General features: G+C 39.6%; 200 protein-coding genes, 7 pseudogenes and 1 riboswitch (2 of these 208 running past the window's edge). Of the genes and pseudogenes, 102 read left to right on the forward strand and 105 right to left on the reverse strand.

Going from position 1 to position 230,686, the window contains the following annotated elements:
• The 4 genes from Q7674_RS13755 to Q7674_RS13770 form a co-directional block, all read right to left on the reverse strand.
• Positions 1–330, reverse strand: the 5' portion of a protein-coding gene (locus Q7674_RS13755) for a hypothetical protein (protein ID WP_305424024.1). The gene continues 144 nt to the left of window position 1, outside the view; 330 of the gene's 474 nt are visible here — the first part of the coding sequence; the start codon lies at positions 328–330; the stop codon falls past the left edge of the window.
• Positions 331–345: 15 nt separating this feature from the next.
• The gene (locus Q7674_RS13760) at positions 346–606 is read right to left on the reverse strand and encodes a YiaA/YiaB family inner membrane protein (protein ID WP_008986876.1); all 261 of its coding nucleotides are present in this window, start codon (positions 604–606) and stop codon (positions 346–348) included.
• Positions 607–746: 140 nt separating this feature from the next.
• A complete protein-coding gene (locus Q7674_RS13765; protein ID WP_008986877.1) occupies positions 747–989 on the reverse strand; it encodes a hypothetical protein in 243 nt (80 codons plus the stop codon).
• 162 nt (positions 990–1,151) lie between these two features.
• Positions 1,152–1,421: a hypothetical protein gene (locus Q7674_RS13770; protein WP_045063487.1), complete on the reverse strand. Its 270-nt coding sequence runs from the start codon at positions 1,419–1,421 to the stop codon at positions 1,152–1,154.
• A 294-nt stretch (positions 1,422–1,715) separates the two neighbouring features.
• Between Q7674_RS13770 and pheS the strand changes: the two genes are divergently transcribed.
• The 7 genes from pheS (at position 1,716) to rlmC (ending at position 10,279) form a co-directional block, all read left to right on the forward strand.
• On the forward strand, positions 1,716–2,699 hold the full coding sequence (gene pheS, locus Q7674_RS13775; protein ID WP_005367402.1) for a phenylalanine--tRNA ligase subunit alpha: 984 nt from the start codon (positions 1,716–1,718) through the stop codon (positions 2,697–2,699).
• Between the two features lie 20 nt (positions 2,700–2,719).
• On the forward strand, positions 2,720–5,107 hold the full coding sequence (gene pheT / locus Q7674_RS13780; protein ID WP_045063489.1) for a phenylalanine--tRNA ligase subunit beta: 2,388 nt from the start codon (positions 2,720–2,722) through the stop codon (positions 5,105–5,107).
• A gap of 490 nt (positions 5,108–5,597) precedes the next feature.
• Positions 5,598–5,894 carry an integration host factor subunit alpha gene (ihfA, locus tag Q7674_RS13785; RefSeq protein WP_008986880.1) on the forward strand — a complete coding sequence of 99 codons (297 nt, stop codon included), beginning with the start codon at positions 5,598–5,600 and terminating at the stop codon, positions 5,892–5,894.
• 200 nt (positions 5,895–6,094) lie between these two features.
• Positions 6,095–7,138, forward strand: a complete 1,044-nt coding sequence (locus Q7674_RS13790) for a succinylglutamate desuccinylase (RefSeq protein ID WP_305424026.1) — start codon at positions 6,095–6,097, stop codon at positions 7,136–7,138.
• A 94-nt stretch (positions 7,139–7,232) separates the two neighbouring features.
• Positions 7,233–8,225 carry a vitamin B12 ABC transporter permease BtuC gene (gene btuC / locus Q7674_RS13795; protein ID WP_008986882.1) on the forward strand — a complete coding sequence of 331 codons (993 nt, stop codon included), beginning with the start codon at positions 7,233–7,235 and terminating at the stop codon, positions 8,223–8,225.
• A 15-nt stretch (positions 8,226–8,240) separates the two neighbouring features.
• The gene (gene btuD, locus Q7674_RS13800) at positions 8,241–8,999 is read left to right on the forward strand and encodes a vitamin B12 ABC transporter ATP-binding protein BtuD (RefSeq protein ID WP_305424028.1); all 759 of its coding nucleotides are present in this window, start codon (positions 8,241–8,243) and stop codon (positions 8,997–8,999) included.
• 137 nt (positions 9,000–9,136) lie between these two features.
• Entirely contained in the window at positions 9,137–10,279 is a 1,143-nt protein-coding gene (gene rlmC / locus Q7674_RS13805; protein WP_107229637.1) for a 23S rRNA (uracil(747)-C(5))-methyltransferase RlmC, read from the forward strand.
• Positions 10,280–10,342: 63 nt separating this feature from the next.
• On the opposite strand, the gene Q7674_RS13810 is transcribed toward rlmC, so the two are convergent.
• The 3 genes from Q7674_RS13810 to Q7674_RS13820 all read right to left on the reverse strand — a co-directional run bounded on the left by Q7674_RS13810 (position 10,343) and on the right by Q7674_RS13820 (position 14,131).
• On the reverse strand, positions 10,343–11,380 hold the full coding sequence (locus Q7674_RS13810; RefSeq protein WP_045063494.1) for an FUSC family protein: 1,038 nt from the start codon (positions 11,378–11,380) through the stop codon (positions 10,343–10,345).
• Between the two features lie 197 nt (positions 11,381–11,577).
• Positions 11,578–13,284, reverse strand: a complete 1,707-nt coding sequence (locus Q7674_RS13815) for a methyl-accepting chemotaxis protein (RefSeq protein ID WP_305424031.1) — start codon at positions 13,282–13,284, stop codon at positions 11,578–11,580.
• A 220-nt stretch (positions 13,285–13,504) separates the two neighbouring features.
• On the reverse strand, positions 13,505–14,131 hold the full coding sequence (locus Q7674_RS13820) for a thiol:disulfide interchange protein DsbA/DsbL (RefSeq protein ID WP_023932545.1): 627 nt from the start codon (positions 14,129–14,131) through the stop codon (positions 13,505–13,507).
• Positions 14,132–14,343: 212 nt separating this feature from the next.
• On the opposite strand from Q7674_RS13820, the gene yegD reads away from it, so the two are divergent.
• Both yegD and Q7674_RS13830 read left to right on the forward strand, forming a co-directional pair.
• Positions 14,344–15,696 carry a molecular chaperone gene (gene yegD / locus Q7674_RS13825; RefSeq protein WP_045063497.1) on the forward strand — a complete coding sequence of 451 codons (1,353 nt, stop codon included), beginning with the start codon at positions 14,344–14,346 and terminating at the stop codon, positions 15,694–15,696.
• Positions 15,697–15,835: 139 nt separating this feature from the next.
• Positions 15,836–17,224 carry an IS4 family transposase gene (locus Q7674_RS13830; protein WP_305424111.1) on the forward strand — a complete coding sequence of 463 codons (1,389 nt, stop codon included), beginning with the start codon at positions 15,836–15,838 and terminating at the stop codon, positions 17,222–17,224.
• A 46-nt stretch (positions 17,225–17,270) separates the two neighbouring features.
• Here the strand turns inward: Q7674_RS13830 and Q7674_RS13835 are convergent, their stop codons facing one another.
• The 3 genes from Q7674_RS13835 to Q7674_RS13845 all read right to left on the reverse strand — a co-directional run bounded on the left by Q7674_RS13835 (position 17,271) and on the right by Q7674_RS13845 (position 21,109).
• Complete coding sequence (locus Q7674_RS13835; RefSeq protein WP_008986889.1) at positions 17,271–17,579, reverse strand: high-potential iron-sulfur protein; 309 nt, start codon at positions 17,577–17,579, stop codon at positions 17,271–17,273.
• 277 nt (positions 17,580–17,856) lie between these two features.
• Complete coding sequence (locus Q7674_RS13840; RefSeq protein ID WP_045066207.1) at positions 17,857–19,257, reverse strand: alanine/glycine:cation symporter family protein; 1,401 nt, start codon at positions 19,255–19,257, stop codon at positions 17,857–17,859.
• 77 nt (positions 19,258–19,334) lie between these two features.
• A riboswitch (glycine riboswitch) is annotated at positions 19,335–19,427 on the reverse strand.
• Between the two features lie 356 nt (positions 19,428–19,783).
• Positions 19,784–21,109: a glycoside hydrolase family 18 protein gene (locus Q7674_RS13845; RefSeq protein ID WP_052671786.1), complete on the reverse strand. Its 1,326-nt coding sequence runs from the start codon at positions 21,107–21,109 to the stop codon at positions 19,784–19,786.
• A 498-nt stretch (positions 21,110–21,607) separates the two neighbouring features.
• On the opposite strand from Q7674_RS13845, the gene Q7674_RS13850 reads away from it, so the two are divergent.
• Positions 21,608–22,309 (forward strand): response regulator transcription factor, encoded by a 702-nt coding sequence (locus Q7674_RS13850; protein WP_023932537.1) that lies wholly within the window; start codon positions 21,608–21,610, stop codon positions 22,307–22,309.
• Positions 22,310–22,398: 89 nt separating this feature from the next.
• Positions 22,399–23,388 carry a J domain-containing protein gene (locus tag Q7674_RS13855; protein ID WP_045066209.1) on the forward strand — a complete coding sequence of 330 codons (990 nt, stop codon included), beginning with the start codon at positions 22,399–22,401 and terminating at the stop codon, positions 23,386–23,388.
• Between the two features lie 99 nt (positions 23,389–23,487).
• Here the strand turns inward: Q7674_RS13855 and Q7674_RS13860 are convergent, their stop codons facing one another.
• Both Q7674_RS13860 and Q7674_RS13865 read right to left on the reverse strand, forming a co-directional pair.
• A complete protein-coding gene (locus tag Q7674_RS13860) occupies positions 23,488–26,580 on the reverse strand; it encodes an efflux RND transporter permease subunit (protein WP_201798099.1) in 3,093 nt (1,030 codons plus the stop codon).
• Between the two features lie 2 nt (positions 26,581–26,582).
• A complete protein-coding gene (locus tag Q7674_RS13865) occupies positions 26,583–27,734 on the reverse strand; it encodes an efflux RND transporter periplasmic adaptor subunit (protein WP_045066213.1) in 1,152 nt (383 codons plus the stop codon).
• A gap of 154 nt (positions 27,735–27,888) precedes the next feature.
• On the opposite strand from Q7674_RS13865, the gene Q7674_RS13870 reads away from it, so the two are divergent.
• The 4 genes from Q7674_RS13870 to Q7674_RS13885 all read left to right on the forward strand — a co-directional run bounded on the left by Q7674_RS13870 (position 27,889) and on the right by Q7674_RS13885 (position 30,433).
• A complete protein-coding gene (locus tag Q7674_RS13870) occupies positions 27,889–28,476 on the forward strand; it encodes a TetR/AcrR family transcriptional regulator (protein ID WP_045066214.1) in 588 nt (195 codons plus the stop codon).
• A gap of 44 nt (positions 28,477–28,520) precedes the next feature.
• Complete coding sequence (locus tag Q7674_RS13875) at positions 28,521–29,123, forward strand: HAD family hydrolase (RefSeq protein WP_045066215.1); 603 nt, start codon at positions 28,521–28,523, stop codon at positions 29,121–29,123.
• A 48-nt stretch (positions 29,124–29,171) separates the two neighbouring features.
• Positions 29,172–29,645 (forward strand): hypothetical protein, encoded by a 474-nt coding sequence (locus Q7674_RS13880; protein WP_080892260.1) that lies wholly within the window; start codon positions 29,172–29,174, stop codon positions 29,643–29,645.
• 89 nt (positions 29,646–29,734) lie between these two features.
• Positions 29,735–30,433, forward strand: a complete 699-nt coding sequence (locus Q7674_RS13885; protein WP_305424038.1) for a hypothetical protein — start codon at positions 29,735–29,737, stop codon at positions 30,431–30,433.
• A gap of 82 nt (positions 30,434–30,515) precedes the next feature.
• Here the strand turns inward: Q7674_RS13885 and Q7674_RS13890 are convergent, their stop codons facing one another.
• The 3 genes from Q7674_RS13890 to Q7674_RS13900 all read right to left on the reverse strand — a co-directional run bounded on the left by Q7674_RS13890 (position 30,516) and on the right by Q7674_RS13900 (position 33,303).
• A complete protein-coding gene (locus tag Q7674_RS13890; RefSeq protein WP_305424039.1) occupies positions 30,516–31,943 on the reverse strand; it encodes an FUSC family protein in 1,428 nt (475 codons plus the stop codon).
• A gap of 21 nt (positions 31,944–31,964) precedes the next feature.
• Positions 31,965–32,453 (reverse strand): hypothetical protein, encoded by a 489-nt coding sequence (locus tag Q7674_RS13895; RefSeq protein ID WP_305424041.1) that lies wholly within the window; start codon positions 32,451–32,453, stop codon positions 31,965–31,967.
• 484 nt (positions 32,454–32,937) lie between these two features.
• Positions 32,938–33,303 (reverse strand): hypothetical protein, encoded by a 366-nt coding sequence (locus Q7674_RS13900; RefSeq protein WP_045065193.1) that lies wholly within the window; start codon positions 33,301–33,303, stop codon positions 32,938–32,940.
• A gap of 292 nt (positions 33,304–33,595) precedes the next feature.
• Here Q7674_RS13900 and Q7674_RS13905 point away from each other — a divergent pair, with 292 nt between their 5' ends.
• Positions 33,596–33,877, forward strand: a complete 282-nt coding sequence (locus tag Q7674_RS13905; protein WP_045065195.1) for a hypothetical protein — start codon at positions 33,596–33,598, stop codon at positions 33,875–33,877.
• 164 nt (positions 33,878–34,041) lie between these two features.
• Positions 34,042–34,566 (forward strand): glutathione peroxidase, encoded by a 525-nt coding sequence (locus Q7674_RS13910; protein WP_045065244.1) that lies wholly within the window; start codon positions 34,042–34,044, stop codon positions 34,564–34,566.
• Positions 34,567–34,627: 61 nt separating this feature from the next.
• On the opposite strand, the gene Q7674_RS13915 is transcribed toward Q7674_RS13910, so the two are convergent.
• The 3 genes from Q7674_RS13915 to Q7674_RS13925 all read right to left on the reverse strand — a co-directional run bounded on the left by Q7674_RS13915 (position 34,628) and on the right by Q7674_RS13925 (position 37,730).
• Positions 34,628–36,130: an alanine/glycine:cation symporter family protein gene (locus Q7674_RS13915; RefSeq protein ID WP_023932517.1), complete on the reverse strand. Its 1,503-nt coding sequence runs from the start codon at positions 36,128–36,130 to the stop codon at positions 34,628–34,630.
• 586 nt (positions 36,131–36,716) lie between these two features.
• Positions 36,717–37,160, reverse strand: coding sequence for a ribonuclease T2 family protein (locus tag Q7674_RS13920; protein ID WP_305424043.1), 444 nt, complete (start codon positions 37,158–37,160; stop codon positions 36,717–36,719).
• A 54-nt stretch (positions 37,161–37,214) separates the two neighbouring features.
• On the reverse strand, positions 37,215–37,730 hold the full coding sequence (locus Q7674_RS13925) for a ribonuclease T2 family protein (protein WP_305424045.1): 516 nt from the start codon (positions 37,728–37,730) through the stop codon (positions 37,215–37,217).
• A gap of 550 nt (positions 37,731–38,280) precedes the next feature.
• On the opposite strand from Q7674_RS13925, the gene Q7674_RS13930 reads away from it, so the two are divergent.
• From Q7674_RS13930 to Q7674_RS13940, 3 genes are all read left to right on the forward strand, one after another.
• The gene (locus tag Q7674_RS13930) at positions 38,281–38,586 is read left to right on the forward strand and encodes a hypothetical protein (RefSeq protein ID WP_008986906.1); all 306 of its coding nucleotides are present in this window, start codon (positions 38,281–38,283) and stop codon (positions 38,584–38,586) included.
• 828 nt (positions 38,587–39,414) lie between these two features.
• The gene (locus Q7674_RS13935; protein ID WP_045065199.1) at positions 39,415–40,290 is read left to right on the forward strand and encodes an ABC transporter ATP-binding protein; all 876 of its coding nucleotides are present in this window, start codon (positions 39,415–39,417) and stop codon (positions 40,288–40,290) included.
• A complete protein-coding gene (locus Q7674_RS13940; RefSeq protein WP_045065200.1) occupies positions 40,287–41,123 on the forward strand; it encodes an ABC transporter in 837 nt (278 codons plus the stop codon). Before Q7674_RS13935 ends, Q7674_RS13940 begins: the two co-directional genes overlap by 4 nt.
• A 130-nt stretch (positions 41,124–41,253) precedes the next feature.
• Here Q7674_RS13940 and Q7674_RS13945 read toward each other — a convergent pair whose 3' ends face one another.
• The 4 genes from Q7674_RS13945 to Q7674_RS13960 form a co-directional block, all read right to left on the reverse strand.
• On the reverse strand, positions 41,254–41,457 hold the full coding sequence (locus tag Q7674_RS13945; protein ID WP_008986909.1) for a hypothetical protein: 204 nt from the start codon (positions 41,455–41,457) through the stop codon (positions 41,254–41,256).
• Between the two features lie 314 nt (positions 41,458–41,771).
• On the reverse strand, positions 41,772–44,624 hold the full coding sequence (locus Q7674_RS13950; RefSeq protein ID WP_045065202.1) for an Hsp70 family protein: 2,853 nt from the start codon (positions 44,622–44,624) through the stop codon (positions 41,772–41,774).
• Between the two features lie 150 nt (positions 44,625–44,774).
• Entirely contained in the window at positions 44,775–46,610 is a 1,836-nt protein-coding gene (locus Q7674_RS13955) for an Hsp70 family protein (RefSeq protein ID WP_305424046.1), read from the reverse strand.
• Positions 46,610–47,278, reverse strand: coding sequence for a DUF2760 domain-containing protein (locus tag Q7674_RS13960; protein WP_045065246.1), 669 nt, complete (start codon positions 47,276–47,278; stop codon positions 46,610–46,612). Before Q7674_RS13960 ends, Q7674_RS13955 begins: the two co-directional genes overlap by 1 nt.
• A gap of 448 nt (positions 47,279–47,726) precedes the next feature.
• On the opposite strand from Q7674_RS13960, the gene Q7674_RS13965 reads away from it, so the two are divergent.
• On the forward strand, positions 47,727–48,083 hold the full coding sequence (locus Q7674_RS13965) for a YajD family HNH nuclease (protein ID WP_045065206.1): 357 nt from the start codon (positions 47,727–47,729) through the stop codon (positions 48,081–48,083).
• An 89-nt stretch (positions 48,084–48,172) separates the two neighbouring features.
• Here the strand turns inward: Q7674_RS13965 and Q7674_RS13970 are convergent, their stop codons facing one another.
• Together Q7674_RS13970 and Q7674_RS13975 are read right to left on the reverse strand one after the other, a co-directional pair.
• Entirely contained in the window at positions 48,173–49,258 is a 1,086-nt protein-coding gene (locus Q7674_RS13970) for a site-2 protease family protein (protein WP_305424048.1), read from the reverse strand.
• 79 nt (positions 49,259–49,337) lie between these two features.
• Entirely contained in the window at positions 49,338–49,631 is a 294-nt protein-coding gene (locus Q7674_RS13975; RefSeq protein WP_045065211.1) for a winged helix-turn-helix domain-containing protein, read from the reverse strand.
• A 334-nt stretch (positions 49,632–49,965) separates the two neighbouring features.
• Here Q7674_RS13975 and Q7674_RS13980 point away from each other — a divergent pair, with 334 nt between their 5' ends.
• Together Q7674_RS13980 and lpxL are read left to right on the forward strand one after the other, a co-directional pair.
• Entirely contained in the window at positions 49,966–50,898 is a 933-nt protein-coding gene (locus Q7674_RS13980; protein WP_045065213.1) for an LpxL/LpxP family Kdo(2)-lipid IV(A) lauroyl/palmitoleoyl acyltransferase, read from the forward strand.
• A gap of 265 nt (positions 50,899–51,163) precedes the next feature.
• Positions 51,164–52,096, forward strand: coding sequence for an LpxL/LpxP family Kdo(2)-lipid IV(A) lauroyl/palmitoleoyl acyltransferase (gene lpxL / locus Q7674_RS13985; RefSeq protein ID WP_045065215.1), 933 nt, complete (start codon positions 51,164–51,166; stop codon positions 52,094–52,096).
• A gap of 76 nt (positions 52,097–52,172) precedes the next feature.
• Here lpxL and Q7674_RS13990 read toward each other — a convergent pair whose 3' ends face one another.
• From Q7674_RS13990 to Q7674_RS14010, 5 genes and pseudogenes are all read right to left on the reverse strand, one after another.
• Entirely contained in the window at positions 52,173–52,922 is a 750-nt protein-coding gene (locus Q7674_RS13990; RefSeq protein ID WP_045065217.1) for a DUF481 domain-containing protein, read from the reverse strand.
• 103 nt (positions 52,923–53,025) lie between these two features.
• Positions 53,026–53,664 carry a DNA-J related domain-containing protein gene (locus Q7674_RS13995; protein WP_045065219.1) on the reverse strand — a complete coding sequence of 213 codons (639 nt, stop codon included), beginning with the start codon at positions 53,662–53,664 and terminating at the stop codon, positions 53,026–53,028.
• Positions 53,665–53,805: 141 nt separating this feature from the next.
• Positions 53,806–55,095, reverse strand: a complete 1,290-nt coding sequence (locus Q7674_RS14000) for an HAAAP family serine/threonine permease (protein ID WP_305424052.1) — start codon at positions 55,093–55,095, stop codon at positions 53,806–53,808.
• Between the two features lie 590 nt (positions 55,096–55,685).
• A complete protein-coding gene (locus Q7674_RS14005) occupies positions 55,686–56,168 on the reverse strand; it encodes a YajQ family cyclic di-GMP-binding protein (protein ID WP_023932493.1) in 483 nt (160 codons plus the stop codon).
• Positions 56,169–56,314: 146 nt separating this feature from the next.
• Positions 56,315–57,373: pseudogene (locus Q7674_RS14010) on the reverse strand (3-deoxy-7-phosphoheptulonate synthase).
• A gap of 315 nt (positions 57,374–57,688) precedes the next feature.
• Between Q7674_RS14010 and Q7674_RS14015 the strand changes: the two are divergent.
• Positions 57,689–58,576 (forward strand): putative PEP-binding protein, encoded by an 888-nt coding sequence (locus Q7674_RS14015; RefSeq protein ID WP_052679895.1) that lies wholly within the window; start codon positions 57,689–57,691, stop codon positions 58,574–58,576.
• 98 nt (positions 58,577–58,674) lie between these two features.
• Here the strand turns inward: Q7674_RS14015 and Q7674_RS14020 are convergent, their stop codons facing one another.
• From Q7674_RS14020 to cra, 3 genes are all read right to left on the reverse strand, one after another.
• The gene (locus Q7674_RS14020; protein ID WP_023932488.1) at positions 58,675–59,049 is read right to left on the reverse strand and encodes a hypothetical protein; all 375 of its coding nucleotides are present in this window, start codon (positions 59,047–59,049) and stop codon (positions 58,675–58,677) included.
• A gap of 71 nt (positions 59,050–59,120) precedes the next feature.
• A complete protein-coding gene (locus Q7674_RS14025; RefSeq protein ID WP_043128909.1) occupies positions 59,121–60,164 on the reverse strand; it encodes an FUSC family protein in 1,044 nt (347 codons plus the stop codon).
• Positions 60,165–60,298: 134 nt separating this feature from the next.
• Positions 60,299–61,282 carry a catabolite repressor/activator gene (gene cra, locus Q7674_RS14030; RefSeq protein WP_305424055.1) on the reverse strand — a complete coding sequence of 328 codons (984 nt, stop codon included), beginning with the start codon at positions 61,280–61,282 and terminating at the stop codon, positions 60,299–60,301.
• 327 nt (positions 61,283–61,609) lie between these two features.
• Between cra and fruB the strand changes: the two genes are divergently transcribed.
• From fruB to fruA, 3 genes are read left to right on the forward strand one after another with little or no spacing between them, the layout of a single operon-like run.
• Entirely contained in the window at positions 61,610–62,728 is a 1,119-nt protein-coding gene (gene fruB, locus Q7674_RS14035; protein WP_045065227.1) for a fused PTS fructose transporter subunit IIA/HPr protein, read from the forward strand.
• A gap of 25 nt (positions 62,729–62,753) precedes the next feature.
• A complete protein-coding gene (gene pfkB / locus Q7674_RS14040) occupies positions 62,754–63,692 on the forward strand; it encodes a 1-phosphofructokinase (RefSeq protein ID WP_305424137.1) in 939 nt (312 codons plus the stop codon).
• A gap of 39 nt (positions 63,693–63,731) precedes the next feature.
• Positions 63,732–65,465: a PTS fructose transporter subunit IIBC gene (gene fruA / locus Q7674_RS14045; RefSeq protein ID WP_045065229.1), complete on the forward strand. Its 1,734-nt coding sequence runs from the start codon at positions 63,732–63,734 to the stop codon at positions 65,463–65,465.
• 88 nt (positions 65,466–65,553) lie between these two features.
• Here fruA and Q7674_RS14050 read toward each other — a convergent pair whose 3' ends face one another.
• Both Q7674_RS14050 and Q7674_RS14055 read right to left on the reverse strand, forming a co-directional pair.
• On the reverse strand, positions 65,554–66,921 hold the full coding sequence (locus Q7674_RS14050) for a DEAD/DEAH box helicase (protein WP_045065231.1): 1,368 nt from the start codon (positions 66,919–66,921) through the stop codon (positions 65,554–65,556).
• Positions 66,922–67,041: 120 nt separating this feature from the next.
• The gene (locus tag Q7674_RS14055; protein WP_023932475.1) at positions 67,042–67,323 is read right to left on the reverse strand and encodes a hypothetical protein; all 282 of its coding nucleotides are present in this window, start codon (positions 67,321–67,323) and stop codon (positions 67,042–67,044) included.
• Between the two features lie 339 nt (positions 67,324–67,662).
• Here Q7674_RS14055 and Q7674_RS14060 point away from each other — a divergent pair, with 339 nt between their 5' ends.
• From Q7674_RS14060 to Q7674_RS14075, 4 genes are all read left to right on the forward strand, one after another.
• Positions 67,663–68,547, forward strand: a complete 885-nt coding sequence (locus Q7674_RS14060) for a sulfurtransferase (protein WP_045065233.1) — start codon at positions 67,663–67,665, stop codon at positions 68,545–68,547.
• Between the two features lie 18 nt (positions 68,548–68,565).
• A complete protein-coding gene (locus tag Q7674_RS14065; protein WP_237156783.1) occupies positions 68,566–70,578 on the forward strand; it encodes an ATP-binding protein in 2,013 nt (670 codons plus the stop codon).
• Positions 70,579–70,769: 191 nt separating this feature from the next.
• Entirely contained in the window at positions 70,770–71,291 is a 522-nt protein-coding gene (gene def / locus Q7674_RS14070; RefSeq protein ID WP_023932470.1) for a peptide deformylase, read from the forward strand.
• A gap of 293 nt (positions 71,292–71,584) precedes the next feature.
• Positions 71,585–73,132, forward strand: coding sequence for a hypothetical protein (locus Q7674_RS14075; RefSeq protein ID WP_045065235.1), 1,548 nt, complete (start codon positions 71,585–71,587; stop codon positions 73,130–73,132).
• 46 nt (positions 73,133–73,178) lie between these two features.
• On the opposite strand, the gene Q7674_RS14080 is transcribed toward Q7674_RS14075, so the two are convergent.
• The 6 genes from Q7674_RS14080 to Q7674_RS14105 all read right to left on the reverse strand — a co-directional run bounded on the left by Q7674_RS14080 (position 73,179) and on the right by Q7674_RS14105 (position 80,230).
• Positions 73,179–74,144 (reverse strand): LD-carboxypeptidase, encoded by a 966-nt coding sequence (locus Q7674_RS14080; protein WP_045065237.1) that lies wholly within the window; start codon positions 74,142–74,144, stop codon positions 73,179–73,181.
• Between the two features lie 123 nt (positions 74,145–74,267).
• On the reverse strand, positions 74,268–75,383 hold the full coding sequence (locus Q7674_RS14085) for an anhydro-N-acetylmuramic acid kinase (RefSeq protein WP_305424058.1): 1,116 nt from the start codon (positions 75,381–75,383) through the stop codon (positions 74,268–74,270).
• Positions 75,384–75,600: 217 nt separating this feature from the next.
• Positions 75,601–77,361, reverse strand: coding sequence for an ABC transporter ATP-binding protein/permease (locus Q7674_RS14090; protein WP_305424059.1), 1,761 nt, complete (start codon positions 77,359–77,361; stop codon positions 75,601–75,603).
• A gap of 334 nt (positions 77,362–77,695) precedes the next feature.
• Entirely contained in the window at positions 77,696–78,721 is a 1,026-nt protein-coding gene (locus tag Q7674_RS14095; RefSeq protein WP_305424060.1) for an IS110 family RNA-guided transposase, read from the reverse strand.
• A 123-nt stretch (positions 78,722–78,844) separates the two neighbouring features.
• Positions 78,845–79,132 (reverse strand): hypothetical protein, encoded by a 288-nt coding sequence (locus Q7674_RS14100; protein ID WP_045062956.1) that lies wholly within the window; start codon positions 79,130–79,132, stop codon positions 78,845–78,847.
• A 186-nt stretch (positions 79,133–79,318) separates the two neighbouring features.
• Positions 79,319–80,230: a LysR family transcriptional regulator gene (locus Q7674_RS14105; RefSeq protein ID WP_045062955.1), complete on the reverse strand. Its 912-nt coding sequence runs from the start codon at positions 80,228–80,230 to the stop codon at positions 79,319–79,321.
• A gap of 268 nt (positions 80,231–80,498) precedes the next feature.
• On the opposite strand from Q7674_RS14105, the gene Q7674_RS14110 reads away from it, so the two are divergent.
• The 3 genes from Q7674_RS14110 (at position 80,499) to Q7674_RS14120 (ending at position 83,572) form a co-directional block, all read left to right on the forward strand.
• Complete coding sequence (locus Q7674_RS14110; protein WP_045062954.1) at positions 80,499–81,692, forward strand: glycine C-acetyltransferase; 1,194 nt, start codon at positions 80,499–80,501, stop codon at positions 81,690–81,692.
• Positions 81,693–81,837: 145 nt separating this feature from the next.
• Positions 81,838–82,869, forward strand: coding sequence for an L-threonine 3-dehydrogenase (tdh, locus tag Q7674_RS14115; protein WP_008986940.1), 1,032 nt, complete (start codon positions 81,838–81,840; stop codon positions 82,867–82,869).
• A gap of 211 nt (positions 82,870–83,080) precedes the next feature.
• Complete coding sequence (locus Q7674_RS14120; RefSeq protein ID WP_008986941.1) at positions 83,081–83,572, forward strand: VF530 family protein; 492 nt, start codon at positions 83,081–83,083, stop codon at positions 83,570–83,572.
• 121 nt (positions 83,573–83,693) lie between these two features.
• On the opposite strand, the gene Q7674_RS14125 is transcribed toward Q7674_RS14120, so the two are convergent.
• Positions 83,694–85,046, reverse strand: coding sequence for a phosphatidylserine decarboxylase family protein (locus Q7674_RS14125; protein WP_305424063.1), 1,353 nt, complete (start codon positions 85,044–85,046; stop codon positions 83,694–83,696).
• A gap of 284 nt (positions 85,047–85,330) precedes the next feature.
• Here Q7674_RS14125 and Q7674_RS14130 point away from each other — a divergent pair, with 284 nt between their 5' ends.
• From Q7674_RS14130 to Q7674_RS14140, 3 genes are all read left to right on the forward strand, one after another.
• Positions 85,331–86,926 carry an ABC-F family ATPase gene (locus Q7674_RS14130; RefSeq protein WP_045062952.1) on the forward strand — a complete coding sequence of 532 codons (1,596 nt, stop codon included), beginning with the start codon at positions 85,331–85,333 and terminating at the stop codon, positions 86,924–86,926.
• A gap of 130 nt (positions 86,927–87,056) precedes the next feature.
• Positions 87,057–87,512: a YaiI/YqxD family protein gene (locus Q7674_RS14135; RefSeq protein WP_045062951.1), complete on the forward strand. Its 456-nt coding sequence runs from the start codon at positions 87,057–87,059 to the stop codon at positions 87,510–87,512.
• Positions 87,513–87,996: 484 nt separating this feature from the next.
• Complete coding sequence (locus Q7674_RS14140) at positions 87,997–88,557, forward strand: hypothetical protein (RefSeq protein WP_045062950.1); 561 nt, start codon at positions 87,997–87,999, stop codon at positions 88,555–88,557.
• A gap of 221 nt (positions 88,558–88,778) precedes the next feature.
• Here Q7674_RS14140 and Q7674_RS21925 read toward each other — a convergent pair.
• Positions 88,779–89,024, reverse strand: a pseudogene (locus Q7674_RS21925) (transposase); the annotation flags it as partial.
• Between the two features lie 30 nt (positions 89,025–89,054).
• Positions 89,055–89,216, reverse strand: coding sequence for a phage integrase N-terminal SAM-like domain-containing protein (locus Q7674_RS21930; protein ID WP_439788127.1), 162 nt, complete (start codon positions 89,214–89,216; stop codon positions 89,055–89,057).
• Between the two features lie 183 nt (positions 89,217–89,399).
• Here Q7674_RS21930 and Q7674_RS14155 point away from each other — a divergent pair, with 183 nt between their 5' ends.
• Complete coding sequence (locus tag Q7674_RS14155) at positions 89,400–89,804, forward strand: DUF1801 domain-containing protein (RefSeq protein WP_045062949.1); 405 nt, start codon at positions 89,400–89,402, stop codon at positions 89,802–89,804.
• 246 nt (positions 89,805–90,050) lie between these two features.
• On the forward strand, positions 90,051–90,338 hold the full coding sequence (locus Q7674_RS14160) for a YkgJ family cysteine cluster protein (RefSeq protein WP_045062948.1): 288 nt from the start codon (positions 90,051–90,053) through the stop codon (positions 90,336–90,338).
• A gap of 122 nt (positions 90,339–90,460) precedes the next feature.
• Here Q7674_RS14160 and Q7674_RS14165 read toward each other — a convergent pair whose 3' ends face one another.
• From Q7674_RS14165 to Q7674_RS14175, 3 genes are all read right to left on the reverse strand, one after another.
• Positions 90,461–91,864, reverse strand: coding sequence for a sensor histidine kinase (locus tag Q7674_RS14165; protein WP_045062947.1), 1,404 nt, complete (start codon positions 91,862–91,864; stop codon positions 90,461–90,463).
• A gap of 2 nt (positions 91,865–91,866) precedes the next feature.
• The gene (locus tag Q7674_RS14170) at positions 91,867–92,538 is read right to left on the reverse strand and encodes a response regulator transcription factor (protein WP_045062946.1); all 672 of its coding nucleotides are present in this window, start codon (positions 92,536–92,538) and stop codon (positions 91,867–91,869) included.
• A 72-nt stretch (positions 92,539–92,610) separates the two neighbouring features.
• Entirely contained in the window at positions 92,611–94,227 is a 1,617-nt protein-coding gene (locus Q7674_RS14175; protein WP_305424068.1) for a phosphoethanolamine transferase, read from the reverse strand.
• Positions 94,228–94,394: 167 nt separating this feature from the next.
• Here Q7674_RS14175 and Q7674_RS14180 point away from each other — a divergent pair, with 167 nt between their 5' ends.
• The 3 genes from Q7674_RS14180 (at position 94,395) to gpmA (ending at position 97,073) form a co-directional block, all read left to right on the forward strand.
• A complete protein-coding gene (locus tag Q7674_RS14180; protein ID WP_045062963.1) occupies positions 94,395–94,769 on the forward strand; it encodes a type II toxin-antitoxin system RelE/ParE family toxin in 375 nt (124 codons plus the stop codon).
• Positions 94,770–94,906: 137 nt separating this feature from the next.
• Positions 94,907–96,094 (forward strand): cystathionine beta-lyase, encoded by a 1,188-nt coding sequence (metC, locus tag Q7674_RS14185; protein WP_045062945.1) that lies wholly within the window; start codon positions 94,907–94,909, stop codon positions 96,092–96,094.
• A gap of 286 nt (positions 96,095–96,380) precedes the next feature.
• Positions 96,381–97,073 carry a 2,3-diphosphoglycerate-dependent phosphoglycerate mutase gene (gene gpmA, locus Q7674_RS14190; protein WP_008986953.1) on the forward strand — a complete coding sequence of 231 codons (693 nt, stop codon included), beginning with the start codon at positions 96,381–96,383 and terminating at the stop codon, positions 97,071–97,073.
• 66 nt (positions 97,074–97,139) lie between these two features.
• Here the strand turns inward: gpmA and Q7674_RS14195 are convergent, their stop codons facing one another.
• The gene (locus Q7674_RS14195) at positions 97,140–98,603 is read right to left on the reverse strand and encodes a protein adenylyltransferase SelO (protein ID WP_045062944.1); all 1,464 of its coding nucleotides are present in this window, start codon (positions 98,601–98,603) and stop codon (positions 97,140–97,142) included.
• A 206-nt stretch (positions 98,604–98,809) separates the two neighbouring features.
• On the opposite strand from Q7674_RS14195, the gene Q7674_RS14200 reads away from it, so the two are divergent.
• Both Q7674_RS14200 and Q7674_RS14205 read left to right on the forward strand, forming a co-directional pair.
• Complete coding sequence (locus tag Q7674_RS14200) at positions 98,810–101,386, forward strand: PKD domain-containing protein (RefSeq protein ID WP_237156729.1); 2,577 nt, start codon at positions 98,810–98,812, stop codon at positions 101,384–101,386.
• Positions 101,387–101,404: 18 nt separating this feature from the next.
• On the forward strand, positions 101,405–101,806 hold the full coding sequence (locus Q7674_RS14205; protein ID WP_045062942.1) for a hypothetical protein: 402 nt from the start codon (positions 101,405–101,407) through the stop codon (positions 101,804–101,806).
• 47 nt (positions 101,807–101,853) lie between these two features.
• Here Q7674_RS14205 and Q7674_RS14210 read toward each other — a convergent pair whose 3' ends face one another.
• Both Q7674_RS14210 and Q7674_RS14215 read right to left on the reverse strand, forming a co-directional pair.
• Positions 101,854–102,363 (reverse strand): beta/gamma crystallin-related protein, encoded by a 510-nt coding sequence (locus Q7674_RS14210; RefSeq protein WP_045062941.1) that lies wholly within the window; start codon positions 102,361–102,363, stop codon positions 101,854–101,856.
• Between the two features lie 52 nt (positions 102,364–102,415).
• Positions 102,416–103,264, reverse strand: coding sequence for a cysteine hydrolase family protein (locus tag Q7674_RS14215; RefSeq protein ID WP_045062940.1), 849 nt, complete (start codon positions 103,262–103,264; stop codon positions 102,416–102,418).
• Between the two features lie 262 nt (positions 103,265–103,526).
• Here Q7674_RS14215 and cfa point away from each other — a divergent pair, with 262 nt between their 5' ends.
• A complete protein-coding gene (gene cfa, locus Q7674_RS14220; RefSeq protein WP_305424072.1) occupies positions 103,527–104,669 on the forward strand; it encodes a cyclopropane fatty acyl phospholipid synthase in 1,143 nt (380 codons plus the stop codon).
• 98 nt (positions 104,670–104,767) lie between these two features.
• On the opposite strand, the gene Q7674_RS14225 is transcribed toward cfa, so the two are convergent.
• A complete protein-coding gene (locus tag Q7674_RS14225; RefSeq protein ID WP_008986960.1) occupies positions 104,768–106,177 on the reverse strand; it encodes a hypothetical protein in 1,410 nt (469 codons plus the stop codon).
• A gap of 328 nt (positions 106,178–106,505) precedes the next feature.
• Between Q7674_RS14225 and Q7674_RS14230 the strand changes: the two genes are divergently transcribed.
• The gene (locus Q7674_RS14230) at positions 106,506–107,348 is read left to right on the forward strand and encodes a CvfB family protein (RefSeq protein ID WP_008986961.1); all 843 of its coding nucleotides are present in this window, start codon (positions 106,506–106,508) and stop codon (positions 107,346–107,348) included.
• 104 nt (positions 107,349–107,452) lie between these two features.
• On the opposite strand, the gene Q7674_RS14235 is transcribed toward Q7674_RS14230, so the two are convergent.
• A complete protein-coding gene (locus Q7674_RS14235; protein ID WP_045062938.1) occupies positions 107,453–107,686 on the reverse strand; it encodes a glutaredoxin family protein in 234 nt (77 codons plus the stop codon).
• A gap of 481 nt (positions 107,687–108,167) precedes the next feature.
• Here Q7674_RS14235 and Q7674_RS14240 point away from each other — a divergent pair, with 481 nt between their 5' ends.
• Positions 108,168–109,376: a NupC/NupG family nucleoside CNT transporter gene (locus Q7674_RS14240; RefSeq protein ID WP_045062937.1), complete on the forward strand. Its 1,209-nt coding sequence runs from the start codon at positions 108,168–108,170 to the stop codon at positions 109,374–109,376.
• 151 nt (positions 109,377–109,527) lie between these two features.
• On the opposite strand, the gene Q7674_RS14245 is transcribed toward Q7674_RS14240, so the two are convergent.
• The 3 genes from Q7674_RS14245 to moeA all read right to left on the reverse strand — a co-directional run bounded on the left by Q7674_RS14245 (position 109,528) and on the right by moeA (position 112,243).
• The gene (locus Q7674_RS14245) at positions 109,528–110,034 is read right to left on the reverse strand and encodes a DUF2059 domain-containing protein (RefSeq protein ID WP_008986964.1); all 507 of its coding nucleotides are present in this window, start codon (positions 110,032–110,034) and stop codon (positions 109,528–109,530) included.
• Positions 110,035–110,221: 187 nt separating this feature from the next.
• The gene (gene moeB, locus Q7674_RS14250) at positions 110,222–110,992 is read right to left on the reverse strand and encodes a molybdopterin-synthase adenylyltransferase MoeB (protein ID WP_045062936.1); all 771 of its coding nucleotides are present in this window, start codon (positions 110,990–110,992) and stop codon (positions 110,222–110,224) included.
• A gap of 15 nt (positions 110,993–111,007) precedes the next feature.
• The gene (gene moeA / locus Q7674_RS14255) at positions 111,008–112,243 is read right to left on the reverse strand and encodes a molybdopterin molybdotransferase MoeA (protein ID WP_045062935.1); all 1,236 of its coding nucleotides are present in this window, start codon (positions 112,241–112,243) and stop codon (positions 111,008–111,010) included.
• Positions 112,244–112,545: 302 nt separating this feature from the next.
• On the opposite strand from moeA, the gene folE reads away from it, so the two are divergent.
• Both folE and Q7674_RS14265 read left to right on the forward strand, forming a co-directional pair.
• Complete coding sequence (folE, locus tag Q7674_RS14260) at positions 112,546–113,199, forward strand: GTP cyclohydrolase I FolE (protein WP_045062934.1); 654 nt, start codon at positions 112,546–112,548, stop codon at positions 113,197–113,199.
• A 158-nt stretch (positions 113,200–113,357) separates the two neighbouring features.
• A complete protein-coding gene (locus tag Q7674_RS14265) occupies positions 113,358–114,305 on the forward strand; it encodes a LysR family transcriptional regulator (RefSeq protein WP_045062933.1) in 948 nt (315 codons plus the stop codon).
• A gap of 66 nt (positions 114,306–114,371) precedes the next feature.
• Here Q7674_RS14265 and Q7674_RS14270 read toward each other — a convergent pair whose 3' ends face one another.
• Both Q7674_RS14270 and Q7674_RS14275 read right to left on the reverse strand, forming a co-directional pair.
• Complete coding sequence (locus tag Q7674_RS14270; protein ID WP_008986969.1) at positions 114,372–115,178, reverse strand: YjjW family glycine radical enzyme activase; 807 nt, start codon at positions 115,176–115,178, stop codon at positions 114,372–114,374.
• 74 nt (positions 115,179–115,252) lie between these two features.
• Entirely contained in the window at positions 115,253–116,797 is a 1,545-nt protein-coding gene (locus Q7674_RS14275) for a YjjI family glycine radical enzyme (protein WP_045062932.1), read from the reverse strand.
• Between the two features lie 122 nt (positions 116,798–116,919).
• Here Q7674_RS14275 and Q7674_RS14280 point away from each other — a divergent pair, with 122 nt between their 5' ends.
• From Q7674_RS14280 to Q7674_RS14290, 3 genes are all read left to right on the forward strand, one after another.
• Positions 116,920–117,177 (forward strand): putative hemolysin, encoded by a 258-nt coding sequence (locus Q7674_RS14280; RefSeq protein WP_008986971.1) that lies wholly within the window; start codon positions 116,920–116,922, stop codon positions 117,175–117,177.
• 378 nt (positions 117,178–117,555) lie between these two features.
• Positions 117,556–119,313 carry a L,D-transpeptidase family protein gene (locus tag Q7674_RS14285; RefSeq protein WP_305424075.1) on the forward strand — a complete coding sequence of 586 codons (1,758 nt, stop codon included), beginning with the start codon at positions 117,556–117,558 and terminating at the stop codon, positions 119,311–119,313.
• A gap of 163 nt (positions 119,314–119,476) precedes the next feature.
• Positions 119,477–120,205 (forward strand): HAD family hydrolase, encoded by a 729-nt coding sequence (locus Q7674_RS14290; protein WP_305424077.1) that lies wholly within the window; start codon positions 119,477–119,479, stop codon positions 120,203–120,205.
• A 63-nt stretch (positions 120,206–120,268) separates the two neighbouring features.
• Here Q7674_RS14290 and Q7674_RS14295 read toward each other — a convergent pair whose 3' ends face one another.
• A complete protein-coding gene (locus Q7674_RS14295) occupies positions 120,269–121,234 on the reverse strand; it encodes a TerC family protein (RefSeq protein ID WP_045062930.1) in 966 nt (321 codons plus the stop codon).
• Positions 121,235–122,037: 803 nt separating this feature from the next.
• Between Q7674_RS14295 and Q7674_RS14300 the strand changes: the two genes are divergently transcribed.
• Positions 122,038–122,436 carry a hypothetical protein gene (locus Q7674_RS14300; RefSeq protein ID WP_023932408.1) on the forward strand — a complete coding sequence of 133 codons (399 nt, stop codon included), beginning with the start codon at positions 122,038–122,040 and terminating at the stop codon, positions 122,434–122,436.
• A 49-nt stretch (positions 122,437–122,485) separates the two neighbouring features.
• On the opposite strand, the gene Q7674_RS14305 is transcribed toward Q7674_RS14300, so the two are convergent.
• Both Q7674_RS14305 and radD read right to left on the reverse strand, forming a co-directional pair.
• A complete protein-coding gene (locus tag Q7674_RS14305; protein WP_045062929.1) occupies positions 122,486–123,856 on the reverse strand; it encodes an SLC13 family permease in 1,371 nt (456 codons plus the stop codon).
• 953 nt (positions 123,857–124,809) lie between these two features.
• Complete coding sequence (gene radD, locus Q7674_RS14310; RefSeq protein ID WP_045062928.1) at positions 124,810–126,555, reverse strand: DNA repair helicase RadD; 1,746 nt, start codon at positions 126,553–126,555, stop codon at positions 124,810–124,812.
• A 176-nt stretch (positions 126,556–126,731) separates the two neighbouring features.
• Between radD and Q7674_RS14315 the strand changes: the two genes are divergently transcribed.
• Positions 126,732–127,799, forward strand: a complete 1,068-nt coding sequence (locus tag Q7674_RS14315) for an FAD:protein FMN transferase (protein ID WP_305424080.1) — start codon at positions 126,732–126,734, stop codon at positions 127,797–127,799.
• A gap of 379 nt (positions 127,800–128,178) precedes the next feature.
• Complete coding sequence (locus Q7674_RS14320; protein WP_052679862.1) at positions 128,179–128,673, forward strand: RDD family protein; 495 nt, start codon at positions 128,179–128,181, stop codon at positions 128,671–128,673.
• Between the two features lie 13 nt (positions 128,674–128,686).
• Here the strand turns inward: Q7674_RS14320 and Q7674_RS14325 are convergent, their stop codons facing one another.
• From Q7674_RS14325 to Q7674_RS14345, 5 genes are all read right to left on the reverse strand, one after another.
• Positions 128,687–129,028 carry a hypothetical protein gene (locus Q7674_RS14325; RefSeq protein WP_045062926.1) on the reverse strand — a complete coding sequence of 114 codons (342 nt, stop codon included), beginning with the start codon at positions 129,026–129,028 and terminating at the stop codon, positions 128,687–128,689.
• A gap of 85 nt (positions 129,029–129,113) precedes the next feature.
• Complete coding sequence (locus tag Q7674_RS14330) at positions 129,114–130,070, reverse strand: DUF3137 domain-containing protein (protein ID WP_045062925.1); 957 nt, start codon at positions 130,068–130,070, stop codon at positions 129,114–129,116.
• Between the two features lie 18 nt (positions 130,071–130,088).
• A complete protein-coding gene (locus Q7674_RS14335) occupies positions 130,089–130,652 on the reverse strand; it encodes a LemA family protein (protein WP_023932400.1) in 564 nt (187 codons plus the stop codon).
• 147 nt (positions 130,653–130,799) lie between these two features.
• The gene (locus tag Q7674_RS14340; RefSeq protein ID WP_045062924.1) at positions 130,800–131,294 is read right to left on the reverse strand and encodes a GNAT family N-acetyltransferase; all 495 of its coding nucleotides are present in this window, start codon (positions 131,292–131,294) and stop codon (positions 130,800–130,802) included.
• A 289-nt stretch (positions 131,295–131,583) separates the two neighbouring features.
• The gene (locus tag Q7674_RS14345) at positions 131,584–132,423 is read right to left on the reverse strand and encodes a 2OG-Fe(II) oxygenase family protein (protein WP_305424138.1); all 840 of its coding nucleotides are present in this window, start codon (positions 132,421–132,423) and stop codon (positions 131,584–131,586) included.
• Positions 132,424–132,653: 230 nt separating this feature from the next.
• On the opposite strand from Q7674_RS14345, the gene Q7674_RS14350 reads away from it, so the two are divergent.
• The 4 genes from Q7674_RS14350 (at position 132,654) to Q7674_RS14365 (ending at position 135,953) form a co-directional block, all read left to right on the forward strand.
• Positions 132,654–133,025, forward strand: a complete 372-nt coding sequence (locus Q7674_RS14350) for a hypothetical protein (RefSeq protein WP_045062923.1) — start codon at positions 132,654–132,656, stop codon at positions 133,023–133,025.
• A gap of 106 nt (positions 133,026–133,131) precedes the next feature.
• Entirely contained in the window at positions 133,132–133,827 is a 696-nt protein-coding gene (gene rsuA / locus Q7674_RS14355; RefSeq protein ID WP_008987179.1) for a 16S rRNA pseudouridine(516) synthase RsuA, read from the forward strand.
• Positions 133,828–134,067: 240 nt separating this feature from the next.
• Entirely contained in the window at positions 134,068–135,258 is a 1,191-nt protein-coding gene (locus Q7674_RS14360; protein ID WP_305424084.1) for a Bcr/CflA family multidrug efflux MFS transporter, read from the forward strand.
• Positions 135,259–135,299: 41 nt separating this feature from the next.
• Positions 135,300–135,953 carry a DUF2913 family protein gene (locus tag Q7674_RS14365; RefSeq protein WP_045062922.1) on the forward strand — a complete coding sequence of 218 codons (654 nt, stop codon included), beginning with the start codon at positions 135,300–135,302 and terminating at the stop codon, positions 135,951–135,953.
• Positions 135,954–136,068: 115 nt separating this feature from the next.
• Here Q7674_RS14365 and Q7674_RS14370 read toward each other — a convergent pair whose 3' ends face one another.
• Entirely contained in the window at positions 136,069–137,241 is a 1,173-nt protein-coding gene (locus Q7674_RS14370; RefSeq protein WP_045062921.1) for an MFS transporter, read from the reverse strand.
• A gap of 214 nt (positions 137,242–137,455) precedes the next feature.
• On the opposite strand from Q7674_RS14370, the gene Q7674_RS14375 reads away from it, so the two are divergent.
• The 4 genes from Q7674_RS14375 (at position 137,456) to Q7674_RS14390 (ending at position 141,737) form a co-directional block, all read left to right on the forward strand.
• On the forward strand, positions 137,456–138,235 hold the full coding sequence (locus Q7674_RS14375; RefSeq protein WP_045062920.1) for an AraC family transcriptional regulator: 780 nt from the start codon (positions 137,456–137,458) through the stop codon (positions 138,233–138,235).
• 268 nt (positions 138,236–138,503) lie between these two features.
• Positions 138,504–139,679, forward strand: a complete 1,176-nt coding sequence (locus Q7674_RS14380) for a PcfJ domain-containing protein (protein WP_045062919.1) — start codon at positions 138,504–138,506, stop codon at positions 139,677–139,679.
• A 39-nt stretch (positions 139,680–139,718) separates the two neighbouring features.
• Positions 139,719–140,507 carry a helix-turn-helix domain-containing protein gene (locus Q7674_RS14385; protein ID WP_045062918.1) on the forward strand — a complete coding sequence of 263 codons (789 nt, stop codon included), beginning with the start codon at positions 139,719–139,721 and terminating at the stop codon, positions 140,505–140,507.
• Positions 140,508–140,552: 45 nt separating this feature from the next.
• On the forward strand, positions 140,553–141,737 hold the full coding sequence (locus Q7674_RS14390) for an MFS transporter (RefSeq protein ID WP_008987171.1): 1,185 nt from the start codon (positions 140,553–140,555) through the stop codon (positions 141,735–141,737).
• Positions 141,738–141,789: 52 nt separating this feature from the next.
• Here the strand turns inward: Q7674_RS14390 and Q7674_RS14395 are convergent, their stop codons facing one another.
• Complete coding sequence (locus tag Q7674_RS14395) at positions 141,790–142,476, reverse strand: peptidoglycan DD-metalloendopeptidase family protein (protein WP_305424088.1); 687 nt, start codon at positions 142,474–142,476, stop codon at positions 141,790–141,792.
• A 29-nt stretch (positions 142,477–142,505) separates the two neighbouring features.
• Positions 142,506–143,729 carry an MFS transporter gene (locus tag Q7674_RS14400; RefSeq protein ID WP_305424090.1) on the reverse strand — a complete coding sequence of 408 codons (1,224 nt, stop codon included), beginning with the start codon at positions 143,727–143,729 and terminating at the stop codon, positions 142,506–142,508.
• Positions 143,730–143,910: 181 nt separating this feature from the next.
• Here Q7674_RS14400 and Q7674_RS14405 point away from each other — a divergent pair, with 181 nt between their 5' ends.
• Positions 143,911–144,477, forward strand: a complete 567-nt coding sequence (locus Q7674_RS14405) for a prepilin-type N-terminal cleavage/methylation domain-containing protein (RefSeq protein ID WP_162184321.1) — start codon at positions 143,911–143,913, stop codon at positions 144,475–144,477.
• Between the two features lie 105 nt (positions 144,478–144,582).
• Here Q7674_RS14405 and nifJ read toward each other — a convergent pair whose 3' ends face one another.
• Together nifJ and Q7674_RS14415 are read right to left on the reverse strand one after the other, a co-directional pair.
• Positions 144,583–148,170: a pyruvate:ferredoxin (flavodoxin) oxidoreductase gene (gene nifJ / locus Q7674_RS14410; RefSeq protein ID WP_045062915.1), complete on the reverse strand. Its 3,588-nt coding sequence runs from the start codon at positions 148,168–148,170 to the stop codon at positions 144,583–144,585.
• A gap of 14 nt (positions 148,171–148,184) precedes the next feature.
• Entirely contained in the window at positions 148,185–149,834 is a 1,650-nt protein-coding gene (locus Q7674_RS14415; RefSeq protein WP_305424093.1) for an NAD(P)-binding protein, read from the reverse strand.
• A 512-nt stretch (positions 149,835–150,346) separates the two neighbouring features.
• Between Q7674_RS14415 and Q7674_RS14420 the strand changes: the two genes are divergently transcribed.
• Both Q7674_RS14420 and Q7674_RS14425 read left to right on the forward strand, forming a co-directional pair.
• The gene (locus Q7674_RS14420; protein WP_223295633.1) at positions 150,347–150,655 is read left to right on the forward strand and encodes a hypothetical protein; all 309 of its coding nucleotides are present in this window, start codon (positions 150,347–150,349) and stop codon (positions 150,653–150,655) included.
• A gap of 206 nt (positions 150,656–150,861) precedes the next feature.
• On the forward strand, positions 150,862–151,176 hold the full coding sequence (locus Q7674_RS14425) for a hypothetical protein (RefSeq protein WP_045062914.1): 315 nt from the start codon (positions 150,862–150,864) through the stop codon (positions 151,174–151,176).
• Here Q7674_RS14425 and Q7674_RS14430 read toward each other — a convergent pair.
• The 6 genes from Q7674_RS14430 to Q7674_RS14455 all read right to left on the reverse strand — a co-directional run bounded on the left by Q7674_RS14430 (position 151,173) and on the right by Q7674_RS14455 (position 156,709).
• A complete protein-coding gene (locus Q7674_RS14430) occupies positions 151,173–152,360 on the reverse strand; it encodes a GGDEF domain-containing protein (RefSeq protein WP_045062913.1) in 1,188 nt (395 codons plus the stop codon). The two genes, Q7674_RS14425 and Q7674_RS14430, sit on opposite strands and share 4 nt — an antisense overlap.
• Before the next feature lie 372 nt (positions 152,361–152,732).
• Positions 152,733–153,257, reverse strand: coding sequence for a cytochrome b (locus Q7674_RS14435; protein ID WP_045062912.1), 525 nt, complete (start codon positions 153,255–153,257; stop codon positions 152,733–152,735).
• A gap of 211 nt (positions 153,258–153,468) precedes the next feature.
• Positions 153,469–154,044: a hypothetical protein gene (locus Q7674_RS14440; protein WP_008987162.1), complete on the reverse strand. Its 576-nt coding sequence runs from the start codon at positions 154,042–154,044 to the stop codon at positions 153,469–153,471.
• A 99-nt stretch (positions 154,045–154,143) separates the two neighbouring features.
• Positions 154,144–154,686: a hypothetical protein gene (locus Q7674_RS14445; protein ID WP_045062911.1), complete on the reverse strand. Its 543-nt coding sequence runs from the start codon at positions 154,684–154,686 to the stop codon at positions 154,144–154,146.
• Between the two features lie 222 nt (positions 154,687–154,908).
• Positions 154,909–155,178 carry a membrane protein gene (locus tag Q7674_RS14450; RefSeq protein WP_045062910.1) on the reverse strand — a complete coding sequence of 90 codons (270 nt, stop codon included), beginning with the start codon at positions 155,176–155,178 and terminating at the stop codon, positions 154,909–154,911.
• A 175-nt stretch (positions 155,179–155,353) separates the two neighbouring features.
• Complete coding sequence (locus tag Q7674_RS14455; RefSeq protein WP_305424095.1) at positions 155,354–156,709, reverse strand: MFS transporter; 1,356 nt, start codon at positions 156,707–156,709, stop codon at positions 155,354–155,356.
• A 94-nt stretch (positions 156,710–156,803) separates the two neighbouring features.
• Between Q7674_RS14455 and Q7674_RS14460 the strand changes: the two genes are divergently transcribed.
• The 3 genes from Q7674_RS14460 to Q7674_RS14470 all read left to right on the forward strand — a co-directional run bounded on the left by Q7674_RS14460 (position 156,804) and on the right by Q7674_RS14470 (position 160,377).
• A complete protein-coding gene (locus tag Q7674_RS14460; protein ID WP_045062908.1) occupies positions 156,804–157,592 on the forward strand; it encodes an AraC family transcriptional regulator in 789 nt (262 codons plus the stop codon).
• A gap of 94 nt (positions 157,593–157,686) precedes the next feature.
• The gene (locus Q7674_RS14465; protein ID WP_045062907.1) at positions 157,687–158,457 is read left to right on the forward strand and encodes a class II glutamine amidotransferase; all 771 of its coding nucleotides are present in this window, start codon (positions 157,687–157,689) and stop codon (positions 158,455–158,457) included.
• 348 nt (positions 158,458–158,805) lie between these two features.
• The gene (locus tag Q7674_RS14470) at positions 158,806–160,377 is read left to right on the forward strand and encodes a BCCT family transporter (RefSeq protein WP_045062906.1); all 1,572 of its coding nucleotides are present in this window, start codon (positions 158,806–158,808) and stop codon (positions 160,375–160,377) included.
• A 105-nt stretch (positions 160,378–160,482) separates the two neighbouring features.
• On the opposite strand, the gene Q7674_RS14475 is transcribed toward Q7674_RS14470, so the two are convergent.
• On the reverse strand, positions 160,483–161,943 hold the full coding sequence (locus tag Q7674_RS14475; RefSeq protein ID WP_008987155.1) for a DUF2867 domain-containing protein: 1,461 nt from the start codon (positions 161,941–161,943) through the stop codon (positions 160,483–160,485).
• A gap of 286 nt (positions 161,944–162,229) precedes the next feature.
• Here Q7674_RS14475 and Q7674_RS14480 point away from each other — a divergent pair, with 286 nt between their 5' ends.
• From Q7674_RS14480 to Q7674_RS14495, 4 genes and pseudogenes are all read left to right on the forward strand, one after another.
• Entirely contained in the window at positions 162,230–163,597 is a 1,368-nt protein-coding gene (locus tag Q7674_RS14480; protein ID WP_045062905.1) for an MATE family efflux transporter, read from the forward strand.
• Positions 163,598–163,866: 269 nt separating this feature from the next.
• Positions 163,867–164,538 (forward strand): ABC transporter ATP-binding protein, encoded by a 672-nt coding sequence (locus Q7674_RS14485; RefSeq protein WP_042116934.1) that lies wholly within the window; start codon positions 163,867–163,869, stop codon positions 164,536–164,538.
• A pseudogene (locus tag Q7674_RS14490) lies at positions 164,519–166,978 on the forward strand (ABC transporter permease). The gene Q7674_RS14485 and the pseudogene Q7674_RS14490 overlap by 20 nt, the downstream one beginning before the upstream one ends.
• Positions 166,978–168,069 (forward strand): lipocalin-like domain-containing protein, encoded by a 1,092-nt coding sequence (locus Q7674_RS14495; protein WP_045062903.1) that lies wholly within the window; start codon positions 166,978–166,980, stop codon positions 168,067–168,069. The pseudogene Q7674_RS14490 and the gene Q7674_RS14495 overlap by 1 nt, the downstream one beginning before the upstream one ends.
• A gap of 91 nt (positions 168,070–168,160) precedes the next feature.
• Here the strand turns inward: Q7674_RS14495 and Q7674_RS14500 are convergent, their stop codons facing one another.
• From Q7674_RS14500 to Q7674_RS14525, 6 genes are all read right to left on the reverse strand, one after another.
• On the reverse strand, positions 168,161–168,886 hold the full coding sequence (locus tag Q7674_RS14500; protein ID WP_045062902.1) for a DUF3581 domain-containing protein: 726 nt from the start codon (positions 168,884–168,886) through the stop codon (positions 168,161–168,163).
• Between the two features lie 505 nt (positions 168,887–169,391).
• Positions 169,392–171,170, reverse strand: coding sequence for a bifunctional molybdopterin-guanine dinucleotide biosynthesis adaptor protein MobB/molybdopterin molybdotransferase MoeA (locus Q7674_RS14505; RefSeq protein WP_305424100.1), 1,779 nt, complete (start codon positions 171,168–171,170; stop codon positions 169,392–169,394).
• The gene (mobA, locus tag Q7674_RS14510) at positions 171,157–171,750 is read right to left on the reverse strand and encodes a molybdenum cofactor guanylyltransferase MobA (protein WP_045062900.1); all 594 of its coding nucleotides are present in this window, start codon (positions 171,748–171,750) and stop codon (positions 171,157–171,159) included. The genes Q7674_RS14505 and mobA overlap by 14 nt, the downstream gene beginning before the upstream one ends.
• Complete coding sequence (locus Q7674_RS14515; protein WP_305424102.1) at positions 171,737–172,447, reverse strand: ATP-binding cassette domain-containing protein; 711 nt, start codon at positions 172,445–172,447, stop codon at positions 171,737–171,739. The genes mobA and Q7674_RS14515 overlap by 14 nt, the downstream gene beginning before the upstream one ends.
• A 14-nt stretch (positions 172,448–172,461) precedes the next feature.
• Complete coding sequence (locus Q7674_RS14520; protein ID WP_305424103.1) at positions 172,462–173,163, reverse strand: ABC transporter permease; 702 nt, start codon at positions 173,161–173,163, stop codon at positions 172,462–172,464.
• Between the two features lie 125 nt (positions 173,164–173,288).
• The gene (locus Q7674_RS14525) at positions 173,289–174,110 is read right to left on the reverse strand and encodes an ABC transporter substrate-binding protein (protein WP_305424105.1); all 822 of its coding nucleotides are present in this window, start codon (positions 174,108–174,110) and stop codon (positions 173,289–173,291) included.
• A gap of 265 nt (positions 174,111–174,375) precedes the next feature.
• Between Q7674_RS14525 and Q7674_RS14530 the strand changes: the two genes are divergently transcribed.
• Both Q7674_RS14530 and Q7674_RS14535 read left to right on the forward strand, forming a co-directional pair.
• Positions 174,376–175,836 (forward strand): sigma-54-dependent transcriptional regulator, encoded by a 1,461-nt coding sequence (locus Q7674_RS14530; protein ID WP_045062899.1) that lies wholly within the window; start codon positions 174,376–174,378, stop codon positions 175,834–175,836.
• A 59-nt stretch (positions 175,837–175,895) separates the two neighbouring features.
• A pseudogene (locus Q7674_RS14535) lies at positions 175,896–177,890 on the forward strand (sensor histidine kinase).
• Between the two features lie 485 nt (positions 177,891–178,375).
• Here the strand turns inward: Q7674_RS14535 and pbpG are convergent.
• The gene (pbpG, locus tag Q7674_RS14540; RefSeq protein WP_045062898.1) at positions 178,376–179,272 is read right to left on the reverse strand and encodes a D-alanyl-D-alanine endopeptidase; all 897 of its coding nucleotides are present in this window, start codon (positions 179,270–179,272) and stop codon (positions 178,376–178,378) included.
• A 584-nt stretch (positions 179,273–179,856) separates the two neighbouring features.
• Between pbpG and Q7674_RS14545 the strand changes: the two genes are divergently transcribed.
• Positions 179,857–180,330 (forward strand): hypothetical protein, encoded by a 474-nt coding sequence (locus Q7674_RS14545; protein ID WP_023932366.1) that lies wholly within the window; start codon positions 179,857–179,859, stop codon positions 180,328–180,330.
• 97 nt (positions 180,331–180,427) lie between these two features.
• Here Q7674_RS14545 and Q7674_RS14550 read toward each other — a convergent pair whose 3' ends face one another.
• Positions 180,428–181,339 carry a substrate-binding domain-containing protein gene (locus tag Q7674_RS14550; protein WP_023932365.1) on the reverse strand — a complete coding sequence of 304 codons (912 nt, stop codon included), beginning with the start codon at positions 181,337–181,339 and terminating at the stop codon, positions 180,428–180,430.
• Entirely contained in the window at positions 181,340–182,224 is an 885-nt protein-coding gene (gene fdhD / locus Q7674_RS14555) for a formate dehydrogenase accessory sulfurtransferase FdhD (protein ID WP_045062897.1), read from the reverse strand.
• 311 nt (positions 182,225–182,535) lie between these two features.
• On the opposite strand from fdhD, the gene Q7674_RS14560 reads away from it, so the two are divergent.
• The 10 genes and pseudogenes from Q7674_RS14560 to cobB all read left to right on the forward strand — a co-directional run bounded on the left by Q7674_RS14560 (position 182,536) and on the right by cobB (position 192,776).
• The gene (locus tag Q7674_RS14560; protein WP_045062896.1) at positions 182,536–183,030 is read left to right on the forward strand and encodes a DUF3305 domain-containing protein; all 495 of its coding nucleotides are present in this window, start codon (positions 182,536–182,538) and stop codon (positions 183,028–183,030) included.
• The gene (locus Q7674_RS14565) at positions 183,020–183,703 is read left to right on the forward strand and encodes a DUF3306 domain-containing protein (RefSeq protein ID WP_045062895.1); all 684 of its coding nucleotides are present in this window, start codon (positions 183,020–183,022) and stop codon (positions 183,701–183,703) included. Before Q7674_RS14560 ends, Q7674_RS14565 begins: the two co-directional genes overlap by 11 nt.
• Positions 183,704–183,997: 294 nt before the next feature.
• Entirely contained in the window at positions 183,998–185,653 is a 1,656-nt protein-coding gene (locus tag Q7674_RS14570) for a 4Fe-4S binding protein (protein WP_045062894.1), read from the forward strand.
• 9 nt (positions 185,654–185,662) lie between these two features.
• Complete coding sequence (locus Q7674_RS14575; protein WP_008987019.1) at positions 185,663–186,280, forward strand: TorD/DmsD family molecular chaperone; 618 nt, start codon at positions 185,663–185,665, stop codon at positions 186,278–186,280.
• A gap of 99 nt (positions 186,281–186,379) precedes the next feature.
• A complete protein-coding gene (locus tag Q7674_RS14580; protein ID WP_008987020.1) occupies positions 186,380–186,574 on the forward strand; it encodes a twin-arginine translocation signal domain-containing protein in 195 nt (64 codons plus the stop codon).
• 13 nt (positions 186,575–186,587) lie between these two features.
• Positions 186,588–189,446 (forward strand): annotated as a pseudogene (locus Q7674_RS14585) (formate dehydrogenase subunit alpha).
• Positions 189,447–189,457: 11 nt separating this feature from the next.
• Positions 189,458–190,075, forward strand: a complete 618-nt coding sequence (gene fdh3B, locus Q7674_RS14590) for a formate dehydrogenase FDH3 subunit beta (RefSeq protein WP_008987022.1) — start codon at positions 189,458–189,460, stop codon at positions 190,073–190,075.
• A 92-nt stretch (positions 190,076–190,167) separates the two neighbouring features.
• Positions 190,168–191,232, forward strand: a complete 1,065-nt coding sequence (locus Q7674_RS14595; RefSeq protein WP_045062892.1) for a formate dehydrogenase subunit gamma — start codon at positions 190,168–190,170, stop codon at positions 191,230–191,232.
• 177 nt (positions 191,233–191,409) lie between these two features.
• Positions 191,410–191,916, forward strand: a complete 507-nt coding sequence (locus tag Q7674_RS14600) for a prepilin-type N-terminal cleavage/methylation domain-containing protein (protein ID WP_045062891.1) — start codon at positions 191,410–191,412, stop codon at positions 191,914–191,916.
• A 143-nt stretch (positions 191,917–192,059) separates the two neighbouring features.
• The gene (cobB, locus tag Q7674_RS14605; RefSeq protein ID WP_045062890.1) at positions 192,060–192,776 is read left to right on the forward strand and encodes a Sir2 family NAD+-dependent deacetylase; all 717 of its coding nucleotides are present in this window, start codon (positions 192,060–192,062) and stop codon (positions 192,774–192,776) included.
• Between the two features lie 67 nt (positions 192,777–192,843).
• Here cobB and Q7674_RS14610 read toward each other — a convergent pair whose 3' ends face one another.
• The 6 genes from Q7674_RS14610 to potA all read right to left on the reverse strand — a co-directional run bounded on the left by Q7674_RS14610 (position 192,844) and on the right by potA (position 198,812).
• Positions 192,844–193,293 (reverse strand): glycine zipper family protein, encoded by a 450-nt coding sequence (locus Q7674_RS14610; protein WP_237156726.1) that lies wholly within the window; start codon positions 193,291–193,293, stop codon positions 192,844–192,846.
• A 187-nt stretch (positions 193,294–193,480) separates the two neighbouring features.
• On the reverse strand, positions 193,481–194,539 hold the full coding sequence (locus tag Q7674_RS14615) for an extracellular solute-binding protein (RefSeq protein WP_305422645.1): 1,059 nt from the start codon (positions 194,537–194,539) through the stop codon (positions 193,481–193,483).
• Positions 194,540–194,856: 317 nt separating this feature from the next.
• A complete protein-coding gene (locus Q7674_RS14620; RefSeq protein ID WP_305422647.1) occupies positions 194,857–195,900 on the reverse strand; it encodes an extracellular solute-binding protein in 1,044 nt (347 codons plus the stop codon).
• 182 nt (positions 195,901–196,082) lie between these two features.
• The gene (gene potC, locus Q7674_RS14625) at positions 196,083–196,853 is read right to left on the reverse strand and encodes a spermidine/putrescine ABC transporter permease PotC (RefSeq protein ID WP_008987029.1); all 771 of its coding nucleotides are present in this window, start codon (positions 196,851–196,853) and stop codon (positions 196,083–196,085) included.
• Positions 196,853–197,710 (reverse strand): spermidine/putrescine ABC transporter permease PotB, encoded by an 858-nt coding sequence (potB, locus tag Q7674_RS14630; RefSeq protein ID WP_305422649.1) that lies wholly within the window; start codon positions 197,708–197,710, stop codon positions 196,853–196,855. Before potB ends, potC begins: the two co-directional genes overlap by 1 nt.
• Positions 197,694–198,812 carry a spermidine/putrescine ABC transporter ATP-binding protein PotA gene (gene potA, locus Q7674_RS14635; RefSeq protein WP_045062884.1) on the reverse strand — a complete coding sequence of 373 codons (1,119 nt, stop codon included), beginning with the start codon at positions 198,810–198,812 and terminating at the stop codon, positions 197,694–197,696. The genes potB and potA overlap by 17 nt, the downstream gene beginning before the upstream one ends.
• A 446-nt stretch (positions 198,813–199,258) precedes the next feature.
• On the opposite strand from potA, the gene Q7674_RS14640 reads away from it, so the two are divergent.
• The 3 genes from Q7674_RS14640 (at position 199,259) to pepT (ending at position 202,258) form a co-directional block, all read left to right on the forward strand.
• Positions 199,259–200,083: a DUF2189 domain-containing protein gene (locus Q7674_RS14640; RefSeq protein ID WP_023932355.1), complete on the forward strand. Its 825-nt coding sequence runs from the start codon at positions 199,259–199,261 to the stop codon at positions 200,081–200,083.
• A gap of 168 nt (positions 200,084–200,251) precedes the next feature.
• On the forward strand, positions 200,252–200,911 hold the full coding sequence (locus Q7674_RS14645) for a DUF2987 domain-containing protein (protein WP_045062882.1): 660 nt from the start codon (positions 200,252–200,254) through the stop codon (positions 200,909–200,911).
• A 117-nt stretch (positions 200,912–201,028) separates the two neighbouring features.
• Complete coding sequence (gene pepT / locus Q7674_RS14650; RefSeq protein WP_045062880.1) at positions 201,029–202,258, forward strand: peptidase T; 1,230 nt, start codon at positions 201,029–201,031, stop codon at positions 202,256–202,258.
• A 58-nt stretch (positions 202,259–202,316) separates the two neighbouring features.
• Here the strand turns inward: pepT and Q7674_RS14655 are convergent, their stop codons facing one another.
• A complete protein-coding gene (locus tag Q7674_RS14655) occupies positions 202,317–202,562 on the reverse strand; it encodes a hypothetical protein (RefSeq protein ID WP_008987035.1) in 246 nt (81 codons plus the stop codon).
• Positions 202,563–202,815: 253 nt separating this feature from the next.
• Between Q7674_RS14655 and Q7674_RS14660 the strand changes: the two genes are divergently transcribed.
• Both Q7674_RS14660 and Q7674_RS14665 read left to right on the forward strand, forming a co-directional pair.
• Entirely contained in the window at positions 202,816–203,415 is a 600-nt protein-coding gene (locus Q7674_RS14660; protein ID WP_045062879.1) for a sugar O-acetyltransferase, read from the forward strand.
• 75 nt (positions 203,416–203,490) lie between these two features.
• Entirely contained in the window at positions 203,491–204,285 is a 795-nt protein-coding gene (locus tag Q7674_RS14665) for a Cof-type HAD-IIB family hydrolase (RefSeq protein WP_045062878.1), read from the forward strand.
• Positions 204,286–204,326: 41 nt separating this feature from the next.
• Here the strand turns inward: Q7674_RS14665 and Q7674_RS14670 are convergent, their stop codons facing one another.
• Entirely contained in the window at positions 204,327–205,004 is a 678-nt protein-coding gene (locus Q7674_RS14670; RefSeq protein ID WP_045062877.1) for a flavin reductase family protein, read from the reverse strand.
• 459 nt (positions 205,005–205,463) lie between these two features.
• Here Q7674_RS14670 and Q7674_RS14675 point away from each other — a divergent pair, with 459 nt between their 5' ends.
• Positions 205,464–206,792, forward strand: coding sequence for a hypothetical protein (locus Q7674_RS14675; protein ID WP_045062876.1), 1,329 nt, complete (start codon positions 205,464–205,466; stop codon positions 206,790–206,792).
• Positions 206,793–206,856: 64 nt separating this feature from the next.
• Here Q7674_RS14675 and Q7674_RS14680 read toward each other — a convergent pair whose 3' ends face one another.
• Positions 206,857–208,338: a carboxypeptidase M32 gene (locus Q7674_RS14680; protein ID WP_305422654.1), complete on the reverse strand. Its 1,482-nt coding sequence runs from the start codon at positions 208,336–208,338 to the stop codon at positions 206,857–206,859.
• A 354-nt stretch (positions 208,339–208,692) separates the two neighbouring features.
• On the opposite strand from Q7674_RS14680, the gene Q7674_RS14685 reads away from it, so the two are divergent.
• Complete coding sequence (locus tag Q7674_RS14685) at positions 208,693–209,868, forward strand: D-alanyl-D-alanine carboxypeptidase family protein (RefSeq protein ID WP_008987040.1); 1,176 nt, start codon at positions 208,693–208,695, stop codon at positions 209,866–209,868.
• Positions 209,869–210,050: 182 nt separating this feature from the next.
• Positions 210,051–210,944 carry a tRNA 2-thiocytidine(32) synthetase TtcA gene (gene ttcA / locus Q7674_RS14690; RefSeq protein ID WP_045062873.1) on the forward strand — a complete coding sequence of 298 codons (894 nt, stop codon included), beginning with the start codon at positions 210,051–210,053 and terminating at the stop codon, positions 210,942–210,944.
• 33 nt (positions 210,945–210,977) lie between these two features.
• Here the strand turns inward: ttcA and Q7674_RS14695 are convergent, their stop codons facing one another.
• Positions 210,978–211,727, reverse strand: coding sequence for a hypothetical protein (locus tag Q7674_RS14695; protein ID WP_045062872.1), 750 nt, complete (start codon positions 211,725–211,727; stop codon positions 210,978–210,980).
• Between the two features lie 7 nt (positions 211,728–211,734).
• Positions 211,735–213,465: a trypsin-like serine protease gene (locus Q7674_RS14700; protein ID WP_305422658.1), complete on the reverse strand. Its 1,731-nt coding sequence runs from the start codon at positions 213,463–213,465 to the stop codon at positions 211,735–211,737.
• A gap of 161 nt (positions 213,466–213,626) precedes the next feature.
• On the opposite strand from Q7674_RS14700, the gene Q7674_RS14705 reads away from it, so the two are divergent.
• Positions 213,627–213,926: a hypothetical protein gene (locus tag Q7674_RS14705; protein WP_023932302.1), complete on the forward strand. Its 300-nt coding sequence runs from the start codon at positions 213,627–213,629 to the stop codon at positions 213,924–213,926.
• A gap of 35 nt (positions 213,927–213,961) precedes the next feature.
• Here the strand turns inward: Q7674_RS14705 and uspE are convergent.
• From uspE to Q7674_RS14730, 5 genes and pseudogenes are all read right to left on the reverse strand, one after another.
• Positions 213,962–214,907 (reverse strand): annotated as a pseudogene (gene uspE, locus Q7674_RS14710) (universal stress protein UspE).
• 281 nt (positions 214,908–215,188) lie between these two features.
• Entirely contained in the window at positions 215,189–215,953 is a 765-nt protein-coding gene (fnr, locus tag Q7674_RS14715; RefSeq protein WP_008987046.1) for a fumarate/nitrate reduction transcriptional regulator Fnr, read from the reverse strand.
• Positions 215,954–216,027: 74 nt separating this feature from the next.
• Positions 216,028–216,711: a sulfite exporter TauE/SafE family protein gene (locus tag Q7674_RS14720; protein WP_305422661.1), complete on the reverse strand. Its 684-nt coding sequence runs from the start codon at positions 216,709–216,711 to the stop codon at positions 216,028–216,030.
• Positions 216,704–216,925 (reverse strand): cbb3-type cytochrome oxidase assembly protein CcoS, encoded by a 222-nt coding sequence (ccoS, locus tag Q7674_RS14725; RefSeq protein WP_045062865.1) that lies wholly within the window; start codon positions 216,923–216,925, stop codon positions 216,704–216,706. The genes Q7674_RS14720 and ccoS overlap by 8 nt, the downstream gene beginning before the upstream one ends.
• Positions 216,926–219,322, reverse strand: a complete 2,397-nt coding sequence (locus Q7674_RS14730) for a heavy metal translocating P-type ATPase (protein ID WP_305422663.1) — start codon at positions 219,320–219,322, stop codon at positions 216,926–216,928.
• A gap of 981 nt (positions 219,323–220,303) precedes the next feature.
• Between Q7674_RS14730 and Q7674_RS14735 the strand changes: the two genes are divergently transcribed.
• On the forward strand, positions 220,304–220,759 hold the full coding sequence (locus Q7674_RS14735; RefSeq protein ID WP_045062860.1) for a hypothetical protein: 456 nt from the start codon (positions 220,304–220,306) through the stop codon (positions 220,757–220,759).
• A gap of 32 nt (positions 220,760–220,791) precedes the next feature.
• On the opposite strand, the gene Q7674_RS14740 is transcribed toward Q7674_RS14735, so the two are convergent.
• On the reverse strand, positions 220,792–221,490 hold the full coding sequence (locus Q7674_RS14740) for an SDR family oxidoreductase (protein WP_305422666.1): 699 nt from the start codon (positions 221,488–221,490) through the stop codon (positions 220,792–220,794).
• 190 nt (positions 221,491–221,680) lie between these two features.
• On the opposite strand from Q7674_RS14740, the gene Q7674_RS14745 reads away from it, so the two are divergent.
• From Q7674_RS14745 to Q7674_RS14765, 5 genes are all read left to right on the forward strand, one after another.
• On the forward strand, positions 221,681–222,844 hold the full coding sequence (locus tag Q7674_RS14745) for an FIST signal transduction protein (protein WP_045062857.1): 1,164 nt from the start codon (positions 221,681–221,683) through the stop codon (positions 222,842–222,844).
• A 10-nt stretch (positions 222,845–222,854) separates the two neighbouring features.
• Positions 222,855–224,957, forward strand: coding sequence for a hybrid sensor histidine kinase/response regulator (locus tag Q7674_RS14750; RefSeq protein WP_045062855.1), 2,103 nt, complete (start codon positions 222,855–222,857; stop codon positions 224,955–224,957).
• A gap of 1,203 nt (positions 224,958–226,160) precedes the next feature.
• On the forward strand, positions 226,161–226,964 hold the full coding sequence (locus Q7674_RS14755; RefSeq protein ID WP_045062854.1) for a winged helix-turn-helix domain-containing protein: 804 nt from the start codon (positions 226,161–226,163) through the stop codon (positions 226,962–226,964).
• Complete coding sequence (locus tag Q7674_RS14760) at positions 226,957–227,394, forward strand: hypothetical protein (RefSeq protein ID WP_023932095.1); 438 nt, start codon at positions 226,957–226,959, stop codon at positions 227,392–227,394. Before Q7674_RS14755 ends, Q7674_RS14760 begins: the two co-directional genes overlap by 8 nt.
• A gap of 115 nt (positions 227,395–227,509) precedes the next feature.
• Positions 227,510–227,755, forward strand: a complete 246-nt coding sequence (locus tag Q7674_RS14765; RefSeq protein WP_107229576.1) for a hypothetical protein — start codon at positions 227,510–227,512, stop codon at positions 227,753–227,755.
• A 50-nt stretch (positions 227,756–227,805) separates the two neighbouring features.
• Here Q7674_RS14765 and Q7674_RS14770 read toward each other — a convergent pair whose 3' ends face one another.
• From Q7674_RS14770 to matP, 3 genes are read right to left on the reverse strand one after another with little or no spacing between them, the layout of a single operon-like run.
• A complete protein-coding gene (locus Q7674_RS14770) occupies positions 227,806–228,207 on the reverse strand; it encodes a PPC domain-containing DNA-binding protein (RefSeq protein WP_045062851.1) in 402 nt (133 codons plus the stop codon).
• A gap of 57 nt (positions 228,208–228,264) precedes the next feature.
• Positions 228,265–228,570, reverse strand: a complete 306-nt coding sequence (locus Q7674_RS14775) for a DUF3634 family protein (protein WP_008987063.1) — start codon at positions 228,568–228,570, stop codon at positions 228,265–228,267.
• A gap of 53 nt (positions 228,571–228,623) precedes the next feature.
• Positions 228,624–229,088, reverse strand: a complete 465-nt coding sequence (gene matP / locus Q7674_RS14780; RefSeq protein ID WP_305422671.1) for a macrodomain Ter protein MatP — start codon at positions 229,086–229,088, stop codon at positions 228,624–228,626.
• Positions 229,089–229,282: 194 nt separating this feature from the next.
• Between matP and Q7674_RS14785 the strand changes: the two are divergent.
• Positions 229,283–230,686, forward strand: a pseudogene (locus Q7674_RS14785) (AAA family ATPase) (it continues 331 nt past the right edge of the window).

Here is a 230,686-nt window from a genome sequence, read left to right on the forward strand (position 1 = left end):
AGTTTCTGCTACTAATGCTTCAATTCTCTCAATAGATTTTGCATGTGTGGACATTGTGGTCTCTACATGTAATAACTGCTGCTTTTTCTTCCACTGTTGGCGTAATGTTTCTTGGAATATCTCTGCAGCCTTTTGTTGTGAAGAAGCAGAAGGGGATGGTATAGGAGGAGTATTGATATTAGTTATTAGTTGCTCATCAATATAGTGGATCTGTTGCTTAAGAGTACGAGATCTCTTAAGCAACAAATTATATCTATTACGCTTAGTTTCTATAAGTGTGTTTAAGCGTTGTCTACTTTCACATAGATGAAGTATTGATTGATAGTCCATAAACATATCTATCAGTTAGTCATCAATGTCGTTAAGTAATTTGGCTGTTTTCGCTTCTTCAATTTTGTTGATTAAGCGATCTGACTCCGCCTCATCCCGAACAGCTTTGCTTAATGTGATCGTGGCACTGACTAAAAATAAGCTACAGATACTGTAATAGCCTTTGATGATCAAATCACCTGGTAGCTTTACAATGCTAATGATCATTGCAATGGCTGCAATAGCGAAGGTTGCTTTAGCATAAGTTAACCAGTAGTTATTTTGTTTTTTCATCATAATTTCCTCTCAAACAATAAAACAGTGTTCAATTATAATATTAGAGGATTTTGAAAAATGCAACAGTGTATTTTATTTTTATCTGGATATAAAAAAACCAGCATCTAGAGGTGCTGGTTTTTAAAGGATAGGAATAAACCTTATGCCATTACACGGCGTTGTTTACTTGCTCGTGTACGTGTCTTAACAAGAAATGCAAGGAATGGAACAAGAAGAGCATTAAGACCGATGAAGAACACTAGGTTAATAATATTGAAACCAGATGCAGAGCTGATAGGCATTGCATGTGCTAGGCCGTAATTACCCAGTGCAAGTAGCGCAGTACAAAGGATCATTGCAAAAGTTGAAATTTTTAATAGAGCAGCGAATTCTTTATTTTTCATCAGAGACTTCCTAACTTTGACTTTGATCATAATTTACACTGAAAAATGTAATTTTAAAACAGCTTTGACAATTAATTTCACAATTATCAATGAAAGGAATAATTAAAGCGATAGAGTTATAGGCTATCGCTTTTTATCTGTGAGTAAGGAATATCAAAACGCTTAATGATGCTGTAAGTAAGAACGCGTTTTGGTTTTAGTGTGTTGGAAACTGATCCATAAACAGATGAAAAAACCAACAAATAGACCGTTAAAAGCAAGGTAATAAAGGATATGAATGTAATCGACGTGCATCTGACTTGTTAGTGGGTTTTTCATCATGATCGGCATACTTGAAAACATGCCCATATTTCCCATGATGATCAGTGCGCCACAGAGTAGTAATGCGAATTTTAGAATAGATAGAAGTCCGGTAAAATCTTTTGTGTCCATGAGTAAAACCTCCAAAAATATGTAATAAAATTACTGCTAGGGGAGGTTTTTAGATAGATGAAAAAATGAGAAATAGGAATCCAGATCCAGCCTTCAATTCTTACTTAATTTGCGACCTAATTGATTGAAATCACCATTTTTTGCTGTGCAACTGATAAAGGCGTTTTTTTTTCGTCCAAACTTACGGTTTTATTGCGATTCAATTTGGATTTAGACGCCGCTTTCTTTAGTATGTATTGTTACGCGATTTTATATCTCCCTTAAGGACGCCACCTGTGGGTGGATGAGGATACGATGCAACATCTAGACGAGATTATTGCCAACGCAACGGCAGCTATTGAGCAGGCTGATTCATTAGTCGCTCTGGACGAAGTCCGAGTTCAATTCCTAGGTAAGAAGGGTCACCTAACTCTTCAACTTCAAGCCCTAGGTAAATTACCACCAGAAGAACGTCGTACTGCTGGTCAAGAGATCAACAAAGCGAAGCAAGCAGTGCAAACACTACTTGTAGAGCGTAAAGATGGCCTACAACGTGCAGAGCTTGAAGCTAAGCTTGCGGCTGAGACTATCGATGTTTCTCTTCCAGGTCGTCGTATTGAAAATGGTGGCTTACACCCAGTAACACGCACAATTGAGCGTATTGAAAGTTTCTTTGGTGAGCTTGGTTTTACAACTGAAGCTGGCCCTGAAATTGAAGATGCTTTCCACAACTTCGATGCGCTAAACATTGCTGAAGATCACCCTGCACGTACTGACCACGATACGTTCTTCTTCAACCCAGATCTAATGCTACGTACGCACACATCTGGTGTTCAGATCCGTACAATGGAAAATGGTCAACCACCATTCCGTTTCATTGCACCTGGCCGTGTATACCGTAATGACTACGATCAAACTCACACACCAATGTTCCACCAAGTGGAAGGTATGTTAGTTGACGAAAATGTAAACTTTGCGCAACTAAAAGGTATTCTTCACGATTTCCTATGTAATTTCTTTGAAGAAGAAGTTGAAGTGCGTTTCCGTCCTTCTTTCTTCCCATTCACTGAGCCTTCAGCTGAAGTTGACGTTAAAGGTAAGAACGGTAAGTGGTTAGAAGTACTAGGCTGTGGCATGGTACACCCTAATGTTCTACGTTCAGTTAACATCGATCCTGAGAAGTACTCAGGCTTTGCATTTGGTATGGGCGTTGAGCGTCTAACTATGCTTCGTTACGGCGTTAACGATTTACGTGCGTTCTTCGAGAACGACTTACGTTTCCTAAAACAGTTTAAGTAAGCACTAGGGGCTAGAAATCTATGAAATTCTCTGAATCTTGGCTACGCGAGTGGGTTAATCCTGCAGTAAACAGCGAAGAGCTAGCTCACCAGATCACAATGGCTGGTTTGGAAGTTGACGGCGTTGAAGCAGTTGCTGGTGAATTTACTGGCGTTAAAGTAGGTCAAGTGGTTGAGTGTGCACAACACCCAGACGCTGACAAACTACGCGTAACAAAAGTAGATGTAGGTGCTGAAGAGCTACTAGACATCGTTTGTGGTGCATCTAACTGTCGTCAAGGTATCAAGGTTGCTGTGGCAACGGTTGGTGCTGTGCTTCCTGGTGATTTTAAAATCAAGAAAGCAAAACTACGTGGTCAACCTTCTCACGGTATGCTTTGTTCATTCACTGAACTTGGTATCGATGTTGAGTCTGACGGCATCATGGAACTTGCAGAAGATGCCGTTCTAGGTACTGACTTCCGTGAATTCCTAGGTCTTGACGATGTTACTATCGACGTTGACCTAACTGCTAACCGTGCTGACTGTCTAAGCATTGCTGGTCTTGCTCGTGAAGTAGGTGTTCTAAACCGTGCTGAAGTGACAGAGCCTCAATTTGAGATCGTTGCGCCAACAGCAGCTGATACTATCGCTATCGATGTTAAAGCGCCTGCAGCATGTCCACGTTACCTTGGTCGTATTATTCGTAATGTAAACGTTCAAGCTGAAACACCATTATGGATGCAAGAGAAGCTACGTCGTTGTGGTACTCGTTCAATCGATCCAATCGTAGATATCACTAACTACGTATTGCTAGAAATGGGTCAACCAATGCACGCATTCGATCTTGCTAAGATCGATGGCGGTATCGTTGTTCGCATGGCTGAGCAAGGCGAGAAACTAACTCTTCTTGACGGTAACGAAGCTGAACTAAACGACAACACGTTAGTGATTGCAGATAACAAGCAAGCACTAGCGATTGCTGGTATCTTCGGTGGTGAGTTCTCTGGTGTTAACACTGAGACGAAAGACGTACTACTTGAGTGTGCATTCTTCGCACCAGATGCAATCCGTGGTCGCGCTCGTAGCTACGGTCTACACACTGATTCTTCACACCGCTTTGAGCGTGGTGTTGACGCGACACTACAAACTAAAGCAATGGAACGTGCAACAGCACTTATCATTGAAATCTGTGGTGGTGAAGTTGCGCCAATCGTTGAAGTTGAATCAGAAGCTGATTTACCAAAAGCAGCAACGATTGAACTTCGTCGCACTAAACTAGATCGTCTACTAGGTCACTCAATTGCTTCTGAAGAAGTAGTTGAAATCCTAACGCGTCTAGGTTGTGACGTTGAAACAACAGATGCAGGTTGGAAAGCTGTTGCTCCTGCATGGCGTTTTGACATGGCAATTGAAGAAGACTTAGTGGAAGAAGTGGGCCGTATTTACGGTTACAACAACATCCCTAATCAATCACCAGTTGCTGCACTAAGCATGAACCTACACAAAGAAGCGAACCTTCCGCTTAAGCGTGTACGTGATCTGCTTGTTGATCGTGGTTACCAAGAAGCAATTACTTACAGCTTCGTTGAGCCAGAACAACAAAAACTAATCGTGCCTGAAATTGAGCCATTGATCCTACCTTTCCCAATTTCTGCGGAAATGTCAGCAATGCGCCTAAGCCTATGGACTGGCCTACTAAATACAGTAGTGTTCAACCAGAAGCGTCAACAGCCACGTGTTCGTCTATTTGAAGCTGGTCTACGTTTCATCCCTGAAGAATCTGCAGAAAACGGTATGCGTCAAGAAATGATGCTTGCTGGTGTTATTGCAGGTAACCGTAGCGATGAGCACTGGGATATTGCAACTAACACTGTTGATTTCTTCGATCTTAAAGGTGATTTAGAAGCAATCCTTGAGCTAACAGCGAACGAAGCTGCGTTTAGCTTTAAAGCGGCTAAGCACCCAGCACTTCACCCTGGTCAATCAGCAGCAATCGTTGTTGATGGCAAAGAAGTTGGTTTCATCGGTACTGTACACCCAGAGCTTGAGCGTAAGTTTGGCTTAAATGGCCGTACTATCGTATTTGAAATCGAGTGGGCAGCAATCAACACTCGTATGCTTCCTGAAGCGGTAGTGGTTTCTAAGTTCCCTGCAAACCGTCGTGATATCGCCGTTGTAGTAAGCGAAGATGTTGCTGCTGGTGATGTAGTTGAAGCATGTCGTGCAAACGGTGGCGAGCTACTAACAGATGTTAACCTATTCGACGTTTACACAGGTAAAGGTGTTGAAGAAGGTAACAAGAGCCTTGCAATTGCACTGACTCTTCAATCTGCTGAGCGTACGCTAGAAGAAGCTGACATTGCTTCAGCAGTAGAAGCGATTGTTGCTGCACTTGCTGAAAAGTTCGGCGCATCTCTTCGTGACTAATCAAAAATGATGAAGGTTAATCGCGTTAGTTAAGTAAATTTTGACGTTTTTAACTCTTTGTTTTTTAAAAGCAGCCTATGTTGGCTGCTTTTTTTTTGATCTTTCTCCCAAAAATAATAACACTATGATAAATAGATGAATTTTTATTTTTGCCACCTTTTTAATGTATGTTGAATTTGTAACTATTTGTTTTTATTGGTAATTGTATTTTATAGAACAGCAATTAAGCACAACTAATTGCACAAGAGTGATATTATTTTTCAATAAAAATAATAGAAATTAACGTGAAGTTTGCGTAAAAAAGTTGGCGGAAATCAGCAAGTTGGCTTAGACTTGACTCTAGTTGATAAGGAACTGGAGATGTTAATCTCTATAAACACCAACGATAGGTGTGTACGAACCGTATCAACATAACCTTATTCACAGTAACAAGCCGGAATGATGCCTGCATTGTTACTATCCATTCAACATAGTCTTGAGGGAGTTATCTATGGCGCTCACAAAAGCCGATTTGGCTGAGAACCTGTTTGAGAATGTTGGATTAAGCAAACGGGACGCCAAGGATACGGTGGAAGTCTTCTTTGAAGAAATCAGGAAGGCTTTAGAAAATGGCGAACAAGTAAAACTGTCTGGTTTTGGTAATTTTGACTTACGAGACAAAAACGAAAGACCAGGGCGTAACCCAAAAACTGGCGAAGATATTCCAATTTCTGCACGACGTGTAGTGACTTTCCGTCCAGGTCAGAAGCTAAAAGCACGTGTAGAAACGTTAGAAGTACCTAAATAAGCTAGTTTGCACGCTTAGTTTAATTGAAACCCAAGTGGATTTATTCATTTGGGTTTTTTATTGCCTGCTATTTGTGAAATAACTGGCGTTCTCTTTGGTTATCGTTTTGTTTTATTTATGTTTCAATGTTTTTATAGATATACTGAATGATAACGAAGGATATTCTCGTTAGGATTAACGTTAGTCTACATGGAGGTAATATGACGTTTGTTGATGAAGTGAAAAGAGGTAGGTTTTTATCTGCAACGTGTGATTTATCACTTCCTTTTGTGCCAGCAGACTGGGTACTAGAATCGGGTATTCATTGCCAGCTTTTACAACGGGGAGTTTTACAAATCACCCCCAATGAGCAGATCAGTACGGCTAAAGACATTGTCTTATCATCAGGTGTTCATGGTAATGAAACGGCACCGATTGAATTGATCCAGCAATTAGCAGAAGGTATTTTGCTTAGCTATATTGAACCTGTACATCGGTTACTATTGATTATTGCTCATCCTGAGGCTATCAATCACAAAACACGTTTCATTGAAGAAAACATGAATCGGTTGTTTAAAGTCCGAAACTCAGAAAGAAATATTGATTGTAAAGTTGCAAACCAACTTCAAGAGGCCGTGAATAGCTTCTATGGCGTCTCTACAGCGGTTCAGCCAGAAAGGTGGCACCTTGATTTGCATTGTGCCATACGTCCTTCAGAACACTATACATTTGCAATTAGCCCCTATAGCCACAAACATTCCCGTAGTAATAGCCTGTTTAGTTTTATTCAACATGCAAAAATAGAAGCGGTGTTATTGGCAAACGATCCTTCTTCTACTTTTAGTTGGTTTAGTGCGGAATATCATGGCGCACAAGCCTTGACGATTGAACTGGGTAAAGTTGCTGATTTTGGCAATAACAATTTAGCGCTATTGGCGCATTTTAGCCGAGCGATGATGAAGCTAGTGACTGAAAACTCCTTGCCTATTACATGGAATAATGATGTCGAGGTTTACCGTGTTAGTCGTACTCTGTTGAAGCAATCTGATGATTTCAATTTCTCTTTTCCTGATGATTTGCCTAATTTTACTTTCTTTGATGAAGGGGTTTATTTAGGTAGTGATAGTGGGGAAGCATTTATTGCCGATGAGAAAGGGGAAGCGGTAGTTTTTCCTAATGCGAATGTTGCGTTAGGTCAACGTGCAGCACTAATGGTAAAAAAAGCACACATTATTTTTGAGGAACAGATCCGTTTGTGTGGCTAAGTAATAAAACGATTATTAATTATGATTTTCTGCTTTTGTTCTTTTTCTTGAGGCAGTAAGGTTAAGTTTTTGCGCCAATCCGAAGATCGATCTCATGTCACTTAATGCATTATTGATTCGCCAACGTTCTCGCTGGCGAATGAGTTTTTGGCTCCTGTCGCTATCTCTTGTTGTTGTTTGTTTTTACTCATTATCTGTCGGAGAGCTATGGATTAAACCATGGGCTCCCGATGGTGCATTAGAACAACAACTACTATTTCAACTACGTTTGCCTCGTTTACTTGCTGCTTTTGCGGTCGGTGCTGCTTTGGCAAGCTCAGGTGCTGTACTGCAAGTGTTACTTGGCAATCCACTTGCGGAGCCTGGCGTGCTTGGGATCTCTGGTGGCGCGAGTTTAGCACTAGTCTGCGTATTATTTTTCTTACCTTTTACCCCATCACCTATGTTGGCAATGATCGCTGCTATGGTAGGGGCGTTGGTATTTACGTTGATATTAGTGGGGTTATCAAGGCGTAGAAGTGTTTCGATGACACGTTTGCTGTTAATTGGTGTGGCTCTCGGTATTCTTTCTAGTGCGGTGATCACTTGGGCATTTTACTTCAGTGATGATTTAAGTATGCGCCAGTTAATGTATTGGCTAATGGGGAGTTTAGGCGGTGTTAGCTGGCAGCAATTATCACTATTGCTTTTTATAGTACCTGTGTTAATTGTGCTGTGTTGTCAGGGTAAGAAGCTCGATATTTTAATGTTAGGTGAGTTACATGCCCGTCAACTAGGACTGAATGTCGCAAGCTTACGTTGGAAGTTGATTTTAATGGTGTCACTGCTTGTGGGAAGCGCTGTGGCGTTGGCTGGGGTTATTGGTTTTATCGGCTTAGTTGTTCCTCATTTGATCCGATTAATGCTAGGCACAGAAAATCGTTATTTATTGCCACTATCTGCCATCGCGGGCGGTTTACTATTGGTGTTTGCTGATACCTTATCTCGGATTTTATTACCCTCAGCAGATCTGCCAGTAGGGGTTGTGACGACGTCACTGGGAGCACCTGTGTTTATTTGGATGCTGATGCGTTCTCAACTGAATTAATGAGTGCTGTTATCTATGTTGAACGTTAAAAATATTACAGTCGATGCTCGATTACAGCCTTTGTCATTCTCAGTACAGAAAGGTGAAATCGTTCATCTTATTGGTCCTAACGGTAGTGGCAAAAGTACTGCAATAGGTTTAATTTCGGGTTTATTTACTGCTGTTGGCAATGTGATATTGGAAGGGGTTGATCTTGCTGATTATGATCTTGCATCGTTAGCGCGTATACGTAGTTACATGTCGCAGCAAGATAAACCTAATTTTGCTATTCCGGTTTTTCAATATCTCTCATTAGCATTTACTGCACTTGGTGAGATAAGTGAAACACTAAAGCAGCAAGCCATTGATGACGTTTGTGATTGTTTGGCAATAAGTGACAAATTAACTCGCAGTATTCAGCAATTGTCAGGTGGAGAATGGCAGCGTGTCCGATTAGCATCAGCATGTTTACAGGTTTTACCATCTTTAAACCCCGACGCCAAGTTTTTATTACTCGATGAGCCAGCCGCGTCGCTCGATATTGGTCAAGAAGCGGCAATGTACCGCTTGATTCGAGGGATTGCTGCCCAAGGTATTGCGGTCATTATGGCGAATCATGATTTAAATCGTACTCTTCGTGAAGCTGATAAAGTGGTACTGCTGGATAAAGGGCGTTGCATTGGTTTTGGTGATCCGAAAACTGTTATGTCTATTTCTTGCTTAGAGTCAGTTTTTGCTACGCGAATTATACAAGTTGAGCATCAAGGTATACCTAATTTACTGTTTATTGATTAAGTTAATGACAAAACAAAATGAGCTTTAATCTAAATATAAATTATCGATAAATTATATTTCTCATAACCATAAATAAATCAGATGGTTATTTTTGTTTTGCGCGTTAGACTGCTCTTTTTTTTGTAGTTGTGTGAATTATGCAGTGTTCATTCTCACTTCAAGGGGTATGTCCTTCATGCCCACTTGCCTCGACGTCTTATGCTCAGCAAATTAAACAAAAAGATGACGCTTTGCGTTCATTATTTTCTGAACATCATCCTCAGCAATGGTTAGCACCTGTTGAAAGTGCTGAAACAGGCTATCGAAATAAGGCAAAGATGGTAGTGTTGGGTGCGGCACATGAACCTTGTTTAGGAATTCAGACACAATCTGCATTAGATAAAACCATTAAGCCTGTTAGCTTATGCCGCTGTGCGTTATATCCTGCTGATATGCAAGACTTATTGCTTTATATCGAGCAATGGATCCGTCGTGCAGGTATTCCGCCTTATAATCTTGTAAAGAAAAAAGGTGAGCTGAAATTCGTTCTGCTTACTCGTAGTGAAAATACGGGTGAATTTATGCTGCGTTTTGTCATGCGTAGTCATACGGCAATAGAGCGTATTGAGAATAACCTTGCTGATTTATTAGCGGCATTTCCGGCGATAAAAGTGGTTTCAGTGAACATTCAACCTGTTCATATGGCAAGGCTTGAAGGTGAGGAAGAAATCTTCTTAACAGATGCTCACTATTTGCTAGAGCAGTTTAATCACGTACCACTGGTTGTTAGACCAAAAAGCTTTTTCCAAACTAACCCAAAAGTTGCTGAACGTTTATATGCCACAGCGAAAAACTGGGTTAGTGAAGTAAAACCTGCATCAATGTGGGACTTGTTCTGTGGTGTAGGTGGTTTTGCCTTGCACTGCGCTGAAGAAGTCGAGCAGGTAACAGGGATTGAAATCGAACCTGAAGCGATAGCCAGTGCCAAACGTTCTGCGGAAATGATGGGGGTTAATAACCTTGATTTTGCAGCATTGGATTCAACCAGCTTTACTCAATCAAATGAAGCGGCACCTGAATTAGTGTTAGTGAACCCACCACGACGTGGTATTGGTGAAGCACTTTGTCAGCAGCTAAATACCTTTGCACCTAAACATATTATCTACTCAAGTTGTAACCCACAGACGTTGGAAAAAGATCTCACACGTTTAACGGGATATAAAGTAATGAAGTTCCAGTGGTTCGATATGTTCCCGCATACAGATCACGTTGAAGCTATGGTGCTATTAGAGCGTATATAATTATATCCAAGTCACTTGGGTATATTTGAGAAAAGGGCATGAAGTGATCCATGCCCTTTTTTATTAATATCTTACGTGAGAATAGTATTCGTGAAGTAAGTGCGTTAGCAGTGAAAACTGGCGTGCAACTTCACGGTTAAGCCAAAGATAACCGTAGTAACTGATATCACTGGCATCGCTTTGTTCATGCATTTCAGGTGGTGGCAGTATCGATAACATTTTTATCTCATCACGCTTAACTGGCAAAATAACCTGTTTTTCCATTTGCTTAGCAAGCTTTTCAAATCGGTTTGCCAGCTGTTCTTTTGCTTCCATCAATCCTGGCATATCACTGATTTTTGCTTGACCAAGCTGGGTGTCCCATTTGGTATGTAGCATTGAACCTAGCATGGTAAAAATCTGCTCTTCCGTTAGCATGATTTCCGTTAGTAACTGTTTACTCGCCACATTTTCATTTTTAGTGTGAGGTTGAAGTGCTGTTTGCTTATCAAGAATGGTTGATAACGGGCTAATATCAATCGGCTTGTAGTTTCCCGTCGCAATTTGTTGGTTATGTTTATGGTAGTAATCACAACAAAGTTTAATAAAGTTATGGGTGTAATCGAGATAATGATCCGTTGCACGCGCCGGAAAAATAAATAAGCTACAACAGATAGCGACAACCGCAGCCCAGAAAACATTGATAGTACGCCATACAGCGGCATGGAGATCTTCAGGCCCGCCACCTGCAACCACAACGATAGTGATAGCAACCACAAGCGAAGCATAAGAGTATTTTCCCTGAGTAAAGAAAATCGCCGTCACGACGGCTGCAATTAAAATAACATGGTGAAGCCAATTATATGAGGCGGGTAGCAAGAATAATGATAAGCCAATGATTGCACCTAATATTGTCCCACTAATGCGCTGACTGGCTTTTGATAGCACGCCACCAAGAAAAGGGATGCTTCCCATAATGGTAACTGCAGTAATCAGTGCCCATGAGCCATAAGGCAGGTTAAATATTTGAATGACGCTAATAATAATACTAAGTGCTACAAAGACTCTGAAAACCAAAAGTTGGCGAAAGTATTTGATGGCGAAATGGGAATAATTTTTCATACATAAGAGACGTTATATTTTTTTAAATCATACAAATTGTGTGATGAAAGTCACGCTAAAAATGATAAATCAAACAGTATGAAATAAGCGGTTGCTTTAAGTAAGGCTAGCTATTAACTGAATAATAAAGAAAAAAGCACTGTGTGCATGAGTGCAGACAGTGCCTTGGTATTGATTGTTGCTATCAGTGTAGGGGATTATTTAGTCTTAAATTGCCCCACTAATTGTTGTAGCTGATTACCAGCATCATCAAGTTGACTCACAATATGCTCTGAGTTCTTACTTTCTTGAATAAGCTCAGTCACGATATTTTGAATTGATCCCATGTTACCGCTAATTTCCCCAGTTACTGCATTTTGCTCTGTTGATGCTGCTGCAATCTGATTGATTTTACCGTTAATTTCAGTCACAGCTTCTGTCACAGAAAGCAGGTTATGTGAGATTTGGTTGGTAGAGCTTACCGCTTCATTACATGACGCTTGGCTCTTATCCATTGCTTGTACTGCTTGCGTTACTAAGTTATGTAGCTGATCAAGCATTTCATTGATTTCTAATGTGCTGCTTTGAGTACGACTTGCAAGCCCACGAACTTCATCGGCAACCACGGCAAAGCCTCGACCTTGCTCTCCAGCTCGTGCCGCTTCAATCGCTGCGTTTAGTGCGAGTAGGTTGGTCTGCTCTGCAATATCACCAATAACTTTAAGCACATTGTTGATATTGTGAGATTGCTGATTGAGTGCATCGATATAACCAGAAGCTTGAGTCACTTCATCAACAAGTGTGTTAATAGAGACTAGCGAAGTATCTACTTGTTGTTGAGCTACCAACGACACATCGCTCATGCGCTCGGTACCAGAAGCCACATCGTTCGTATTTTCTGCGATTTCATTCGCTGCGAGGCTCATTTGCTCAATGGCGGCGACGACTTGCTCTGTCTCGCAGTTATGTTCATTTAATTTAGCAGTTAAGGTATTGGTTTGTTTATGTACATTATGGGCTGCTGTAGTCAGGCTGTTAGTGGTTTCTGATACTTGAGAAATAATGCTTTGAAGCTTGTTAGCAAAACGGTTAAAGGCATTACCCAGTGCAGCGATTTCATCATTACCTTCAACAACTAGGCGCTTAGTCAGATCACCTTCACCATCTGCAATATCGTTAAGAGTATCAACCATACGTTCGACAGGTTTAATAATCCGGCTAGCAACATACAAGATGATGGTTGCTGAAATCACAGTTAAGATCAGTGAAATAAGCAATACGGAGTTAATGCGATCTTGCATGTTTGAGTGAATTTGAGCTGTGTATTGCGCCACACTTGCATCAATATCATCGATGTATAAACCAGTACCGATGAACCATTTGCCATCGTTTAAAGAGATAGCATAACTTTCTTTAGGTTGGGCTGGTTGGTTGGCTTTTTTAGGAAAACTGTATTTAACGAATTGACCGTTGTTTTTAGCCGCATCAATTAATACTTTGATGTATGCCACGCCATTGGCATCCGTCGCACCAATTTGATTCGCTCCCTGAATTTCAGGTTTTAATGGGTGAGCAACGTTGACGCCGTTCATGGTATAGATAAAAAAGTAACAAGCATCATTTTCTGCAAAACGGATAGGGGAAATAAGCTGACGTACATCTTCAAGAATAGCCGTTTCATCACCACCTTTAGCCAGAATATTCTCGATTGCATGTTTAGTGATGACGACTGCATCTTTTAATTCTTGCTGTCTTTCTGAGATTAGCTCTTGCTTATAATGCGCGACATTTTCTGTTAAAGATTGGTTCTCTAAATAGATGACCACACCCATAGCGATACTAAGAATCGCAAGCATAGGTAACAAGCTTAATAGTAATAATTTGTGCTTAAGTGTTTTGATCATAATTGCATTTGCCTTATCCATTATTAATCACAGTGATGCATACGAAATTCTCCGTTCATAGTATGCATACATAAGTTTATGTAATGATAGAAAAAAATTATTACTGATAGATGTATCTTTGAGATTTGTTCAATTAATAATAGGGCTGTTGCAGGTATTTCAGAGGGAGGGAATAAAAGTGGGATTTATATCAATAAAAAAATACCTACCAGTGTGGCAGGTATTTTAAATGAGCATGAATTTACTTCTTGTCTTTAAGGTATGTAATCGTATTTGCCATGTCTTGTAGGCTATCGTGAGCACTTGTGTTCACTAGGTACTTACCATTGATCAAGAAAGCAGGTACAGATTGTAGTGCAGCATCACGGACAATCGCTTCTGATTGTTGGAACATCTTAAACACTTCAGCTTGTTGCTCTTTCGTTAGCTCGTAAGGGCTTTTCAAACCATTGTCGTGGAAGATTTTAGTAAGTGCTGCCTGACGCTGTTCGTTAGTCATGTCTTTTGGTGAATCTTGAACAAAAGCGAATAGCGCTTCTTTCAGTTTATGACTTGGCTTGTTGTCAGTTTGTACCATTGCAGCGTAGAAAATAAATGCCGCTTTTTGTGCACTTTCATTGAAGATAACGTGCACTTGATTAACGTCTTTAGTATTCGTTAGCTTCTTAATTTCAGGAAGCATACTTTCCATATTACGACAGTGACCACAAGACAGAGAGAAGATCTCTGTTACTGCTGGCAGATTTGGCATTGGGGTTGGGATCACTGAGTATTTGTCACCTTCTTGTGGTGTCTTAGAGTCAGTACATGCGGTTAGCGTCAGTGCTGCGAGTAGCACAACGAAGAAAGATTGGTAAATACGTTTCATTGTCTGCTTCTTTAGAAAGATAAAAGTCACAACATTATGGCGATAAATTCTAGACATTGCATCGTAAAGTTACAAAAAGACACGCTTTTTGTTCAAATTTAATCAGATACATGCGGTCATTAAGGTTGATATTTTAAAGAGAATAAGACCGTGAATTGGCTTTTGGGTTGGGGTATGATGGTCGGCTTTTCTTATTGCTTTGAGTGTTTCTAATGTTTATTGGATTTGATTATGGGACAGCGAATTGTTCTGTTGCAAGAATGGTAAATGGTAACCCAGAACTGTTACCGCTAGAGAAAAATAATCATTATATTCCATCGACATTGTGTGCCCCGACACGTGAAGCGGTATCTGAATATCTCTATCGTTTTATGGGAATAAAGCCTACTGAAAGTGTTGGTGAGCAAGTGCTACGTCGTGCTATGGCAGTGAACCGTGAAGAAGATATTGAGGTTGTTCGTGGCGATTTACAGTTTGGTGAAGCAGCATTAAATACCTATCTTTCTGATCCAGAAGAAGTGTATTACGTTAAATCTCCAAAATCCTTCCTTGGTGCGAATGGATTACGTGACGCTCAAATTAGCTTCTTTGAAGATCTTGTTTGCGCCATGATGGTAAATATCAAACAAAATGCTGAGCAGAACCTACAAGATGATATTACGCAAACGGTCATTGGTCGTCCGGTTAACTTCCAAGGTACTGGCGGTGAGTCTGCTAATATTCAAGCTGAAAAAATTCTGACACAAGCGGCGAAACGCGCTGGCTTTAAAGATGTTTCCTTCCAATTTGAACCTGTTGCCGCAGGGCTAGAGTTTGAATCGACACTGACTGGAAACAAAACCGTATTGGTGGTTGATATCGGTGGTGGTACAACAGACTGTTCATTGCTTGAAATGGGACCGAAATGGGTGAATGAGCATGATAGAACACGTTCATTATTAGCACACAGCGGTCAGCGAGTCGGCGGTAACGATTTAGATATTCATTTAGCATTTAAGCAGTTGATGCCAGAGTTTGGCCTAGGTAGTAAAACGGTACGTGGTATTGATATGCCATTTAATCAATTCTGGAATCCTATTGCGATTAACAACGTTGCTGCACAAACTGAGTTTTATTCTGATGCCAACTTACGTGCATTAGAAAAGCTTCGTTATGATGCGGCTGATCCCGATAAGCTAAATCGCTTGATTCATGTTTATCATGAAACTTTGGGTTATCAGATTGTTCGTCGTGCAGAAGAGGCGAAAATAGCACTGTCGGAGCAAGATAAATACCGTGTTGATATGGCGATCATGAAGGATTTGTTTGCTGTTGATATTACGGCTAAGCAATTTGCAGAAGCAATTGAAACTCCAACCGATAAAATGCGTGAGTTAGTGATTGAAGCATTAGCGCAAGGTGGAATAACGCCTGATGTGGTGTTTATGACGGGAGGGACAGCACGTTCACCTATTTTACGTCAGTGTATTGAGCAGCAGTTACCGAATATCCCGATTGTGAGTGGTAATTACTTTGGTTCAGTAACGGCTGGTTTAGCACGTTGGGCTGAGCGTTGTTATCGCTAACGTATAAACTAAGTAAAGAAAAAGGCCTCTTGAAGACTGTCTCTTATACACAAATCCCTAAGCCAATGCTTGGGGATTTTTTTGAACTAATTTTATGTTTCATGATCTGATCATCTAAGCAATGATAAGGATGATTATGATGACCTATATAGAACCAACTCTTTGGGCTCAAAAACAATTCGGTCAAGCCGATCTTAATGACCCAAGACGCACTCAAAGACTCGTTGCTCTAGCTACCTCTCTGGCTGAACAACCTGGTATCCCTATCTCAAAACTCATCATCTCCCCAGCCGATATGGAAGGGGCTTATCGCTTTATTCGTAATGACCAAATCAAAGCAGAAGATATTGCAGAAGCTGGATTCTATGTCACAGCACAAGAAGCTTTAGAGCAACAAACACTGCTTGCATTGGAAGATACCACTTCTCTAAGTTACTCACATCACAGCATACAAGATACACTCGGGCATTCCAATCAAGGTAATCGACACCGAGCAATGTTCGTTCATTCAACATTGCTTTTTGCTCCCGAAACTCACACTGTAGTTGGTTTAATCGAACAACAACGCTGGACCCGAGATATTGAAAAACGTGGTCAAAGACACCAGCACGCAACTCGACCATACAAAGAAAAAGAAAGTTATAAATGGGAACAAGCATCTCGCCATGTTGCAGAGCGACTAGGCGAGAAAATGTCAGAGGTTATTTCTGTATGTGATAGAGAAGCCGATTTATTCGAGTACCTCACTTACAAGCACGAGCAACAACAACGATTTATCGTTCGCTCAATGCAAAGTCGCTGTATCGAGGAGCATGATAATCGTCTTTATGACTACGCTTCCAAGTTGTTATCAGCAGGAAACAAAGAGCTAAAAATACCGCAAAAAGGCGGTCGTAAGTCCCGCACGGCTCATCTAGACATCAAATATGCTCCCGTGACACTTAAGTCTCCCGCCAATAAAAAAGAGTTCGATAATATCTCTCTCTACTATGTTGGATGTATAGAGCAAGGTGAGAGTGACGACAAGCTCGCATGGCATTTACTGACATCAGAGCCTGTAACGAACAAAGAGGAAGCACTTAACATCGTCAGTTATTATGAGCGTCGTTGGCTGATAGAAGATTTTCACAAGGTTTGGAAAAGTGAAGGCACGCAAGTTGAACAACTGAGAATGCAAAGTAAAGATAACTTAGAAAGGCTCAGTGTTATTTTGGCATTTATTGCTACTCGTTTACTCCAGTTAAGATTTATGAACGAATCTAAAGAGTTATCTAGTAGCTGTTGTGAACGGGTGTTAAAAGGTAAAGCGTGGAAGCTTATGTGGTTAAAATTGGAGAAGAAAAAGCTGCCCAAAGAAGCACCAAATATATCGTGGGCTTACAAAAGTATTGCACGGTTAGGTGGTTGGAAAGATACCAAGCGGACGGGTCGCGCTTCTGTAAAGACATTATGGCAAGGATGGTTTAGGTTACAAACCATCCTTGAAGGATATGAACTAGCTAAGTCTCTTGAACACAATGACTTGTGATCAAGAGACAGTCTTGAAGAGGCCTTTGTTATATTCGATTCTGTCATTATGCAGGCTTTGGCGCGTAAGCGGAACACCAACCTTTACCGTTAACTAATTTACCCGGGAAGATTTTACATGGGCGCCACTCTGCGCTTGCATCACCTTCAATGAGCATACAGTTGTTACAGTTCTTATCACTAAAGCTCGACTCGTTCACGTATTTTAAGGCTTTCGCCTGTGCATCATCGACAGATAAGTGAGGTAGATCTGCAGCTTGTGCAGGTTTAACCAGTAATTTATTACCCACGGTTAAACCAACAATACCACCTACAGTTAACTTCAAAAAGCGTCGACGCGAAGATTGATTTTTCATTTCAATGTCCTTTTCTAAGCACATGAGTTTTTTAACTCATTGAACTTATTAACTATTAAAGTAGGGGATAGTTAATAAGTCATCCATGCGTTATCTAAAATATAGATGAACAATAGATAGAGTTATTTATTAAATCTAAACAGATTACAACAGGAATACGTAGGGTATGTCAAAATAGATGAAATTTATTGTTGTAATTATGGGAAAGTAATTAAACAAAGCTACGGGAGAAATAAGGTAGAAAAAAGCCCCACAATGTGAGGCTTTAGTTTGTTCATTATAACGCTGAGACGGGTTGGCTATTTTCTTTTTCTTGTTTTAACTGGCTGAAAAAAGCTTGGGTTTCAGCGATAACAACGTGGCGTAGTACCACTAAACCAATCAAGTTTGGAATAGCCATTAGACCGTTTACGATGTCTGCAATTACCCAGATCATGTCTAACTGCATGAATGCACCGCCAGCGATCAGAACCAAGAAGAAAATCTTGTATGGTAGAATCGCTTTCACACCAAATAGGTAAGTAATACAACGTTCACCGTAGTAGTTCCAACCTAAAATAGTGGTAAAGGCAAAGAACATTAAGCCAATAGACACCATTAATGGGCCGTAGTAGCTAGAATGTAGACCTTCCGCAAAAGCATGGGTCGTCATTGCTGCACCAGCAAAATCAGAAGACCAAGCACCGGTCACAATTAAAGTTAGACCTGTCATGGTACAAATGATCACAGTATCAAAGAAAGTACCCGTCATTGAGATCAAACCTTGACGAACACAAGAGTCAGTTTGTGCAGCAGCGGCAGCAATAGGTGCACTACCTAAGCCAGATTCATTTGAGAATACACCACGGGCAATACCTGATTGAATAGCGAGCATGATACCCGCACCAACGAAACCACCAGTAGCAGCATGGCCTGTAAATGCCGATTCAATTACAAGGTTAACGGCTTGTGGGATTGCATCATAGTTACTTGCTAATACACTGACACAAGCAATGATGTAGAAACCAGCCATTAGCGGAACAACAGTACTTGCTACACTTGAAATCGACTTAATACCGCCCAGTGTTACGGTTGCAACTAGTACAGTTAAAATAACAACAGTAATTTCTTTAGGTACATTGAATGAAAGGTGCGCTGCATCAACAATAGCATTGGCTTGTGGGAAAGTACCGATACCAAAACACGCAACACCAACTGCAAATAGGGCAAATAATTTCGCTAGCCACTTACTACCTACACCTTTTTCGATGTAGTACATAGGGCCACCAATGATTTGACCATTGCTATCTGTTTCACGATATTTAACCGCTAATAGACACTCGGCATATTTCGTTGCCATACCTAAAAGAGCAGCAAGCCACATCCAAAATAAAGCACCTGGGCCACCTAATTTAATCGCGGTTGCAACACCGACGATATTACCTGTACCTATGGTTGCAGAAAGGGCAGTACATAATGCTGCAAAACTGGATACATCGCCGCTACCGTTGCTATCAGCATCTTTTTTACCACCAAACACGTAGCGTAACGCGAGCGGAAGGTAACGGATTTGGATAAAACCAAGGCGTACAGTTAGGTATAAACCAGTACCAACCAAAAGGATAAGTAGTGGTGGGCCCCAAACAAGGCTGTCAAAAACTTTTAGAAAATTAAAAATTGTGTCATGTAGTGGATTCATTATTCCTCCTTTAAACATCAAAGGAAGAGATATAGAACAACAGAAATGTTGGTCACAGACGGGTATCTGGTGTTGCTCTTATCTCCTCTGTCCTTTTGCCTGAGAGTTTCACCAATACTTGGTTTGCTCCTTCGGCGCTCGATTTAACGAGTCTCTCCAGAGGCTCCTCCAACAACAGTCCATACCTATCGTAAAATTTACGACACGGTGCCTGAAAGATTTACGGCAATAAGATTTGAGGGCTCAAATCATAATGACGCTTACTTCTTCGGCGGGCGTAAGATATACCTTCATGGTAATTTCTCTTGCCGCTCTCCTGCTGTCTTCATCGGAACTCATATTTCGGGATGCAATGTTAGGGCAATGAAATGTGATTGTCAGCAAAAAAATTAAGCAAACAGTAAAAATTGCTCTAAAAGTGAAAAAAATAGGCTGGTGCTGATAATGCAAATAGGTTAGTGGATAAAAAATAAGCTTACTTAAAAGGAATAAGTAAGCTTATCGTTATGGGGAAGGAGTTGCTGGATTAGTTTTTAAAAGAAGTGCTCAATTGTTTGATGAGTTCATGATTGTTATCGGACGTTGCTTCCCAGCCAAAAATACCACCAAGATCATGTTCTTTTACATAATCGATCTTTGCTTGTAATGAGCGCTTGTCTTCATAACTAATGTATTCTTGTTTCTTCTTGCTATAGAGCACTGCAGCTTCCGCTTTTTCATCATAGAAGTATCGATAACCCATACGCTTGTTATTCACTAGGTACTTCATAATGTCGGAGTAATTGAAATAACCGGGATCATCAATATCAGATCCTTTATCAATGCCTCCTTTACTATTTAAACCTTCCAATTTGGCATTAGATACGCTGTTCACTCCTTGCCAGCCACGACCGTAAAAAGGGCTACCAATAATGATTTTTTTACTATCAACCCCTTTTGCTAGTAGGGCTTTTACTTGGTTATCGACTGAAGCGTTATTTGGAGTCGATGACGTGCTATATAGATTACTATGGTGACCGACTGTATTTCCCCAATTACCGAGAAAATCAAAACTCATCAGATAAATTTGGTCGAGATCTTGTGAAACTTGCTTCCAATCAATACCTGGTAATGTTTTTGGACCACCATTGACTGCAGCTGATAGTTGATAACTACGTTGGTTCTCTTTACCAAGTTGATCCAATTGCTGACGTAATTCACTGATTAATTTGGTGTAGGCTAAACGCTCATTATCAATATTATCGTTACCTAAACCAGATAAACCATGGCCGCCAGGATATTCCCAGTCAATTTGGATTCCATCGAAAAAGTTGTATTTATTAATCAGTGCAGCGGCACTTTTGACGAAAGTCTGACGGTATTCATCATTTAATGCCACTGTATGAAAAGGTTCAGATAACGTCCAGCCACCAAAACTCGGTAGAATCGAAAGGTTTGGGTTCTCATCTGATAGGGCTTTGAGTTGCCCGAAGTTTCCTCGGTATCCAACTTTACTAGAGGTCTTGCCACTTAACTTCATTTGTAGTGCAGCATAATTATCGAGAATGATGGCGGTACCAATAGGCTTATTAGCACATTGGGTTTTCATGATCTTTTTGATATTTGCAGGGGAGGAATCAACAGGACCACAGACAGCAAGAAAGGCATAAATGATATGAGAAAGATTATCCACAGGTAGCATATTGGCACTATAAGGTGTTTTGGGAGTGTAAACCTTCCAATCTGGATAATAGGCTGCAACCATATGTGAATGATTATTTTGCTGCTGAGCGAAAACTTGAGATGTAAATAAACAGCTGATGGTGGCAGTTGTAAAAATCGACAAGTAACTACCGAGAGAGATATGACGCATTGATAAATCCCTAATCGCGTAACATAATTTAATATCAAACGGGTATAATATCGTTGAATCGTTTTTATGAGTTATATTAATTGTTATACATTATGATCATGATCACAAAGATAACAGTGATAAACAAATAATATGTAAAATTTTGTATTATAAATATGGTACTTGTTTTTTTTTTGCTACAAATTATTTTAATTGCTTTTAGATTGAATTGTTATGGAATTAAAATTACTAATAACCCAATCGATTTAAAATTAATCAATATTAGTTATTTTCTGGTAAATATAAGCAATATTGTCGAGGTAGAATAAAAACTAAGTCTTATTACTAATTAATAAGACATTTCATTATCACTGGAAAAATTAGTGTTTATAACCATTATTAGCCATATTAATAAGTGTCAGATAGTAATATTTGACGTAATGATAAGGCTATAATGTTTTTTGATAAAGGATGATCATCAAAGAAACCTATTAAGATAGTAACCATACAGGTGATGATGTGATTTGGGTAAATTGTTGTCATAGAGAAAAACATACCAGTACCAAAGATATTCTGTTGCAATACCATAATCTGGTTGATGTATCTCCATTTGAAATATTATTAACGATGACAGGTTTTGAGTTGATATTCATCGAAATACAAGACTCTCAATCTAATGGTTTTAAATTATTGCGCACGATTAAACAGCGTTTTCCTGAAGTTAAAGTTGTCATTGTTTATCATGATCTTGATGCGGAGTTAGCTGTATCTGCGTTACGTGCAGGTGCTGAAGACATATTGTCTAGTAATGCAACAAGGCAGAAGGTTGATGCTTGCTTAACACGTCTTCATACTCATGATGATAATATGATCAATGCTGAAGACATTTCTCAGAGAGAGCTGTCAATTTTGCCTGCGTTAACCATTATCGATAAAGACATAAGTGCACCGCTGCGTGAAGAAGAACTGGCTAGTGCTTGTCAATTCTCTTCAACTTATTTTTCTCGTCTTTTTCATAATATTATGGGTGTAACGCTTAAACAGTACATCATTAAAAAGCGTTTAGATTTAGCTTGTGGTTTACTAAGCTCAGATCAGGAGAAAATCTCAGCAGTAGCGTTATCCGCAGGTTTTAAAGATGTATCCTATTTTTCACGCGTGTTTAAAAAACATATAGGTTGTTCACCGGGTGAATTTCGTGCGAGTCGTCAAAAAAAGTGAATGCAGGCACCACTTTCGGCGCTTAGTGGTTGCCTAAATAGTATCTTCATTGCAGAGTTATTTTACTTACAAAGTAAATAAAGTTAGCAATGACAACATTTCACGATTTGCTTGGTACAACTGAGCATACGACTCCTAGCGAGATCAAAAAGCGCTATAAATTATTATCTCATCGTTTGCATCCTGACAAATTAGGTTCGGGAGCATTAATGCAACTGGTCACATTAGCTTACAATGAAATATTACAGGGTAACGGTAATAAAATATGTGAATCTGTTGTCAGTGAAAAGCTGGTATTAACGAAAAAATATGCTCAGAAGTTAAAGCAAGAGTTGGAAAGTCAACGCACAAAGAGTATCGACTTAGAGCAACAAATCTTAGATTTAAGAAAATCATTAAATAAAGAGAAGAATGAAAATAAAAATCTAACTGAACAACTTAAAAATGAAGCAGCCAAAACGCTAGTTCATGATATTTCTCCGGCTGAGATAAATAGATCTGAGAAATTACCTCGATTTAAATATGGCATCGTTTATTCCTCAATTCTTTTAAATATATTACTGGCTGTTTTAGTAATTACACTATTTAATGCTCAATCAACACCATTAGTTGATGAAAGTAATACCAATGATGTTTTAGTCAATACAGTAGAGCAACCACAGCCAAAGTTGATAGAACGAAAACAAGTTAAAGTAGCTAAACCTGCAAAAGAAAAAACAGCGATAGAGGTGATTAATATTGAATTAACCAACAGTATTAATCAATGGGAATTACCTAGATTAACAGCAAATAAACCCTACATCGCAATACGAAATAAGGCGGGTTCATACATAGTGTCGAGTTGTGATAAACGATTTTATTATTACGCTAATTTAACGCAACAACGTGCGCATTTGCCGCCTAATTTAGCTTTTATTAAGCATTATCATAACTTTGCTGTTTATCATATTGGTTATGGAATAGGCTCTCAAAAAGATCATTGGCTGAATAGTCAAAGTATTAAAGTTAACCGTGAATACTTCTCTAATGTGAACTTTGAGCAGATGCAGCAAGCGCTAAAAACTCGTTGTGTGATTTAAAAAGAATGAGTGTTTATGAGCACACAATTCATAGAGCACTTAACAAAAATTTAAGCCCAATGGTGTACCAATAAAAGGTAAACACCATTGGGCTTTTGTTTACGCCGTTTTTAATTGTGTGGTAGCAATTGCTTTACGCTTCATGAGCAAAGTAAAAGCTGCAGGTACAAAGTAGAAAGAAAGCAGGGTAGTTAATACTGTACCGCCTGCAATAGTGACAGCAAACGGAGGCCAAAAACCACCGCCTTCTAACATCAGTGGAATAAAACCGCCGACAGTGGTTATTGTGGTCGAGGTAATATGTCGTGTACAACTCATTACCGCAGTGTGAATCGCTGTTTGATCACCGCTAAGTGCATTAGGATCGGCTTTTAATTCAGATAAGATCACAATGGCGGCGTTAATAGCCAAGCCGATCAAACCAAGCAGTCCGATGATCACGGTAAAGCCGAAAGGATAGTTAAATAACCAGACGGATAGCAAGCCTAACCCTGATGCCATAAAGCCCACAGTAAAGATGATCAAACTTAATCTAAATGAATTAAATGAAATCACCACGACCATGATCATTAAGGTAAACACCATAGATAAGTTAGCAATCAAGTTACCGACTGATTTATTACGCTCAGCAGATTCACCACCAATTTCGACTGAATAACCAGCAGGTAAGGTTTTGGTATATTGATCCAGTTTTGCTTGAAATTGATTTAATGCAGTTTGTGGTAAAACGCCTGCTTTTAAATAACCTTCGATAACATTGATCCGCTGCCCGTTTCGGTGGGGAATAGCGCCACGAGTTGGTGTTAGTGACAGCGATGCCAATGATGAAATCGGAACTCCTGAAAATTGCTCGCTATTGTTGCCATTCATTACGGGAATATGCAGGTTTGCTAAGTGAGTCATATTCTCACGAGCCTGGTTATCGACACGGACTCGGATTGGAATGGCTTCCGCGCCTTCAATGATGTTGCCGTTAGTAATACCAATCAGCGAAGCTTGCAGTAAATTAGCAATATCCGTGAGTTGTAGCCCACTTAATTGACTGGCTTGCTCGTTTACATCAACACGAACTTTAGGTAAGCCAGAAAGCAGTGTTTCTCGGGTATGGGTAACATTAGGTGTGCTTGCCATCAGTAAGCGAATATCTTCTCCAATAGTCTTTAGCCTATCTAGATTATTACCATATAGACGTACTTCAAGAGGGGCATTAAATGGAGGCCCTTGTTCTAATTTTCGCACTAAGATCTGTGCTTCTGGAATAGTTTGATCCAACTGTTGCTGTAGTTTAGGGATTAATTTATTGGCTACTTTAAAGTCCACCGCTTTGATCATAGCTTGAGCAAAGTTAGGTGTGCCTTGCTGACTTGCAAGCATGTTGTAGTAAAACGATGGAAAGTTAGTACCAATCAGCCAATTCACTTGCTCGATATCTGCGTGTTCAGCCAAGATCTTATCAATCTTTTGTGTTGTTTGTTTTGTCGCATCAATGCTCGCTTGAGGTGGTAAAAACACCTGAATTTCAAACATGTCACGATCAGAAGGTGGGAAAAATTGCTCGGTAAGCTGAGAAGCACTCCACATCCCGACAAATGGCAGAATCGACATTAACCCTACTGTGAGTAGTGGACGCTTAATGGCAAATTGTACCGTATGACCAAATTGCTTTGCTAACCACGGTAGGGTTAATCCAGTTTGATACCAAGCATGATTGTTACTTTGTTGTGGTAACCAACGAGCAGCAAACCCAGCGACTAAGGTATGGGCGATAATGTATGAGCCGATCAGTGAGAAAGAAACGGTGAGTGCAATGGCGCCAACAAATTCACCAGCAGGGCCGGGCATGAGGAAAATAGGCGCAAAGGCAAGTACGGTTGTTAGTGTTGAGCCTAATAGTGGGATCCAAAGATGATGAATGGCTTTTAATGCCGATTCTAAACGCTTCATCCCTTTTTGACGATAATGCTGAATGGTATCAACCATGACAATGGCATTATCCACCATGATCCCCAGTGCCACGATTAAACCCGTCACTGACATTTGGTTCATTGGTAAGCCAGTAAAGTGCATTAAGGTTAAAGTAAACAAACAGGTTAATGGCAGAGACAGTGCGACAATAACCGCTGAACGTATCCCCAAGGTAATAAATAAAACAGCTAATATCAGTGCAAAGCCAAGTAATAGGTTAGATGCTAGATCGGATAAACGTGTTTGGGTGTAGCCTTGCTGTTCAAAGATATGATTGAGTTTAATATTACTCGGTAGTTCGTGTTCAAATTGAGTCAGAAATTGATTAACACGCTCAGTCCATTGATCGACACGTAAATGAGGCTGCATGCGTGCTGCCACAATCACCGCAGGCTTTCCATCAATAACGGCTATTTCAGCAGCAGGATTGGTTTGCTGTCTGCTGATGGTGGCAATATTTTCTAAACGAACAAGATGACCATTATTATCAATAGTAATGGGGACTTGTCGAATACGATCTAATGAATCGAGAGAGTCTGCAATTTCGAGGCTAAAACGGTTTTGTCCGTTAACTAACTCACCAGCGGCATTTTTAGCGTCTGCGCCTTGAATAGCTGAGGAAATAGAAATAGCTGAGCCACCTAGCGCACTGACCGCAACAGGATCAATTTTAACTACTATTTCTTCTTCTGGTAGCCCGTATTCATCTACAAATTCAGTACCATTTAATGTACGTAGACGGTTTGCCAACTCGATAGCGTAACGTCGGAGCGTTAACAAATCGGTTGCTGAATTACCTTGCCAAGTTAGTGCGGTGATCACCGTAAAAGCATAGGAATGATCGCTGTCGAGATCAGGAACAGAGGTGCCTTTGGGTAATTGCGGGGTGACATCAGATAGCTTATCTCTGACATCAGACCAAACTGGCTCAGAATCCGTTACGTTATCTTTTAGCTCAAGACTTACCAGTGATACACCGGGACGAGAGACAGAAGTAATGTTATTAATGTCATCGAGTTCTCGAAGTTTATTCTCAATCTTTTCTGTGACGAGTGCTTCAACGCGCTCTGCTGTTGCACCTGGGTAATGGGTAATAATGGAAGCATTTCGATTGTTAATGATCGGATCTTCAGCGCGAGGCAGAGTTGATAGCGCTGATAAACCACTGACGATCAGCAATGCCACCGCTAACGCTAATAAACGGGTATTAGAAAGTATACGTTTCATATTTATACCCCGTTATCGTTAGAATTTGTCGGGTTTGTTGCCGTTTTTTGCTTTGGGGCGATTTGTGGCTTTATGGTGACGATTTGCCCTGGCACTAAGCGGTGTAACCCATTAGCAATGATTTGCTCACCATTTTGAACCGCACCTTTAATAAAGGCTTTATCGTTAGCGGCATACAGTAATTGTACCGAGCGACGTTCCACTTCAGGGCCAGCACCATTTTCAGTAACAGCAAAGATATTCCATGTGCCACGAATACCATCAGTTAATGCTGATAACGGTACCCAAAAGCCAGATTGTGATTGGGTATCATCGTAATTAAGGTAGGCAAGTTCGCCATTGATCACCTTGGCATCAGCAGGAAGTGAAAAACGGAAATTAATAGCACGGTTATTTAAACCAACGGTTGCGCCTGGATTTAATAATTTGACAGGATAAGCATGTTTACCAACGCGCACAGTCCATTGTTTTTGTGCCAAGACGCCAGAGACTTTATCTATCGGGATCCCGATATGAACTTCTTTATTGTTGTTAGCTAATAAAGTTACGGTAGGGGAACCTGCGTTAACGACATCCCCATATGAAATATGACGGGCACTGATTACACCATTGTAGGGGGCAACAATGGTTGATTTCACTAATCGCAATTGGTTGGCTGCAAGGGTTGCGGAAAGTTGGCGAATGCTAGCTTTTAGCTCTTTACGTTGGCTAGTGAGGTTGTCAATTTCTGAAGCAGCACTAAAGCCTTTCGCTTTAAGTGATTTCTGACGTTTGAGGTTGGTATTTACTAATTCTAACTGTGCTGATATTTGTGCTTGCTGTGCACGTAATTGATCAGCTTCAGTGGCTAGCAATTGGGTATCGAGGGTTAATAGTGGATCGCCTTTTTTAACGGTATCGCCCACATCTACATAAATAGTGTCAATCTTGCCATTAAGTTCAAAGCCTAAGTTAGCTTGTTGTCCTGCTTGAACAAAGCCAACATATTCACGCTCAATCGCAAAATTATCTTGCTGCTTGAGTTGATGTGTATTGACGCTAAGTATCTGCGGAATTTCAGAATTTTCATTTTTTTCTGAAGAGTCACACCCAGTGACAAGGGTCGTGCTAAAGATCACATATAACGCTAAAGATGGTTTGGTTATCCATTGCATTGCTAGCTATCCTAATATTAAACTAGACTCTGTAGTCCATATGATTAAAAAGTATACTAAGTAAACTGGACTGTCTAGTTTGATTTTGGTTTATTCATAAAAAATTAGCAATAAAATACTTGTAGGTGATCGAGTGTTAACACCAAGAAGTCAGATGAAGAGGCAACAAATTTTAGATGCCGCCACTAAGTTGTTTATCCAGTATGGTTACGCCATAACGATGGATAGCATTGCGGTAGAAGCAAATGTGTCAAAGCAGACGGTATATGCCCATTTCAAAACCAAAGATGAGCTGTTTGATACCTGTATTCGTGCTAAATGCATGGAAAGCCAGTGCGAACATATCTTGCTCAATGATGATCGTGATACACGTACGGTACTGTGTGGGTTTGCGAAACGTTTTCAAGAAATTTTACTTTCAGAAGAGGCGATTGTGACGTATAGAACAGCGATCCGTCAGTTAGAGACGCATCCTGATCTAGCGAAAGTGTATGTTTCCGCAGGCCCTCAAACCACCATAGCTATGCTGGCTGAGTATTTAACGGCGAAACAAGCGCAAGGTGAAATTGCATTTTCTATTTCAGCGAAAGATGCTGCAATGCAATTATTATTAATGCTACATGGTCGTATCGTCTTTTTAGCTCAATTAGGTCAACCTTGTGATATGAGCAGTCAAGAAAATGAAGCTTATATTGAAAGTTGTGTAGACTTGTTCCTTAATGGCTATAGTGTCAAAAAGTAACATCGTAACGCAGCATAATACTAAGAAAAGAGGGAGTCAGTAAGATGGATTTAAAGCGATATAAAGCGGTTATCTTTGATATGGATGGCACGCTGATAGATTCAATGCCAGCACATATTGATGCTTGGCAGACGACATGTGAAGCCCACGGTATTCCTGTTGATCGTGATTGGTTTTATACCATGGGTGGTTCGCCAACGCTCAATACCGCTAAAGCCTTGATTGAGAAATACCAGCTTGATAAGGATCCTGTGTATTTAGCAGAATCTAAATTGCGCAACTTTGATGATATTAAACAAAAAGGTGAAGTCATTACTGGAACCTTTGAGATTTTAAAACAAGCAAAAGCATTGGGTATGCCATCGGCTATTGGTACAGGTTGTCAACGTCGACACGCATTAGAGATCTTAACTGCAGCAGGCTTAATGCCATTGCTAGATGAAATTGTGACTGCCAATGAAGTGACACAACATAAACCATTCCCAGAAACGTTTTTACAAGCCGCAGAAAAGTTAGGGGTTGCAGCCAAAGATTGCGTGGTATTTGAAGATACCGAGTTAGGTTGCCAAGCAGCTAAGGCGGCAGGAATGGATTGTTACTTAGTCGCTGATGGGGAAATTACAGCATTTCGTCCGGCAAATATTTAGTGTTATCTCAATATCAGTTATCCTTGCGCACCGTTTAGCTTAATTCCAATGATTATGACCAATAAAAAATCACACTCTCCGCGTGCGCATCACCAACCTCATCCGAATAAAGGCCAGCCTTACACTATTTCTGAAACGCGTTTTTGGTGTCAGCGTTTGGCGAAAACCACAATCCGAGCCTTACATATTTTAGGTGTTGCCGCATCGAGTGCGGGGTTTATTTTTGCGGTAGAGAAGTCATTGTGGATCAACTGGTGGATCTTAGCCATGATGAGCGGTATCACTATGATGTCATTGGAAATTTATCGTTCAAAGCTTTGGCTTATCCAACTTAAAGGCGTGCTTACGTTTGTGAAGTTATTGATGTTGCTGTCGATTGTTTGGTTACCTGCACAACAAGCACATATTTATATTGCGGTGATCATCCTTTCTGTCTTTATTGCTCATGGTCCGGCAGGACTTCGCCATTATTCTATTTGGCATCGTAAACGTATTGACGAGAAAAAGTCTTTAAATGGTTAAATACTCGGTAGCTATTAGCCAACCGTAAAAGCAAGGATACAAAATAGCGATTACACTAAGAGTGGTAACACAGTTATAGATAAGGATGAATGATGGATAAACGCCAAATTGTATTTTTGTCTATTGTACTGACTGTTATCGCTCTGGTTGTTTTTGCGCTTTATGAAGAAAAAATCAAACCTAAGCAAGCAACGCTAGATCAATTAGTCACCGAATATATTCTTGCTAAAGGTGAAACGCTTCCTCAAAACACAGAAAATGAACCTGCTTATTTATCAGGGCTGGCTGATCTTGATAACAATGGAAAACAAGAAATCTTCATTTTGATGCAAATAGATAAATATTGCGATAAACAACAGTGCAATGCATATCTATTTGATGATAAAGATAAAGTTATCGCCAAGTGGAAAAATATTCAACGTCCAGTCTTACTCGGTAACGATACAACAGACGGCTGGAAAAATATTATTCTCACTACTAATGATCAAATGCACATCATTAAGCATAATAAAACGCAATATAACCAAGATATGAGCAAAGCGCCGATATATGATGACAAAGATCATGCCTTTGAAGCGGTAGGACTTGCTATTGATAGCGACTATTACCAAAAAGATGGTACTAATTTAGAACTAGATTACTCCCAGCCTATATTTGATTGTCAAAGCTGTTATTTATTTAGTTATGAGAAATTTAATGATGACGCCAGCCAGCTTTATTATTTATCGGTCGATGTGGCAACGAAGCGAGTTCGCACAGTGGAAGCCAGCACGATTAGCGATAAGTAATGCTAGTGACGATTAACGATAGGAAAAACAAAAGGGCGATGTGTTTACTTTAGAGTATAGAGTAAACACATCGCTCTTATTGCTATTTCAGCACATAGGCTTGCTGGTGGAATATCCAATCTTCTAACTGTCTTATATCGTTTTCAATTAATGAACAAAGCATATCTGTAGGATGCTCAAAATCATGATCTATATCAGGCTTAGCTAATTGTTCATAACGTTGTGGAAAGTGTTTCACAATCCAAGACAGTTGCTTAATCCACTTTTGACTAAATTGACTATCTTCTTTTGAATATATCCCTAACTTTGTTGCCAATAATAGAGAGTCATTTAAACGGCGTAAGATGATCAGTAAACTGCGCCAGTCTTGCGATGTTCTAGGGCTTAAATTCGGCTCTTTTAACAAGTTAAAGATTTCATTTTTTAGGGTGTAGTAATTATCTTGCACCTTATAAAGATTAAGCTTTTGTTCAAAGAGTGGTTTATCTAGCACTGTCACATACAAGATCTGAGAGCGCATCATGCGTGTAATGTATTGATCAAGCCATCGCATTGTCCAGCTAGGGGCAATGAAATAGTTGATAGAAAACGCAATCGTGACACCAAAGAGGGTATCAATAATACGATAGAAGGTGATTAGCGTGTTGTCGGGTGACAATAAGCTAATGGCAAACACAATCATCGATGTTAACCAGAATACATGAATGTCGTAGCGTTCTTTATGATAAGTCGTAAAGGCGAAAAACACTGAAATACTGGTGAGTATGATCAGGTGCTGATGGGGCGCTAAATATAAGCATACAAAGCTATATAAACCGCCTAGCGCAGTACCATAAAAGCGATGCCACATACGGTGGTTAGTCACACCCATTGAAGAGGTAAGTAACACAATAAAGGCGGTTAACGAAATCCAGTAGCCTTGTGGGATCTTATAGAAAATGGTTAAAAATTGCGTGATTGCTAAGGTTAGTGCAATTTTTCCACCATGACGCCATTCTTTTGATTTTATATTTAATGCACGTTTGAAATTACGTAAAAACGATTTGGTATCTGAGGTAAATAAGTAAATGTTTTTACTGTAATCCAGTGGCGAAAAGTTAGAGAAGTTATAACAACGCTTTAGTTGCTCTAATAAATCAACAATATATTGGTTGTTCTTATGTTCATTAACATCAAAAACCGCAGTAATTTGTTGTTGATGTTTCAATTCGAAAGCCGCTTGTTCAATCCACGAAAATAATCGCTCTCGCGTTGTTTCTTGCAAACGGAAACTTAAGATACGTTCAAGGCTAATAATATATTCAGCCACTTCCAAGGAGCGTTGTAACTCCATACGTATTTGCTCAGTACGCTTTGCTGAAGTGATGGAGTTACTGTAATAAGCGACTTTATGGGCACACTGGTAAAAATGCTGTCTTTTATCTTCCAGTGCCGATTCATCATCCGTTAAACGTAACGTATCTAGCCAATCAGCCAGAGACGTAGTGACTGACTGAATATGGCATTGCAATATACGGCCTTTGAAGAATGACTATAGCATCAAAGATGTGAACATAACGCTAAGTGCAGCAAATAAGTTCGCAAATAGAATGATCAGAAAGGGGTTGTCGGCACTGGCAAAGTGGATCGACATAATATAGGTAAAGCCGAAGTTATAGCCAAACAAGCGAATGTGCGGTCGTTGATTCGACATTAAACCATAGACAATCGCAATCGAGCACAACGTCAATGAGCTTAGCCATATATTGTCATACACGCTATAGGCTAAATAGGTAGATCCTGCAGTGAAGATGGTTGATAAAGAAAGAATTTGTAAGCGTTTTAAATAAGGCAGATCACGCCCTTGTACGCCTAATAACCATGCGGTGATCAGTCCTGAAATGCCCGCAGCAGTGAATCCGAAAAAGTAAAACAGCCCAAGTGACATCACCATCGGGATCGTGATGCGAATAGAGTCGGGGATATCTGCCGCGTTAGAAAACCAGCGAGACCAAATTAAGCGAAGAGAATACTTTTTCATTATTGATAGCAAGAACGCGAGCAAAGCAGATACAACTAAGAATAGCGGGTAATGTATTTGCTGTGGGTATATTAGTGTTGCGTAATGTATGCCTATAAATCACAACTGACAAGTAGATTTATATGATAAATAGAATTTATTATTTCTTAACGAAGATTAGGTAAAGATATATACCCAAGTGACTTCTAGATGCCTGATTCAGAGCGAGGTCACTGAGTTGAATTCAAGGAAGACAACGAAGCGGAATAGCGGGCTCTTTCCAAGTTGTTTGACGCAGGAAGTCGGCTCAGTGACACGCTCCCAAAGGGCGAGCGTCCTTAGCTCTCAGACTTTGTTAGCGATTCTCAATGTAGAACCACTATATCTTCGAATCGTTGCCGCGCCTGAGAACTAAGGTCGTCTCGCTGAACATAGCATCTTGAAGTTACGAGGGTATAAACAATGAAGGGTTATACAGCCCAAATAATGAGCTGTATAAAAAGAATTAAGCTGATTGTAGCAGTAGTTGACCAAGATAATTCATGGTGAAAGCCGCATCTTGCGCTGCTGTATTGACTTTTTTGATGTATTTTTCTGCACGCTCAGGATCATCTTTCAGGCTTAGCTTGATCTTATTGACCATTTGCTCTGCCATTTCAGTTTTCTGCTTACAGTCATTAAACAGCGCTGAAATGAAAGAAATCTCAATTTCTCCGCCTTTTGCGAATAACTCAGCTGCAATGTTGTAAACCGTATGGAATTTATTAGCAGCGTCTTTCTTGCCGTCTTGAACTTCGGTCGCCCATTCGGTTGACCATGTTTTAAAAATGGCGGCAATCTGTGGGTTAGCGGTGATTTTGATTTGTTGCATTTTTCAATTCCTAGCGTTATTCGATGAGGCATAGTAATTCAGCTTAATGGTGGATTAAAGCCTTTCTTAAAGAAAACAAATAGCCGTAGTTAATTACGCTGTCATTTGCGGTTTTCTTAATCATTTTTATGGTTGAAAAGCCAAATATAATAGATTTAGTTCACATTATTGATTTGAAGTTGCACTTTATTGTCGTTTGTATTGCGAAAAAGCTTGCTTGCGACACTGTAACGTTTTAGCTTGGTTATAGCCGATAATTTTACGTTAACTGGCTGATGCTAAGGAGGAACTTATGATTAAAGTGAACTTCGATTTAGCGAAAACTGCATACGATAAAGTACTGAAATACCCTTATGGAGGTGAATTAGAACAACATGAATATTTGGCACTAAGGGTTTTCCGTTGGGATCTTGCCCGTGCTGGTATGCAAATCGATCGTGCCTTTGATTTACGATTAAAAAGGTGTGGCTATCGAAATATAGCAACACAACCCGCTAAAGCGCATCGTCCTCTTCCTGTCTGTGTTATTGAGAAGATGAGTGATGCCTGGAAATTTCAAAACGGTTATATGTAATGTTTAACTCCCACCAATAGCGGCTAAAGAAATGAACTTTCTTTAGCCCTTTTTCGTATTGGCAGTAATCTATTTATAAATACACTTCTAAAGATACGGGAAATGTTATGTCAGCCTCTTTTTCGCTTGCACCCTATTTTCGCCACTTAATTTTTTTCCATTTTATGTTTTTAGTATTAGCTATCCCATTAGTAGCTAAAGCAAACACTTGCCCCAGTATTTATCAATACTCTATGAAGAAGCTCGACAGTACTGAAAGCTATGATTTTTGTCAGCAACTCAATAACAAAGTAGTACTGTTTGTGAATACCGCAAGCCAATGTGGATTCACGCCGCAATTTAAGCAGCTTGAAACGCTGTACCAAGAATATAAAGATCAAGGCTTGATGGTCGTAGGGTTTCCTTCAAATGACTTTATGCAAGATAGAGGGACAGAAAAGCAAATAGCCAAAGTGTGTTATAGCAACTACGGTGTTACTTTTCCGATGATGGAAAAATCGAAAGTATTGGGCAGTGATGCTAATCCCATCTACAAAACATTAGCAATTCAATCAGGTAAACCTGTTGGCTGGAATTTCCAAAAGTATCTGGTGAATAAGAAAGGAGAGGTAATTGCAGTGTTTCCTTCGAATATGTCGCCGCTGGCGAATGACATCACATCCGTCATCGTTACCCAATTAAAACAATGATTTTTGATATAAAAAAAGCCAGTAGGGGAAACCCATACTGGCTTTTTAGCATTAACTAAGGTTAGTTAGCGAAACTATTACCGTTCTTACGGCGCGCCTTAGCAATGGTTTCCGGGTGCCATGCACCTTCAATATCTTCAAGCTCAGGGAACTTGGAGCGATCAAATTCTGGCGTCTTACCTTGCTTAAGTTGGTGCTCATAATCTTTGATTACACGAATTGCCAACTTAGATAAGAAAATTAACGCAACGATATTAACGAAAGCCATTAGTCCCATTGACGCATCAGCAAGGTTCCATACAACTGGTAGAGAAGCAACTGAACCAAACATTACCATTGCTAGTACACATAGACGGAAAATCATAAGACCTTTCTTGGTGTTACCATTCAGGAACATGATGTTTGTCTCTGCATACGAGTAGTTTGCAATGATTGATGAGAAACAGAATAACAAGATAGCTGCTGCAATGAAGTATGTTGTCCATCCACCTAGCTCGTGTGATAGAGCGGTTTGTAGCAAGCTAATACCTTTACCTGCATCTGGCATATCCATCACACCAGAAAGCATGATCATTGCAGCAGATGCTGTACAGATAACGATAGTGTCAACAAATACACCTAGCATTTGTACAAAACCTTGTGATGCAGGGTGGTTAGGATTTGGTGTCGCACTTGCTGCGATGTTAGCAGCAGAGCCCATACCCGCTTCGTTTGAGAACAAACCACGAGCAATACCAGTTTGCATTGCTTGAGAAATGGTAAATGCTACACCACCTGCTGCTGCTTCTTGCCAACCAAACGCGCTTTTCACAATCAGAGAAAGCACGGCAGGTAACTCAGTAATGTTCATAAGTACAATCACGATAGCAATTGCTAAGTAGCCAACAGCCATGATTGGAACAATTTTCGCAGAAGCTGAAGCAACGCGTTTTAGTCCACCCATAATGAAAAACGCAGAGCAGATAACGATAACGATACCTTGCGTTGTTTCATTAAATCCGAAAGAGTGGTGTAGTGCATCCGTAATTGTATTTGCTTGGACAGCATTGAAAACGAAACCGAAAGCAATGATTAAACAAACTGAGAATAGGGTACCCATCCAGCGCTTGCCTAAGCCTTTTTCCATGTAATATGCAGGGCCGCCGCGGTATTGACCATCAACATCTTTTACTTTGTAAACTTGCGCAAGGGTTGATTCAATGAAGGCTGTTGCCATACCGAATAATGCAATAACCCACATCCAGAAGATTGCACCAGGGCCACCAACACTTAATGCAACAGCGATACCCGCCATGTTACCTGTACCCACACGTGCAGCCATTGAAGTACAGAATACTTGATATGAGCTGATGCCGTTTTCTAAATCACGACCACTTTTTAATACATCAATAGCATGACGGAATTGACGAATTTGGATAAAACCTAAACGTAGTGAGAAATAAATACCTACACCGACGAGTAAGTAAACCAGAACGTGTCCCCATAGTACGCCATTAATTGAACCTATGACTGCTAACAAACTATCATTGATAGTTGTGAGCAAATTTTCATTCGTAGAATTCATAATTTTTCCTGTCAATAAAACTTAATCATCAATAATCAAGTGAATAGGGGTATTCATTCTTAGTGAAAATCCCAAGCTATCGGTTTGTATGATGATATTTTTTATAATTAATATTTGAATGAATATTCTTTAATGAACATATCACAACCATCTAACATCTAACCGACTTAATTGCTCTAAAGGCGATGCAAGGTAGCACGAATCACTAAAATTCCAAGCGGACTTATATCACAAAAAAAGAATCAATTCCATGTAACACGTTACATTTTGAGTGTGGGTTTTATATTTTATTGTTTTTATTCAATGGTTTATGTTTTTTGTTTTGTCATGAGTGTTAAGTATCAAATAAACACTGTGCATTATCATAATATAAGAATCTTAACGTAAATTTAACATATATGATGGGTTATTATTCTTTTAAAAGGAGAGAGGATTCTAATTGTAAACGGAGAAAACGTATTCTTTTAAAGTATGCGTGAATAAAACACACACTTTTATGAATGGCGTTTTTTTAATATATACTGATATAAAAAAGGGATAAGTATGACTTATCCCTTTTAATTACGGTTACATATATCTACGCGTATTATTTACCGGAATCTTCGATATATATTTTCTTATGGCAGTTACCATAGAAAGGACGACCTTTTGGACCTGCTTTTAATAGATCTACAATTGGTTTACTTAGATCGATGTCTTTGCCTAGGTTAAGGCGTACTTCATTTAAATACTTACCTTGAGTACAGGCTAAACTAATACGATCAACCGCATCACTACCAAATTTCGAGGTTAATTGCTTTTTAAAGCTAGAAACTGAAACGTTGCGACCAATATTGTCTTTAATAAATTGACCGATCGGTGAGGCATCAACCTTTTCAACTAATTTTGTCGCAGTTAGGAAATAATCATCAGCATTACGTGTCTGACAAGTACCGTGTTTTTTCCACTCATATTCACCAAATTTTGTTTGGTAGTAAAAATTAGGCATCCAAGGTGCAATTTCTTTAATCGTACTACGTGATAAATCCAAACGCGCGTAACGATCACAGTAACCATAAGAAGTGCCGCAACTCGCTTTGTTTAGCTATAAGCCGTGCAGCGTTAGGTTGGTGATTTTTAACTTACCATCATTAATAGCGTTACATTCAGGCTTAGTTCCTTTGTAACTAAAATGCTCACAAAAACCCGGCTGCCAGGTAAGTGCTAATACATAGGAATCGAAGTCACCGACAGTGCTACAACTTTTACGAGAGTTACTGTAACGATTATCTTGCTTTTTTGTTGGTTCAGAAATCGTTTGGTTAAGGTTAACCGTACCACAGTCTTTATTTACCCAACGCATCGCTGGCTGAGCACCTGGCACAAGAATATGTACCCAACGGTAATCACGCTCGTTAAGCGCTTTTACTTGATATTGTTTGCCAACGACCAGTTTAGTGTCGTCTGGATTGGTTTGTTTGCGAAAAGATTGGAAGGCTTCGCAACTCTGTGATGCAGTAAAACCACCAGAGGTAGCAATAGAAGCATAAGAGCTAAAACTAGATAAAGAGAAAAGTGTACCTAAGCACAGTGCCGCTAGTGTTTGTTGATAATTACGCACAGTTATACCTATAACAAGGATGATATGGCGCTAACTATAGTCTATTCCTAAATAAAATTTAATAGCCGCTTTAGTTAGTAGCGGTGAAAAGTGCCTGATTAAGTCGCTGATAATAGGTGAGTAAACCATAATTGAAACATTATGATAGTGATTAATTGAAACTGTGATTAGGGTTATAAATATGACTCATGAGGCATTATTAAGAGTATTTTTTTTGTAAACTCTTCCTGAAATGTACGTTAACTGTGTTTATTAAAGAAAAATTTACATAATTATGTATTCACAATACTGACAACAGAGAGTACTATCTACAAAGTAATACTCCCTGTTATACGAAGTTGTAAAATTCAATTATAATTATAGAATCAGACTTTCTTGGTGATTAACTAATTGTTTTTTGCAGTTATCGACCCCAGCATCCTTTGGGGGCGTTAATTTCATTAAGACTAAAAATGTAGAAACTAATGGAAGCAACTATGTTCATTAGTGATGTTACGAATAGATGATACGGTCCCATACCGTAACTAGTTTTGTGTCCTCGAGGTAATTAATGGATAGTTTCGCAGCAGCAGAAAAAGCGCTGAGTGCAATGTTAAAAAGTGTGGAAGAGACGGGTGTTGTTAAAGAAGCACGTGTTGACTACAGACAAATATTAATTGATTTTGCTGATGAAGTCCCAGGTCGTCAAAAAGCTGTAATTAAAAGAATCCCGCTTCAAAAAATAAATAACCTTATTGCTGTTCTGCATGAATTCAAACAAGAATCTCGCCACACTCGCATGATCGAAATCCTAGCTATGATGGAAAAAGATGGCGTATCTCCATACGATCTATTAGACGAAGACGATGTAGAATAGATTATATAAAGCAATTTATTGGTTAAAACATATTGATGATTAATCCCAGAGAATATTCAACATGGTTTGTATTCTATGGCTTAATATTAAATTTTATTTTGCATTCATAATAGGTTGCTATTATTACTTCATAATACTGACGTATACAGAGTCATATCTAATTAAGCTCTGTATACGCTAGTTCTGAGTTTAAATATTACTGTGGAAATATAGTTGTGTGTCAGTGACGTTAAATTCGATTAACTTGATTAACTATCTGAATAATCATGTTCCATTTTGAATAGATAACGCATTGTATTTGTTGTCATATCTATTTGCTTATCCAGAGCTTGTATCAATCAAGCACTATTTCTCTCCTATAACAGCTAATCGTTTGATTGAAAAATAGAAATGACAGGGCATTTTATTGCTCTTTTTTATTTCGACAATTCTATTCTATAAATATTAAAAGTAATAAATACCTTAAAAACTGTTTTTATTGCGGATAGTGTATACCCAAGCCACTTTAAGTTACTAGATTCATCGAGAATACCTTGGTTTGTTGGCTAGGAGATGATTTAAAGATTTAGTGGTTCTAAATCAAAAATTATCGACAACGCATACAAGCCAAGATAACTCACCCTTTGGGAACATGTCACAGTGCCGATTTCTGTGTCACGCAACTTGGAAATAGACAACTATTACGCTTAGTTGCTTTCCTTGAACTCGCTGTTGTGACAATGTTCTGAATCCTGTAACTTGAAGTAACTTGGGTATATAGTTTTTGTCGTTACTCTTTGATGAGTAAACAAAATAATAGAGAAGCCGATATTGCTAAAGGAAGCGTTCGTGAAAAATAATAATGTAGAGATCACATTCATCTCTGCTCAACATATCAGTAAATCATATCAAGAGAATACAGCATTAACTGATGTCTCATTTGAGCTCAAATCAGGCCAAGTTATGGGTTTACTGGGACATAATGGAGCAGGTAAGTCAACGCTGATCAAGTCCATGTTAGGGATGCACTCATATAAAGGTGAGTTAAGTATTTTCGGTTTATCACCACAACAAGATAGAGCTAAAATTGTTGAGCGTCTTGGCTATATTTCAGATGTGGCTGTTTTACCTGAATGGATGACAGTGAAACAAGTGATGAAATATGTGCAAGGTGTTCATCCTCGTTATGATCAAAATAAGATGGATCGCTATTTTGCACAAACTAATATTCAGCTGAAATCAAAAATTGCAGCGCTTTCTAAAGGCATGAAAGTACAGCTTCATCTTGCTTTAGTCATGGCGACTGACGTTAATGTTTTAATTTTGGATGAGCCAACATTGGGGCTCGATCTTATGTATCGTGAAACATTTTACAGTTATTTAATGGAATGGTTTCATGATGGCGAACGTTCGCTAATTATTGCCAGTCATGAAGTAGATGAAATTGCTCATATGCTGACAGATGTATTGGTACTTAAGCAGGGACGTGCAGTATTACAAGGTCGTTTGGATGATCTGTCTCAGCGTTATAATGTGCTATCCGTTGATAATCAACAACTCGACCAAGCAATGCGTTTGAAGCCAATCAGTTGTAAGCAAGGATTAGGTCAACATCGTTTGTTATTTGAAAATATCTCTGAAGCTGAATTGAGTATGTTAGGAACAGTAACGAAGCCAAGCCTTGCTGACATCTTTATTGCAAAGCAACAACAGGAGGCGTTATGAGCCAGATAAGAACGCTTCTTGCTAAAGAATTGCTAGAGCATAAAATTGTTACTCGTTTACCACTGTTTTTAGCGATTTTCGCTATTATCAATATAAGCTTGATTATCAGTAATACCGGAAATTTCTCGTTCAATATTCAATCTTCAGGATTAGAAAGTTGGACGCCAACGTTAACTGGGAGCGAGACATTTGCTGGTGTTATTGGATTAATCAACTTTCTTATCGCTGGGCTAGTGACACTGATTAGCTTTTTTACCTATACGGCAAGAACGTTAGCGAAAGAGAGAAAAGAAGGCAGCCTTGCTTTTTGGCATTCAATGCCAGTAACAGATAACAAAGCAATTGGCATGAAGCTGGTGTTTGCTTTAGTTGTCATTCCTGTGATCTCATCATTTTTACTGTTGTTTTCCGATCTTACAGTATGGATTGTTGGTGAGTGGTTTGTGCCACAAAGCCTTTTAACGGAATATTCTGTCAATGGCATGGCGATTGTGCTGCATTATGGTGAGTTTATTTCAACAATGGCTGCAATGAGTCTAGCGCTATTGCCTGTTGCTTGTATTATTTTGTTTATTTCACAATTTAATGATCATCCATTAATTACGATTTTTGTAATTATTATTTTAATTAAAATAATGGGATCTTTTGTTTTTAATTCAACAGTAATTGGTGATTGGATAAGTCAAGTCAATAATCTGTCAATTAATATCTTATTGAGTAAAACACCGTGGCTGACTTTGCTTAATATTGGAGTTCCTACTTTAATCGGACTATTTATTGTAACTGTAGGATTTTTCGTATTAATAGTAAGATATCGTTCAGGTAAAGGTTGATTAATTGGAAATATAAAAAAAGGAGAGTTAATACTCTCCTTTTTTATACTGTTCACCCAAGCTAAGCCTATATTGTTTTTTTATCTATGCACAATATGCATGAAGTGGATTAGCTGTGCTAACAATAAGGTTATGCTGCTGATACAGATTCAATGTATTTTACTTCGTTCTTATATTTACGCACGTTACGAGATAATGTGCCTTTTGGAAGCTCGAAACGCTTTTCAGCTTCGTAGCTTGATAGGCCATCAAAAACAACTGCAGCTACTGCAACTCGTTGATTTTCTGATTTAAAAATACGTTGTGCGATGATCTGGTATTGAGAATTATTCATAACAACTTCTACTCTCTATTATTTAAATGTTTTATTGATGAGAGAATAAAATAACTCTCTCAATCATATTTACTTGTTATAAAGACAAGCAAACTAATGCTGTTAACAAGACAATAGCAATAGAAACCTTAACAGAAGATTAATAGAATAATCTTTAGCTATAAAAAATAGATATTGGTTCCTGTTTTCTTTGGAATTGTTAAGCTACTCAAATATAGATAACTATTTTATTTTGTATGATGTTATTTGTGGAATGTTAATTTCCATAAATAAAAGAGTGAGTATTACACTCACTCTTTTTTATTTATTGATAATTAACCTATTAATCTTAAACCGTTAGGTAAAGCATCACCAAATACACGCTTAGTTTCGTCTTCAGTTAATATTTTAATTTCAGCAACCATCTCAACCCAACTTTCAGGTGCTCGACTTGCTTTTAATTTATCAATGACTTCCTGACGTAATTCATCATTAATATCTAAATTACGATCGCCAGTTTTACGTGTCATCATTACAGCAGCAAACGCAATGTAAGGCTCTTTTCGCCAGTCATATTCCATTAACTCAGGTAAACAGTAAGAAACGTGTTCAGCTGATAACAGGTTGTGGGTAGAACCGTAGAAAGGTGTACGTGTTGCAATACGGCCAATTGCCCACCAATGCGCTTGTGCGTATTGCGCTTTTTGTAAACGACCAAAGAGCCACTCAATTAACTGTAGTTTTTTATCGAATGGTAAGTGCTCGAGTGATGCAGCTAAACGTACCATGTCCTCATAGCTGCGCTCTTGAAGCTCTTTATTTAGCTTTGCGTTTCGACTTGCACCTGGCGTAATGTACTTAGCAATATCTTTATAGATAACTAATTGTTGCTCTTGGGTTAAGCCGCCAGCAACACGACGCCAGAAGGTCCACCAGTCACACCATGTTTGGGTATTCGATTCAAACTGAATACCTTGCTGGTACAGTGCCCATATTTCATTCATGCGAAAATCATCGGCAGGGTAGCCAAAGCCAGGGCGCATAGTAAAGCCTGTGAGTTTTAACCAGTTACGTTCGTGGAGATCTGAACGACGACGACGCTTTTTACTTTCTAGCAATGCATTTGCGAGTTCACGCAAACATGGGGTTTCCCAGTTATCGCGTTTACCGAGCATTTTATCAAGATCGTTGCGTAAGGTTTTCGCAGCCTTACTGTTGTCGCTGTTCTTGCTGCCACCGTAAACTTTCTTAATGGCATCAATTGCATCATTCATACGAGGTGGAAGTTCGCTTTCAGCAAGGGTACTGTCGTTATCACCACGGTTTATTTTTGCGAGATCTTTTCGGATCGCAAACTCTACTTTCCAGCGTTTTTTCGGATGAGCAATACTGACAGCTTCGATCTGAAGCGTACCAACTTCTGTTAGCTGACAAGCCAGTGTCACTTCTTCACGATCTTTTTGGTTTGCCGCTAATTCACTGCGATCACGTTCACTATCAAGGGTGGCAATAAATGGCGGTAGGGTAACAAAGCCATCACCAAGAATTTCAACTAGTTCACCGACTTCTGAGTATTTTTCATCAGTGGTAGAAACAAGATTAAAACGTACTGGTTCACCCAAGGTTAAAGCAAATTTACGATGAGTTAAGTTAACCTCAGTACTTTCTTCAATGCCTTTTAGTAGTAAACAAATGCCTTGTTTTACATCTTTGTTTTGACCAATCACTAGGAAGAAAGAGCGAGCTGAACCACCACCGATTTTCAGTTGTGCACCATGACGTGCTTTGGCATAAGCAACAGCACCAAAGGCAACAGCGAGATCTGGGTGGAGGTTTTTAAGTTCAGTGATGTGGTTATCTTCACGCCATGAAGACAGTAGATTTAATGTACGTTCAGTTAATAGTGGGCTGTTAAAGACACCACCATTTAGCAATACAGCAACAGGAATCGCAGGCTTTTCGTCATTGATTTCAATGCCATTTTCCTTGAACGCATCACGACAAACATGATCGTGAAGATCAATAAATTGGGCAATGTGCTTACTGATAGCAGGATCAGCAGCATATGGTAGACCAAATTCCACCATCGCTGCTTGGCGTTGGCTTGGTTGTTCGCTGTAATCCGTCATAGGGAAGAAGCCATCTAAAGCTATGTTATGTACTTCTTCACGGTTTAATTCAATACTTTTCGCACCGCCAATTAAACGAGAACCACTACCTAACATGGTCACTTTCGCAGTATCTGGCGCGTTGCCTGATAACAAGCTTTCTTTCACTTTGCGGGTTTGCTGAATAAGTTTTGATAACGCTGCTTGGCTGAGTTTTTTCGATTCGCCATTTAAACGTTGCTCAGCAACATGCGCTAACGATAAATCAAGGTTATCACCACCTAGCATGAGGTGATCACCAACACCGATACGATCTAGTGTTAGTTTGTTATCTTTACTACCAACCTTAATTAAGCTCAAATCAGTTGTACCGCCACCGACATCGCACACCATTAATAGTGGAATGTCTTTTAATAATTCATCAGCGTTATCTTTGTTCTGTGCGTACCAGTCGTAACAAACCGCTTGTGGCTCTTCGAGGAGCAAGACTTTCTTCAAGCCTGCAAGTTCTGCCGCTTGTAATGTGAGTGCGCGAGCCGCTTCATCGAATGATGCTGGCACTGTGATCACCACTTCTTGATCGGCAAGCTTGGCATCTTTGTGGTGGTAATCCCATGATTGACGTACGTGGTTTAAATAACTAGCACTAGCGATAACAGGGGAGACTTTCTTTACATCTGATTTCGAGGCAGTTGAAGACCAAGGCAAAATAGCTTCATTGCGATCAACATGGGGATGAGAAAGCCAGCTTTTCGCACTAACGACTTGGCGACCTTCAACTTTAGCGCCTAATTCACGGGCTAATTCACCAATGATCACCGTATCAATTTCACCTTTAACAGGCTCAGTATTCCAAGGCAATACTAATTGGGTTGGATCCATTTCCCCTTGTGCAGGGTGATAACGGAAAGAAGGTAATAGCGGTTTACGTGCTACTTCGCCCGGTGCAATTAATTGATCAATGTTGAAAATGTGCATAGGGCTATTTTCAAGATCGTCTGTAATTTCAGCGTAAGCGACGACGGTGTGTGTTGTCCCTAAGTCGATACCGACTAAATAGCGAGGGGAGGATGAAGGCATGACGACTCCACTAAGTAAAGAAATATTAATACGTGGGAATAAGTGAAAGTCCTACGGGAAGGTAGATTATTTTGCGTTGTTTTAACTGATAAACCCACGGTGTGATTGATAGATAAACGGCGCATCAAAAGATGCGCCGTTAGTTCGATATTAGCTTTCGCGAACGTCGAATTCTACTTGCCATTTCTGACCGTTATCAGTCGAAATCGCTTCTAGGCAAAGTGTACCTAATTCAGTAACACGTGAAGCTAGCTTAACTGGAACTACTTCACCAATCGTGCGACCTTCCGAAACAGGAAGCGTTACTTGAATTGATGGTAGCTCTTCCATCTCTTCTGGCTGCCACCAATCAAGGTGAGTACCCGCAATATCTTCACGACGTACTGTTGAGCCAAAGAACTTAAATTGCACTGGCTGACCGATGATCAAACCGAACTCTTGGCTAGGAACGTCAGCGTGAGAGCCTTCTTCCATACCGAACGGTGCAACACATAGTGCTTCTAGTGGTGGCTCCATACCTGGAATGGCTGGCATAGCACTTTCGATACCCACGTAGTAGCTGCTTGCGATACCACCACGGATACGAACACCCTTACCTTGGCGAACAGAACCATAGTAAGACGCACCGCTTGCAACGGCTAAATCAAGATCTAAACCTTGAAGTAATTTCATCGGCTCTGAACCACCTGTTGTTAACCAGCTATTGATGATGCCAAGTAGACGATCAGAAAGCAGGTTAGACTTTAGTACACCACCGTTAAACAGAATAGCGGTAGGGCGGATAAAGCCTTCGTGCATTTGTTCAAATTGCTCAAACAGCTCTTCAACTGCTTGGCTTTGGCGGCTTAGGAAGCTTGCTACGTGACGAGATACTGCTGCATCTTGTGCGTAAGGTAAGCCCATTTGCGTTAATGCACCACGAGCCGTTTGTACTGGGTGTTCTTCAACTGATGTTTGTGGGAAGAAACCTTCAACAAGGGTTTGTTGTACTTCTTCTTGGGTCAGTTCAGTTTGAAGCGTACCACCAAGTAGTTTAGAGCCACGGCTTGGCACTACGATTGGCATTGCTTGCAGCTCTGCATCGTTCAATAGTGCTTCTTTAGCGTCACGACATGCGTGGGTAATTGCTAGTACCTGCCAAGGTTGTAGCTGTTTACCTTCTTGCGCTAGCTTCATCTTTAAACGATAAGCTAGAGCTAAGTCCATGTTGTCACCACCCAATAGGATGTGATCGCCAACAGCCACACGGTTTAGAGTTAGGTTACCGTCTTCTTCAGTCACCGCAACTAACGATAAATCCGTTGTACCACCACCGATATCAACAACTAGGATGATGTCGCCAACAGACACTTGGTCACGCCAGCTTTCATCATTGTTTTTGATCCAGCTGTATACCGCTGCTTGTGGTTCTTCAAGCAAAGTTAGGTGCTTAAAGCCAACATTGCGTGCCGCTTCAGCTGTTAGATCACGAGCTGCAGGATCGAATGATGCTGGTACTGTGATTGTCACATCTTGATCGAAGATTGGCGTTTCAGGATGTTGGAAGTTCCAAGCATCTGCCATGTGCTCAAGATATTGTTGTGTCGCTTCTAGTGGTGATACTTTTACCACTTCTTCTGGGCTATTTAATGGTAAGAATGCATCACGACGGTTTACACCACCGTGACATAGCCAGCTTTTTGCACTAGAGATAAGACGAATAGGTGTTTTACTACCTAGTGAACGTGCCATTGCACCAACAATTGCGTTTGGCTTTGCATTCCAAGGAAGTGCAGTATCACCTTCAGCAAGTTCTGACTCATGTGCTTGGTACATGAATGAAGGAAGTTGGCTTTTCTCTTCCACGCTACCTGGGTTGGTTAGCTGTGGAATTGGCATTACCGTCACATCAGCGTTCTCATCTTGTAGATCAACATAAGATAGCACGCAGTGTGTTGTACCTAAGTCGATACCAACGCTGTAACGGTGTTGTTGTGTGTCTTGCATTATAATTCTACCTCAGCGGCTGCGATGATATGTGCATCGTGGCCTTCTGCCAATTTAGGCAATTTAACTTCTGTTACTTTCCAACCACGGTGGATCAAAGTACCGTTAAATGGTGCTTCACCAACCACATTACCTGTTAGGCGTACTTCAGATGCGTTGAAGTCTTGTGGTAGGGTGATACGTGTTTCTTCTTCTTCAGTGCGTACTGGCGCAAAGCTGAAGTATTCGTTTAATACCTTTTGACCGCCTTCGTGAATAACACGAGCTGCTGCACCGATATCGGCATCAGCATAGCCTTTAAGATCTTCTTGCATGAAGTCGATAAAACGTGCTTCTTGTTGTAACAGAGAAAGCAACTGAAGGGCAGCTTCAGGTGTAGATGTTTTCAGCTTAGGTTCAACTTCAACCTCAACAATCTTCTCTACAACCTTTTCAACTTCGACAATTTTCTCAATTGGTTTCTCGACAATCTTCTCAACGATCTTTTCGACAGGTTTTTCAACTTCGACGATTTTCTCTACTTCGATTTCTTTTTCGATAATCTTTTCAACTTCGACTGGTTTACCTTTTTTCGTTAGGTACATAACCAATAGAATTAGAACTAGAGCGCCTAACCATGCGTGACCCATGTCGATAGTAGTTGGCACAGCCGACAAATCAACGTGCATCTTAGAAAAATCAAAAGCCATATTTGTTTACTCTTAGCGGTTAAAGGGCGATTCGTTTAAATAATAAGTGTGAATCAGCTTTAAATAATTAGTCGAATATTATCATAGACGTATTCAAAAGGTGCCAGTAACGGCGTGTTTTTTTGCTTAAATACGAGAACAAATGGTCTCTTAGCCTAATTTGCAAGCAAAATATTAAGTTAAATAGCAGTGTAGGCTATCCATTTGACACATCCATGATCATCTTGCTGAGTGAAATGGGGACTGTTGCTAGCGTTTTCAAGCTAACTCTCTGTATTAAAAAGGTATGGTTGAAAATCCGTTGACGATGTCATTAATCTTAAAATTAGTGCTTGATAAGGGGAGTTCTGTGGTGGTTCAATACGATAAAATTAGTATTAAGACATAACTCAATATTCGGTTGTTATGTTAGGAAATAGGTCAAGATATGTCATCTGATTACTACGGCACTAGTGCCGCTTATGCGCGTAAAGAAGCGGGTTACCGTGAAAAAGCATTGAAAATTTACCCATGGGTATGTGGTCGTTGTTCTCGTGAGTTTGTTTACTCAAATCTACGTGAACTGACTGTTCATCACGTTGATCATGACCATACCAATAACCCTGAAGATGGCAGTAACTGGGAACTACTTTGCTTGTTCTGTCACGATCATGAGCATGAGAAATACACTGAAGCTGAAAATGGTCAAAGCAGCTTGATCCGCGCTGGCGAAGATGACCATCAAGCTGCAACCTTTAATCCATTTGCTGATCTAAAAGCGATGATGGAAAAAGGGAAGAAATAACGCTCACTGTGTTATCAGTTAAAAGAAAAGGGACGATAAGCGTCCCTTTTTTGTTGTGTGGCGTTTTTTATATTTTAGATAACGAGTTTTTAAGTACCTAGAATTTGTAACGGCAAGCTCAGTAGCGTGTCGCCAGTACCAGCGAAGTACCAAATAATTCCCATTAAGGATGCCACTAAGCCGACGTACCAGACGAAAGAGAAGATCTGACCATAACGATCAAGGGGTAATAAGTGGCTATGATGACGTTGTTTCCATTCAAAGATGATCTCAATACAGCCCATGATCAGTAAGAAACCAAATAAGGTTAAGCCAAGCGAGTAGCTTAATACTACACCACCAATAGCAGCGCAAGCACACAGTACAATACCTAGCTTGCTGTTCATAGAAAAGCTAATGCTTTTAAGTACATGACCACCATCAAGGGGCAGAATTGGCAGTAAGTTGAACAGGTTTAATAGGGCGTTGAATACTGCAAGTCCGGCAAAGAACATCTCGCCCGTGATCCAATATGCCACCATACAAATCAGCGACATGATCAAACCAAACAGTGGTCCCATGATAGAAATCACCACATCTTGCCAACGCGTATTTATTTTCTCATCACTTAACGCTAAACCGCCTAGAAATGGAATTAAGTAAATGCCTTTGGTTTTCATACCAAAGTATTTCATTGCACGTACGTGACCATATTCATGGAACATTAAACAAGCGATCAAGGCTAACGCAAATTGAAACGAGAATAGCCATGAATAAGCGGCAAGACTGGCGGATGCTAATACCACTTTAATTAATTTGGCACTTTTTAAGGCTTTCATGCCAAGGGAAACTAAACCAATTAAGCTAAAGCGTTTTTCTGGCTCAATAGGGGTGTGGGGTGTTTGGCGTTCAATGTCTTTTTCGTTGCGCTCACCTTGGGCAATCACTTGATTGTTTACCAGAGCTTGATAACTAATTAAGAACGGCTGCCATGAAAGATTACAGGTTAATTTACACTCGATAATGCTTTCACCATTTTGTAGCTCAAATTGGTGGTGAAAGTCGTTGTTGTCTGATGCTGAGGCATCTTTTTGTGAGACTAGCGTGTTGTCCCAGAACAACTGTTGCCAGCCAGCAAGTGAACCTTCTAAACGAAGCGGTTTACCTAAAAAGTCATCTAGTTGAAGCAGTTCCAATGCGTTACCTGTCTATTTAAGGTGAATGAAAAAATTATACGGGAAAAAGCACAATGTTATAGTGTTAATGTGTAACCAGTTATGGATAATTCAGTACTTCTTTTATTTTATCTATATTTTTGTTAACCCATTGTTTATCAATGGCTCCCCATCGCTCAATATGATAGTGACCTGAATGATTTCGCTCACCTCTAGTTTGTTTGAACTTACAAATAATATCGAGCTCGTTGAGACTTTTAATCGTGTCCTGTGCTGTACGTCGGGGCATACCAGAATGTTTGATAATAGCTGGTACGTTATCGATGCCATTGTCGATTAAATATGCCATGTAAAGACGTCGATAAAAGCTGGATTTGGTTTTGCTGATGTCCATATCGCTCCCTATTTATTACGATTTTATTAGAAATAATCAGAGTATTTTTAAAATATACTATTTTCGTTTAAGAATGTAATTAATTGTAATTTAACTGAATAATAATTATAGAATTTATTAATTAAAAATGGGTCATAAAAATCACGTTTTTAATATTGAATTAAAACTTAATCTACAAGATCTAAGACTAATATCTAAAAAAACTAAGAAAGGGAGAAAATTAACATTATTTAGTTAGGGAATAACGGGTAAAACACTTATCATGTCTACTGTTAATTATTATGCATTCTATTGTCATCACCAAGAGATAATAGCAGGCACTTAGGCGCTATACATGACTCAACGAAATAAACCGACGTTCACATTATCTCTTCTGCATCCTCGTTATTGGGGAACACTATTATTGATTGGCTTAATGTATCTATTAAGCTGTCTTCCATATTCTTGGCAAGTCGTGTTAGGTAAAAATATTGGTCGTTTAGCGATCAAATTAATGAAAAAACGCCGCCGTACGATCGAGCGCAATCTAGAGCTTTGTTTTCCTGCAATGTCAGAGGAAGACAAACAAGTTTTGATCAAAGAAAATATCGACAATACAGGTATGGCTCTGTTTGAAACGGGTATGGCATGGTTTTGGTCCGATGCACGTGTAAATCGTCACGTTACCATTGTGGGTCTTGAGCACATGGAAACGCTAGCCAAAGAAGGCAAAGGGGCGTTAATGGTTGCCGTTCACTCTATGAATCTAGAGTTAGGCGCACGTGCGTTTGGTATCAAAATGTCAGGCATGGGCGTTTATCGCCCTAACAATAACCCTTGTTTTGATTACTTTCAGTACTTAGGACGTTCTCGCTCTAACCGTACTTTGATTGATCGTAAAGACGTAAAAGCTATGCTGCATGCACTGCGTACAGGTGAGCGTGTATGGTATGCACCAGATCATGATTATGGTCGTCGCCGTTCAACCTTTGCACCTTTATTTGCAGTAGAGCAAGCTTGTACTACAACAGGCACCAGTTTGCTGGTGGACAATACTGATTGTGCTATTGTTCCTTTTACTATGGTGCGAGATGACAAAGGGCATTACACCTTAACATTGCGTAAGCCTGTGGAAGGATTCCCTAAAAATGATCCTGATGCGGCAGCGGTGTTCATCAATAAAATTGTTGAAGAATCTATTATGGCAGCACCAAGCCAATACATGTGGCTACATCGCCGCTTTAAAACGCGCCCTGAAGGACAAGCGTGTTTGTATCAAAACAGTTAAAACAAAAGCTGTAAATCATACAATTTATTTATGTTTAACTTAGCCCGTCGTTGCACGGGCTTTTTCTTGCTTTTTTCGAGACTTTTGACCTGATAAGTAAAGCTTAATAAAAGCTGTATAGCATAGATCGTTGTCACGGTTAGACTTGCAACATATACGATACTCAACATAAAATACTGTTACTAACTGCTTAGAAATCCTATCAATATTATTAGAATTAACGACACCCTAAGTAGTCTTAAAATGTAACGGGATTATTTTTGCTATGAAAAAATTCACAGCGCCAACATTTAAAAAAGAATTTTTACACCCTAAATACTGGCCTGTTTTATTGCTAATGGGCGTAATGTATTTAATTAGCTGGCTGCCATATTTTATTCAGTTTCGCTTAGGCCAAGGTGTTGGTCGTTTAGCGATGCATTTTATGAAAAGTCGTCGTCAAACCGTAGAGCGAAATCTTGAGTTGTGTTTTCCTAATATGGAAGAGCCAGAGCGCCAAGCAATAATTAAACAGAATATAGACAATACAGGGCTAGCCTTGTTTGAAACTGGCATGGCATGGTTTTGGCCTAACCTTCGTGTTGAACGTCATGTTACCGTTGAAGGTATTGAGCATGTCACTAAGTTGCAAGAGCAGGGGAAAGGTATTCTGTTAATTGCAGTCCACTCGATGAACCTTGAATTAGGTGCACGTGCATTTGGTATGCAAACACCTGGAGTGGGTGTATATCGTCCGAATAACAACCCATGTTTTGATTATTTCCAGTTTAAAGGCCGTATTCGTTCAAACAAGCACATGCGTGATCGTAAAGATCTTAAGGGTATGTTCCGTGATTTAAAGCAAGGTGAAATGCTTTGGTATGCACCGGATCATGATTATGGTCGCGGTCGAAATTCAACATTTGCGCCATTATTTGCTGTAGAGAAAGCCTGTACAACAACAGGTACTAGCCTTCTAGTAGATAGCACAGGTGCAGTGCCATTGCCTTTTGCGATGATCCGTAATAGTGATAGTGGGCAATATACCTTGAAAATTTTCCCACCATTGGAAGAGTTTCCACATAAAGATTCAGATGCCGCAGCGGCTTATGTTAATAAAGCGGTTGAGCGTTCGATCTTAGCTGCACCATCGCAATATATGTGGTTGCATCGTCGCTTTAAAACACGTCCGGAAGGGGAACCTTCTTTATATAAGTAGTGTTTTAAATTGAAAATTAAAGCCGAAGATATTGATTATCTTCGGCTTTTTTATTGATTCTTTGTTTAAGTTTTAATTAGAAATCGTAAGTAATGCTCACAGTACTGTAGATTTCATCATTACTCTTATCACTCGCCACTTCAGTATTGTAGATATATTGCGTATCAATCATTAGCGCCACATTATCGATTAAACGGTTCTTAATATACGCTTTAATGTCATACGTCGTATTTGAACTACCGTAATCCACGTTACCATCGAACCCAGCAGAGAATGTTGGGGTGAATACTTTTTTACCGCGCACGAATGCATTAGCAATAAGATTTTTTTCTCTTTGATTTGGGTAATCAGGATCGGTACTTTGACGCTTGCTCCAGCGGTAACCGGGACCACCACCGACCACTAATTTAGTGGTTTTCGTGTCGTAAAATTTGTAACCTAAACCCGTTGAAACAATGTATTCACTACGATAGGTACCAAACTGATCATGGTTATAGGTATTGCTTAAATACGTAAAAGAATGCGGCCCCATGGCAAATTCATTATTAAGATTAATTTGGTATTTATTTACACCATCTTCTTCTTCGGTACTGTCGGTATAGTACGAACTTAGGGCTAACTTATTTGACCAATTATTTTTCTTATAGCGCAACTCTGTCGCGGAGTTGAGTGACATAGAGGTTTTAGTTGTTTTGGAATAGATAAAGCCTAGCTTTGCTGAACCATCAAACGGTGATTTATCTTCTTCTGTTGTTGTCGTATCTGTTGCAGCTAAAGCGGTATGACACAAAATGCCAGTAAGCGGGATTAAGAGGTATTGTTTCATTGTCTCGCAGCCAAAATAAGAATTCGCGGAGCAATGTAGGTTAGCTTGGTTATTATAGTGTCAGGATTTTGTGATAGCTATGTGCGAAATATAGCGAGAATCACTAATACGATTGGCTAGTATTTTTCAAATGATTGATTAAGCGCTGATTTGCGTTATAGAGTTGCTTAAACTTCTCACTATTGCCATTTTCACGATCAGGGTGCCATTTTAAGGCTAAGCGACGCCATTGTTTACGTACTTCTGGTAATGAGGCCGTGTTTGGCAACTCAAATAAGGCAAAATCATCATCAATAGATAGGCTGTGAATACTCTCTGTTTCATTATTTATATGTTGTTGATATCGCTTCCAAAAAGAACGCAATAACGATTCAATCGCGTCTTCATCTGCATGGTAATTATGCCAATCTAAATAATATTCGCGTAGAGGATCGGCTTTTTCCAAATGATGGCTTTGATAAACAATATTAAGCAGTTGAATATCCATAGCTTCAACTTGTAGCCATTGTTTTGGAAATAGCAAAATTTGCAATTGATAGAGGGCATTCATTAACAGGAAATTACGTTTAAAAAGATCTTTGTTGCTATCTTCATCGAGGGTATCGAGCATCTTTTTATCACGTAATGTTTGGCTTAATGTGTGGATCATCCAGCCTTTAGGTTGGTGCTGCAGCAAAGATAAAATCGGCCAAATCAATGGATTCTCATGCTCAAGCTGGATATCTGCAGGCTGATGATTCATTGGCTTTCCATTATCTTAGTAACTTATTTATGAATGACTTAAGATTAATGTAGCAAATTTTTTACAAGAAGCAGAGTGTATAAGTGGGAAAAAACAAAAAAGGCTAGCACATGGCTAGCCTTTTAACTCATTGTTTATTAATTACATAAACAGTGAGTAGAAGATTGCAGAGATAGAAATCAGACCAATCACTGTTACGAAAACGTTGCTGATTGCGCCAGAGTATTTCTTCATTGCTGGAACTTTTTTGATTGCGTACATTGGCATGATAAATAGCAACATCGCAATAATCGGACCACCAAGGCTTTCAATCATACCTAGGATACTTGGGTTTAGTGTTGCTACCGCCCAAGTTGTTACTAGCATGAAGATTGCAGTAAAGCGGTTAAGTGCCTTGTTTGAAATCTCTTTGTTCTTATCACGTGCAACTTTGATCACTAGACCATTTAGACCTTCACTTGCACCTAAGTAGTGACCAAGGAAAGACTTAGTAATAGCGATAATAGCAACAATTGGTGCTACGTAAGCAATAACAGGTGTATCGAAGTGGTTCGCTAGGTAAGTTAGGATCGATACGTTGTTCGCTTTTGCTTCTGCTAGGTTTTCAGGTGATAGACTGAATACACAGCTGAATACGAAGAACATTACTGTTAATACCATCATGATGTGAGCACGAGCAAGGATGCGTGAACTTTGACGCTCTGCGTTTTCGCCATGCTCTTTTTGTGTTGCTACAGCAAATGATGAGATAACAGGGGAATGGTTAAATGAGAAAACCATTACGAGTAAAATTAGCCATACCGCCAGCATTACAGCGTTCATGCCGCCATCTGCTGGGATCACATTGTGGAAAATAGCGTCATTCCAGTAAGGGATTAGGTACAGTGCAAGCATCAGTAGTACTGCTACGAATGGGAATACTAAGATACTCATTGCTTTGACAATTAGCTGCTCACCTAAACGAACAATAGCCATTAAACCAAGGATCAGAACCAATGCAAGAATAGCGCGTGCTGGTGGCTCAATACCTAGTTGATTTAGCATGAAGCTTTCAACTGTGTTTGTTAAAGCAACACTGTAAACCAACAGAATAGGGTAGATAGCAAAGAAATAAAGTAATGTGATCACTTTACCCATGCCTTTACCAAAGTGCTCTTCAACAACTTCAGTAATATCTGCACCCGGGTTAGAGCTTGATAGTACAAAACGTGTCATTGCGCGGTGAGCAAAGAACGTCATTGGGAATGCTAGCACTGCCATTACTAGTAATGGAATTAAGCCGCCAACACCCGCATTAATTGGTAGGAATAATGTACCTGCACCTACGGCTGTACCGTATAGGCCAAGCATCCATAATGTGTCACTTTTTTTCCACCCTAACTTTGTGCTTTGTGCTGAAGTCGTCGCTGTTGATTTTTGTGCGGTGCCCATAATGGACATCTCCTTTATAAGTATAATGTTTAACTTTCAAAGGGCTGAGTTATTCTTTCGTCCTTGGTCGCATACGCGAAGAGCAACAGATAAAGCTTCAGTAATAGAAGTGGGAACGTGCGTATTGATGGTGAAATACGATATTTAATGAAATATGTATTGGGTGACAGGTCCGTCGTCGATCAGTGTTTCCGTGCTGACATCAAGCAAGTTGTATCAATCTCTGCTGTGAGTCTCTCTTATAATAACCTTGTAAATAGTGCCCCTATGGAAGAGCGCGCATTATAGGGGAAAAATTCGTGGTTCAACAATTTTTGCAGAGAAAAAAAATGCGTTTGCTTACAAAGCATACAAGTGCGTTAACGTTATATTAATAACATTATTATGCAGTGATAAAGGTGGGATTTTTATGTAATAAAAGTGTATATATTAGTTGAAATATGCAATTTTTATAACTAAAAAGCATTTTAAACTATATTTTGAATAATACACCTCAAGTATATTTTTTACAATATTATTTTAATGCACGCAAAAAAAGTTTAAAAAAAAGGAAGGCACTTGGCCTTCCTTTTTTACGCAATATAAAAAGATTAATCGCGGAAATTGTCGAACTGGAATGGTTGACCTAGTTCTTGTTCACGTACAAGCGCCATTGTTGCTTGTAGATCGTCACGCTTCTTACCAGTAACACGTAGTTTGTCACCTTGGATAGAAACTTGAACTTTCAATTTCGCATCTTTAATTGCTTTCACTAATTTCTTAGCGTTTGTACCTTCAACACCTTGCTTGAATTCGATGTTTTGAGATGCAGTTTTGCCAGAGAAAGTCACTGCTTTACGCTCAAGTGCGTTCGCATCAACACCACGTTTAGCTAGGTTATTACGTAAAATTGCAACGATTTGGTCTACTTGGAATTCAGACTCAGATGTGATTTTTACGATTTCTTTGTTTAATTCAATGCTTGATTCAACATTACGGAAGTCGAAACGCGTATCTAGTTCACGCTTTGAGTTGTCTACCGCATTTTTGATTTCTACTGAATCTACTTCTGAAACAATATCAAAAGATGGCATGTTTATGGCCTCTTATCTTAAGTCTAGGGGAGTGATTCCCATCTACATATAACACGTATAGTATACCGTTTATTAAAATAGGAGAAGATGATTTGCTTCTCCTAATGTCCGGTATATCAAAACATCAAATTGTTTTAATTGATATTTTAGCTCTGTGCCGTTTTCACTGCATCCGCTAACATATCCAGCATTTTCACAGTATCGTTCCAGTCAATGCATGGGTCAGTAATGGATTTACCGTACACCAATTGATCAAGCTTGTTTTCGATAACTGCTTGGTTGCCTTCTTCTATAAAGCTTTCCGCCATGATACCCGCAATAGATTGGCTGCCATTTTTAATTTGTTCACAAATATCGGCAGCAACATCTAATTGACGTTTATGTTGTTTTTGACAGTTACCATGACTGAAATCGACAACTAAACGGGTTGGTAAATCAAACTCTGCCAGTGCATCACACGCATTCGCAATATCGTCAGCATGGTAATTAGGCATTTTGCCACCACGTAAAATGATATGACCATAAGGGTTACCTGAAGTACGGTAAATGGTCATTTAGCCATTTTTCGCTGGTGAGCAGAAAAGGTGAGAAGCACGGGTCGCGCGGATAGCGTCAATTGCAATTTTAGTATTGCCGTCAGTGCCATTTTTGAAGCCAACAGGACAGGACAATGCTGATGCCATTTCGCGGTGGATCTGAGATTCTGTTGTACGAGCACCAATTGCGCCCCAACTTATAAGATCAGCCAAGTATTGACCTGTGATCATATCGAGAAACTCAGTCGCTGTTGGTAAACCTAATGCATTAATATCAACAAGCAGCTTACGTGCTTTTTTCAAACCAGCGGCTAAATCTAAACTGCCATCTAAATGAGGGTCGGATACTAAACCTTTCCAGCCAACTACGGTTCGTGGCTTTTCGAAATAGGTACGCATCACAATTAGCAATTGGTCTTTATATGTTTCTTGTACAGCAACAAGGCGCTTCGCGTAATCAACAGCTGCATCGGTATCATGAATAGAACATGGACCAACAATGACAAGCAAACGGGAATCTTTGCCCATTAAAATTGCTTCGATTTGTTTACGAGCATGATCAACATGCGCAGCAATTTCATCTGTCATTGGTGATGTAGCTTCAATTTCAGCTGGAGTTGGCATCAAGCCCAAACTCACGGTGCGAAGTTCATCTGTTTTCATTGGCATAATATGTTTGCCTACCTTGGGTATATCTGTAATAACCTCGGTAAGATAGCCCAAAAATCGATTTTAATAAACCAAACTTGTGATATAGCGTAGCTTTTAGTTGCGATCGTAACAAGATTTTACAACCGCTGATGATTTTCTCATCAAGAATACGATGAGATGAAAACTGTGATGGATATGAATGAGTTATGCTTTATTTCTTGCCTCTCAATTCAACACAAAGTAAGGTCGATAAACAGTAATCGTGTTTAACAGCTCAAATTGTATGAGCAATGTTAAGCGCTTTTCTCATTAACAAGGAAGTATTGGTGCTTTATGACAACTGAAAATGAATTAACGTTAACAGCGCTGTTAACGTCATCAGTGCAGCTGACTGGACTAGAAAGCGGGGAGATTGGCTTGGTATCACTCGACGATCTGATTGCGCATAACATGGGGATTCACCCTTGTGCTGTCACAAAGCCAGAATCATTATCGCCACAAGCGAAACTCGCTTTTCTGGAGGCAATTGACGCTTCAGACGATCAAACACCGTTAGCTGAGTTATTCGTCGCCAAACTTAGCCAGCTATTAATTGAAGCCGCTGCAAAACAAGGCGATGCGCCATTAAAAGTGCGTTTAACCAGTGATGATTCGTATGCGCGTAGTCACCTGCTAGGGGCAGAAGTTGAAGCGGAAGAAATCAACCCAGTGATGGGGCTTCGTGGCGCTTCGCGTTTAGGTCATGCTGATTTTCGTAAATCCTTTGAATTAGAGTGTGAAGCGATTAAACGTGCTCGATTAGATGCGAAAAATATCGAATTGGTTGTACCGTTTGTTCGTACCTTTAGTGAAGCTGCAACCGTGATTGATTTACTGGCAGAGCAGGGGTTATGTCGTGGTGCGGATGGGCTTAAAGTCTCTATGATGTGTAGCGTTCCTGCTAATGCATTACTTGCTGAAACCTTCTTACAATATTTCGATGGTTTTGTTATTGATATTGAGCAGTTAGCGCAATTTACATTAGGTTTAGATATTGATAATACATCATTACATTACATGCCAGATGCGCAAAACGACGCATTATTGCAGTTGGTGAAAATGCTATTAAATGCTGTGGAAAGCTCACATAAACCTTGTTTGGTTTACAGTCGTTTTATTGAAGATGCTCCACGTTTACGTGCTTGGCTACAAGATCAAGGCGTGAGCCAAGTGATCAGCTAGAGCTTGATTTAAAAAATAATTTGATACAAAAACGGCATGATGTGGTTCATTTAACTGAATACATCATGCCGTTTTTTATTGGTGTTTTAAGCGACTAATTAGCCTTGCTCTTTCATTGCAGAAACCACAGATGGATCATTTATAAGGTTAAACAGCATGCTTTTCGCTGAAGCACGTTGTGCATCGGATAATACTTTTTTCGGGTTATCACGGTGTAGAGTGATAATGCTTTTCACAAACTTGCTATTAGTGCCTGATAGTTCGTAAACATAGCGTAACGTATCAAGCAGCTCTTTTTGTGGCAGGCTATATACTGCCATTTCACAACTTAGCCCATCCATTGCAAGGAAGTTATTCACTTTCTCTCTTAATTCAGCATCAAACTTTGCTTTGGCTTCATAGCCATCAATTAAAGCTTGTACTCTATCGGCGATGGCTACAGGTACTTCCATTGTTTTTGTTTTTTGAGTCATTGCAGATTCTCCCGAGATGGCTGTCATGTTTATAAATCAGTAACCAATACATTAACGATATAATGCTTCAATTACAAAGGTGATATAGCTTTATGTTTGGTGTTTTGGATAAGTTGTAGCTGAACAATCAATTCATCTAAACGATAGACTAACTGTCTGGTTAACCATAGATAACCATAAGGCCCTAATAAAATCGAGTCTTTGGGTTGTGGAATTTGTAACGCCATTTCTTTCAGTTGATGAACATCTGGCAGATCGAGCGCTGTATGATTGTGATCGGCAAGTTGATTTAAAATTTGTACGATTTGCTGTTGGTAAGCTTTAAGCCCAGTTTGCGCTAATAGTTGCCGACGACCAATATCAGAACTCCAATGGGTTTCTATTAACTGTTCAATCAAACTTATCATTGAACTTTGAATGGTTACGATGGCTTTATAGTGACCTGCAGATTTCTTATTTTCTTTTTGCACATTGGGCAACAAGCTCACCATTTGAATTTGACGTTCATTTACCTGCGACTTAATACGCGACAAAATTTTAATGCTAGGAATATGAGCAGAAGCATGGGCTTGGTATAGCTGACGTAAATCATGCAGGTTGTTATTAAACAGTTGATCCCACTGGTATTGGGCGCGAATAGGAAACAGCATGGAAAATGCCATTGCGATTAAGCTACCAATAATAATATTGGTGACTCGCCACATTGCAACAGAGACTTCTTGCTCGCTGTTGCCTTGATAGGCCACGATGATCAGCGTCATTACTGCTAAGAAAAAGATGTAAGTGTTTTTACCGTGAGATTTTAATGACAGTAAAAAGCACCAAGTTAGCATCCATACGGGTACAAAATCCGCCAAATTTTGAGGGAAAAATACCGTCACTAAACCTAATATTGCGCCGAGTAGTGTACCGCCAACACGCTGGAAACCTTTTTGTTTGATAACGCCAGCGTAAGGTTGCATTAGCACCACGGCGACAGTAACAGGTCCCCACATTGAATGGGGAACGGGTACGAAAGTGTAAAATACAAGGCTAAAAGCAATCGCAAGTGTGACACGAAGAGCGTGTGCAAACTGCGCGTGGGTAAGCAGTAAAAGCTTTAACCGTGAATACATAACGTGCCGTATAAGTGGATGATAACGTGACGTAATTATGCGACTTAAATCACACTTCATCCACCAGTTTATTGGCTATAGGTATCGAAATATTAAGGAATTCGTCAGATATGTGATGGCACGCCTTTGAAAGTTTATCGGCAGATCAGCTTTCTTGGGATCACTTCGACGCCTTGTTGATAATCTCCCTTAATTGCTGATAAAGCGAGCTGTAGCGCACAATCAGCGATAAGATCAAACTGTTGCGGTAATGATTGAATCTTATTAGGTAGAAAGTCTAACAATCGATTATCACCAAAGGTGGCTAAATAAGTTTTTGCCATTATCTCTGGGTGCTTGAGTAAGCAATCCAGAATCCCTTCAAAAAGTGTGTAAGAAGTAGCAAGTACGGCCTGTGGGAAAACACCGTCTTGAATCCATTGTTCAGCTATTTGCGCTCCATGTTGCTGGCTAAATTGTTCGCCATAACTGATCTGCACTTGGTTATCTTTATTACTATTCGTTAATGCAGAATGAAAACCTTGTTCGCGCTCTTTGGATACCCCAAGATCAGGCACCGCGCCAATTAAACCAATAGATGAAATAGGCTGAGAGAGTAGGGCTTTCGTAAGCGCATAAGCCCCTTCAAGATCCTCGCTGATCACCGAGGCGAAATATTCATCATCTAAAGCACGGTCAATCGCAATAACAGGTGTACCTTTAGCTTGTACTTGTCGGTAGAAATCATTGTCTGCTGGCAGTGAGCTTGCCACGATCAGTGCATCAAGTTTGCGACTGAGTAAGATCGTTGCCACATTCACTTCTGTATCAGGATCGTCATCAGTACAGGAAATAATCACTTGGTAACCCGCTTTACGGGCATTGAGTTCTAATAATTTAGCAATTTTGGCATAACTGCTGTTTTCAAGATCTGGAATGATCAAGCCTAAAGATTGGCTACTGCTAGCGCGAAGAGAAGAGGCGGCGTGGTTAGGGCGATAGTTGTGGGCATTAACGACAGCAAGCACTTTTTGCTGTGTTTTTTCGCTAATACGATATTGCTCTGCCTTACCATTGATAATGTAGCTTGCTGTGGTTCTTGAGACGCCAGCAAGTTTTGCGATTTCATTTAATGTCATTAGTTAATCATTCTATTTAAGCACTGAAATTTGGTGCACTACGCCACAAAGTACCCATTTATAGCGTTAACCTATATTCATTAATTGCGATTTGAAGCCAATTTGTGCGCTTCATCATAGATCCAGTGATTACCTCGCTAGGATCAATTGCAATATTAGCTGAAACGATTCAGTATGCAAGCTGAAAGGTTTCAGTAGAGTGTAAAGCAAATGTAGCTGAATGATTGTACTGAAACTTTTAATTTGACTAGTTGCTGAAACGATTCAGCTTTCAGCGACTAGTCAGTAAAATAATTAAGCAAAGATTCGATAAGCTCGGAGAAAAAGATGCTGTCATTAACTCAACATGATATTGCTTTGCGGAAATCGGCAAACAATAAACAAGATGCAATTAAAGCACTTGCTGCAGATCTAGAGGCTGAAGGGCTAGTACGTACTGGCTATGTGAACGGGATGCTAACCCGTGAATCGCAAAATTCGACTTACCTAGGCAATGGTATTGCGATCCCTCATGGCACAACAGATACCCGCGAATTGGTGAATAAAACAGGGGTAAAAGTTCATCAATACCCACAAGGTGTCGATTGGGGTAATGGTCAAACCGTTTATCTTGCGATCGGTATCGCCGCTAAATCTGATGAACACCTATCGATTCTAAAGCAATTAACCAAAGTACTCTCTGCTGATGGTATTGAAGAGAAGCTAAAACATTGTGATAGCGCAGATCAGGTAATTGCCATTTTAATGGGTGCTGAGCAATCAGAAGCAGAATGTAATAGTCAGTTAATCTTAAAAGATTTTCCGGTAAACGATGTATTGCAGTTAAGTGCTGTTGCCGCGGGTTTAATAAAGCAGCAAGGTTTTGCTGACAAGCAGATGGTAGCAGACGTTATTAGTAAAGACCCAAGTTACCTAGGTCAGGGCCTATGGCTAATAAGCAGTGATCAACAGGTTGAACGCACCGCTATTGCGGTTGTTACGCCTGCACAAGCGTTTGAATATCAATCTCAGTCAGTAAAAGGTTTGATTGTTATCGCTGCTGCAAATAGCAGTTATGTTGCAAATATCGAGCTTCTTACGTCGCTGATCTTTAACAATAAAGTTGAGGCATTTCTTGCTTCAAGTCCCGAGCAAATGTGTAACGCACTAACCCAAGTACTACTGGATGGTAATACCGCTGTTTTCGCGATTAAAAACCCACACGGTTTACACGCACGTCCTGGGGCAATGTTAGTGAATACCACCAAGCAATTTGATGCTGATATTCAAGTATTAAACTTATCGAATCAAGGTAAATCAGTGAATGCTAAAAGCTTAATGAAAGTGATTGGGCTTGGTGTGAAATGCGGGAATGAGCTGCAATTTACCGCAAGTGGTAGTGATGCAGAAGAGGCACTAGCAGCAATTGGTCAAGCTATTGCTGATGGCTTAGGTGAGAAACTGTAAGGCTTACAGAATGATGAAAAATACAATGAATAATCCTGCAGTTAAAGTTGTCACCGTGACATTAAATCCTGCTTTAGATCTGATTGGTCATTTATCAACACTCACAGCAGGTACTGTGAATGTGGTTGACCAAGGCTCGCTTCATCCGGCGGGAAAAGGCGTCAACGTTGCTAAGGTACTGGCTGAATTAGGCGCAGAGGTAACAGTGACAGGGTTACTTGGTGCAGATAATCAAGAAGGCTTTTGTCAGCTATTTGAACAAATTGGCGTTACCGATAAGTTTGTTCGCGTGGCGGGTGCGACAAGAATTAACGTTAAGTTAGTTGAACAAGACGGACGTGTAAGTGATATCAACTTCCCGGGTGTTAGCGTAACGCATGATGATATTGCGCAGTTCGAAGCAACCTTATTTGAGCTAGCTGAGAGTCACGATGTCTTTGTACTTGCAGGCAGCCTACCGCGCGGTATTTCACCACAGCAATGTGCGTTATGGATCGAAAAACTGCAACAGCTTGGTAAGCAAGTATTGTTTGACAGCAGTAAAGCGGCGTTTGAAGTCGGACTCGAAGCTAAACCTTGGCTGGTTAAACCAAATGATGAAGAGCTAGCTGAGTGGGCGAAACGTGAATTAGTATCTGAAAGCGACATCATCGAAGTTGCGGAGCAATTATCTAATAAACATATCGATAATGTTGTTGTGTCATTGGGTGCTAACGGTGTGATGTGGCGAGATAGTGAAGGTTGGCTGCGTGCTAAACCACCCAAAATGACCGTAATGAGCACAGTTGGTGCGGGCGATACATTAGTTGCTGGAATGTGTTGGGGACATCTAAACGGTTGGAATAAAGCAAAAACCTTAAGTTTTGCTACTGCGCTTTCTGCCTACGCTGTTACCCAAGTAGGTGTTGGTGTAGATGATTTAGCAGCTGTAAAAAACATAGAAGATAGCGTTCAACTTTCATAAGAGCGCAACAATAACGTCGACAGTGTAGGGATTGAACAGATGAAGATTAGTATCGTTACCGCATGTCCAAGTGGCATTGCAACAACATTGATTGCCGCTGGATTATTAGAAAAAGCCGCAGCAGAGCTAAAATGGCAAGCTAATATTGAATGTCACACCACATTAAAGCCAACACAGTTATTAACTGAGCAACAAATTGAGCAATCAGACTACATTGTGATTGCTGCCAATGCAGAGGTTGATGAGCAGCGTTTTGTGGGTAAGAAAGTCTACCGCAGTGATGTTTCAGCATGCATGGAAAACCCAACAGCATGGCTACAAGAGGCGGTTAATCAATCGCAGGAATTGGTTGCTGAAAGTGTTGTAACAACACCTAATTCAAGCAAGAAAAAGATTGTGGCAATTACAGCGTGCCCAACAGGTGTTGCACATACCTTTATGGCTGCTGAAGCATTAGAAACGGAAGCTAAACGTCAGGAGTACGATGTTAAAGTTGAAACTCGTGGCTCTGTTGGGGCTAAAAACCAATTAACCGCAGAAGAAATTGAAGCTGCTGATTTGGTGATTATTGCCGCTGACATTGATGTGGATTTATCACGCTTTAATGGAAAGCCTCTTTATAAAACCAGTACGGGCTTGGCGCTTAAGAAAACAGCACAGGAAATTGATAACGCTTTTGCTCAAGCAGCGCCTTATCAACATAGTGTAAAAGAAACCACAGAGAAGAAAGAAGAGAAAGCAGGTGTGTACAAACACCTAATGACAGGCGTTTCCTACATGCTGCCATTAGTGGTTGCTGGTGGCTTATCAATTGCGTTGTCATTTGTTTTCGGTATCGAAGCATTTAAAGAGCAGGGAACACTAGCAGCAGCATTAATGAAAATTGGTGGTGATTCTGCCTTTGCATTAATGGTGCCTGTTCTGGCTGGTTTTATTGCTTTCTCCATTGCAGATCGCCCTGGTCTAGCGCCTGGTTTAATTGGCGGTATGTTAGCAAGTTCAACAGGGGCTGGCTTTTTAGGTGGTATCGTTGCAGGTTTCTTAGCAGGTTACAGTGCGAAATTCCTAGTGGAAAAAGTGAAATTACCGCAATCAATGGATGCCTTAAAACCTATCCTAATCATTCCATTCGTTGCTAGCTTAATTACTGGCTTGGTAATGATTTATGTTGTCGGTGGTCCAGTATCTGCGGCTATGGAAGGGTTAACCCATTTCCTTAATACCATGGGATCTGCGAATGCGGTTTTATTGGGTATCATTCTTGGCTGTATGATGTGTTTCGACCTAGGTGGTCCTGTTAATAAAGCAGCATATACATTTGGTGTTGGCTTATTAGCATCTCATACTTATGCGCCAATGGCTGCAGTAATGGCGGCGGGTATGGTGCCAGCTATGGGTATGGGTCTAGCCACTTTTCTTGCAAAACGTAAGTTCGCTGCAAGTGAAAATGAAGCAGGTAAAGCATCGTTTGTACTAGGCTTATGTTTTATCTCTGAAGGTGCGATTCCGTTTGCGGCACGCGATCCAATGCGTGTGATCCCATGCTGTATGTTAGGTGGTGCGTTAACAGGTGCATTATCTATGCTATTCGGTGCAAAACTAATGGCACCACACGGCGGTTTATTTGTTCTGCTTATTCCTAATGCAATTACACCAGCGTTACTTTACTTAGTCGCTATTATTGCAGGTACATTAGTTACAGGTATTTCTTATGCAATCCTGAAACGTCCAGAAGCAGAAAACAATTCATCACTTGTATCAGCGAAAGCTTAATCTTTTACTGACTCAAGCATAAACAAAAACGCCAGTATGCAGATAGTAAAAGCATACTGGCGTTTTTTATAGGTTTAGAAAGCCATTATTATTGTTGTGGCTTAGGCTTACGTGGTGCACGAGGTAAACCTGTTTCACGATCTGTAATAGGCTTACGGCGTTTAGGCTTGGCTGATTTAGGCTTATCACCACGAGATGCATTGTTACGGCTACGATTGTCACGACGTGGTTTACGCTCGTTATTTTCACCTTCTGCATCATCGCGAGGTTTCGCTGGTTTCTTGAACTTTGGTTTATAGTTCAAAATTGAAACTGGCACTTCTTTTTTAGGTTTAAAGCCTTCAATTTCTTTACGAACAATTAAGTGGCCTAATAGGCTCTCAATCATACATAGGTTTTTGAAGTTATCTTTTGATACAAATGAAATCGCTTCACCTGATGCGCCAGCACGACCTGTACGACCAATACGGTGAACATATTCTTCTGGTGGGAACGGTAAATCGTAGTTAACCACACGCGTTAATTGCTCAATATCGATACCACGTGATGCTACGCCAGTTGCAATTAAGTATTGCAGTTTGCCGTTTTTAAAATCTTCTAATAGCTGTGAACGTACGCCTTGGCTACGACCACTGTGGAAAGATTCTGCTTTAATACCGCGCTTTTCTAGCTGTGTTACTAATTTAGCCGCACCATGTTTGGTTTCAATGAAGATCAACGCTTGATCCCATTGTTGTTCTTGAATTAGGTGACTAAGTAATGACGATTTCATGTCTTTATCAACGGTCACTAACCATTGATCAATTTTAGGATCGGCAGAGGCGTCTTTAGCGACTGAGATTTCAATCGGATTACGTACTGCAGTTTTTGCTAGGAAGCGCACCTGATCAGATAAAGTTGCTGAGAACAGCATGTTTTGGCGTTCAACCGGTAAGCGCTCAACGATCTTATTAATGTCTTCAATAAAGCCCATATCAAGCATACGGTCGGCTTCATCAAGCACTAAAATTTCAATCGCATCAAAGTGAATCGCACGTTGGGTGTACATATCTAACAGACGACCCGGTGTTGCCACTAAAATATCGACACCTTCAATTAAACGACGTTTTTGTGGTTCGTAATCCACACCACCGTACATCGCCATTGATTTAAGGTTTAAGTGTTTGCTGTATTGCTTAATGTTGTCTTCTACTTGTACAGCCAGTTCACGAGTAGGGGCAAGAATTAATGCACGCACACGCTTAGGGCGAACCTTAATGCCATCATTTAGCATTTGTAAGATTGGTAATACGAAACTCGCTGTTTTACCTGTACCTGTTTGCGCAGCAGCCATCAGGTTTTTACCTGTTAGAGCAACTGGAATGGCTTTTTCTTGAATAGGTGTCGGAGAGGTGTAACCCATTTCGGTTACGGCTTTAACGATAGAATCGCTTAATCCAAGCTTAGAGAATGGCATGTAGAGTCTCAAATAAATCATTAAACAGTTAATGCAATGACATTAACGCAGAAAATATCGCGGAGTATATCACGCTTAACAATAGGCTGTATGTAGTGCGAGTTTACTAAAACGATAGCGCTATTGGCTGATGATATTGTTTCGTACTAAAGCTCGACGCACATTATTACACAGTTTGCCAAAGCGTCGGATCTCATCAAATTGCGGAGTAACACCACGGGCAATGGCAGATTCCCAATAGGTTAAATCCGTATCAACTAACTCTAATAATTTCTTTGGGCAACCGACACATTTGTTGTCAGGGCCACAGACAAAAGTACTTTCATCATAAAGGGGAAATTGTTGTTTGACTTGGCTAATGATGTCGAGCATTGCCGTTGTTCGGTCTGGCTTTTTACACATGGTAGGAATAACGAATAAAACAATATTCTAAATCAGCATAAATAAAATATCTATCGATAATCATCCTATACTAATGATGGGAATAGAAACGCAAATTATCATATTGATATAAATATGATTCTTGCTGAAGTGCTGTCTAAATATTTAGGTATTGGATACCAATTTGCTTTGCAAAATGCAGAAAGAGAAATTGCTAAATGTACAGAAAGCTAAAAATGATGGGAAATCAGGCGAATTAATATTTTTTATTTTGGCTAGTTTCTTGCTGGATATGAAATGTGTTGGTCAAAAGTGTTCTTATTGTTGGTGCGCGTATACAGGTGAAATAAGGAAAGCAGAATGACTAAATGGCAAAACATATTGAAAAATTTATCAGTTTTTGTGTTTGTTATCGTGGGTCTCTTTACCAGTATGAGTGCCTTGGCACAACAAAGTTATGTCGTCGACCCTAATTGGCTGAAAGAGCAAATAAAAACGAAGCAGCCGATAGTGATTTTTGATAGCCGATCTAAAGAAGAATATGATCAAGGACATATCCCTAATGCGATCAGTTTTCCTGTCGATGATACTTATGTAGTTCAAGATCGCGCATATTACGTTAAAAATAAAGTCAACATAGCCCCATTGTTGAGAGAGAAAGGAGTAACGAAAGACGCTAAAGTGATTGTGTATGATCAAGGTGAACTCATGTTTGCGTCGCGACTACTCTGGGTATTAGAGCTCTACGGTATTAAAGATTTAGCGATTTTAAATGGCGGTCTTGATGGCTGGAAAGAGAAGAACGACGTTTCTCAAGTAGCACATTCATTACCTGCTTCCGATTATGTGCCTGTGCTTAATCCAAGTATTTATGCAAGTACTACGGTTGCAAAAGTAGCGGTTCATAACCCGAAATATAATCTATATGACAGCCGCACTTATGATGAATATTTAGGTAAGAAATCAATGACCAGTAAATATGGTCGCATACCTAAAGCAAAATATATTGATTTAAGTGAGTTTTTTACTATTGATGAAAATGGTAATAAATTTCTTAAAATACAAGCTGAACTTGATGAAGTATTAGCACACTTAGACAAATCAAAGAAAAATATTACTTACTGCAATAAAGGTACGGCATCGACATTATCTTATTACTTATTAAAACAAGCTGGCTTTAATGTAGCGCATTATGATGGTTCTTGGATTGATTGGTCTGAAAAAGGATTACCCATCGAAAAATAGATTTACCTTGAGGGTAAAATGATGAAGGAAAATGTGAACGATAACTCTATTGCAAAAGAAAAGAGTGATCAATTAAATACAAAGATTACGCACGAGCATGATATTCATCATTTGTATCACAAAACAAGCTTATTTAGTAAAATTGCGCTGGTCATGAGTACAGTTCTACTTTGTGTCATGATATCAGCGCTTTATATTAGTTATTATAATAATACACAGCGTGTTGTGAAAGATATTAAAGTGATGATGAATACCATTTCACCATTACTGGTTGATACTGCCATTTACCAAGACACTGAAACGGCCATTGAACTTAATCGCTATTTAGAAGGTCATAAAGAGATACTTTCTCTGTCCTTGTACGATTTAGATGGGGAGTTGCTGCATTTTTATGAAAACGGTGATGGTGAAAATTATCAGCCATTAAAACAAACCCCAGGTTTATCTATTTATAAAGGTAACTATAAGCTCACTTACCCAGTATCATTTAATGGTGATGATATATTTAATTATGTGGTTTATTACAGCTCTTCAGAAATTATTACTACAATTTTAATTCATATTTTTGTTTTTATTCTGCCATTTTTATTCTTTATATGCTTTATTCTGATTTATATGTACCGCAAGGTAACAAGGCCGTTAACGTTTTTAATTGGTCAATTACCAAAAATAGGCTCAGGCGGCGTTAACATTTCAGATGTTGGAGATGCAGAAGGCGAAGTATCCTTATTAGCATCAGAATTAAAAAAAGCCGACGAGTGCATCCATAATACTGAAAGCAAATTGCAAGGATTAAATCGAAAGTTACGTGAGCAAGCAGATGACTTAAGTGAAGCAATTAAAATAAAATCAGAGTTTATGGCGAATATGAGTCATGAAATCCGTACCCCAATGAACGGTGTACTTGGCTTTGTCCAATGCTTAGAAGAGAGAAAAATGGATAAAGAATCTCGTCGTCAGATTGGGTATATCAAGGAATCAGCGTATTCATTATTAGCGATTATTAATGAAATATTGGATTATTCGAAATTAGAATCAGGTAATGTTGAATTACACTTAACGCCTTTTGCTTTCAATCCTTTTGTTCATAGTTGTATTACGCCATTTATTCATCAAGCCAAAATAAAGAAGATCCATGTTTCAACAGAAATCGGAGACGACATTGCGTCTAGTTTTATTGCAGATGAAGGGCGCTTACGTCAAATACTCATTAATTTAGTCGGTAATGCGGTTAAGTTTACTCATACAGGCTCTGTTACATTGAGTGTTGAGCGTTTATCTTCACCATTACAATATTGTGAAGAATTAAGAAAATATAATGATAAACATATTCAATGGATAAGGTTTAAAGTGATTGATACAGGTATTGGCATTGCAGGAGAAAAGCTCGCCTTTATTTTTGATTCTTACCGCCAGGCAGATGGTTCTATCTCTCGTCAATTTGGTGGGACTGGGCTGGGTTTATCAATCTCGAACAGCTTGTGTAAGCTGATGTCTGCAGAGCTCAAGGTCGAAAGTTGTATCGGGCAAGGGACGACCTTTTGGTTCGATATTCCATTGAAACAGTTCGATGAGAAACACAGTGAAAATAGCGATGAGAGTATTCAAAATACGAATTTATCCATGTACGAAGATCGCAAGATTTTAGTTGCTGAAGATAGCATGGTAAATCAGCAATTAATTAAGGCTTTTCTAACAGCATTTGGACTTAAAAATATAGTGGTTGTAAACGATGGCGTACAAGCCGTTGAGTATATGATAGAAAATACCGCTGATATTATCTTAATGGATTGTCAGATGCCCAATATGGGAGGGCTGGAAGCAACAGAATTAATAAGAAAAATGCAGTCCATTCATCGTCCCGTTATTATTGCGTTAACAGCGAATGTGTTAGAGGAAGAAAAACAACGTTGTTTTAAATCTGGAATGGATGACTTTCTGACAAAACCCATTGAAAAAGTTATTTTATATAAAAGTCTGCAACGGGCTTTTAATCATGAGAATGGTGATGATTTAGCAGCAAATATATAAATTAATAGCACGAAATTTATTCACTTTTACCTATCATACCAATTGAAACAAACGATTATTCTCTCTTTTCTCCGTTCTATAAACTATTGAACATAGAGCAACAAGGCTAATTATCACTTTGAGAGTGAGCGGCTATCTGATAAGTTACGTCCCTGCAAGGTATTCAACTCCATCGAGTAAGTAGAGAGAAAATGGCAGTTTTAGAAATTTTAACCGAACCAAATCCAAAGCTACGCGTTCAAGCTGAAGAAGTAACAGACGTAAAAGCTGAACACATCCAAACGCTTATCGACGACATGCTACAAACCATGTACGAAACGGGTAATGGTATTGGTTTAGCTGCTCCTCAAGTAGGCCGCAAAGAATCTATTATTGTTATCGACTTATCTGAAGAGCGTAATGAGCCACAGGTATTCGTTAACCCTAAGATCGTTCGTGGTGAGAACCCAGTGGTTGGTCAAGAAGGCTGTCTATCAGTACCTGATTACTACGCAGACGTAGAGCGTTTCGAGAAAATCGAACTGACTGCACTGGATCGCGATGGTAATGACATTCACTTTGAGCGTGATGATTTCCTTGCGATTGCACTACAGCATGAAATCGATCACCTAAAAGGTATTCTATTCATTGATTACCTATCGCCACTTAAGCGTCAAATGGCAATGAAAAAAGTGAAGAAATACTTAAAGATGCAAGAGAAAGCAGCTAAGTAATTCATTTAAACAAGTTATCAAAAACGGTGAAAGTCTTATCCATATCGAGTTAAGACATTCACCGTTTTTTTTATATCTAAGTTAATATTGCTTCTTTATTACAGATATGGACAGATAAAATAGTGACATAGATAGAAGCAATAAATAGTAATAATGAAATAAGTTTTTTAATAATTATTTTAAAGTAGAGTCTGTCGCATTCTGACTATATAGTTTTTGTTCATACCTTGTTTTAGCGTAACGCATATTTTGAAATATGCGGATTTATTTTAATACGCTAAAAAGGCAAAGGAATGTTTTATAAAAATAAAATCACAGTGGCTATGTTATTAACGTTATCAACACTGACTGTTGGTTGTGGTGGCGGGGGAGGTGGTGATGATGAAAGCCAACCCAAAGATAATACTCCAATAGTCACGCCAAGCACACCAGATGAAGTAACATCACCAATTACTGAAGATAGTTCTGAAAGTGATACTGATTCAGTTGAGAAGCCAGCTGATGATACAAACACTGTAACACCAGAGCCTAATCCAGAGCCAACGCCTGATCCAGAAGACCCATACACGCCACCAGCAGGATATATACCAGAAGATCCAACACCACTACCAAACAGCGGTGAATACACTTTACCGACATACGTGTACGTTGGTACACCAGCAGACGCTCTCACTAACCTATACTACGTACCAGAAGTAGATCTCACGAAAACTAACAAAATTGGTGAACACAGCACTCACCCAACACTGATCAGTGATCTAGAACCCTACACCACAACAGAGTGCCGACTTAATGACCTAATCAATTGCGCTGATTTAAACGGCAATGATTACACGATCCCGTATTACACAAATAAGCACTCACTAGAAGATAATTACCTCAAAGACACTAAAGACATTGGCCTTATTCAAAATTACTTCACTGACACAGGGCATACTTTCTCTAGAAAAATAGCGCAGAATAACCCTGACTTTATTGCGTATTACGATAATAATGGGAACGTAATTACCCCTCCAAATGTGCCACTGGATAACACTTTTATCACATACCGTTGGGATCTCGATAACCCTATTCCTCTTAAGATAGATGGCACTGATCCTACTGGTACAAAAAGAATACAATACGCCATCGAACTTATGGAAAAAACAATCGGCAAAAAAGTGTTTGATTTGGAGTCTATCAAAAACACACCAAACGAAAATATTGATCGCGGCATCATTATTAAATTCGATAGCGCTTGGAACTGGCAAACATTTGACCATGAGGAACTCTATTACGATGATGATAAAAATATAAAAGTACGCCCTCTTAAAAAATGTGCGATTGCATCACGGTTCGACAATCAACCTGACGCTTATAACAATCAATTAAAATATGTTAATGGAGTTGGCGTGGATGAAAATGGAGTTGATATAAAACAATCCAATGGCTGGAAACCTGAATTCCCTCAAACATACTTCAACACCACCCCTCAAACTATTGATGGTAAAGTATACCTAAACATTGATTACACAACCCATAACGACCTGACAAATGTAACCAGTAGTTGTTTCGCTAATAGAGATATGATTTTCAGTGAATTAGCGGTAATTTTAGGCGGTGGCCGTAATGATTACTTAGCAAAAACAGTTAATGGAACACAAACAACTACCATTAAAACAGATAAAAATGGAACCACGGATAGATTCTTTTTAAAAAACAATAATCGTTACTACAATCTTGGAACACTTATTGGATTACACACAAAATACAACACAACAGAATTCCCATCCAAAAATGTAATAACCACTATTATGCAAAACCCACCTCACAACTTCCCCGAGGTATACGGTAATCCATAACAACTAATTAAAAAGGATAGGGATTTAAAATCTCTATCCTTTTTGTTTATTGCTGCAACGTACAATAATCCGATGGTATACCATGTTCGTTATTGTCGTGACGTTGTAACGATACTTGGCGACCCAAAATAACTGGCTGGTTATGCTTACCGTGCCCGATAAACGGGAAGTAATAAACAGGCTTATCAAACTGCCCAGCAAAGATCTCTAAAACCTTTTTGTACACTAAGCGATCTTGATCGTTTTGATCCATTTGGTAGTACTGACCAAACACAATCGCATTCACATCAAAGTCTTTTAAGAACAAGAGTTGTTGTAAGTAGCGATCTAACTGACGGTAAGTCACACCTATGTCTTCAAGCAATAACACTTTATTGGCAAAGTCTGGCTGATATTTCGTGCCAAAGGTAGCGCCAACTAAGGTGTGATTGCCACCAATCAGCTGTCCTGAAACTGCGGTTGTTTTCGCTAACTCGTTAAGCGGTAATACCGTGTTATAGCTAACACCTTCATGCATGAGTGCTTTTAGATCTGGAATCGGTTGTTCGTTACCGCCGTTGGTCGCTTTATTGGTTGACGCATTAATTGCATGAACCGACTGCCAGCCTAGCTCATTATTAATAAAGCTGTGAATGGCAGTAACATCGCTAAAACCGACAATGGTCTTGGGTTTGATTTCACCAAGCTGCGTTTTATAAGCGTGTAAATATGGCAATAGGTTTAATGCACCGCCGCCGCCTCGGAAAAACCACAATACATCAATAGTTGGATCAAGCAGGGCGGTGATCAGATTATTGGCACGCTCTTGATCGGTATTGACGTAACCTAAGTCTGAAATCACTTGATTTAAGTATTTGGTGGTGACCATGTAGCCGTGATCGATAAAGGTCTTTACCACATTATCGACAGTTTGCTCATCATATTGGGTTGAGCAGGAAATCAGGGCGACTTGGTTAAATTCTTTTGCGCAAATAAGATCGGAATCTAACGCATTATTTTTCATTGTATTCATATATTAGATTGTTCTCTAATTGAGCATATTCACTGTTTAAGCACAGTTAAATTGTCTTTTATCATGACGATAATAGTGAGTATAACAAACTGTTTATTCACTATTTTAAGCCATCGTAAGAAATCACTGTGCAGGGTAAATGGCACCTAAGGTCGTTAAACGAGAAGCACCAGTAACTTCAGGTAAATTGCCAGATAAGCCATGTAATGTACGATAGCCCAGCCATGCAAAAGCCATTGCTTCCATATTATCGCTATCCACACCACGTTCGCTGGTGGTCGTGACTGTCCAATCTGGTAGCAATGCGGCTAAACGTTGCATTAATAGTGGGTTATGGGCTCCGCCACCACAAACTAATAACTCGTTTGGCATGTTATCAGGCGTGTCTTGGGCTGTTTTACTGACATCATTAGCAATAGTTATAGCAGTGAATTCAGCTAATGTTGCTTGTACATCTTGTGGCTCAATAATCAAGCCAGTTAAATGCTGCTCTAACCACGGTAAGTTAAACAATTCACGTCCAGTGCTTTTTGGGGGAGTTAGGGCTAGATAAGGCTCTTGTAGTAGGCGAGTTAATAGCTCTGAATTAACCTTTCCTGATAATGCCCATTGTGCATTTTTATCATAGCTTTGTTGAAGATGTTGGTTGATCCACGCATCCATTAACATGTTGCCAGCACCAGTATCAAAACCAATCACAGGTTTATTTGGTGTCAGTACGGTGATATTGGAAATACCGCCAATATTTAAAATCACACGATTAATGTGTTTGTCGCTAAATAATTGCTGGTGGAATGCAGGTACTAAAGGCGCGCCTTGACCGCCAAATGCCATGTCTTTACGACGAAAATCAGCAACCGTAGTTATTCCCGTTTTAGCGGCAATGATATTGGGATCGCCTAATTGCATAGTAAAAGGATAGGGTGAATCAGGCGCATGAAATACTGTTTGTCCGTGACTGGCGACGGCCTTAATGGCACTAGCCGATGTTTGTGTTTTTTCTAGTAAGGCATTAACAGCATCGGCAAAGAGTTGACCCAAGCGATGATCAAGCTCGCCAATTTGTTGAAGGTTTGTGCTTTGACCGATACAAACATCCAGTAATGCTTGTTTTAAATCACTTGGCATTGGGTAGTCATGATTGCCTAATAGCTTAATATTGTGATCATTCATTTCAACCAGAACGGCATCTACGCCATCCATGCTAGTACCTGACATTAGTCCAATATATTTTTCCATCACAAATTCCATACATATTACAAGGCTGTAGCCATACTTTAGATCTTACTGTTTCATAATCAAATAGATTTTAACGAAGTGATTGGTTTAATTTTAAAAGTAAAGCCAATGCACAGATGAATAACCAAAAAGTGTCTTAAATTGCTGTAAAAAAACAGCCGACGGAGTGTCGGCTATTTAAGTTATTACGAGTGAATATTGACTAATCAAGATAGTCTTATTCTAATTGCTTGAACTGAAGATGAACTAAGCGCTGGTAAAGTTCGCAGCTTTTAAGTAATGATTCATGATCGCCTTCATCAATAAGTTCTCCATCCTCTAATACAACGATTTTATCTGCGTGCTGTATTGTTGATAGTCGGTGAGCAATGATTAATGTAGTGCGATCTTTCATCAGTTCTTCAAGTGCTTGCTGTACACAGTGTTCGCTCTCACTATCTAGCGCACTGGTTGCTTCATCAAGTAAAAGAATTTTAGGGTTTTTAAGGATAGCCCGTGCAATCGCAATTCTTTGTTTCTGACCACCAGATAAACGCACGCCTCGCTCGCCTAAGAAACTATGATAACCATCAGGTAGTTTTTCAATAAACTCATGGGCATGGGCTTTTTTGGCGGCATCAATCACTGCTTCATCTGTTGCATCTGGGTTGCCGTAACGAATGTTATGGAACACATCATTACTGAATAATGCAGGTTGCTGCGGAACGAGTGCCATGTGTTGACGAAGTTCATGTGGAGCAAATTGGCGAATATCTTTATTACCAACTAAAACTTGGCCTTGTTGTGGATCGTAAAAACGTTGAAGTAATTCAAAAAGCGTTGTTTTACCAGCACCTGACGGTCCTACAAGAGCTAAAACTTTTCCTTGTTCAGCAACTAAGTTTAATTGATTGATAGCGGGATGATTTAAGCGAGAAGGGTAGTGAAAGCTCACATTGTTAAAACGAATGTCTGATGGGTGAGAACAGTCAATTGATTCGTGATAATCTGGCGAACAAATATCACTTTTTACTTGAAGGATTTCTATAAGTCTTTCCGTCGCGCCTGCTGCTCTTTGTAACTCACCAAGTACTTCTGAGATATTTGCCATTGAAGATGCAGCCATAATGGCATAAAAAACGAAAGCCCCTAAATCACCAGCTGACATTTCACCCTTTATCACATCACTGCCACCAACATATAGCATGCCTGCAATTGCGCTAAAAACGATGGCAATGACACCAGATATTAAAATAGCGCGTTGTTTTACACGTTGTCGGCCCACCTCATAGGCTTTTTCTACTTCATCCGCAAAAGCTTGCTTTTCATATTGCTCAGCACTAAAGCTTTGTACTGTTTTAATATGCTCAATGGCTTCTCCAGCATAGCTACCAATATCAGCCATAGTATCTTGGCTTTTTCTTGATAATGCGCGTACTCGTCGTCCGAAAAATAAAATAGGTATCAATATAAAAGGAACAGAAGCAAGAACGATAAATGTCAGTTTGAAGTTGGTTGCAAATAACATGATTATGGCGCCGAAACATAATAATGCACTGCGCATGTACATTGAAAATGAGGAGCCAATTATATTTTGTAATAAAGTGGTATCAGTCGTTAGTCGCGACATAATATCGCCACTACTGTTGGTTTCAAAGTAACTAGGGTGTAGTGAGATCACATGGTTAAATACGGCAAGGCGGATATCTGCGCTCACTCTCTCACCAACGGAAGAGACGAGATAAAAACGGAAATATGTGCCAACTGCAATACAGATAGTCACGCCAATAATAAATTGAATGGCATGGCCAAGGTCGGCCAGTGATTGTTGGGCAAAACCCTGATCAATCAAAATCCGAACCCCGTAACCAATTGAAAGTGTAAGACTTGCTGTGGTGAGAAGTGAAGCTAAAGCAGCAATGACACGCCACTTATAAGGTTTTATGTAGGTGTTAAGATTTAAAAGGATACTGAGCCTTTTGTTGTTATTCTTACTCATTGTGTGGGAAAGAAACCTCGTTATAAATCACTTAATACGCACTTTTCATATTGAAAGATCGTAATCTCTATTTATTAGTGTTTGAATCATGCTTTACATTTAATAAAATGTATGGTCCGCCCCGTTATTGCAACTACAATATTAGTAATAACGGAGTTGCGCTAATGTATTCGGAGTCAAAATTAGGCATATTAATGTCCTAGCTCCACGATGATATCCGCGCCAGATTATCCTTAAAAAAGCGAAAAGCATTTATTGCTGTTTTTATTATCAGGTTATTAATCTGGCCGATTTACCGTTAATGTCATCACTTGCATTGTCGTTGCAAACTCGGTTATGACTGCGATGCAGTCTTAAACGCTTGGCGGTGGTATAACACCGCCCAAGCTATTCTTGCTAATTTGTTAGCCAATGCGACAACAACCACATTGAATGGCTTACTGGCTCTTAAATCTACCAGCCATTGTCCGAAGACTTTACCCGTTGTCTCTAACCTTGATAATACAGCTCTTGCGCCATGAATGAATAATGTCCGGAGATGTTTATTTCCTCGTTTACTCACCCCAAGTAACTTTGTTTTACCTCCCGTAGAGTATTGTCGAGGCACTAACCCTAACCAAGCAGCCATATTCCTTCCATTTGAAAAGTTACTGGCGGCACTAACATCTGCCACACACAGGGTTGCTGTTAAATCACCGATGCCAGGCACAGTTTTTAATAACTTAGCCAATTCATGTTGCTCAGCTAGCTGTTTCAACTTCGTATCTTGTATTTTTATCTGCTCATTAAGATACAAATAATGTGCGTGAATTAAGCTTAATTCGTACATAAGACTTTGTGGAAGAGTTTGATATTTTTGGTCTGCTATCCACTGAAAAAGCATCTTCATTTTCGCATGTCCTGTAGGCAAGCTCAGTCCAAACTCTAACAATATCGCTCCGATACGAGACATACAGGCTGTTCGCTCCTTAATAAAACCATCACGGATACGATGAATGACAGCAATGACTTGTGCTTCTTCTGATTTAACAGCAACAAAGCGCATGGAAGGTCGACTTGCTGCTTCAGCGATAGCTGCAGCATCAATGAAGTCATTTTTATTGCCTTTCACATAAGGTTTTACATACTGAGGAGGAATGAGTTGAACTTGATGCCCAAAATCAGCACATTTACGGGCTAACCAATGTGCACCACCACATGCTTCAAATGCGATAGTGGTGGTTTCTAAATTTGCGAGAAACTTTAGAAGTTGGCTTCGATTATATTTCTTACGTAGCACCTCTTTACCTGCGTAATTGTGTGCGACAGCATGAAAGCAGTGTTTACCTAAATCGATACCTAAGATGTGGATAGTAGACATATGGTTCACCTCTTTGAAAGCCTACCCTAAGCCTAACGGCTTAGGATGAGGCGGACCATATAATTAAGCCACTTAGTTAGTGGCTTTTGAGCGATCATAAGAAAGGGTAATGTGAACTTATCATTAATGTAATTGAGTTGTATTGCCTTTTAAACTTTGTACGCCTTGATTTGCAACGATTGACTGCATTTTGTTAGCAAAATTCATCAACTCGACACTTACAGGTGAGCGAGCAATCAATTCTTCTCGGGCATTGGTAATTTCAATAGCGTGACCTGTTGTACCGTCTTCGTATGTTCCTGAAATAAAGTGAATCGAGGTATTAATTAAGATTGAGCGTCCGTACTCTTTTTCTACTAAATTAATCCAGTACATCAATTCATCGTGACTTTCGATAACTTTAGCATTCATTTGCTCTGTCCTTGATGTATATATGCATTTTCACCTATTGTGTGCATAAAAATGCTTTTATTTATAGTTACTTACTGAATATAGAGTATCAGCCATTTTACAAAATTAAGCGATCATAAGTTCTTCAAAACCCGATTCTAACGTTGAAAAGGAGAGATTGAGCAAATAACGCAATTGGTGGTGAAATTAAAGTGTCAAATTTAGGGTAAAAAAGTCGATCACAGCACGAATTCGAGCGGGCATAAATTTGGTTTGCGCATATTGAAGTGCTATATCTCCGTGGTAATTGCCGCGAATTGTCCAATCTGGCAGAACTTGCACGACATTTTCTGCAATCAAGTCATGTTTGATCACAAAGTCAGGAAACAGCCCAATGCCTAAATTATCTTTCACGCCTTTTAAACGCATTTGCGAGTGGTTAACAGCATAACGACCTGTCACAGCCACGGTGATTTGCTCTCCATCTTTATCAAAATCCCAAATATGATCCGTATTGGTTTCACCTAAATACAAACAGTCATGTTGCTTTAATTCACGAGGGTGAGTAGGCATACCACGCTTAGCGATATATTCAGGGCTGGCACACAAGGTTAAATTAGCTTTACCGATTTTCTTTAATACTAAACCTTCAGATGGGCGTTCGGTTAAACGGAACACGACATCAATACCATCAGCTATGATGTCGATATCTCCATCACACGCTTTTAGTTTTAAATTCACTTCTGGATATTGTGTTAAGAAAGGTTTAACCAAAGGTTGAAGCACGATACTCATAAAGGCTTTTGGTGCTGCAATGGTCACCGTACCGGATGGAATGGTGTGTTCTGAACTTGATATCTCTATCGCTTCTTTCGCGGCATCGATCATTTGGGTGCATTGCTTATAGATACGATTGCCTGACTCACTGATCACTAATTTGCGCGTGGTACGTTCCAGCAGCTTAACTGAGAGTGTTTTCTCTAGCCTTGCGATCTGCTTACTGAGTGCCGATGGGGTGACACCTAATTTGCGCGAAGCCGCAGTATAACTACCTTCATCGACGATCACGATAAAAGTCGCCAAGTCTGGCATTAGTGCGATGAGCTTATGTGTATCCATTTATTTGTGCCTACAGGTCAATAATCATTTTCCACCGCGGGGGATAATAGTTGTTTTTGGCATGGATTAGAATGGCAATATTAGCTTGTAGTTATCTGTATTGGATTTATTGCGAATTAAGCATAAAAAAGATCGGAAACTTGGCGTAGATACGATTTATGTTCGATGATTGTCGCTATGATGCATGTTTTTATCATGTGACGATAATGTTGGATTTAAGCGCGTAATCTACCAACATATTCAGAATAATAATACTGTGAGGGACATCATGACTTCTGCATTCTATACCCAAATCCAACAGCAACTTGAAGATGTGAAAAAAGAAGGATTGTACAAATCTGAGCGTGTGATCACGTCTGCGCAACAAGCATCAGTATCAATCCAATCGGGTGAAGAAGTCTTAAACTTTTGTGCCAATAACTACCTTGGTTTAGCGAACCATCCTGATCTTATCCAAGCTGCTAAAGATGGCATGGATGAACACGGTTTTGGTATGGCATCGGTACGTTTTATTTGTGGTACGCAAGATGCGCACAAAGAGCTAGAGCGTAAGTTATCTGATTTTCTTGGTATGGAAGACACGATCCTTTACACATCGTGTTTCGATGCTAACGCAGGTTTGTTTGAAACCATTCTTGATGCAGAAGATGCAATCATTTCAGATGCACTAAACCATGCTTCAATCATTGATGGCGTTCGACTATGTAAAGCGATGCGTTTCCGTTATGCCAACAACAACATGAGCGAACTTGAGCAACAATTAATTGCAGCGAAAGAAGCTGGTGCGCGTAATACGCTTATCGTAACTGATGGTGTGTTCTCAATGGACGGTGTAGTTGCAAACCTACCTGCAATTTGTGATTTGGCGGAAAAATACGGCGCATTGGTCATGGTGGATGATTCTCACGCAGTGGGCTTTATGGGCGCAAATGGTCGTGGTACGCACGAATACCATAATGTGATGGATCGTATCGACATCATCACAGGTACGCTAGGTAAAGCAATGGGTGGTGCATCAGGCGGTTACACGGCTGGTAAAAAAGAGGTGATTGACTGGTTACGTCAACGCTCTCGTCCGTACTTGTTCTCTAACTCAGTCGCACCTGCAATTGTGTCAGCATCGAATCGTGTTATCGATCTACTAGCAGAAAGCGGTGAGCTTCGTGATCGCCTATGGGAAAACTCTGCACACTTCCGTAAGCGTATGACAGAAGCTGGCTTTACAATGGCTGGTGCTGATCATGCGATCATTCCAATCATGCTAGGTGATGCAAAAGTTGCAGCAGAATTTGCTGAACGCGCGCTTGCTAAAGGTATTTACGTGATTGGCTTCTCTTTCCCTGTTGTACCAAAAGGTCAAGCACGTATTCGTACTCAAATGTCTGCGGCACATTCTCCAGAGCAACTTGATAAAGCCATCGATGCATTTATCGAAGTTGGTAAAGAGATGGGCATCATCTAATTAACTAGATTTACAGTCTTTCTCATTAAAAACAGACAAGGTTATATCGCTACCACTGCATGGGTGAACACAAAAATAACAAGTTGCAGTGGTAGTTAGGACGCTGAAAAGCATGTTATATCCAAAGAAATAAGCGAATTACATAATGAAAATTAAAGCTCTTTCTAAATTAAAGCCTGAACAAGGCATCTGGATGACTGAAGTAGACAAGCCTGAAATGGGGCATAACGATCTGCTTATTCGTATTAAGAAAACCGCGATTTGTGGTACTGACGTTCATATCTACAACTGGGACGAATGGTCACAAAAAACAATCCCTGTACCTATGGTTGTTGGTCATGAGTACGTAGGTGAAGTGGTTGATATGGGTCAGGAAGTGCGAGGCTTTAACGTCGGCGATCGCGTTTCTGGTGAAGGTCATATTACCTGTGGTCACTGTCGTAACTGTCGTGGTGGCCGTACTCACTTATGTCGTAACACTATCGGTGTTGGTGTAAACCGTGAAGGTGCATTTGCGGAATACCTTGTGATCCCTGCGTTTAATGCATTCAAAATTCCTGATGATATTTCAGATGACGTAGCGTCTATTTTCGACCCATTTGGTAATGCAGTGCACACAGCGCTTTCATTCGATTTAGTGGGTGAAGATGTATTGATCACAGGTGCTGGTCCAATCGGCATCATGGCTGCGGCTGTAGCAAAACACGTGGGTGCGCGTCACGTAGTGATCACAGATGTAAACGAATACCGCTTAGATCTTGCTCGTGAAATGGGCGTGACTCGTGCGGTTAACGTTTCAAAAGAAAACCTTACCGATGTAATGGCAGAGCTTGGTATGAAAGAAGGCTTTGATGTTGGTATGGAAATGTCGGGTAATCCGGCAGCCTTCAACAGCATGCTATCAAGCATGAACCACGGTGGTAAAATTGCACTGTTAGGTATTCCACCATCAGACATGGCAATTGATTGGAACCAAGTGATCTTCAAAGGTTTGATCATCAAGGGTATCTACGGTCGTGAAATGTTTGAAACTTGGTACAAGATGGCAACACTGATCCAATCAGGTTTAGATCTCACACCAATTATCACTCACCACTACAAGATCGATGACTTCCAACAGGGCTTTGATGTGATGCGCTCTGGTCAATCAGGTAAAGTGATCCTTGATTGGGAATAATCGAAGAATTATTTCAGTCAAATAATTAGAAAATAAGCTGCATGCGCAATGTGTGCAGCTTACATTGAGCATCAAATACGCGTTACCTTTTAGCATAAAAGCAACCCTACGCAAGAACCTTTCAGTACCTCCATCCTTTAATTTGTTTATACCTCTAGCATTAAAGCCTTTATACTAATGAGATACATGTAAATCTCCGTTAGGAATACTAATGCAAGAACAACAACAGAATGCTCAACCTGCTAAGAAAGAAAAAGAATTAACCCTAGAGCAACGACTATTACAGAACAACCCACTTCATGGTTTAAGCCTAGAGAAAATGCTAACTGAGCTTGTTGAACACTATGGTTGGGAGATCTTAGACACGGCAATGCGCTTTAACTGCTTCAATACCAAACCATCGATTGCCAGCAGTGTGAAATACCTGAAAAAAACACAGTGGGCGAGAGAGAAATTAGAGGCATTCTACCTTTCTCGTTTCAAACGCATGCCGCGACCAACAGCAGCAGAACGTGAAATTCCGCCTCGTATGCGTACTTTTGCTGATGGTATTGTGCCACGTGAACCAATGGAATTAACCGTTGATTCTATTCTAGCTTCTCAAGCAAAAGCGGCATCAGCATATAAAGAGCGTGCATCTCGAGGTCGCAGTAATAGCCGTGGTGGTAATCAACGTAGTGGTAGCCGTCCACCACGTCGATAATCGACGTATAAAATATTAGATCTGTTTAAATAAAGAAAACGCCTTATTACTTTGATAATAAAATCAGTAATAAGGCGTTTTTGTATTTATTAGCAACGCTTAAAACAAATGACTGTTTAAATTAATCGTTAGTTAATACGGTTGCTATACGAGAACAAACCGGAATATTGGTTGCATCTAAGCCAGGTTCAGTGTTGTGGAAATCAAAGGCCAATTTCACATCAGGGCCAAATACAAGACAGTGAGTTGAACCACCAAAGTGGAACATACCTAATTCATCACCTTTATTGAGATGTTGACCTTCTTTGACCGTGATTTCGCACGATGATACTTCAGCCATACCCACAGCGATAAAGCACATTAAACCAATGTTAGGATTATCAGATTCAATAAAGATAATCGCACGTGTTGCCACAGCAGTTAAAAATGGCTGTGAGTTGTTTGGTGCACTGTCATCGGCACCATCAGGATTACCAAAGCCTTGGTACTGGTTACCCAAGTAGTAAGAGCCATTCACAATGTAGGCTTTTTTCACTGTACCGCTAACTGGGCTATTCCAGCGGTGGTAGCTCAATGCACTTAAGAATGCTTGATAGACTGTACCACCAACAAATTGCTTCGCGAGTGGATCAAAGTCCATCATATTTTGTAGTGAATAAGGTTGACCTTTCAGCCAGAATTCTGCGCTTTCTGCTACATTTTCAACCACCTGAAGTGGGGCAGATTCACACGCATTGGCAACAATATTGTCGCCTTCAGCAATGGGACGAACACCTTTTACGAATTCACGAGTGAAAAAGTCATCCCAAGATTTAAAGCCATAATACTTATCACTAGGATCACATTGGAAAAAGTGCTCAAACGGCAATGCTTTTAATGCAGGATCGGAGGTTGCTTGGCAAGCGACCCCCACCATTTCACGTTGCGCAGTAGGATTTAACCAGCCCAATACTTTAGGCGTACGGTTTAAATCATCGGTAACTAGGACATAACGAGAATCTTGGCTTTCCAAGAATGTTGACCAGTAAGTGAGGATCTTCTTAATTTGTTGGTTAACTAACGCATTAGAAAAGAAGGTATAACAAGCAGGAGTCGCCATTGGCCAATCGAGTAGGGCATTAATCGGAAAACCAATTAAACCGCATGGGTTAAGTTCACCGGTTTGCGGATCAGTGTACTCAGTACATTCAGGTGCTTGAGTCATGATCGCGTTTAGCAGCACAATAAATTCATCAAACGATAGCACTTCAGGTGTGCCTAATGGGGTGAACTCTTTTTGGTTGCCAGCGTAGCTAAACATTCGCTCTGCAAGCTCTTTGAGTGTTTCATCGTTATCAACCAGATCTTTAAAATCTTGTACAGGTTTAACAAGATCAGTTGGATTTTGAGTGGCGTGTGCTTTCAAATGCTGAATCCAAGCATTTACATGTGCTTTGCTTTTTGGAAGCCAATTGCCGAAAGAATGCATATCCATAATTACTCTTTATTTATTCATCAATGTGATGCCATTGACTATACGCTTCGGCTTGAGTTAATAATCATACAAATATTTGAAATCAAATTGCATTAATCCACACTCTGATTTTTTGAACCTAACGGAAGCAATTTGTTAACCTGAAACTGGTTACAATTTAGTTAGTAATTAGAGGTGATGTAAGTCACGGAATCTGATATACTCCGCGCCAATTTAGAGAAAAGTCGCTTGTAGTAAGCGGCTTTTTTAATGCTTGATATATACATCAAAATTGGAACAGTACATTGATTTCAACAGCTAACATCACAATGCAATTTGGCGACAAGCCATTGTTTGAAAACATCTCAGTTAAATTCGGTGAAGGTAACCGTTACGGTCTTATCGGCGCGAATGGCTGTGGTAAGTCGACATTCATGAAAATTCTGGGTGGCGAATTAGAACAGTCTGCAGGTACTGTTTCAACAGATCCTAACGAGCGCATGGCGAAACTAGGTCAGGATCAGTTCGCATTTGAAGAGTACACAGTTGTCGATACCGTTATTATGGGTCACAAAGAACTGTGGAAAGTAAAAGAAGAGCGTGACCGCATCTACGCTATGCCAGAAATGTCTGAAGAAGACGGCATGCGTGTTGCTGATCTAGAAGTAGAATTTGCAGAAATGGACGGCTACTCAGCAGAAGCACGTGCAGGTGAATTACTACTAGGTCTTGGTATTCCTGAAGAGCAACACTTCGGTCTAATGAGCGCTGTTGCACCGGGTCTTAAAGTACGTGTTCTTCTTGCACAGGTACTGTTCGCTGATCCAGACATCATGCTACTTGACGAACCGACGAACAACTTGGACATTCATACTATTGCATGGCTTGAGCAAGTTCTACTTGAGCGCAACTGTACAATGATCATCATCTCTCACGACCGCCACTTCCTAAACAGCGTATGTACTCACATGGCTGATTTAGACTACGGTGAGCTTCGTCTATTCCCAGGTAACTACGACGAATACATGATGGCGGCAGAAGCTGCGCGTGAGCGTCTACTTGCAGACAATGCGAAGAAGAAAGCACAAATGGCTGAACTACAAACGTTCGTAAGCCGCTTCTCTGCAAACGCATCAAAAGCAAAACAAGCGACGTCTCGTCAGAAGCAACTTGATAAGATCCAGCTAGAAGAAGTGAAAGCATCTAGCCGTCAATCTCCATTCATTCGTTTCGATCAGGAAAAAGAACTGTTCCGTAACGCACTTGAAGTGGAAGGTCTGAAACAAGGTTACGGTGAAAACATCCTAATCAACGGTGTTAACCTGCTTGTTGAAGTGGGTGAGCGCATTGCGATCATCGGTGAGAACGGTATCGGTAAATCAACATTCCTAAACACCCTTGCAGGTGCAATGGAGCCGATGGCGGGTATGGTTAAGTGGTCTGAAAACAATAACATTGGTTTCTACGCGCAGGATCACAGCGCTGATTTCGAAGAAGACATGACACTACTAGACTGGATGGGTCAGTGGAAAAAAGAAGGTGACGACGAGCAAGTAGTTCGCGGTATCTTAGGTCGTATGTTGTTCTCTCAAAACGACATTAAGAAGTCTGTAAAAGTGATTTCTGGTGGTGAGCAAGGTCGTATGCTGTTTGGTAAACTAATCATGCAACGTCCTAACATCCTACTAATGGATGAGCCAACTAACCACATGGATATGGAATCTATCGAATCACTTAACCTTGCACTAGAAAACTTCAAGGGTACATTGATGTTCGTATCTCACGACCGTCAGTTTGTATCTTCGATTGCAACACGTATTATCGAAATCACCAAAGACGGTGTTGAAGATTTCCGTGGTACTTACGACGAGTACATTGCGAAGAAAGGTCTAGTGGGCTAAGGTCGTTGATTCAACGAGCTAACGCTTAAAAGATAATGAAAAGCCGCCTTCAGATAGGGCGGCTTTTTTACAGACAATGCCGAGCTAAACAGCCAGTAATAAATTAGGCTAATAGCAATAAGGAAATACGATGAAAATTTGGGTTGATGCTGATGCTTGCCCTAACGTGGTAAAAGAAATCCTATTTCGTGCCGCAGACAGAACCAAAGTAAACGTCACGCTGGTGGCAAACCAATATATCCGAGTACCACCATCACCGTTTATTCGCTCGACACAAGTAGAGCAAGGCTTTGATGTGGCAGATAACTACATCGTGCAGCAAGCCGAAGCAGGGGATTTAATCATTACTGCCGATATTCCACTGGCTGATGAAGTGATCACCAAAGGTGCACATGCTTTAAACCCTCGTGGCGAAATGTACACCAAAGACACCATTAAGCAGCGTTTACAAATGCGTGACTTCATGGAAACCATGCGCAGCAGTGGGGTACAAACAGGTGGTCCTGCACCACTTAGCCAAGCGGATCGCCAAAATTTTGCTAATAAATTAGATGCGTTTTTAGCTAAGAATCACAAGCCACAATAATTCCTAAATATGGAGATGAACGCTGTTTTGTCTCCATTTTTCTTATCTCTATTTCTTTTCTTTAAGTGCTTCCGTTATTCCTTTTCAATTTAGGCGAAATGCTTTTGTTTGCTGGCAATGAAGTTGACTGTGTATTTATCCAGTTATAATGAAAAGCGTAATTTTTGCCGATTAAGCTTCGTTTTTAATCAGAAAATTTTCTTAAGTATCTCAACAGGTGTTTTTAACGTATTGATATTAAATAGCCAATTTTGTTATTTGTGTATTTAATCCGACGAACGAAATACCATTCTTACTTTTACCAAAGAAAACATATCGATTGGATGTGATTTTTTGCGACTAAAACTATGAAACGTAGTGCTTTTATTTAGTAAAATATTGAATATTTACAGTATTAATAAAGCGTAAAAGTAAGAATGCTTATTAATATACTGTTATATTTCAAATCAAAGTTCGGTGCATATAAGGAAGTGGTACACAGACAATGAGGTATTTTAAAACCCCAGAATTTCTTTTCGAAGTATTTGGTGAAAAACAATCAATTTTAGAGGTTTGCTGTACGATTTTATTTGCCTTACTTGGAAGTTCGATTATATATTCAGTTGCAGATATAAGCCTAGATAATTGGAAATCAATCATAGCTTTTCTATTAATCGGTGATGTGTTGGCTGGCTGCATTGCTAATTTTAGCTATGGAACTAATGAATTTTACTCTCAGCGACCTAAAAATCGCCTTATATTTATCGCAATTCATGTTCATATTTTAGCTATTGCATGGTTGCTTTCTGAGCCGATTGGTAGTGCAATAATTATTTGGTGCTACACTATCGTGTCAGCATTTATAGTCAATGCTCTAAAGGGGCAGTCAATTCAATCATTTGTTGCTGCTAATTTAATGTGCTATGGCATCTTTTTATTAATTTACTTGTCACTTCCACTTTGGTTTCTAATGGTTAGTGTGTTTTTCATGATTAAGGTATTGTTTAGTTTTGCTGTTGACCATTTTGGAAAGCTGGCTATTCGTTCAGAAGAAACTGAAATATAACAAATAAGGATATGTGTCGCGAAGCCGACACCTATCCGAAGTGTTGGACAAGCCCAAGCCGCCTTATATAAGGAAATATTGGAAATAGCATGAAGGGGGATAACAAAATGCAGTCGAGCGTTATCCTTGGTGTGAACCAATAACTTTAACACTCTGATTTATAATAAAATCCTCGTTAGTTCTGCAGCGTGAAAGCCATTATCGTTATTATTGAACGTCGGTTATTTGGGTCGAAATATTCCCGTTAATTGCATGACATGTTGGCAGCAGGGGCAAAAGGTTTGGGCTTTTATACGTACCGTTTTATTCGGTGAGGGCACCGTTAGTTGCCCGGCTAACATGAACATAAATTGGATAGCTTGGAGCTACTTCTTTTAATGGCCTCGTAGCAAACCATAATCACGTACTCGTCGAAATCCTTTCGGTAATACATGCTGCAATATCCATCTCCAATCACGCTGAAGCACATACTAAAGAAAAACTGTAAGCCATTGCGATCAATTTTCACGGTATTTCCATGAATGTCTTTTGATCCGTTCTGTAAAATACCGTTTCAGATCGTCGTTAGTTAAGGTGTCAGGCAATTTATCCAGTTGATGAGTAATGCGACGTAGTACACGACTATAAGCATCAATCGTAGCGGAACGTTTACCTTGCAAGGTGAGATGGGTAAGGTGTTGTTCATAACGATAATCTGAACGGAGTTGCTGTGATTTATTTGTGATAAATGCTCCTTTTGAGAGGTGTATTTACCGTAGTTGAGGTTATGTTTTTTACTCTGCTGCGCAGCGGCTTCGTTCAACAAACTATTCAAGAGGGCGTTATGTGAATAGGAGATTCCAATGAACAAGGTAGTCAAAGATCGCTTCGATGAATACCCAGAAAATGCTCGTGTAAGGTTAGCAGAGCTACGAAATCTAGTCTTTCAAATAGCATCTGAGTTGGAACTTGGTGAAGTCGAAGAAACTCTAAAATGGGGTGAACCAAGCTACAATGTAAAAACAGGCAGTCCACTAAGAATGGACTGGAAACTCAAGTCTCCTAACAACTATTACCTTTTCTTTAATTGCCAAACCAAGCTCGTCGATACATTCCGGGAATTGTATGGTGAAGAACTGGTGTTTCAGGGAAATAGAGCAATAGTTCTGTCCTTATCGGAACCGATACCAGAAAGAGTGATTAAGTCCTGTTTAGAGTTGGCTTTAACCTATCAGCAGCGTAAAAACTTACCTCTTTTAGGTGCGTAATAAATCCACATAAAAAATAAGGATATGTGTCGCGTAGCCGATACCTATCCGAAGTGTTGGACAAGCCCAAGCGGTAAATATCCCGAATATCATGGGGTCAGCTGACTACATGGCAAAGCCATACTTTTAAACATATCCTTTGCTAGGTAAGTGCAACATAGCTTAAAAATAAGTTATCTCAGAAATAAGGGTCGTTCATACGTAAATTACGGTATTATGTGCAATTGACACAAACTGTAGCTACTTATGAACATTCCTATTACCACTGTCTCCCCAAAAGTATCATGCTCAAACTGTCAGGCATGTTGTTGTCGTCTTGAAGTGATGATTATTTCTGACACTGGCGTACCAGAAAAATTTATCAAGCGTGATCAGTATGGTGGCGAAACTATGAATCGACTGAGTGATGGCTGGTGCGCAGCATTAGATAGAGACAGCTTAATGTGCACAATTTATGAAAATCGCCCTTGGATCTGTCGTGAGTTTGAAATGACTTCAGATGAATGCATAGATGAGCGAGATAAATTTTTATAAATCTGTATGTGATTTTAATTTGCCTGAGAGCTGGCAGCCAAAAGCCCATATTCTGATGAATATAAAAAGCAGTAATGAATAATCTTCATTGCTGCTTTTTTGTTTTCAGCTCGGTGCTGGTTTTATTCGCGACAATTCTTTTTTGGAACTCGTACCAACACTTGAAACTCTCCATTTGCTAACTGGCTAATTGATAGCTCGTATTCGTTGATTTTGCAGATGTTATCAACGATAGATAATCCTAAACCATAGCGATCGTTATTGGAGCGAGAATCATCATGTTGAAATAGTGGTTGCACCAGTTTATTAACTTCCGTCTCAGAGTAATTAATAGGAGATGTGTTAGTGATAGCGAACACCACATTTTTAGCATCATCATTAATCGCAATATTAATGGCTGAACTTGGCACACTGTAAAACAGTGCGTTATCTAATAAGTTGGTGATAATGGTTTTTAAACAAAACTCATCAGCAATAATAGGCTGCTGAAGTGTGTTATTTAAAACTACACGTTGTTTAATATCGTCATATTTAAAGTTTAAATCGTGAATCACACTACTTAATAAGGTTGTGATTTCAATCGGCTCTTTATAAATAGAAAGCGAATGAGAAGTGCGTTGTAGCAATAATAGGTTTTCTACAATGACTTTCATTCGGTTCGATATTTGGAGAATGTCCGAGGTAAAGGTTTTGGCTAAACGTTCATCATCAGGAAAGCGTTGATGCACTTCGGTAAGGGTGATGATTTCAGCAATAGGCGTTTTAATTTCATGGGCGATATCAGAGGTGATCCGTTTTTCGTTATCGACCATTTTGCGGTTAGTTTCGAGAAAGTTATTTAGCTCGTTGCGGATCAAATCTACTTCAATATAAGAGGGAGTATTTTCTTCAAACGTAAAGCTATGGTTTTGACGTTGTTGTTTTTGATAGTTAAACAGCTTTATTTGATCGTTTAAGTTAACGAGTGGATTGAGCCCTTTATTAACAATGGCTCTTGCGACAACTCGCATAATGATCATTGAGAGTAAGAAACTACCAATCAGCAAAATATCAAGAATGCCCGTTACCTTATTAAGCCCTGTCGTGGATGCATAAATGGTTAAATAAATAGGGGTTGGCTTTTGATCTTTGGGTTTTGCTAAATATGAATATAAGAACGCCTTGCCGACTTCTCGGTTAGGTAACGTTATATCGACAATTTGATAGCTATTTAGCGGTAACTTCTTATGTAGCAAATTGATATTGGGATAATCGCTAAGGGAAGCGGAGCGATAAATAACGTCATCATTTTTCCAGATCTGGTAATAAGCATAATCTTTATCACTACTAATGGCATCAGCAAAGGCTTGTATATTGGTGATGGTTTTAAATTGTCCTGCTTGCTCTTGGATCTCTAATTCAAATTGCTCTTGTACCCAATTATCGACACTGACATCGACAAAGGTAAATACAATAATAATAAAGAAGCCAAATACCGCACTGATGGCGTTAATAAGGTTCTTTTTAATTGAACGGACTTGCGTCATGTTTAATTCTCGATGTAGTAACCAAAACCACGTTTGTTTTTAATCGGCAGTACAGCATCAATTTTTTTCGCTTTTTTGCGCATGGTGGAGATATGCACTTCGATAGTATTCTTCGCAATATAATCAAAGTTATTCGCAATATTATCGCTGATCATGCTAGTGGTGAGGATTTGACCTCGATGAGTAAATAAGTAATCGACAATCTTGAACTCATTAGGGGTAAGCTCTAAATCATGGCTACCGTAGAAAAGGGTTTTCTTGCTCGGATCTAAGATAAAACCATCAATTTCAATGGTATTGGTAACATTGATTGCTTGGCAGCGACGAGAAATAGCCAGTACACGAGCATGGAGTTCATCAAAGGAAAAGGGCTTGGTAACGTAGTCGTCAGCACCTTGCAGTAAGCCATCAATGCGATTTTGGCTATGTGTTTTGGCGGAAAGGATGATAATGCGAGTTTCAATGCCTGTTTGACGAAGTTTATTTAAGATCGTCATACCATCAACGCCCGGTAACATCAGATCTAAAATAATAATGTCGTAATCATTATTTAACGCTAGGCTGAGCCCTTCATCACCATTTTCAGCTTCATCGGTAGTAAAGCCTAGATTATTAAAACCTACTGCTAAGCTGCGACGTAATGCCGATGAATCTTCGATAATTAATATCTTCATGGAGAGCTCAAAAAAATGTATACCTATAAGAGATTATAAGTATACATTAATTTCGATTGTTAATTCAGGTGTTTATGCTGCAACTTGACAGCTTGTCGTGATGTCCAACTTAGGATTGATCACTTTTGATTTCACACCGTACAAGCTGAGTAGGCTAGGGAATAGGTTATCCTGTGATAGCCCTGCTTGATTTTCTTTCTTCTCTAAACACGCTTTGTTGATCCCTTTTGCTTGAGCGTATTGGTTAGGTAACCATAATAACCAAGGTACGTGTTTTTGCTCTTTAGGTGCGATTGAGAAAGGGGCTCCATGAAGGTAGAAACCGTTCTCGCCTAGTGATTCACCGTGATCTGACATATATAACAAGGCAACGTTATATTTATCTTCTTTGGCTTTCAGCATTTTGATCATTTGCTCTGTTACGTAGTCGGTGTACAGAATGGTGTTGTCGTACACGTTTTTAATTTCTTGATCGCTACAGTTTTCAATGTCACTACGATTACAAGACGGTTTAAACTTGTCGAATGAAGCAGGGTAGCGTTTGAAATACGTTGGACCATGGCTGCCAATTAAATGCAGTACTAATAGCTTATTCTTATCGTCTTTGTTTATGAAGGCTTGGGCTTTATCTAACATCACACCGTCGTAGCAGCTAGTGCCATTACAGAACTGGTTATGCTGTGATGGATCTGTCGCTTCATAATTGACCCGATCGGCAACACCTTTTGAGCCGCCATCGTTATCAAGCCATAGCACTTCAGCACCCGCACGGTGGATAATATCAACCGCATTATCTTGTGAGTAAGCACGATCTTGATTGTAATGTGCTCGCGTTAAATTCGAGAACATACAAGGCACTGAAAGCGCAGTGTAAGTACCACAAGATTCAACGTTTCTAAACGATATTATCCCTTCATTTTTTGTGTATGGATTAGTGTCACGCTTATAACCGTTATAAGCGTAGTTATAGGTACGTGCTGTTTCACCTAACAGCATTACAAACAACGTCGGTTTATGATTTTCTGTTGGTTTTAGTTTGGCATCTAACCCTTGTTGTTTAAACGGTAGTGGCTTGTAGATAAACTTTTTATATAGATATTTACCACCAGCATACACATGACCGGGAATGATCATACGGTTTAAGAAATGGTTATTTCGACCAACTGCTGCATAGGTTTTAAATGTGGTTAAACCGACCAGTAAAATGGCTGTACAAGCGATACCTAGTAACGCGATACGTGCAACAATGGCTTTAATAAAGGATTCACGCTTGGTGATTTTGACCATGGCAATCCAAATACTTGGCACGATACCAAAGAAAATCACATACATGATGGAAGTGGTATTGAGGTAAGAAAATGCTTCATCTGAATTGGTTTCAAAAATGCTTTCAATTACCGCATTGTTAAACAGAGTGTGGTAGTTCACTTCTGCATATAACGCCATAGATGAGGTAATGGTTAAGAAAATTACCATTAACTTAAACAGATAAGGCCAGCACAGCAGAGTAAAGATAATGATGAAAGCTGCCATCAACACTATCGGTGCGGTGTAAGGGAATAACACATTAGATACTGAATGGCTTAAATCGAAAATTTTAGCCAAGATTGGGTAGTTAAAGCATAGGGTGAAGTAGACTGACATCACCAAGATGAAAGTGGTCATCTTAATTTGAAAAATTTGACGCATTGCTGGCTCTTCTGAATTAGCGAATAGCCATATCATCGACTTTGTAACTTAAGGCTTACTTAAGATTGTGAATAATATTGTTATTACTGGAAGAAATATTAAACCCTCTATTCAACAAAACTGGGTATAGTTGCTCTCGTATTATTAAAGAAAAAAGCTGTATGCCTATGAATATCTATATTGTTGAACAAACTTCATTGACCACGCCTCTTTATGACTTTTTAGATAGTATTTCTGACAAGTTACGCTTGGCTATTTTTAATAAATTCACCTCATATCAAACTCACGGCGATGTATATCACTGTAAACATTTGAAGATGCTTAATGCCAGAATTTGGAAATACAAAGGGGCGATTTTTAAACTGCGTGTTGATAGCGGAAAAGAATCAGCAAGAGTGCTTTTTATTAAGCACGATAATGATCTTGTGATCTTACATGCCTTTTTAAAATCTACCCGAAAAACGCCAAAGAAAGATGCTCATCAAGCTATTGCTGTTCTTCAGCAAATAGATGAATTAAAGAAAGTGGTTTGGTCGATTTAAGTTGTTTCTTTGTGAAAAAATTCTCTTTATTTCGTGCTTAGTGGTAACTCAAGACTATGATAATCATCTAGTTTGTTGTGGTTATTCATGTTATACAAGAGTCAGATTAGATAAACGAGTAAAGGGATCACGTAGTTATGTCTAGTAAGAAAATTGATACCGCATTGGTGAGTGCAGGACGAAAGAAAAAATATACTCACGGTGCGGTGAACAGTGTTATTCAACGTGCATCATCATTGGTTTTCGATACGCTTGCAGATAAAAAACATGCTATTAAGAACCGTGCGAAAGGGGAATTGTTTTATGGTCGTCGTGGCACGTTAACTCACTTCGCGCTTCAAGATGCAATGGTTGAGCTAGAAGGCGGTGCTGGTTGTTATTTATACCCATGTGGTGCGGCGGCAGTATCTAACAGTATTTTAGCCTTTGTTGCATCGGGCGATCATGTTTTGATGACAGGTGCAGCTTACGAGCCAACCCAAGAGTTCTGTAATGTGGTACTAAAAGGGTTAGGTGTCAGCACTACTTATTACGATCCTCTGATTGGTGAGAGAATTGCCGATCTTGTGCAGCCTAATACAAAAGTGGTTTTTCTTGAATCACCAAGCTCTATAACGATGGAAGTGCAAGACATTCCTGCGATTGTAAAAGCGGTACGTGCGGTGAATCCTGATGCGGTGATCATTATGGATAACACATGGGCTGCTGGCGTGTTATTTAAAGCGCTCGATCACGGTGTTGATATTTCTGTTCAAGCAGGTACGAAATACATTGTAGGTCATTCAGATGCAATGATTGGTACGGCGGTAAGTAATGAACGCTGCTGGGATCAACTACGTGAACGTTCATATTTAATGGGGCAAATGGTGGATGCGGATACTGCGTATGTGGCAGCTCGTGGTTTGCGTACTATGGGGGTTCGCTTAAAACAGCATCATGAAAGTAGTATTAAAATCGCCCAATGGTTAGCAGAACGCCCAGAAGTGGCACAAGTTAATCACCCAGCACTACCAAGCTGTAAAGGACATGAATTCTTTGTTCGTGATTTTGCTGGTAGTTGTGGCTTGTTCTCATTTGTCTTAAATAAACGTTTATCATCAGAAGAAATAGCAAATTTCCTCGATCATTTTGAATATTTCAGCATGGCGTATTCATGGGGCGGTTATGAGTCATTGATCTTGGCAAACCAACCTGAAGAGCTAAATCGTATTCGTCCTGCTGGTAAAGTCGATTTTGACGGCACGCTTATTCGTGTTCACATTGGTTTAGAAGATTGTGATGATTTAATTGAAGATCTTGCCAATGGATTTAGCCGTATCGGGTAATAGATGATCTTCATCGATCCAGCGAGATTGAACGCTTTCCTTGAGCCCAAGGGAAGCGTTTTTTATTAGGTGTATATGTATAAACATTTAGCCTGCAACGAGCTATTTAATGACTGTTTTTAATGATTACATATAAAAACTTTTTATTATAGTCATAAACATAGTCAACGCCTTGAGTTTCCTGAGCATTAACCTTACAGACATTGGCATTCTTTGAAAGGTCCGCAAACTCATCGCACATACTAAATATCTTGCTAACTCTGAATATGAGTTATAGGGGGCTACTATGAAAAATACTCGTGTTGTTTTACTTCGCCATGGACAAAGTGTTTGGAATAAAGAAAACCGCTTTACAGGTTGGGCGAATGTGCCACTTTCTGAGCAAGGTGAGGCTGAAGCACGAAATGCTGGTGTTAAATTAAAAGAACAAGATTTCCAGTTTGATGCTTGCTATACCTCTATGCTTGATCGCGCCATTAAAACATCAAACCTAGCGCTAGAACAGCTTGATTCCTTATGGATCCCTGTCCAACATGATTGGCATCTTAATGAACGTCACTACGGTAATTTACAGGGGCTAAATAAAGCTGAAACCGCACAAGAATTTGGTGATGAGCAAGTACATGTATGGCGTCGTAGCTATGATGTTGAACCACCGCAAGTAAGTGATGATAGTAAATATTATCCAGGTAATGACAGACGTTATGAAGGTATTGATCATTCACAGATACCTCATGGTGAATCATTAAAAGATACCTATGACCGTGTGCTTCCTTTTTGGAATGGTACTGTTGTTCCAAATATTGAATCAGGCAGCGATATTTTAATTGCAGCTCACGGGAATAGCCTCCGAGCGTTAATTAAATATTTAGACAATATTGCTGATGAAGATATTGTTGATGTAGAAATTCCAACTGGTTCACCACTGGTTTATGAGTTTGATGAGCAAATGAAACCTGTAAAAAGCTACTATTTATAATATTAAAAGCTAAAAATAATGCCCTGATTGAGAAGTCAGGGCATTTTTGTTTGTTATTGCTAAATGTTAAGACGAACAACTAATTTCTAGTTCTTTGCCCCATTTCGGTGACAGATCAGCAAGATCCTCAAACTCAGGATGCTCATCAAATGGATCATGTAAAATTGTTAATAGGTTCTCTACTAATGTGAAATCACCTTGCTCTGCGCTATCAATAGCGAGTTGAGCTAAATAATTGCGAAGAATGTATTTAGGGTTACTTTTAAGCATTAATGCCAATCGTTGTTGATCATCGATATTTTCAATTCGCTTTTTATAAGCTTGTAGCCATTTATCGACGGCAGTTGTATTTGTGGTGAGGTTTGAAAAGCGCACTGCGGAGGTAGGTAATTCTTCTTGCGCAATTGCTGAAAGGGTGCGGAAGAATAGGGTGTAATCCATGCCGTTTTGTTTCAGTAAATCAAATAACTGTTGGAACAGTTCAGTATCTTGCTCGTGGCTATCAAACAGCCCCAATTTATTACGCATTAACTTGCTATAGCTAATTTGTAATTGATGCTGATAAATTTCCAACGCATGCTCTATATCGGCTTTATCAATAATAGGTGCTAGGGCATAGCCTAATGCGGATAAGTTCCATAACCCAATTGATGGCTGTTGGTTAAAAGCGTAACGTCCTGAATAATCTGAATGGTTACAAATAAAGCTGGGGTTATAGTCGTCTAAGAACCCATAAGGCCCGTAATCAAAGGTTAAGCCTAAAATAGACATGTTGTCGGTATTCATAACCCCATGCGCAAAGCCAACCGCTTGCCAATGAGCAATCATCTCTGCGGTGTTACTACAGATTTGCTCAAACATCGCAGCATACGGCTTTTCAGCTTGTTGTAATTCTGGGAAGTGATGTTGAATCACATAATCGGCAAGTAATGTAAGTTGTTCATGTTGCTGGGTATAAAACAGATATTCAAAGTGGCCGAAACGTAAATGGCTTTCTGCTACCCGAATAAGTGTTGCGCCGAACTCCTGTTTTTCTCGATAAACTGGAGTGTCACTGCCAATCACGGCAAGGGCATAAGTAGTAGGAATGCCTAAACCTGCCATAGCCGCACTGGCTAAATACTCTCGAATACTTGAACGGATCACCGCACGACCATCACCCATGCGTGAATAAGGGGTTAGCCCAGAACCTTTTAAATGTAGATCCCACTTTTTACCTTGGCTGGTTTGTACCTCACCTAATAATAAACCTCGACCATCACCTAAATCTGGATTGTATTGTCCGAATTGATGCCCCGTGTATTTCATTGCAATCGGATCAAACCCTGCGAGCGTGTCATTACCACTAAAGATATTAATAAAATCGCTATTATTAAGGCTATTAACATCGAGTTCTAACTGTTTGGCGACATTAGGGTTAATACTGATCAAATAGGGATTTGTTAACGGTTGTGGGGTTACAGAAGTGCCAAATAAACTTGGAAGTTGGCTATAGGTATTGTTAAAGACAAGCTGATCTAGGGATTTCATAGCAATTATATCTGATGGGTTTACGGAATATTATAGAGTGGCTCAACTATTATAGTTAAGTACTTGCATTACTTACATTGTTAAGCATGAACTGTATCGAGTGATGTTATCGCTCAATAGAATAGTATGTTGCTAACTAATATGATTCTTCACTCATTTATACTGATTGAATATTGAAAGGGATCATGATGAATAGCACAAGGAACATGCTTTTATTGAGTACCTCATTAGCTTTGTTTGGCTGTGGTGGTGGCGATGGTGATGAATCAGCACCTCAAGCTAAAGCCGCTGATGATATATATACTTATGCAAATAAGAGTGTGGTTATTTCGTCTTACCATCTTGATCCTAATGGCGACATTGTCGATGTTGCTTGGCAGCAATCACCAAGTGATAACACGGCCGTTGAACTAAAAAAAGTGAACAGTAGTGCGATTTTCACTGTTCCTGATATTAAAAATGATGAAGTATTTAATTTCACTGTGACGGTAACCGATAACGATGGTGAAACTGCATCAGATTCAATTAGTGTTTATGCTAAACCTGCCGAAAAATCCTTATCTCTCGCTTTTGTTGGCTTAGGGGATATAAAGAAAGTTACTAATCAAAAAACTGTTACGCTGACTGGTAATGTTGTATCTGATCATGAAATTAAACAGATCTTAGTAACAAACGGGGCGACCAGTTTATCTACCAATGCTGAAATTGATGAGATGTGGTCAGCAACCATTGATTTAGTTAAAGGTAAAAACGAAATCACGGTAATGGCATTAACTGCAGATGAAGCACAGGTTGAGATTGTATCAACAATTAATTATCACCCTGCAATGGACTTCACTACGCCGTTAACATTAAGCCAAAGCTCTTTTGTGTTAAATGAAGGTGTCGCAACGGTTTATGCTCAGATTGGTACCTCAAATGATAAAGATCCTCAGATCACCTTGCTCGGTGCTGGGGTCAGTTTAGATGAAAGTGCTGACGGTATCGATGATGATGGTATTTATGCTGGCTCTTTTACTTTTAATCCAACCAAGGAAGGTAAGTTCTGTTATCAAGCACACGTGTCTGATAGCGAGGATAATAAATATACATCTGAACCTGCTTGTATTTGGGTATCAGAGAAATATACCTCAGAGCAGGTAACGAAATCAGTCGATATTGCAGATAGTGTTGAAAGCTGGCTAGATGCACAACTTGCGCAAGGTAAAGATATTCATGCATCTGCAAAAAAGGTGGTTGAACAACTTAATGTTCATAAAGATGTGGGTGCTGCGGGTTATACCTATGAAGGTGGCATTTGGTGGGTAAATGAAGACGGTATTTTAGGTCTACATAATCCATTGGTTGAAGATTCAAAATCAGCAAGTCGTAGTGGTGTTGTCGCTCCAGCGCCTGTGGTGAAAGCGTCATTCGAAACCCGTTATTATGATGATGTGATCAACAATCAGCCATCGGCTTATTCCTCTGTATCTGAACCAAATCGTATTCAAAGTTCAAAAGCGGTGATCATCAGCCCATATATTAATAATCCTGATGTATCTGAGTTTAGTAACTTCTTTAATACGGATGATTACTACGGCGTTTGGAAAACCATTAAAGACAGCCAGTCTTGTAAATTATCCCCAGACAGTGAGTTTGTGAACAATGAAACGGTCGGTGTATCGTTAGATAGCTTTAAAGATTTCAGTACCTTTGGTTATATTCACTTTTCTACTCACGGTAATAATTACTTTAACGGATTATTCAAAATCTGGGATGAAAAATGGGGTCCAAGTGATTTTCTAAAAGGGTATTTATCGGTATCTGGTTTATATACCGGGATTGTTTTACCTAAAAATGAAGATGGTACTTATAACCTAGAAGGTTATGAAAGCGATCTTTACATGAAACGTTTAGCAATTGGTGCTGGTGGTTCGTTAATTATTCTTCCTTCGTTCTTTGAACATTATCTGACGACTATGCCTAAGAGCTTAGTGGTGCTTTCTGCTTGTCGCTCTGTTTATAACAACTCATTAGCCAATGTCTTTTTATCAAAAGGCGCGGGTGCTGTGATTGGTTATGATGATTACGTGTTATCAAGCTATGCCAAAAATACTACCAACGCCATTATTAAAGACATGCTTGATAATGATTCAACCCTTATACAAGCCTTTGATACAGCAGTGAATAAACACGGTAAGAGTGATAACAGTGACGATGAAGCATTTCTGCGTATGCGCGGCGCAAAAGATCTAAAACTGGCAACGGGTTCATTTGAAAACCTGAGTTTTGAACAAGGTCAATTAAATGCTTGGGCGAAAAAGGGCGATGGTCGCATTATTACTAACCTTGGTGGCACAACTCCATTAGATGGTAAATTTGTCGGTGTTGTATCAACAGGCTTAGGTTACACCACCGAGCTTGGCAGTATTGAACAATCAGCATGTATTGATAAGAACGTTACAACCTTGAACTTTGATTGGAAGTTCTATTCTGAAGAGTTCTTAGAGTATTGTAATACGGGTTATGACGACTCATTCACCTTAACCTTGTGTGAGTCGGGTACTGATAACTGTTCAAGGTTTGAAACCAGTGTAAATAAATTGTGTGAGAATAAAGATGCGCTGGTTGAATCAGATGTGACATTTGATAAAGGCGGTGTTTATAACACGCAGTGGATCAAAGAACAGCTAGATATCTCAGCCCTTGCCAATAAACGCGTTAATTTAAAAATTGAGGCAGTCGATAAGGGCGATGAAATTTATGATAGTGCAATATTGATTGATAACATCGTTGTTGAATAACGAAATGTAGGTGCGCTGATGTTGAAAGTGTTTTCTGCAAGCGCACCATTATTATTTTTATTGATGCTGACATACGGCTGTAATGTGAAATCCGACGTGATTTATCAGTCAGAGCGTATTGGTAAAGTTACGTATCATCATAAAGATAATAGTGGTTGTGATTTTAAAGATGTTGATAAGACAATTGCTCAATTCTATCGACAAATAGAACGAAGAGAATTGGTGCCGTTAAAAGCAATGTACCAAGAAGATGAGCCTTTTATTGTGAAGATAAAAACACTACCATCGTTGGTGGTTAACAATAATGACACAAAATGGTATATCCCATTAAGCAAAGGCAGTGAATGGGTTTTCGTTAATGTAAACGGTACGGTGAATGTTTTTAAATATCCGGACGTGTTTCGTCAATTATGTGAATAAGAAAAGCCCCATAACTTGAGATAGTGATGGGGCTTAGTTTGGATTAGTTACTTCTTTAAAATTTTCATCGAGCTAATTGCATGCTCAAAACCATCGGCATTATCTTTTCCACCTTTATAGGTATAAGATTTTCCTTGATAGTTAATATCTTCGTAAAAGCGAACTTTCCAGCCTGATGGGATCTTAAATGACACCATTTTGTCGTTAAAATCAGTATCGAAAAAGTTTGGCATATCACGACTGATATTAATCGATTGACCTCTCTGATTCTTCCTACTAAATAGTGTTACTGATTTATGATTGTTGCTTTCATTATTGGCTGATAGTGAAGTCGTAAAACAATTAGCTTCTTGTGCACGACAAAACATATCACTTTGCGATTTTAAGCAGCGTTGTGAAACCTTATAACGTGCTGCATCTTCGGTTCTTGCTGCATCTGCAAAAGTGTCGGTAAATGGAGAGAGGGTGCAGACATAGATTTCATCATTATAATGTTTAGCTGCAAATGCAGGAGAAACACAACCAATCATCAGAGATAAACACAGTAATTTTTTCATTTCGCATCTTAAATAATTTATAACTCATACATTTACCAGACCAATAATAACCCTATAAGTTCGATGAAGTTAAAATATTTACACCTATTTGTGACATTTTGTCGATAAATCCCTCTGCTTGTTGCTCGAATCCTGCCACAGGGCTGGTGGTATCAATTAAAATTGTCAGCTTTTTAATCTCTTCACTTGAGAGCTTTTCTACCATTTGCTCAACAGTGCTAGCAACACAGTGTGATAGTGCTTGTCCTGAAATAAATACTTGATCGTTTTGTTTAACTAATTCAACAAGCTGAGGATCAAATTGGGTATTTTTATCATCAGCTAGTGGGTATTCTGCTTCACAGCCGCCATAGTGTTCAGTATGTGGGTTTTCACCTTTTGAAATACTGATATGTTGCTTATTTGTCTGTTGTTCCCAACGCTGAATCGCTGCCTGAATAGGTGCAACAATATTGTGCCCAGCAGTGCCCATAACACAGTGTGTCGGCCAAATAATAAGGCTATATTTGCCTGCTTGCTCCAGTGACTGGGTGTAAGCAAGTACATGTTCAAGTAGTTCTGGCTTTGTTGGTAGCCATATACCATTAACAATGTCTTGGTGGCTAATTAAGGTAAAAGGGGCTGGGTGTTCACCTGATTTATTTTGCCAATAAACTGCATGAGCAATGTCGTATTCGTTATGACTATCTAGTGTTACCACAATCGAATGGATGTGTTGCTGCTGCTTTTCAATAAAGCTTGCCAGTCTTTGAGCATCGTTCCATGCGCTAGGAACGGGCAGAGCAGGGGCGATAGTTTTTTCTTGGTGTTCTGAATCTAAGGTGAATTGTTCGTTAACTGGAACATCATAGAAGTCATATTGCGGATCAATGATGAGTAACGACGTCATTGGTTGACGCATTGCATGCTCCTTTATGCTTTGGGGGATTGACACAATAATGAGGAAATCATGAGAAAGAATTGAGCTAAATATACGTGGATGAGCGTTAATTGAAAAGAATTATCATCAACATCATAATCAATAAACGTAACTATTTAATTCAGTAATATTTAATCTATTAGTTATTGATACTATTAACTAAAAATTATTTTTTAAAATTCTATCTTGTTAATAAAAATCTAAAAAGGCAATTTGTCATACAAATATTTTCAAGGTATTAGAAATGAAAAACGACCAAATTTTCCAAAACATTTTAGATATTGCTGATGTGAAAATTAATGGTGATCGACCATGGGATATCCAAATTCACAATGAAGCTGTTTTCGATCGGGTATTAAAAGATGGCTCATTAGGCTTTGGTGAAAGCTACATGGACGGTTTGTGGGATTGTGATGCGATTGATGAAATGATCTCCCGTGTTTTACATGCTGGTATTGAAGATAAGCTGGCAACCACCACTAAAATTCAGCTGGGTTTGAAAGCAGGGGCATCAAAGCTTAAGCATCTGTTTAACCCACAAAGTGTTGAGCGTGTTACGAAAGATGTGCCTTTCCACTACGACTTAGGTAATGATTTGTTTGAAGCTATGCTTGATCCTCGAATGACATATACCTGTGCTTACTGGAAAGACAGCGATGATCTTAAATCAGCACAAGAAGCTAAGTTAGATTTAGTCTGCCGTAAAATGGGCTTGCAACCGGGTATGCGATTATTAGATATCGGTTGTGGCTGGGGCAGTTTCATGATGTTTGCTGCTGAAAAATACGGTGTAATTTGTGATGGTTTAACACTATCAAAAGAGCAAGCAGCATTAGGTCAAGCTCGTGCTGATGAAAAAGGCTTACTAGTTAACTTTATTCTTCAAGACTACCGTTTATATCATCCGGAACAGCCTTATGATCGTGTGGTATCAATCGGTATGATGGAGCATGTAGGCCCTGAAAACTATGAAGATTATTTTAAAGCTGCTTACAGTTTCTTAGCCGATGACGGTATTTTCTTACTTCATACTATTGGTAGCCCAAAATCAAAATCTGCTACCGATCCGTGGATTGATAAGTACATTTTCCCTAACGGTGTGATCCCATCAATGGCGCAAATTGGTGCATCAGCAGAAGATTATTTCAACATTGAAGATGTACAAAATATTGGCCCTGATTACGATAAAACGTTAGTGGCGTGGAATGAGAATTTTGAGGCGGCTTGGCCGAAGTTAGCGGATAAATATGGTGAGCGTTTCTATCGTATGTGGCGTTACTATTTATTGTCTTGCGCTGGGGCATTCCGTTGTCGTGATTTGAATGTATGGCAGTTTGGTTTAACTAAAAAAGGAGCTGAATTACCTGTTTCTGTTCGTGCTGCTTAATTTAGTTGAATAGGTAAGTTAGTTTAACCATCGTAAAATCAGTTACATAAGTAAAATAAAAAGCTCACCGTTACAATAAGATAACGGTGAGCTTTTTGCTATGCGGTTTTAGCTGGCTGATTATCAACAGCCACTTTCTTCTCTGACGATGATTTTTTTTCTTGTGGCAGAATAGGCTCAATATCAACGATTTTTGAACGGCTCATAATGATCTTCCAACGTTGAATACGTACCGTTTTATCTTCATCAGTTTCTTTAGTGATGAGGTTAAATAGATGGCGCTTTTCAACCGACTCTTTTGTCACTTGACCATCATTTAATTGATATAAACGTTGTGAGCCTTTTTCCATTAATGCTGCGACGTTACGTAAATCTAAAATGATCGATTCACGGGTTTGCTCATAACCACTTAAAAACTTGGTTGGCGACATACGGGTTGTGCTCTTGTAATGAAGAATGGTTTCTTCACGATGAGACACCTTGTGCTTACGGGTTTTACGAATATCTGTCGGTAAGCTGTCGTAACTAATGTATTCAAGCCATTCAAGCTGACGACCAATTAAATGGCTGGTGTTAGCATCAAAGAACTGTTTACGCCAACGGGCTTTACCTTTACGCAACCAACGCCACAACATACTTTTTAAGTCGTCTTTAAACACTTCACGAGCAGCGTAGATCAGTGATAACACTAGGATAAAGGATGCGGTAATGTCACCCAGCATACCGCGAGCTTTGATCAGCATTAATGTCACGAAAATCATCACGATACCTGCAGCCGCACCCGTTACGACTTTTCGGGTACTCTTACCCAACTCAATGGTCTTTTCGCTCATGGTGACAGGGTATTCAATCAAACGACGCAATAAACGCATTTTGTTCGACATACGAGTGGGATCTTCCATCGCTTTTGCCGAGTTATAGTTATGCTTAGTACGATGCTGAGATTCTGATTCACAGATCTCTAATAACATCGCTTTGATTGCGTTGTAGTCGTTACCACGAGGTAGGTGAGCCACAAGCTGTAACATGCGTTGTTCTGTGAACCAAGATAGGTAGTTATCAATGTTTTCGTAGTACTTCAGAAGTTTTTTATCTGTTGGGATATTTCGGCGTAAACGTTTTAAAATACGAACGGAAATATTGGCAGATTCTTCAACATCTTCAAAAGTAGTATCGCCACTTTGGTTTAATAAGTCATTGGTTGCTTTTTCTAACGCCAATGCATACTGATAAGCATATAAACTTAAGCTTAAACGGTACTGTTCAATGGAGAGTTTACCACGGCTAGCGAGTCGGCTATGAACCAGTGGCAGGTGGTTTATATCACTGAAATAAGTACGCTTTCCTTGAATGGCACTATGATAGAACTCTTCTTCAGAGATGATATTGGCGTTTAAACCGAGTTCACCGGGGATGAAGATATACATATCGAGCTGCCGATTGGTTGTTTCTTGAATAACATGGGATATTTTAAGCTTATGCCCATCTTTTTTATCGACAGTGATCACTTTAGCGATGTCCTCCACAGGATCTTGCAGTTACTAGTTATAAAAGCGTGTTTTTATTAATTTTAGAATATGTGCGCAGTAAATATTACTGCTAACGATGTAAGTTAGCGTTGATAGCATGAAAAATCGTCAAATAAATGCAGATAGGTCAGGCGTTGTGAATCAACATCACGTATAATGCAGCCATCTAAGCACAACATGTGCATTATAGCTGATTGGTTAGTGAGATATAGCTAATTAATTGTCATAGCTAGTAAATTGATTGATAAAGATATTGAACCAGCAACACCTTGTACGTGTTGTTGCCTATGCAGAGAGTACCTGATACATGATTAGAATTGGACAATACAACACACTAGAAGTCGTCAAGCTAGTAGACTTTGGCGTATTTCTTGATGGTGGTGAAGACTTCGGTAATATCCTATTACCAAAGAACTCTGTTCCAGCAGGTACTGAGTTAGGCGACAAGCTAAACGTATTTATCTACTTTGATTCAAACGATGAAATCATTGCAACAACAGATGAACCTTACGCAAAAGTAGGTGATTTCGCCAAACTACGTGTTGTTGGTGTCACTAACATTGGTGCGTTCGTGGATTGGGGTTTAAGCAAAGATTTGCTTATTCCATTTAGTGAACAGCGTCGTCGTTTAGAAGAAGGCCAAGAAGTGGTTATTCACGTTTACACTGATAAAGCATCGGGTCGTATCGTGGGTACAACCAAGTTCAACCGTTTCTTAGACAAAACACCAGCGACTTACAAAGTTGGCGAAGAAGTTAAAGTGATCATCGCTGAAATCACCGATCTTGGTTACAAGGCAGTGGTTAACGGTAAGCACTGGGGCTTATTATTCAAAACTGAATCTTTCGGTAAGCTATTTATCGGTAAAGAGCTAAAAGCTTACATTAAAGAAATTCGTCCAGATGGCAAAATCAATTTATCACTTCAGAAGAAGGGTAAAGAGCGTGTTGACGATCTAGCAGACAAGATTTTAACGTCGCTAGAGCGCAAAGGTGGCTTCATTCCTGTAAGTGACAAGTCTAGCCCAGACGAGATTTTCCAAGTATTCCGTACGAGTAAAGCGACCTTTAAGAAAACGATTGGTGGCTTGTACAAGAAAGGTTTGATCGTGATTGAGCGTGAAGGTATCCGCTTAAACGACAACGATTAATATTAGCTCGTTAATCTTGAGTTAAAGAAAAACCGACACATGCTGTCGGTTTTTTTATATCTAAACAAATAGAGAAAGGGTAAACCAAGAGGGGAAATAGCAGATTAGTCTTTTGATTTTAATGCTTTTTCAAACTTAGTCATGTTCCAGCCAATTAATACCTGATCACCAACACGTAAAACAGGCACAGAGCGTGCGCCTGTACTGTTAAATTCCTTTCTTCCTTTTGGTGAGCTGATATCAACTAGGCGATAGCTATAGCCTTTGCTTGCCATATATTGTTGAGCATCTTTACAGTTTGAGCAGCTTTTTTGGCTGAATAAGACAATACGTTTCATTGGGTTGTTTCTTTTATTTTAATATTTGCCGTAACTCTAACATAAATGAGATGGAAGATAGTAATGACAGAGCAGTAGTTACAAGCAGCCTAAATCAAACAAGTTTTTAAGCCTGTTTACTTTTTCCTATCAGCAATAAAGAGGTGATACGGTAAGGGAATAGGTGAAAACGCCGTAACTTATAGATTGTTTTGCAAATACGTATTTTAATTTGCTGAAAATAGCAGCGCTTGCGTGCTCGTTTAATATCCGGATCTTTGCGATTTTATTGCTTTAAAGCAAATTATTATTTTTATATAGAAATAATAAAAAGAAGTTTATCTCTATCTTATTGATATTTAATAAAGGTGTTTTGTTTTCAGCTCAAACTACTTGGATTATAAGATGTAGCGATAACAAATGTGCTACAAGGTGATATTGATTGGATTTTTAATGTAAATACAATGCAACCCTCTTTTGGGTAACAACAAAATTTCATTCAATGATTGCTCTATTAGGTATATTTGTTCTACTTCTTATCGCGTTTCTTATTTCAACAGATAAAAAGCGTATCCCTGTAAAAATGGTTAGCATTGCATTTGCACTACAAGTGTTATTTGCGTTGATCGTGCTTTACATTCCTGCTGGTAAGTCAGCACTACAAGCAGTAAGTAACGGTGTTACTTATGTAACTGATTACGGTAAAGATGGCTTATCATTTTTATTCGGTGGCTTAGCAACAGGCAGTATCGGCTTTGTATTCGCTGTTAACGTTCTGGGTATTATCATCTTCTTCTCTGCACTGATTTCTATGCTGTATCACGTAGGTATTATGCAAAAAGTGGTCAATGTGTTCGGTGGAGGCTTGCAACGTATCCTAGGTACAGGTCGTGCAGAATCATTGTCTGCAGGGGCGAACATCTTTGTTGGTATGTCAGAAGTGCCACTTGTGATCAAACCGTACCTAAAATCAATGGATGATTCTCAACTGTTTGCTGTGATGACATGTGGCTTAGCCTCGGTTGCAGGCTCTACTATGGTCGGTTACGCAGCAGTAGGTGTAGACTTGAATTACCTGATTGCAGCAGCATTTATGTCAGCACCTGCAGGTTTATTGATGTCGAAAATCATTATGCCACCAAGTGAGAAAAAGCTTTCTGCTGACGAAATCACTAGTGTTGAAATCCCTAAAGCAACCAACGTAGTAGAAGCGTTAGCAGATGGTGCAATGTCTGGTCTTCGTATGGCTGTGACAATCGGTGCAACCTTGATTGCATTCATTAGTGTGATTGCACTGTTTAATGGTTTGTTAGGTGATATCGGTGAGTTCTTTGGTATTCAAGGCTTAACATTCCAAATGCTAATTGGTTACTTGTTTGCACCTGTTGCATTATTACTGGGTATTCCAATGAGTGAGGCGGTAACGGCGGGCTCGTTAATTGGTCAGAAAGTCGTAATGAACGAATTTGTGGCTTTCATTGACATGATGAAAGTAAAAGATGCGTTATCACCACATTCATTAGCTGTTGTTACTTTTGCACTGTGTGGTTTTGCCAACATCACAACACTAGCAATTCTAATTGGTGGTATGGGCAGCCTAATTCCTGAGCGTCGTCCATTCATTGCGAAATATGGTATCCGTGCTGTTGCTGCTGGTGTACTAGCAAACCTAATGAGCGCAGCGATCGTAAGCATCATCTTGTTAATGTAATAACGCTTCGCTGAACATAAAAAAGAAAGCCGACTGAGCACTTAGTGACAGTCGGCTTTTTGCTATTTAGATTTCGCCAGTCTTTATTTTTGTTTGAGCTTGCGAAACCGTTTCTTTACCAAATAACAGCTCTAACATGGTATGGATGCGTTTACTTAATACCTTCTTCTTTAAATCGCTTTGTTATACGTTGTTGAATTTTAGGTCCCAGTTTTTTACCAAACTCTTGTCCAACTAACATGCCTTCTTGGTTGATAAGTGGCATTACTCGAATTAACTTTTTGCCAAATTCTGTATTGTTAATTTCAATCATTTTTCGCAGTTCATCTTCTGTGAAATGCTTATTGTAGATTGGGTACATCATGGTTTTGAAGCTGTCGTTAATTACAAACTCTTCATCCATGATGTTGCTGATTTCTTCTTCCACAATATCAAAAGCTTTGGGATTAATGTCGGGTTTAGACTGCTTTAAGATCGTCGTCATTTGTTGAGTAAACAGATCTGAATATTGTTTACCAACGGCAACGGCCGATTGTCCTGTTTGTGCGAGTAGTTTATCAATCAGTAGCTTTTTCGAGGCTGGAATGTCACTCGTGGTTGCTGAAACATTAAATGACAGCGCAAGCAAGGTCGCTGCTATGATCTTTTTACTAAACATGTTCATCCCTTGATTTTTATTTTGTATTAACGTGTTTTAGCAAAAAAATGCATGAGATATAAATTTGGGAGTGAGTTGTGTGAAACTGATCGGTTGGGGGGATGAAGAGTAGAGGATAGGTAAGTGGTGACGAATAAAAAGAATGACCGCTGTATACACTATTGAGCCGTATATACAGCGGAAAAGATCAGTTAGCGCAAACAGAACAACTTGGTTGCGTCATTAGCTTCATTTCACGCCAGCTCATTGATAACGCATCTAACATTAATAGTTTGCCTGTTAGTGGTGTACCCATGTTGGCAACAACTTTAATAGCTTCCATCGCTTGTACAGCACCCACAATGCCAACTACTGGTGACATAATGCCTGCTTCAACACAGCTTAAGGTTTGTTGACCAAATAGGGCGCTTAAACACTGATAACAAGGCTCGTTATCTTGGTAAGCATACACACTGATTTGACCTTCCATGCGGATTGCTGCACCAGAGATCAGCGGTGTTTTGGTTTTAAAACATAGGCGGTTAAGTTGATTTCGGGTATCAACGTTATCGCTACAGTCTAAAACGATGTTGTGGTTTTCAATCAGTGGCAGTAGTTCTTCGTCAGATAAGCGTTTAGCAATGGTATCAACCGAAATATAAGGGTTGATACGGCATAATGCCGCCTGGGCTGAATTGACCTTTAACATGCCAACGGTAGCATCGTGATGAAGCACTTGGCGTTGAAGGTTTGAAACCTCAACTTTGTCATCATCAATTAAGGTTAATTTACCTACGCCAGCGGCTGCTAGATATTGGGTTGAAGCGCAACCTAAGCCGCCTGCACCAAGTACCAACATCGACGAGGCTTTTAACGCTTCTTGTCCGTCAAAATCAAACTGACGCAAAATAATCTGGCGGTTATAACGCAGCATTTCATCATCAGTCAGTTCAACGTTATTAATGTTATCTGTTGTCATCTGAAATACCGTTTCTTAGTACAGAGTGTGGTTGAAGATTTCGATAGTCACATCTTCACCTGCTTGTACACGACCACGCTCTTGTTCTAATACCACAAAACAGTTTGCTAGGTGCATGGAACTAAACGCACCCGAGCCTTGATTACCTGTAGTTGCCACTTCAAATTGACCTTCAGCATTAATGCTGTAAATACCACGTTGGAAATCAGTACGACCCGGACGTTTTTTAAATAGGGTAGTAGCTTTCGCTTTTACACGTACAGGTGGTTGGTATTGGCTGTTACCAGCAAGTTTTGCCAGCATAGGCTGTACTAATTGATATAGCGTGAGCATTGCAGATACTGGGTTACCCGGTAGGCCACAGAACCATGCGTTGTTGATTTTGCCAAATGCAAAAGGCTTACCCGGTTTCATCGCAATCTTCCAGAAACCGATTTGACCTTCTTGATCTAAAATATCTTTGGTGTAATCCGCTTCACCCACACTTACGCCACCTGAGGTGATTAATACATCCGCTTCTGTTGAACCTTTAAGGAAAGCGTCACGCAGTTTTTCAGGGCAATCAGGAATAATACCAAGATCAAGTACTTCACAACCGAATTTTTCCAGTAAAGCACGAATACCGTAACGGTTGCTGTCGTAGATTTGACCTGCTTCTAATGTTTCACCAGCCGGGCGTAGTTCATCACCTGTTGAGAAGAAAGCCACTTTTGGTCGGTGAAATGCTTCAACCTGTGCAATACCTAATGATGCTAACAGCGGCATTTCACGAGCAGTTAAACGAGTACCTGTTACTAGCACTGTTTCACCAAGGCTGACATCATCACCAATAGGGCGTACGTTATCGTTCGCTTTGGGTTTGATATTAAACGTGATGTTATCGCCATCAACAGTCGTTTCTTCTTGCATGATCACGGTATCAGTACCTGCAGGCATTTCAGCACCCGTCATAATACGAATACATTGACCCGCTTGGCATTCACCTTCAAATGGAATACCAGCAAAAGATTTTCCTGCTAATACTAGCGTATCTGTGCTTGTTAAATCTTCAGCACGTAGGGCATAACCATCCATTGCAGAGTTAGCGAAAGGCGGCACATTAATTGGTGAAAGAATATCTTGTGCTAGCACTAATCCCATCGCATCTGCTAATGCAACCGTTGACGTTTTGGTTAAAGGTGAAACTTGCTCAAGAATGTTATTAATTGCAGTTTCAACGGGCATAAGGCCTGGTACGTCGCAGCATCCCATAGTGGTATCCATCTTTTTATAGTTGAATCATAGTGGCTCTGGATTACTATCAATAGTCATAGATAGAAATATTAATAATACTTCAGAGCCCAGAGAAAATAGTATCTTTCATTATATTACCCTTTCTTAACAAGGGCTGTAAGAGATTGATTATGCCAAAATTAGACCAATTGGACTAATCCCTATTAAATGGGAGGTGTAATTATTTCCATTTGGGGGTATTCTTCGTATGTTTTTAGCGCTGGCAAGCGAAAACAGGCTTGTTTTATTGCATTTCAGCCTGTGCCAGTTGGAGGAAAAGAATGACAGCATTAAGTGAATCTGCAGTACTAGTTCGTGATGCATTAGCAGCCCGTGGTCTTGAAACCCCAATGGTTGAACAAGATGTTAGCCGCGAAGAGAAAAAAGAAAAGATTGAATACCACATGCGTGAGGTCTTATCGTTACTCGCGCTTGATCTGACTGATGATAGCTTGGTTGAAACCCCGCACCGTATTGCAAAAATGTACGTTGATGAAGTGTTTTCTGGCTTGGATTACACGAACTTCCCAAAAATCACTGTCATTGAAAATAAAATGAACTGTGATGAGATGGTGCGTGTTAAAGACATTACATTAACCAGTACTTGTGAACACCACTTAGTGACTATTGATGGTAAAGCAACCGTTGCTTATATTCCTCGTGGTAAGATCATCGGTCTATCTAAAATTAACCGTATTGTTCGCTTCTTTGCGCAGCGTCCACAAGTACAAGAGCGTTTGACACAACAAGTGCTTGTAGCATTGCAAACGCTACTTGAAAGTGATGACGTTGCTGTCACCATTGATGCAACACATTACTGTGTCAAAGCGCGTGGTGTAATGGATGCAACCAGTGTGACAACAACGACGGCGCTGGGGGGTATTTTTAAGAAGAACTCTGCAACTCGTGCTGAGTTTTTAAATGGAATTCGTTAATTACTGATTTGAAATGATTGAGTTGCTGAATTTTAAAGCAAAAATAGACAACTTTATTAGTAATTTAGCAAAAATGCTGGTCGATGATTGACTGGCATTTTTTTTATCTCATACTGAGGCTGCTGTCATATTCTTGACTTGTTTGATAAAGGTCGCACATGGATTTAATTAAGCTTTCCCGTATTAGCATGAAACATTTGATCACTTTGCATGTGATGCTAGATACCTTAAGTGTGACGGCGTGTGCTGAACGACTTTGTGTTAGCCCATCTTCGGTAAGTAAAACACTGAGTCAGCTGCGTGATAACTTAAATGATGAGTTATTTTATCGTCATGGTAATAAGTTGATCTCAACACCGTTGGCGCGTCGGTTAGGGCCAACAGTGCATCAAATGATCAGCGATATGAATCAGATCATGACCAAAGAATCATTTCAACCTGAAAACTATGAGGGTGGTTTTTCACTGGCGATGCGTGAAAGTACCTTTGAACTGATTGCCAGCGGTTTGCATTCCCATGTATTAAAGCAAGCACCTAATGTACGATTAGATATTTGGTCTAAAGACAGTATTGGTTTTGATGGCTTAACCAAAGGGATGCTTGATTTTGTGATTCTTCCTCATGATTTAAGCCAGCCGCCGTTAATGCAAAATAATTTGGTATGGCAAACCCTGTTTACTGATGAAATGATTTGCTTAATGGCACACGATCACCCGCTGGTGGATAAAATGCTGACACTAGAAGATTATTTAAATTGCGGTCATATCGGGATTTTGGACAGCGATTTAAGTGTGCCATTTTTTGAAATGCAATTAGCCCAACAACATAGAAAACGTAAAGTCGTAGTGAATGTCGCTGATTTTGGTGGTGCAGCGACTATGTGCCATAACAGTGATTTATTGTTTACTTGTTCACACCGTTGGGCGAATACCGCATTGCAATCTAAAGCGCTGGTACAGAAACCGTTACCGTTTAACTATGGCAAAGTGGCTTATAGCCTTGTTTGGCATCAACCAAGTATGAACGATCCTGCCGTGCGTTGGTTGCACCAGCAGATCCTTGATTTTTGTGGTGTGAAAGAAGACGCTAACGTAGAGCAGGCTTAAAAAGTAACTGTTGCTGTAGTATTGAGTAACGACAGCAACAGTTATGATTATTGAATTAGACTGTGATTAATACATCGCAGGTAGCACGATATTTTGTACCCCACGTTGCGCTAACTCATTGTGGAAATGATCAATTTCTTCCTTGCTACATTCATCCCAATTAAGCGCTTCACCTGTCACACCATGGTGTCTAAAGGCATTAAGCTTTATCGTTACGCTGTCTGAAAACGGACGTAAGAAACGGGACACTTGTTCTATATGCTCGATGAAATCCGTTTTATCTGGAATATGAAGTAACCTTATCTCATGTAACTTATTGTGAGAATGTAGGAAATTCATAGTTTCAAATACACGGTGGTTACTTCTGTTCGTTAACCAATGATGGGTTTCATCATGCCATGCTTTGAGATCAATCATCGCCCCATCTAAATAAGGTAATAAGTGTTTCCAGCCTGTTGTACCTAAACTACCATTACTGTCGATCATGCAGGTTAAATGCTTCAATGAAGCGGTTGTTTTAACCAATCTAAAGAGCGCGATAATAAAGGGTAAGTGTAATGACGCTTCACCACCTGATACGGTAATACCATTAATAAAAAGCCGATTTTCTTGGATCTTTTCAATTAATTGCGAAACTGAAATAGATTCCGTTTTTGGGCTTGCTTGTTTAGGGCACACCTCAATGCATTTGTCGCACTCTGTACACGCTGCTTTATTCCAAATCACTTTCGGTTTGTTATCAATGTATTCTGTTTGAAGAGCCTGTGTAGGGCAGTGCTCTACACAGGCTGTACAATGATTACATACCCCAATGGTTTGGGGGTTATGACAGTTTTTACAGTTGTAATTACATCCTTGAAAAAAGATAACCATTCGGTTGCCAGGTCCATCTACGCATGAAAAATTTAGAATTTTACTGATAGAGGCTGAAATCATTATTTAAACTCTTACTTATTACCTACTAGTTGTTCAAATTTTGGCATTTGCTCGTGGCTTAATACCCTTGGCAAACGTTGTAAAATAGCGGTTTGCTCACTCGCTTCCGAACCTAACCATGTGGTATTGGTGCGCGAGCCTTGTTGTTTAAACTTAGCGACATCTGAAAGCTTGATCATATAGCCTGTCACACGTACTAAATCATTAGAATGCACGTTGGCAGTAAACTCTCTAAAGCCCATACTTAATGCACCTTGGCATAATGCAACCATGGCTTGTGGGTTTTGTTTTACTGTTTCATCAATTGTTAGAATGTCACTGATCCCTGATAGGTAGTATTTATGGTGTGCAGCTAGAGCTTTCACGTGAGTGACTGGATCGGGCTCATTGCCATAAGGAATACGAATACCAGGAGTCACGTCTTGGTCGCAGCTAATACCACCTTGTGAATGCAGTAATGCACGTTGTTTATAACCGTATTTCACTGGGGTGTTAGTGACAATGTCACTTAGTAATTCAGTAATAGCTAATGCTAAGTTGTTTGCCACATCACTGTGACCATATTGCTCTGTTGAACCTGACTTTTCTAAAAGCAGATTAACGGCTTCAGCCATGCCATAAATACCGAACATTGGTGCAAAGCGTGCTTCTTCAATTAAACCTTCTTGTACTAAGAAGCTATTAAAGAAATTCGATTCTTCATGTAAGAACGCTGAACGAGCGTCAATAAGACCAAAGGTTAACTGGCAGTAGTGAGGCAGCACTTGCGTTAAGAAATCATCTGCATCCAATGCTTTTTTCGCTGCTTCTTTTAAATTCAAGCGTACTAATGTATTCGCACCACCAGCAAGTGGAAGTGAGTTATAGCAACTTACAATGCCAAAACCTTGCTCACCAAAGGTGTATTTAAACATCGGATAATTTGCAATGTGTGGCTTGCTGCATTCACAAATGTTTTTACAAGCTTGCTCAAGCAATGATGCTGGCGTGATCTCTGCGTCATACATGAAGGTCAAATTCGGTGCGACTTGCTTAAGCTCAGCATCAATTTTTAAAATTGTACGGCAGATAATATTGTCATTAGGGCCAATATTGGCGTGCATAAAGGCATCTGGCAAAGTGCGATCTAGCATGATCCAGAAGTTTCTTAATTTCTTATAAATGCTCGCTTCATCTTCATTGTTAACAAATGGTAACAATAAATCATCAAGCTGACCGATATATACAGGATGGTTAGTCACTGACGGAACATGATGATAAATAATCGTCAGTGCATTTAACGCGTCGTCCAGATCTTTTGCAGGCTCCAGCTCTAAATAAGCAGAACCTTGCTGGAGGTATTTTGCATAGTCCGGTAGCACGTAACGAGGTTTGAAAGGCGCATTACCTTCAAAGATGTCGCAGATAACACCTTCATTTTTAGCAAGTAAAATTTCGTCACTTACAGACATATAGTCTACAATTGCCTCAGCTTCTAAAGAGAGAAACAACGTTTTTTGCTTAGGGCTTAATGTAGGTGAAGTAATAATCTGTTTTATTTTTGATTGTGATGACATTGCTCGTAACCGTACTTGTTATTTTATTGCGGCACTTTAGACGAGATATGTTATTTCCAGAAGTGAAAAAGAATTAATATAGCTTTTCCAAAAAGGAAAACAGAAGTAGAAGGATAATCAGTATGAAAAAGTGGGCACTTTTATTATCAGTTGTTGGCATGACAGCAGCGCTAGCAGGCTGTAATAAAGAAGAACCAAAGCAGCCTGAGCAACCAAAAAAAGAAGCGATTGGTATGGCGAATCCTGCCTCTGTTTACTGTGAAGAGCAGGGCGGTAAACTTGAGATTAAAAAAGAAGAGAAAGGTGATGTGGGCTACTGCCACCTAGCTGATGGCAAAGTAGTTGAAGAGTGGGAATTCTACCGCGAAAACAACAAGTAAGTTTGTTTTTTGAGCAATATTGTAATTTAATCGCGTTAAAATGTAGCATAACTCGCAGTATTAAATATTTAAGATAAATGGTGTTTTTATGAACACCATTTTTAATACTCTTTTTTTATCTTTAAAAATCAATGTTTTATTTTTTATGATTTGAGCTTATCCAACATAAAAAATCTTGATATGGGATAATTAATATTTAAAGTTGCGTTATTTGAATTGTATCGTGATTGAAAATTTGTCTAAATATGCAGTTATCGGCTTTACTAAAGACGATATCGTTTGTGTACCGTATGTATGAGCGTTACTTCAATTAATGTGCGTTTGGTTATTTAAATACGGATATCTGTCTTCTTTTATTAGATAAGGATCGCTTTGAAGATGTTTAATCCTCAGCGTGTTGGCACCCAACGTTTCAGCAAGCTTCTTGCTTTCTCTTTGATTCTTCCTGGTAGTGCATTTGCGGTTGAATCGACAACACCTGTAGCACCACATAGCTATGTTCAAATCACTGGACCTGAAGAGTCAGTAGCTATTCCACCTGTAAGCGACAGAGAAGCGCCTGTTAGTACTGGTACCGTTGATTGGTCTTCTTTGAATAACCAAAGTGTATTAAGTACTAGAACCTTATGTGCTGATGCGGTCAGTAAGGTGTGCTTTAAACCTCAAATTGAACAAGCTTATGCCGAGAATAAGTTTTACCCAATTTGGCACGATAAAGCCCTACGAGATGAATTCGAATTACAGCTAAAAGCCGTTGCTGATACAAAAATGTTGCCAGGTCTTGCGCAGCGTATTTCAGAAATGGAGAGGCTAGAAAACGAACATAATGATCAAGCTTACGATCTGTTAGCGACAGATACGTACTATGTGTACCGTGCATTCCAAAATTACATTGCTACACATCGTAACGTATTGTTCCTATCAAAGCAGGTGCGAATGAGTAAGGTAATGACAGATTACGCGTCAGGCGTAGATGCTTACCCGATGACATTAGCAAAGCTTGAAACACTTCGCCCAGGTTACATTGCGTTCAAACCGACGATGGATGCGGTAGCTAAATACCAGAATTTACCTGCACATACGTTAAAAGCATCTGACTTTACTCGCGTTTACCGTAAAGGTGACACTCTGCCTCACGGTCATGAGTTAGTAAAAGTGCTTTATACGCTAGGTGATATGGATCAAGCGCACTATGATCATTTATCTCATCAAGCAAAAATCACTAATACGGGTGCTGTTTTTGAAAGTTTAAAGACATTCCAAAAGCGTCACGGTTTATCAAGTGATGGTATTGTTGGTCCTGCGACTGTTCAGCAGTTAGTGATGCCATATAACGAGATCGCTCGTCGATTAGCTTTAAACACATTACGTGTGGCGTCGTTAAACAAACATGCAGAAGGTCGTCCACATATTTGGGTAAACATTCCTAACTACAAGCTAGAAGTGTACGATAAAGGCAATGTTGTATTTGAGTCTAAAGTGATTGTTGGTCGTGACACTCGTCCAACAAACTTATTCTCATCTTCAATCACAACGATGGTGGTGAACCCTTACTGGAACGTGCCAATTACGATCAAACAGCACGATGTGATCCCTAAGGTTAAACGTAATATTGGTTATTTAAAGCAGCATAATATGCAGATCTTAAATAGCTGGCGTGATCGCACAGTGATTAATCCAACTAGCATTAATTGGTCAGCGGTTAATCCAAAAACGTTCCCACATGAGTTCCAGCAAGGCCCTGGTCCACACAACTCATTAGGTCGTGTTAAGTTCTTAATGCCTAACGATTACGCTATTTTTCTACATGACACGCCAGCTCGTGGTCTATTTAGTAAAACTAAGCGTGATTTAAGCTCTGGCTGTGTGCGTGTTGAGCGTGCTTATGACTTAGCAAACTATGTGATTGACTACCAAAACCGTGGCAATATCCCAACGTTTAAGAAAATGCTAGATGCAGAAAAACAAAAGACGATCAGCTTATCTAAGCGCATTGATGTAGATTTTGTATATCTAACAGCTTGGGTTGATCATGATGGTATGGTGCAAATGCGCGAAGATATTTACGGCTATGATTCACCAAGCCCAAAACCAATTAAAAACAAATTCATCACAATGAAAGACTTTAAACATTAATTTGTTGAAGTAGTAAGAAGCCAGCACTAGATTGCTGGCTTTTTTGTATACAAAATCAGTGATATTCGTCAATCCGCGTAATTTATTTTACGTTTAAACTATTTATCATAAGTTTTGCTAGGTACTATTGATCTGCCTGTAATCGATAACAAAGAAGGTGAATGTGTTAAAAGCTATTTTTCTTGATATGGATGAAACCTTATGTGCCACTTCTTTGGCAGATAAACATGCTGTCGGACAATTGAAGTTATACGTTGCGGATTTATACCCTCAGTTAGATGCTGATCTTTTCTTAGAACGTTACGTTGCAGGGGTATATAAAAAACTAAATGATGAATTACCTGAGTTAGTACCTCTACTCAATGACGAGCTGTACTTCCGTCAGAACTTGATCATCGTATTATTTAAAGAGCAGGGTATCGATTTACCTTTTGACTCAGCCGTTGCAATTCAAGCGTGTTTTGATCAGTCAAGAATGTCAGGGTTTGATTTCTTTCCTGGTATGAAAGACGCGCTGGTGGCACTACGTAAAGCCTATAAGCTGGTGGTGATCACTAATGGTCCTGTGTTCTCTCAGCACCCAAAGCTTGCGACAACAGAAATGCAGCAATATGTTGATCATATTATTGTGGGTGGGGAAGAGCCCGAAGAAAAGCCTGCATTGAGTATTTTTGAGAAGGCGTTAGGTTTAGTTGGATGTAAACCTCATGAAGCAATCCATATGGGCGATTCATTAGCTGCTGACATTGCGAGTGCAAACAATGCCGGCATTAAGAGTATTTGGGTTGATACGCAAAAAGAAGCGGATCATCAGCAGCTTGTTTATATTAAGCCTGATTTTATTGTTGCTAACCCGGTAGAGTTAACTGAGATTGTCGCTTCATTGGCTTAATTCAGAATCCAGTTTATAGATACAAAAACGCCACAGATTAGCTGTGGCGTTTTTTGTTAATCATTAGTTTTGATGATCAGCACTTGGTTCATCATCATTACGCGTTTTCCATAATGACGCACCGATTGCGATTGAGATAGTCAGTACAATCACACATAGTGAAACCGTTGTTGGGATCGCCCATGCTGTGCCCACCAATAGCATTTTCAAGCCAATGAAGCTTAGGATAAATGCTAGTGCGACACGTAGGTAACAGAAGCGTGTTAGCATGCCTTCTAGAACAAAGTACAGTGAACGTAAACCAAGTAGGGCAAATACGTTAGCTGTAAATACTAGGAACGGCTCACGTGTTACTGCAAATATCGCTGGGATAGAATCCAATGCAAACATCACATCTGTTAATGCAATAACTGCTACGACAACCAATAGTGGTGTTGCTAACCAGCCTTTATCGCCTTTAACAAACATCTTATGGTCGTGGTAATCGTCCGTTACTTTGAAGAAACGTTTAACAATACGCACAGGTAGTGCATCAGAGAAGTCTTCTTGCTCTTCTTCATCTTCTTTCCATAGCTTGAAACCAGTGTATAAAAGGAAAGCAGCGAAGATGTACATCACCCAGTGGAAGTCTTCAAGTAGCTGTGCACCCACAGCAATCATACCGCCACGAAGCAATAGCGCACCAACAACACCAAGCATTAGTACACGTGGGCGTAGACGCTCTGGTACCATAAATTGACCAAAGATCAGCGCGAACACGAATAAGTTATCAACACTTAATGATTTTTCTAATAGATAGCCAGTCACAAAAGCAGTTGCCGCTTTGGTATTACTGTAGGTGCTATCTGGTGCCATTAATTGCCAGTTGAAGTAAATAAACACAGCAAATAAGAAGGCGAGTAAAACCCAAAATACACTCCAAATTGCTGCTTTCTTTATAGATACTTTGCCGCCACGGGTTTGGTATAGATCTAATGCAAACATTAACACTGTTAAAACAGCGAACCCTTCGTAACTAAAAAGGCTCATAGAATTTCTCCTAAAAATCGACCTTGGGTAATAACCTTTGCAGTACAACGCAAACTGTATTGGCGCTTTATGAATATGATCGATACACCAATAGCAAGAGGATGATACAGCTTTACAACAAAGGTTATCGCATAGGGATTAAAACACGGAAGGCATGGTAAAAGGGTGTTTCACAATAAACCTCACGCGCATTAAAAAACTCAAGCACGATGCTTGAGTCTATTTTCACTTACTGTGTAAGCAATAATGGCATTGGTCTCGTCAAAATGGTGCATTGAATAATGATGCAAATCCATTCACGGCTGCCGGAAGCGTTGGCTTCGAGATGACGACAGACGAACAATTGTGACTACTCCCCAAAACGGGGCAATTCTAGTCTTCTAAAACCAAAGTTTCCAGTCGTTTTTTTAAATTATTACTGTTTAAAGCAATCAGATATAAATACGATGTTTTTAATAATGGTGAAGTAAATAGGAAATGTAAAAATGAGTGAAATTATGAATTAATGGGATTAATTACTAAAAAATGTTTAAGGAATATTTTTGACTATTAATATTACAGTTAGTTCCTAACAAGAATAAAAGCGTAATGGTTATGCATAATAGAAATTTAGCATGATAACGGTTGGTTCCATTGGTGTTAAATAATTGTTTTTTATCTGTTTTTTGTAATGTTAAAACGAAAAAATGATGTGATATTGCTCACAAATGCAATTGGCTTCATTTAGTGGCTTAGCGAAGTGGACGTATAGTCTTACCGATAAAAGATAATGATTAATGTTACGTTCCTACCTAAGGATAGTTATGGAAACAGTACTTAATACATCAGAGCAAGAACTTATCATATTTGATTACACACATTTTCTTTCTCTTCTATGCCATCAGAAATGGACATTTATCGACTTTATTCAAAGTCTCGTACCATCTTTTGAGATGAATATTAAATCGAATATTTCATCACCAATAAGTCCTGCTGAAAAGTTACATAAAGAAGCCTTAAAAGTACTTTCAAGCAGTGCAAGTGATACTCAAAATATTATTCGTTTATTATTTTTATCACGCAATGAAGATATTCAAGGTCTTGTTCTGTTATTACCATTTGCATTGGAGCCTGAACAGGTCAAATTAATTGAAAGAAAAGGGAAGTGTAAGATAGAAAAGCAAAACGACAACGGAGAAAGATTACTCATCACTCTTGAGTAAAATTTTTACAAAGAAGGTGCGTTATTACACCTTCTTTGCCTGCGATTAATTACCAGAATATCCAAGTAAACAGCGTTAAAAACACAATACAAAGAATATTTAGGTAAATACCAATTCTCATCATTTCTTGTTGTTTTATGTGACCCGTACTAAATACAATCGCATTGGGTGGTGTCGCAACGGGTAGCATAAATGCACAAGATGCTGCGATTGCAATTAATGCCGATAAAATCACAGGCGATACCCCTAGCGCTTCTGCAACGGTTGCAAAAACAGGAATGAGTAGCGCAGCACTTGCCGTGTTACTCGCAAACTCAGTTAAGAAAACCACAAAGATCGCTATTACAAAGATAGTTAGTAATAATCCTGCTTGGTTGAGAAATCCACTCAGTTCCTGAGCGAGAAAAACACTGGTACCTGTTGCTTTTAATACGTTACTTAAACAAATACCCCCACCAAATAAGATAAGTACACCCCAATCGGTTGATTTTTGAATATCTTTCCATTCAACAACACGTGAGGCACAGAGTAAAACGATCGCACTTAGTGCAACAACGCTGTCAAATTTTGCAAAGCCACCTAAATAAGCATTGATCGGTTTACTGAAAATCCAACATGTGACGGTGAATAAAAAAATAGCGAGAGTGAGCAGCTTACCGTTTGTCCATGTAATAGGGGTATGATCGATTTCAAATTGATGGTTTAGGTTGGGCTTTAATAATACATATAATAACCCAACAGTAAGAGGTAACAGTAGTAAGCTAACTGGTACGCCAAATGCCATCCATTCGGTAAAGTTAAGTCCTGCTTCTGCTGCTGCAATTGCATTGGGTGGACTACCTACAATCGTTGCAATACCGCCGATACTAGCACAGTAAGCAATACCCAATAGGGTAAAGACATAAGTACTGTGTCCTGTTTTATTGTTTACTTTACTTAATACGCCAAGCACTAATGGCAACATCATTGCTGTTGTTGCGGTATTACTGATCCACATGGAAAGGCCAGCAGTAACACCAAATAACATTAACACTGCGACAGACATTTTCCCTTTAGCTGCAACTAGAACTTTATCTGCAATCACTTGATCTAATTGTTGTTTGTGCAGTGCTGCTGCGAGTGCAAATCCACCTAAAAATAGAAAAATAATAGGGTTGGAGAAATTCGCTAATGCTTGCGGTGTTTTAAAAATACCAAAAAATATCGCGAGTAATGGAACAAGAATGGCGGTTACGCTGACGTGTAATGCTTCAGTTAGCCAAAGTACAGCGATAAAGCTCAGAATACTGAGCCCGAGATTGACATTTTCCTCAAAAGGTAGGATGTTAAGTAGGGTAACAAACAATAGAATGTCTGCGATGATAATGAGACTGTTACGATTTAAGAGCCATTGCCTTATTGTGATAGTGAGTGCAGTCATAGCCTTCTCCGATAGTAAAAAGCACTTTTAAATGAGCATCAAATTGCGTAAGCACTATAAGAGCAAGTGGTTAAAAAGTGTGTGACTAATGTATATAAATGGTTAATTTATAAAGAAAAATAAATATACGTTTATTATTAGAGTTTGCGTAGTAATTCATGCTTTAGTGGGATGATTGGAAGTAAATTTATTGACTAATTAATGTTGTATTTCGCTATATGCTCATTTTTCACATGGATATTTGAAATATATCTCTGTGTAAGTTTTTAAGTTATTGTTATTAAAAGTGATTGTTTAAAGTTACATAAAATTTGTAACAAATATAAAGTTTTATTAGACGCATCAAGTATGATACCGTTTTCCTAGTGACAAAAAATTGACGTTAAAGACTTGTAAAAATGGCGTAAAGAGTATGGCTAGGAAGCAAACAATAAGTAAAAGTGTAAAGCTTAATAAGAAGATTAAAGCTGATGCATTGCAGCATATAAAAACGGTTAAACATCGGTTTATGACGACAATGAATTCAAAAAAGAATAATAAAACAGCTTAATCTTAATTACTATCACTTCAGTGTGTTTAAGGATAACTGGATAGCATTCAATTATTCATAATGAACAAAGCGCTTGCTAGTGTATAAGTGTCTAGCATCCACACTGTATGTTAAGTTATTGGTTTATATTGGTACTTTTAGTGTTGAGCCTAAGCTTTTAACATATCTGTTAATGTTATTATAAAAAGGATTGAACATTTGACGATACAAAAATTAATCATCTAGCAATAAATTAGTACAATTTCGAACTTTAAACATTACTAAGCGGTGTCAGTTTAGTTTTATTGTTCTAAACTGCTTACCGCTTCAGTGCTTATATTGTTATGTTAAATTTAGGCTAGGCTATTGATGTTAAATGTCACCATTCTGCACAGTAAAGTTAAATAGTGTTTCTTAAAATTGTTTAATCCCTTTGATACTGACCCAAGTCGAACAACTTATCTCTAATTGCCCAGAAACGACCACTTTTACGAGCGATCACAATTTCTGGTGGACGTAAACGGTGCTCGTTATTGGCAACCTTGGTTGGGGCTGTATCAGTAAACGGGCGGTGACGATCCACTAAATGGGGATTAATAAAACGCTTTAGAAACTCTTGTTTCTGGGTTTTATTGGAAAGCGTCCACACTTCATTTATTTCATTACCTTCATCACCGATATACACCACTTTAAGCTGCGGTTTATCAAACTTGTTTTTACCCGGCTCTAAACGCATGTCGGTACATTTCATAATCATGGCATCTTTTAGCTTCAACGCATCACGAAGCTTTTTATCAGGATCAACCATGACGGCGTCACACTGGTGGCAACGTCTGGCGGCAATATCATTATCAGCGCCACACTCTTCACAGTATTTAGCACGGAAACGATAACCACATTCTTCACGTTCGCCTGTTTCATCGTCTTCAAAATAGCCTTGGCAACGACGACCATAATGCTCAACTAAAAAGCCTGCGGGATCAAGTTTGCCCCAAAAGCTGTTTTTAAAGCCGCAAGCAGGGCATGGCACCATGACAACTTCACTTTCACTATTAGGTTTAGGATCGCCAACTTCAGGTTGGTATAAGTCGTAACAGTTGCCAGCATATTCAAGCACTAAACAATCTTCTTTGCCTTCGGATAGGCGTAACCCTCGGCCTACAATCTGTTGGTATAGGCTAATAGATTCTGTTGGGCGCAAAATGGCAATTAAATCCACATGGGGCGCATCAAAGCCAGTGGTTAATACCGATACGTTAACAAGGTATTTGATTTTCTGATCTTTAAAATCGTTGATTATGCGATCACGCTCTTCAATACTGGTATCACCAATCACTAAAGCGGCATTTTCGCCAGCCAGATACCCCATAATCTCTTGGGCATGATTGACAGTGGAAGCGAAGATCATCACGCCTTTACGATCTTTGGCGTAGTCGATGACTTGTTCAATGATCATCGGTGTCGCACGTTCCGATTTACTGATGATACTATTTAGATCGGCTTCTTTATAATGTCCTGTAGAAGAGGGCGTGAGCGATGAAAAGTCATAGCCAAGTACGGCCATATCCATCATTTTAGGCTCGGTTAAAAAACCTTCATCTAATAAATAGCGGATCGGCAGCTCAAAAATACAGTCACGGAAGAAGCGATCTTGCTCGGTACGTACTTGACCACGAGTATGGTACTTGTAAATCCATCCCATACCTAAACGATAAGGGGTAGCTGTTAAGCCAAGGATCTTAATGTTGGGGTTTACTTCTTGAACGTGCTTGATGACCTTGCGATACGCGCTGTTTTCATCGTCGGGAACACGGTGACATTCATCAATAACCAGCAGTGAAAACTGTTCTTTGAATTTATCTAAGCTGTTTGCCATTGATTGTACCGAGGCAAAGACTACCTGTTGATCGGTTTCTTTTCGTCCTAATCCAGCTGAGAAAATCGCTGCTTTTAAGCCATAACTTTCGTATTTGGCGTGGTTTTGCTCCACCAGCTCTTTAACGTGGGTTAACACCAATACACGACCACGAGCAATGCGGGCAAGCTCTGCTACTACAAGGCTTTTACCTGCACCTGTCGGTAAGGTGAGTACCGCTGGGGTATTGTGCTTACGAAAGTAATGAAGGGTGGCATTCACGCTATCTTGTTGGTAAGGACGAAGAGTATACATAAAACGGTACTGGCTTAGCTAAAAACCTGACTAGTGTACATTTAACCAGTGGTTTGGCAAAGCCTTTCATTGATGGTGAGAACGTGTCGCTAACTGCAGTGTTTTGCCTCTATCTAGTAGTACTTAGTAACTGTTGGTAAACTTTGGTTACATTTGCGAATCAATAAGGTTTTTGTATGTTCGAGAAAACGTCGAATGTTGTTCTAAAGCGGAGCTGTACGGCATTAACGATATCCGCAATCATGATGTTGTCGGGCTGTAGTCAACCACCAAAGTTAGAAAAAATTGCAGGTTATGCTGAAGGTACGACTTACCACGTGAGCTACTGGTCTAAAGACGAAGTATCGCCTTCAAAAGTAAAAGCACAATTTGATACAGCGTTAGCGGCAATTGATAAAGAGTATTCGACTTATCGTAATGATTCGTATATTTCGAAATTCAACAAAAGCACGTCTACTGAGTGGCAACCAGCGTCGAAAGATTTCATCTATATGGTGTCTTTAGCTCAGTCGATTAATAAAGCCAGTCACGGTTGTTACGATCCGACTGTTCAGCCGTTATATAAACTTTGGGGTTTCCAAGGTGAAACGTTGAATGTGCCAACGGCTGCCCAAATTACCAAGATCCGTGATGATATGGGGATCGACAAAATTGAAATCGATCCTGAGCATTTACGTATTCGCAAAACCATTCCTCAACTTCAACTTGATTTATCGTCAATGGGTGAGGGCTATGCGATTAGCCGTTTAAGCCAAATTCTAGAATCTGATGGTGTCGAGAACTACTTGGTTGAGTTCGGTGGCGATATGAAGATCAAAGGTCATAAGCCAATGGGTGAAAAATGGCGCGTGGCAATTGAACAGCCTATAGCGCTGAAAGACGGTATTCGCCCGTATCAGATCGTGACAATCAATGATGAGAATGGTGTATCGCTAAATACGTCAGGTACTTACCATCATAATTTCAAAGATGGTAAAAAAGACTATTCACACATTTTAGATCCTCGAACTGGTGCGCCAATTACTCACAATTTAGTATCGGCTTCTGTGTTTGGCACTAACCCTGTTGAAGGCGATGCGTGGGCAACAACTATGCTGTGTTTAGGTCCTGATGAAGGTAAAGCAGTGGCGAATGAAGAATCATTGCCGGCTTATTACATTCAAGATGTGAACGATGCCTTTAAGAGTTCGAAGAGTAATGCGCTAATTCATTATAAGAACATTACGTTAAGCCAGCAGAAGTAATGGCTGAAATATAGCTATCAAAGAGTCTTATCTGGATAGATCATCTAGATAAGACTTCTTACTTTTATAATCTAGCTAAAATTTATATCTAGTGTTTAACCTCTACTCATGTTTATTGAAGGTACTAGATCTGAAGCTTTTCTTATTTATCTATTAACCACATTGAGAGTGGATACCGATTTCCAAGATGGCGTGCAGTATCAAACCAAACAACATATCGGAACATTTAAGTTTGAAAGGGTAGATTAGTATTATTAACTATGAAAGGCATAGCTATCTATAGTTATGCCTTTACATTATAAGTAACAGTATTGTGACACGGGTTGACGTTTTTTTATTAAGAGTATTTTACACTTCGAAAAAATTTCAGGTCAGCAAAGTGAAGAGTAATACTACATTTACCGATCAAAGCGATTGTTATGCTGTGGCAAGTTCTATTCAACGCTTTTTATCCGGATTAATCGATCTTCTGGTTTTTAGCGTCATTTCTATCATCCTACTTTATCTTTATAATTTAATACGTTATCAAGAAATATACTCCTTTGGTCATATGATGGGTATGGAATATAACCGAGTGCTCTTGAGTATTCTAAATACGGTTTTATTTCTTATTGTTAATTGGTCTTTTTTTAGAGAAGGTCAGACACTTGGTATGCGTTTTGTCGGAACGCAAATAGTGATGAAAAATGGTTTTAAAGCATCAATGATCACTGTAGTAATTCGACAAATATTCTATTCATATTTAGGGATGATGACCTTTATTATTCCACCGATTCTATTATTTGCTATTAATGGCTTACTGTTAAAGTTCCATCCATGTAAGAGGCTGTTACATGATCTTATTGCAGGTACAATGGTTATTCAAAAGTATTAAGTGAATAAATTTGTCAGTTTAGCTTGGTACGTGTTTTTTGTAGTTTGAGCCAAAAAGACTCTTGGCATCGGCTGGTGAAAATTTTCTTTTTCGGTGCAATTACTTCTCCTTGTGGTTGGGTAATAATTTCGTAATTGATCCAACACTCAGGGCATACACTATCGTCAAGTATACCTAGCGTTTCATCAAACTCAGTGGTTTTTAACATAACGGCACCATTACTAAAGGTTGCACGCTCTTCTGTATGATGGATCTCTACATCATCTTCAAGGTAAGTGTGTTGCTGTATTTTCCTGTCGATAATGAAAGAGTCATTTGTGTTAAAAGCTAAAATGTAGGTAATGAGATCGTTCATGTATAGTCTTCTTATTGATTTACGATAACAACATAGCTGTTTTAATACGCACTGTTGCCATCGTAAATCAAGGAATGAGAGATAACTAGTGTTTGGTCCAAATACGGGTGTTGAGATCTAAGTCATTTACAATATCGATAACGAACTGTAGATCGTGGGCAATGTCTTGCACCGATTCGAAACTGTCAGATTGAGTAAATAGGGCAGGCTCGAAATAGTTTTTACTGTTGCTGATGGCAATGTAAATATTGTTATCAATAAACGACAGTGAGACTTTGCTTTTCGCTTTGGCGACAAAATCTACCAACCTTTCCATCATCGCAGGGGTTAGCAGGTAACGAGCTTCAATTTGATCACTACTATAAACCGAGAAGTGTTGTTCAAAGCGAGGATCTTCGAGTTTTATACGATCTGATTTACGGTTAAATAACTGTGTGACTGAATCGCTAATCGCTGATAAAAACGCATTTTTAGCTGGCACAATTAGTGTTTTGCTGATGAAGCTCTTATTGGCGTCAGCTACAAAGAAAATACCGTTAAAAATGGTTTCCCATTCCTCACGATCTTCTTTTTGGTTTAGGCGCTGTTTTTTAACTTGAGTATTGAGCTCTGAAAAACGCAGCGTGGTTTTGCCTATTTTACCTTCTACGAAATCCTCGCCTTGGTAGCTGTCATAATGAGTTGGAAATAGTTGGCTCGCTTTATAGTCATGCTCAGAGATTGCTGAGAGCGGTTGATATTGAAAACTGTCATTGATGTTAGCCAGTAGAGAAGTGATGACCTTTTCTTTATAAGTCACGCTGTATTGTTTTTTCTGTTTAGAAAAACGTACTAGCATAAAAAGCGAGATAACAAAGGTAGCGATAATACCCAATGGCAAGCTGTTGTAATGCAGCGCAAGCGGGATCGAAATAGCAGCGGTTATTGCACCTGTTGCTAAGGCAATCCATAGCTGTTTGATGACATGTTGACGGGTAGATTCAAGGCTTGAGAGTTGTTCTCTTAAGCCTTGTTCGTATAGGGCAGAAATACGATCTTCCATAATAAGACCTAGTGATAATTACTTGTTGTTAAACAATGCTGCGGCATCAATGTTTTGGCGTTCTACCTCTGGGATCTCAAACAAAGGTAAGGTCTTTAGGTTCATGCTGTTAGCAATAATGCTAGATGGAAACATTTCTACGGCATTGTTGAAGTCAGTAACTGCGGCATTAAAACTACGACGAGAAGCTGATAATTGTGCTTCTACTTCATTCATTGAACGTAATACGGTATCAATATTCTCGTTTGCTTTTAGCTCTGGGTATGCTTCAACCGCGACACGGAAATGGGAAAGGGCGGTACTCATTTGTTTATCTAGCGCAGCTTTTTCATCAGTGCTGGTGGCGCTATTAGCTTGAGAGCGTAGCTCGGTGAGTTCAGTTAATACTGTTTTTTCATGCTGCATGTACGCTTTAGCGGTTTCAATAAGGTTTGGCAGTAAATCAAAGCGTTTTTTCAGCATCACATCAATGCTGGATTCTGCGTTGGCAACTTGGTTTTTCTTACCAATTAATCCATTGCGTAGTGAGATATAGATAAAGGCAAGCAGCACAATAACCGCAATCGTGATAATAAGGCTCATAACATTCCTTGGTTTTGAAAAATGAAAAGCAGGTTTTATGGTGATGATTCTAGCTAAGTTGTCAATAGATTCATACGCTTAACAATCAAAAAAGCCTTGCAATGTATAATGACAATGCAAGGCTTTAAATACGGACGTTAGCGATATTTATGACGCAACGTGTAGCGGTACGGTGCTTTGAACTAATGTTTTTGTCATCATGCAGAATTGTCGACGAGGTACAAAACCTTGACGCTCATAGAAGGTACGAGCGCCAGCATTTCCGATGTTTACCTCAAGCGATAGGGCTTTGATCCCATCATTAATCACGTTTTGTTCTACTTGAGGGAATAGGGCTGAACCTATGCCTTTTTGTCGCCATTCTGGTTTTAAATAGAATTGGTCAATTAAGCCGACCTTTCCGCCATGCTCTAGGCTAAAAGCGTAACTAACAATCAAATGTCCTGCGATTTGGGTTTGACCATTTTCTTCGACTTCAATGAACCAAGCATGACCTAGCTCTGGTGATGCAAGCAGTTGTTTTACTGCCGCAGAGGTTTGCTCTACTTTTTGTGGTAAAGCCTCGTAAGCGAATAGTTCGTCAATCAGTTTTAGGAAAGTATCAAGTGAAGAAAGCACTGGTGTTGTTAACGAGATTTTCATACGGAGTCCCTAAGTAAGATCTACGGCAACCAATTTGGTTATCAATGAACTATAGATCTGAAAGTCTGAATGTAAACGTAATCAAGATTAAATTGGTAAGCTATTACTCTATAAGCCAATAATAGATTGTTTGCATAACAAATCGGATTCAACTAACTCATTTTGAGACAAGAGCCACGAAAAAATGTTCAGATTTTTGAGCCTAATTACAGAATGATTAGTTAGAAAACTCGGCAATGAACATTTCGGTTTAATGCCGAGTTTGATGGTAGAAGCGGTTGCTGTAAAATTAGATTACGCCAAGTTCACGTAGACGTTCCATTAAATAGCTATCTGCCGTGTATTTTTCAGACAGCACGACTTCTGGTTTTGGGTGCAAAAACAGCGGTAATGAAATGCGTGATTTGGTTTTATCTGCACCTTCAGGGTTGATCACTCGGTGAGTGGTTGAAGGGAAATAACCGCTAGAAGCCTCTTGTAGCATGTCACCAATGTTGATGATCAGGTTACCAAAATCACAGGGTACATCGATCCAACTGCCATCTTTTGCTAGCACTTGCAGCCCTGGTTCGTTAGCCGCTGGTAGAATAGTTAATAGATTAATATCTTCGTGGGCACCTGCACGAATTGCACCTAGTTCTTCATCACCTTTTAGTGGCGGATAGTGTAATACACGTAACAAGGTTTTTTCACTACCATCAATCATGCTCGACAGCGGTTGGGAATATTTGTCGGAAATGTCATTAGGTGAGTATTCTTCAACCCATGATAGTAGCTCTGTCGCCAGTTCATTAGCTTCTTGGTAATACTGCTGAACTTCTTGTTTTAGTGCTGATGGACATTGACCCCAAGGGTAGTAGTGAAAGTATTCTTTAATGTCTTTCTTAGTGTGTCCTTTTGCGGTTTCTGACACTTCAGTAGGGAATAAGCCATCTTGGGTTTCTACATTAAATAGAAAATCTGTTTTCTCTTCACTATTTAAAAATTGGTACCAATTGTCATAGATACTTTGAACTAATTTTTGTTGAATAGGGTGGTTTTTTAATACCCCAAAGCCAGTATTGCGTAGCGATTCAACAAATAGCTGTTTCGCGTTTTCTGCCGTGTAATCTACCGCTTCCAGTTTCATTGACATTATTCTCCAACTGTATCTTTATATTTATAGCAATCGTTTAGCTGAGCGCCATATATTCTATTTTGGAAACAAAGACGTAACAAGGATGTGGCATATAAAGTTTAGAAACATAGTATCCATGAGAGGAAATAATCACTATTTGACGCGTTTATCTGGCATACAGTTAAGTAAAGGTTAAGGAAGTTGTTAACAAAATAGTAGGACAATGATAGAGAATTCAGAAGATGAAAAAGAAGTTAGCACTATTATGTTCCTGCTTATTCATTAGCATGAGTATATTCGCAGGTACGCTTAATCCATTAACAATTTCTTCAAAAAATGAACAACTTTATAAGGGTTATAAAACCTATAGCGGTAATGTGGTGATGCATATTTGTCGTGGTACAGAAGTTAAAATCGCCAGTGCCCATATTCAAAGCGAGGAACACGAAACGATTTATCAAGGCGATGTTGCGGTGACTTTTCCTTTCACCAATGAGAAAAATCAATTCGTGGTGATAACCTCAGATAAGGTAACAGTCAGAAAAGAGCAAGATAATAGCATTACATTGTTGGCTAACAGCATGAAGGTGCATTACGAATCAAAGCAAAACTAGGGCTACGAGACGTTTATCTCATTGATGATGGCGATAAGTTTTTAATGCATCTTTGTTATTTGGTCTTATAATACCGACCTTTTGTAGCAAGTAGCGGAGCCAGTTAATGAGGCTTGATAAATTCTTAGGTACTACGTTAGGTATCACACGTAAAGAAGCCGGTAAAATTCTTAAAGATCGTATGGTTGAAGTGAATGGTGAAGTTGTCCGTAACGGCTCTGTTCAAGTTTCAGATGATTGCGATGTAGAATTCAACGGTCGTTCGTTATCGTTGCAAGGTCCTCGTTACTACATGCTAAATAAGCCACAAGGTTTTGTGTGTTCACACGTTGATGATTTCAATCCAACGATCTTTGTGCTGTTTGATGAAATTAGCCCAGAGAAAATGCATGTTGCTGGTCGTTTAGATGGTGATACAACAGGTCTTGTATTAGTAACTGATGACGGTCAATGGTCACACCGTATTACGTCACCACGTCATGTGTGTGAAAAAACCTACTATGTTGAAACGGCAGATCCAATCACTGAAGATTATATTCAGCAATTCGCTGATGGCGTACAACTTCGAAGCGAGAAAGAGCTAACTCGCCCTGCGAAGCTAGAAATTCTTGGTGAGAATGAAGCGTTACTGACGATCACAGAAGGTAAATACCACCAAGTGAAGCGTATGTTTGCCGCAATGGGGAATAAAGTTGTTGGCTTACACCGTGAGCGTGTCGGTGCTGTTGAACTTGATGAAGAGTTAGAGCCTGGTGAATACCGTCCGTTAACGGAAGAAGAGATTGCTTCTTTTCTGAAATAAACGATTCTTAATGTAATTTTATAAATTATGTGTTGTAATAAAAGGCATAGAACAGCTTATTAGTTGATTTGTTTATGCCTTTTATTTTATCTGTCAAATACTAAGTATTCACTTAGCAAATATAATGCCAGAAAGGAAATAGCACTTTTCCATATTAGAAAGGTTCTGCTTAAGTCTTTTATCGTAAAATACAGGCTTTTCCTCGAATATCTTACTAATATACTTATAATAAGAGGTGCTATGAACCCGCCAAACAGCTCACGTCTGAGTCTGCAACTCATCCTGATCCTCGGTGCGATTGCAGCATTAACGCCACTGGCTATTGATATGTATCTGCTTACGATGCCAAGCATTGCGAAAGATTTTCTCGTTTCTCCCAGTTTAGTACAGGTTACATTAACCGCTTATACCACAGGTTTTGCATTAGGGCAGTTAGTTCACGGCCCATTAGCTGATAGTTATGGTCGTCGACCTATGCTATTGCTCGGCACTGTCGCTTTTTTCATCCTGACTGTGCTTGGTGCATTAAGTACCAATATTACCGAATTAACCTTTATCCGTGTGTTGCAGGGTTTTGCAGGTGCTGCCGCTGCGGTGATCATCAGTGCATTAGTACGTGATATGTTCGAGCGTGAAGAATTCTCTCGTACCATGTCATTTGTCACTTTAGTAATGACAGTTGCACCGCTATTAGCGCCTATGATTGGCGGTCATTTATCGGTGTGGTTTGGCTGGCGCTCAGTGTTTTGGTTCTTGGCTATTTTTGCTGTGATCGTACTGCTTTCGATTATCTTTAAGATCAAAGAAACCTTACCGAAAGAAAATCGTATTCCGTTTCATTTTATGTCGATTATTCGTAACTACGCCAAACTGTTAGCGAATCCGATTGTATTAGGTCTTATTTTCTGTAGCGGTTTTTCTTTTGCGGGTATGTTTACTTTCTTAACCGCAGGTTCGTTTGTTTATATTGATATTTACGGTGTCAGTGTGGCGAACTTTGGTTTCTATTTTGGTTTGAACATTGTTGTCTTGATCATTATGACAACGCTAAATGGTCGCTTGGTAAGAAAGAAGGGCACGCACTGGATGCTACGATTGGGGCTGTCTATCCAATTGTTTGCAGGTGTTATGCTGCTTGTTGGTCAATGGTTTAACTTTGGTTTATGGGGCACGGTGTTACCTGTTATGTTGTTTGTAGGTACGTTATCTATTATTGGTAGTAACTCGATGGCGTGTTTATTGGCGCGTTACCCACAAATGGCAGGTACAGCATCTTCATTAGGTGGCACATTCCGCTTTGGTATTGGCTCACTTGTCGGTAGTATTGTCGCCTTAATGCCAGATAGCACAGCATGGCCAATGGCTGGAACAATGGCGGTGTGTGCGGTTCTATCTGCTGGATTTTATTGGTGCTTAGCGAAAGATGCGTAAGCACATCGTAAGCTCTGTTTATTTTATTGTTTAATGTATTTATGACTTCTTTCTATAACGAAATTCTTAATGTGGTAACGGAAGGGTTATCAACATTGGTTGCCGCACAAGACGCGGGTAAAACACAGAAAAACCCTGTGAGTGAAACTGTGTTTTTAAGTGCATGGGTAACGAAAATGATCAAGCAACAGCGCTTTGATCATTGTGTGTCTAAAACCTTACTAGAGTGGCAGAAGCAATCTCGCACCATGGGTAAAAATGCACAACTTAAAGTGCAATTTGAGCGTATTAAAAACACTCTAAGTGCATTAAATGACACGAACGGTAAATCAACCATAATTAATGCTGAATTAATCGAAAGCTTTTACCGCGTATTAGAGCAAGCAGATTGGTTGATCACTAACGAATATGAAGTGAACCGTAAAGTGTCACACCATACTGATGGTCAAGCATCACTCGTTGTGTGTGCTGCACAATACAAGCAATCAATTGATGAGCAAGGCGTACTGGTGAAGCCGCTATCATTTTATATGCGTGGTAATACTCAGCAGTTTATTGATTTGGCTTATCAGCAAGGTGTATTGCTTTACAAAATTACTGATTACAAATCAAAAGTGAAGTTCCATGGTGAGTTTGTGATTTATCCTGATAACGCAGGTTCACAATTGCCAGAACTACCAACAGTGGCGAATTAATTTTACTACTCTAAACAGTAAAAAAAGCCGCATGAGACGCTTTATAGATAGAGCATCTTATGCGGCTTTTTTATTAGTTGCGATTTATCATCGGGCTTAATGAGTTATTACCGAGTTAACTCGCAGTTACGTTATCACTGGTTTGTTTATTGCTTTTTGTAACTAGAATTTTCACCATTACCAGCACAAATGAACAACCACCACAAACGAGTAATGTTAATGCTAGATTGCCAACATGAGCAGCATGTTCTAGACCAAAACCAATGATTAAGTAATAGAACAAGCCAAGTAATGCACCAGCTGTGCCTAAGTGGTTTCGGTAATTGATTAAAGCAGTACTAAACAAGTTAGGTAACGCTAGACCAAAAGACAGTGATACCAATGCCATTGGAATAAAGAACCAAACCGTTTCTTGCAATAAGTAAACACCTAAACCTGATGTCAGCATCATTAATGTCGATAACATTACGATGATATCACCGCGAATATGTCTGCGTATCAAACGAATATTGAGTAGCGAACCTAAAATTGAACCAGCAGCTAACACAAAGCTCGTATTACCAAAAAACTTAACGCTAGCACCTAGGTGCTCAAACATAAATGGTGCGATGCTGTAGTAAGAGAATAGGGCAATGTTTGCCAGTCCTACCATTAAAGCGATATACCAAATATGGCTGTCACGAAGCATTTTATTTGCCACTAAAAACAAGCTATCACGTTTGATGTGGTTTGGTTTTGTCTCTGGTAATGCAAAGCCACCCCAAAGTAACAGTAGTGATAACATGATCATCATCGCTGCAAATACCCAAGTGTAGCCACCGTGAGCTGTCAACCAGCTACCCAGTAACATACCAATCACAGGGCTTAGACCAATACTTGTTGAAGCAATTGAGAAAATTCTTGTTAAACTCGCACCTTCAAAGCTGTCACGTAAAATAGTTTGAGTACATACAGAGCCAACAGCAGCACCAAAGGCACACGCACCAAAACCATAAAGTAAGCCTTGGAATGTTGGCGCGTAATAACAAAATGTCGCCGAAGCAATACAAATAGCTATGCCTAGAAGTGTTGATAAACGACGTCCAATGACGTCACACATGGTGCCCCAGAAAACAACGCCTACCGCAAAAACCATAAAGAAGAGTGATAAAGCTTGTGCTGCTTCTGATGTTGTTACTGAAAAATGATTCTTAATTGATGTTAGCGCTGGGCTATACATCGTCTCTATAAGCTGTGGAAACATTAACAGCGAAATCGATAATAATGTTGATATTGTTTTTTTATTCATGACTTCCTCTTTGACGCTTTATCATCCATCTTCGAAAGACTAGTAAACTGTGTGAATCAGAGAATGATAAGTATTAATGTCATCGCTATTTTGTGAAGTGCGAGACTGTTATTTCAATGAGGATAAGTATATATTTGTCGCCATTTGGTGTGATATTAATATAAGAACAACAAACATCACTTTTAGGACATGTTGGCAAAAAAAGGCTCATGCGATGGCTTATATTAAAATGGAAGATCAATTTTGTGCTGACGATTACGACGGATTAGTTATTGGGCTTGCTGCTGATTTAGCAGAGCATGACTCGGGTTACCATACACATAATAAAGATCAGTTATTATTTTCTCATCATGGCTGTATGGTGATCAGTTTAGATGGTGTGAAGTGTGTTTTACCGCCGATGCGTGCAGCTTGGATACCCGCAGGCATTGAACACAAAGCACAAACGAGCAATGCTACCCAGTATCGTTCTTTATATTTTGATCAAAGTTTACAGTCGCAGTTACCGCGTGAGCTGAAGATATTTGATATCAACCCGTTAATGTCTGCATTAATGGAGCGTATGTCTTTTTGGGAGCTTGATAAGCCAAATAATGAGCAAGTTAACTCAGTAAATTTATTAATTGAAGAGTTAAACCTTGCGCAAGATAGTCATTTGAATTTACCTATTCCAGCAGATCCACGTTTAGCCTCATGGCTTGCAGGTATTGATGATGAGGAGTTTATTGCTCCAACATTAGCTGAACTGAGCCTACAAGTTGGCGCAAGCGCGAAAACGATCACTCGTATCTTTAATAAAGAAGTAGGGATGCCATATCAAAATTGGCGTCAGCAATGGCGTTTACTGGCTGCAATTGAATTATTGTCTAAAAGGTGGCGTGTTTCGACAGTTGCTCACCACTTGGCATTTTCTAGTGATAGTGCCTTTATTAGCTTCTTTCGTGAGAAAACGGGTTATACACCTGCACATTTTATCCGTGAAAATAAAGAGTAGCGTGGAAATGAAAGAAGGTTATTGGCTGATTTTAAAGCATATTTAACGTGGTTTTTGCGAAAGAATAACCGTGTTCACACAGTAAAATTATCCGCATATTGTTTAATAGATTTTTCGTACTAGCTTCTCATCCTTGCAGTTTTCCAGTTGAATCTTCACTTCGCTAAGGCATGATAGATTTATCAATTGTTATTGTTTTTTATATCAAAATTTATTGAGTAAATAACGATAACAATCACTCAAGGCTAACAGATTTATATGGATATTTATGCTTGCTTGTTGTGCTGAGCGCGAAGAGTGTCACCACTCAACGCCGTTAGTTTTATCATTCGATGAAGCCCTGACTTTCTTCCCATTTGAACTCGAATTCTATGATTGGCATGACAACCTTGCCATGTATCGATCTTACCCTGATGGGCATCGTGAACCATTAGAGGGGAGTTGTTCGTTCTACATTGAACACATTGAATCGTTAGAGGGCGGGAAAGCGTGGATTGCTAGTATTCCTAAAGGATTAGTGAAACAGGCAAGAGGTTATGCTGATCTTGGGGTATATATGCTTAAGATCGCTGCAATGAGCGAAAAAGCCCGTGAGTTATTACTTCAACGCCCAACGTTATTGTATTTGGTGTGTGAACAATACCCGTTAGATCAAGATGAAGTGTTGGCACTGTGTGAATTGGGTCAACGCAAAATATTACAACACTTAGGTTTGGCATCAAGTCGTGCTGCGCTTCGCTTCCTTGATCGGATTGATAGTGATTTCTCGACTCGTTCGATCGTTTTGATCATTCATCGCTTGCTGGATCCCGATGTAATGTCGTTTCAATTGTTCCGTCATTACAAAACCATTACTAACTTAACCTTGCAGATTTACCTGCAATGGCCAACGCTAACAGGCACACCGCTTGGACGCCATTTAGCGCAAACCACTCAGCGCGAGCGTTTTCAAATCAATCAGATTTTGTCCGATGTTTTCCAACTTGGTTATCGAGTGTTAGATGTCGATTCAATAAAGCGTATTCATGCCGTGACCTCTTATGAAGAATTAAGAGCACTGCATGATCGCTGGGTAGTGGCGCAGCATACGATCAATTTTGTTCCTGATGTGAATAGTAATAAGCCTTATATGATCCCATTTCCTGGTAATAATAACATTGTGCCGATTTGTGATTATCAAGAGCTTGAGCAAGAGGGTATCGAGCAAAATCATTGTGTCTCGATTTACCACAATAGGATCATTAAAGGCGAATATCTGGTGTACAAAATGTTCATGCCAGAGCGTGTAACCATTGGTTTAAAGCGGCATTACTTTGCTAATGGTCGTCGTAGTGAGATTTACACTGTTGATCAAATTCAAGCTCGTAATAATCGTATGCCGTCATCTGAAACCTTGGAAGCTGTTTACGGTTGGTTAGACAGTATGAAGTCAGCTAAGCCATAATACTGGTTGAATTTATTGGTTTACTCTCAAAGGAAAGCAATGCGGTTATTTCATTCGATAAAACGTTATGCACCAACAGAAGAAAAAGCACCGCATTCTCACGAGGATTTTGTTCAACTTTTTTATATCCACCAAGGTTGCGGTATTGCTAGAACAGAGGATAAAAGCATACTGGCTGTTAGTGGGCAACTTATTTGGGTGCCTCTTAATCACCGTCATCATTTGAAAGTGTTGAAAGATACCAGCTTAAGTATTATTCATGCTTCACCAGATGTTATTCCTCATTTCTACAATGAGATGGCGATTATCTCGACCAATCGCTTAATGGTACAAGTGATGGCAGAAATTGAGTCGCAAGATATTGGCAGTGAGCAAGGTGCTGATCGCAACAGTGATGTTCAACACCATTATTTAGCGGTATTTATTGATCAACTCAAAAAACAAAATTTCCAGAGCGATGCTTATCAAAGTAATCATGATATTGATAAACGCTTGCTGCCCATTATTGAAGCACTGACTATTGAACCTGATATTAAACTGTCTTTAGACCGTTTTTCTGAGCACTGTGGCGCATCTTCTCGTACTCTTAATCGTTTATTTATCAGTACATTTGATCAGCCATTTCGTGAAATAAGACAGCAGTTGGTTATGGCAAAAGCATGGCAGTTGAGTCGTGCAGGTGTCGCACATACAGATATTGCATTAGATTTAGGTTACAACAGCTTATCTGCCTTTTCCCATGCCTTTAATCGTTTCAAACAAGACAAAGCTCGCCAGAAGTTGGCGAAAAATCACAACTCGTTGTCGCTAGTTCAACAACAAGACTAAACACATCTGTTTAAGATAATGACATCAATTAAGGAGATTGTTGTCATGTCTTTACTACGTTTACTTTCTATCAGTTTATTAATGGCGTGTAGCTATTTCTTTGCTTCTGATATGTATGCACCTAGCTTACCTGTGATGTCTGAAGCATTGAATGTGTCCTCGACAGCAGTACAACAAACGGTGAGCGCGTTCTTCATTGCGTTAGGTTTAAGCCAATTAGTGTGTGGTGCTGTCGCTGAACGCTTTGGACGTCGTCCTATTGCGATCTTAGGTGCGGTGATATTTATTATCGGCTCAGCGCTTTGTTTACACGCAGATCAACTATCAGGTTTGATTATTGGGCGTGCCGTACAAGGTATTGGTGTTGGGGCGTTGTTTTTATTATGCCGAACCATAATGCAAGACTCATTGACGAAAGAGCAGTTAGTGGATGTGATGTCATGGTTTAGTATTTTATTTATGTGCTTGCCAGCGACAACACCTGCAATTGGTGGCTATTTAGAAAGTCATTTTGGCTGGCATAGTAGCTTCTGGTTTATGTTGGGGTTAGCAGTACTGCTATTTGTGGTTATTGCTTTAGCTTTAAAAGAAACCCACTTAGAAAAAAATATTCATGCGACAAAACCAAGGGTTGTTGCTCGTGATTACACCATGATTGCTACAAATCCGCAGTTTTTACGCTATTTAATCATGATGGTGATGGCTAACGGTGGAGCGCTGGTGTTTTATTTAATGGGCGCGTTTATTGCGAATAAGCAATACCATTTACCTGTGCAATATTTTGGTATGTCTTCATTGTTGCTCATTGGTTGTAGTTTGTGTGCGCGTATTGTTTATATTCGTTTTCTAAAATATACCGCCACAGAAGGGCGAATCATTAAAGCAGCAAGTTGTATTATGTTGCTTGGGGCGCTAACGATATTATCGAATGCGGTATTTCACAGCATGGCGACAATTATTATCGGTATGGGAATCTACTGTTTTGGTGCGGGTTTAACCACCTCAGTCGTAGCGGTCAGTGCATTGTATTTATTCCCTAAGCATAAAGGACAAACGGGTGCGCTGTTTGGCTCATTACAAATGGTTGGGATCTTTACGTTAACCTTTATTGTTAGCCATTTAGCAAGTGTTGAGTGGGTAATGGCATGCGTACTTATCACCATGTCGTTAGTGAATATCTCAGTACAACGCTGGTGGAATGATAATTCTGTCGTGTTGGCAAAAGCGTAAATAAAAAGCGCCTATTGGCTTAAAGGCTAATAGGCGCTTTTATGTATGCAGATTAATCTAAATCGCTACGCTTTAGGATCAAATTAGGGTTTGGGCAGTTATCTTGGTAAAAATCCAAATGCTTAGGGTCAATCACACCAGGATAATCATTATTGTAATCACCCATGTCTTTGATGATTTGAAAATGCAGATGGGGCGCCCAACCACCATTTTCTTCCGTTTTGCCTATTGCTGTAAATTGCTGACCTGCTGTGATTTTTTGTCCAACGGTGAGGGTTGATAAATACTCAGTGGCACAATGCCCATACAGAGTATAAAAAATATGATCTTCTAACTTATGTTTTAGGATCACAGTTGGACCATAGTCACCGTCTGCGGTGTGATTAGCAAGGCCAAAGACTTCACCATCAAGTGGGGCATAAACAGGTGTACCTTCAGGTAAACCTAAATCAATAGTCATATGAACCGTACGATCAGGGGAATCGGTAAAGTTAGCTTTATCTTGGTAGATCAAACGATGTTCAGCATAACGACCAATCACCACCGTAGCATTAGCTGCAACAGCACGGTTTACTATTTCATCAGCAAAGCTATGCTCTGCAGTAACCATACTCCATAAATCACTACTTGGTGTTAAATCAACAATATACCCTGTACCAAATTGTAATTCTTTTGGAACGACAGGGTGAAAGTCATGGGCTTTAAGTAGGTGTTCTAATGATGTTTTGCTGTTTGTCATGCTGCTTCCAATTCTGATGGTGTTTTCTTCTATATAGTCGTATTTTGAGTAGGTACCATTACCATTGCTGCTAGGTAGCCAATAACCGCGATACCTGTTGGTAGTAATAGGTGTACATTCACCATCATAGCAGTCAAATATCCGGTTAATGTCCACGCTAAGCCAACCATTGCACTTGAAAGCGCCATTGCCCAACCTTGGTCGATGTCACTTGCTCTGTCTGAAAGCGCTGTGATGTAAAGAGGAAAACACAGTGCCACCATGGTTGCAGTAAAGATCATCGCCAATACATGGCTGGTTGGTGTTGGCGTTATGGCTAGCAGCAACATACCAATTGCCGAAAGCGCTGTTGTTACTCGAAGTGCAGAGGACACAGAGAAACGTTTCAATATTAGGCGAGGGAGTAATAGCAAAGAGAAAATCATCACGATACCAATACCCATCATAAAGTATTGGTAGAACTCACTTTCTACTGCAATATTCCATTTCTGTGGGAAGATAAACGCAATGTTTTGGAAATAGAGGCTCCAGCTAAACTGGCAGATAAACACAATAAACAGACAGTTTAATAATCCTTTTTGGCTACGCTTTAATGGTTTCGCAAATGAGAACGGGTTCTCTTCCTTTACCGTATTTTGAATAGGTAAACGAATAATAAACAGCAACGCTAAGCTAACGATAGCAATTAGCAAACAAGCATAGAATGGCGCTTGAGCACCATAGCTTGCAGACAGTTTACTGCCCAGCGCTGGACCAAAAGACATGGCCGCCGTCATTACCACTGCGACTAAACTCATCAATGTTGCTTTGTTTTTCCCTTCACTGTTATCCGCCAAAATCGCTTGTGCAATCGGCTGACTAGCTGAGCCTAAGCTGTTGATCATGTTACCGACAAATAAAATGATCACTGAACTCACCACAATCGCATAAATCGGTAAGGCGAAACCGATAGCTACGATCACCAAACAAATGGCAATCACGGTCTTACGGCTGAACTTATCGGCAAAACGCGCAATAAAAGGGGTAAAGAACATCGAAATAAATGGGGCGGCAGACATTACCGTACCAAACAACATGCGGCGTTGTTCGATCGGCATACTCTTGGCAAATTCCAATGAATGATCAGTTAAAAATAAGCTGACATAGGCAGGGATCGTAATAAAAAATCCGGCAGAGCCAAGAAAGATAATGGTGTATAGCGTTATAAGCGTAAATAAGGGCAGCTGTTGAGCCGTGCGGTGTTGGTTGCGCATCTTATTCTCCCAGTGAATGTGCGCGGTATTCTAATGCGGTTGTTATTGCTATGAAAGAGGAATGTAAAGAATAAAAACTTGCAGAATATTGTTGTTATGGATTATCTTTCGGTTAATTAATTCTTATTGTGAATTTTTAGTTAAGTTCATGCACATTTTTGGGAATAATCGGATGCGACAAATGAATAAAAATAAAGGATTTACACTTATAGAGCTGGTTGTCGTTATCGTCATTCTTGGCATCATAGGTGTTGTTGCATCGTTAAAGACAATGGAGTTACCGTCTGATGCTCGCGTCGCCGTGATGAAATCCAGCAGGGCGGCTATACAAAGTGCATTCGATTTATTCCATGCCAAGCAAGAAATGGTGAATGCAAACATTACAACAGAAGATCACGAAGGTAATGTGCAGCATTTCTTAACTATTAATGGTGTGAAAATTTTGATTAACAAAAACGATGGTTATCCGTTGTTTCGTGTATTGCCACGTGAGAGGTTTCTTAAAGAATTTAAAGCGCTAGTGAATATGGATGTTGAATTGTTTTCTAATGATGATAAATACAAAACCAATTCGAAATTCATTTTATTACCGAATAACTACAGTGGATTTCATATCTTTTTTCGTGGACAACAGCCTACAAAGGGAAACACGAATTTTAGAAAATGTTATGTTGAGTACATTGCGGCAAAGCAGTTTGTCGGTGCTCCAGACATTAGTGAAGTCAAAGTCGCGACATCGGAGTGTTAAGCATTCGAATGTTTTAACGCTGTTTGTCTAACCCGTTTTATAAAAGTAAGCCCCAAGTGTTGAATAACCGCTTGGGGCTTACTTTTTTCATTTTAGCTTAAGTGTTTAGTTGTTTTTGGCTGGTACTACAGAGCTTAATTCAGGCTCAAACCAAGCGGCATCAGTTTCTGCCATTTCTTCAAACACAGACCATTTTTTCAATGCTACTGCTTGGGCTCTGTCAAAGAGTTCAACAGCATGCTCAGGATTAGTTTTGAACAGTTGGTTAAAACGGCTTTCTTGTTGCATAAATTCAGCTTTGCTTATGGTTGGACGAAGTGAATCTAACGTAAATGGATTCTCACCTTGCTCTTTAAGCATTGGGTTGTAACGGTAAAGAGGCCAGTGACCAGAGTACACCGCTTTTTTCGCTTGTTGACGCGCTTGTGTCATATCAAAACCGTGAGCAATACAAGGGCTGTATGACAAGATCAATGATGGACCGTCATAAGCTTCTGCTTCTCGTAACGCTTGCAATGCTTGCTGTGGGTTTGCATTTAAGCAAATTTGCGCCACGTAGACATTACCGTATGAGATTGCTTGTAAACCGAGTTCTTTACGGAAGGTTGGTTTACCACCAGCAGCGAATTTTGCGGTTGCAGCAAGTGGTGTTGCTTTCGATGCTTGACCACCTGTATTTGAGTACACCTCGGTATCCATTACTAATACATTAATATTACGAGATGAACCTAAAGCATGGTCAAGACCACCGCTACCAATATCGTATGCCCAGCCGTCACCACCAACGATCCAGATTGAACGTTCAACTAGAGTATCAATCACTGAATCTAATTCGGCTGATTTTGGATGACCGATCAGTTTTTCACGAATAGCTTCAACACGTTCACGTTGCTCTAAACAAGCTTGTTCTGTTGATTGTTCGGCAGTTAATACAGCTTGTACTAACTCATTACCTATTTCAGGTTCTAACTCCTTGATTAAGCGTGAAGCCATGTCTTTTTGATGGTCAACGGAAATACGATAACCTAAACCAAATTCAGCATTATCTTCAAACAATGAGTTAGACCATGCTGGGCCATAACCGTTTTTACCTTGTGTCCATGGTGTCGTTGGCATGTTACCGCCGTAGATTGAAGAACAACCTGTGGCATTGGCAATCATTAAACGCTCGCCAAATAGCTGACTAATCACTTTTAGAACAGCAGTTTCCCCACAACCTGCGCAAGAGGCTGGGAATTGGAAGTGTGGTGGCAAGAATTGCACGCCCTTAACGGTTGAATAATCCACTTGATTAATCGGCAGTTGAGGTAGTGATTCAAAGAATTCAACATTCGGTGCTTGCTCATCCCATTGTTCAGCCGCTGGCACCATTTGTAATGCTTTACGGCTTGAATCTGTTGCACTGTGAGCAGGACAAGCATCGACACATAAGGTGCAACCCATACAATCTTCTGCATACACTTGAATGGTATAAGCGGTATCTGGGAAACCTCGCGCACTGACATCTGTGTATTTGAAGTTTTCTGGTGCTGCTGCCAATTCATCTTTATTGTAGATTTTTGAACGAATAGTGGCGTGTGGACAAATAAACGAACAGTTACCACATTGAATACAAAGCTCAGGATCCCAGCTTGGTACGTTCACGGCTTGGCGGTGTTTATCAAAGCGTGTAGTCCCTGATGGGAAGGTACCATCACATGGAATTTCTGATACTGGGATCAAATCCCCACGCATTGCCATCACTTCTTTGGTGACTTTCTGTAAGAACTGCGGTTGATCATCACCAATGGTCGATTTCACCTCAACGTTAGATGTAGCTGTTGCTGGAATGGTTACTTTCTGGGTTGCAGAAACGGCGTGATCGACCGCATTCCAGTTCATTTCTACAACCGCTTGACCTTTACGAGAATACGCTACTTCGATGGAGTGTTTGATTTGTTCAATGGCTTCTTGTTGTTCGAACACGTTGGCTAACATGAAGAAACCTGTTTGCATGATAGTGTTAATACGACGACCCATATTAGTCTCTGCCGCCACTTTCATTGCATCAAGCACGTAAAGTGATAATTCTTTATCGATGATTTGTTGCTGCACGGTTAGTGGTAGGTGATCCCAAACATGCTCGGCATCATAAGGGGAGTTGAGTAATATGGTTGCCCCTTTTTCTGAATTAACGAGACAATCAAATTTAGTTAAGAAGTTGAACTGATTAATCCCTACGAATGAAGCTTGTTCAATCATCCAAGGAGCTTCAATAGGAGCATTACCGAAACGAAGGTGGGAGACAGTACGAGAACCTGCTTTTTTAGAATCGTAGTCGTAATAACCTTGAACGAATTTATTGTCTTTTGCACCGATGATTTTAATAGTACTTTTACTTGCACCGACACTACCATCCGAGCCCCAACCGTAAATTACCGCACGAACCGTGTTATCTGGCTCTAAGGTGTAATTGTTATCGATGGCTAAGCTGGTGAAACTCACATCATCATTAATACCCACCGTAAATTGGCTAATGGGTTTCTCGGCGATAGCGTTATCAAACGCCGCTTTAACCATTGCAGGAGTAAACTGTTTAGATGATAAACCGTAACGACCACCCGTCATTTTAGGCAAGCAGATACGTTTACCAACAGAGCACTGTTCTACTAAAGCACTCATGACGTCAGTGTATAAAGGCTCTGCAACTGCACCCGGTGTTTTACAACGATCCATGACAATTAAGTGATGACAACTTTCAGGTAAGACGTTAGTGAAGTAATCAACAGCAAATGGACGGTATAAATGAACTTCGATTAAACCGACACTTTTCCCATTTTTATTAAGCTCATCAACGGTTAAACGTGCTGTTTGTGCACCTGAACCCATAATCACCATAACGGACGTTGCTTCAGGATCACCATAGTAACTAAATGGCTGATATTCACGACCTGTTAATTGGGCAAATTTAACCATTGCATCATTAACAATGTTTGGTACAGCTTGGTAGTACGGGTTAACTGCTTCACGACCTTGGAAGTAAATATCTGGGTTTTGCGCAGTACCACGAATAAAAGCACGTTCAGGCGCTAACCCTCTTTTACGGTGAGCAATCACATCGTCGTTATTGATCATTTCACGGATGATGTCATCACTCATGACATCAATTTTATTTACTTCATGAGAGGTTCTAAAACCATCGAAGAAATGAATAAAAGGCACACGAGAAGCCAGTGTCGCGACTTGAGCAATAAGGGCGTTATCATGAGCTTGTTGTACCGAGCTGGATGCTAACATCGCAAAGCCTGTTTGGTTACAAGCCATCACATCTTGGTGATCGCCAAAGATAGATAGCGCCCCTGTGGCTAATGAACGAGCTGCAACATGAAACACCGTTGATGTTAATTCACCAGCGATTTTGTACATGTTGGGGATCATTAACAATAAACCTTGAGAAGCGGTAAACGTCGTTGTTAATGCGCCAGTTTGGAGCGAGCCATGGGTAGCACCTGCGGCACCTGCTTCAGACTGCATTTCGATAATGTTTGGCACATCGCCCCAAATATTACGTTGTTTTTCTGCAGCAAATTGATCAGCTAATTCTGCCATTGGTGAAGAGGGGGTAATTGGGTAAATCGCAGCGACTTCGTTTACACGATAAGCAATATGAGAAACTGCGCTACAGCCATCCATTGTTTTATATTGATGCGTCATAGAAGTTCCCCTTATTATTTTTTTAGTGTGAAAGGAATGTCAGATACAGGTGACATTGCAATAGCATGACAAGGACATTGGTTTACGCAGGCTTGGCAACCTGTACATTTCTCGTAGTCAAATTTGTAGCGGTTACCTTTACCAAGCTTGATAATGGCACCTTGCTCAGGACATGCGCCGTAGCAGCCATCACATTCAAAACAGTTACCACAGCTGTAACAACGTGTCGCTTCATAGACGGCTTGGTCCATGGTTAGCCCTTGTACTACTTCGGTAAAGTCTTTAACACGTTCAGCAACAGCGACTTCGTTAATGGGATTACGGTTGGAATCAATTTCGTACCAAAGTTGCAGCATATCGTGAGTGACAACTTGGTGTTTTTCTTCAGTGAGGTAAACACCACCACGTAACCATGCATCAATATTACGTGCTGCTTTTTTACCGTGTCCTGTGGAGGTAGTGACTGAACGAGATGAAGAGATCATGTCACCGCCGACGAAAATACCTTCATGGCCTGTCATCATATGATCGTTAACCTTGATGCAGCCATCAGGTGTTAATTCGACATTCTCAACGCCTGAAAGAAGTTGTCTTTCAATGTCTTGCCCGATAGCAAAAACCATGGCATCAGCTTGAAGAGTCTCAACTTCACCTGTGGGTTTTGCGTCACCATTTTCATCTAACGCCATAATTTCCATGGTAAATTCAGTGCCATGAATCGAGGTAAGATTTCGCATCCAGTGAATCTTCACACCTTCAGCTTCTGCTTCATCTGCTTCAAATTCATGGGCTGTCATGTGGTTGCGATCAGAAAAGAAGATCACCATGACTTCCTCAGCGCCTAAACGTTTAGCGACACGTGCGGTATCCATTGCAGTATTACCACCACCCAGTACTACAATACGTTTACCAAGCTTAGGGCCTTGATCATTACCGACTAGGTTTAAATATTCAGTGGCTTCCATAATGGGACCACAATCTTCCATTGGAATCTTTAAATGACGACCAATTTGTGCGCCAATAGCAAGGAATACGGCATCAAATTCACCTTGCTCTTTTTCTGCAACAATATCGGTAACCTTATGATTAAGCGTAAGCTTCACGCCCATATCGGTAATTTTTTCAACTTCTTGCTGCAAGATATTACGAGGTAGACGATAAGCTGGTATCCCGTAATTCATCATGCCGCCTGCATGGGGATTAGCATCACGGATTTCGACTTGGTGACCCGCTAAACGAAGATGATAGGCAGCGGCTAAACCTGCTGGGCCTGCACCGATGATCAAAATTTTACGATTGGTTTCTTCATTAACTGTTGGATAAGCCCATTTTTGATCAATGGCTAAATCACCTAGCATACGTTCAACTTGTTGAATCGAAACCGGAGAGTCCGTATGTGCGCGGTTACAGCTAATTTCACATGGGTGATAACAAACACGACCATGAATGGCGGGCATAGGTTGATTTATCACTAACTTTTGCCATGCTTTTTTGAATTCTAAATCACGCACTAATGCGAGAAAGCCTTGAATATCATTACCTGTAGGGCAGTGTTGATTACAAGGCGGCAGGTAGTCTTTATAAACGGGAAGCATTTTAGGTTTAGGGCCAATACTTTTGGTATTAAGACATGCTGAATTTCTTACAATTTGCTTTGCAGACATAAGTCGTCCTTAATACATAAATGCTATTCACCCGTTAGCGTTAAACTTGTGTCTATCAAAGCCTAAAACGAGTAAATATTTGATTTATTATGATTTAACACTCATTTGAATATGAGTAATTAGTAGTGATTTATTACTTATTAAATTAACATTGCTGAGGTAAAAAACAATTAACAATAATTAACCACGATATTAAGGAAAAATTAATCTGTTATATTTGAGGAATGAAGTTTCAATTCTGATATTAAGTAATTATCGCACCATAATTAAACTTTGATAAGAATGATTGTTATTTGTGATTTTGATTATTAATGAAAAATAAATATAAAGGATAATAACCCAATGAAATAAGAGAAATACAAATTCCCGCTTATCTAGTTAATAATGCTAATAACTATACCTGATGTAACTTAATCTCAATGGATGCGCTCAGAACAAGCCTGCTACTTCAAAATACTATAATGGTAGCGATGAGACTAAACTGACTATTATTAAGGTAAAAGGAGGGAAGAATGATGAATAAAAAGCGAATATTTTGTATTGGACTGCTAATCCCTCTTGTTTACGGCATGATCTGGTTCTTGTCATTATTTATCAGCGCCGAGCTTAATCATTTCCTTTATGAAAACCATGTTATCTTTCTTTGGTTAGCATTGCCATGGTCATTCTTCACCATTGAAGTGGGTGCGATTTGCAGCAGTTATGCCAGTATCTATGTGTGTAATCCGCTGACTATTTTACTCGTTAGTATTGGTTTTGCGCTTAATATGGTTGTGCTTATTATTGTGCTAAGAGGGATACTTCGTTGGTCTAAACGATAACTATATGATTATTCATTCGTTTCAATCACACTATGTGAGAGAGTATACATACCTAAATCAATACTTTAATTAAGGTTATTTTATACTAAAGAAGTAGTCCTGTTACTTCTTTATTTGTAATTAATATAGTGCAGTGATTTCGATTACATTGTGATAGCTATATGTGTTCAATATCTTTTAGATAGTGTTTAAGGGTGGGGCATGGAATGCAAGAGGAAAAAATGAATAATGAGTATAAAGAATTTATTCGAGTAAAAAGAGGGAATAATAAATTAGTTTTGCAAGTACTCCAAATTAAATGGAATGGTCCACACACTCCTGTATCTAAGTGGGTAACCGTCAAAACTTTAGAAACTTCTGTTGATTTGGTAAAGCTAGATGAAGAAATAGCATTACTGCTCAATACAACAAAGTACTTCGGATTTTGCACTAAGTGTGAAAGAAATCTTTTAAAAGGGTGGATGCACTCTGATAATTATTGCCAAAGTTGTGCTGCACAGGAGTTTCAAATCGTTTACTAGGCGTGTTTTAATCTTATTTCCTCACACTCACAAGGCGCAATGACTACGCAGTTTCTACCATTTTTTTTTGCTTGGTATAGCGCCTTGTCTGCTTCTCTAATTAAACTATCTAAATTATCACCTTTGTGTTGCTGAGAAACGCCAATACTAATCGAAATGGGCGACATATTTTGATGATGAAGTGGGATGTTATAAACAGCATTACGGATACGCTCTGCGACAATGTGTGCATTGGCAAGGGGCGTATTTGGCAACAAGATCAGAAATTCTTCACCACCATAGCGAATAGCTACATCATTGACTCTGACACACGCTTGGATTTGTTCAGACACATTAACAATGACTTGATCGCCAACCAGATGTCCGAATTGATCATTGATTGATTTAAAGTGGTCGATATCACACATCATCACAACGAGTGGCAGTGGTTGTTTTGATTTGTCCGTTGTTATTTGATTGGTCAGTTTATCCATTCCTCGACGGTTATATAAAGACGTGAGGTTATCTCGTATCGAAAGTGCTTCAACTGATCGTGTTAAACGTCCGTTAACAAGCCAAACTAAGCTAAATGACGTCGCCATAATCAGAAACATCGAGGACAAATAAGGGATTTGGTGTACCCAACCTGCTTGTATGTATTGATTTAATTCATCCGCCTGAATTAATAGTAAGGCTCTGATAAACATGGTGAGAGAAACCAGACCAAAAGCGAGAGCAAGAGTGTATTGAGGAAGAGGATTATCAAATGCTTTGCCTTTTACTATCACGATACAAGCAAAAAGCTGGGTGATGCCTAAATGTAAACTTGCGGTGGCAGCTCTCGTATTGAGGGAGTTTTCTATAAAGTAAAAATAGAGCAGGGCTAGAAATAAAGGGATAAGCCCTAAAAGTGATATTTTACATAGTCGAGAGCAGGCATCTCGATATTGGCAAATACCATACAGACAAAGTGTAAATCCGCCACATAAAATCATATTAGAGAGGAGTGCAGATACCCACATAGGGATCTTTCCAAGCAGGAAAATCAACCCGATACCAATGGACATGCATATCTGTGAAATAGCAACAAGATTGATGCCTTTGAAGTTTTTTTGCTCAAAGTGAAAGAACAGCAGGCCAACCCCAAATATGAATGATAAAAATGAGACTAGAAAGCTGACTGTTCTCATATCTAAATCTGGCATCCTGCACCTTTAGTCCATGTTAGGTGTGATCTATATATGTGCTACAAAATTCATAGTGAATTTAACCTCGTAGTTTAAAGGTGCATTGAAACAGTTCAATAACTTTAAAGCATACCTGCAGAGTTACGAACACTTGTGCGATCAATGTTCACTGGTTACGTAATTCATTAAATTCTTAGTAACATATTAATGTCAGATTGGAGAAGGAGCATTACGATAGTGGTGTGGGTTTCTCTCATACTATTAAGAGCTATAGCGAAATGAAATACTGCTTAATCGAGAAATAGCAAAGGGCTAAGTTGCTTTCTATTACAACTTAGCCCTTATGTATAGAACCCTAATGCGTTTTGGCTAGCTCGACTATCTTGTTATTTAACGGCCAAACATACGTACCAGCGTATTGTCTTTGTTGATTAGTTGGTGTTTTAAAGCGCCAAGAACATGAAGCACAATAAGGACGATGATAATGTTAGCGGCAATGCCATGAATGGTATGTCCTAATGAGCCTAACCACTCAACTTTCTCTCTAGCAGCCAGAATTTCAACGCCGAATACTTCCAACGCTCTACCGCCACCGACACTCATCATGATGCCTGAAATAGGCATTAGTAGGGTAGCGAGTAGCAGTAGGTGTTGTATGCTTTTAGCAAAAATTTGTAGTGCTCTACTTTGTTCAGGCGCAGCAGGGAGCGCCCCTTCTTTAAATCGCCAAGCAATACGAATCAGTGCGACAGCAAGAACGATGACACCCAAAGATTTATGTATACCAAGAAGCTCAAATCTTTCAGGCGATCTAGGCAGACCTTCTACGTATAACCCTAAAATAATCACACCAATAAAAAGTACACCAGTGATCCAATGAAGGGCTATTGTGGGTTTAGAAAGTTTACTGTCCATTTTCCACTTATCCTTAACAATTTGATAAAAAACTATTATCACTGTCAGGCGGATAAATTTCGAATATTTAATTTGTAACTAGATGTAAACTTGGTGGGTATGGGATTGATACAGTTGATAATGATGAAAATGGGATAATAAAAACGACGAGTAACGTGATTAGCTTTCTCGTCGTTTTCTTTAAATAAGTGAGGAGGATATGTCTCTCAGATTATTCTGCTACGTACTCTAGTGGCGCTTCTAGATCTTTTAGTACCATTTTTTGAATATTGATACCTAACATCATGACGATCAAACACCAGTTTAAGAAAGGCAATTTGCCTGTTTGTAGGCTTTCAATAAATTGGCTTGGGTTCCAATTGAAAAGCTCACAAATGTTTTGTGCTGTCATCTCTTCAAATAAACCGCTATCGATCAGCTTCGCGAATTGTTCGCTAGTTGGGCACACAAAAGTATTACGAGCACCAAATGCAGTTGGTTTGAATAGGCGCAATACACGACGAATATCTTCAACTTTGATCACTTCGCCACTCATGGCAATGTTTTGTCGACCAACTAACGCCGCAAGGAAACACCAGCATGGGTATGGAATAGTAGAGACGTTAAAAGGCTCTTTTTTATATTTAGCAGTCCAGCTACTTACATTCTTCTCTTGTAAACCAGTAACTAGCGCAAGTTTATTTGCATCGTAGCCATGATCTTTCAGTAGGTTAATGATTTCAGCAACTTCAGATACGAAAGGTTTGGTCCAATTTTCGTATGAGGTAAAGACATTTTCTCTGATCAAAATGCTATTCCAATATGGGAGTTCAATAGATTGCCGCCGATCATACGTGTTAAAGCGACGATGTCCATTAATATCCCATATCGGATGGAAATTCATAGCCTAATTAGATGTTTCTTTGTTTTGGCTATCTTGTTTCGCCTTCAGCTTTTGCTGTTGTTGGTAGAGTTTATCGATCTTCTGCCAGTTACTGTCAGACAGGGTGAAAGAATCACTTAACTGGATAGTTTTATTGGTATCTGCTTTTGGGCTAACCAGCGTCGCGGTGTAGTGGATCTTTGCTGTGTTATTTTCTTTATTGAGGCTTTCTAATCGCAACACCAGACCTGATGGCTTGTTTTTATCAATAATAAAATGCCCATTCCAATTTAATGACGCATCAATATTGGGATTGTTTTGATTGTAGTTCATCGCTTCTTTTTTGGTGAGCAGCGTATGGAGACTATTACTGTTAATAGAAAGCGTCAGGAAATGACTTTTGTCTTTAGATAGTATGATACTCGCGGCAGGAGCATTGTTGAGGTAGAAGTCATTGGCAACACCCACTTGCGTCAATGAGCCGTTAATGTCGTGATCGTCTGCGTTGTTACACCCTGCGAGTAAGAAGGCAGCAAGGGCAAAACCAGCAATTGTTATTTTCTTCATACAGTATCCTTAGTAATGGTGCCAAGGGAGAAAGGAAATTACATAGTAAGCATACAAATGGTGATTGAGTAAATTGTCAGCTTAGTGTCTAAATGTACTTGGGTATATAACTGTCTGAAAGCTAAACAGAGCTTACCGCTTAATGCCGATTGTACAGAGTGCATTAAGCGGTAAAACCAATTTTAAATACGGCGCCATTTCGCTGATTTCACTACAAGAAATTTACAAGCACATACCAAGAAAATAGAAAAGAACATAGAAACAAACAAATCCAATTACAAAACCAATGAGATGATGAAGAAAGGATGGAGCCTGTGGCTTATGTTGGCGCACTTTCTTTTTAGTGACGTGGTAACAAGCAACAGCGATTAAGAAAATAATGGTTATAGCAAGGGTGTAAACCATATTTTGTTGTGGTTGTATGTTATCTGACTGAGCGAGTGCAAGTGGTGAAAATAGGGCTGTATAAGCAAATAAAGACGCGTGTTTCATTATCGATTGTCCACGGAAATAAAACGTAAAGTAAAACGATCAAAATTGAGCAGCAATCTTTGTTATTACAAGCTGTTGTTGCATAAGTGAGGGGCTGTAAATGAAATGATAAATAAAAATATCGGCATCTAGCCAATATTTAAGCAGAATGGCATCCTTGCCAAATGAGAGAGCATTATAATTTAGCGTTAAATGCTTTTTTTAGTTCATTACGTTCTTCTGTCATCAGTGCTAATTCTTTCTTCAAGCGTTTTAATTCATCTTGTAGTGTTTCATGAACAGGTGCATCAATAACAATATCTTTGCCACTTTGTGTGCGAACAATAACGTGTGAACGACCAGCAAACAGCGCTAAAAATCCCCAAACCACACACACTGCTAATGTCATATATAGTGGTACTTCCCAGCTGTGTGTTGATTCATGCAGTGAGCCAAAAATAATAGGGCCAGTTGCTGCAAGTAAGTACCCCATGCATTGCGCCATACCTGATAGTGCTGCTGCTTGGTGCGCATCATGAGTACGGATACCTACAAATGACAAGCCAAGAATAAAACCACCACCACAGCTAAAGCCAAAGCAAATTACCCAGATTAATGCGTGCTCGGGCATCATAAGTAGACCAAGAATACCGATGAAAGCCAGAATAGCCATGGCAAAGCTCATTGCACGTTTGTCTTTCATTTTTGCCATTAGCGGAATAAGCACTAGCGCAGGAACTGCTGTTGAAAGCTGTAACACACCGTGTAGGTAACCTGCTTGGTTCTCTGTATAACCGTTATCAATGAGGATGCTTGGTAACCAGCTGATAAAGATATACATAATGAAAGAGTTCAAACCCAAGAAGATAGTAACTTGCCATGCAGCTGCTGAGCGCCATAGGTAGCTGTGACTATCAATATCAGCGGTATCAGCAGAAGGGCGTGTATGACCTGCTAATTGTGGTAACCATACAATGATTGAAATAACAGGGAAGATCAGTACGGTTGCTAAAGCAAATGCCCAGTGTGGGATTGCATTGAAGCCCATTGAACCTGCAAGTTTCATCATTGGGATAGCAGTACTAGAGCTTAACGTAGAACCAATACCCATGATTAGCACATAGACTGCTGTTAATGTTGTTACCTGCTTTGGGAAGTCTCTTTTCAATAAACTTGGTAGTAACACGTTACCAATAGCGATACCAACACCAATAATACATGTACCCAAAAATAGCATAAGGGTAGAGCCGCCAGAGCGAATAAGGACACCTGCACCAACAAGGACAAGCGCTATCATTAACGATGGCTCTAAGCCAATCTTACGAGCAAGTCCTGACGATACCAGCGAAAATAGGGCAAAAGCCAATAATGGCAAAGTGGTTAACATACCAGCTTGAGTTGCGCTTAAACCCAGATCGTGTGAGATGAAGTCTAGAATTGGTCCTAAACCTGTAAGTGGTGCACGAAGGTTACTTGCGATAAGTAGAATACCTAAGATGACAAGAGCTGGTCGTGCAACTTTAGGTACTGTTTTATTATTCTTATGTGACATAGGTCTCTCCTTAAATTTTTAGTGACATAATATCCCTCCCAATATTTTCTGTATTAAGTTATATTGACAGTATATAACTAAAAACGGACAGCTTATGAAATTCAGTAAAAATCTCCCAGCATTCGATTCTGATCTGTATCCGCAAAAAGTCGTGGCGATGAGCTTGTCAGGGGCTGATATTGATGAAGAAATCCCATTTCATCATCATCATAAAGGTCAATTGGTATTACCGCTAAATGGCTATGTGCGCTGTAAAATTGCCGATGCGATTTGGATGGTGCCAGCAAACTGTGCTGTTTGGATCCCTAGCCAAGTCCCTCACAGCTTAAGCATTTCAGAAGATGCTGATCTCTGTAATTTATTTGTAGATCAAGATGTAGTCGGTATGCCTTTAAAGGCCTGTACGTTGTCTGTCTCTCCCTTGCTACGTGAATTGATTGTTCGATTAACAGAGTTAGATCAATCTTATAAATCAGAAGGGAGTACCGCTCGATTAGTTGAGGTGCTGATAGATGAATTAACAACAATGCCATCTGAGCATTTTGATTTTCCTATTCCTGAAGAGCCTCGCTTACATAAAATTGCTTTAGCGTTAATTGAGAATCCAAGTGATAGAAGTACGGTTGGTGAATGGGGAAGTAAATATGCAATGAGTGAAAGAACTCTCGCACGATTAGTTAAACAAGAATTAGGTTTAACATTTGGTAATTGGCGCGGGCAGTTGCACATTGTTTTAGCATTACAAAAATTATCTTCTGGTGAGGCAGTACAACGTGTATCGGAAGATCTGGGTTATGAATCTGTTAGTGCATTTATTACCTTCTTTAAAAAGACACTAGGTCGACCACCTAAGCAGTACATTAAACAGCGTATACACGACTGATTTATTTAGATATATGCCTACTATCTTATTCGTTATTGATTTCTATTAGTTATCGGCGTTTATTCTATTTTTTCAATCGTAAATAGGTAATTAGATGTCTCGTTGGCTTGCATATCACGGTAACGCAATTTATTTAGATGAACTGATTTATCAACCAGAACATTCTTTGATCCACCAAACATTAGAAGAGCGTAAAGCGGTTAACTATGTCAATGGTGACGGTTTTGGACTGGGCTGGTATGCCGAACGTGAAATGCCGGGGCGTTATCATGAGATTATACCTGCGTGGGCTGACGATAATCTTCGCTCTTTAACTCATCATATTTGTTCTCATCGTTTTATGGCGCATGTACGTTTCTCTACTGGCGCTGAAGTATCACGAGCAAACTGTCATCCTTTTATCTATCAACAATGGATGTTTCTACATAACGGGCAGATTGGTGGCTTTGATAAGGTTCGTTTTACATTAGAGCGCTTGTTATCTGAAAGTTTGTATAACAAGCGAGTAGGGACGACAGACAGTGAAATCATCTTTCTGTTGATGATTAAAAATGGCTTACAAAACGATCCTATTGCTGCGATAAATCAGACTATGTATGAAATCGAACAGGCAATGCAGGAAAAAGAAGTCACTCAACCACTTCAGGCATCCATTTGTATTTCCGATGGTAATAGCTTTTGGGTGGTGCGCTACAGTACAGATAATGCAGCGCCAACGATTTATATAAAGCAAACAACTGAAAGTATCACGTTAGCATCTGAGCCATTGGAGCAAAATGAGCAATGGCTGTTAGTGCCTAAACAACAGATCTTACACATCGGTAAAAAGAACACGTTAACTTTTCATGATTTGATCATTGATTAGTGAAAAATGCAGCCGTGATCCTCGTGTTAACTCTCCATTAACGAACAATGATATTGAATAGTTATTAGCATTAACTTAGCTTGTGATGACTTAAATTAATTAGAGTAGTAACTATTTTTGTTGATTGGCTAATCGGCTGTTATTTTGACATCAGCATCGCTACCAACCCCATAGAATGGCAGATAAGTTTATTTATCACACGAATTTGTAACATCATGAAATGCCACTTAAAAACGAATTTTAAAGTGGTTTATGCTATTTTTGCTTTGAATATTAAAGGTTTTTTATCTGGCTTTTGTGTTGTTGGGCTGTTAATCTCTCGTCCCTCACACACAAAGTGAGATATTTATGCCAACTAACGTATGCCAAATAGCTAATGGTGACGCTACTTCTTCAAGTGAAGTTTCGAGCAATGTTGAAGCTAAACTTGTTCCAATTCTAACGATTGGTTTCATTTCTTTATTCATTTTTGCTGCACTGTTCGATATGTCCAGTTTTACAGCATTTATTCAAACAAGTTTCGAATCTGCCGCCAATACATTTGGTCAAAGCTGGCAGTGGTTGATGCTGGTTAATTTCATTTTTGCTTTAGTTTTGGCATTTAGTCCACTGGGTAAAAAGGTCATGGGTGCGGAATCTAAGCCGACAATCGGTACGTTCCGATGGTTAGCCATGATCATGTGTACCTTATTAGCTGGTGGTGGGGTATTTTGGTCTGCTGCTGAGCCAATTTACCACTTTATTACGCCACCACCTGCATTTTCAGATGTGAGTGGTTCAACGCTGCAAGCTGTAGCTCCAGCACTGGATCAAGCCTTTTTACATTGGGGCTTTTTAGCATGGGCGGTATTAGGCACATTGGCGACAATTGTGTTGATGTACGCACACCATGAACACGGCGTAAAGTTACGTCCACGTGCTTTGCTGTTTCCTATTTTTGGTAATAAGCTTGAAAATCACTGGATGGGCAGTGTCATTGATGCGTGTTCTATTATTGCTGTTGCAGCAGGTACCATTGGTCCAATTGGCTTTTTAGCATCGCAACTAGGTTATAGCTTAGAGCTACTTACTGGCTTAGAAAACAATGTGCAATCTCAATTGGTTATTCTAGCTGTTGTGGTTGCTGTTTATTCTATTTCAGCAGCATCTGGTATGGATAAAGGCTTGCAGTGGCTATCACGTATTAATGTTATTGGTGCTTTTGGTCTATTGTTAGCAATGCTGTTTTTAGGTCCAACACAATTTATTTTAAATGAGTTCGGTAGCGCCTTTGGTGGATACCTACAGCATTTTGGTGAGTTAAGCCTAACGACAGACAAACCATCTTGGAATGTGTGGTGGACATGGTTCTTCTGGGGCTGGTTTATTGGTTTTGCTCCTATGATGGCGATCTTCATTGCACGTATTTCAGAAGGCCGAAGTATTCGTGGGCTAGTGTTAGCGGTAGCGATTGGTGCACCGATTGCGACAAATTTCTGGTTTACTGTATTAGGTGGTAGCGGGATTTACCTTGAGCTGCAAAATCCGGGTGTAATTTCAGGACCGTTAAATGATGCTGGATTACCTGCCGTACTATTAGCAACACTGTCTAATTTACCATTTAGCAGTATCTTATTACCTGCATTTCTAGTGTTAACCACCACCTTTGTTGTAACAACAGGGGATTCAATGGCGTACTCTATTGCAATGGTGGTATCAGGTGATAATGAGCCTGACAGCAAGCATCGTTTGTTCTGGGCGATCACCATGGGCGTTGTAGCTGCGGTATTGTTATTAGCAGGTGATGGTGGTTTAAATGCCCTGCAATCCTTTATTGTGATTACAGCTGTCCCAGTGTCTATCTTGATTGGTTTTACTTTGATTAGCGGACCAATAGCGGCATTGAAAATGACATGTGCTAAAAAATATGTGACAGTGTAACGAAACGTATAACTAGCAGCCATACATGTAAAAGAATAGTAAAACGCCCAATTGAGAGTGATTCAATTGGGCGTTTTTTATTTTGTTAGTGCCAAATATACCTGTTTAAACAGTATCGATTTGTCCGTCTTTTGCCTTAGCTTTGCAGCGTTTTACTAATTGGTATGTCATACCTCGGAAGATAAACAAGTGCGCTGGCATCATGGCAAACCAGTATAATAACCCTTTAAAGCCTTTTGGGTGCCACCATGCGCGAATATCGATAGTGCGGTATTCACCATGATCATTAATGGTAAACTCTAAACGACCCAACCCCGGAGCTTTCATACCAAAGAGTAATGATAAGAAGTGGTTCTCTTCTAAACTGATCACTTTCCATGAATCAATACGATCACCGAGTTCTAGATGACTAGGATCACGACGATAACGCTCTAATGCATTGCCGCCAATCATGGCATCCATCCATTCCCGTAATCGCCATAAGCCATTGGCAAAAAAGTAGCCTTCATCACCACCGACAAGCTGAACTTGTCGCCATAGATCTTCGCAGCTAGCATCGGTTTTTAAGGTGTATCCTGCCTGCTTAGGGTAGTAGCCATAGTCGGGTTGCCAACGAGATAGCGCATCAGGATCGAATCCCCATATTTCACTATCAATGATCTCATCATTCATTTCTAACGCTTCGGCGACCGCATCGTCATAACTTATCAGCACTTGAGGAATATAGGCTTGCAGCTTGCTTCCATCTGCGGGTAAATCATATTGCAGGCCGTTAATTAACGCTCGGGCAATATTGGTTGGTACAGAGGTAATAAAGCGTAACCAATAGGCTGCTAATGCAGGGCTTAAAAACTTCAGTGGAATAACACGGATCTTTTTATTGATCAGTTTACCAAGCCTCACCATTTGTTCACGGTAGGTCAGCTGTTCAGGACCTGCCACATCGAAAATCATGCTTTCGTGAGTAGGCTTTTTGATCAGCTCTGTTAAATAGAACAACAGGTTTCTAAGCGCTATCGGTGAGTTGCGCGATGTCACCCATTTCGGGGTTAGCATCACTGGTAAGTGACTAACAAAATCGCGCATTACCTCAAAGGCAGCAGAGCCCGGGCCGATGATAATACCTGCACGTAATTCAATGACGGTTTTACCACTGCTACGGAGAATATTACCTGTTTCTTTACGGGCAATAAGGTGAGTAGAAGCAGCATCTTCTGATTGTAATGCACCTAGATAAATCACTTGTTCAACATGGCTCTTTTCGAGGTATTGAGAAAAGTGACGGGCACATTCGAGTTCAAAATCAATAAAATCATGTCCATGGTTCATGCCATGAACGAGGAAATAGACAATATCGACATCATGGAGTAAATCGGTGAGGTCGCTGTTATCGCTGAGATCTAAATGAATAAGCTCAAGGTGTTCGAGATCGTTCCAACCACGCTTACGCAATAGCTGTAAATTACGTCCCGTTGCTTTAACACGATGACCTTGATTGAGTAGTTCAGGAACAAGGTGGCTACCCACGTAACCTGACGCACCAACAACAAGAATTGTTTTACACATTACTTCATCACTCCACTTCCTTATGGTGGTACTTGGGTATACCTAATTATAAATAACTATATTTTTGTTAATTGTAACGAACAACAAAAAAATATGAATGGCGTCGAAAAATTTATAAGATTAGTATAGCCTCGCGCGTGCGTGATTGTACGTTCGCTTTACTCTCCGCCAGCGTTTCGATTTTAGTTGTTCTTACTCATAATGCATCATTGTGAAGGTTATGTATTCGTAAATTTTTAGATAGAAGCTACTTGGCTTCCGATCGTTTACATTAGGGATAATGATAATGCCGACTCTAGTTCTCCAACAGTTTAACCGTGGTTTTTTCCGTTCTCTCTTTTGGATTGCGCTCCCAATTGCGTTGCAGTCAATGCTGTTTTCGAGCCGAAGCCTTGTTGATATCATGATGTTAGGGCAGTTGGGTAATGTTGAAGTAGCAGCAGCTGGCATTGCTGGTAAAGCGTTTTTCGTCGCGCTTGTTATGCTATTTGGTGTATCTACAGGTGGCGCTATGTTAGCAGCTCAGTATTGGGGCGCGAATAACAAGCAAGGTTTGCGTGAAGCAACAGCGTTAACGGTAATGATCAGTGGTGGCTTTGCTTCTTTGACTGCGGCTTTGTTCTTATTTATACCTGAAGCCATTATGAGGTTTGCAACTCAATCACTAGACGTTATTGCATTAGGTTCTGATTATCTACAAATCATAGCGTTTAACTTGCTTGGGGCGGCTTTTGTTATCAGCATGGCTGTTGGCTTGCGAGCTATGCACCAGCCAGGGGTCAGTACCTTATTTAGTGGTATTGGTATTGTTGCCAATATGTTCCTTAACTGGATTTTGATTTTTGGTAAATTTGGATTCCCAGAAATGGGGATCAAAGGGGCGGCATGGGCAACCTTATTAAGTGGTGCAATTGAGTTAGTATTATTAGGCTCTTATTTATATGGACGTAATCATTTATTAGCATTCAATTTTTCGACTATTAAGAGCGTTTGTAACCAGAAAGATATTTTTCGTTTTCTTAAATTATCGTTGCCGATTACTTTTAACCATTTAGCGTGGGCGGGTGGTATTTTTGTGTATCACGCCATTATTGGGCAATTAGGTGTTAATGGTTTAGCGGCAATATCGGTGATCACGCCAATTGAATCTTTATCCTTAGCAATGTTGATTGGTATATCGAGTGCGTCAGCAGTGTTCATTGGTAATTTACTTGGTGCTAATAAAAACGATGAAGCTTATTTAAAGGCGTGGGCATTTACTTTAGTCAATTTGGTTTGTGCGCTAGCAACAGTGTTGCTGATGTTTGTCATTAAGCAACCACTGTTAAGTTTATTTTCGGGTCTAACGCCAGACGTACGTAATTTAACCGATCATTTCTTTGATATTTTTGCCATTGTGCTAGTGCTGAAAAGTATTCCTATAGTGATGATTGTTGGGGTATTGCGTGCAGGAGGCGATATTAAATTTTGCTTTTACCAAGATATTATTGCGCAATGGGTTATTGGTATTCCAGTCACGGCATTTTGCGCATTTGTTTTACATTGGCCTATCGAATGGGTGTATGCATTATTAGGCTTAGAAGAGCTTGTTAAATGGTTTGCTTCTTCTTTTCGGGTTTATTCTCGTCGATGGATTAATAATTTAGTGGCTTAAGATAACTAGAATTGATGGTTATCATAGATATTATTTATCAACATACTATTCTAGGCTTTAATATGAGGGGAAAAACACCATTGTTGTTATTTTGATATAGATGGACAGAAATTTATAAATTATGTCTCTCAAAACCTAAATCACTTTATTGACAGTGCTATTTGATGTAAATTTTGCCCTCGTAAATACATGAAGTATTTATTAAAGTTATTTTGATTAATCACTTAAATTTTGAGCGATTAATAGAAACTAGAGTGTTGGTGATATAGATGTTACGACTGGCGGAACTCAGTAAAGGATACCGTGATGGTTCCGAGTTTCATTCCGTGCTGCAAGGGACGAATTTAGAGCTCGAACCAGGTGATCAAATTGCGTTAATGGGGGAAAGTGGATCTGGAAAAAGTACACTTTTAAACCTGATTGCGGGATTAGATATTCCAGAACAAGGAGAGATTTGGCTAGGTAAAACACCTATCCATTCTATTTCAGAGCGTGAACGTACTGCGTTTCGTCGAGATAATATTGGGCTAGTATTTCAGCAATACAACTTATTACCAACCCTGACGGTGGCAGATAATATTCGTTTTTGTCGTCAGCTGAAGGGATTACCTGCCGATGATAAATTGTGGCGTCAGTTGATCTCGGCGCTAAATTTAATGTCACTGCTTGATCGTTATCCTGAAGAAATTTCCGGTGGACAGCAACAACGTGCTGCCATTGCGCGTGCCATTTATATGGAGCCGAAAATTTTATTGGCAGACGAGCCAACAGGTAGCCTTGACGAACGTAACGCAGAAGCAGTGATTCGTTTATTGATCTCATTAACTAAGAAATTACACTGTACATTGCTGGTGGTAACGCACAGTAATAAAGTTGCATCACATATGCAGGGACAGGTGCGTTTGCAAGGGGGGCAGTTACATGTTGCGCCCCGTAGTTAATTCGCTTTGGGGGCATTACCGTCGTCACCCGTTTCAAATCATTCTGGTATGGCTAGGTTTAACACTAGGCATCGCATTGCTGGTTGGTGTTATGGCTGTTAACCAGCAAGCCAAAGAAAGCTATCGTGAAGGCGAACAACTCTTTTCTAATCCATTCCCATATCGGATTCGCCATGCACAAGTTGGGATGAAAGTCCCTCAGGGTTTTTATATTCAAATGCGTCGAGCAGGGTTAAAAACATGTTCGCCACTTGAAGAATATCGCATTGTTACCGATCAACATCGTGACTTTCAATTACTAGGTATTGATCCTGTTGCACTCATGGGGGTAAGTGATAGTCATGCGCTTGATGACGGTAAAGTGAAGTTACTGGAATTGATGCGCCCACCATACCCAATCATGATTGGTGAACAACTCGCTAATTATATTGGTTTGAGTGATGGCAGTATGATCACCTTAGATTCGGGTAAGAAGATAGGGCCTATCGAAATAAGTCATGATGAACGCATGAATGAGCCGCGTATGATTGCAGATATTGCCTTATTACGTGAATTGAATCCAAGTTCAGGCTTCACTGCGGTTGTCTGTGGTGAAATGAGCCGTAAAGATTTAAGTAAACTCACCCATATTTTACCACCAGGTTTAACGTTAGAGCGTAAGCAAAGTGCGAAATTAGAGCCGTTAACTAATGCATTCCACTTGAACTTGTTTGCAATGGGTATGCTGTCGTTTGTGGTGGGGCTGTTTATTTTCTATCAAGCCATGTCACTGTCATTCGCTCAGCGTCAGCCATTAGTGGGGATATTACGCCAGCTAGGTGTTACCAGCAGCCAAATCGCCAAAGCCTTGATGTTTGAGTTATCGGCATGGATTGTATTGGGATTAATTGGCGGTAACTTACTGGGTTTATTATTGGCTCATCAATTGTTGCCAGGTGTTGCCGCGTCACTTAATGATTTATATAGCGCGAACGTAAGCTTACATATTCAATGGCATTGGTCATGGGGACTAGCAAGCTTAGCGATTGCGGTATTTGGTTGTGCTTTTGCTTGCACATGACCAATGATCCGTTTAGTCAGAACTCAACCTGCGCGTTTATCTGCACATTTATCACTGATCCGTTTTAGTGGTCGTGAGTTTGCTTGGCAAGCCTTGTTCTCAGGGGTCTTCATCCTTGTGGCATTTGCTATTTATCAACTACCACACGGTCAATTAGCAGGGTTTGCATTAATTGCATTTATTTTGATTGCATCAGGCTTATTTATGCCGTTCCTACTTTGGAAGCTTTTCCTTGGGCTTGGCAAAGTTTGTCGCTCTGCTCAGCTGCGTTGGTTCTTTAATGATGCCGCTGCAAGCCTAAGTTACCGAGGGGTTGCGGCAATGGCATTTATGCTGGCATTGGCTTCCAATATCGGTATGGAAACCATGGTAGGTAGCTTTAGAAATACCACCGAAAGTTGGCTTGAGCAGCGATTAGCGGCAGATATTTACATTCGTCCATCCATGAATATGGCACCACGTATTTCAAAATGGCTACAAGAGCAGCCTGAAGTAGAGCAAGTATGGTGGAGTTGGCAGAAAGAAACACCGTCTGAGGCGGGTACGATTCAGGTGATGAGTATCGGTAATACTGACGGTGAAAAACATGCGTTATCGGTGAAAGAAACTGCTTACGACTATTGGAAAACATTGCATACAAGTCGCTCTGTTATGGTTAGTGAATCAATGGCACTGAAACATCGTTGGGATGTGGGTGATGTGATTGATCTACCTGCGCCAATGAATAAGAAGTGGAAAATTGTTGGGATTTATTATGACTACGGTAACCCTTATGGTCAAGTATTGATCTCACAATCTAAGTGGCAACGTTTCTGGCCGCATTCAGGACAAGTAGGGTTAGCCATTCATCTAGAGAAAAATGCAAATCCAGATCAATTGTTAGCAGATTTAGGTGCGCGTTTCCGTTTGCAACCTGAACGTATTCGTAATAATGCCGCCTTAATGAAAGAAGCCATGGGCGTGTTTGATCGTACTTTTGTTGTCACTTCGACACTTGGACATTTAACGTTGTTTATTGCGGTATGTGGTTTGTTCTTTGCAACCGTAGTTTGTGAGATTTCTCGTCAGCGCCAATTCTCGCTATTGCGTTGTATGGGAATGACAGGGCGTGAACTGGCATTACTCGGTGGTGGGCAATTATTAATGATAGGGATTATGACAGCGCTTATTGCTTTACCGCTGGGGTTGATCCTCGCGCAATTATTGATTGATGTTGTTCTTAAGTATTCATTTGGTTGGACAATGCCAGTGCAATATTTCCCAGTGGATTATTTAACAACACTCGGTACAGCATTGTTAGCCTTGCTAGTAGCGGGTGCATGGCCTGTTTGGCGTTTAGTCCGTCGCTCTGCCATCTTGTCTTTAAGGGAGTCATTCTAATGACAAGCAAACAGATGTGGTTAACACATATTGTAGCGTTTTTAGCTGTGCTCATCGTATTAAATGGTTGTGACCAGCCAAAGCAAAAAAGTAAATCGGTCGAGTCGTTAACACAATCAACAGATTATGTTTTTGAGCCTGTAGTAAAAGGCGAGAAGTTAGCGTTTCCGAAAGATTTTGGGGCTCACCCCGATTACCGTGCGGAGTGGTGGTATTTCACAACTAACCTTGAAGCCGATGATGGCACACAAATGGCGTTACAGTGGACGTTATTTCGTATGGCAACAGGGGATGAAGAGAGTAAAGGCTGGAAAACTCCACAGATGTATATGGCACATGCGGTGATCACCACCAAAAATAAGATTTGGCGTGCTGAGCGTTTTGCCCGTGGTGGTATTGGTCAAGCAGGGGTGATTTTGAGTCCATTTCGTGCATGGTTAGATAATTGGGCATGGCGGGCGCAAGGGAATTCTCCTTTCCCTGGGCGATTAGAGTTTGCCGATAATGAGATGGAAGCGATCCTTGATATTTCACAGGGCGGTTCAATTATTCTACAGGGAGAGGATGGATATAGTAAAAAACACCCATTACTTGATATCGCTTCTTACTATTACAGTGCTCCTTTCTTGGATGTGAAAGGCATAGTTGAGTTGGACGGAAAAACTTACCGTGTCAAAGGTCAAGGTTGGTTCGATCGTGAATGGAGCAGCAGCATGTTGAGTAAACAACAACAAGGCTGGGATTGGTTCTCTATTCATTTGGACGATGGCAGTGCTCTGATGGTATCTCAGTTGCGTGAAAAAGATAACGAGCCGTATTTCTTCGGTTCACGCTCTTGGCCTAATGGCAAAGTCGTTCAGTTAGATAATAACCAGATCAGAATGAACCCGGTTAAGTACTATGGTGTACAAGGAAAGCAATTTCCGTTGGTATGGGAAATCGATATTCCATCGCAATTCATTAAACTTGAGACACAAGTTGTACGTCGTGATCAATGGTTGCCATTCATATTTCCTTATTGGGAAGGGCCGATAAGAGTCAAAGGTAGCCATACAGGTAAAGGCTTCATGGAGCTCACCGGATACGAGTAATGTTTCTCGTTCTGAAAAACGTTAAAGTTAAAGACAAAAAGCCGACGATATTTCATCCTCGGCTTTTTTGTCTCTGTAGTAAGCGTTCCTCTTACACCAATTCAGCATAAAGTTTATTGTACTGCTCTTTTTTTGCGTTGAAGCGATAAACTAAATCATCAATACCTTCTTGGCAGTATGGCTTCAAACCACTCATTACCATGCGTTTGCGACCTGTTCCAACCACTTCGCCATTTTCTTTGAAGCAGAACTTTAATGTTACGCTGCCACGCTTACCATCAACATCAATGTCTGAGCCTGTCAGCTCTACGTGAGGGCATTTTAGATCAAGGCGAGAAAATTCAAGTTCCATACTTTCGTACACAACTAATGGGCGAGTAGGGTTAATCATAATGTCTTTTGATTTCATCAAAGGCACCATGATATGAGGGAAGTTCATGCCTGAAAACTGAACGTAACTCTTGGTGATTTGTGCAATAAGATCTTGATCATGAGTCGTGTCACCTGAGCGAGATAAGTGTAAATAGTCCTTACCTTTTTCATCAACCATGGATAGTTCTGATTCTGAGTTGGTTGCGATGCTTAGTTGAGTTGTCTCGTTGATCATACCAGCAAATGACACGCGCATTTTTTGGCTAATGCCGACGTTTGCTAGTAGTACAGAGAAAAGTAGATCACCAGGTACGCAAAAACGCTTGTTATCTTCGTCGTGAATAGGATTGAAATCGCCTGCGATACGTTTTGCAAAATTACTCGCTTGTTCACGAGTAAAAGAAAATTCGCCATTTATATCTGAATAATATGTATCTAAAAACATGTTACGTATGAATACCTGAAATAGAAACTGCCACTATTCTACAACATAAATTTCATTTAAATGGTCTAGCCAGATGAAAATGAATTGATATTAAATTATGTGTTAATGCAAGTGATGTTATTCATAAAATAACTGGTCAGACTTTTTTATTAGACCAGGATCACATTTATATGTTTGAGCGAAAAATGAAGATAGATTTGAATATTTTGATGAATATTCAACGTTAGATTTAGATTGCTTATTAATTATTCTATAAATTAATTTTTTTAATTATCTTCCTAAAAAATCGATTTTTGGCGTGTAGATCGATTAATTATTCTGTATCATCATGCCCTCAAAGAATAAAGAAATCTTTTGTTACATGTTTTAATATAATGAAAGATTTAAATGACTTCTAAACGTGTAGAAGACTGGAACAAAAAAAGTAGCATGGAAGCTACAAAAACAAAAAAAGCCAAGCTAAGAGATTTAGCTTGGCTTATTTATTTCTCAGTATTTGTTTTATCTATACGCGTACATCAAGTGGGATAATTGTTACTTTATCTCCAATCTCTGCATTTTCCTGCTCTGGTAATATTTCAATTAAGCAGTTTGCTTCACTCATTGAACGGAGAATACCTGAACCTTGCGATCCTGTGCTTTTCACCACTAATCGACCATTGGCATCAAAGCTTGAAATACCACGAGTATATTCAGTACGTCCTGGGCGAGAGCGTAGCTTCTCAGTGGCAATTGCTTGATGGGTCTTTGGTTGCCAATCCACAATTCCTTGTTGTTTACGAATGGCAGGCTCGACGAATTGTAAAAAAGCTACCATTACAGCAACAGGATTACCCGGTAAGCCAAAGAAAGGCACATCACCAATAGTACCAAAGGCAAGTGGTCGACCTGGACGCATATTAATACGCCAGAAGTTAATTTGACCTAACTTATCGAGAACGGTTTTGATGTAATCCGCATCACCGACTGATACGCCACCTGATGATAAGATCAAGTCAGCTTGAGTACTCGCTTGTAATAATGTGTTTTTTAGTGACGTTTCGTTATCATCAATAATGCCAAGATCAACTACGTCACAACCTAGTTTGGTCAGTAGCGCGTACAATGTGTAGCGGTTTGAATCATAAATACAGTTAGGCTTTTGTTGCTCACCGGGTTGTTGTACTTCATCATCAGTAGAGAAAATCGCAACGCGAATAGGTTTATTGATGGTAATTTTATCAATGCCCAGCGAGGCAACCATGCCAAGTTCTGGTGCTGTGATTGTTGTACCCGCAGCAACGGCAACTTGACCTAATGCTAAATCTTCACCTGCTTGACGCACGTTTTGACCTGCTTTGATTTTACCCATTGCAAGGTTAAACGTGACCGTGTCACTTTCTTGATTTGCTTGCTCACGCATAATTACAGTATCAGCACCTTGTGGTACAGGGGCACCTGTCATAATGCGTACGGCTTCACCAGCTTGTAGGGTGTTGTCGTAGCTACGGCCCGCCAACACTTGACCTACAACATGGTAGCTTTCACGATCGAGATCATCGCCACGAATCGCATATCCGTCCATTGCTGAATTGGTATGTTGTGGCACGTTCACTGGCGATAAAATGTCTTGTGCGACAATTTGTCCTAATGCTTGGTGAAGGCTAACGGACTCGCTGTTGTTTAATGGTTTGATCTGCTCAAGAATTTTTTCACGACCTTGGGCAACCGATAACATGCCAGCTGGATTAATATCGCTACAGCTCAATGTTTGTGCTTCAGGATTTGCACTGTTGTTAGCGTAATCAATAACGAAATCTGTAATTTGGTCAAGATTGTTGATATCCATTTGTGGCAAAGCACTATCTGCAGGGATATTTGCGGCAATGGCAATAATATTAGTGTCTTCTGGATGTAACCAAGGCTTACCGACTTCTTCTCGGTGTAGTTCAATTTTAGGGAAATCGAGCTTTTTAAAACCTTCCACCAAAATTAGATCTAATTGGGTTTGATCTAATTGGCTAAGTAAATAGGGAAGTTGTGCTTCTTCTTCCGGCGTTTCAGTTACTAATGCACGGCGGTAACGTGAAGAAATCAGCATTTGGCTAGCACCTGCTTTACGTAAGCGGTAGCTGTCTTTGCCTTCTTGGTCGATATCAAAATTATGGTGGGCGTGTTTAACCACGGCTACACGCAATCCACGCTCTACTAACTTAGGTAGCATGGCTTCAAGTAACGTGGTTTTTCCGGTACCACTGAAAGCGGCAAAGCCTAATAAAGGTAAAGAAGCGTTAATTTGACTCATGTAGCACTCCAAATTGAGAGAGTTCTTCAGGGGTATTAAGGTTAACGAAGGCATTAGGCTGATCACTAAAATCAACCGTTATCATGTTGCATTGGCGATAGAGTAAGATGATTTTACGATCGCCATTGGCAAGAAAGGCTTCAAGCTTAGGTAAGATGCGACGATGCATTAACGTCACAACAGGCTGAATATGTTCGCCATTGTGGGCAACGGCAATGTCAGTATTCTCATTACAGGCATTTGCCATACGCTTAACTAAATCATGGGGCAGTTGTGGGCAGTCACAAGGGACGAAACCAATCCAATCATTATCAATGGTAGATAAGGCAGCATGCATACCGCCTAATGGACCGGGATAGTCTTTAATCTTATCACCAAACACGTTACCAAATTGGGCGTAACGTTCTTGGTTACGATTAGCGTTAATGGTGATATGTGAGGTTTGTGGCTTAAGCGTTTCGATAACATGTTGAATTAATGGCTTATTAGCCAGCTCTATTAACCCTTTATCATTGCCACCCATGCGGCTGGCTTGACCACCCGCTAAGATGACCCAATGGGTTTGTTCAGGCGTAGGCATAGTTATTCTTGCTATCCTTATCTTGTTTAACAAGCTGCAAATCTGCACGCTCAATTAATTTTGTGTCATTAATTGTCCACTGGCGACGGCATAATGCGGTTAGTTCATTATGCTGGTGGCTAGTGATCACAAGGCTTGAGCCTCGTTCTAATAAATCTTTTGCCAGTACGACTTGGCGACTGATGGATTCTTTATCCATGCTAGCGCTGGATTCGTCCATCAAGAGTACGCTTGGCTTCAATACCCATGCACGTGCCATCGCAACACGTTGGCGTTCACCGCCAGATAAAACAGAAACATGTTCATCAGCAAGGGTTTCCAATCCTACCATTCTTAGGGCATTAATGGCTTCATTTCGGCGTTGTTGGCGATCACGAACGATGTATTTTAAGCCATAACAAACATTATCAAACACTGTGCCATCAAACATATATGGTGTTTGGTGCATGTAGATAATACCGTTTTGGTAACAGCCACCAAACAAACGATTCAACCAATGTTGTTGAGTATTCAGTTTACCTGTTGTCGGTTTTTGTAGCCCTGCAAGCACTTTAAGCAGGGTAGTTTTGCCTACACCATTATCACAGGTTAAATAGATCGCATCCTGTGGCTCAAGTTTTAACTGAGGAATATGAAAAAGTAAGCGATGTTTAAAACGAACTGAAAGATCCGTCGCTTCGATTGAAATATGCGTCATATCAATGCCCCAGCTTAGTTGGTACGCAAGTGGGCTTTGCCACGAGAGATTGATAAAATAAAGTTTAGACCGAGAGCGAGAATTAATAAGACCATTCCCAAGGCGACACCTTGTGCAAACGCACCTTTAGAGCTTTCCAATGCAATGGCTGTCGGAATATTTCGTGTTGAATTTAAAATGTTGCCACCGACCATCATCGAACAACCTACCTCTGTAATAATGCGGCTGAATGAAGCGACAATTGCGGCTAGTAAAGGAAACTGGCTTTCCCACATTAGGCTCATTAATGCGCGTGGATAACTCGCACCTAAAGATATCGCGGTTTCCCATGCTCGACGATCGCTGTTTTGAAACGCAGCATGCATCATCGAAATTAAAATAGGTAAACAAATTAAGATCTGTCCTAACACCATGGCTCGTTGAGTAAACAACATTTGCCAATCGCCTAATGGACCAGAGCGAGATAGCAACATATAAAGCAATAAGCCAATCACAACAGTGGGTACAGATTGCAGTGTATTGATAAAAGAAAGTGTAAGCCAACGGCCTGGGAATTTCCCGTAGGCAAGAGTGAAGGCAATCAGTAAAGAGGGGATCAATACAATCGCAATAGCTAAAAGAGAGACAGAAAAAGAGACACCCACAATGCCCCATAGCGCACTATCACCACTAAAGAGAAGTTGAACTGCTTGTTGCGTTGTCTGCCAAATATTCATTGTGATTTTTATCTATTATTTAACTGGTTACGCCGAACACATCCTTGGTTAATTATAACAGAAGCTATAACTAAGCAGGATAGTGTTCGGCGTAAATAACTACAAAGCCGAATTAACGGAATGAATTACTGTGTGATTGCATCAGCAACGAATAGCTGCTGACCGTGACGCTGGTAATCATTGATCATAGTTTGTGCTTTAGAGTTCACTAACCAATCGCTGAATGTTTTCGCACCTTGGTAGTTAATATTTGGGTAACGGCTTGGGTTAACCAAAATAACTTGGTAAGGGTTAAATAGACGCTTGTCACCTTGAACCATGATTTCTAGGCTTAGTTTGTTTTCATAAGCAAGCCATGTACCACGGTCAGTCAGTGTGTAAGCTTGTAGCTCAGACGCCATGTTTAGCGTAGGACCCATACCTTGACCTACTGCTTTGTAGCCACCGAAGTTTGGTTCCATTTTAGTTTGAGCCCAAAGGTTCAGCTCTTTTTTATTGGTGCCAGAGTCATCACCACGAGAAACGAATACTGAATCGGTTTCAGCAATTTTTACTAATGCATCAGCAACATCTTTGTCGCCTTTGATTTTTGCAGGATCGCTTTTCGGACCAACAAGTACAAAATCGTTGTGCATTAATTTACGAGGAAGGACACCAAAGCCGCCATCAACGAATTTTGCTTCTGCTTTAGGTGCGTGAGTCATCACCAAATCCACATCACCATTTTCGCCCATACGTAATGCTTTACCTGTAACGGCAGCTAACACTTCAACAGTGTAACCAGTGTCTTTTTTAAATGCTGGTAGAAGGTAATCAAGTAGACCTGAATGGTAAGTACTTGTTGTTGTTGCTAGGCGAATAGTTTTGTTGTCGTTGTTATCTGCTGCATGACATAGGCTCGCTGTTGCAAGACCTAGGATAACCAAACTTGTTTTCAAAAAGTTCATAAAGTGTTAGACCCAAAATGTAAGTAAAAAAAGAAACAGGCGGGATATATTGTTCCCTAAAACGCTTATGCGCTTGTAAGCAAATAAAATGCCAGTTTGATTAATCTTTGTATTATCTATTTCTGCCTGGCCTAATATCTTGATTATAAAGTGCTATTTTTAATTCTTGGTTTAGTGTCAACAAACATGCCGAAATCTACTTTGACTTTATTGTCTAGGGTGAGACAAAATGTCGCATCTTTATCATGGGTAATAATGTCTCTATATGTCTGATCTTGAATTAAATGCGCCGTGGACAGCTGTTTCTGTATTGGTTGTTGATGATGAACCGGGTATGCGTGCCATCTTAAAAAAAGCCTTAAGTAAAAAATTCGCCCAAGTAGATACTGCAGGCAGTATTGAAGAAGCGGAAGAAATTCGTAAACGCTGTCATTTTGATTTATTGATCGTTGATATTAATTTGCCGGGGCGTTCAGGCATTGATTGGCATGAAGCATTTGATCCTACCACACGCCGTAGTGATGTGATCTTTATGACAGGTTATGCGGATTTAGAAATGGCGATTCAAGCACTTCGTGCGGGTGCCTCTGATTTTATTTTAAAACCGTTCAATCTTGAGCAAATGATGCAATCGGTGAGTCGTTGTATTGAGCGTCGTTTAGTAGAGCGCCAAAACTTTGCTTTGCAACGCGATGTTGAGCGTAGCTATCCTGTCGATATCATCGGCGATGCTGAAAGTACCCAGCGAATGAAAAAGATGATAGCCCAAGTTGCACCTTCTGTTGCTGCGGTATTAGTGGAAGGTGAATCAGGCACGGGTAAAGAGCTGGTGGCACGTGCACTTCACCAACTGAGTAAACGTACAGGTCCTTTTGTTCCTCTTAACTGTGGTGCGATTGCCCCTGATTTGTTGGAAAGTGAATTATTTGGTCACGTATCTGGTGCGTTTACTGGGGCGAAGAAAGGTCGTGATGGTTTATTCCGTGTTGCGAATAACGGCACACTGTTTTTAGATGAAATTGGTGAAATGCCATTGTCTATGCAGTCATCACTGTTACGTGCATTAGAGCAAAAAGCTATTCGTCCGGTTGGTGCTGAACGTGAAGTACAGGTTGATGTTCGTATTGTAGCGGCAACAAACCGAAACCTTAAAAAAGAAGTGGAAGAAGGGCGTTTCCGCCAAGATCTGTATTACCGTCTTAACGTATTAACCATTGAACTGCCTGCATTACGTGAACGTGTAGAAGATATTCCAGCTTTAGCGCATCACTTTACGCAACAGCTTTCTAAAGATTTAGGCATGAAGCCGATCAATTGGACTCATGAAGATATTCTTGCCATGCAAGCGTACCAGTGGCCGGGTAATATTCGTGAATTACGTAATATGATGGAACGCTGTATTCTGCTTGGTAAATCGCCTGCTGAATATTGGCAAGAATTAAATGGTGATGCACCAGTGCTTTCTGCTGAAGATACTTCGAACCAAACCAGTGTTTCTGGAAATGGTGATGATAAACGTCCGTGTCAGTGTCATGAAGATGGACAAGAACAATATTGTTACCCGACTGATTGGACACTTAAAGATGTTGAGAAAGCTCATATCATGCAGGTGGTTGACTCCCATGAAGGCAATAAGTCAGCGGCAGCGCGTCAGCTAGGTGTGGCACGTAAAACATTAGAGCGTAAATACAAAGAATGGGCTGAAGAGTCGGCATCATGCGAATAACCAAAGCCTTAATTCATCCTAAAGCCTTTATCTTATTATGGCTGCGTCGATTTCGTACCATGGTGCGTTATCGTCTGTTGGTGCTGACATCCGTTCCTATCGTTATTACGTTGTTTGCCTTGATCGGCTTAACCTTTTATTGGACGGTTACTTATACTTGGCAAAACGCCTTGATGAATGTTCGTGCTGACTTAGCGGTAGCTCATCACAGTATGGAGCTATTGCAGAAAGAGCAACGCATGGAATTGCATTCAATGGCATCTTCTTATGATTTTCAGTATCGCTTACGTTTTGATGAGTCAACACTAAGCAGTTGGGTACGTACTGAAAACAAGCAATATAAGTTGGACTTTATTGTGCTCCATCCAGCTTCTGCTCTGGGTGAGTTTTCAAAACATGAACGCCATTTATTAATGGAAGGAAAAGAGCAAACTTTCTTCCAAGTATTAGATAGCAGAGAGCTCAGCGCCTTAAACCCAGATTTGCCTGCTCGCGCTCAAGTTCCACTGCTTAAAGAGCATAAAATTGAACGTAAAGGTTTAGTTAGCCGTAGTTTGATCCCGATTTTTAATGAAGAAGGACAACTCCAGTGGATCCTTGATGGCGGTATTCTGCTGAATAACAGTACGTCGCTGGTGGATCGTATTCGTGACTTAGTATTTGCAGCGAATACCTTGCCTGATGGCAGTATCGGCACTGTGACTATTTTCATGAATGATATTCGTATCAGTACTAACGTGCCGCTTGATAGTAAAAACCGAGCTGGGCGTGCTATTGGTACTCGTGTTTCTGATGAAGTGAGTAATGAAGTACTCAAGTTTGGTAAAACATGGGTCGATCGTGCTTATGTTTACGATAGTTGGTATGTCTCTGCTTACGAGCCTTTGCGTGATAACAAGGGCGACGTGATCGGAATGCTTTATGCTGGCTATTTGCAATGATTACTGATCAAAACCTTCTTAACCAATATTATTGAGTTAGGTGTTGGTATTGTTTTGGTTCTGCTTATATCAGGGATTTTGGTATACCGAGGATCTCGTGATCTGTTTCTACCTATTGAAAAAATTTACCACGTTGCGAAATCCGTCCAAATGGGACTGGATCGTCGAGTTGGTAAATTAGATGTGTATCCTGATCACGAACTGCAAATTCTTGGCAATCAGTTCGATACCATGTTGGATCAGCTTGAGCAGCGAAACCAAGCGATCAAACAAGCAGCATTAGAGCTTGAAGAGAAAGTAGAGCAACGTACCCATAGCTTACATCAGAAAACAGAAGAGCTTGAAAAGCATATTAAGCTATTGAACCAAGCCCGCTCTAAGCTGGTGGTTAGTGAAAAACTTGCCGCACTTGGTGAACTCACTGCAGGTATTGCCCATGAAATTAATAATCCATTAGGGGTTATTTTGGGTAATGTCGAGTTGATCCAATTTGAACTTGGCGATAATACGGTTCAGGTACAAGAAGAATTAGATGCGATTCATGCTCAGATCGATCGTATTCGTAATATCACACGAAGCTTGCTACAATACAGTCGCCAAGGTGGTGTACAGAATGAAGTGACATGGCATCACTTAAATCAGATCGTCGAAGAGAGCCTAACTTTGGTTCGCTCGGGTACGAAAAAAATGGATGTGGAATTTGATGTCGATCTGCAAGCGAAATGCAGTGTAGAGGTTAATCGTCACCAACTGTTGCAAGTGCTCGTCAATCTACAAATGAATGGTATTCATGCGATGGACGACCAAGGGCGCTTAAGTATCAAAACGCAGGATTGGATTGATGATTCAAACCAAGTATTAGGCGCAATAGTTAAAATTGTCGATCATGGTTGTGGTATTCCCAAAGAAAACCTAGAGCGTATCTTTGATCCGTTCTTTACCACTCGTCGCTCTGGAACTGGACTTGGGTTATCAGTTAGTCAAAGTTTGATTGAAGATATTGGCGGTGAAATTGAAGTGGATTCTGAAGTGGGGAAAGGCACAACATTTACCGTCTACTTGAGACAGAAAATTCCAGCTAATCATGATTTGGAATTGATGGTTATGTCGTAAGTTTGTCTTAGTTCATCATGTTAAAAGCCCCTTGGTATTTCTCTGATATAAGTGAAAATACCAAGGGGCTTTTTTATTGTTTGTACATAAAGAAAAAATTACATAATAGATAAGCCTACAATTAGGAAGGCTGTTGCGGTGAGAGATATGCGGGTAATTAAGCCTAAATGGGTAGGGTTGATCATTTCTTGATGCTGCATAGGCGCTCCTTATCATTAACTGTATTTTAAGCATAGTCGATATGGAAAAATATTGGCGTTTTATTGTTATAAAATAAGAAGCTATAACTACTTTTAACAATAAAGTGAGCTCAAGATCAAAATTGAAGGGCTTTGCTTAGGTTATGTTGAATAAAACGTGCGTTAAAACTGACAAGACATTTGCTTAGGTTATTTGAGCTATTACGAGGCTAGATACCGATTTTAGAGACAAAAAAGCCAGCAATAAGATGCTGGCTTTTTCGCTTTCATAACTAACAATAAAGATTATTGCGTTAATTCTTTCAGTTTTTTCTGTTGGTAGTATTTTGCATCAGCAGTGATAGGCTTGCTTTTACCTGTCTGTAGCCATTGCTTAATACGGCCTGCATCACCAATCGGTGTTAGCTTACCTTGCGAATCAAGCATCACCATCAGGATTTTCTTACCATCAATTGTCGTTACCATACCTAGACAGCGACCAGCTTCATCAAGGAAACCTGTTTTAGTTACATTGACAGTCCACTTTTTACCACGTGCTAGTGCGTTAGTGTTGGTGTAACCCAGTTTGTAGTTAGGCTTACCAAAGTAAGCTGTATGTACTGGCGTTGTACTGTACTTACGAATTTCAGGGTATTTGTAAGCAGCACGTACCATTTTAGCAACGTCAGAAGCAGTAGAACGGTTGTGTGGGTCAAGACCTGAACTGTCAACGAAATGCGTATTCGTCATACCTAGAGATTTCGCTTTACGGTTCATTGCTTTGATAAATGCTTTATAACCACCAGGGTAGTTACCTGCTAGGGTAGCAGCGGCAAGGTTTTCAGAAGACATTAGCGCAATGTGGATGGTTTCACCACGACTTAATGTAGAACCCATACGGATACGTGTGTAAGTGTTGTACATACGTTTTTTATCAGTAGGGGTGAAAGTCAGTTTTTCGTTTAAAGGCAATTTTGCATCTAGCGTAACCATTGCAGTCATCAGTTTAGTTAACGACGCAATCGGCATTTTTACATTAGCGTTCTTCTTGTACAGCGTTTTGCCTGTATTCAAGTCAATTACATAATTACTCACTGATGCTGTTTGTAACTTGTTAGGATCCAGCTTACTGGTATTGATGCTAGCGACGGAAGAAAAGCTAATACTAGCAAGGGTAAAAAACAGAATGAAAGCGTTACGCACAACGGCTCCTTGGTAATGCTTAAGGGTAATAATAACAGTATTGTTAGTTTACGTATTGTCTGCTTAACGGTGGCTTTTAAGCAAGTCATGTTTATGTAAATAAAGCAATTATTTGGTTTTTAATTCGCCACTTGAACTGAATAGTTAATGAAACAATATTCAATAAAATATTGATGGCGATAACGTTAGATATCGTTCTTAAGAAAGTATAGCGAACTTGAGATCTTTGATGAGGAATTGCATATTTAAACCAAAATGAATGATTGCATTGTTATGTTTTATTTTATGGTCACTATTTAAATGATAGCTTTGTCGGTAGGGTTAAAACTAAATAAAATACCAGTTTGATTGCAAAGAGGCTTTGATTTGTAAGTCAGGCATATCGAGTAACTTAATAGATATTGATAAAAATGGCTACTAACAACCTAGCTGCATTGCCTCCTGATTTTATTTGTCGGGTGGATGGTTGACTAAAGAAATTTACTCTTAGTGAATATCTAAATGTTAAAATTTAACATTATATATTTAATAATTTAGCAGACTTGGTTAGTATGCTTGTTTTATAGTCAAAAAGCAGAGTAAACATGTCAATTCGCCCAGCTTTATTAGCCATCGCATCTTTAGTGTCGTTCTCATCACATGCATTAAACTTTCACGATAAAGCTCCTAATGATGAGCTTAATGATATCAAGCAAAGCTTAGAACAAGCACAGAATACATTGCACTATGAAAGAACAGTAAATGGAACTGGGTATGTGCCCACGCCGAAAGATAATAGCGACAAACCTGCACGTAGTTATTTTGAGGTTGTCTCATATGACATCTATACCAGTCAAAGTGGCAAACGTGTTATTCAGGCGATTGTGACCAACCATTCCGGTGGCGGTATCGTACTGAAGCCACAGCAAATTAAAGCGTATTTAAGTAATAGCACGTATGTAGAGCCTGTACGTATTAAGCAAGAAGGCCGTTTTACACAAAATGAAACAAAATCGGTAACCTTGTATTTTGAAGATACAGACGCTTCTATTCTTGGGTTATTACTACGTTCATACTAGTGACAAAGAAATTAGTTAGCAGACAAAGAAAAGCCCAGCTAATCATTAACAATTATCTGGGCTTTATTGTATTTATGTATTTTGGTGTGCTGGTGACTTAGTTAGCACTCCAGACTTGTTTACCTGTTCGCGCAAAGTTATAGCCACCTAAGTCATGACCATGAGCTTGAATGTCTTCATCAGAGATAGCTTGCAGCAATTGTTGTTGTAGCGTTCTAAAGTAAATGTTCTTTGGGATCACCAATTCAAATGCTTCAGTACATAGTGGAATGAAGCCTAAGCCAAATTCACCAGCGGTACTTTCACTGGCGCAACCCACATCAGCCTTACCACGAGCGACAGAAGAGGCAAGTTCACGTTCGCTATTACAAACATCTGATTGATTAAGCATAGAAAGGTTATAAGCGTGACCGTGTAACCATTCTTCTAATGCACGCATACTGCCAGCACCTTCTTGACGTAATGCCCAGCGCCAGCGTGAAGAAAGTAATTCAGGTAATTGAATCGATTTTGAATTGACTGCTTCAGCTAAATCTTTGCTCACCACTAAACCTTGTTGGCGTTCAAAAGCATGCACCAATACCCAGTTTTTATGACCTTGGTATTGTTGTAATAGTGCAGGGTGTCGAAGGCTTGCTTCTTCTGCGTTACCCCAGTGGATAGCACACATATCAACATGACCTTTGCTTAACATGGCTAAGCCTTGGCGTGTGCCTGTTGAGGTATAACCAACAAGGGCGGTACTGCCTAATTGGTTTGCCATTTTACCCACCACCATTTGTAATAGTGGGTCGTCTGAGCCTGCAATTAATAAGCGATCGGTTAGTACACCATTATGGCAAGATTCTAATAGCCATTTATCAAGCATGGCTTTAGGGAATAACCATTTGCCTGTGACTTTGGTAGCAGGAAGCAAACCATCATTGGCAAGGGCATAAACTTTCTTTTCATTAAGATCTAAATATTCCGCGACTAACTTCGCGTTCATGAATTCTGGAAAGTCTGCCATTTAGTTTTGCTCTTTATTAGAAGATGATTGAGATGTTTCATTTGCTTGTTCTTGCGAAGCATCAGCACCCTTCACATCAAGAATGAGGTTCTGACCGCCGTTATACACTTGGAAACGGTGGCCTTTAGCGCGAGCAATCATGGTAATGCCAAGCTTTTGTGCTAACTCGTAACCCATTTGTGTCGCACCAGATCGCGATAGCAGCACAGGAATGCCCATTTGCGCTACTTTAATCACCATCTCAGAGGTTAAACGACCTGTGGTATAGAAGATTTTATCTTCACCAGTTTCGCCTTTAAGCCACATTTCACCAGCTAGGGTATCAACGGCATTGTGACGACCCACATCTTCCACAAAAGAAAGGATTTCTGTACCGCGACAAATCGCACAGCCGTGAACTGCACCAGCGGCTTTATAGGTTTCGTTATGATGGGTTAACGCTTCAAGCAAACCGTACAGCATAGATTGCTTCACTTTTACTTGTGGCAGTGTAACGTTTTCTAGCTTCTTCATTACGTTACCGTACATGGTGCCTTGACCACAGCCAGAGGTAACGGTTTTCTTTTCCAACTTTTTATCTAAGCCATCAGTATTTTCACGGGTGATCACGGCGGCAGAGTTGGTATCCCAGTCAATGATCAGCGATTCAATGGCATCAATATCTTCGATAAAGCCTTGGTTCTTAAGATAGCCGAGCACAAGCGCGGAAGGGCGTTCACCTAATGTCATTAAGGTCACGATTTCAATCCAGTTTAAATACACTGTCAGCGGGTGTTCGCACGCAATTTCTTTAGTCTGAAGATCACCGTATTCATCCATGATTTCCACAGACATCGTCTGCTTAACGGCGGATTTTGTTTTTATGATTTTAGGTAGTTGGCTCATTAGGGTATCCACTGGTTACAAAGAACGTATCGAGATTTCAAATAAGTCCGTCAAATGACACACAATGATACTAAGCTCAATAGGGAGCGTTTGATTGTCTGTATTAAGGCAAATAAGTTTGTCTCACGCTCGTTAAAGCAAATATTGTTCCATATTTGTATAAACATCGATTGCTGGTGGCTGATCAAGGTTGTATTGACGATATTTTGATATGTTATGCCTAATTGGTCTGAATCTTGCCTTATTGGGGCAAGTATTCTCAATGTATCGCGGTAAATGCGTACGGTAAAAGCAAGATGTAAGGGGTAATTGTGCCAGAACAAGCAAAACAAGAGTTACATAAAGACGAAAATGTTTGGCCTATTTATTTTCGACTTCAAGCCGAAGAGAGGAAAGTCGGTCGTTGGACAACATTAGCTTGGTCTATTGAAGATCTTTGCTTAAACGAAAAAGACCGTCCAGAGGTTGAACTTGCGGAAATGGGTGAAGGCTATTACATGATGCCTTTAGAACTTTTCCGTGATGAACGTATGGAATATCGCTTTAACTTAAACGCACAAGATCCGCATTTATTCTTTGTTTGTGCGGAAGAAGATGAACAACTAAAACCGGTATTAATGACCGTAGCTCAAGGTGTTGCAGCACGTTACATGGATGGCGATTATGTTGTATTACATATTCAAATTCCATTACCTATCCAAGTATGGATGGAAGCCTACCTAGGACGTCATGGCGAATTAGAAGAATGTAAACGTCGCGGTGGCGGAAAAGGCAAGAAACAAAAAGGGCGTTCAAGTGGCAACTAATTTTTTTCAACGTTGGTCTAATCGAAAGCTAACAAAAAAAGAAGAAAATGAAACAGTTAGTGAAGAACTAACTACGACAATAACGCATGATGATTCAGCGGTTGTTGAAGCTAGTGATGCTCTTCAAACTGCAAGTCTTCAAGATGAAAATACCATTGAGCAAACTGAACTCGTTCAACCACAAGAGACAATAGAAGATACTGTATTAACGCATGATGATGCAGATGCCGTGACTTATGACTCTGGTGTGGCTTCTTTTATGAAAGGTTCGGTTGAAAAATCGGTGAAAAAAGCTGCCTTAAGAAAGCTATTTCATTCTGAAGAATTTAATTATATCAGTGACATGGATGATTGCACTGAAGATTACACAAGCATCCAAACACTTGACCCTGCTATTGCAGCACAAATGCGTGGTTGGGCAAATAAAGCGCTAGAAAAAGTAACTGATATTGTTGAAAACTTAGATAGTGATGTCACGACGAATACATCTGAGATAGCGGATAAGGCATTAGAGAATCATGAATTGTCTCCATCCTCTCCAACGTTAACGGGCTCTGAATCGTTAGCGTCTCCAGATACTCGCCAATCAACAACGTTTGTTAAAGAAGCAGATGATGAAGCAACGCTCCCTACAGCGGTTTCGTCTGAAAAAAATTCTACGCAAGACAGTTAATTTTATTGTGTGAGACAAAAAGGGAACTAAAACCTTATTAATCGTTGGGACATTTTGGCGCATTGGGTCTTTTCTACTGCGTCAAAATGTCCTAATGCGGGTGGGTTGAATTATCCATCTCCGACTTTAGTTCCTTTTAGGTCATTTTATTCCGTGAAAAGTTGGATCGGTTATTGCTCTATAAGGGCGAGAAGAAAACGTTAGTTATATTTTATGACTGTTAGGCATTAAGACGTAACCACGTAGCTTCTTCAATCGGCACTGACTAGCGGTGACGGGCAAACAGGAATAAGAATGTTAAAAAGTACACTAGAAGCATTTTCTGATACAAACGGTAAAGCAAAAGCAGCGGCGATTAATGGCACTGTGGAGCTAACAAATTTAATTCCACCTACGGTTACTTATGAGAGCCGTGGGGATTTGTTGATCGTGGGTGCTCAGGAAAACATTACTGCACTTGCTGAACAATTTTCAGAACTGCACAGTGTTACCTTATTGGCGACAGATGCAACTGAAGCGAAAGCAGGATTATCAAATCTTTACTTTAGCCAAGATGTATCAGCAAAAGGTTACCTTGGTGCCTTTGAGGTGACATGTCAGGTTGCAGGTCAATTAACAAAAGCAAACCTAGCAAAAGTGGCTATTGGTCGCGATTGTTTTGACTTGATCCTAGATATGACTGAAAACGGCATTATGTCGTTAGAAATTCCTGCTCCGGGTTATTACGCAGTAGGTAGCCGTAAAGATAAACTGGCTCAGCTGGTGGAAGATTTACCAGCTATGATGGGTACCTTTGATAAACCTAAATACTTTCGTTTAAACCCAGATCTATGTGCACACTCATCTCGTGGTGTTGAAGGTTGTGATCGTTGTTTAGATGCTTGTCCTGCAGGCGCACTAAGCAGTAATGGGGTAGAAATTGCGATTGATCCTTATCTTTGTCAGGGTGTTGGCACGTGTGCTACAGCTTGTCCAACAGAAGCGATCACATATGCATTACCTGATCCTCAAAATACACAAAACTTTGTTCATCGTGTTATCACGCGTTATAAGCAAGAGGGCGGTGAAAAACCAACACTTCTTTTTTATGGCAATCGTGATGAGAACGCGGTAACTCAAGCACTAGCGACTTTACCTTCTTCTGTTATTGCAATTGCATTAGAAGAATTAGCAACAGTGGGTGTGGATACTTGGTTTAGTGCATTGGTTTATGGTGCGCATCAAGTTCTTCTAGCGACGAACACTAAATATATTCCTGCAACGATTGATCGCGTTTTATCTAATGAGCTTGCAATGGCTCAACGTTTCTTAACTGAAATGGGTTATGACGCGGATCGTATTTGTCTGTTCGATTTTAGCGATGTTGAAACTTACGTTCCTTATCAAGAAGCATTAGTGGCTCCTGTTTCAGAGGCTTTAACTGGCTCTAAACGTGAAAAACTATTTACTTCACTTGAAATGCTTTACACCGAAGCGAGTACAAAACCAGAACAATCTTCTGTTGTAGAAAAAGCGCCTTATGGTTCTGTTTCCTGTGAGACGAAAGATTGTACGTTATGTATGAGTTGTGTGGCTGTTTGTCCAACACGTGCATTACATGCTATTGGCGATCGTCCTGGTCTTCTATTTATTGAAGAAGACTGTGTTCAATGTGGTATGTGTGAAAAGGCATGTCCTGAAAAAGTGATTTCATTAGAACCTCGCTTTAATTGGGATTGGCAAGCACGTAAAGAAGCCAAACTTGTTCATGAAGAACCAGCGGCTTGTTGTATTAGCTGTGGTAAAGCATTTGCGCCTGCCTCTATGGTGAAAATGTTAACTGAAAAGCTTCAAGGGCATTCTCACTTCCAAGGCGATGCAATTCGTCGAATTTCTATGTGTGAAGATTGTCGTGTACGCGATATTTTCGAACAAATGGAAAAAGATCCAGCAAGTCAGGCTCGAGTGTAAGGAACAAAGATGGAAACTGTGGCTATGAATCCAGCTCAAACGTCATTGAATGAAGACGCAGTACTACGTATTGAAATCTATAACATGCTTGCACATTTATTCCGTCAGGCTCCTGATCAGAATGTGCTGACTTTTTTAGCTGATATTGATGTTGATACGGCAAACAACCCTCAACAATCTACTATGGCTGCTGCTTGGCCTTTACTAAAACTTGCAGCAGAGAAAAGCACGCCACTTGCGGTTGAAGAAGAATATCAAGATGTATTCATTGGTATTGGTCGCGGTGAAGTTGTGCCTTTTGGCTCATGGTATTTAACAGGGTCATTAATGGAAATGCCTCTGGCTTATCTGCGTCGTGATCTTAAGCAATTAGGATTTGAACGAGATGAGTCAGTTAAAGAACCGGAAGATCATATTGCGGCTTTGCTTGAAGTGATGGCAATGCTAGTTGAAGGCGGCGATGCCCACCTTCAAAAAACGTTCTTTAATCGCCACCTTGCAGAGTGGTGTGAAAAGTTCTGTACCGATGTTAAAGCAGCTAACAGTGCAGTTTTCTACACTGCGGTTGGCGAGCTTGCTCTGCAGTTTTTAACTGTTGAGAAAACACGCTTTTTAGAATCGAAATAACCCTATACGTTGCCTGCAACGGTTTCGATTTAAGGCAATAAAATTAAGGCAAAAACCCATCGTTAACGGTTATAAGTTAATGATAAAGGAGCAAACTTTATGAGTGAGCAAAAAACCAATGAAAGCCGTCGCCAGTTGTTAAAAAACATTGGCTTAACTGTGGCTGCTGGTGCTGTTGCTGCGGGTACGACAACAGCGGTACAAGCTGCTGACAAGTCAGAAGAGAAAAAAACAAAAACAACTAAAGGTTATCACGAGACGCAACACATTCGTGATTACTACAACACTTTGTAAGACGGGGCTCTAAATGAAACTTACTAAACGTTCCGATAAAGTGAGCAAAGAAGAAAACCAACTAGGTATTTCTCGTCGTTCTTTTATTCGTAATACATCTTTAGCTGCTGCTGGTGGCGTTGCAGGTGCAAGCATGTTTGCACCAGGTATGATGAAGAAAGCGCAAGCTGCTTCTGAAGATGTGTATGACGCACCTAAAGTGGTTAAACGTACTATTTGTTCACACTGTTCAGTGGGTTGTGGTATTTACGCAGAAACGCAAGACGGTGTATGGACTCACCAGGAACCCGCTTTCGATCACCCTTTCAATGCTGGTGGACACTGTGCGAAAGGCGCAGCACTTCGTGAACATGGTCACGGTGCACGTCGCGTTAAATACCCAATGAAACTTGTTAACGGCAAGTGGAAGAAGCTGAGCTGGGAACAAGCTTTAGATGAAGTTAGCCAGCAAGTGCTTAAGATCCGTGAAGAGTCAGGCCCAGATTCTGTTTACTTCCTAGGTTCTGCAAAGCACAACAACGAACAGGCTTACATGTTCCGTAAAATGGTTTCAATGTGGGGCTCTAACAACGTTGACCACCAAGCGCGTATTTGTCACTCAACAACAGTGGCAGGTGTAGCGAACACTTGGGGTTACGGTGCAATGACTAACTCATTGAACGACATGCACAACTGTAAGTCGATGCTGTTCATTGGTTCAAACCCAGCAGAAGCTCACCCAGTAGCAATGCAGCACATCCTGATCGCGAAAGAAACGAACAGCTGTAAGATCGTTGTTGTTGACCCGCGTCGTACACGTACTGCTGCAAAAGCTGATCACTACGTTTCTCTACGTCCAGGTACTGACGTTGCTTTCGTTTGGGGTGTGCTATACCACATCTTCCAAAACGGTTGGGAAGATAAAGAATTCATCCGTCAACGTGTTTACGGTATGGACGAAGTTCGCTCAGAAGTTGCGAAGTGGAATCCAAAAGAAGTTGAGCGCGTTACTGGTGTGCCTGAAGAGCAGGTTTACCAAACAGCTAAAATGCTATCTGAAAACCGTCCAGGCTGTGTAGTTTGGTGTATGGGTGGTACTCAGCATACCACTGGTAACAACAACACACGTGCTTACTGTATCCTTGAACTTGCGCTTGGCAACATGGGTAAATCAGGCGGCGGTGCAAACATCTTCCGTGGTCACGATAACGTACAGGGTGCAACTGACTTTGGCGTACTTTCTGACAACCTACCAGGCTACTACGGTCTATCTGAAGGTGCTTGGAAACACTGGGCGCAAGTGTGGGATGTAGACTACTCATGGCTACAAGGTCGTTTCGACCAAAACACTTACAACGGTAAGAAGCCAATGAACAGTGCAGGTATTCCTGTATCTCGTTGGATCGACGGTGTTTTAGAAAACAAAGACAAGATTGAACAGCGCGATAATATCCGTGCAATGTTCTACTGGGGTCACGCTGTAAACTCACAGACTCGTGGTCCTGAAATGAAAACTGCAATGGAAAAACTGGATATGATGGTTATCGTTGACCCATACCCAGGTGTTGCTGCTGTAATGAATGGTCGTACAGACAATGTATACCTATTCCCAGCAACTACGCAGTTTGAAACATACGGTTCTGTAACTGCAACTAACCGTTCTATTCAATGGCGTGATCAAGTTATCGAGCCGCTATTTGAAGCAAAACCTGACCACGAAATCATGTACTTGCTATCTAAGCGTCTTGGTTTTGCTGATCAACTATTTAAGAACATTAAAGTTGAAAACAACCGTCCACACATTGAAGACATTACACGTGAATTCAACAAAGGTATGTGGACGATTGGTTACACAGGTCAAAGCCCTGAGCGTCTAAAAGAGCACCAACAAAACTGGCATACATTCAACCGTACTTCTCTTGAAGCGATTGGTGGCCCAGCGAACGGTGAAACTTACGGTCTACCTTGACCATGTTGGGGTACACCTGAGATGAAGCACCCAGGTACACACATTCTTTACGATACATCTAAGACTGTGGCACAGGGTGGTGGTAACTTCCGTGCACGTTTTGGTGTTGAACACAACGGTGTAAGCCTATTGGCTGACGATAGCTACTCACTAGGTTGTGAGCTAGAAGACGGTTACCCAGAGTTCACTTCTAAGATGCTTAAGCAACTTGGTTGGTGGGACGATCTAACAGCAGAAGAGAAAGTGGCTGCTGAAGGTAAGAACTGGAAAACTGACCTGTCTGGTGGTATCCAACGTGTGGCTATTAAGCACGGTTGTATCCCTTACGGTAACGCAAAAGCACGTACTGTGGTTTGGACTTTCCCAGATGCTGTACCTGTTCACCGTGAGCCACTATACACGCCACGTCGTGATCTACTTCCTGAGTACCAAACTTGGGATGATAAGGCGCACTTGTTCCGTCTACCAACTCTATACCGTTCAATCCAAGAGAAAGACGTATCGAAAGAATACCCAATTATTCTAACGTCTGGTCGTCTGGTTGAGTACGAGGGTGGTGGTGAAGAAACACGTTCAAACCCATGGCTTGCAGAGCTACAACAAGAAATGTTTGTAGAAATTAACCTGAAAGATGCGAACGATCGCGGCATTAAAGATGGCGAGATGGTTTGGGTTGAAGGTGCAGAAAAAGGCCGTATTAAAGTGAAAGCGATGGTAACTCCACGTGTTCGCGAAGGCTTAGCATTCTTGCCATTCCACTTCGGTGGTGAATTCGAAGGTGAAAGCCTACGTAGTCACTACCCAGAAGGTTGCGCTCCATACGTTTCTGGCGAAGCAGCAAACACTGCGACAACGTACGGTTACGATCCAGTGACCCAAATGCAAGAAACTAAAACAACTCTTTGTAACATTACTAAGGCTTAAGGAGCTGACCCATGGCACGTCTAAAATTTCTATGTGACACAAAACGTTGCATCGAGTGTAACGGCTGTGTGACAGCTTGTAAAAACGCAAACTCAGAAGCTGTTGGCTGGGGTATTCAACGTCGTCGCGTTGTTACTTTAAACGATGGTCTACCAGGTGAAACATCGATCTCAGTTGCTTGTATGCACTGTAGCGATGCGCCTTGTATGGCGGTTTGTCCTGCTGACTGTTTCAGCCACACAGAAGACGGCATTGTTCAACACAACAAAGATCTATGTATCGGTTGTGGTTACTGTCTGTTTGCTTGTCCGTTTGGTGCGCCTCAGTTCCCTAAACAGGAAGCGTTTGCAGAGCGTGGCAAAATGGACAAATGTACTTACTGTTCTGGCGGTCCTAACACTGAACCAGGTTCAGAAAAAGAGCGCGTACTTTACGGTGCAAACCGTATCGCAGAAGGTAAGTTACCTATGTGTGCATCTATGTGTTCTACCAAATCACTACTTGCAGGTGATGCTGAGAAGATTTCTGAAATCTTCAGTAAGCGTGTTGCTGCTCGTGGTGCAAAAGATGCAGGTTGGGCAAGTACTGAGGATCTAGCGTACGACGCAGCAAAAGTACGTAAAGCTTAATCGTCTACTCTTGGGCTCAAGCATGGTTTGAGCCCAATTTTAGATCTCGTAGTAACAACATATCTGCTCCATTGGGGCAGGCAGGAGCTTTAATGACTAAGCGAATTCAACGCTGGTTAACAGTCTTCGTTACCGCATTAATGATGGCTTTCTCTGTGCAAGTAATGGCAGCTGAAGCAACAGCGAATAACGAACAACTAGGCGAATCTGTGGTTAAGAAAGAAGTCATAGGTTTTGCTGGTGCGGATTATTGGCGCGCGGTCAAGGATGGTCAAAAAGGGTATACAACATCAGGTTGGCCTGAACACGATGTATTGATCAGTGTACCGGGTCAAACATGGTATATCCTAAAAGAAAAATGGATGTCACCACTTGGTGCAATGGCTATTTTCGGTAGCCTATTAATGGTTACATTTGCGTACTTTGTTGTTGGTCCTCTTAAATTAAGTAAGCCAAAAACAGGTCGTAAAATTCAGCGTTGGAGCCGTATGGATCGTGCTCTACACTGGAGTTTAGCATTCACATTCCTAACGTTAGGTTTTAGCGGTTTAACTCTTGTTTACGGTAAACATTTTATTAAGCCTATCGTACCTACAGAAGTGTGGGGCTGGATCATCTACATTGCTAAGCAGTACCATAACTACATGGGTCCATTGTTCGCAATCATTCTTCTTGCTGTTGTTGTTAAATGGTGGCGTAAGAGTATCTTCAATAAAGTGGATATTGATTGGTTCAAGAAAATGGGCGGCATGGTGGGTAAGCACAAAGGCTCACATCCTAAAGCCGGTTTCTCTAACGGTGGTGAAAAAGCACTATTCTGGCTATTGGCGTTCTTTGGTGTATTCATCGTGATCAGTGGCTTTGTACTGGATTTCCCTATTTTCGACCAAACACGTCGTCATATGGAACTATCTAACCTAGTACACATGATCTCTGCACTTATCCTGATCTGTGGTTTCATTTTCCACATCTACATCGGTCTATTCGGTATGGAAGCGGGTCTTGATGGCATGGTGACAGGTGAAGTTGATGAGACTTGGGCACGTGAACACCACAGTGAATGGTTTGAAGAAGTAAAAGATCTTCCTGAAAACCAACCGAGTTACCGAGAAGCACAACAGCATGAAGTGAAGAGTAAACCTTCGTCTAATACATAATCATAGTTAGTGATTTTTAAAACCGACATTCGTGTCGGTTTTTTTTATACCTAAAATTCGAGCTTAATGTTTCTTTGTTACTTACCGCTATTCATTTATCCTGTTAAGCTTTTGTACAATAAAGTAAAATACTACTGCTAATAATATCAATATTAAAACATTGAAAAGGATCAATTGATGAGGAATAAAGCAGGATTCACCCTGATTGAAGTTGTTATTGTTATTGTTATTGTCATTCTTGGCATCCTTGCTGTTACTGCGGCTCCCAAATTCCTCAATATTTCTTCAGATACGTATCGCGCCAAGCTACATGAGCTGAAAGGATCTATGACTGAAATATCACGAATTATCTATGGTAAAGCTGTAATGCAAGGCGACGAAAATGATATTACTGGCAGTAAAAAGATAGAGGGGATAGCTATCTGGAATGGTTACCCGAAAGGTAATTATGCTGGTATTGGTAAGACAATTGTTGATCTGAAAGAGAATTGGGCTGCTAATCAAGATACCTCGATATCAAATCAACCAGGGTATCGGACTTATGTCATGACATTTATGAAAAAAGTGCCGAAAGATGAGTCTGATAGTGTTGAAAAAATCAAAGCGACCAATTGTTATTTAAGTTACAAAGAAAATAACACTGGTGATGAGCCTATTGTTACAATTATTGATTCAGGTTGCTGACCTAACTGTGATACTGAAAAGTTTATTTACACGGTTTTGTAGGGTGAAATCACGCATAATTAAGAACCTAGATTGTTAGGGTTAAAATCTATGTATTTCAGTGCTATAAATGCATTATAAATACCGAAATAAAGGATGTTCATATGCTTTTCCCCTACAAAAATATCGTTGTACTTACGGGTGCAGGTATCTCGGCTGAATCGGGCATTCGAACTTTCCGTGCCGCTGATGGCTTATGGGAAGAACATCGTGTTGAAGATGTTGCAACACCAGAAGGCTATTTACGAGATCCTGAGCTCGTTCAACGTTTTTATAATGCTCGTCGAGCTCAGATTGAGAATGGCTCTGTAGCCCCAAATGCTGCTCATATTGCACTTGCTAAGCTTGAGCAAGAATTAGATGGTAACGTGACAATTGTTACTCAGAACATTGATAATTTACATGAGCGAGCAGGGAGTAAAAATGTCATTCACATGCATGGTGAGTTATTAAAAGCCCGCTGCTGTGAGTCAGGGCAAACAGTTGAGTGGCATGGGGATTTAAATACCAGTGATCATTGCCATTGTTGTCAAATTCCAGCGCCTATGCGACCTGATATTGTCTGGTTCGGCGAAATGCCAATCGGTATGGATAGAATCCACGATGCGATTGTACAGGCGGATTTGTTCATTTCTATTGGCACATCAGGCAATGTCTATCCAGCGGCTGGTTTTGTTCATGAAGCCGCCTTACAGGGCGCTCATACCATTGAATTAAATCTTGAACCTAGTAACGTTGAAAATGAATTTGAAGAAAAACGTTATGGTAAGGCTTCAGAGTTGGTTCCAGCGTATGTAGAAGAAATATTATCAGCACAATAAGAAAAGCCTCCTGTTCTGGAGGCATTTTTAATGTTAGTACGGAAAGGTGAGCATCTTTCTCGATTAATTAGGATATATCGTAAACGTGATAACCTTTTTGTAATAAGCATTGTCGAATTACGAGTGCTTTTTTGTGTTTCTCATCTTTTGCTGCTTGATTAGAGCCCGCTACGTACCCGCCAGCAGCACCAACTACAGCACCTAATGCAGTCACTGCTCCTGGATGCTTTATCGTATCGTAATTATCTGAATCATAAGCGCCTGCACCGAATGATGTTGCACCTGCTAGAGTGCCGATTAGTACATCTCTTTTTTGAGTTGCTGACGTCATTTCAGGTGTTTGAACGCTATCAGCAAAATGATTGCAGTAATTGTAATCTTTTTGATATTGAATGTTGTCTACGCCGTTCATATCGACAACAAGTTCTTTATCAACAGGGGTCATAGGGGCACTACAAGCAGAAAGGGTTGAAGCAAATAAAATAGGAAGAAGTACTTTGAATTTAGCTGACATCATAACCTTATAACTTACATCTAAAATGATTGTTATAGCTTATATAGAAATTCTGAATCAAAACTGTATGAGTAAATTGTCACAATTATTGAATGGTTATGTGATTTTTATTAGGTTATAGGTAACTATTTGACTCAAATAAAAAACCGAGCACTTGGCTCGGTTTTTTGTATTTAACTATGATTGGCTATTATTCGCCAGCTTTTAGTTTTTGGAAGTATTCTTCGTAAACTTCAGTCATAGGACCAACGCTGTTCTGCCATTCACCTGCATCCATTACAGATTGTGGTGGGTAGATGCTTGGATCGTTCACAAAGTCTGCTGGAAGTAGTTTCTTAGCAGCAGCAACTAGTGTTGGGTAACCAATTTGTAGTGCGATCTTAGCAGCGATGTCTGGACGAAGTAAGAAGTTGATCATCTTGTATGCATTATCAATGTTCTTCGCATTCTTAGGAATAGAGATGTTATCCATCCAGAAGATTGCGCCTTCTTTTGACCATACGATGTCGATTGGAGCGCCATCTTTACGTGCCATGTAAGCAGAACCATTCCAAAGCATACCTAGTGATGTTTCACCAGCCATGTACGGGTTAGCAGGGTAGTCTGAGTTAAATACTAATACGTTTGGCATTAGTTTCTTTAGCTCTTCGTATGCTGCTTTGATTTGCTTAGGATCTTCAGTGTTACCAGAGTAGCCAAGCTTACGTAGTGCAACGTGGAATACTTCACGTGCATCGTCCATCATCATTAGCTGACCTTGCCACTTAGGGTCCCATAGATCTGCCCAGCTAGTGATTTTAGATTTGTCGATCATATCAGTGTTAACACCGATACCTGTTGCGCCCCAGATGTAAGGAACAGAGTAATCGTTGTTTGGATCGAAAGGTTTGTTTAAGAAGTTAGGATCGATACCAGCGAAGTTAGGGATTTTCGACTTGTCGATTTTCTGAATCATACCTTCTTTACGCATCTTTGATACGTAGTAAGTAGAAGGAACGATAAGGTCGTAACCTTTATCGTAGGTCTTTAGCTTGGCGTACATAGTTTCATTCGACTCGTAAGTCGAGTAGATAACTTTAATGCCTGTTTCTTTTGTAAACTCTTCTAGTACATCTGCAGGGATATACTCAGACCAGTTGTAGAAGTACAGTTCATTAGATTTCGCGTTGTTGTCTGCAGCAGTTGCAACGTTTGAAAACATTGACATTGCGCATGCAGCACCAGCCATTAATAAAGACCATTTTTTCATTGTGTTAGCTCCTAACTAAACAGGATATCGAGAGTGTTCTCTAGCGGCTTTGACCGCCTCTCCTAATTGCTTTGTTTATGCGTTACGTTATTGTCGTAAAAGCAAAAACTGATGTTAACCGTAAAACAGAATGATTATAGCAGAGAAAATTCGCAGCCCATATCACAAAAATACAGAAAAAGAGCTGTAAAATTGCGCTATCGTATTGATTAATAACAAGTGTGATAAGTAAAAATCTAAAATTAACTACAAATTACGACTTTTGTTAATAAATACCGAATATAAAAAAAGCTGCCATTGGCAGCTTTTTGTTTTTCTTATTGATCCGCTTTTAATTCAAGGAAGTAATTCTCGTAGCGAACATTCATATCACCAACAGAGTCTTGCCACTCACCACGATCAAGATCTTCTTGTGGTGGGAATAGTGTAGGGTTGTCTTTGTACTTCGCGTTTGATTTCTCAACCGCGGTTAAGTAACCCGTTTGCTCTGAAATTTGTGCAGCGATATCTGGACGTAGTAGGAAGTCGATCATCTTGTGTGCCGCTTCTACGTTTTTCGCGTTCTTAGTAATAGCTAGGCTATCTACCCAGAAGATACCGCCTTCTTTTAGCCAAATTAGCTTAATTGGTAAGCCTTCTTTTTGTGCCGCTGCTGCAGAGCCGTTCCAAAGCATACCTAGACCCACTTCACCTGCAAGATAAGGCGCAGCAGGGTTGTCTGAGTTAAATACCAATACGTTTGGCATGAGTTTCTCAAGCTCTGCTTTTGCTTCGTCAATTTCTTTCGGGTTAGTTGTGTTACCAGAGTAACCTAACTTACGTAATGCAATGTGGAACACTTCACGAGTGTCGTCCATTAGCATTAGTTGACCTTTCAGCTCAGGGTTCCATAGATCTGCCCAGCTATCGAAATCTTCTGGGTCGTACATGTCTGTGTTAACAGCAAGGCCTGTCATCGCGATTACGTGTGGAAGAGAGTAATCGTTATTTGGATCAAATGGCTTGTCTAGGTAGTTCTTGTCTAGCTCTGTGAAGTTAGACAGCTTAGACTTATCAATCTTTTGTAACATGCCTTCGTTACGCATTTTCGCAACAAAGTATGTTGATGGCACAACCAGATCATAACCTTCTGGATGAGCACGAAGTTTTGCATACATGGTTTCATTCGACTCGTAAGTCGAGTAGATCACTTTAATACCTGTCTCTTTCGTGAATTGCTCACGAAGCTCTGTAGAGATATAAGGACCCCAGTTCATAAATACTAACTGTTTGTCTTTCTCGTCTTCAGCAGCGAAAGCGTTAATGCTTGCCGTTGCAGAAAGTAGAGCGGTACCGATAACAAGAGATGACCATTTTTTCATTCGTTTGTCTTCGTAGTAAGGTGCATTTAAAAGTGGGCGAAATTTAGAGCAAGTTAACCTTTTTGGATACTAAAAAAGTGTGTCAATTTGTAACGGCGTGGTTGTGGTAATCAGGTGAATTTTAAACAAAAAAATGGCTAACTGTTTCCAGTTAGCCATTTTTGTATTTTGAATGCGGATGTTTACTTTACTTTGTCTCGTGCCAGTAATTGCGAACAAATAACAAGCACAAGAGAAACACACAGCATGATTGTTGCTAGGGCATTCACTTCTGGTGAAATACCTACACGTACCATTGAGTAAATCTTCAATGGTAGGATTTCGTAAGTTGGGCCCGTTACAAACGAACTCACAATTACGTCATCTAGCGATAGGGTGAAGCTTAGTAGCCAACCCGCTGCAACAGCAGGCTTCGCTAACGGTAGGATGATCTGTTTTAAGATAACCCACTCACTTGCACCAAGGTCACGTGCTGCTTCTAGCATTTTCACATCAAAGCCTTTTAAACGGCTGTAAACTGTAACAACAACAAACGGTAGACAGAATGTGATGTGTGATAGGAGTAGCGTTAAGAAACCTAAGTTAGCACCCAATAGTAAGAACAGTGCAAGTAGCGAGATTGCCATTACGATGTCTGGTGACATCATAACGAGAAACAGCATACCAGATACGAACTTCTTACCTTTAAAGTTATAACGGAACAGGGCAACCGCCGTTAAGCTACCAATTAGGGCAGCAGCCGTTGCTGAGAACACAGCGATAGTGATCGAGTGTCCAGCCGCTTGCATTAAACTGTCGTTGTTAACCAGTTGCTCATACCACTTAGTAGTAAAGCCTTCCCACTTCATACCAAACTTGCTGGCATTGAATGAGTTAACAATCAGAATAATGATTGGGGTATATAGAAACGCATATACCACCGACATAAAACTAAATTTAAACAAGCGTCCCATTATTCAAGCTCCACTTTCTTGTTCAGTAACTTACCTGCACGGTAGTAGGCGTATAGCATAATTGCCATTGCCAAGGTGAGGGCAATACTTGTTGCAGAACCAAATGACCAATCGCGCGCGTTTAGAACCTGACTCTTAATTACGTTACCAATTAATAGGTTCTTCGCACCGCCAAGAAGGTCAGAAACGTAGAACATACCCAGTGCTGGTAACAGTACCAATAAACAGCCAGCGATAACGCCCGGCATGGTTAATGGGAAAATCACACGAATAAAGGTTTGTACCTTACTCGCACCTAAATCACGTGCTGCTTCGATGTAGTTATTATCAAGCTTCTCGATAGCGGAGTAGAGTGGTAGCACCATAAAAGGTAGCAAGATATACACTAAACCGATCATTACTGCGTACTCGGTGTACATGATTCGCAGTGGCTTATCGATAATATCAAGGTACATTAATGTGTTATTTAAAATACCACGAGTACCTAACATCAGTTTTAGGCCGTAAGTACGAATTAGAGAGTTAGTCCAAAACGGTACAATAACCAAAAACAGCATAAATGGACGCCATTTCTCTGGCATTTTTGCAATGGCATAAGCAAAAGGGTAACCAATCAATAAACACAGAATGGTTGCTGTGATTGCCATGTAAAAAGAGTGCCAAAGTACTTTTGCGTACAATGGATCAAACAGTCTTGTGTAGTTATCTAACGTAAAGACCATTTTGATCAAATTAGCATCGTCACGCGTTAGGAAACTGGTTCCGATAATCATTAAGTTGGGTACGAATACAAAAAGTAGTAACCAACTTACGACTAGCGCGATAATGAAATTCTGTAAATTAAATTTCTTGCTCATCAGCGAGTACCACTTCCCAACTTTCAACCCAAGTAATGGCTACTTTTTGATCAAGAGAGTGGTCTACATCAGGATCGTCTTCATTGAAGAATTCACTAACCATCACTGATTTACCAGACTCTAACTGCACAACAGAATCTAAAGTCATACCTTTATAAGTACGCTCACGAACGTAACCGACAATGCCCGTTGCTTCGTCACCGTTGTGGATCTCTTCAATGCGGATATCTTCAGGTCGAAGAAGAACTTTAACCTTATCACCCACATTTACGTCTAGATCACAGTGAATCAATGAGTGACGACTTTCAACATCAGCCATGATACGTTTAGCATCTAAACGCTCTTTAACAGTAGCATCGAAGACGTTAATTTCACCGATAAAGCGAGCAACGAATAGGTTAGTTGGTTCTTCGTAAATTTCACGAGGAGAGCCATCTTGTTCTACATTACCATCGCGCATAACAATGATACGGTCAGACATAGATAACGCTTCTTCCTGATCGTGAGTAACGAAAATGAAAGTGATACCCAGCTTACGTTGTAGTTGCTTTAACTCTAACTGCATTTGCTTACGTAATTTGTAATCAAGTGCAGACAGTGATTCATCAAGTAAAAGAACTTTTGGTTTGTTTACAACTGCACGAGCAATCGCAACACGTTGTTGCTGACCACCAGACAATTGATGAGGTTTACGAGGGGCAAACTTATCAAGTTGCACCATACGCAACGCTTCCATTACACGCGGCTCAATTTCACTCGCGGGAACTTTCTGCATGCGTAAACCAAACGCGACGTTCTCAAACACTGTCATATGTGGGAACAGTGCATAACTCTGAAACACCGTATTTACTAGGCGTTGTTCAGCTGGAATGTCAGTAACATCTTTGCCGTCAATTGTAATCTGCCCATTATCAGCAGTTTCAAAGCCAGCAATTAGACGAAGTACTGTGGTTTTACCACAGCCTGATGGACCTAAGATGGTCAAGAACTCACCATCATTTACGTTTAGGTCCAAACCTGAAATGATCTGCTTACCGTCGAAGCTTTTGCTAAGACCCTTCAGCTGAATGACAGGTTTCTGAGATGTTTTTTCAGCGTTCAATTCTACGTTATCTCCACCCTGGGATTGTTTTGTTAAATCCCAACATTTTGGCTTAAAAATAAAGGGCGCATGATAGACCTGTAGTCTTTCAATTTAAAGCGTTTTTTCACTGAAATTTATGAGAAAGTGTAATATTTCCCATCACAAACTTGTGAAAACCCTTATAGTACTTCACCCATTTTATATAAATGATTAATACTCTTTTACCGACATGTAGGTAATATAAAAATTCAAAAATACTTCCTCTCGGATAATAACCATTATTACATCTTAGTATGATTAAAACCGATTTTATGAAAAAGACGATTTCTTTATCAGCTTTTTGAATGAATCAGCATGAAAAACACACAAATTAAACATCCAAAACGATTTTTTACGTTTGAAATGTTTTTGTCTTATCGCCAGTAACGTACAATGCCGCCATTACATCAAGAATTGATATGAGTATGAAAGAGCCAGTTAACCGTAGTTTCCACATTGGTGGGTCAATTGAAAAAGCATTAAAAGGCGAGGTTGATTTACAGCCTGTCACTGTTTTACATGAAGCGTGGAAAATAACCGCAAAAAATATCTTCAGTTTTTTACCTGCGGTAATTTGCTTGTTTCTTGCTCAAGTTGCGCTGTTGCTTTTAGGTTTAGAAGTACAACTTGGTAGCCCAAGTGTATTCTTTGATGCATTCGTAACAGGGCAGGGTTTTACTGCTGAGATCTTAAAAGCGGGCTTTATGGCTAACTTTTGGTCAGATGTTTTAATTGCACCTTTGTATGCAGGTGTAAGCCTTATGGCACTTAATCATGCTGTCGGTCTGCCGAGTAAAGCGAGCCAAATTGTAAAAGGTTTCTCTTTTACCCTTGTGTCTCTTATTACCATGTTATTGCTTTCATCAATTCAAGGTTTAGGTAGTAGCTTATTCCCGTTGGTAGGGCTGTTCTTAACAATGGCATTAAGCATGGCAATTCTATTAGTGTGTGAAAAGCGAGTATCACCGCTAAAAGCCATCCAGTATTCTTTTATGGCGACCATTCGTAAAGTGCTTCCAATGACAGCCATTTACATTGTAATAATGCTGATGTTCTTTATCTCTATTGCAACAGCGGGTATTGGTCTGATTTGGACATTACCTTTCTTCTTTAATGTAAAGGGGATTATCTATCGCAATATGTTTGGTGTAACACTACAAGTAACATCTGTCGCTAAGAGTGATGGCGATGATCAGCAGCCACCGTCGGATAATCAACCGCCAGTTGATAAAGACGTGTTCAATGCGTAAATAATGATTTTAAAAGCTCCTGTTAAAGGAGCTTTTTTATTGCCTTAAATATGACTATTTACAAATCTAATGCACTATAACTTTATATTCTCAATAATAAATAACACACCGTAACTAAGAAATCTCGCAATAAGATAGCTTTAATGCTTTTATAGGAAATAAAAAAAGATGTTAAAAAAAGGACTTATTCTCGCAGTTAGCTGCTTATCGCTTTTAAGTAGTGTAAACGTGCAAGCACAAGACGTTAACATGCGTTACAGCGCGCTATATAGAAAGCTAAAGAATAACCTTAAAGAAGGGCATGACGATGTAAAGATCCGTCTATACCTTGTTGATAGAGCAGGACAAACCTGTCACGTTCATAAAGCATCAATGCGTAAAGATGAACATTATGAAGAGTTAACGATTCCTGCCGATTATGCATTGTCTATTCCGCTAGATTCCAATTTAAGACAAGCCAACCCTGATGTTACCTTTGTTATTGATGATGGTATTACCTGTGACGTTTCAATGCAGATTTTAGCTGAAAACTATCAGTCGAAAGTGTTAGAACAAGCATATATTGAAGCGATTGTTCCTCAGATGAACACCATGATGGCAGATTTGGGTGGCATGTTTAGTCAATGGTTTATGCCTAAAGCTGAAGGGGTAGTGATTACATTAAAAGATCGCACGTTTAATAAAACTCTTGCTTTAAAAACAGGTAAAAAACTCAACTTTAATTCTGGTGTTGCACGTGTTCATCTTAATGACTTGGCAGAGAATGAATCTATCAATCTAAGTAAAGAGATAGAGAAAATTTCTCCTTGGATCCTAACCAAATCATAAATTATCGATATGTAACTTAAAACTGATACATCGCAAAGTTACTCATCAGCTTATCCGTCATAATTGACTCATATTTAAATCTACGAATTTCCGTAATTGAGTAATGTAAGGTTAATGATGGATAAGTTACTTGAACGTTTTTTCCGATATGTGCAAATCGATACTCAATCTAATGGCAGTGTTGCAGCATGTCCGAGTACGGCAGGGCAGTTTAACCTTGCACAACAGCTAAAATCAGAAATGGAAGCGCTTGGTTTATCAGATATTTCCCTTGATGAACACTGCTACTTAATGGCGCGTCTTCCTGCAAACACATCTGCTGATATTCCTGCTATTGGCTTTATTGCGCACATGGATACAGCGCCTGACGCATTAGGCTTAAATGTTAAACCGCAAATTGTAGAAAACTACCAAGGTGGTGACATTGCATTAGGTATTGGTGATGAGGTTTTATCACCAATTCAATATCCAGACCTTAATACGTTACACGGTCACAACATCATTACTACTGATGGTACAACGCTACTGGGCGCAGACAACAAAGCAGGCGTTGCTGAAATCATGACAGCGATTGCCTACCTTGTCGCTCATCCTGAAATTAAACACGGTGATATTTGTATTGGTTTCACGCCTGATGAAGAGATTGGTCGTGGTGCTGATTTGTTTGATGTAGAAAAATTCAATGCACAATGGGCGTACACCATCGATGGTGGTCCTGTTGGCGAGTTAGAGTTTGAGAACTTTAACGCTACATCTGCAGATGTGATTTGCTACGGCACTAATGTTCATCCTGGTACAGCTAAAGGTAAGATGGTTAACGCCATGAATATCGCAGCTCAGTTCCAGTTAATGATGCCAAGTGATGAAACACCTGAAGCAACAGAAGGTTATGAAGGTTTCTACCATTTGAAATCAATGAAACCATCGGTTGCAAAAACAGAGTTAGGTTACATCATTCGTGACTTTAGCCGTGAAGGCCAAGAGCAACGAAAAGCATTCATGCAGCAAAAAGTGACTGAGCTAAATGCGCAGTTAGAAAAAGGGCGTGTTGAGCTTGTTCTAACAGACTCTTACTTCAATATGCGTGAAATGGTGGAGCCATATCCACACATTATTGAATTGGCAAAAGATGCCATGATTGATTGCGACGTGAAGCCTGAAATTAAGCCTATTCGTGGCGGTACAGATGGTGCTCGACTATCTTTCAAAGGCTTACCTTGCCCGAATATCTTCACTGGCGGCTATAATTTCCACGGTATTCATGAGTTTATTACGGTTGAAGGGATGGAAAAAGCAGTAGAAGTGATTGTAAAACTGGTTGAGAAAACCGCTGAAAAATACAGTTAAGTCAATCTTGATGGAATGAAAAAATCCCCTAGCATTTAAATGTGTTAGGGGATTTTTATTATGCGTGATCAGAGCCTTTCAGCAACTCATTCAACTTCTTAAGGATAGTATGAACAGCATGGCCTTTAGTGACCTCACCACCTTGTTCAACTTCAATTTCATGTTTGCCGTATAAGCCAGTTTCGTCTTCAGCGATATGTAGCCAATCTGGGTGCCAATAGAATGATTGACCACCATCGGTGATCCAATTGTGAACACCACAGTTCTCGCCACGGTAATTTAGATCTTTAGCTTGGTACGCCATACTTTATCCCTTTGGTTTTATAGTTAATTATGTTCGTACAATATAGAAATTGCCGATGATAAACCGTGATCTAAGTATAATATTGATGCTGAATGTAACTAATTATTAATATAAATAATGGGATTAGATTCTCACGTTTCATCCACAGTAAATGTAATTGTGATGGGCTTTTGAATCTCATTACAGCAGTCTTCCCAACCCAAATTGTCAGTATTAATCTAGCGCCATTATTAATGTCTTAATAAGGACAACGATGGACATCCTCGAACAAGTTCATAGTCAAAAAGTTTACTTTTGTACCGATGAAGCGTTAGCAAATGCACAAGTAGAATGTTTGGAAGTGCTGTATGACTTTAATCAAACTCGACCTTCTGAATATGATAAACGCCAATCTATCATGAAAGATTTGTTTGCCACTGTGGGGGAGAATTGCTACATCGAGCCACCGCTACGTGCCAATTGGGGAATCAATACTCATATAGGTAATAACGTTTACGCTAATTTTAATCTTACCTTGGTTGATGATACCCATATCTATATTGGTGACAGTGTCATGATCGGACCTAATGTCACTATTGCAACAGCAGGTCATCCTATCGACCCTGATCTTCGTCGCGATGTGGCCCAATTTAATATTCCAGTGACGATTGGAAATAATGTCTGGTTAGGTGCGCATGTGGTGGTTTTACCGGGCGTGACAATAGGTGAGAATACGGTGATTGGTGCGGGTAGTATTGTTACCAAAGATATTCCTGCCAATGTGGTTGCAGTCGGTAACCCTTGCCGAGTCTTAAGACCGATTACTGAACACGATAAAGAGTATTACTATAAGAACCGCCGGATTAATGAGTAATTATTTCTATTCATTTACAATGATTCTGCTCTAACAGGTAAAATAGTGTGATAAACACTCAGTGGTAAAGGTTATATGACAGCTTCAATTAAATTTATTGCAACAGACATGGATGGCACGCTGCTTTGTGAAAAAAAGCAATTACCATCGGATTTTTATGATGTATTCAACCAACTACAGCAAAAGAATGTGCTGTTTGCAGCAGCATCAGGGCGTCAATATCAAAGCCTTGTAAATACATTTGCTCCAATTAAAGATGAGATGATCTTTATTGCTGAGAACGGCACATTGGTAATGCATCAAGGAAAAGAGTTGTATAGTTCAACTATTCCAACCAATGAAATTCACGATATTCTTAAAGCTGTTAAGCAAGTGCAGGGCTGTGACATTGTGTTATGTGGTAAGAATGCTGCCCACACCGAAGCCACCAGCGAACAAGCCTTAGATGAAATTCGTAAGTATTACCATAATCTTAAGTTAGTTGAGGATTTACTGGCTGTTGATGATGAGTTTATTAAAGTCGCGGTTTTAAATTTCAATGGTACAGAAGAGCATGTTTATCCAGTGCTATCACCGCAGTTTGGTGACACACATCAAGTGGTCGTAAGTGCGAAGATTTGGCTTGATTTAATGGATAAGAATGCTTCAAAAGGCGCAGCGATAAAGCATCTTCAACAAGTGTTTGATTTCACGTTTGAACAAAGCATGAGTTTTGGTGATTTCTTCAATGATATCGAAATGCTACGTGAAACCTACCATAGCTACGCCATGGCAAATGCCCATCCAGAAATCAAGAAACTCGCACGTTTTGAAGCGCCAAGTAATAACGAACAGGGTGTAATGACAGTTATTAAAAATAGCGTGTTGTAATAGAATGCTAGCCTCAATGTAATAAAACATTGAGGCTTATTTTAATTTTCTATAAAGAATGCTTTGCCATCCATATTTAACGGCACAATGGATTTGTCGGGTTTCGCATAACTCAAACGTCCTAAACTTTGCGTAACATGATAGTTATCAAGCCCTGATATGGTCATTAAATCTAACCCTTCAATATTTATATGGCCGTCCGCCTTTATTGATGATTGTGGTAAGTATAATTTCTGTACTTCACCAACGACCATGTGTGTATCGTTAGACTTTATATCAATCACTTCTAATAGCCGTAACCCAATTTTTATCGGACTTTCCAAAACAAATGGGGCTCTACAACTACTATCGTAAAATGGCGTAAGGCCAACTTCATTAAATTCGGAAATGTTTTGTGGGTAACGAGCTGAGGTTTGATGTGCTTGTTGGTAAAACTCTTCACAAACAGCATTAATTGTAAATTCTTCAGTTTGCTGGATATTAGTGTAAGTATGTCTCTCGACTTTTGCAGGACGCATGATAAAGCCCAGCAACGCAGGGGATGAACCAAGATGAATGACGGAACTGACGATCGCTAAATTTTCATTACCATCATTATCAACCGTTCCAATCAAATTGGCACTTTTAAAGCCTGATAAGCAGTTCATGAGTTGCACACGATAACGTTTTTCCATGTCTTCAATATCGTGTTTGGTAAATTCAATATTATCATTATCCATGATTTGTTAACGCCTCCAGTAAACAGACACAAGAGGAATACGTCGGTTAAACTAAATTAGATCACGAATAACATAATGAATTGAAATGAAAAAGCCATAACCCTTAAATGGAAAGAGACTATGGCTGATAAGTTTTTTAAACCTGCATTTAGTATGTATATGTATTAAATAAATATTAATCTTAATACTGTTGTGAAGCGTGTCGAAATTAGAGCATATAGAAAGGATATTATGTTTCAATTATCAATGGTTATTTTTACTTATAAGTTTAATTTTTAATAATATCGGATCATAACATTTAATTTTAATTCTATTATATATGGAATATTAAGAGTTATCACCTAGCTACCTATAGTCTCTCGATATTTGAACATAGAAAATCAAACACCTAACATGCTGTCGATCTATTAAATGCAACGTCAGGAATGGATTAATAATAATTTCAAATAGGATAAAGTAATGACAAAGACTAAAGTATATTTGGCTATGGCAGCAGCATTAACATTAACGGCTTGTGGCGGTGGTAGTAGTAGTGAAGAAGCATCGCCAACTCAAACTGTAACAACGGAAAATGACGTTACAACAAAAGAATATAAAGCGATTGATGGTTATTTAGTTAATGCTGATATTTATGTTGACCGTAATAAAAATAAAATTGCTGACGAAGATGAAAAGCTTGATCAAGTAACAGGTGAAGAAGGTCAGTTTTCTCTTGATGAAGCTGACACTCAATATCCTGTAATTATCAAAGCTGTTGCGGGTCGAACATCAGACACTGATAATGAAGGTGCAATTAAAAAAGACTTTACTTTTGTTGCCGACGCGGGTGTTGAGGTTATCTCACCATTCTCAACAACGGCATACAATACGGATAAAACTCTTGAAGAGTTAGCTACTGAATTAAATTTACCTCTTGAAGTACTATCAAGCGATTACGTTGCGAAAAAAAATTCAGAAGAAACAGAAAGTGATGCTAAAAAGATACATGCTCTTGCTAGAACTTTAACAAAGTCAATTATAAATAAAACGGATAGTGAGAAGCTTGTAGATATTGCAAAAACCACGTTAGAAGACATTAATGAGTATATCAATAACGCTGAAGATCTAGATAAGTTTGAAGTTATCGATACATTAAAAGATCGCCTCACTTCAGAAACATTTACTGTTATTCATACCAATGAGTTACAGTTTAAAGAAGAAGGCGTTTTTACTGATGTGACTTTTAATGATACTGAAGTTTCAGTTGTAAATAACGGTAAAGAAGAATCACATACTATCAAATATAATGATGATAGCTTCCAGGTTGCTAATGATTCATTAGATTATATTGTGCATTTCAGCTCTGATTGGATGTTAATAAAAACAACTCAAAACGAATTGTCTTTATTTATTGAAAAAGACAGTACCGAGAAGTTAAATGAATATGTAGCTCTTACTGAAAGTGATTTTTCAGGAAAAACACTCTATCACTTTTGGGATGATTCAACGACAGGTACTCCTGATCCAGATTTTGTAACATTGAAATACTCATCTGAAGGTAATGAAGTGACTATTTTAGAAGGTGGAGAAGAGAGTAAATTTTCTTGGAAAATTGATAGCGATGGTAATCTAGTTATTGAAGGTGCGGCTGATGGTTCAGATATCATTATGTCAAAAACCGCAGCATCTGATTTAGATGACGAATTTTTGATTTTTAATTACGGAACGTCAAAAAACATTCAAATTCCATACTTTGCTACAGAGAATAAAACACTAGCTGACAATATCTTTAAGCAGTGGAATAAGTAATTTTATTAACTGTACTAAAAAGAAGGAGAGCAGGCATTAACGCCTGCTCTTTTTTGTTATCGTACTATAAATAACGACTATTTAAATGCGCTTGGAAGTATTTAGGATTTAACGTTTCACCTGTCGCTTGTTTGACTAGCTCATCAGTTGAAAGCGTGCATCCTTTAGACCAAACATTAGCTTCAAGCCATGCAAATACAGGGGATAAATCACCTGATGTAATAGCAGATTTCACATCTACAGTTTGCTTCATCGCAGCCATAAATTGTGCGGCATACATTGCACCTAATGTGTATGAAGGGAAGTAACCAAAACTACCATCAGTCCAGTGAATATCTTGCATACAGCCATCTTTGAAGTTGCCTTTGGTATCAATACCTAAGTAGGCTTGCATTTTCTCATCCCAAATCACTGGAATATCTGTAACTTCAATTTTACGTTCAATAAGATCACGTTCAATTTCATAACGTAAAATCACATGAGCAGGGTAAGTGACTTCATCAGCATCGACACGAATGTAACCTGGCTTAACACGAGTATTAATTGCATTGATATTTTCTGCTGTTAAAGCTGTATCTGATCCACGACCAAAAGTCTGTTGTGCCAATGGTGCTAGTTGCTGAGCGAAATCCACATTACGCGATAGCTGCATTTCAAAAAATAGCGATTGGCTTTCATGTATCCCCATCGAACGTGCTTGACCAACAGGAAGATCACGCCATTGTTTTGGTAGACCTTGTTCATAACGTGCATGGCCTGTTTCATGGATCACGCCCATTAGTGCTGAAGTAAAATCCGCTTCATCATAACGTGTAGTGATACGTACATCAGTCGGTACACCGCCACAGAATGGGTGAGTACTGATATCTAATCGGCCATGATCAAAATCGAAGTTAAGTAACTTCATCACATTAAGGCTTAATGCTTTTTGTTGCTCAATGGGGAAAGTGCTTGTTAATGGCTCTATACTTTCTGCTTGTTGTTTATTTTGAACATCTTGGATTAACTGAGGTAGCCACGTTTTTACATCAGCAAAAATACGATCTAGCACTTCGGTTGTCATACCCGGTTCGTAAAGATCAAGTAGGGCATCATAAAGGCTAAGCCCTGTTGCTTTGGAACGAATTGCAGCTTCTTGACGAGCTAATTCAACAACAGGTTCAAGGTTCTTTTTAAATCCTTCCCAATCATTTGCAGGGCGTTGAGTACGCCAAGCATGTTCACATTGCGAGCCTAGTAATGATTTTTGCTCCACCAGCTCTGCAAGCAAAATGTTATGCATCATCCATTGGCGCTTTAAAGCAGCAAGGCTAACACGTTGTTCATCAGTTAGGTTTTCTTTCTCTGCACTTGCAAACCATTCTTCTAGGTAAGGGGCAGTAGAAAGTTCATGAGAAATAACGGCTAATTCTGCCATAGCTTCTGAACGTGCTTCAGCACCGCCACTTGGCATCATAGCAGCTTGATCCCAACCACAAATGGCGCTTAAGTGATCTAAGCGAGATAACTTACGAGCATGCTGTTCTAGTTTTTTGTAATAGCTCATTATTTGTCCTGATATTTCAAATGAAAAAATAAATTTACCTTATGTGCTTACTATTGGATAGCACGTTAAAAAAATAAAGCTTCATTTCCATGTTCAAAAAATCATAACAACGTGAGCAAGCGACAAAAAACGTGATAGATGCAAGATTAAACATTTATATTTAGCACGATTAAAGTTATAAATGTGAAGACTAAAACGAAATCGTAAGACTGTGTTACAAAAGCAAGTATTTCACATTCATAACGTTATAATGGACATCAATCTATATACCTATTTGGTTTAAGCTGTCATCGTATTTTATTGCGAATAGTTATCTAGATTGTTTTATCGTATTTTTAAGGGACTTTGCCTCAAATGAAAAAGACCTCGCCGCTTTTCTCTCTCGTTGGTGTTACTGCGCTTTGTACTGTGTCGTTTTCAGCACTAGCAGCACCATCTGTCATTCCTGACGCACCTACACTGAGTGCGAAAGGTTATGTTTTAATGGATTACAATACTGGACAGGTATTAGTTGAAAAGAACGCTAACGAAAAATTAAATCCAGCTAGTTTAACGAAGCTAATGACGAGCTACGTTGCTGGTCAAGAAATGAAACAAGGCAACATCAGTAAAGACGATGTTGTGGTGATCAGTCGTAATGCTTGGGCGCGTAATTTCCCTGATTCTTCAAAGATGTTTATTGAAGTGGGTAGCGAAGTGCCACTGATGGATCTATTCCGTGGTTTGATTATTCAATCAGGTAACGATGCAAGTGTTGCTATTGCTGAACACGTTGCAGGTTCTGAGCAAGCGTTCGTTGGCTTAATGAACTCATGGGCGAAGAAGTTAGGGATGAATTCATCTCACTTTGCTAACCCACATGGTTTGGATCATGGTGATCTTTACACCACGCCATACGACATTGCGTTATTAGGCCAAGCGTTAATCCGTGATTTACCTAATATTTACCCGTTGTACAGCGAAAAATCATTCACTTATAACAACATTACCCAACGTAACCGTAACGGTTTACTACATGACAAGAGCATGAATGTCGATGGTATGAAAACTGGTTACACCAGTGGCGCAGGCTACAGCTTAACGAGCTCTGCTACTGAAGGCGACATGCGTTTAATCGCAGTAGTGATGGGTACCAAGAGTACTAAGATCCGCGAAAGTGAAAGTAAGGCACTGTTAAACTATGGTTTCCGTTTCTTTGAGACAGTTGTTCCTCATAAAGCTGGCGACAAGATCATTTCTGAGCGTGTATGGTTCGGTAATAAAGAGAACGTAGAGTTAGGTGTTGATAAGTCAAGCTACGTTACGCTGTCACGCAATGATACTAAAAAACTTACAGCAAGTGTGGAGCTTAATGGTGAGTTAGATGCCCCAATCGCTAAAGGCGAAGAAGTGGGTAAGGTACTTTACTTGGTTGATGGTAAAGAAGTGGGGTCTCAACCACTTGTTGCACTGGATGCAGTGGAAGAAGGTAGTATCTTTAGCCGCTTAGTTGATCATGTGAAGAAGTTCTTTGCGGGTTTATTTAGCTAATCGCACAACACTTTTCAAAATGAGCTCGGTTTAGGCCGAGCTTTTTTGTATCTATTTTCTGGTTATTGTTTTAACCGTAGTTAACTATTTCCTGTTTGGTCGAAAATCCGTATAATTCACGCCCTATAAATTCTTATCCAGCAATTCTACTGTCGGTGTTACCGATGGTGAGAGAAGTAGTAATGAATCAGACAGATAATCGTAAAGAAGTACTTGAATTTAATAAGCTGCAAAAACGTCTACGTCGTAATGTCGGCAACGCTATTATTGACTACAACATGATTGAAGAAAATGATGTTGTTATGGCATGTATCAGTGGCGGTAAAGATTCATTTGCGATGCTGGATATTTTGCTAAATCTACAAAAAGCAGCACCAATTAAGTTTGATGTTGTGGCTGTAAACCTTGATCAGAAGCAACCTGGTTTCCCTGAGCATATTCTTCCAGAGTACTTTGCTAGCCTTAACATTCCTTACTACATCGTAGATAAAGATACTTATTCAGTAGTGAAAGAGAAGATCGAAGAGGGTAAAACAACCTGTGGTCTTTGTTCTCGTTTACGTCGTGGCACACTGTACTCATTTGCAGAGAAAATTGGTGCAACAAAAATTGCATTAGGTCACCACCTAGATGACATCGTAGAAACATTGTTCCTAAACATGTTCCATGGTTCTCGTTTAAAGGCAATGCCACCAAAGCTACGCTCTGATGATGGTCGTAACGTGGTTATTCGCCCGTTAGCGTACTGTCGTGAAAAAGATCTGATCAAATACGCAGAGCACAAAGAATTCCCGATCATTCCTTGTAACCTATGTGGTTCACAAGAAAATCTTCAGCGTCAAAGCATTAAAGCAATGTTGATTGATTGGGATAAGAAAACGCCGGGGCGTGTTGATGCAATCTTCAAATCAATCCAGAACATCAGCCCAAGCCAGCTAGCAGATAAGAACCTGTTTGATTTTGTTAACTTGCCATTAGATCGTGAAGGTGAGAAGGCTGAATATGCCTTTAACGAAGCGACAGTTTCTTCAACAAATATAGATGAGTCGATGTTCATTGACGTTACTAACATTTAAACGTAGATAAAATAGACGGGCTAATTAGCCCGTTTACTCTATGAGATGCAAAAACGCATTACTGTTATTCTTCACTGCCTCATTGTTATTACTAATCAAATGATTTTTTGTCGTTATCCATCCTTTAAGATTTACAGTTCTTAAATGATACTCTTCGTTATTATCAGTAATGAACGAACCTTCTGTTAAATAATCTATTTTAGTAATTTTCCCTATATGCTGTTGTTGTGTATTTTGAAGATCCCAAGCCGTTACCTTGTCTGTAATAATATCAATTTTGGCTATAACAATTTGTTGCTCTAAGCCACTAGGCAGAGTTAAAAATAAGCTATCACCAATTTTGAGATCTGTGAGTAAAAATTCATTAAATTCAACAATGCTTTCTTTAGGCAAAACCGTTACTCCTTGCACTTTTATTACATCGTTTAGTAAATTGGGGCGATAGTGCCATAACTCTTCACCTGTCCGTAGATTTATATTTACTAAACTTGTTTTAGGTAAAGGCTGATAAATACCATGGAGTTGAGGGTTACCTTCTATATTATCTTCTGCCACATAAATATCGAAATTATTACTTGGCGTTTCATCACGTATCATTTGTTTAAAATTATATGGAATTTCAGCAACTTCTCCTGATGTTATGTCTAATGATGTTGTATTCATATTAGACTCAACCTTGTTAAAAGAAGGTGATATATATACGTCTTTATTAGGTTGAAATAAATAAACATAGAACAACCCAACGATGAATATTATCCCTGTGCATTGGGCTATTTTTTTCATATCTATGCTACTCAATAATATTAAGTTCTACGTTAAAGTTTAGATCTTTTCTGAAACTTCGTTTATGTAAACCTTTCGCAGTGACTGATAAAGAACCACTATATTGACCAATAGGTAAGTTGGGATTGTCGTCTGGAACGAAACTGAGTCTCAACTCCCCATAGATAGGGCGTTGGTATCTACAATAAGCTGCGTTATTCATGATAGTCCAGCCACATCCTAGATTTCGCTCACCACGCAAAATAACAGTTTTCACATCACCTGTTTCTGAATTTGTAACATCGACTTCCAATTCGGTATACCCGCGATTATTTCTACGCCATACTGGACGATTACGACTGTTACTGTTCTCTGACAAATAAAAAACTGTACCGTAAATGGTTTCTTCGTATCGAGGACCAATATAAGAAATATCTTGCGTTATAACTCTGGCAGACTCTATCTGAGTGGTTATTGTTATGTTTGTATTGACTTGAACTTCGTTAACATAACTAGGGTCATATAAGCTTTTAACTATCAGGCTGAAACTACCCTGGAAGTTACCTATAGGTAAACCAACATTATCTGACTGTAAAAATTCCATTTTCAATTGGTCAAGATTTGGAGAAGGGTAACACCAAGCACTGTTATTTATTTTACCCCAGCCACAATGAGTCTTCCTTTGACCTCTTAACCAAACTTTGTGTTCAACATTACTGTTTTGTTCAACTAAGGTTGTGGCAAACCTAGTCACCCCTCTAGGATATCGCCAAATATATCTTGAAGGACCATCAACAATGTTTTTAGTACTTATGTAGTAAACTGATCCTCGTACATCTTGTTCTAGAGGAGTTGTTTCAATTGGTAATTCTTCAGTTAACAGCCATTGTGTCTCTTCAATCGGTATTTCTGGTGAAATATCATCAATTGTTTTGACTACAGGTACGACACTTTTAAGCCAATCTATATGGCGAGCAATAGGAACATGACCAGAATAACCATGATACCAACCGTACCACCATGAAGTAACACCTACTGCAACTTGATGTTCATTTCGTTGTTGCCAGATAGCTGAACCACTATCACCTGAGCTTGCAAAAGCCCAAGAATCGGTGTTTTCAATTGCTCTATTAACTAAACAGTGGTGGTCATAATATCGAATATGACCATCACCTTTACGCTTAGCGTTATAATCTAGCTGCCCAAGAGTTTTTGTGCCGAAATAACCGAAACCAGTGAGTATTGTTGGCTGAAGTAATGAATTTTTATTTAATTTGTTATCAAGCAACGGCTGCTTAATAATCTCACCTTCGTCATCAGTTGGGTCGGCTAATTTAGGTATTTTAGCAACAGCAATATCATTCGAACATCCAGTAAAGTTTCTGAAATAGTTAGTAGAAATACCTGCAGCGAGTACAGTACCATCCTGTTTTTTAAAACTTACATATTGCCCTGTAAATTCAGTTCCTTGAGCGCCAGCCAAGCAATGAGCGGCAGTTAGAATGTAGCTGTGTGTATTATCACTACCTAACCATGTGCCAGAGCAATAACCGTTAGCGACGACTAGGCCAACTGAATTAAATTTTTCATCACTAGCATTTTGTTCCAATACGGTACTGACATTTTTCATAACGCTAGGATCTAGGCTACCTCCTAGTTCTATGTATTTACTGTCATTAATACCAATAGAAAAGGATGTTACAGAGAAAAATAATGTTAATAGATAAATATAGCGTCGTTTGCAGAGAAAAATATTCATAATTATTACCAGCAAAGAACATTAAAAACATTTTAGTTAATAGTGTTTATTCGTGAGTATTAAAAATAAGACAACTAAAATGTAGTAACATTTACCTATCAATATTTTTTAATTTCTTTAGCTGCTAAGATATAAAAAACTATTAAACAAAAGTGACTTATATGTTTCGGATATTTTTCATCGCATTCAGCTTTACTCTAGTGGTTGGCTGTAGTTCTAAACAGGCTCAACAGCTAGGCTTAGTAGGGGGAGATGTCAATGGCTATGCACAAAACATGAGTAATGAACAATTGTGCGGAGTCTATCTTAATGAACGTGCATCAAATCAAACTCGAGTAGCCATTGCTGCTGAATGGAAAAGACGAAAATTAAGTCATGCATATTGCGAAGAAAAAGCAAATGAGTGGTATGCGACCAAGTTTGCGAAATGGCTAACCATGCAGGAAGACGCTAAAAAATAGCAGAAAGAAAAAAGGCCTCAATCGAGGCCTTTTGTTTAATCTAAATTCGGAGAAAGCGGGCTAACATATCCATCAGGTTTCAACGCTAATAGGTCACAGTTCAAACTATCAATAGTGTTCTCTGCTGTATTACCGATAAACACCGCAGATAACCCCGTTCTACCTGTTGTACCTAAGATCACCAATTCAGCTTTAATATCTTCCGCCACTTGTGGAATGATATCTTCCGGCAAACCTTCTAATACATGAGTTTGCTCTTCACTAATGCCATACTTTTGGCGTAATGCTTTCATTGTCGTTAAGTGATGCCAGTGCACGGACTGCATCGGTGTAACTAGCAGGATCAAATTCAGGTAATTCAATCGTAATATTAACTGGTGTTGCAGGGTAGGCATTGACCAAGTTAACCTCAGCATTCGCAATAGAGGCAAAAGCTAAAGACTCTTTTACGATCTTATCGTTTAAGCCGTCATGCGTATCATCATCGGTAGAAATATTCACACAACTTAATACCTTGCCATGTTCAGGCCAGTTATTCCCCTTAACTAGTAATACAGGAATAGGGCATTTGCGCAATAAGTGCCAATCTGTAGGTGTAAAAATAACAGATCCTAAACGATCATGTTCATGTGTTGCTTTAACAAGTAGATCGATTTCTTGGCTATAAACATCAGCAATAATTGCTTCATACGGACGATTATGCCATACCACTTTGATTTCGATATCAATACCTTGCTCAAGGTGTGGGGCAATGATTTCTTTCAACCATTCTTCTCGTTGCATTACAACGCCACGACGCATTGCGTCACGTTCATCAGACGAAAGCATGGATGTCATCTCGTAAGAGAAATCATAAATCGCCAAGAAAACAACGATTTTTACGTCTTTAGTCATCTTAGCGATATGAACGGCACGTGAGATCGAAGGTTGTTGTTCTTTTTCTGGGTCAGCAACAACTAAGATATTTTTATACTTTTGCATAATGCCTCCTTTACACAAATGTGTAGGCAGCCTCTTGAAAGTGATTCAACATAAACACTAATGATAGATAGCAAATACTATATGCTTTGATATCAAGAGATTAAAATAAATCCTTATAAACACTGTAACCTAGTATAGGAAGTTATGGGAATCATATTAGCCAAAATTTTGCGAAGTTTGATACGTTGAGCAAATTAATAAACGAAATGGCAGGATTTCGAGGCAATAAAAAAGCATCGTATAGAACGATGCTTTATAAAATGAGTGAAAAGTAACGTAGATTACTGTTGTGACAAGCTATTATTTTTCGCTACACCAGCAAGACGGGCTAACTCATCATGGTCAATAATAGTGATGTATTTACCTTTAACACTTAGCATTTCTGATTTTTGGAAACGACCAAGTAGGCGACTGATCGTTTCAACTGTCAAACCTAGGTAATTACCAATATCACCGCGCGTCATGGTTAAACGGAACTCACGAGGGGAGAAACCACGCTGCGAGAAGCGTAATGATAAATTGTATAAGAAAGCGGCTAGACGCTCTTCAGCATTCTTTTTAGAAAGCAATAAGATCATCTCTTGGTCGCCTTTGATCTCATTACTCATTAAACGCATGATCTGTTGACGAAGCTTTGGCATCTTACCTGACAAGTCATCTAAGATTTCAAATGGAATTTCACAAACCATGGATGTTTCTAATGATTGAGCAAAACTAGGGTGTTGCATTTCATTGATAGCATCAAAACCTACAAGATCACCAGCTAAGTGGAATGCAGTGATTTGTTCATCACCTTGTTCTGTAATGGTGTAACTTTTGATCGTACCTGAACGGATAGCATATAGTGATTTTAACTCATCACCTGCTTTAAATAATTCTTGACCTTTTTGGATCGGCTTTTTACGTTCAATGATTTGATCCAGCTGGTCTAACTCAGACTCATTCAGAGTGAAAGGAATGCATAACTGACTAATACTGCAATCTTGGCAGTGAATAGCACAACCGCCTGATTGGATACGTTTTGTTGTAAGCTTGTCTGAAATCATATGCCTGTCTAACCAATTTGATGTAGGTCAATATTTTAACATATTATGAAGCATTATTACGAGTAATAAAGAGACTACAATATTTGATTGATTGCAATGTAACCAGTTTGAAACCCATAAATTATTAATAATAGGGCACTTATACGCCTAAAAATGCGGTTCTTGAGCCAGTTCTTTAGTTTATCTGCAAAGCCTCCTACTGCAAGCATCGCAGGTAATGTGCCTAAGCCAAAAGCAAACATCACAGCAGCACCATTTAGAGCACTTCCAGAAACAGCCGCCCACGTTAATGTCGAATACACTAAGCCGCAAGGTAACCAACCCCAGAGAAAGCCAAAGGGTAATGCTTTGACAAGCGATTTAAGCGGAAGCAGTGAAGTTGCAATAGGTGATATATGACGCCAAATTTTTTGGCCTGCACGTTCAATTTGACTTAATCCAGCCCACCATTGGTAAATATATAACCCCAAAAAAATCATCATTAAAGCGGCGAAAAGTCGCATATATACCAGAGGGTTAGATGTTCCATTAAGAGTTGATATACCCGCTAAAGCGGCACCAATTAATCCGCCAGCAATGGTATAGGACACAAGTCGACCGATATTGTAATTTAATAAGTAAATCCAACGTCTTTTTTGATGTGTGTTGTTAGGCATACCGATAGTAATTGCGGCAGCAACACCACCACACATCCCAACACAATGACCTGCGCCCATTAGCCCAATAAGAAATGCAGCATAAAAATCTAAACTAGGCATGATCGTTGTTTTGATCCTTTGACGATTTACTTGCGATTTGATCAGTATTGGAAACTGCGTCTTTGTGTTTAGAATCATCGTCATCAAATAAAATATCGTAGCCACGACGCTCTAAATCATCGAACTGCTCACTTTTTACTGCCCATAAAAAGATACCAACGGCTATACAAACAAAAATAATGGCAATGGGAATTAATATGTAAAGACTTTCCATTTATTTTAATAACCTTAAAGAATTTGACACAACAATAATCGAGCTTGCTGACATGCCAACCACTGCGATATATGGTGCTACAAGGCCTGAAACCGCTAATGGGAGAATAATCAGGTTATAGCCTAATGCCCATGATAGGTTTTCACGGATAATTTTACGGGTTTTAATAGCCAATTTTCTTGCTTCAAGAATACGCTCTAATTTATCACCAAGTAGTACCATATCTGCTGAAGATTTCGCTATATCTGTACCACCACCCATAGCAACAGAAAGGTGAGCGCCAGCAAGAACAGGGGCATCATTGACACCATCACCAACCATTAACACCACATCTGACGATGGCAAACTGCTTAGATAATTCAGCTTTCCTTGCGGACTTTGATTAGCGACAACCTCATTAATATGGAGCCGATTTGCTACCGTCTCAGCATGAACAGAATTATCACCTGTTAACATTGTGACTTGAATACCTTGCTGTTGGCATTGCTCTACCAATTCTAAGCTTTCTTGACGAATAGGATCATCTAATTTGAAAGCAGCAATAGGTTTATCGTTACAAGATAACCACACGGAATAGTGTTTATTATCACTATGAATTACGTCTTTTTCAGATGATAGTGCAAAGTCGTATTTACCAATACGCCACTCATTACCATCGCGATCGGTTTTCAAACCACAACCAATGACATTTTCTACATTATCGAACAAAACTTCACTACAACGATAAGCGCTAAATGCTTGAGCGATAGGGTGATTAGCGAAACGCTCAAGCTCTGCTGCATACATCAATGCTTGTTGTTCCGACATATCACTAAACAGTTTGGTTTCTATTAATCTTACATTGCCTTCCGTCAATGTTCCGGTTTTATCAAGTACTAGGCGATTAACCTTACATAAGGTTTCAAGAACATGACCACGGCGCAGCAAAATACCAAGTTTCCCAAGCGTTGAGGTTGAACAGGTAATCACTGTTGGTGTTGCTAGAGAAAGTGCACAAGGGCAGGTTGCGACTAATACAGCAAGGGTGATCCATAGCGCATCTTCTGGTTGGTGTTGATGCCAGTAATACCACGTTACAGCTGCAATGATCAGGATTGCAGCAACAAAGTAACGAGCAACGTTATCTGCAAGCTCCGCAACCTTTGGCTTTGATAACTGAGCTTCATCTTGAAGACGAACAATATTTGAAATCAAAGAGTCATTACGGTTAACCGTGACTATCATTGTGATATTGCCATCACCGTTAATGGTGCCAGCATAGACAGTATCGCCCTTAGCACGTTCAACAGGTACAGATTCATAGGTTAACATTGATTCGTTAACAGTGGTGAGTCCTTTTTGAATTTCACCATCAGCGGGGAAATGCTCACCAGGCAACACCGTGACAACGTCACCTATTTTTAAGGTTTTCGCTGCAATTTGCTCTCCATTTGAAAGGGTTGCCATGCTTGGAACCAGCTTTAACAAATTCGCACTAGCTGCTGCGGCTTGACGACGAGCACGCATTTCCAAAAAGCGCCCAAGCAATAAGAAGAAAGTGAACATAGAAATGGACTCAAAGAAAACTTCACCTTTTTCCATAACGGTTGCATATAAACTCGCAGCGTAAGCAAACAGTAATGCGATGGAAACAGGAACATCCATACCAAGTGTAAAAGCTTTTAAATTTCGCCAAGCATTGATGTAGAAAGGCAGTGCAGAGTAGAGCAATACAGGGGTCGCAAAAATTAAGCTTACCCAACGTAAGTAGTTACGAAACTCATGATCTAAATCACCGAACACCTCAAAATACAAAGCAATTGCCAGCATCATGACTTGCATGGTAGCAATGCCCGCAATACCTAATTTATATAGATATTGCTTCATGGTGTTGTGGTATTGCTGCTCTTGGGCATCGGCCTCAAAAGGCGAGGCTTTATAGCCAATTTTATGAATAACAGACAGTAAATGGCTAAGTTGTACTTGCTCTGGATCCCACACCAGTAGTGCACGGTGTGTCGTTGTGTTCACACGAATAGAAATGACACCTGCTTCGCGTACCAGTTGCTTTTCTATTAACCACGCACAAGCGGCGCAAGAAACACCTTCGACAGATAGGGAAACTTCATTGTGGTTTTTATCAGTGGTGCGAACAAAATCTTGTTGAATATCAGCATGATCATAAAGCGATAATGATTGAAGTTGTTCAGGCACTAAATCAGCTTTCTCAGCTGGCTCAGTCCGGTATTCATAATATGAGGTGAGACCACTTTGAACAATGGTTGTAGCAACGGCTTCGCAGCCAGGACAGCACATAGGACGTGCTTGACCTAAAATTTCTACTGAGAATGTGCTACCACTTGGAACTAGCTCACCACAATGGTAGCAGTAATGATTTGCATAGTTTTCTTTTGTCATTCCTTACTCTGCCCGAATAACGAAATCGGGGAAGATGTTGGTACGTTTACGCATCCTTGCAACATCCAATCACCTTTAAAAAGTTCAATTAAACAAACCAAGCGCCATTTAATAATTCTGGTGTACGAAATTTAGATACTTTTTAAATTAGTATTCATCGTTATTTATATAACAAATATTCCAAACATTAGCGATGTAAACTTCGCGAACGTCCACTTCTAACGTTATTAATGTACTTAAGTTATCAAAGGTAAATTAGTTTTATTTGGATTAACAGGTAATAATTCTTCTAACGCACCAAAGTATTCCGCCACATTGTAAGATATTTAATTATACCAACGGTTTTCAGGGCAATATCGTGACTAAACTTTTTAGACATTGAGCTGCTACTTGTGGGCCGGTAAGACTCTGCGAGTTATTTTAAACTTTCCCGCTATATTGTTATTGTCTGATAAGTGTAGTAAGCAAAAGGAAGTATATCTATTAAGCAGATATAATGATCATAAAAATTGTAAATCCAAAATGTGGGTAATGTTGACGCGAGAGCTAATAATTGTCGAAGGCCAGACGTTTTTGAACACATCTGTGCTCTATAAGCAAAATTATATCTATAGGATAGGTCTGTTGCGCCTATAACTAAACTTGCTAATAGTAAATTGACGAACGACTGTATAGTTATAGTTTTGTTCAAGCTGCTTAACTTGGCTCATATTGCATGCTTCCACTATATAATGCTAACTACACTACTTTCCCTGTGCGAACAATAAGTTGTCGCAATACCACCCAAAGCTTATAAGAATGCTTATTAAGAGAAGATCAAAATAAGATTCAAATTGCTATTTTTATGTAAAAGTGGCATTTTCATTGCACATAATACTTGAGTTAACAAAGTTTTGACAGGCGAATAGCCACATAACCTTTACGCTTAAGTAACATTTATGTGAAAACTTTGAACTCTGTAACACAGGAATAAATTCTATAATGGCAGCAGAAAAACTGACCCGAGGACGCTTAACTCAAATATTGGTGCTGATGACAGTACTTGTTTCAGCTTTTATTTGGAGAACAGTGACATACAACTCGCCAGAGCAAGAAGTAAAGGTTGAAGATAATGCAAAAACATGCATGTTAGATACGCAAAATTGCCAATACAAATCGTCAAATAAGACTGTAGAACTGAGCTTATTAACTAAAGAACTATCAGCACAAACGCCAATTAAATTACAAGTTTCCAACATTGATGTTAAACCTGTTGGTGTGGTTTCAGGCGTGAGTATGAACATGGGAACAGTACCTGTTGTGTTTACCAAACAAGGTGATAACACTTGGATTGGTGAGTTTACTGTTCCAGCATGTACTCATAACGAAATGACATGGGGCGTTGATATTAAGATCAACGACCAGCCAATAAAAGCGCAATTCGTTGTTAAGAAATAACCAGGAAATAGCACTGAATCAGTGCTATTTTTTTATTCTGAATAAATCATTTTCTTCGTCATCCCACCATCGATAACGAAATTTTGCCCGGTGATAAAGCCTTGGCTATTCAATAGAAAAGCAACCATTTCTGCAATATCGTCAACATTACCAACTCGTCCAGATAAGTGCTGTTGATGGTCAATTTCTCTCAATTCACTGTTATCGGTATGAATCCAACCTGGTGAAATACAATTTACTTTAATGTCAGGGGATAAACTGACAGATAAAGCATGAGTAAGTGAAACAATGCCGCCTTTACTCGCTGCGTAAGCTTCGGTATTTGCTTCCGATTGAAGGTATCTTGTTGAGCTCATATTGATAATATGTCCTTTACTTTCAGTAAGTAAAGGTAAGCATTGCTGACTCATGACTAAAGGGGATGTTAAGTTAACATTTAAAATTCGATGCCATTCGTCTAAAGGTAATTGCTGTAACGGCGTGTTATATGGATTAGCGATAGCTGCATTATTAACTAAGCCATCAAGCTTGCCGAACTGGGTTGTAATCCAATCTAACGTACTTTTAATATCAGAAATTTTGGTTACATCTGCCAAACGAAAACGAATGCGCGGCTCTTCGTTAACGAGATCAAATCCTGCTTGCTCATTAATATCTAACGCAATAACTGTCATGTTTTTTTGCGTCAAATACTTACAAATCCCTTTGCCGATGCCATTAGCACCGCTCATATGACAATGACAACTTTATTTGAGCTTGAATGCACGTTCACAATCCTTAAGTTACAATTATTTGCAACATGATACGACAAGTTAAGCTAATCTAATAAGATGTAAGTAAGATTATCGCTTAAAGAGTGCTAATTACTGATAATATCAATCACGAAAGTAAGATTTAATTCAAGGATGAGAGCCTATTGATATGGATATAACTACAAGCTACTCAATACAAATTTCATCTTTTGATGCGATCAATGAAGCGATTGCAAAGCTGAAGGTGAAGATTGCAACGCCTTCGTTATTACTTATTTATTACTCCGAAAAATATGACATTGATGTTCTTCAGTCAGAGCTTGAAAAAGCCTATCCAAATACACCGATTCTAGGTTGTACCACTTGCCAAGGTTTAATGACCAACGAAGGGTATTTCAGTGGTACAGGTTTGGCACTATGGGCAATTAATGATTTTCATGGTGCTTATGGCACAGCGATCATTTCTAATTTTGACTCTCCCTATGAAATGGCAAGGCAAGCCACATTAAAAGCCATTCATAATAGCGGCCGTATTGGTGAACTCCCATCTTTAATATTGTTACATGCAACACCGGGTTATGAAGAGCAAGTTATTCAAGGAATTGAAAAAGAACTCGGTAGTACAGTTCCCATTATTGGTGGTTCAGCTGCAGATGATTTCATTGTTGGTAAGTGGCAAATCTTCAATCATGAACAGCGAGCAAATGAAGGAATTGGCATTGCTGTTTTCTATCCAAGCTGTGAAGTAAGCTTATCTTTTCATTCGGGATATGCCAGCACGGGTTTATCCGCGATTGCGACAAAGGTTGAAAATAGGGAAGTGATCGAACTTGATAACAAGCCAGCGTCCGAAGTCTACCTGAAATGGATGGGATTACCTTTTGATGTTAACAGCAATATTATCAGTGAAAGTAGTTTAAATCCTTTAGGACGTTTTGCTGGCGAATATTTTGATTTACCTTATTTCAAATTGGCACATCCGGCACATATAACTGAGCGTAAAGGAATTGAAATGTTTGCTGAAGTAAAACAAGGCGAACGTTTATATTTTATGGACGGTACTGATGAGCGTCTGATCTCTAGAGCAAGCCGTGTAGTCAAAGCAACCAATGGAACAAAGCTGAACCCAATAGGTGGTATCACCATTTTTTGTGCTGGTTGTATGCTTAAAATTCAAAATCGTATGGATGATGTTGCTATTGGTGTAAATATTGCAATGCAAAATAAGCCTTATGTGTCGCCATTTACTTTTGGTGAACAAGGGCAGTTTATTAGTGGTGAAAATGGGCACGGTAATCTAATGATTTCTGCTGCAGTATTTCATGAAGGATAGGTAGCCGATAATGATAAGTTCAGAATCAGAAAAGCTACAGGAAACGGTTATTGATTTGCTCCGTAGCCAAGAGCGTGAAAGCCAACTTCAAGATGAAAATGAAGCGATCTTAGAAGGCATTTCAGCAATGGCTGGCGCAAACGATAAACGTCAGGTATTCAATAGCTTATTAGAAGTTCTTCGGAAATTTATTGGGTTTGCTCAAGCGTTAGTTTTAACCCGTGAAGATGATCAATCTATGCTTGATGTCCTAGTCAGCACAGATAATCGATTTGGTACAAGTTCTTGGCAAATAGAAACCACTTTTAAACGAGCCATCAACGGTGAATGTATTGCCTTATACTCTCCGAAAGATGTGATTGAGTTTCGAGATCAACCCAAAGTTATATTAGATGAATATCAATCAGCACTTCTAACAGGGGTTAAAGTTAGCTCAAGTGATGCCGTCATGATTTTAATGAGTCATGATAAAAGTCAATTCACACCACGTTGCCGTCGAGTACTGAATAGATTTCGACCATTATTGGCTCGCGCTATTATCGATATTGATTATCGCGAAAGACTACAATCACTCGTTGCAGCAAGAACACAACAGCTAACTTTCAGTCAACAACGTTTCAAAGATTTTGCAAAAACAGCAGGTGACTGGTTTTGGGAAATTGATATCAATTTTAATTTCACTTATATATCAGAACCCCATATCGCAAATTACCCAATCACATGTGATAACTTCATTGAGTTTTTTCAAGACTATCCACAATTTCAAAAGAAACTTGAGCTTAAATTAGCAGAGCAAGTGGTATTTGAAGACTTAGAATGGAATATAAAAAAAACCAATAGTGAACAATGGTTTAACTTTAGTGGTACGCCTTATTTTGACAAGTATGGAAAACTTCAAGGATATCGCGGCACGGCGAAAAATATTACTAGCCGTAAGAAAAGATTGTTTGATCTACAAGAAGCACGTAAGCAAGCAGAAAGTGCAAACAAAGCCAAATCACAATTCATTGCGATGATGAGCCATGAGATCAGAACACCGTTAAATGCGGTACTTGGTTTAATGGAATCATTGTCATTATCTGGCTTAGACAGTAAGCAGAAATTATGGCTATCGCAGATGGATCAATCAGCGCATTTACTATTGACCATTATTAACGACATTTTGGATTTATCACGAATTGAATCGGGGAGCTTTAGACTTTTTAACAGTGACATCAATATAGTTGAAAGTATCAAGTTAGTCGCAGATCAATTGTCACCACAGGCAACAAAAAAGAATGTGCAGTTACAGTGTGAAATTGATGATTCTATACCAAAGCAAATTTATGGCGACAAGAATAGAATCGCACAGGTCTTATTTAATCTGATTGGTAATGCTGTGAAGTTTACCAGTGTCGGATCAGTACGCATCGTAGCGAGAAAAATCGAAGAAACAATTGAGATAGCGGTTATTGATACTGGTATTGGAATTGCAAAAGATGCACAGGAAAATATCTTTAATCCATTTCATCAAGCGGATGGCAGTATCACACGCCGATATGGCGGAACAGGATTAGGCTTGGCAATTAGCCAATACTTAATTGAAAAAATGAAAGGCAAGATCTCACTAGAAAGTGAACTTGGAACTGGCAGCTGCTTTAAAATCTCGATCCCAATTGTTTATCCGTCACTCACAAGCTGTGAAAGTGATACACAGTCAAAACATAAGTCAAATTGCTCGCTAAACATTTTACTTGCTGAAGATAGTAATACTAATCAGTTAGTAGCTAAGTTAATGCTTGAACGTCGCGGACATAAAGTTGCGATAACTAATAACGGCAAAGAGGCTATAAATGTACTGTTACAGGGTCACAATAAGTTTGATTTAGTGCTAATGGATATTTCAATGCCAGTTTTAGATGGCTTAGAGGCAACCAAACAGCTTAGAAAGAAAGAAATTAGCATTCCAATTGTCGCTTTAACCGCAAATGCTATGCAAAGTGACCAGAAAATCTACCATGAGATCGGTATGGATGGATTTTTGGCAAAACCAATCTGTTCAAATGAGCTCGATCAGTTACTGGAAAGATACCAGGAACTTAAAGAAAAACAATCAACCATAACAACCCAGTGATTCGATGTGATCGAATCACTGGTAATTAACAGCAAGGTTTAAGTACAAGGCAAACTGACAATTTGCAGCAGTATTTAAAATTGATGTTAATTACCTATTTTATGGTAAATAACCAATACTGTTAAATAGCTTACTTATAGATGCGAAAGAGTAGCGGTGGTTGGTACACATAGAGGTATTACGTATTGCCATATCTATAACTAGATACTATATTTAACATAATATACATAATGCGTACTTAAATATAATATTGAAATGATGACGATTTGGCTTGGTAAATCTGTTGGTTACTGAGTTTTAAGTGCTTCAAGCAGCTCGTTCATGCCATCATCAAATTCAGGCGCACCTCGGTAACTTGTAATTCCATGATGCTCATGTGCAAACCTCATTGTTGCGTCGGCTGACTCGAATGGCCCATAAATTTCAAACTGATGTCCTTCGATAACTTTTGATAAAAACCACATGCCGATTTTGAATGTATCGTTGGTGCTGCGTTGTATATCTTCAACGTTCTCGACTGTAATATTTTAAAATGTTAGTTTTGTTTGCACTTGAACTTGCCGTTGTTGTTATCGAAAGAAAAATGTTGGCGCGCTTTAAATTGTCATTGTGCGTTCTCTAAAATTGATTTGTTGCTTTCAAGTGCCTTCATTCGCTCTAAACGAATCAATTAAAGATTTGCTTATACTTTCAATGTCTCTGGTTAGCATCTATCTATGAACCACGACCAATTTGCCACTTATTCTACAACGGATTTTAATCCGAAGCGTATAAACTTTAAATTCCCCAAGTTATCAATCTATTATTGCATGAAGTCCGCTCTTTAAGCTTATCTTCTTCTGAAACTTTGCTTACTCTTCTTTAGTAGGCATTTCTTCGATTGCCTCTTTTGCCCTTTATTAAAATTTCAATATCTTCGAGGCGCTTTAGGTCTACACCTGTGACGTTTATTTTTATATTGGTCATATCGGATATCGGCATCTTTTTATTTATTTAAATAAAATAGTTACAGCGTCACCAATCTGGTATTTTATAAATCACCCGTATAAATAATGCGCACAAAATAGGCAAAAGCATTAATACATAGCTAGTTAACAGCCACAAAATTATATGTACATAGAAATTAATGCTATTTTTGTATAAAATGAGTGCTCTTTATGAGTCGTTATCCCCTTTAACAACTCTCCTATTGATAAGTAAAATATGAACGATGAAGTAAACAACGGAGTCGAACGGTTTGGTCGTTTTGAGATTGATTTTTCTCGCAGAACGATCACTCGTGTTAGTGATAATGCTGTTTTAAAAGTATCACGCTCAGAGACTCATATTTTTGCTTTATTAGCAAATTCAGCAAACCAAACCATCCATAGAGAGACATTGCTCAAAGAGTGTTGGCAAGGTAAAGTTGTTACCAATAACTCATTAACGGTAGCAATTAAGAACTTACGTACAGCTTTTAGTAAAATTGGTGAGCATAAGATTATCCAAACTGAGCCTAAGCTTGGCTACTCTATTAAAGAGGCAGCCCTAGCTGATGATGGTTATTTTCAACCTTCCTGTAAAGAAGACGATATCAGCAAGCATATTGAAGCACATCAGATAGCTGAAAGCCTAGAAATGCGAGAACATCCTGAATGTATTATCGAAAAACAGATAAATACAAAATCGCCTAAACAGTCTAACTCATTGTTTAAACGATTTGAGTCATTCAGTATTACTGATTTTCTTGTGGTCAGCTTTTTCTTTTTAGTTACTCTATTTGCTTGTTATCAATACCTTTTCTTTGTTGATACTACCAATGTAGATGGTATTTCTGTCCATTATAATGGTGTGGCGTTACCCAATCCGGTGATGACAGCTATAACTGAACATAAAACAGGTGATATTGGTCAATGGTATGCATTTCCTGTTGGTGGTTTATGCGAGCGTTATAAATTAATTGGTGTATTAAATGAGCACTTTATTGATGTAACCTCACAAGTAAACCAGGAGCAATGCCATGATTAAAAAAGCATTACTTGGTGCATTTCTAGCAGTGTGCTTTATCTTTATTCAAGCCACGTTTACTGCAGTTAATACGCAATCTTCGTATGTTTTTATTGATAAATACCCTACTTTCGGCTCTGAAATTTTAAAGATTAATTTCAATAATGGCCGTATAAAAATGAACTTAGTAAGGAAGAATAAAGAAGATAAGATTATTTCTTCTTCGTTATTTAGCGGTATTTTTCTTCGTTTTCAAAACCATTACTACACTTTTGGTGTTAAACGCATGAATAAAAGCCGAGAAGTTGATTTTACGTTTAGGAACTTTTTTATTGATTCACTTAGAACGAATGAAGCAGTTTTTATCTCAGATGATCGTGGTATTTTAGAATTAGAAGATGGACATGCCATTAATCTAAATAGCCTTCTTTTAGGTAACAAAGTTCGTTAAACATTTAAGTCAGTATTTACGGTTTAAATTTATTAAAAACATAAAGTTATAGTGCATTAGGGTGTGCGAATAAATTCAAAAAGTGTTATATTATAGTAAGTTAAAGGAGTTTTTCATGGCAATAACTATTCGAGACATCGATCAACACTACTACATGATCGAGTCACTAAAATCATTAACTGAAAGTAATGTAACAACAAAAGCATTGATTAAAGGCGGCTATTTAGCTGTAGATTTAGGTCAAAAGTTAGATGATGAACGAGAAAAACGTATAAAGGCAGAATCCGAATTAAAAGAACTAAAGGAAAAGTTTGCTGCGTATATAAAAAGCAAAGATGAGTTACTTAACGCATTAAAATAGTATCTATCACAAGTTAAACTTGATATGGCTTAACTTGTGATTATTAATCTCTATTCAACTAATTTTATTGTTAACTCTTCAAATTGTGTTTCGGTGTCAAATGCACGACTAAATACGAGATTAGAAAAAGAAGCTAAACAAATTTCAGCAGTATAAGACACAATACTCCCCTCCACTAAATGCCCGCCAATTACCTTACCTTTCACATCGGCAACCGATATATGAAGGTGAACATGTGATGGTGTTAATGTCCCTGATAACGTTAAAATTTCTAGTGGTCCTGCTAGCTCAATAGTTTTAGACTCATCAGCTAAACGTATAACAGCTTTTTTCAAGCAACCAACACACGAAAGTAATGAGCCAGCTTGTATCTGATTCTTTTGAATATACTGAAGTATGCTCTCTTTTAAATCAGTACCTTGGGTTAATCTAAATGCATGAGGAGTGATCAAAATGAAATATCTTATACTAGATGGGCGAGTGTAAACTCGCCCATTGAGAGGCTAAACTTAAGCCCGTTTGCCCTTTTTGCTTGGCTGCGAGCTATGAGGAAATACATTACGAATTCGTTGCTTGATCTTACCTGGAATATCTTTCGAAAAATCAATTTTAGTCGTAAATCGATTTTTATAGACTTTAATCTGCCCACTAAATGGCGTCTTATGAGCGATCTCTTTACATGATGTTTGAAAGCCTGTTGGTACATCACCTTTCGTCTTGGTTAACTCACCATTTTCAAACTTTAACACCATTATTGGACGATCTTTAAAGACAATAAAAATAACAACAACAGCTAAGACTAATACATACTCCATTACCTACTCCTTAGAAGATGGCTTCATAAAGAACAGCAACCACACAACAAAAATTATTCATTAAAAGGGTCGATGTTGAGCAGTTCTGTTAAATTATTCTTAATATCACTGACTTGCTTACTTGCTTGCTCGCTTCTATTGCTCTCACTTATCAGATATTCAATTGTATCAGATAGAGTTGAACCTAACTCTTGCGATTTTTCAGCTAACTTTTCCCAAACACGATAATCAAGATCGATGGACTTTTTACGAGTATGTACTTGTTCTGCATTAAAGTGACGTTTACGTTTTGCTCGAATGGCTTGTTTAAGCTTATTCTCCAGTTCAAGAGACATATTGGCATTGATCCAATCAATCACTTTGGTTGGTTCATGTTCAATATTAAATAACGCATCAACAGCAGATTCTGCTTCACTACGATCAACAAAACAGGTGATCGCTTCACCTTCCTTATGCTTCTTTACTAAATAAGCCCATTTCCAATAGGCTTCAAGATTTTCAAGCTGCTGATATTTCATAAGATTAATTCATTCTCATCATTCAACGAAACCACGTGACAGTGTAACCCTAGAGTTCCCAAATAACAATCCATGATCTAACATTAACTGGTTGTTTTTATGAAACATAAATATAGGTCATAAGTCTCTATTATGAGGTCTTTGATTGTTTTATACTGCTTACCTTTTCACAGTAACAATAGAAACCTAAATTTATGCATGAAGAATCTTGGCGTACAATGTTTCCTGATTACACTCAGTACCAGACGACTCTAGATCATTATAGCAATCTTGAACCTGCTTCCATCGGTACTCTTCAACCTCGACTATCAGATGCCGTACGTCGCTTCAGCGCGCTCAATTTACAGCCTCGCATTCTACGTATTACGGCGCCTGATAATACCTTGTACCGTGACTATATTATTGAACTCATAAAAAAATACCAATTCAATAGTAATAATAATACAACTTGCTCACAAACGAGTGAAAAAGAGCAGCCGATAATCATTGCGGGTGAAAATGTTACTGCCGAAAAATTGTTTGGTGCGGTTTACCCACCACTAGAGCAAAACACATTAGCAAAACCAAGTGTTAAGCATGGCTTATTGCATCAAGCTCATAATGGTTACCTGATTCTTTCTATTACGGCGCTGTTAAGTAATCCATCTTTATGGCCTCGCCTAAAAAGAACCCTTACTGATGGCGTATTAGAATGGGAAGCGTCAAATAAAAAAGTAGTAATTAACCTACCGCCAGCTGAAAAACTCAATGTTAAATTAGTAATTATCGGCGATCGTTACTTAATGGCAGAGCTAGACAGTGCAGAGCCAGATCTAAGTACAGGCTTTGCAATGTACGGTGAGTTTGAACAAGATTTATTACTTAACGATGCAAGCCTTGAAGATTACCTTGGCTATGTAAAAGCTATTATCGATCACCATCAATTACCACAGTTTGCAGATAGTGACGCTGTCACAGCTTTATTGAATGCCGAGTGCTCGTTATGCCGAAGACCAAACACGTTTACCGTTATGTTTACTATGGCATCTAAACCTGCTATCAGAAGCAAGCCTTGAATCAGACGGTAAAGTGATCACAGCAGCTAACATCAAAGCCTCTTTACGTGCTAAAGAATACCGTGAATCTTATTTACCAGAGCGTGCCATTGCAGACATTCACCACGGTCAGGTTCTTATCGCTAGTGATGGTAAAGAAATTGGTCAGGTTAACGGCTTAACTGTGGTTGAAATGCCTGGACACCCAACAGCTTACGGTGAGCCAGCTCGTATCTCTTGTGTTGTTCACTTTGGTGACGGCGATATTTCCGACGTTGAACGTAAAGTTGAACTAGGCGGTAATATTCACGCTAAAGGTATGATGATCATGCAAGCATTTGTTGCGACAGCACTCGACTTAGATCAGGCCTTACCCTACTCGGCTTCAATTGTATTTGAACAATCTTACTCAGAAGTTGATGGTGACAGTGCGTCATTAGCTGAGCTATGTGCATTAATGTCTGCACTGTCTTCTCAGCCAATTAACCAACAAATTGCTGTAACAGGTGCTGTCGATCAGTTTGGTCGTGTACAGGCTGTTGGTGGTATTAATGAGAAAGTTGA

The sequence above is a fragment of the Photobacterium leiognathi genome (genome assembly GCF_030685535.1).
Taxonomy (GTDB): domain Bacteria; phylum Pseudomonadota; class Gammaproteobacteria; order Enterobacterales; family Vibrionaceae; genus Photobacterium; species Photobacterium leiognathi.

Coding starts and splice junctions, on each gene's coding strand:
- pfkB (WP_305424137.1), top strand. CDS start 62,754: ATGAATAATCCTGCAGTTAAAGTTGTCACCGTGACATTAAATCCTGCT.
- Q7674_RS13875 (WP_045066215.1), top strand. CDS start 28,521: ATGGATTTAAAGCGATATAAAGCGGTTATCTTTGATATGGATGGCACG.
- Q7674_RS14730 (WP_305422663.1), bottom strand. CDS start 219,322: ATGACAAAAGAAAACTATGCAAATCATTACTGCTACCATTGTGGTGAG.
- Q7674_RS14375 (WP_045062920.1), top strand. CDS start 137,456: ATGGCTTATATTAAAATGGAAGATCAATTTTGTGCTGACGATTACGAC.
- Q7674_RS14390 (WP_008987171.1), top strand. CDS start 140,553: ATGTCTTTACTACGTTTACTTTCTATCAGTTTATTAATGGCGTGTAGC.
- Q7674_RS14550 (WP_023932365.1), bottom strand. CDS start 181,339: ATGGCAGACTTTCCAGAATTCATGAACGCGAAGTTAGTCGCGGAATAT.
- Q7674_RS14425 (WP_045062914.1), top strand. CDS start 150,862: ATGCAAGAGGAAAAAATGAATAATGAGTATAAAGAATTTATTCGAGTA.
- Q7674_RS13980 (WP_045065213.1), top strand. CDS start 49,966: ATGACTCAACGAAATAAACCGACGTTCACATTATCTCTTCTGCATCCT.
- Q7674_RS14080 (WP_045065237.1), bottom strand. CDS start 74,144: ATGAATACAATGAAAAATAATGCGTTAGATTCCGATCTTATTTGCGCA.
- Q7674_RS14315 (WP_305424080.1), top strand. CDS start 126,732: ATGTTCGAGAAAACGTCGAATGTTGTTCTAAAGCGGAGCTGTACGGCA.
- Q7674_RS13965 (WP_045065206.1), top strand. CDS start 47,727: ATGTCATCTGATTACTACGGCACTAGTGCCGCTTATGCGCGTAAAGAA.
- Q7674_RS13900 (WP_045065193.1), bottom strand. CDS start 33,303: ATGCAACAAATCAAAATCACCGCTAACCCACAGATTGCCGCCATTTTT.
- Q7674_RS14000 (WP_305424052.1), bottom strand. CDS start 55,095: ATGGGCACCGCACAAAAATCAACAGCGACGACTTCAGCACAAAGCACA.
- nifJ (WP_045062915.1), bottom strand. CDS start 148,170: ATGACGCATCAATATAAAACAATGGATGGCTGTAGCGCAGTTTCTCAT.
- Q7674_RS14055 (WP_023932475.1), bottom strand. CDS start 67,323: ATGTGTAAAAAGCCAGACCGAACAACGGCAATGCTCGACATCATTAGC.
- Q7674_RS14700 (WP_305422658.1), bottom strand. CDS start 213,465: ATGAATATTTTTCTCTGCAAACGACGCTATATTTATCTATTAACATTA.
- Q7674_RS14140 (WP_045062950.1), top strand. CDS start 87,997: ATGAGGTATTTTAAAACCCCAGAATTTCTTTTCGAAGTATTTGGTGAA.
- Q7674_RS14245 (WP_008986964.1), bottom strand. CDS start 110,034: ATGTTTAGTAAAAAGATCATAGCAGCGACCTTGCTTGCGCTGTCATTT.
- Q7674_RS13960 (WP_045065246.1), bottom strand. CDS start 47,278: ATGCACGTTGATTTGTCGGCTGTGCCAACTACTATCGACATGGGTCAC.
- Q7674_RS14075 (WP_045065235.1), top strand. CDS start 71,585: ATGTTTTATAAAAATAAAATCACAGTGGCTATGTTATTAACGTTATCA.
- Q7674_RS13855 (WP_045066209.1), top strand. CDS start 22,399: ATGACAACATTTCACGATTTGCTTGGTACAACTGAGCATACGACTCCT.
- Q7674_RS14695 (WP_045062872.1), bottom strand. CDS start 211,727: ATGAAAAAAATAGCCCAATGCACAGGGATAATATTCATCGTTGGGTTG.
- Q7674_RS14445 (WP_045062911.1), bottom strand. CDS start 154,686: ATGAAGAAAATAACAATTGCTGGTTTTGCCCTTGCTGCCTTCTTACTC.
- Q7674_RS14050 (WP_045065231.1), bottom strand. CDS start 66,921: ATGCCATTCTCTAAGCTTGGATTAAGCGATTCTATCGTTAAAGCCGTA.
- Q7674_RS13930 (WP_008986906.1), top strand. CDS start 38,281: ATGGATAGTTTCGCAGCAGCAGAAAAAGCGCTGAGTGCAATGTTAAAA.
- Q7674_RS14005 (WP_023932493.1), bottom strand. CDS start 56,168: ATGCCATCTTTTGATATTGTTTCAGAAGTAGATTCAGTAGAAATCAAA.
- Q7674_RS14570 (WP_045062894.1), top strand. CDS start 183,998: ATGTTAAAAAGTACACTAGAAGCATTTTCTGATACAAACGGTAAAGCA.
- Q7674_RS14180 (WP_045062963.1), top strand. CDS start 94,395: ATGAATATCTATATTGTTGAACAAACTTCATTGACCACGCCTCTTTAT.
- Q7674_RS14275 (WP_045062932.1), bottom strand. CDS start 116,797: ATGTCATCACAATCAAAAATAAAACAGATTATTACTTCACCTACATTA.
- Q7674_RS13910 (WP_045065244.1), top strand. CDS start 34,042: ATGTTTTTAGTATTAGCTATCCCATTAGTAGCTAAAGCAAACACTTGC.
- Q7674_RS14305 (WP_045062929.1), bottom strand. CDS start 123,856: ATGACTGCACTCACTATCACAATAAGGCAATGGCTCTTAAATCGTAAC.
- Q7674_RS14155 (WP_045062949.1), top strand. CDS start 89,400: ATGAACAAGGTAGTCAAAGATCGCTTCGATGAATACCCAGAAAATGCT.
- Q7674_RS14450 (WP_045062910.1), bottom strand. CDS start 155,178: ATGAAACACGCGTCTTTATTTGCTTATACAGCCCTATTTTCACCACTT.
- Q7674_RS14400 (WP_305424090.1), bottom strand. CDS start 143,729: ATGCGCAACCAACACCGCACGGCTCAACAGCTGCCCTTATTTACGCTT.
- lpxL (WP_045065215.1), top strand. CDS start 51,164: ATGAAAAAATTCACAGCGCCAACATTTAAAAAAGAATTTTTACACCCT.
- Q7674_RS14240 (WP_045062937.1), top strand. CDS start 108,168: ATGATTGCTCTATTAGGTATATTTGTTCTACTTCTTATCGCGTTTCTT.
- Q7674_RS13880 (WP_080892260.1), top strand. CDS start 29,172: ATGATTATGACCAATAAAAAATCACACTCTCCGCGTGCGCATCACCAA.
- Q7674_RS14025 (WP_043128909.1), bottom strand. CDS start 60,164: ATGTATTCACGGTTAAAGCTTTTACTGCTTACCCACGCGCAGTTTGCA.
- Q7674_RS14280 (WP_008986971.1), top strand. CDS start 116,920: ATGAAAAAGTGGGCACTTTTATTATCAGTTGTTGGCATGACAGCAGCG.
- Q7674_RS14405 (WP_162184321.1), top strand. CDS start 143,911: ATGAATAAAAATAAAGGATTTACACTTATAGAGCTGGTTGTCGTTATC.
- Q7674_RS13915 (WP_023932517.1), bottom strand. CDS start 36,130: ATGAATTCTACGAATGAAAATTTGCTCACAACTATCAATGATAGTTTG.
- Q7674_RS14485 (WP_042116934.1), top strand. CDS start 163,867: ATGTTACGACTGGCGGAACTCAGTAAAGGATACCGTGATGGTTCCGAG.
- Q7674_RS14595 (WP_045062892.1), top strand. CDS start 190,168: ATGACTAAGCGAATTCAACGCTGGTTAACAGTCTTCGTTACCGCATTA.
- Q7674_RS14465 (WP_045062907.1), top strand. CDS start 157,687: ATGTCTCGTTGGCTTGCATATCACGGTAACGCAATTTATTTAGATGAA.
- Q7674_RS14435 (WP_045062912.1), bottom strand. CDS start 153,257: ATGGACAGTAAACTTTCTAAACCCACAATAGCCCTTCATTGGATCACT.
- Q7674_RS14200 (WP_237156729.1), top strand. CDS start 98,810: ATGCTTTTATTGAGTACCTCATTAGCTTTGTTTGGCTGTGGTGGTGGC.
- Q7674_RS13940 (WP_045065200.1), top strand. CDS start 40,287: ATGAGCCAGATAAGAACGCTTCTTGCTAAAGAATTGCTAGAGCATAAA.
- Q7674_RS14215 (WP_045062940.1), bottom strand. CDS start 103,264: ATGCGTCAACCAATGACGTCGTTACTCATCATTGATCCGCAATATGAC.
- Q7674_RS14295 (WP_045062930.1), bottom strand. CDS start 121,234: ATGAGCCTTTTTAGTTACGAAGGGTTCGCTGTTTTAACAGTGTTAATG.
- Q7674_RS14755 (WP_045062854.1), top strand. CDS start 226,161: ATGAACGATGAAGTAAACAACGGAGTCGAACGGTTTGGTCGTTTTGAG.
- Q7674_RS13835 (WP_008986889.1), bottom strand. CDS start 17,579: ATGAAAAATCAATCTTCGCGTCGACGCTTTTTGAAGTTAACTGTAGGT.
- fdhD (WP_045062897.1), bottom strand. CDS start 182,224: ATGAGCCAACTACCTAAAATCATAAAAACAAAATCCGCCGTTAAGCAG.
- Q7674_RS14205 (WP_045062942.1), top strand. CDS start 101,405: ATGTTGAAAGTGTTTTCTGCAAGCGCACCATTATTATTTTTATTGATG.
- Q7674_RS13955 (WP_305424046.1), bottom strand. CDS start 46,610: ATGCAAGACACACAACAACACCGTTACAGCGTTGGTATCGACTTAGGT.
- Q7674_RS14620 (WP_305422647.1), bottom strand. CDS start 195,900: ATGAAAAAATGGTCATCTCTTGTTATCGGTACCGCTCTACTTTCTGCA.
- Q7674_RS14100 (WP_045062956.1), bottom strand. CDS start 79,132: ATGAATGCTAAAGTTATCGAAAGTCACGATGAATTGATGTACTGGATT.
- rlmC (WP_107229637.1), top strand. CDS start 9,137: ATGCAGTGTTCATTCTCACTTCAAGGGGTATGTCCTTCATGCCCACTT.
- Q7674_RS14750 (WP_045062855.1), top strand. CDS start 222,855: ATGATAAGTTCAGAATCAGAAAAGCTACAGGAAACGGTTATTGATTTG.
- Q7674_RS14420 (WP_223295633.1), top strand. CDS start 150,347: ATGATGAATAAAAAGCGAATATTTTGTATTGGACTGCTAATCCCTCTT.
- fnr (WP_008987046.1), bottom strand. CDS start 215,953: ATGATTTCAGACAAGCTTACAACAAAACGTATCCAATCAGGCGGTTGT.
- Q7674_RS14325 (WP_045062926.1), bottom strand. CDS start 129,028: ATGAACGATCTCATTACCTACATTTTAGCTTTTAACACAAATGACTCT.
- Q7674_RS14285 (WP_305424075.1), top strand. CDS start 117,556: ATGTTTAATCCTCAGCGTGTTGGCACCCAACGTTTCAGCAAGCTTCTT.
- yegD (WP_045063497.1), top strand. CDS start 14,344: ATGTTTATTGGATTTGATTATGGGACAGCGAATTGTTCTGTTGCAAGA.
- Q7674_RS14365 (WP_045062922.1), top strand. CDS start 135,300: ATGACTTCTTTCTATAACGAAATTCTTAATGTGGTAACGGAAGGGTTA.
- Q7674_RS14170 (WP_045062946.1), bottom strand. CDS start 92,538: ATGAAGATATTAATTATCGAAGATTCATCGGCATTACGTCGCAGCTTA.
- Q7674_RS14120 (WP_008986941.1), top strand. CDS start 83,081: ATGCAAGAACAACAACAGAATGCTCAACCTGCTAAGAAAGAAAAAGAA.
- Q7674_RS14105 (WP_045062955.1), bottom strand. CDS start 80,230: ATGGATACACATAAGCTCATCGCACTAATGCCAGACTTGGCGACTTTT.
- Q7674_RS14455 (WP_305424095.1), bottom strand. CDS start 156,709: ATGTCACATAAGAATAATAAAACAGTACCTAAAGTTGCACGACCAGCT.
- potC (WP_008987029.1), bottom strand. CDS start 196,853: ATGGGACGCTTGTTTAAATTTAGTTTTATGTCGGTGGTATATGCGTTT.
- btuC (WP_008986882.1), top strand. CDS start 7,233: ATGTCACTTAATGCATTATTGATTCGCCAACGTTCTCGCTGGCGAATG.
- pheS (WP_005367402.1), top strand. CDS start 1,716: ATGCAACATCTAGACGAGATTATTGCCAACGCAACGGCAGCTATTGAG.
- Q7674_RS14505 (WP_305424100.1), bottom strand. CDS start 171,170: ATGAGTCAAATTAACGCTTCTTTACCTTTATTAGGCTTTGCCGCTTTC.
- Q7674_RS14335 (WP_023932400.1), bottom strand. CDS start 130,652: ATGAGCCTTATTATCACGATTGCGGTTATTGTGCTGCTTGCCTTTATC.
- Q7674_RS14300 (WP_023932408.1), top strand. CDS start 122,038: ATGGAAACAGTACTTAATACATCAGAGCAAGAACTTATCATATTTGAT.
- Q7674_RS14670 (WP_045062877.1), bottom strand. CDS start 205,004: ATGGATAATGATAATATTGAATTTACCAAACACGATATTGAAGACATG.
- Q7674_RS13885 (WP_305424038.1), top strand. CDS start 29,735: ATGATGGATAAACGCCAAATTGTATTTTTGTCTATTGTACTGACTGTT.
- Q7674_RS14740 (WP_305422666.1), bottom strand. CDS start 221,490: ATGAGCGGTGCTAATGGCATCGGCAAAGGGATTTGTAAGTATTTGACG.
- Q7674_RS13790 (WP_305424026.1), top strand. CDS start 6,095: ATGACGTTTGTTGATGAAGTGAAAAGAGGTAGGTTTTTATCTGCAACG.
- Q7674_RS14020 (WP_023932488.1), bottom strand. CDS start 59,049: ATGACTCAAAAAACAAAAACAATGGAAGTACCTGTAGCCATCGCCGAT.
- metC (WP_045062945.1), top strand. CDS start 94,907: ATGTCTAGTAAGAAAATTGATACCGCATTGGTGAGTGCAGGACGAAAG.
- Q7674_RS14470 (WP_045062906.1), top strand. CDS start 158,806: ATGCCAACTAACGTATGCCAAATAGCTAATGGTGACGCTACTTCTTCA.
- Q7674_RS14735 (WP_045062860.1), top strand. CDS start 220,304: ATGGCAGCAGAAAAACTGACCCGAGGACGCTTAACTCAAATATTGGTG.
- Q7674_RS14360 (WP_305424084.1), top strand. CDS start 134,068: ATGAACCCGCCAAACAGCTCACGTCTGAGTCTGCAACTCATCCTGATC.
- Q7674_RS13990 (WP_045065217.1), bottom strand. CDS start 52,922: ATGAAACAATACCTCTTAATCCCGCTTACTGGCATTTTGTGTCATACC.
- Q7674_RS14110 (WP_045062954.1), top strand. CDS start 80,499: ATGACTTCTGCATTCTATACCCAAATCCAACAGCAACTTGAAGATGTG.
- Q7674_RS14430 (WP_045062913.1), bottom strand. CDS start 152,360: ATGCCAGATTTAGATATGAGAACAGTCAGCTTTCTAGTCTCATTTTTA.
- Q7674_RS14210 (WP_045062941.1), bottom strand. CDS start 102,363: ATGAAAAAATTACTGTGTTTATCTCTGATGATTGGTTGTGTTTCTCCT.
- Q7674_RS13870 (WP_045066214.1), top strand. CDS start 27,889: ATGAAGAGGCAACAAATTTTAGATGCCGCCACTAAGTTGTTTATCCAG.
- Q7674_RS14530 (WP_045062899.1), top strand. CDS start 174,376: ATGTCTGATCTTGAATTAAATGCGCCGTGGACAGCTGTTTCTGTATTG.
- Q7674_RS14525 (WP_305424105.1), bottom strand. CDS start 174,110: ATGAACTTTTTGAAAACAAGTTTGGTTATCCTAGGTCTTGCAACAGCG.
- Q7674_RS13830 (WP_305424111.1), top strand. CDS start 15,836: ATGACCTATATAGAACCAACTCTTTGGGCTCAAAAACAATTCGGTCAA.
- Q7674_RS14720 (WP_305422661.1), bottom strand. CDS start 216,711: ATGCCTAGTTTAGATTTTTATGCTGCATTTCTTATTGGGCTAATGGGC.
- potB (WP_305422649.1), bottom strand. CDS start 197,710: ATGAGCAAGAAATTTAATTTACAGAATTTCATTATCGCGCTAGTCGTA.
- Q7674_RS14515 (WP_305424102.1), bottom strand. CDS start 172,447: ATGACGCATATTTCAATCGAAGCGACGGATCTTTCAGTTCGTTTTAAA.
- Q7674_RS14415 (WP_305424093.1), bottom strand. CDS start 149,834: ATGTCTGCAAAGCAAATTGTAAGAAATTCAGCATGTCTTAATACCAAA.
- ccoS (WP_045062865.1), bottom strand. CDS start 216,925: ATGGAAAGTCTTTACATATTAATTCCCATTGCCATTATTTTTGTTTGT.
- Q7674_RS13845 (WP_052671786.1), bottom strand. CDS start 21,109: ATGCGTCATATCTCTCTCGGTAGTTACTTGTCGATTTTTACAACTGCC.
- matP (WP_305422671.1), bottom strand. CDS start 229,088: ATGAAATATCAGCAGCTTGAAAATCTTGAAGCCTATTGGAAATGGGCT.
- cobB (WP_045062890.1), top strand. CDS start 192,060: ATGCTTTTCCCCTACAAAAATATCGTTGTACTTACGGGTGCAGGTATC.
- Q7674_RS13975 (WP_045065211.1), bottom strand. CDS start 49,631: ATGGACATCAGCAAAACCAAATCCAGCTTTTATCGACGTCTTTACATG.
- Q7674_RS14580 (WP_008987020.1), top strand. CDS start 186,380: ATGAGTGAGCAAAAAACCAATGAAAGCCGTCGCCAGTTGTTAAAAAAC.
- Q7674_RS14705 (WP_023932302.1), top strand. CDS start 213,627: ATGTTTCGGATATTTTTCATCGCATTCAGCTTTACTCTAGTGGTTGGC.
- Q7674_RS14760 (WP_023932095.1), top strand. CDS start 226,957: ATGATTAAAAAAGCATTACTTGGTGCATTTCTAGCAGTGTGCTTTATC.
- Q7674_RS13950 (WP_045065202.1), bottom strand. CDS start 44,624: ATGCCTTCATCCTCCCCTCGCTATTTAGTCGGTATCGACTTAGGGACA.
- cfa (WP_305424072.1), top strand. CDS start 103,527: ATGAAAAACGACCAAATTTTCCAAAACATTTTAGATATTGCTGATGTG.
- Q7674_RS14065 (WP_237156783.1), top strand. CDS start 68,566: ATGATGAAGGAAAATGTGAACGATAACTCTATTGCAAAAGAAAAGAGT.
- Q7674_RS14395 (WP_305424088.1), bottom strand. CDS start 142,476: ATGACAAACAGCAAAACATCATTAGAACACCTACTTAAAGCCCATGAC.
- moeA (WP_045062935.1), bottom strand. CDS start 112,243: ATGGGATGCTGCGACGTACCAGGCCTTATGCCCGTTGAAACTGCAATT.
- Q7674_RS14340 (WP_045062924.1), bottom strand. CDS start 131,294: ATGAAAATCTCGTTAACAACACCAGTGCTTTCTTCACTTGATACTTTC.
- ihfA (WP_008986880.1), top strand. CDS start 5,598: ATGGCGCTCACAAAAGCCGATTTGGCTGAGAACCTGTTTGAGAATGTT.
- Q7674_RS13810 (WP_045063494.1), bottom strand. CDS start 11,380: ATGAAAAATTATTCCCATTTCGCCATCAAATACTTTCGCCAACTTTTG.
- gpmA (WP_008986953.1), top strand. CDS start 96,381: ATGAAAAATACTCGTGTTGTTTTACTTCGCCATGGACAAAGTGTTTGG.
- Q7674_RS14095 (WP_305424060.1), bottom strand. CDS start 78,721: ATGTCTACTATCCACATCTTAGGTATCGATTTAGGTAAACACTGCTTT.
- Q7674_RS14615 (WP_305422645.1), bottom strand. CDS start 194,539: ATGAAAAAATGGTCTTTATTAATGGCTGGTGCTGCATGCGCAATGTCA.
- Q7674_RS14655 (WP_008987035.1), bottom strand. CDS start 202,562: ATGGCGTACCAAGCTAAAGATCTAAATTACCGTGGCGAGAACTGTGGT.
- Q7674_RS13945 (WP_008986909.1), bottom strand. CDS start 41,457: ATGAATAATTCTCAATACCAGATCATCGCACAACGTATTTTTAAATCA.
- Q7674_RS14660 (WP_045062879.1), top strand. CDS start 202,816: ATGGACATCCTCGAACAAGTTCATAGTCAAAAAGTTTACTTTTGTACC.
- fdh3B (WP_008987022.1), top strand. CDS start 189,458: ATGGCACGTCTAAAATTTCTATGTGACACAAAACGTTGCATCGAGTGT.
- Q7674_RS14610 (WP_237156726.1), bottom strand. CDS start 193,293: ATGATGTCAGCTAAATTCAAAGTACTTCTTCCTATTTTATTTGCTTCA.
- Q7674_RS13905 (WP_045065195.1), top strand. CDS start 33,596: ATGATTAAAGTGAACTTCGATTTAGCGAAAACTGCATACGATAAAGTA.
- Q7674_RS14330 (WP_045062925.1), bottom strand. CDS start 130,070: ATGGAAGATCGTATTTCTGCCCTATACGAACAAGGCTTAAGAGAACAA.
- Q7674_RS14175 (WP_305424068.1), bottom strand. CDS start 94,227: ATGCGTCAAATTTTTCAAATTAAGATGACCACTTTCATCTTGGTGATG.
- Q7674_RS14745 (WP_045062857.1), top strand. CDS start 221,681: ATGGATATAACTACAAGCTACTCAATACAAATTTCATCTTTTGATGCG.
- fruA (WP_045065229.1), top strand. CDS start 63,732: ATGAAGATTAGTATCGTTACCGCATGTCCAAGTGGCATTGCAACAACA.
- Q7674_RS14495 (WP_045062903.1), top strand. CDS start 166,978: ATGACAAGCAAACAGATGTGGTTAACACATATTGTAGCGTTTTTAGCT.
- Q7674_RS14545 (WP_023932366.1), top strand. CDS start 179,857: ATGTCAATTCGCCCAGCTTTATTAGCCATCGCATCTTTAGTGTCGTTC.
- Q7674_RS14060 (WP_045065233.1), top strand. CDS start 67,663: ATGACTAAATGGCAAAACATATTGAAAAATTTATCAGTTTTTGTGTTT.
- Q7674_RS14575 (WP_008987019.1), top strand. CDS start 185,663: ATGGAAACTGTGGCTATGAATCCAGCTCAAACGTCATTGAATGAAGAC.
- Q7674_RS14265 (WP_045062933.1), top strand. CDS start 113,358: ATGGATTTAATTAAGCTTTCCCGTATTAGCATGAAACATTTGATCACT.
- Q7674_RS14665 (WP_045062878.1), top strand. CDS start 203,491: ATGACAGCTTCAATTAAATTTATTGCAACAGACATGGATGGCACGCTG.
- cra (WP_305424055.1), bottom strand. CDS start 61,282: ATGACATTAAATGAAATCGCAAAACTTGCTGGCGTCTCAAGAACCACA.
- mobA (WP_045062900.1), bottom strand. CDS start 171,750: ATGCCTACGCCTGAACAAACCCATTGGGTCATCTTAGCGGGTGGTCAA.
- Q7674_RS14230 (WP_008986961.1), top strand. CDS start 106,506: ATGATTAGAATTGGACAATACAACACACTAGAAGTCGTCAAGCTAGTA.
- Q7674_RS14675 (WP_045062876.1), top strand. CDS start 205,464: ATGACAAAGACTAAAGTATATTTGGCTATGGCAGCAGCATTAACATTA.
- radD (WP_045062928.1), bottom strand. CDS start 126,555: ATGTATACTCTTCGTCCTTACCAACAAGATAGCGTGAATGCCACCCTT.
- ttcA (WP_045062873.1), top strand. CDS start 210,051: ATGAATCAGACAGATAATCGTAAAGAAGTACTTGAATTTAATAAGCTG.
- Q7674_RS14135 (WP_045062951.1), top strand. CDS start 87,057: ATGAAAATTTGGGTTGATGCTGATGCTTGCCCTAACGTGGTAAAAGAA.
- Q7674_RS14090 (WP_305424059.1), bottom strand. CDS start 77,361: ATGAGTAAGAATAACAACAAAAGGCTCAGTATCCTTTTAAATCTTAAC.
- Q7674_RS14380 (WP_045062919.1), top strand. CDS start 138,504: ATGCTTGCTTGTTGTGCTGAGCGCGAAGAGTGTCACCACTCAACGCCG.
- folE (WP_045062934.1), top strand. CDS start 112,546: ATGACAGCATTAAGTGAATCTGCAGTACTAGTTCGTGATGCATTAGCA.
- Q7674_RS14085 (WP_305424058.1), bottom strand. CDS start 75,383: ATGGAAAAATATATTGGACTAATGTCAGGTACTAGCATGGATGGCGTA.
- Q7674_RS14775 (WP_008987063.1), bottom strand. CDS start 228,570: ATGGAGTATGTATTAGTCTTAGCTGTTGTTGTTATTTTTATTGTCTTT.
- pheT (WP_045063489.1), top strand. CDS start 2,720: ATGAAATTCTCTGAATCTTGGCTACGCGAGTGGGTTAATCCTGCAGTA.
- Q7674_RS14345 (WP_305424138.1), bottom strand. CDS start 132,423: ATGAAACTGGAAGCGGTAGATTACACGGCAGAAAACGCGAAACAGCTA.
- rsuA (WP_008987179.1), top strand. CDS start 133,132: ATGAGGCTTGATAAATTCTTAGGTACTACGTTAGGTATCACACGTAAA.
- Q7674_RS14350 (WP_045062923.1), top strand. CDS start 132,654: ATGAAAAAGAAGTTAGCACTATTATGTTCCTGCTTATTCATTAGCATG.
- Q7674_RS13895 (WP_305424041.1), bottom strand. CDS start 32,453: ATGAAAAAGTATTCTCTTCGCTTAATTTGGTCTCGCTGGTTTTCTAAC.
- Q7674_RS14475 (WP_008987155.1), bottom strand. CDS start 161,943: ATGTGTAAAACAATTCTTGTTGTTGGTGCGTCAGGTTACGTGGGTAGC.
- Q7674_RS14015 (WP_052679895.1), top strand. CDS start 57,689: ATGACAACTGAAAATGAATTAACGTTAACAGCGCTGTTAACGTCATCA.
- Q7674_RS13995 (WP_045065219.1), bottom strand. CDS start 53,664: ATGAATCATCAGCCTGCAGATATCCAGCTTGAGCATGAGAATCCATTG.
- Q7674_RS14640 (WP_023932355.1), top strand. CDS start 199,259: ATGAAAGAGCCAGTTAACCGTAGTTTCCACATTGGTGGGTCAATTGAA.
- btuD (WP_305424028.1), top strand. CDS start 8,241: ATGTTGAACGTTAAAAATATTACAGTCGATGCTCGATTACAGCCTTTG.
- Q7674_RS14680 (WP_305422654.1), bottom strand. CDS start 208,338: ATGAGCTATTACAAAAAACTAGAACAGCATGCTCGTAAGTTATCTCGC.
- Q7674_RS13770 (WP_045063487.1), bottom strand. CDS start 1,421: ATGGACACAAAAGATTTTACCGGACTTCTATCTATTCTAAAATTCGCA.
- Q7674_RS14460 (WP_045062908.1), top strand. CDS start 156,804: ATGAAATTCAGTAAAAATCTCCCAGCATTCGATTCTGATCTGTATCCG.
- Q7674_RS14160 (WP_045062948.1), top strand. CDS start 90,051: ATGAACATTCCTATTACCACTGTCTCCCCAAAAGTATCATGCTCAAAC.
- moeB (WP_045062936.1), bottom strand. CDS start 110,992: ATGACAACAGATAACATTAATAACGTTGAACTGACTGATGATGAAATG.
- Q7674_RS14195 (WP_045062944.1), bottom strand. CDS start 98,603: ATGAAATCCCTAGATCAGCTTGTCTTTAACAATACCTATAGCCAACTT.
- Q7674_RS14370 (WP_045062921.1), bottom strand. CDS start 137,241: ATGAATAAAAAAACAATATCAACATTATTATCGATTTCGCTGTTAATG.
- Q7674_RS13815 (WP_305424031.1), bottom strand. CDS start 13,284: ATGGATAAGGCAAATGCAATTATGATCAAAACACTTAAGCACAAATTA.
- Q7674_RS13820 (WP_023932545.1), bottom strand. CDS start 14,131: ATGAAACGTATTTACCAATCTTTCTTCGTTGTGCTACTCGCAGCACTG.
- Q7674_RS14125 (WP_305424063.1), bottom strand. CDS start 85,046: ATGGATATGCATTCTTTCGGCAATTGGCTTCCAAAAAGCAAAGCACAT.
- fruB (WP_045065227.1), top strand. CDS start 61,610: ATGCTGTCATTAACTCAACATGATATTGCTTTGCGGAAATCGGCAAAC.
- Q7674_RS14645 (WP_045062882.1), top strand. CDS start 200,252: ATGTTAAAAAAAGGACTTATTCTCGCAGTTAGCTGCTTATCGCTTTTA.
- Q7674_RS13765 (WP_008986877.1), bottom strand. CDS start 989: ATGAAAAATAAAGAATTCGCTGCTCTATTAAAAATTTCAACTTTTGCA.
- Q7674_RS13865 (WP_045066213.1), bottom strand. CDS start 27,734: ATGCAATGGATAACCAAACCATCTTTAGCGTTATATGTGATCTTTAGC.
- Q7674_RS14600 (WP_045062891.1), top strand. CDS start 191,410: ATGAGGAATAAAGCAGGATTCACCCTGATTGAAGTTGTTATTGTTATT.
- Q7674_RS13840 (WP_045066207.1), bottom strand. CDS start 19,257: ATGAATCCACTACATGACACAATTTTTAATTTTCTAAAAGTTTTTGAC.
- pepT (WP_045062880.1), top strand. CDS start 201,029: ATGGATAAGTTACTTGAACGTTTTTTCCGATATGTGCAAATCGATACT.
- Q7674_RS14765 (WP_107229576.1), top strand. CDS start 227,510: ATGGCAATAACTATTCGAGACATCGATCAACACTACTACATGATCGAG.
- Q7674_RS14500 (WP_045062902.1), bottom strand. CDS start 168,886: ATGTTTTTAGATACATATTATTCAGATATAAATGGCGAATTTTCTTTT.
- tdh (WP_008986940.1), top strand. CDS start 81,838: ATGAAAATTAAAGCTCTTTCTAAATTAAAGCCTGAACAAGGCATCTGG.
- Q7674_RS13760 (WP_008986876.1), bottom strand. CDS start 606: ATGATGAAAAAACAAAATAACTACTGGTTAACTTATGCTAAAGCAACC.
- Q7674_RS14685 (WP_008987040.1), top strand. CDS start 208,693: ATGAAAAAGACCTCGCCGCTTTTCTCTCTCGTTGGTGTTACTGCGCTT.
- Q7674_RS14385 (WP_045062918.1), top strand. CDS start 139,719: ATGCGGTTATTTCATTCGATAAAACGTTATGCACCAACAGAAGAAAAA.
- Q7674_RS14165 (WP_045062947.1), bottom strand. CDS start 91,864: ATGACGCAAGTCCGTTCAATTAAAAAGAACCTTATTAACGCCATCAGT.
- def (WP_023932470.1), top strand. CDS start 70,770: ATGGCAGTTTTAGAAATTTTAACCGAACCAAATCCAAAGCTACGCGTT.
- Q7674_RS14270 (WP_008986969.1), bottom strand. CDS start 115,178: ATGGTTATCTTTTTTCAAGGATGTAATTACAACTGTAAAAACTGTCAT.
- Q7674_RS14235 (WP_045062938.1), bottom strand. CDS start 107,686: ATGAAACGTATTGTCTTATTCAGCCAAAAAAGCTGCTCAAACTGTAAA.
- Q7674_RS14480 (WP_045062905.1), top strand. CDS start 162,230: ATGCCGACTCTAGTTCTCCAACAGTTTAACCGTGGTTTTTTCCGTTCT.
- Q7674_RS13860 (WP_201798099.1), bottom strand. CDS start 26,580: ATGAAACGTATACTTTCTAATACCCGTTTATTAGCGTTAGCGGTGGCA.
- Q7674_RS14520 (WP_305424103.1), bottom strand. CDS start 173,163: ATGAATATTTGGCAGACAACGCAACAAGCAGTTCAACTTCTCTTTAGT.